Annotated in this window: 216 protein-coding genes, 3 tRNA genes, 2 pseudogenes and 1 riboswitch (2 of these 222 only partly in view); of the genes and pseudogenes, 148 read left to right on the forward strand and 73 right to left on the reverse strand. The window is 67.3% G+C overall.

From position 1 onward, the window contains the following. The 8 genes in view from ASC70_RS13975 to ASC70_RS14010 are tightly spaced (at most 18 nt apart) and all read left to right on the forward strand, a layout consistent with a single transcriptional unit that may run on beyond the window. On the forward strand, nt 1-757 hold the 3' portion of the coding sequence (locus ASC70_RS13975) for a hypothetical protein (protein ID WP_056051053.1). The gene continues 131 nt to the left of window position 1, outside the view; the window shows 757 of its 888 coding nt (coding positions 132-888); its start codon lies beyond the left edge, outside the window; its stop codon occupies nt 755-757. After that, nucleotides 758-1225: a hypothetical protein gene (locus ASC70_RS13980; RefSeq protein ID WP_056051055.1), complete on the forward strand. Its 468-nt coding sequence runs from the start codon at nt 758-760 to the stop codon at nt 1223-1225. It begins immediately after the preceding gene. Between the two features lie 4 nt (nt 1226-1229). Continuing rightward, nucleotides 1230-1649, forward strand: coding sequence for an NlpC/P60 family protein (locus tag ASC70_RS13985; RefSeq protein WP_056051056.1), 420 nt, complete (start codon nt 1230-1232; stop codon nt 1647-1649). Next, nucleotides 1636-5850: a hypothetical protein gene (locus ASC70_RS13990; RefSeq protein WP_056051058.1), complete on the forward strand. Its 4215-nt coding sequence runs from the start codon at nt 1636-1638 to the stop codon at nt 5848-5850. The genes ASC70_RS13985 and ASC70_RS13990 overlap by 14 nt, the downstream gene beginning before the upstream one ends. Beyond that, nucleotides 5850-6101 carry a hypothetical protein gene (locus ASC70_RS13995; RefSeq protein WP_056051060.1) on the forward strand — a complete coding sequence of 84 codons (252 nt, stop codon included), beginning with the start codon at nt 5850-5852 and terminating at the stop codon, nt 6099-6101. The genes ASC70_RS13990 and ASC70_RS13995 overlap by 1 nt, the downstream gene beginning before the upstream one ends. A gap of 18 nt (nt 6102-6119) precedes the next feature. Next, nucleotides 6120-6401 carry a hypothetical protein gene (locus tag ASC70_RS14000; RefSeq protein ID WP_056051061.1) on the forward strand — a complete coding sequence of 94 codons (282 nt, stop codon included), beginning with the start codon at nt 6120-6122 and terminating at the stop codon, nt 6399-6401. Nucleotides 6402-6404: 3 nt separating this feature from the next. After that, on the forward strand, nt 6405-9296 hold the full coding sequence (locus ASC70_RS14005; protein ID WP_056051062.1) for a hypothetical protein: 2892 nt from the start codon (nt 6405-6407) through the stop codon (nt 9294-9296). A gap of 11 nt (nt 9297-9307) precedes the next feature. Beyond that, entirely contained in the window at nt 9308-10081 is a 774-nt protein-coding gene (locus ASC70_RS14010; RefSeq protein ID WP_056051064.1) for a hypothetical protein, read from the forward strand. A 244-nt stretch (nt 10082-10325) separates the two neighbouring features. Here the strand turns inward: ASC70_RS14010 and ASC70_RS25010 are convergent, their stop codons facing one another. Continuing rightward, nucleotides 10326-10496 carry a hypothetical protein gene (locus ASC70_RS25010; RefSeq protein ID WP_156396216.1) on the reverse strand — a complete coding sequence of 57 codons (171 nt, stop codon included), beginning with the start codon at nt 10494-10496 and terminating at the stop codon, nt 10326-10328. Between the two features lie 112 nt (nt 10497-10608). Here ASC70_RS25010 and ASC70_RS14015 point away from each other — a divergent pair, with 112 nt between their 5' ends. The 8 genes from ASC70_RS14015 to ASC70_RS14045 all read left to right on the forward strand — a co-directional run bounded on the left by ASC70_RS14015 (nt 10609) and on the right by ASC70_RS14045 (nt 13646). Continuing rightward, nucleotides 10609-10986, forward strand: coding sequence for a hypothetical protein (locus ASC70_RS14015; protein ID WP_056051066.1), 378 nt, complete (start codon nt 10609-10611; stop codon nt 10984-10986). A 3-nt stretch (nt 10987-10989) separates the two neighbouring features. Further along, on the forward strand, nt 10990-11301 hold the full coding sequence (locus ASC70_RS14020; RefSeq protein ID WP_056051067.1) for a hypothetical protein: 312 nt from the start codon (nt 10990-10992) through the stop codon (nt 11299-11301). A gap of 37 nt (nt 11302-11338) precedes the next feature. After that, nucleotides 11339-11833 (forward strand): TIGR02594 family protein, encoded by a 495-nt coding sequence (locus ASC70_RS14025; protein WP_056051070.1) that lies wholly within the window; start codon nt 11339-11341, stop codon nt 11831-11833. 4 nt (nt 11834-11837) lie between these two features. Continuing rightward, entirely contained in the window at nt 11838-12479 is a 642-nt protein-coding gene (locus ASC70_RS14030; RefSeq protein WP_056051071.1) for a hypothetical protein, read from the forward strand. A gap of 38 nt (nt 12480-12517) precedes the next feature. Beyond that, entirely contained in the window at nt 12518-12685 is a 168-nt protein-coding gene (locus ASC70_RS25015; RefSeq protein ID WP_156396217.1) for a hypothetical protein, read from the forward strand. Further along, nucleotides 12682-13074 (forward strand): hypothetical protein, encoded by a 393-nt coding sequence (locus ASC70_RS14035; protein ID WP_056051073.1) that lies wholly within the window; start codon nt 12682-12684, stop codon nt 13072-13074. The genes ASC70_RS25015 and ASC70_RS14035 overlap by 4 nt, the downstream gene beginning before the upstream one ends. A 37-nt stretch (nt 13075-13111) precedes the next feature. After that, complete coding sequence (locus ASC70_RS14040; protein ID WP_056051077.1) at nt 13112-13315, forward strand: hypothetical protein; 204 nt, start codon at nt 13112-13114, stop codon at nt 13313-13315. 139 nt (nt 13316-13454) lie between these two features. Further along, nucleotides 13455-13646, forward strand: coding sequence for a hypothetical protein (locus ASC70_RS14045; RefSeq protein WP_056051080.1), 192 nt, complete (start codon nt 13455-13457; stop codon nt 13644-13646). A gap of 13 nt (nt 13647-13659) precedes the next feature. Here ASC70_RS14045 and ASC70_RS14050 read toward each other — a convergent pair whose 3' ends face one another. The 13 genes from ASC70_RS14050 to ASC70_RS14105 all read right to left on the reverse strand — a co-directional run bounded on the left by ASC70_RS14050 (nt 13660) and on the right by ASC70_RS14105 (nt 22808). Then, nucleotides 13660-14850: a DUF6161 domain-containing protein gene (locus tag ASC70_RS14050; RefSeq protein ID WP_056051081.1), complete on the reverse strand. Its 1191-nt coding sequence runs from the start codon at nt 14848-14850 to the stop codon at nt 13660-13662. A gap of 2 nt (nt 14851-14852) precedes the next feature. Beyond that, nucleotides 14853-15311 (reverse strand): hypothetical protein, encoded by a 459-nt coding sequence (locus ASC70_RS14055; protein WP_056051084.1) that lies wholly within the window; start codon nt 15309-15311, stop codon nt 14853-14855. Next, nucleotides 15311-15826, reverse strand: coding sequence for a hypothetical protein (locus ASC70_RS14060; protein WP_056051087.1), 516 nt, complete (start codon nt 15824-15826; stop codon nt 15311-15313). Before ASC70_RS14060 ends, ASC70_RS14055 begins: the two co-directional genes overlap by 1 nt. 46 nt (nt 15827-15872) lie before the next feature. After that, nucleotides 15873-16190: a hypothetical protein gene (locus tag ASC70_RS14065; RefSeq protein WP_056051090.1), complete on the reverse strand. Its 318-nt coding sequence runs from the start codon at nt 16188-16190 to the stop codon at nt 15873-15875. A 41-nt stretch (nt 16191-16231) separates the two neighbouring features. Next, the gene (locus ASC70_RS14070) at nt 16232-16624 is read right to left on the reverse strand and encodes a hypothetical protein (RefSeq protein ID WP_056051093.1); all 393 of its coding nucleotides are present in this window, start codon (nt 16622-16624) and stop codon (nt 16232-16234) included. A 799-nt stretch (nt 16625-17423) separates the two neighbouring features. After that, on the reverse strand, nt 17424-18695 hold the full coding sequence (locus tag ASC70_RS14075) for a phosphoadenosine phosphosulfate reductase family protein (RefSeq protein ID WP_082547421.1): 1272 nt from the start codon (nt 18693-18695) through the stop codon (nt 17424-17426). A 64-nt stretch (nt 18696-18759) separates the two neighbouring features. Then, nucleotides 18760-19296, reverse strand: a complete 537-nt coding sequence (locus ASC70_RS14080; RefSeq protein ID WP_056051095.1) for a hypothetical protein — start codon at nt 19294-19296, stop codon at nt 18760-18762. A 58-nt stretch (nt 19297-19354) separates the two neighbouring features. Then, nucleotides 19355-20164, reverse strand: a complete 810-nt coding sequence (locus ASC70_RS14085; protein ID WP_056051098.1) for a hypothetical protein — start codon at nt 20162-20164, stop codon at nt 19355-19357. A gap of 2 nt (nt 20165-20166) precedes the next feature. After that, nucleotides 20167-20427, reverse strand: coding sequence for a hypothetical protein (locus ASC70_RS14090; RefSeq protein WP_056051101.1), 261 nt, complete (start codon nt 20425-20427; stop codon nt 20167-20169). A gap of 64 nt (nt 20428-20491) precedes the next feature. Next, entirely contained in the window at nt 20492-20644 is a 153-nt protein-coding gene (locus tag ASC70_RS25020) for a hypothetical protein (RefSeq protein WP_156396218.1), read from the reverse strand. Continuing rightward, nucleotides 20637-21119 (reverse strand): hypothetical protein, encoded by a 483-nt coding sequence (locus ASC70_RS14095; RefSeq protein ID WP_056051103.1) that lies wholly within the window; start codon nt 21117-21119, stop codon nt 20637-20639. Before ASC70_RS14095 ends, ASC70_RS25020 begins: the two co-directional genes overlap by 8 nt. A gap of 80 nt (nt 21120-21199) precedes the next feature. After that, on the reverse strand, nt 21200-22354 hold the full coding sequence (locus ASC70_RS14100) for a hypothetical protein (protein ID WP_056051107.1): 1155 nt from the start codon (nt 22352-22354) through the stop codon (nt 21200-21202). A gap of 94 nt (nt 22355-22448) precedes the next feature. Then, nucleotides 22449-22808, reverse strand: a complete 360-nt coding sequence (locus ASC70_RS14105; protein ID WP_056051109.1) for a hypothetical protein — start codon at nt 22806-22808, stop codon at nt 22449-22451. A 440-nt stretch (nt 22809-23248) separates the two neighbouring features. Between ASC70_RS14105 and ASC70_RS14110 the strand changes: the two genes are divergently transcribed. Continuing rightward, the gene (locus ASC70_RS14110; RefSeq protein WP_156396219.1) at nt 23249-23530 is read left to right on the forward strand and encodes a hypothetical protein; all 282 of its coding nucleotides are present in this window, start codon (nt 23249-23251) and stop codon (nt 23528-23530) included. On the opposite strand, the gene ASC70_RS14115 is transcribed toward ASC70_RS14110, so the two are convergent. Further along, entirely contained in the window at nt 23527-24291 is a 765-nt protein-coding gene (locus tag ASC70_RS14115; RefSeq protein WP_056051115.1) for an SOS response-associated peptidase family protein, read from the reverse strand. The two genes, ASC70_RS14110 and ASC70_RS14115, sit on opposite strands and share 4 nt — an antisense overlap. A gap of 65 nt (nt 24292-24356) precedes the next feature. Continuing rightward, nucleotides 24357-24689: a hypothetical protein gene (locus tag ASC70_RS14120; protein WP_056051118.1), complete on the reverse strand. Its 333-nt coding sequence runs from the start codon at nt 24687-24689 to the stop codon at nt 24357-24359. 394 nt (nt 24690-25083) lie between these two features. On the opposite strand from ASC70_RS14120, the gene tig reads away from it, so the two are divergent. Next, nucleotides 25084-26442 carry a trigger factor gene (gene tig, locus ASC70_RS14125; RefSeq protein WP_304439105.1) on the forward strand — a complete coding sequence of 453 codons (1359 nt, stop codon included), beginning with the start codon at nt 25084-25086 and terminating at the stop codon, nt 26440-26442. Nucleotides 26443-26608: 166 nt separating this feature from the next. Beyond that, entirely contained in the window at nt 26609-27247 is a 639-nt protein-coding gene (locus ASC70_RS14130) for an ATP-dependent Clp protease proteolytic subunit (RefSeq protein ID WP_162247222.1), read from the forward strand. 82 nt (nt 27248-27329) lie between these two features. On the opposite strand, the gene ASC70_RS14135 is transcribed toward ASC70_RS14130, so the two are convergent. Next, complete coding sequence (locus tag ASC70_RS14135) at nt 27330-28004, reverse strand: HAD-IB family hydrolase (protein WP_056051123.1); 675 nt, start codon at nt 28002-28004, stop codon at nt 27330-27332. A gap of 337 nt (nt 28005-28341) precedes the next feature. On the opposite strand from ASC70_RS14135, the gene clpX reads away from it, so the two are divergent. The 7 genes from clpX (at nt 28342) to ASC70_RS14170 (ending at nt 35505) form a co-directional block, all read left to right on the forward strand. Next, the gene (gene clpX / locus ASC70_RS14140; protein WP_047405914.1) at nt 28342-29604 is read left to right on the forward strand and encodes an ATP-dependent protease ATP-binding subunit ClpX; all 1263 of its coding nucleotides are present in this window, start codon (nt 28342-28344) and stop codon (nt 29602-29604) included. Between the two features lie 395 nt (nt 29605-29999). Next, nucleotides 30000-32399: an endopeptidase La gene (gene lon, locus ASC70_RS14145; protein WP_056051126.1), complete on the forward strand. Its 2400-nt coding sequence runs from the start codon at nt 30000-30002 to the stop codon at nt 32397-32399. A 145-nt stretch (nt 32400-32544) separates the two neighbouring features. After that, the gene (locus ASC70_RS14150) at nt 32545-32823 is read left to right on the forward strand and encodes an HU family DNA-binding protein (RefSeq protein ID WP_013079364.1); all 279 of its coding nucleotides are present in this window, start codon (nt 32545-32547) and stop codon (nt 32821-32823) included. 109 nt (nt 32824-32932) lie between these two features. Next, a tRNA-Val gene (locus tag ASC70_RS14155) sits at nt 32933-33007 on the forward strand. Nucleotides 33008-33134: 127 nt separating this feature from the next. Continuing rightward, on the forward strand, nt 33135-34025 hold the full coding sequence (locus ASC70_RS14160) for an SPFH domain-containing protein (RefSeq protein ID WP_056051128.1): 891 nt from the start codon (nt 33135-33137) through the stop codon (nt 34023-34025). A gap of 1 nt (nt 34026) precedes the next feature. Continuing rightward, complete coding sequence (locus tag ASC70_RS14165) at nt 34027-34227, forward strand: hypothetical protein (protein WP_056051131.1); 201 nt, start codon at nt 34027-34029, stop codon at nt 34225-34227. A 66-nt stretch (nt 34228-34293) separates the two neighbouring features. Next, nucleotides 34294-35505, forward strand: a complete 1212-nt coding sequence (locus ASC70_RS14170) for a glycosyltransferase family 1 protein (RefSeq protein WP_056051134.1) — start codon at nt 34294-34296, stop codon at nt 35503-35505. Here the strand turns inward: ASC70_RS14170 and ASC70_RS14175 are convergent. The 3 genes from ASC70_RS14175 to ASC70_RS14185 form a co-directional block, all read right to left on the reverse strand. Then, complete coding sequence (locus ASC70_RS14175) at nt 35502-36497, reverse strand: LLM class flavin-dependent oxidoreductase (RefSeq protein ID WP_056051136.1); 996 nt, start codon at nt 36495-36497, stop codon at nt 35502-35504. The two genes, ASC70_RS14170 and ASC70_RS14175, sit on opposite strands and share 4 nt — an antisense overlap. Before the next feature lie 97 nt (nt 36498-36594). After that, nucleotides 36595-36671: transfer RNA gene (locus ASC70_RS14180), tRNA-Asp, on the reverse strand. A 66-nt stretch (nt 36672-36737) separates the two neighbouring features. Beyond that, nucleotides 36738-36814, reverse strand: a tRNA-Asp gene (locus ASC70_RS14185). A 313-nt stretch (nt 36815-37127) separates the two neighbouring features. Here ASC70_RS14185 and ASC70_RS14190 point away from each other — a divergent pair. The 27 genes from ASC70_RS14190 (at nt 37128) to ASC70_RS14320 (ending at nt 60627) form a co-directional block, all read left to right on the forward strand. After that, the gene (locus ASC70_RS14190) at nt 37128-37505 is read left to right on the forward strand and encodes an NADH-quinone oxidoreductase subunit A (RefSeq protein WP_047405904.1); all 378 of its coding nucleotides are present in this window, start codon (nt 37128-37130) and stop codon (nt 37503-37505) included. Continuing rightward, on the forward strand, nt 37475-38077 hold the full coding sequence (locus ASC70_RS14195; protein ID WP_082539718.1) for an NADH-quinone oxidoreductase subunit B family protein: 603 nt from the start codon (nt 37475-37477) through the stop codon (nt 38075-38077). The genes ASC70_RS14190 and ASC70_RS14195 overlap by 31 nt, the downstream gene beginning before the upstream one ends. Next, the gene (locus ASC70_RS14200; protein WP_056051142.1) at nt 38074-38688 is read left to right on the forward strand and encodes an NADH-quinone oxidoreductase subunit C; all 615 of its coding nucleotides are present in this window, start codon (nt 38074-38076) and stop codon (nt 38686-38688) included. Before ASC70_RS14195 ends, ASC70_RS14200 begins: the two co-directional genes overlap by 4 nt. A gap of 3 nt (nt 38689-38691) precedes the next feature. Continuing rightward, entirely contained in the window at nt 38692-39942 is a 1251-nt protein-coding gene (locus tag ASC70_RS14205; RefSeq protein WP_047405898.1) for an NADH-quinone oxidoreductase subunit D, read from the forward strand. Further along, nucleotides 39939-40271, forward strand: coding sequence for a nuclear transport factor 2 family protein (locus ASC70_RS14210; RefSeq protein WP_047405896.1), 333 nt, complete (start codon nt 39939-39941; stop codon nt 40269-40271). The genes ASC70_RS14205 and ASC70_RS14210 overlap by 4 nt, the downstream gene beginning before the upstream one ends. Then, nucleotides 40268-40957, forward strand: a complete 690-nt coding sequence (nuoE, locus tag ASC70_RS14215; RefSeq protein WP_047405894.1) for an NADH-quinone oxidoreductase subunit NuoE — start codon at nt 40268-40270, stop codon at nt 40955-40957. Before ASC70_RS14210 ends, nuoE begins: the two co-directional genes overlap by 4 nt. 1 nt (nt 40958) lies before the next feature. Next, nucleotides 40959-41183: a hypothetical protein gene (locus tag ASC70_RS14220; RefSeq protein ID WP_047405892.1), complete on the forward strand. Its 225-nt coding sequence runs from the start codon at nt 40959-40961 to the stop codon at nt 41181-41183. Beyond that, the gene (locus tag ASC70_RS14225) at nt 41180-41446 is read left to right on the forward strand and encodes a hypothetical protein (RefSeq protein WP_047405890.1); all 267 of its coding nucleotides are present in this window, start codon (nt 41180-41182) and stop codon (nt 41444-41446) included. The genes ASC70_RS14220 and ASC70_RS14225 overlap by 4 nt, the downstream gene beginning before the upstream one ends. Nucleotides 41447-41449: 3 nt before the next feature. Beyond that, nucleotides 41450-42769 carry an NADH-quinone oxidoreductase subunit NuoF gene (gene nuoF / locus ASC70_RS14230; RefSeq protein ID WP_056051145.1) on the forward strand — a complete coding sequence of 440 codons (1320 nt, stop codon included), beginning with the start codon at nt 41450-41452 and terminating at the stop codon, nt 42767-42769. Between the two features lie 5 nt (nt 42770-42774). Beyond that, nucleotides 42775-44835 carry an NADH-quinone oxidoreductase subunit NuoG gene (nuoG, locus tag ASC70_RS14235; RefSeq protein WP_047405886.1) on the forward strand — a complete coding sequence of 687 codons (2061 nt, stop codon included), beginning with the start codon at nt 42775-42777 and terminating at the stop codon, nt 44833-44835. Beyond that, nucleotides 44836-45900, forward strand: coding sequence for an NADH-quinone oxidoreductase subunit NuoH (nuoH, locus tag ASC70_RS14240; RefSeq protein WP_082009147.1), 1065 nt, complete (start codon nt 44836-44838; stop codon nt 45898-45900). After that, nucleotides 45900-46139 carry a hypothetical protein gene (locus ASC70_RS14245; protein WP_047405882.1) on the forward strand — a complete coding sequence of 80 codons (240 nt, stop codon included), beginning with the start codon at nt 45900-45902 and terminating at the stop codon, nt 46137-46139. Before nuoH ends, ASC70_RS14245 begins: the two co-directional genes overlap by 1 nt. Further along, entirely contained in the window at nt 46136-46360 is a 225-nt protein-coding gene (locus ASC70_RS14250; RefSeq protein WP_056051148.1) for a hypothetical protein, read from the forward strand. The genes ASC70_RS14245 and ASC70_RS14250 overlap by 4 nt, the downstream gene beginning before the upstream one ends. Before the next feature lie 10 nt (nt 46361-46370). Then, nucleotides 46371-46862 carry an NADH-quinone oxidoreductase subunit NuoI gene (gene nuoI / locus ASC70_RS14255; RefSeq protein WP_056051151.1) on the forward strand — a complete coding sequence of 164 codons (492 nt, stop codon included), beginning with the start codon at nt 46371-46373 and terminating at the stop codon, nt 46860-46862. Between the two features lie 84 nt (nt 46863-46946). Further along, nucleotides 46947-47564 (forward strand): NADH-quinone oxidoreductase subunit J, encoded by a 618-nt coding sequence (locus tag ASC70_RS14260; RefSeq protein ID WP_047405878.1) that lies wholly within the window; start codon nt 46947-46949, stop codon nt 47562-47564. Continuing rightward, a complete protein-coding gene (nuoK, locus tag ASC70_RS14265) occupies nt 47561-47866 on the forward strand; it encodes an NADH-quinone oxidoreductase subunit NuoK (protein WP_013079344.1) in 306 nt (101 codons plus the stop codon). Before ASC70_RS14260 ends, nuoK begins: the two co-directional genes overlap by 4 nt. 8 nt (nt 47867-47874) lie before the next feature. Continuing rightward, entirely contained in the window at nt 47875-49935 is a 2061-nt protein-coding gene (gene nuoL, locus ASC70_RS14270) for an NADH-quinone oxidoreductase subunit L (protein WP_056051153.1), read from the forward strand. After that, complete coding sequence (locus tag ASC70_RS14275; RefSeq protein ID WP_162247223.1) at nt 49932-51434, forward strand: NADH-quinone oxidoreductase subunit M; 1503 nt, start codon at nt 49932-49934, stop codon at nt 51432-51434. Before nuoL ends, ASC70_RS14275 begins: the two co-directional genes overlap by 4 nt. Nucleotides 51435-51441: 7 nt before the next feature. Continuing rightward, a complete protein-coding gene (gene nuoN / locus ASC70_RS14280) occupies nt 51442-52887 on the forward strand; it encodes an NADH-quinone oxidoreductase subunit NuoN (RefSeq protein WP_056051162.1) in 1446 nt (481 codons plus the stop codon). Then, nucleotides 52874-53629: a biotin--[acetyl-CoA-carboxylase] ligase gene (locus ASC70_RS14285; protein WP_052196688.1), complete on the forward strand. Its 756-nt coding sequence runs from the start codon at nt 52874-52876 to the stop codon at nt 53627-53629. Before nuoN ends, ASC70_RS14285 begins: the two co-directional genes overlap by 14 nt. Beyond that, a complete protein-coding gene (locus ASC70_RS14290; protein WP_047405872.1) occupies nt 53626-54411 on the forward strand; it encodes a type III pantothenate kinase in 786 nt (261 codons plus the stop codon). Before ASC70_RS14285 ends, ASC70_RS14290 begins: the two co-directional genes overlap by 4 nt. Next, entirely contained in the window at nt 54411-56090 is a 1680-nt protein-coding gene (locus ASC70_RS14295) for a ribonuclease J (protein WP_047405871.1), read from the forward strand. The genes ASC70_RS14290 and ASC70_RS14295 overlap by 1 nt, the downstream gene beginning before the upstream one ends. Before the next feature lie 110 nt (nt 56091-56200). Further along, nucleotides 56201-56620 carry a methylmalonyl-CoA epimerase gene (gene mce, locus ASC70_RS14300; RefSeq protein ID WP_047405870.1) on the forward strand — a complete coding sequence of 140 codons (420 nt, stop codon included), beginning with the start codon at nt 56201-56203 and terminating at the stop codon, nt 56618-56620. Beyond that, complete coding sequence (locus ASC70_RS14305; protein ID WP_047405869.1) at nt 56620-56880, forward strand: DUF1467 family protein; 261 nt, start codon at nt 56620-56622, stop codon at nt 56878-56880. Before mce ends, ASC70_RS14305 begins: the two co-directional genes overlap by 1 nt. 459 nt (nt 56881-57339) lie before the next feature. Beyond that, entirely contained in the window at nt 57340-58668 is a 1329-nt protein-coding gene (gene proS / locus ASC70_RS14310) for a proline--tRNA ligase (RefSeq protein WP_056051165.1), read from the forward strand. After that, nucleotides 58668-59948, forward strand: a complete 1281-nt coding sequence (locus tag ASC70_RS14315; protein ID WP_056051168.1) for a lipoprotein-releasing ABC transporter permease subunit — start codon at nt 58668-58670, stop codon at nt 59946-59948. The genes proS and ASC70_RS14315 overlap by 1 nt, the downstream gene beginning before the upstream one ends. Next, nucleotides 59941-60627 (forward strand): ABC transporter ATP-binding protein, encoded by a 687-nt coding sequence (locus ASC70_RS14320; RefSeq protein ID WP_056051170.1) that lies wholly within the window; start codon nt 59941-59943, stop codon nt 60625-60627. The genes ASC70_RS14315 and ASC70_RS14320 overlap by 8 nt, the downstream gene beginning before the upstream one ends. Here the strand turns inward: ASC70_RS14320 and ASC70_RS14325 are convergent. Together ASC70_RS14325 and ASC70_RS14330 are read right to left on the reverse strand one after the other, a co-directional pair. After that, on the reverse strand, nt 60624-61862 hold the full coding sequence (locus ASC70_RS14325) for a hypothetical protein (RefSeq protein ID WP_156396220.1): 1239 nt from the start codon (nt 61860-61862) through the stop codon (nt 60624-60626). The two genes, ASC70_RS14320 and ASC70_RS14325, sit on opposite strands and share 4 nt — an antisense overlap. A gap of 34 nt (nt 61863-61896) precedes the next feature. Continuing rightward, nucleotides 61897-62856, reverse strand: coding sequence for a nucleoside hydrolase (locus ASC70_RS14330; RefSeq protein WP_056051174.1), 960 nt, complete (start codon nt 62854-62856; stop codon nt 61897-61899). A 167-nt stretch (nt 62857-63023) separates the two neighbouring features. Here ASC70_RS14330 and sidA point away from each other — a divergent pair, with 167 nt between their 5' ends. The 3 genes from sidA to ASC70_RS14345 all read left to right on the forward strand — a co-directional run bounded on the left by sidA (nt 63024) and on the right by ASC70_RS14345 (nt 67039). Next, entirely contained in the window at nt 63024-63113 is a 90-nt protein-coding gene (gene sidA, locus ASC70_RS14335; protein WP_156136740.1) for a cell division inhibitor SidA, read from the forward strand. A gap of 36 nt (nt 63114-63149) precedes the next feature. After that, on the forward strand, nt 63150-66581 hold the full coding sequence (dnaE, locus tag ASC70_RS14340) for a DNA polymerase III subunit alpha (protein ID WP_047405861.1): 3432 nt from the start codon (nt 63150-63152) through the stop codon (nt 66579-66581). Nucleotides 66582-66688: 107 nt separating this feature from the next. Beyond that, nucleotides 66689-67039: a GFA family protein gene (locus ASC70_RS14345; RefSeq protein ID WP_056051176.1), complete on the forward strand. Its 351-nt coding sequence runs from the start codon at nt 66689-66691 to the stop codon at nt 67037-67039. 193 nt (nt 67040-67232) lie between these two features. Here ASC70_RS14345 and ASC70_RS14350 read toward each other — a convergent pair whose 3' ends face one another. Beyond that, the gene (locus ASC70_RS14350) at nt 67233-67883 is read right to left on the reverse strand and encodes a haloacid dehalogenase-like hydrolase (RefSeq protein WP_056051178.1); all 651 of its coding nucleotides are present in this window, start codon (nt 67881-67883) and stop codon (nt 67233-67235) included. 344 nt (nt 67884-68227) lie between these two features. On the opposite strand from ASC70_RS14350, the gene rpsB reads away from it, so the two are divergent. The 17 genes from rpsB (at nt 68228) to ASC70_RS14435 (ending at nt 85281) form a co-directional block, all read left to right on the forward strand. After that, nucleotides 68228-69121 (forward strand): 30S ribosomal protein S2, encoded by an 894-nt coding sequence (rpsB, locus tag ASC70_RS14355; protein ID WP_047405858.1) that lies wholly within the window; start codon nt 68228-68230, stop codon nt 69119-69121. Between the two features lie 148 nt (nt 69122-69269). Further along, entirely contained in the window at nt 69270-70208 is a 939-nt protein-coding gene (tsf, locus tag ASC70_RS14360; protein ID WP_056051181.1) for a translation elongation factor Ts, read from the forward strand. Nucleotides 70209-70396: 188 nt separating this feature from the next. After that, nucleotides 70397-71137: a UMP kinase gene (gene pyrH / locus ASC70_RS14365; RefSeq protein WP_056051184.1), complete on the forward strand. Its 741-nt coding sequence runs from the start codon at nt 70397-70399 to the stop codon at nt 71135-71137. 24 nt (nt 71138-71161) lie between these two features. After that, nucleotides 71162-71728: a ribosome recycling factor gene (gene frr / locus ASC70_RS14370; protein WP_056051186.1), complete on the forward strand. Its 567-nt coding sequence runs from the start codon at nt 71162-71164 to the stop codon at nt 71726-71728. Nucleotides 71729-71778: 50 nt separating this feature from the next. After that, nucleotides 71779-72558, forward strand: a complete 780-nt coding sequence (gene uppS / locus ASC70_RS14375) for a polyprenyl diphosphate synthase (RefSeq protein WP_056051189.1) — start codon at nt 71779-71781, stop codon at nt 72556-72558. Further along, entirely contained in the window at nt 72518-73363 is an 846-nt protein-coding gene (locus ASC70_RS14380) for a phosphatidate cytidylyltransferase (protein WP_082009146.1), read from the forward strand. Before uppS ends, ASC70_RS14380 begins: the two co-directional genes overlap by 41 nt. Further along, the gene (gene dxr, locus ASC70_RS14385; RefSeq protein ID WP_056051190.1) at nt 73351-74550 is read left to right on the forward strand and encodes a 1-deoxy-D-xylulose-5-phosphate reductoisomerase; all 1200 of its coding nucleotides are present in this window, start codon (nt 73351-73353) and stop codon (nt 74548-74550) included. Before ASC70_RS14380 ends, dxr begins: the two co-directional genes overlap by 13 nt. Nucleotides 74551-74572: 22 nt before the next feature. Beyond that, a complete protein-coding gene (locus tag ASC70_RS14390; RefSeq protein WP_056051192.1) occupies nt 74573-75769 on the forward strand; it encodes an RIP metalloprotease in 1197 nt (398 codons plus the stop codon). A 17-nt stretch (nt 75770-75786) separates the two neighbouring features. After that, entirely contained in the window at nt 75787-78150 is a 2364-nt protein-coding gene (bamA, locus tag ASC70_RS14395; protein ID WP_056051194.1) for an outer membrane protein assembly factor BamA, read from the forward strand. A gap of 2 nt (nt 78151-78152) precedes the next feature. Continuing rightward, nucleotides 78153-78791, forward strand: coding sequence for an OmpH family outer membrane protein (locus tag ASC70_RS14400; protein WP_056051198.1), 639 nt, complete (start codon nt 78153-78155; stop codon nt 78789-78791). A 53-nt stretch (nt 78792-78844) separates the two neighbouring features. Further along, nucleotides 78845-79864 (forward strand): UDP-3-O-(3-hydroxymyristoyl)glucosamine N-acyltransferase, encoded by a 1020-nt coding sequence (lpxD, locus tag ASC70_RS14405; protein ID WP_056051199.1) that lies wholly within the window; start codon nt 78845-78847, stop codon nt 79862-79864. A 2-nt stretch (nt 79865-79866) separates the two neighbouring features. Then, nucleotides 79867-80346, forward strand: a complete 480-nt coding sequence (gene fabZ / locus ASC70_RS14410; RefSeq protein WP_047405842.1) for a 3-hydroxyacyl-ACP dehydratase FabZ — start codon at nt 79867-79869, stop codon at nt 80344-80346. After that, nucleotides 80343-81134, forward strand: a complete 792-nt coding sequence (gene lpxA / locus ASC70_RS14415) for an acyl-ACP--UDP-N-acetylglucosamine O-acyltransferase (RefSeq protein WP_056051201.1) — start codon at nt 80343-80345, stop codon at nt 81132-81134. Before fabZ ends, lpxA begins: the two co-directional genes overlap by 4 nt. 10 nt (nt 81135-81144) lie before the next feature. Beyond that, entirely contained in the window at nt 81145-81987 is an 843-nt protein-coding gene (locus ASC70_RS14420) for an LpxI family protein (RefSeq protein ID WP_056051202.1), read from the forward strand. Then, the gene (gene lpxB, locus ASC70_RS14425) at nt 81984-83159 is read left to right on the forward strand and encodes a lipid-A-disaccharide synthase (protein WP_255355031.1); all 1176 of its coding nucleotides are present in this window, start codon (nt 81984-81986) and stop codon (nt 83157-83159) included. The genes ASC70_RS14420 and lpxB overlap by 4 nt, the downstream gene beginning before the upstream one ends. Nucleotides 83160-83251: 92 nt before the next feature. Then, a complete protein-coding gene (locus ASC70_RS14430; RefSeq protein ID WP_056051208.1) occupies nt 83252-85021 on the forward strand; it encodes a flagellar hook-length control protein FliK in 1770 nt (589 codons plus the stop codon). After that, nucleotides 85018-85281, forward strand: coding sequence for an EscU/YscU/HrcU family type III secretion system export apparatus switch protein (locus ASC70_RS14435; RefSeq protein WP_047405834.1), 264 nt, complete (start codon nt 85018-85020; stop codon nt 85279-85281). The genes ASC70_RS14430 and ASC70_RS14435 overlap by 4 nt, the downstream gene beginning before the upstream one ends. Before the next feature lie 55 nt (nt 85282-85336). Here the strand turns inward: ASC70_RS14435 and gltA are convergent, their stop codons facing one another. Continuing rightward, nucleotides 85337-86617, reverse strand: a complete 1281-nt coding sequence (gene gltA / locus ASC70_RS14440; RefSeq protein ID WP_047405830.1) for a citrate synthase — start codon at nt 86615-86617, stop codon at nt 85337-85339. Nucleotides 86618-86684: 67 nt separating this feature from the next. Continuing rightward, complete coding sequence (gene gltX, locus ASC70_RS14445; RefSeq protein ID WP_056051209.1) at nt 86685-88112, reverse strand: glutamate--tRNA ligase; 1428 nt, start codon at nt 88110-88112, stop codon at nt 86685-86687. A 195-nt stretch (nt 88113-88307) separates the two neighbouring features. Here gltX and ASC70_RS14450 point away from each other — a divergent pair, with 195 nt between their 5' ends. Next, on the forward strand, nt 88308-90446 hold the full coding sequence (locus tag ASC70_RS14450; protein WP_056052761.1) for a ComEC/Rec2 family competence protein: 2139 nt from the start codon (nt 88308-88310) through the stop codon (nt 90444-90446). Nucleotides 90447-90500: 54 nt separating this feature from the next. Beyond that, the gene (locus ASC70_RS14455) at nt 90501-91268 is read left to right on the forward strand and encodes an isocitrate lyase/phosphoenolpyruvate mutase family protein (protein WP_056051214.1); all 768 of its coding nucleotides are present in this window, start codon (nt 90501-90503) and stop codon (nt 91266-91268) included. Between the two features lie 127 nt (nt 91269-91395). On the opposite strand, the gene lexA is transcribed toward ASC70_RS14455, so the two are convergent. The 6 genes from lexA to ASC70_RS14485 form a co-directional block, all read right to left on the reverse strand. Continuing rightward, nucleotides 91396-92100 carry a transcriptional repressor LexA gene (gene lexA, locus ASC70_RS14460; protein WP_047407064.1) on the reverse strand — a complete coding sequence of 235 codons (705 nt, stop codon included), beginning with the start codon at nt 92098-92100 and terminating at the stop codon, nt 91396-91398. 171 nt (nt 92101-92271) lie between these two features. Then, a complete protein-coding gene (locus ASC70_RS14465) occupies nt 92272-93129 on the reverse strand; it encodes a class I SAM-dependent methyltransferase (RefSeq protein WP_056051218.1) in 858 nt (285 codons plus the stop codon). Nucleotides 93130-93180: 51 nt separating this feature from the next. After that, complete coding sequence (gene lepB, locus ASC70_RS14470) at nt 93181-93981, reverse strand: signal peptidase I (protein ID WP_056051220.1); 801 nt, start codon at nt 93979-93981, stop codon at nt 93181-93183. A 58-nt stretch (nt 93982-94039) separates the two neighbouring features. Continuing rightward, a complete protein-coding gene (gene trpC, locus ASC70_RS14475; RefSeq protein WP_056051222.1) occupies nt 94040-94828 on the reverse strand; it encodes an indole-3-glycerol phosphate synthase TrpC in 789 nt (262 codons plus the stop codon). Beyond that, complete coding sequence (trpD, locus tag ASC70_RS14480) at nt 94825-95865, reverse strand: anthranilate phosphoribosyltransferase (RefSeq protein WP_056051224.1); 1041 nt, start codon at nt 95863-95865, stop codon at nt 94825-94827. Before trpD ends, trpC begins: the two co-directional genes overlap by 4 nt. 8 nt (nt 95866-95873) lie before the next feature. Further along, entirely contained in the window at nt 95874-96470 is a 597-nt protein-coding gene (locus ASC70_RS14485) for an aminodeoxychorismate/anthranilate synthase component II (protein ID WP_056051227.1), read from the reverse strand. A gap of 115 nt (nt 96471-96585) precedes the next feature. Between ASC70_RS14485 and ASC70_RS25200 the strand changes: the two genes are divergently transcribed. Beyond that, nucleotides 96586-96795 (forward strand): hypothetical protein, encoded by a 210-nt coding sequence (locus ASC70_RS25200; RefSeq protein ID WP_047407061.1) that lies wholly within the window; start codon nt 96586-96588, stop codon nt 96793-96795. Nucleotides 96796-96819: 24 nt separating this feature from the next. On the opposite strand, the gene trpE is transcribed toward ASC70_RS25200, so the two are convergent. Together trpE and ASC70_RS14500 are read right to left on the reverse strand one after the other, a co-directional pair. Beyond that, nucleotides 96820-98355 (reverse strand): anthranilate synthase component I, encoded by a 1536-nt coding sequence (trpE, locus tag ASC70_RS14495; RefSeq protein WP_056051229.1) that lies wholly within the window; start codon nt 98353-98355, stop codon nt 96820-96822. After that, complete coding sequence (locus ASC70_RS14500; protein ID WP_056051231.1) at nt 98355-100316, reverse strand: peptidylprolyl isomerase; 1962 nt, start codon at nt 100314-100316, stop codon at nt 98355-98357. Before ASC70_RS14500 ends, trpE begins: the two co-directional genes overlap by 1 nt. A 139-nt stretch (nt 100317-100455) precedes the next feature. Here ASC70_RS14500 and tpiA point away from each other — a divergent pair, with 139 nt between their 5' ends. Both tpiA and aspS read left to right on the forward strand, forming a co-directional pair. Then, nucleotides 100456-101217, forward strand: a complete 762-nt coding sequence (gene tpiA / locus ASC70_RS14505; RefSeq protein ID WP_056051233.1) for a triose-phosphate isomerase — start codon at nt 100456-100458, stop codon at nt 101215-101217. A 132-nt stretch (nt 101218-101349) separates the two neighbouring features. Continuing rightward, nucleotides 101350-103188, forward strand: a complete 1839-nt coding sequence (gene aspS, locus ASC70_RS14510) for an aspartate--tRNA ligase (RefSeq protein ID WP_162247224.1) — start codon at nt 101350-101352, stop codon at nt 103186-103188. A gap of 106 nt (nt 103189-103294) precedes the next feature. On the opposite strand, the gene ASC70_RS14515 is transcribed toward aspS, so the two are convergent. The 3 genes from ASC70_RS14515 to ASC70_RS14525 all read right to left on the reverse strand — a co-directional run bounded on the left by ASC70_RS14515 (nt 103295) and on the right by ASC70_RS14525 (nt 107557). Then, a complete protein-coding gene (locus ASC70_RS14515; protein WP_056051235.1) occupies nt 103295-104176 on the reverse strand; it encodes a pentapeptide repeat-containing protein in 882 nt (293 codons plus the stop codon). Nucleotides 104177-104270: 94 nt separating this feature from the next. After that, the gene (locus tag ASC70_RS14520; protein WP_056051236.1) at nt 104271-104762 is read right to left on the reverse strand and encodes a pentapeptide repeat-containing protein; all 492 of its coding nucleotides are present in this window, start codon (nt 104760-104762) and stop codon (nt 104271-104273) included. A gap of 71 nt (nt 104763-104833) precedes the next feature. Further along, nucleotides 104834-107557 (reverse strand): ribonucleotide reductase, encoded by a 2724-nt coding sequence (locus ASC70_RS14525; protein WP_056051239.1) that lies wholly within the window; start codon nt 107555-107557, stop codon nt 104834-104836. 279 nt (nt 107558-107836) lie between these two features. Here ASC70_RS14525 and ASC70_RS14530 point away from each other — a divergent pair, with 279 nt between their 5' ends. Then, a complete protein-coding gene (locus tag ASC70_RS14530; RefSeq protein WP_056051242.1) occupies nt 107837-108232 on the forward strand; it encodes an NADH:ubiquinone oxidoreductase subunit NDUFA12 in 396 nt (131 codons plus the stop codon). A gap of 2 nt (nt 108233-108234) precedes the next feature. Then, nucleotides 108235-108870 carry a DUF2155 domain-containing protein gene (locus ASC70_RS14535; protein WP_056051245.1) on the forward strand — a complete coding sequence of 212 codons (636 nt, stop codon included), beginning with the start codon at nt 108235-108237 and terminating at the stop codon, nt 108868-108870. On the opposite strand, the gene aat is transcribed toward ASC70_RS14535, so the two are convergent. Genes aat through aroQ form a run of 4 tightly spaced genes read right to left on the reverse strand, consistent with a single transcriptional unit; the run spans nt 108807 to nt 111839 of the window. Further along, nucleotides 108807-109460 carry a leucyl/phenylalanyl-tRNA--protein transferase gene (aat, locus tag ASC70_RS14540; protein ID WP_047405800.1) on the reverse strand — a complete coding sequence of 218 codons (654 nt, stop codon included), beginning with the start codon at nt 109458-109460 and terminating at the stop codon, nt 108807-108809. The genes ASC70_RS14535 and aat overlap by 64 nt on opposite strands. 13 nt (nt 109461-109473) lie before the next feature. Next, nucleotides 109474-110820 (reverse strand): acetyl-CoA carboxylase biotin carboxylase subunit, encoded by a 1347-nt coding sequence (gene accC / locus ASC70_RS14545; protein WP_047405798.1) that lies wholly within the window; start codon nt 110818-110820, stop codon nt 109474-109476. Nucleotides 110821-110825: 5 nt separating this feature from the next. Then, nucleotides 110826-111338: an acetyl-CoA carboxylase biotin carboxyl carrier protein gene (gene accB, locus ASC70_RS14550; RefSeq protein WP_056051247.1), complete on the reverse strand. Its 513-nt coding sequence runs from the start codon at nt 111336-111338 to the stop codon at nt 110826-110828. A gap of 60 nt (nt 111339-111398) precedes the next feature. Next, nucleotides 111399-111839: a type II 3-dehydroquinate dehydratase gene (gene aroQ / locus ASC70_RS14555; protein ID WP_047405794.1), complete on the reverse strand. Its 441-nt coding sequence runs from the start codon at nt 111837-111839 to the stop codon at nt 111399-111401. Between the two features lie 78 nt (nt 111840-111917). On the opposite strand from aroQ, the gene thiS reads away from it, so the two are divergent. Both thiS and ASC70_RS14565 read left to right on the forward strand, forming a co-directional pair. Next, nucleotides 111918-112118 carry a sulfur carrier protein ThiS gene (thiS, locus tag ASC70_RS14560; RefSeq protein ID WP_047405792.1) on the forward strand — a complete coding sequence of 67 codons (201 nt, stop codon included), beginning with the start codon at nt 111918-111920 and terminating at the stop codon, nt 112116-112118. Nucleotides 112119-112163: 45 nt separating this feature from the next. Next, the gene (locus ASC70_RS14565) at nt 112164-112991 is read left to right on the forward strand and encodes a thiazole synthase (protein WP_056051250.1); all 828 of its coding nucleotides are present in this window, start codon (nt 112164-112166) and stop codon (nt 112989-112991) included. Here the strand turns inward: ASC70_RS14565 and ASC70_RS14570 are convergent. The 4 genes from ASC70_RS14570 to ASC70_RS24525 form a co-directional block, all read right to left on the reverse strand. Further along, nucleotides 112988-113728 (reverse strand): DsbA family protein, encoded by a 741-nt coding sequence (locus ASC70_RS14570; protein ID WP_056051252.1) that lies wholly within the window; start codon nt 113726-113728, stop codon nt 112988-112990. The two genes, ASC70_RS14565 and ASC70_RS14570, sit on opposite strands and share 4 nt — an antisense overlap. Before the next feature lie 27 nt (nt 113729-113755). After that, nucleotides 113756-115186: a M48 family metalloprotease gene (locus ASC70_RS14575; RefSeq protein ID WP_047405786.1), complete on the reverse strand. Its 1431-nt coding sequence runs from the start codon at nt 115184-115186 to the stop codon at nt 113756-113758. A gap of 159 nt (nt 115187-115345) precedes the next feature. Then, entirely contained in the window at nt 115346-118060 is a 2715-nt protein-coding gene (locus tag ASC70_RS14580; RefSeq protein ID WP_056051254.1) for a ribonuclease E/G, read from the reverse strand. After that, complete coding sequence (locus tag ASC70_RS24525; RefSeq protein ID WP_082009144.1) at nt 117984-118202, reverse strand: hypothetical protein; 219 nt, start codon at nt 118200-118202, stop codon at nt 117984-117986. Before ASC70_RS24525 ends, ASC70_RS14580 begins: the two co-directional genes overlap by 77 nt. 402 nt (nt 118203-118604) lie before the next feature. On the opposite strand from ASC70_RS24525, the gene ASC70_RS14585 reads away from it, so the two are divergent. From ASC70_RS14585 to prfB, 3 genes are all read left to right on the forward strand, one after another. Next, nucleotides 118605-119807 carry an N-acetylmuramoyl-L-alanine amidase gene (locus tag ASC70_RS14585; RefSeq protein ID WP_056051256.1) on the forward strand — a complete coding sequence of 401 codons (1203 nt, stop codon included), beginning with the start codon at nt 118605-118607 and terminating at the stop codon, nt 119805-119807. A gap of 170 nt (nt 119808-119977) precedes the next feature. Next, the gene (locus ASC70_RS14590; protein ID WP_056051259.1) at nt 119978-122344 is read left to right on the forward strand and encodes a penicillin-binding protein 1A; all 2367 of its coding nucleotides are present in this window, start codon (nt 119978-119980) and stop codon (nt 122342-122344) included. 67 nt (nt 122345-122411) lie between these two features. Then, nucleotides 122412-123525 (forward strand): peptide chain release factor 2 gene (gene prfB / locus ASC70_RS14595; RefSeq protein ID WP_156136739.1). Its coding sequence is split into 2 segments (ribosomal slippage): nt 122412-122480 and nt 122482-123525, totalling 1113 coding nucleotides; the frame shifts between segments, so codons are not numbered across the junction. A gap of 4 nt (nt 123526-123529) precedes the next feature. On the opposite strand, the gene ASC70_RS14600 is transcribed toward prfB, so the two are convergent. After that, on the reverse strand, nt 123530-123829 hold the full coding sequence (locus tag ASC70_RS14600) for a helix-turn-helix domain-containing protein (RefSeq protein WP_235519397.1): 300 nt from the start codon (nt 123827-123829) through the stop codon (nt 123530-123532). Nucleotides 123830-123919: 90 nt separating this feature from the next. Here ASC70_RS14600 and ASC70_RS14605 point away from each other — a divergent pair, with 90 nt between their 5' ends. Further along, on the forward strand, nt 123920-124288 hold the full coding sequence (locus ASC70_RS14605) for a VOC family protein (protein ID WP_082009142.1): 369 nt from the start codon (nt 123920-123922) through the stop codon (nt 124286-124288). Nucleotides 124289-124349: 61 nt separating this feature from the next. On the opposite strand, the gene ASC70_RS14610 is transcribed toward ASC70_RS14605, so the two are convergent. From ASC70_RS14610 to ASC70_RS25030, 5 genes are all read right to left on the reverse strand, one after another. Then, nucleotides 124350-124835 carry a polymer-forming cytoskeletal protein gene (locus ASC70_RS14610; RefSeq protein ID WP_056051264.1) on the reverse strand — a complete coding sequence of 162 codons (486 nt, stop codon included), beginning with the start codon at nt 124833-124835 and terminating at the stop codon, nt 124350-124352. Continuing rightward, on the reverse strand, nt 124816-125967 hold the full coding sequence (locus ASC70_RS14615) for a peptidoglycan DD-metalloendopeptidase family protein (protein ID WP_056051266.1): 1152 nt from the start codon (nt 125965-125967) through the stop codon (nt 124816-124818). Before ASC70_RS14615 ends, ASC70_RS14610 begins: the two co-directional genes overlap by 20 nt. A gap of 251 nt (nt 125968-126218) precedes the next feature. Beyond that, the gene (locus tag ASC70_RS14620) at nt 126219-126680 is read right to left on the reverse strand and encodes a peroxiredoxin (protein WP_056052765.1); all 462 of its coding nucleotides are present in this window, start codon (nt 126678-126680) and stop codon (nt 126219-126221) included. Between the two features lie 144 nt (nt 126681-126824). Then, complete coding sequence (gene tyrS, locus ASC70_RS14625; RefSeq protein ID WP_162247225.1) at nt 126825-128150, reverse strand: tyrosine--tRNA ligase; 1326 nt, start codon at nt 128148-128150, stop codon at nt 126825-126827. Between the two features lie 97 nt (nt 128151-128247). After that, nucleotides 128248-128298 carry a hypothetical protein gene (locus ASC70_RS25030; protein WP_156136759.1) on the reverse strand — a complete coding sequence of 17 codons (51 nt, stop codon included), beginning with the start codon at nt 128296-128298 and terminating at the stop codon, nt 128248-128250. Nucleotides 128299-128340: 42 nt separating this feature from the next. Here ASC70_RS25030 and ASC70_RS14630 point away from each other — a divergent pair, with 42 nt between their 5' ends. Next, nucleotides 128341-129444 carry an anhydro-N-acetylmuramic acid kinase gene (locus tag ASC70_RS14630; RefSeq protein ID WP_056051269.1) on the forward strand — a complete coding sequence of 368 codons (1104 nt, stop codon included), beginning with the start codon at nt 128341-128343 and terminating at the stop codon, nt 129442-129444. Between the two features lie 120 nt (nt 129445-129564). Here ASC70_RS14630 and ASC70_RS14635 read toward each other — a convergent pair whose 3' ends face one another. Together ASC70_RS14635 and ASC70_RS14640 are read right to left on the reverse strand one after the other, a co-directional pair. Then, entirely contained in the window at nt 129565-130845 is a 1281-nt protein-coding gene (locus ASC70_RS14635) for an NAD(P)/FAD-dependent oxidoreductase (protein ID WP_056052767.1), read from the reverse strand. Nucleotides 130846-130937: 92 nt separating this feature from the next. Continuing rightward, complete coding sequence (locus ASC70_RS14640) at nt 130938-131588, reverse strand: alpha/beta hydrolase (protein WP_047405765.1); 651 nt, start codon at nt 131586-131588, stop codon at nt 130938-130940. Between the two features lie 181 nt (nt 131589-131769). Here ASC70_RS14640 and ASC70_RS14645 point away from each other — a divergent pair, with 181 nt between their 5' ends. From ASC70_RS14645 to ASC70_RS14695, 11 genes are read left to right on the forward strand one after another with little or no spacing between them, the layout of a single operon-like run. After that, nucleotides 131770-132231 (forward strand): Rrf2 family transcriptional regulator, encoded by a 462-nt coding sequence (locus tag ASC70_RS14645; RefSeq protein WP_047405763.1) that lies wholly within the window; start codon nt 131770-131772, stop codon nt 132229-132231. Next, nucleotides 132228-133367 carry a cysteine desulfurase family protein gene (locus ASC70_RS14650; protein ID WP_056051271.1) on the forward strand — a complete coding sequence of 380 codons (1140 nt, stop codon included), beginning with the start codon at nt 132228-132230 and terminating at the stop codon, nt 133365-133367. The genes ASC70_RS14645 and ASC70_RS14650 overlap by 4 nt, the downstream gene beginning before the upstream one ends. After that, nucleotides 133367-134836 carry a Fe-S cluster assembly protein SufB gene (gene sufB, locus ASC70_RS14655; RefSeq protein ID WP_047405759.1) on the forward strand — a complete coding sequence of 490 codons (1470 nt, stop codon included), beginning with the start codon at nt 133367-133369 and terminating at the stop codon, nt 134834-134836. The genes ASC70_RS14650 and sufB overlap by 1 nt, the downstream gene beginning before the upstream one ends. Further along, nucleotides 134833-135222: a hypothetical protein gene (locus tag ASC70_RS14660; protein WP_056051273.1), complete on the forward strand. Its 390-nt coding sequence runs from the start codon at nt 134833-134835 to the stop codon at nt 135220-135222. The genes sufB and ASC70_RS14660 overlap by 4 nt, the downstream gene beginning before the upstream one ends. Then, entirely contained in the window at nt 135215-135961 is a 747-nt protein-coding gene (gene sufC / locus ASC70_RS14665) for a Fe-S cluster assembly ATPase SufC (protein WP_056051275.1), read from the forward strand. The genes ASC70_RS14660 and sufC overlap by 8 nt, the downstream gene beginning before the upstream one ends. Beyond that, nucleotides 135961-136989, forward strand: coding sequence for a Fe-S cluster assembly protein SufD (gene sufD / locus ASC70_RS14670; RefSeq protein WP_056051277.1), 1029 nt, complete (start codon nt 135961-135963; stop codon nt 136987-136989). Before sufC ends, sufD begins: the two co-directional genes overlap by 1 nt. Beyond that, entirely contained in the window at nt 136989-138215 is a 1227-nt protein-coding gene (locus ASC70_RS14675; RefSeq protein ID WP_056051280.1) for an aminotransferase class V-fold PLP-dependent enzyme, read from the forward strand. Before sufD ends, ASC70_RS14675 begins: the two co-directional genes overlap by 1 nt. Nucleotides 138216-138222: 7 nt before the next feature. After that, nucleotides 138223-138582, forward strand: a complete 360-nt coding sequence (locus ASC70_RS14680; RefSeq protein ID WP_047405751.1) for an SUF system Fe-S cluster assembly protein — start codon at nt 138223-138225, stop codon at nt 138580-138582. 14 nt (nt 138583-138596) lie between these two features. Further along, nucleotides 138597-139001: an iron-sulfur cluster assembly accessory protein gene (locus ASC70_RS14685; protein ID WP_056051282.1), complete on the forward strand. Its 405-nt coding sequence runs from the start codon at nt 138597-138599 to the stop codon at nt 138999-139001. Further along, nucleotides 139001-139270, forward strand: a complete 270-nt coding sequence (locus ASC70_RS14690; protein ID WP_056051284.1) for a hypothetical protein — start codon at nt 139001-139003, stop codon at nt 139268-139270. Before ASC70_RS14685 ends, ASC70_RS14690 begins: the two co-directional genes overlap by 1 nt. 5 nt (nt 139271-139275) lie before the next feature. Continuing rightward, nucleotides 139276-139476 (forward strand): hypothetical protein, encoded by a 201-nt coding sequence (locus ASC70_RS14695; RefSeq protein WP_056051286.1) that lies wholly within the window; start codon nt 139276-139278, stop codon nt 139474-139476. An 11-nt stretch (nt 139477-139487) separates the two neighbouring features. Here ASC70_RS14695 and ASC70_RS14700 read toward each other — a convergent pair whose 3' ends face one another. Both ASC70_RS14700 and ASC70_RS14705 read right to left on the reverse strand, forming a co-directional pair. After that, entirely contained in the window at nt 139488-140294 is an 807-nt protein-coding gene (locus ASC70_RS14700; protein WP_056051288.1) for a 1-acyl-sn-glycerol-3-phosphate acyltransferase, read from the reverse strand. 69 nt (nt 140295-140363) lie between these two features. Beyond that, nucleotides 140364-140924 carry a TetR/AcrR family transcriptional regulator gene (locus ASC70_RS14705; protein WP_056051290.1) on the reverse strand — a complete coding sequence of 187 codons (561 nt, stop codon included), beginning with the start codon at nt 140922-140924 and terminating at the stop codon, nt 140364-140366. A 109-nt stretch (nt 140925-141033) separates the two neighbouring features. Between ASC70_RS14705 and ASC70_RS14710 the strand changes: the two genes are divergently transcribed. Genes ASC70_RS14710 through ASC70_RS14720 form a run of 3 tightly spaced genes read left to right on the forward strand, consistent with a single transcriptional unit; the run spans nt 141034 to nt 142817 of the window. Continuing rightward, nucleotides 141034-142008 carry a glycosyltransferase family 9 protein gene (locus tag ASC70_RS14710; RefSeq protein WP_056051291.1) on the forward strand — a complete coding sequence of 325 codons (975 nt, stop codon included), beginning with the start codon at nt 141034-141036 and terminating at the stop codon, nt 142006-142008. Next, nucleotides 142009-142413, forward strand: coding sequence for a DUF6165 family protein (locus ASC70_RS14715; protein ID WP_056051292.1), 405 nt, complete (start codon nt 142009-142011; stop codon nt 142411-142413). Next, nucleotides 142410-142817: an ACT domain-containing protein gene (locus ASC70_RS14720; RefSeq protein ID WP_156396221.1), complete on the forward strand. Its 408-nt coding sequence runs from the start codon at nt 142410-142412 to the stop codon at nt 142815-142817. Before ASC70_RS14715 ends, ASC70_RS14720 begins: the two co-directional genes overlap by 4 nt. A gap of 1 nt (nt 142818) precedes the next feature. On the opposite strand, the gene ASC70_RS14725 is transcribed toward ASC70_RS14720, so the two are convergent. Both ASC70_RS14725 and ASC70_RS14730 read right to left on the reverse strand, forming a co-directional pair. Next, on the reverse strand, nt 142819-143622 hold the full coding sequence (locus ASC70_RS14725; RefSeq protein WP_056051295.1) for an enoyl-CoA hydratase/isomerase: 804 nt from the start codon (nt 143620-143622) through the stop codon (nt 142819-142821). 131 nt (nt 143623-143753) lie between these two features. Then, nucleotides 143754-144815 (reverse strand): GGDEF domain-containing protein, encoded by a 1062-nt coding sequence (locus ASC70_RS14730; protein WP_047405732.1) that lies wholly within the window; start codon nt 144813-144815, stop codon nt 143754-143756. A gap of 361 nt (nt 144816-145176) precedes the next feature. Here ASC70_RS14730 and ASC70_RS14735 point away from each other — a divergent pair, with 361 nt between their 5' ends. Then, nucleotides 145177-146328 (forward strand): DUF563 domain-containing protein, encoded by a 1152-nt coding sequence (locus ASC70_RS14735; protein ID WP_056051296.1) that lies wholly within the window; start codon nt 145177-145179, stop codon nt 146326-146328. Here the strand turns inward: ASC70_RS14735 and ASC70_RS14740 are convergent. Both ASC70_RS14740 and ASC70_RS14745 read right to left on the reverse strand, forming a co-directional pair. Then, nucleotides 146323-146595 (reverse strand): hypothetical protein, encoded by a 273-nt coding sequence (locus tag ASC70_RS14740; RefSeq protein ID WP_052196686.1) that lies wholly within the window; start codon nt 146593-146595, stop codon nt 146323-146325. The genes ASC70_RS14735 and ASC70_RS14740 overlap by 6 nt on opposite strands. A gap of 216 nt (nt 146596-146811) precedes the next feature. Then, the gene (locus ASC70_RS14745; protein ID WP_056051298.1) at nt 146812-148518 is read right to left on the reverse strand and encodes a DEAD/DEAH box helicase; all 1707 of its coding nucleotides are present in this window, start codon (nt 148516-148518) and stop codon (nt 146812-146814) included. A gap of 139 nt (nt 148519-148657) precedes the next feature. On the opposite strand from ASC70_RS14745, the gene ASC70_RS14750 reads away from it, so the two are divergent. Genes ASC70_RS14750 through mfd form a run of 3 tightly spaced genes read left to right on the forward strand, consistent with a single transcriptional unit; the run spans nt 148658 to nt 153207 of the window. Continuing rightward, a complete protein-coding gene (locus ASC70_RS14750) occupies nt 148658-149392 on the forward strand; it encodes a class I SAM-dependent methyltransferase (RefSeq protein WP_056051301.1) in 735 nt (244 codons plus the stop codon). A 35-nt stretch (nt 149393-149427) separates the two neighbouring features. After that, complete coding sequence (locus ASC70_RS14755; RefSeq protein WP_056051303.1) at nt 149428-149721, forward strand: succinate dehydrogenase assembly factor 2; 294 nt, start codon at nt 149428-149430, stop codon at nt 149719-149721. A gap of 21 nt (nt 149722-149742) precedes the next feature. Then, entirely contained in the window at nt 149743-153207 is a 3465-nt protein-coding gene (gene mfd / locus ASC70_RS14760; RefSeq protein ID WP_056051305.1) for a transcription-repair coupling factor, read from the forward strand. A 17-nt stretch (nt 153208-153224) separates the two neighbouring features. On the opposite strand, the gene ASC70_RS25035 is transcribed toward mfd, so the two are convergent. From ASC70_RS25035 to ASC70_RS14770, 3 genes are all read right to left on the reverse strand, one after another. Beyond that, nucleotides 153225-153380, reverse strand: a complete 156-nt coding sequence (locus ASC70_RS25035; protein WP_156396222.1) for a hypothetical protein — start codon at nt 153378-153380, stop codon at nt 153225-153227. A gap of 754 nt (nt 153381-154134) precedes the next feature. Continuing rightward, a complete protein-coding gene (locus ASC70_RS14765) occupies nt 154135-155925 on the reverse strand; it encodes a glycosyltransferase family A protein (protein WP_056051306.1) in 1791 nt (596 codons plus the stop codon). 117 nt (nt 155926-156042) lie between these two features. Continuing rightward, the gene (locus ASC70_RS14770; protein WP_056051310.1) at nt 156043-156558 is read right to left on the reverse strand and encodes a GNAT family N-acetyltransferase; all 516 of its coding nucleotides are present in this window, start codon (nt 156556-156558) and stop codon (nt 156043-156045) included. A 141-nt stretch (nt 156559-156699) separates the two neighbouring features. Between ASC70_RS14770 and secG the strand changes: the two genes are divergently transcribed. The 5 genes from secG to eno all read left to right on the forward strand — a co-directional run bounded on the left by secG (nt 156700) and on the right by eno (nt 161823). Then, complete coding sequence (gene secG / locus ASC70_RS14775) at nt 156700-157272, forward strand: preprotein translocase subunit SecG (RefSeq protein ID WP_056051311.1); 573 nt, start codon at nt 156700-156702, stop codon at nt 157270-157272. Between the two features lie 114 nt (nt 157273-157386). After that, nucleotides 157387-159039, forward strand: a complete 1653-nt coding sequence (locus ASC70_RS14780; protein ID WP_056051313.1) for a CTP synthase — start codon at nt 157387-157389, stop codon at nt 159037-159039. A 125-nt stretch (nt 159040-159164) separates the two neighbouring features. Further along, complete coding sequence (gene rpmF, locus ASC70_RS14785) at nt 159165-159347, forward strand: 50S ribosomal protein L32 (RefSeq protein ID WP_010919589.1); 183 nt, start codon at nt 159165-159167, stop codon at nt 159345-159347. Between the two features lie 121 nt (nt 159348-159468). After that, nucleotides 159469-160461: a retropepsin-like aspartic protease gene (locus ASC70_RS14790; RefSeq protein WP_056051314.1), complete on the forward strand. Its 993-nt coding sequence runs from the start codon at nt 159469-159471 to the stop codon at nt 160459-160461. 81 nt (nt 160462-160542) lie between these two features. Then, nucleotides 160543-161823 (forward strand): phosphopyruvate hydratase, encoded by a 1281-nt coding sequence (gene eno, locus ASC70_RS14795; RefSeq protein ID WP_056051315.1) that lies wholly within the window; start codon nt 160543-160545, stop codon nt 161821-161823. A gap of 21 nt (nt 161824-161844) precedes the next feature. Here eno and ASC70_RS14800 read toward each other — a convergent pair whose 3' ends face one another. Beyond that, nucleotides 161845-162438: a hypothetical protein gene (locus ASC70_RS14800; protein WP_156396223.1), complete on the reverse strand. Its 594-nt coding sequence runs from the start codon at nt 162436-162438 to the stop codon at nt 161845-161847. 338 nt (nt 162439-162776) lie between these two features. Here ASC70_RS14800 and ASC70_RS14805 point away from each other — a divergent pair, with 338 nt between their 5' ends. The 8 genes and pseudogenes from ASC70_RS14805 to ASC70_RS14840 all read left to right on the forward strand — a co-directional run bounded on the left by ASC70_RS14805 (nt 162777) and on the right by ASC70_RS14840 (nt 170912). Further along, nucleotides 162777-163079, forward strand: a complete 303-nt coding sequence (locus ASC70_RS14805) for a septum formation initiator family protein (protein WP_047405705.1) — start codon at nt 162777-162779, stop codon at nt 163077-163079. A gap of 164 nt (nt 163080-163243) precedes the next feature. Further along, nucleotides 163244-164275 carry a pyruvate dehydrogenase (acetyl-transferring) E1 component subunit alpha gene (gene pdhA / locus ASC70_RS14810; protein ID WP_047405704.1) on the forward strand — a complete coding sequence of 344 codons (1032 nt, stop codon included), beginning with the start codon at nt 163244-163246 and terminating at the stop codon, nt 164273-164275. Beyond that, complete coding sequence (locus ASC70_RS14815) at nt 164272-165636, forward strand: pyruvate dehydrogenase complex E1 component subunit beta (RefSeq protein WP_056051323.1); 1365 nt, start codon at nt 164272-164274, stop codon at nt 165634-165636. The genes pdhA and ASC70_RS14815 overlap by 4 nt, the downstream gene beginning before the upstream one ends. A 406-nt stretch (nt 165637-166042) precedes the next feature. Beyond that, nucleotides 166043-166126: pseudogene (locus tag ASC70_RS25205) on the forward strand (aldehyde-activating protein); the annotation flags it as partial. A gap of 12 nt (nt 166127-166138) precedes the next feature. Further along, on the forward strand, nt 166139-167446 hold the full coding sequence (locus ASC70_RS14825; protein ID WP_056051326.1) for a pyruvate dehydrogenase complex dihydrolipoamide acetyltransferase: 1308 nt from the start codon (nt 166139-166141) through the stop codon (nt 167444-167446). Nucleotides 167447-167468: 22 nt separating this feature from the next. After that, entirely contained in the window at nt 167469-167945 is a 477-nt protein-coding gene (locus ASC70_RS14830) for a glutathione peroxidase (protein ID WP_056051328.1), read from the forward strand. Nucleotides 167946-168028: 83 nt separating this feature from the next. Then, nucleotides 168029-169429 (forward strand): dihydrolipoyl dehydrogenase, encoded by a 1401-nt coding sequence (gene lpdA, locus ASC70_RS14835; RefSeq protein ID WP_056052770.1) that lies wholly within the window; start codon nt 168029-168031, stop codon nt 169427-169429. Nucleotides 169430-169448: 19 nt separating this feature from the next. Next, entirely contained in the window at nt 169449-170912 is a 1464-nt protein-coding gene (locus ASC70_RS14840) for a DUF6880 family protein (RefSeq protein ID WP_056051332.1), read from the forward strand. On the opposite strand, the gene ASC70_RS14845 is transcribed toward ASC70_RS14840, so the two are convergent. The 3 genes from ASC70_RS14845 to ASC70_RS14855 all read right to left on the reverse strand — a co-directional run bounded on the left by ASC70_RS14845 (nt 170909) and on the right by ASC70_RS14855 (nt 173989). Further along, nucleotides 170909-171304, reverse strand: coding sequence for a DoxX family protein (locus ASC70_RS14845; RefSeq protein WP_056051333.1), 396 nt, complete (start codon nt 171302-171304; stop codon nt 170909-170911). The two genes, ASC70_RS14840 and ASC70_RS14845, sit on opposite strands and share 4 nt — an antisense overlap. Nucleotides 171305-171383: 79 nt before the next feature. Continuing rightward, on the reverse strand, nt 171384-172937 hold the full coding sequence (locus ASC70_RS14850) for an AMP-binding protein (RefSeq protein ID WP_056051335.1): 1554 nt from the start codon (nt 172935-172937) through the stop codon (nt 171384-171386). Nucleotides 172938-173041: 104 nt separating this feature from the next. After that, complete coding sequence (locus tag ASC70_RS14855) at nt 173042-173989, reverse strand: alpha/beta fold hydrolase (protein ID WP_235519399.1); 948 nt, start codon at nt 173987-173989, stop codon at nt 173042-173044. Nucleotides 173990-174185: 196 nt separating this feature from the next. Here ASC70_RS14855 and lipA point away from each other — a divergent pair, with 196 nt between their 5' ends. Together lipA and ASC70_RS14865 are read left to right on the forward strand one after the other, a co-directional pair. Further along, nucleotides 174186-175163, forward strand: a complete 978-nt coding sequence (gene lipA, locus ASC70_RS14860; protein ID WP_047405686.1) for a lipoyl synthase — start codon at nt 174186-174188, stop codon at nt 175161-175163. A 4-nt stretch (nt 175164-175167) separates the two neighbouring features. Further along, a complete protein-coding gene (locus tag ASC70_RS14865; protein ID WP_056051338.1) occupies nt 175168-175620 on the forward strand; it encodes a type II toxin-antitoxin system RatA family toxin in 453 nt (150 codons plus the stop codon). On the opposite strand, the gene ASC70_RS14870 is transcribed toward ASC70_RS14865, so the two are convergent. From ASC70_RS14870 to ASC70_RS14880, 3 genes are read right to left on the reverse strand one after another with little or no spacing between them, the layout of a single operon-like run. After that, nucleotides 175617-176732 carry an FUSC family protein gene (locus ASC70_RS14870; protein WP_056051340.1) on the reverse strand — a complete coding sequence of 372 codons (1116 nt, stop codon included), beginning with the start codon at nt 176730-176732 and terminating at the stop codon, nt 175617-175619. The two genes, ASC70_RS14865 and ASC70_RS14870, sit on opposite strands and share 4 nt — an antisense overlap. Continuing rightward, complete coding sequence (locus ASC70_RS14875) at nt 176732-177223, reverse strand: CinA family protein (protein WP_056051341.1); 492 nt, start codon at nt 177221-177223, stop codon at nt 176732-176734. Before ASC70_RS14875 ends, ASC70_RS14870 begins: the two co-directional genes overlap by 1 nt. A 37-nt stretch (nt 177224-177260) precedes the next feature. Beyond that, nucleotides 177261-178409 (reverse strand): bifunctional 2-C-methyl-D-erythritol 4-phosphate cytidylyltransferase/2-C-methyl-D-erythritol 2,4-cyclodiphosphate synthase, encoded by a 1149-nt coding sequence (locus ASC70_RS14880; RefSeq protein ID WP_056051343.1) that lies wholly within the window; start codon nt 178407-178409, stop codon nt 177261-177263. A gap of 177 nt (nt 178410-178586) precedes the next feature. Between ASC70_RS14880 and dusB the strand changes: the two genes are divergently transcribed. From dusB to hflX, 8 genes are all read left to right on the forward strand, one after another. Then, nucleotides 178587-179594 (forward strand): tRNA dihydrouridine synthase DusB, encoded by a 1008-nt coding sequence (gene dusB / locus ASC70_RS14885; RefSeq protein WP_056051345.1) that lies wholly within the window; start codon nt 178587-178589, stop codon nt 179592-179594. Next, nucleotides 179591-180721, forward strand: a complete 1131-nt coding sequence (locus tag ASC70_RS14890) for a nitrogen regulation protein NR(II) (protein ID WP_056051348.1) — start codon at nt 179591-179593, stop codon at nt 180719-180721. Before dusB ends, ASC70_RS14890 begins: the two co-directional genes overlap by 4 nt. A gap of 2 nt (nt 180722-180723) precedes the next feature. Next, nucleotides 180724-182145 (forward strand): sigma-54-dependent Fis family transcriptional regulator, encoded by a 1422-nt coding sequence (locus ASC70_RS14895; protein ID WP_047405673.1) that lies wholly within the window; start codon nt 180724-180726, stop codon nt 182143-182145. A gap of 64 nt (nt 182146-182209) precedes the next feature. Beyond that, on the forward strand, nt 182210-184453 hold the full coding sequence (locus ASC70_RS14900) for a PAS domain-containing sensor histidine kinase (RefSeq protein WP_056051350.1): 2244 nt from the start codon (nt 182210-182212) through the stop codon (nt 184451-184453). Further along, entirely contained in the window at nt 184450-185838 is a 1389-nt protein-coding gene (gene ntrX, locus ASC70_RS14905; protein ID WP_047405670.1) for a nitrogen assimilation response regulator NtrX, read from the forward strand. Before ASC70_RS14900 ends, ntrX begins: the two co-directional genes overlap by 4 nt. Continuing rightward, entirely contained in the window at nt 185839-186702 is an 864-nt protein-coding gene (locus ASC70_RS14910; RefSeq protein WP_056051352.1) for a D-amino-acid transaminase, read from the forward strand. Between the two features lie 156 nt (nt 186703-186858). Beyond that, nucleotides 186859-187107, forward strand: coding sequence for an RNA chaperone Hfq (hfq, locus tag ASC70_RS14915; protein WP_013079113.1), 249 nt, complete (start codon nt 186859-186861; stop codon nt 187105-187107). 5 nt (nt 187108-187112) lie between these two features. Then, a complete protein-coding gene (hflX, locus tag ASC70_RS14920) occupies nt 187113-188450 on the forward strand; it encodes a GTPase HflX (RefSeq protein WP_047405664.1) in 1338 nt (445 codons plus the stop codon). A 6-nt stretch (nt 188451-188456) separates the two neighbouring features. Here the strand turns inward: hflX and mazG are convergent, their stop codons facing one another. Beyond that, entirely contained in the window at nt 188457-189272 is an 816-nt protein-coding gene (mazG, locus tag ASC70_RS14925; RefSeq protein ID WP_082539722.1) for a nucleoside triphosphate pyrophosphohydrolase, read from the reverse strand. Next, nucleotides 189244-190674, reverse strand: a complete 1431-nt coding sequence (locus tag ASC70_RS14930; RefSeq protein ID WP_056051354.1) for an MFS transporter — start codon at nt 190672-190674, stop codon at nt 189244-189246. Before ASC70_RS14930 ends, mazG begins: the two co-directional genes overlap by 29 nt. Before the next feature lie 196 nt (nt 190675-190870). Between ASC70_RS14930 and ASC70_RS26000 the strand changes: the two are divergent. Then, nucleotides 190871-191179 (forward strand): annotated as a pseudogene (locus ASC70_RS26000) (hypothetical protein); the annotation flags it as partial. A gap of 456 nt (nt 191180-191635) precedes the next feature. On the opposite strand, the gene cobU reads toward ASC70_RS26000, so the two are convergent. Next, complete coding sequence (gene cobU, locus ASC70_RS14935; protein WP_056051355.1) at nt 191636-192154, reverse strand: bifunctional adenosylcobinamide kinase/adenosylcobinamide-phosphate guanylyltransferase; 519 nt, start codon at nt 192152-192154, stop codon at nt 191636-191638. A gap of 36 nt (nt 192155-192190) precedes the next feature. Further along, nucleotides 192191-192380, forward strand: a riboswitch (cobalamin riboswitch). 151 nt (nt 192381-192531) lie between these two features. Between cobU and ASC70_RS14940 the strand changes: the two genes are divergently transcribed. Genes ASC70_RS14940 through ASC70_RS14985 form a run of 10 tightly spaced genes read left to right on the forward strand, consistent with a single transcriptional unit; the run spans nt 192532 to nt 202757 of the window. After that, nucleotides 192532-194478, forward strand: a complete 1947-nt coding sequence (locus ASC70_RS14940; protein ID WP_056051360.1) for a TonB-dependent siderophore receptor — start codon at nt 192532-192534, stop codon at nt 194476-194478. Between the two features lie 8 nt (nt 194479-194486). Further along, a complete protein-coding gene (locus ASC70_RS14945) occupies nt 194487-195500 on the forward strand; it encodes a threonine-phosphate decarboxylase (protein WP_235519401.1) in 1014 nt (337 codons plus the stop codon). Continuing rightward, a complete protein-coding gene (locus ASC70_RS14950) occupies nt 195497-196342 on the forward strand; it encodes an ABC transporter substrate-binding protein (protein ID WP_156396224.1) in 846 nt (281 codons plus the stop codon). The genes ASC70_RS14945 and ASC70_RS14950 overlap by 4 nt, the downstream gene beginning before the upstream one ends. After that, nucleotides 196339-197325 (forward strand): iron ABC transporter permease, encoded by a 987-nt coding sequence (locus ASC70_RS14955; protein WP_056051361.1) that lies wholly within the window; start codon nt 196339-196341, stop codon nt 197323-197325. The genes ASC70_RS14950 and ASC70_RS14955 overlap by 4 nt, the downstream gene beginning before the upstream one ends. Continuing rightward, nucleotides 197322-198107, forward strand: a complete 786-nt coding sequence (locus ASC70_RS14960; protein WP_056051363.1) for an ABC transporter ATP-binding protein — start codon at nt 197322-197324, stop codon at nt 198105-198107. The genes ASC70_RS14955 and ASC70_RS14960 overlap by 4 nt, the downstream gene beginning before the upstream one ends. After that, the gene (gene cbiB / locus ASC70_RS14965; RefSeq protein ID WP_056051365.1) at nt 198097-199023 is read left to right on the forward strand and encodes an adenosylcobinamide-phosphate synthase CbiB; all 927 of its coding nucleotides are present in this window, start codon (nt 198097-198099) and stop codon (nt 199021-199023) included. Before ASC70_RS14960 ends, cbiB begins: the two co-directional genes overlap by 11 nt. After that, nucleotides 199011-200471, forward strand: coding sequence for a cobyric acid synthase (locus ASC70_RS14970; protein WP_056051367.1), 1461 nt, complete (start codon nt 199011-199013; stop codon nt 200469-200471). The genes cbiB and ASC70_RS14970 overlap by 13 nt, the downstream gene beginning before the upstream one ends. Next, nucleotides 200468-201499, forward strand: coding sequence for a nicotinate-nucleotide--dimethylbenzimidazole phosphoribosyltransferase (gene cobT / locus ASC70_RS14975; RefSeq protein ID WP_056051369.1), 1032 nt, complete (start codon nt 200468-200470; stop codon nt 201497-201499). Before ASC70_RS14970 ends, cobT begins: the two co-directional genes overlap by 4 nt. Nucleotides 201500-201501: 2 nt before the next feature. Beyond that, nucleotides 201502-202263: an adenosylcobinamide-GDP ribazoletransferase gene (gene cobS / locus ASC70_RS14980; protein WP_056051371.1), complete on the forward strand. Its 762-nt coding sequence runs from the start codon at nt 201502-201504 to the stop codon at nt 202261-202263. Continuing rightward, nucleotides 202260-202757: a tyrosine phosphatase family protein gene (locus ASC70_RS14985; protein ID WP_056051373.1), complete on the forward strand. Its 498-nt coding sequence runs from the start codon at nt 202260-202262 to the stop codon at nt 202755-202757. Before cobS ends, ASC70_RS14985 begins: the two co-directional genes overlap by 4 nt. On the opposite strand, the gene ASC70_RS14990 is transcribed toward ASC70_RS14985, so the two are convergent. After that, nucleotides 202754-203338, reverse strand: a complete 585-nt coding sequence (locus ASC70_RS14990; protein WP_056051375.1) for a DUF2939 domain-containing protein — start codon at nt 203336-203338, stop codon at nt 202754-202756. The genes ASC70_RS14985 and ASC70_RS14990 overlap by 4 nt on opposite strands. Nucleotides 203339-203391: 53 nt before the next feature. Continuing rightward, nucleotides 203392-204459 (reverse strand): alginate lyase family protein, encoded by a 1068-nt coding sequence (locus ASC70_RS14995; protein ID WP_056051377.1) that lies wholly within the window; start codon nt 204457-204459, stop codon nt 203392-203394. Between the two features lie 233 nt (nt 204460-204692). Here ASC70_RS14995 and ASC70_RS15000 point away from each other — a divergent pair, with 233 nt between their 5' ends. From ASC70_RS15000 to ASC70_RS15040, 9 genes are all read left to right on the forward strand, one after another. Then, nucleotides 204693-205733, forward strand: a complete 1041-nt coding sequence (locus ASC70_RS15000) for a LacI family DNA-binding transcriptional regulator (protein ID WP_056051379.1) — start codon at nt 204693-204695, stop codon at nt 205731-205733. Nucleotides 205734-205882: 149 nt separating this feature from the next. Further along, the gene (locus ASC70_RS15005) at nt 205883-208738 is read left to right on the forward strand and encodes a TonB-dependent receptor (protein WP_056051381.1); all 2856 of its coding nucleotides are present in this window, start codon (nt 205883-205885) and stop codon (nt 208736-208738) included. Between the two features lie 104 nt (nt 208739-208842). Beyond that, nucleotides 208843-210384 (forward strand): tryptophan halogenase family protein, encoded by a 1542-nt coding sequence (locus tag ASC70_RS15010; protein WP_056051383.1) that lies wholly within the window; start codon nt 208843-208845, stop codon nt 210382-210384. Between the two features lie 23 nt (nt 210385-210407). Then, nucleotides 210408-212696, forward strand: a complete 2289-nt coding sequence (locus ASC70_RS15015) for a glycoside hydrolase family 3 C-terminal domain-containing protein (RefSeq protein ID WP_056051384.1) — start codon at nt 210408-210410, stop codon at nt 212694-212696. Next, nucleotides 212696-214108, forward strand: coding sequence for a glycoside hydrolase family 30 beta sandwich domain-containing protein (locus ASC70_RS15020; RefSeq protein WP_056051387.1), 1413 nt, complete (start codon nt 212696-212698; stop codon nt 214106-214108). Before ASC70_RS15015 ends, ASC70_RS15020 begins: the two co-directional genes overlap by 1 nt. 341 nt (nt 214109-214449) lie before the next feature. Then, nucleotides 214450-217239 carry a TonB-dependent receptor plug domain-containing protein gene (locus ASC70_RS15025; RefSeq protein ID WP_056051388.1) on the forward strand — a complete coding sequence of 930 codons (2790 nt, stop codon included), beginning with the start codon at nt 214450-214452 and terminating at the stop codon, nt 217237-217239. Nucleotides 217240-217327: 88 nt separating this feature from the next. Further along, nucleotides 217328-217987, forward strand: a complete 660-nt coding sequence (locus ASC70_RS15030; RefSeq protein ID WP_047405623.1) for a putative 2OG-Fe(II) oxygenase — start codon at nt 217328-217330, stop codon at nt 217985-217987. A gap of 36 nt (nt 217988-218023) precedes the next feature. Beyond that, on the forward strand, nt 218024-220333 hold the full coding sequence (locus tag ASC70_RS15035; protein WP_162247226.1) for a heparinase II/III family protein: 2310 nt from the start codon (nt 218024-218026) through the stop codon (nt 220331-220333). A gap of 230 nt (nt 220334-220563) precedes the next feature. Continuing rightward, nucleotides 220564-222178: the 5' portion of a TIM-barrel domain-containing protein gene (locus tag ASC70_RS15040; protein WP_235519403.1), read on the forward strand. 701 nt of this gene lie beyond the right edge of the window; the window shows 1615 of its 2316 coding nt (coding positions 1-1615); the start codon lies at nt 220564-220566; its stop codon lies off the right edge, out of view.

A 222178-nucleotide genomic window follows, 5' to 3' on the forward strand; every position in this document is an offset into this window, starting at 1 on the left:
CTCGCGCGTCGCCACGAGCGGCGGCCAGACGGCCGGCGCTCGTAGCACCGGAGTCGCCGTGACCGCCGGCCAAACGCTGGAAGTGGCGGGCCTCTACGGCTCGACCGGCGCCAGCGTCGAGCTGGCCCTGGCCATCTACTCCGGCGTGACCCTGATCTCGCGGACTGTCCTGCCCAAGATCCGCAGCGCCGCCGGCGTCTGCCGCCAGGGCGCGCCCGAGCTGCTGAACGCGGCCTATGCCCTGATGGCCGCCCCCCAGACCGGCCTGGCCAGCGTCGAGGTGGTGGCGACGTCGGGAGGCGCCGGCGCGTTCGAAGCTTGGCTGAGCAAGCCGTACCTGGACGCCGTCTGGGAAGACCGGAAGGCCTATGTCTGGGATCCGGGCCTGTTCGCCAATCCAGACCTGTCGGCCATGCGCCGCTGGCCCGCGCACTTCCCGCCGATCCTCCTGGAGGGTTACGGCAACCAGAAGACCAAGATCCGCGAGGCATTCAGCGGCGACAGCGACCGCGAGGGCACCCTGCGCAAGGCTGGCCTGCCGGCGATCAACGTCACGGGCCGCATGCACATGACGTTGGCCCAATACGCCGACCTCGAGGACTTCCACACGGCTTCGGACGACCCGTTCCTGTTCGTGCGTCCGGAGACCGCCCAGCTCTGCCGGGCAACGTGGCGCGCTGACGGCAACCCCGACGACGAGCCGACGGGCGTGGGCACGGTCTACGGCATGATCGGCCTGCAGCTGGTGGTGCTGTAGATGGCGCTGACCGGAGACATGATCCGGGACCTCTATGCCGAGCAGGCCAAGCCCGGCGCGGTCCTGGTGCGCATCGAAGCCGAGGGGCTGCCCGAGCCGTTCCTGGCCACCAACTGGCCTGACGGTCTGCAGGCGGGCGACGACTTCTACCCTTACGTGCCGTTCAAGATGGACTGGCCGGGGAGCGGAGAGGGCGAGCCCAGCCGCGAGGCGAAGCTGGAGATCCACGCCAGCGGCGAGGCCGTCGAGCAGATCCGCCTGGCGACGGGCGGCCAGCCGATGGCGCAGATCGCCCGCGTCCGGACGGCGGCGCCCGACCATATCGAACGCGCCCTGAAGAACGCGATCATCAAGAGCGCCGAGGTGTCGGGCGGGACGATCAAGATCCCGATCACCGGCCGGGACTACGAGACCGAGCCGGCCGTGGCCGCCCGCTACACCATCAGCCGCACGCCAGGACTGTTCTGATCTCATGACCGAGGAAGACCGCGCCCTGCTGGCCAAGGCCGCGGGATACCTGGTCGTGCCCTATCGGCTGCACGGGGCGGGCGTAGGGGGCTGGGACTGCCTCGGCATGGTGCGGACCCTACGCCACGAGCTTTTCGGCCTCTCCACGCCCTACGGCGTCGGCTTCTACAGCCGCCAGGACGCCGACGACTACGAGCGCCGCGGGGCGCTGTTCGACGACGGCGTGAAGGCCTGGGCCCGGTGCGAGCCCGTACCCGGCGCGGTGGCGCTGTTCAACATTCTGGGCCGACCGGCCCACGTGGGTCTGCTGCTGACGCGGCGGATCTTCATCCACGCCCGGGACGAGTCGACCGGGACGGTTATCGAAGACATGGCCGGGTCATGGGCCCGGCGGCTTGTGGGGTATTTCGATGCGGGTCGTTGAGCGGTGCGACACGGCGGTCGGGCTGTTCATCGCCCGAGATCCGTCCGCGCCAGACCTGCGCTCGGTCGAGATCAAAGCCGGCGCCGATATCGCCGAGCTGATCGCCCATGCGGTGAACATCGGCGCGCTCGAGGCCGACGACCTGCCGGATCTGCGCGTCTATGTCGACGGCGAGGCGATCTCGTTCTCGAACTACGAGGAGCGGGCGGAGTCGCTGGACCTGGTCCCGCCGGCCGGCTCGCTGGTCAACCTGCAGGTCGAGCCCACGGGCGGGTCCAACAGCAGCGCCCGCCTGGCGCTGACCATCGTCCTGAGCGCGGTGGCGATCGTCTCGGCCTTCACCGTCGGCGCGTTCACCGCGGCGCTGTGGCAGCTGGGCGCGGCGATCGTCCCGCAGCTGATCTTCCCGATCCAGACGCCGGACCGCCTGGCAGGGCCGAACGACCAGGGCGGGCTCAACAGCGCCAGCAACACGATCCGCCGGCGCGGGCAGATGCCACTGATGCTGGGCGAGGGCCGCGTGACGCTGGACGTCGCGGCCCAGGCCTACAGCGTCAACCTCAACGGCGAGACCTGGCTGCACGTGATCATGGCGGGCCACTACGGCGCCTGCGACATGGCCGACGTGAAGATCGGCGAAACGCTGCTCGCCGACTATCCGGCCTCGGACATCCAGGTCGAGTACAAGCTGACCCCGGGCCCGCGCGAGTTCTCCTTCTACAACCAGTCGGTCAACCAGGAGAACCTGCAGGACGAGCTGGACCTGGGCGGTCCGGCCGAGGTCCACACCACGGCCGAACAGTGTGAGCGGGTCGAGATCGACCTGACCTGGCCGCAAGGCCTGCAGTTTCGCAAGGCCAACGGGTCCATCGTCCAGCAAGAGACGCGGGTCCTCGTCGAGTGGGCCCCGGTAGGGTCGGAGAGCTACACGCCCGCTCCCCTCGAGGGCGGCCCTTACTATGCTCGCTTGGGCGGCGTCCTGCCGGCGGGCACGATCGACGTCATAGCGCGGACCCAGGACCCGGTCCGCCGGACCCTGGCCTGGAACAAGGCCAACGCCGACCAGATCAAGATCCGGATCAGCGCCTGGGACCCGGACGGTGACGACGCCACCATGGCGACCCAGGCCACCTATTGGACGGCGTTGCGGTCGATCGTGAAGAAACCGCCGATCGTCGACCAGAACCTGGCCTGCATCGCGCTGCGCATCAAATCCTCGGACGACCTGGGCGGCACCCTGCCGACCGTGACCGCCAAGATCACGCCGCACGCGCCGGTCTACGACGCTGACACCCAGACCTGGGACGACGCGGTGGAGAACTGGGCGCCGACCGGCAACCCGGTCGCCCATGTCCGCATGCTGCTGCTCGGGCCCGGCGCCGCTAAGGCGGCCGATCCGGACGAGTGGGGCCCCGACTTCGGCGAGATGTACGAGTTGGTCGAGGAGCGCGGCTGGAAGGGCGGCTACATCCTGGCCACCGAGGCCTCGCAGAAGGACGCGCTGAAGATCCTGGGCGCCATAGGCCGGTTCTCGGCCTACGACGCGGGCGAGGGCCTGGTGCTGGTCCCCGACTGGGAAAAGCCGGTCGCACGTCAGCTGTTTGTCGGCCGCAACGTCCAGGACTTCACCTATACGCGGGACTTCAAGCAGGCCTGCCATGCGGTGGTCGTCGAATTCCAGAACATCGACGAGGGCGGCAAGCAGGACGAGGTCACGGTCTACAACACCGGCTTCACCGCCGAGACGGCGACCCTGCTGGAGACGATCCGGTTCGACTGGCAGATGACCGGCGAACGCGCCATCAAGGAAGGCTTCGTCTTCCTGGCCAAGCGTAACGTGCAGGTCGAAGCGTTCGAGTGGACCGCCGGCCCCAGCGCCATCGCCTCGTCCTACGGCGCGCGTGTTCACGTCCGCCACTACACCAGCCTGTACGGCGCGGGCGAGGGCAGGGTGCTGTTCTGCCATCGCGCCGGCGGCCTGGTCACGGGCGTGCGCCTCGACGACGAAGTCGAGATGGAAGAGGGGCTGAACTACGCCCTCGACGTCCAGCGCTACGACAAGCTGCTGAGCGGGATCATTCTGATCACAGCCCCCGGCCGCACGCGCGACCTTATGTTCCCGTCGCCCTTGCCGGTCGAGGACGCGCCGATGGCCGGCGACCTCGTCGCTTTCGGCAAGGTCGACGTAGTCACCGAGGACGTCGAGATCATCGACTTCGCCCCGTCGGGCGACCAGGTGCGAATCTCCGCCCGCAAGTACATCGGCCCGCTGTTGGTGGCGGCCGAGACTGGCGAGATCCCGGAGTTCACGACCAAGCTGACGCCGTCGGTCAAGGCGCCGAAGCCTCGGCTGATCGCGATCAACCAGGCCAACCCGGACGGGGTGAAGATCGCCTTCGACGTCGACGAGGTGCGCGGCGGCCTGATCGAAAGCTTCCCGATCCGCTGGCGGCGGTCGTCGACCAGCTCGGACGAAAATCCGTGGCAGGTGACGACGCCGGCGGCCGCCAACGCCCGCTTGGCTGTCACGCCGCCGTTCCCGGAAGCGGTGTCGGCCGGCCAGGACCCTGAAGCGGCCTACAAGGTCGACGTCGAGATCCGCACCAAGCTGCGCAACGGTGACGTCTCAAAGCCGTTGATCGTAGCCAACATCCAGGTCTCGCGCCTGGTGAACGCGCCCGGGCACTTCACCGCCAACGGCGTCAAGCGCACCGGCGCGGACGGCACCTCCTATCCGGCCCTAGCCGTCGCGGCGGACGCCATCGCCTCGGGCCTCGAGCAGGATTTGGTCGTCGAAATTCGTCCAGCCGGAGGGACTGACGCCGACTGGAAGAGCGCCGGTCAACCGCTGGCCGCGACCAATCCGAAGGGCGACTACGCGGCCGTGACCGGCGGAGCGCACCTGGACGTGCGCGCCCAGTGGCGGACCTCGGACAACTGGACCTCCGAGTGGGTCGTCCGGACCAACGTCGAGATCCCTTCTGGCGCCCTGACCGCGACGAATACTCTGAACATCGGCGAGTTCACGGCCGCTCAGATCAAATTCTACACCGAGCTGACCAATCTGGCCGACGGCAACGCCCGTGACGCCCTGCTGCGCGTCGCCGCGGCGATGGCCTCGGCGGCGACGCTCTACAACAATCTGCTCGAGCAGATCATGCCCGCCAGCGGCCGCCCGATCGGCGCGACGCTGGACGACCAGGTGCGCATCGTCGAGGACAACACCCAGACGATCATCGAACACCACATCGAGATGGTCGCTGGCTTCGATGCGCAGACGGCCGCGCTGCAGATTGAAATGCTGGTTCGCGCGGCCGCGGATAGCGCGCTGTCGGTCTATCAGATCGACCTCGCGGCGATGGTGGCGGCCAACTACGCCACCCTCACCAGCCAGCTCTCGACCCTGACCACCAATCTCAGCTCCACGGCCTCGGCGCTGACGATCTTGACCACCAACTTCAACAACAACGTCACGACCGTCAGCGCCCAACTGACCGCGCTGTCGAACGCCGACTACACCATGGGGATCAGCATCTCGACGCTGACCTCGACGACCGGCAGCCTGACGTCGTCGGTGAGCATCATCAGCACCACCTTGTCCACGCTCGGCGGGCAAGTGGGCGCGGCCTTCGGCGTACGGCTGTCCGCCGGCAACAAGATCACGGGCTTCAGGGGGATCAACAACGGGATCGAAGGTGGTTTCATCTTCGATGTCGACTACTTCGGGATCGCGACCGGTCTGAGCACGACGTACCCGTTCTTCGTCTCGGGCTCGACCGTCTACATGACCAACGTGGTGATCAGCGGCTCGCTGCTGGTCCTGGGCTCGGTCGACTTCGCTCAGCTGGCGACGCGAGCCGCGACGCAGACGTCGCGCTCAGAGGCGTCCAGCACGCTAAATGGCACAGGCAGCCTCCAGACGGTCTTCTCGCACTACGTCCAGATGGACAAGCCCGGAACCGTCGCGGTCGCGGGCGCCATCTCGCAGCACTTTCCCAGCGGCAACCAGAACTGGGAATTCCAGCTCTACATCGACGGGGAGCTGAAATACCGAACGTACGGCGCTAACGGCCAGGACTCGATCCCCATCCTCGGGTCCAAGGAGTGCTCTGACGGCTACCGGTTGGTCGAGCTGCTTTGGAACGCGCACACCAGCGTCAACATCGACTACCGCAACATGACATCGACGGGGACGTGGTGATGAAGGAGCCGATCCCCGCGGTGATCTATGAAGCGCTTCCGAACGATCCGACCAGCGGCCGCATCCTGTGGGCCACCCAGGCCCCGCCGGGAGCGCTGATGCTGGAAACGCGGCCATGGATCGCGACCGACCTCTACGACGCGCAGGTCGACCAGACGCACAAGGTTGAGGCCGGCCGTCTCGTCCAGACCCACCAGTGGGTCTTGGATGAACAGGGGCGGCGCCTGCGCGTCGAACCTCTCGAACCCTAGTCTTCAAAGGACATCGCTATGACCAAGACCACGACGGCCGCTCCGGCCGGCGATCCCCTTGACGTGCTCGCCGCGGCCCGGAAGGCCATGGCCCAGGCCGCCTTTCCGACCCTGAAGGCGGTGCTCGAGAAGGCCGAGGACATCCCGGTCGGCAAACTCACCGACGTATTGGGCATGTTGCTCCCGGCCATGCCGGAGGGGCAGGTGAAGATGGCGCTCACCCTGATGTCGCATCAGATGCCGAGCCTGCCGCAACTGCTGAAGCAGGGCCTTGCCGAAGCTGAAAAGGCGGACGCTTAAGCCATGGCCCTGGGGATCGCGGACTTCACGGCGCAACTGGCCGCTCTCCAGGCCCAGTTCAAGGCCGGCACGATCGACGAAGACGGTCTGAGCGACGGCCTGCGCGATCTGTGGACGGCGTCGGAGAACATTCCGGCGCTGTTCGACCAGATGCAGCAGGTCATCGCGATCAGGGCGACGATCCTGACGTCGCTCCAAGCGGCTCTGAACTTGAAGGGTGAAGTCGCGAGCGTAAGCGCCCTGCCGGCGGTAGCGCCCGACGGCGACACGTATCAATTGGTGAACGCCGCTGATCCGCAGGACGGCTTTCTCTATCGACGGGTGGCCGGCGCATGGACAAACATTGGCCGTCTCCGTGGTGCGCGGGGAGCCAGCGCTTTCGACGTCGCGGTCGAGGTGGCTGAAGAGGCCGGGGAAGTGCCTCCAGCCGACGAAGAGGCCTGGATCGCATCACTGAAGCAGCCTGCGCTGGACGCCGCTGCGACAGCAGACGCAGCGGCGGAGAACGCCGACGCAAAGGCAGCCCTGGCCAATACGAAGGCTGGCCTCGCTAACGACGCGGCGACGACCGCCGACGAAGCGGCCGCCCTCGCCAACACTAAGGCCGGTTTGGCGAACGACAAAGCCGCCCTCGCGCAAGGGGTTGTCGATGCAGCGGCTACGCTCCTGGCAGCTAAGGACACTGCTGTGGTGGCCGCCGGCACCGCGACTGACAAGGCTGGCCAAGCCGCTGACGCTCGCGATGCAGCTCTCGCGGCGCAGAGCAACGGCACTGAAGCACTTGCCTCGCTGAACTTCCTCCTGCGGGGGATCGCTGGGCCCAACATCAGGATGGGCGACCCGGTCGGGAACTATATATTTGATCTGTCCCCGGACGGTCTCTTCGCGCGGCTGGTCGGCGGGTCTGTCACGGACGCGGCGTTCGACAGTGCGCTACTTGAAGACGTGCTGGCGCTGCGGACGCTCCGCCGCCTGATACGATACATTCCTGGGGCTGGCCTGGAGATCGGCGACCCGGTTGGGGCGTTCACCTTCCAGCTCGGTGCGGACGGCTCTCTGGTCCTGCCCGGCGCGTCGGTTGGCGCTGCAAATCTTCAGCTTGGGGCCGTGGGCGACGCCGCTCTGAACCCGGCACTGCTCGACGATATCCTGGCGATCCGCGCGCTGCGGACGTTGATCAAGGTGGTTCCTGGGGGGGGGCTCAAGATCGGCGATCCAGCCGGCGCCTTCACGTTCCAAATCGCCGCTGACGGAAGTCCGACCGCGTCGATCAGTGCGGGCGCTGTCGGCGATAGCGCGCTTTCGGCCGCGCTGTTTGAAGACATGTTGGCGCTGCGGGCGCTGCGCCAGATTGTGCGCTTCTCACCCTCGGATGGCCTGCAAATCGGGTCTCCCTCTGGTGACTTCACGATCAAGGCCGGGGCGGACGGGAAGCTCGTTTTCACGTTCGCGAACGGGACCGTTACGCGGTCGACCTTGGCGACGGATGTCGCGCCGTTCGTTCGCGAAAAGATCGCCAGTTCCGTGCCCGGCCTGGTCTACGCAAAGACCATCAGCACTAAGCGCCAGGTCGTCCGGGTGACCGGAGCTGGCGAGGCGACGATCTCCGACGGGACGGCGAACGACGACTATCCCCAAATGGTCGGCGAGGCCGTGCGTCTCACCTCCGACCGTGACGGCGGCACGGTTCGCGCAATGCGGATGAGCGTCGACGGCAAGAACCTGATCACTGAGCTTGGGTCGACCAAGGTCTACATCATCGTGGGTTATGGTCAGAGCCTGTCGATCGGCACGTCGAACTCCGCCCGTTTCGCGCTGACCACGGCCAACGCGGCATCGGGTGTGCTGATGTTCAACCGAGGTGTCCGGATCATTCCAGGCACGCCGGCCGTCACCGACGTCGTCAACGCGACAGACATCGACCACCTCGTGCCGCTGGCGGCGGGTCTGGACGGGTCCGCTTATGGGCAGACCCACGTCGAGAGCCTGGCCTACAAACTGTTCGCCGCCTCTAGCCTTCGGTGCATCGGCTTGGCGGCTGGCGTTGGCGGGCAGAGCTACACCTCCCTGAAGAAGGGAACGGTTCCGTACGCCAACATGATCGCCGCCGTTCAGCGCGCGCGAGACGTGTTGGCGGGCCTTGGCTACGACTGCGAAGTTGTCGTGACCTGGCAGCACGGGGAGGCGAATACCGGTACCTCGCGAGCCGTCTACAAGGGCTATCTCGCCGAGCTTTCGTCCGACTTGAACGCCGACATCAAGCCCATCACAGGTCAAGCCGCGGTTCACCTGTTCGGCGGCCAATCGCCTTCGCTCAGCCAATCCCAGGTCCCGTTGGCGCTGTGGGAGGCGGGGAAGGAAAATCCGCTCATCCATTGCGTCGGGCCGCTCTACCAATTTCCGCTATCCGACAGCCAGCACCCGACCTCGGTTGGCTACTATCACCTCGGTGAAGAGTACTGGAGGCCCTTCAAAGCCGTCGTCGTGGACGGCGGGACCTGGAAGCCGCTGCAACCGGTGTCGGCGACGCTCAGTGGATCTGACATCGACCTGCTGTTCGAGGGGCAAGTCGGCAACGTCGTGTTCGAGACGACTGACGTCGCGGCCATCACGAATTACGGCCTCGAATACTTCGACGCCTCGGGTTCGCCGCCGGCCATCTCTTCGGTCACCACGATCGCGGGCGGCGTGCGGGTCACGCTGTCCACCGCGCCCACGGGCTCGGGCAAGGTCTTGCGCGGGGCGTGGACAGCGCCAGGCGCGACCACGTCGCCTCAGAACTCCATCCCTGGGGCGAGAACGAACCTCGCTGACCAGGACACGCTCGTCTCTGGCTATACCGGTAGCAAGGCGCTGCCGAAGCGGTCGGTCATTTTTGAAATCCCCGTCACCTAGGAGCTGCTGACATGGGCCTTTATGTTGGAATTCCGGGCAGCGACTACGCTACCTCCCCGGCCAAGCAAGGTACGCAAACCTTTCCGAGCGACGATCCGCTGCCGTTCCTGGCGTTGCCGGGTCTGGTGAATTGGTGGCGTGGGGATGACGCGGTCCAGTTGTCTAGCGTCACCTCGGTCAAGGATAGGATCGCGGGCGTTTCCCTGGCCAGCATCAACTCGGCTCAGAGCCCGTCGCTGTCGACGGTGGGCGGGAAGCAAGGTCTGCTTTTCGCGGGCGCGCAGACGATGTCGGCCGCCGCTTCGGTCGTGAAGAACAGTGCCTATACCTGGGTGATCGTGCAGAAGGCGGCGGCGAGCCTCACCACGGGGGCCTATATCTTGACGGCCGGCACCGCTCCGACCGCCAATTGGTATCAGTGGGCCGACGGCCACACCTCGGCCCGAACCGCGTCGGGCACGCCCGGACAGCCCGCCAGCGACGCCGGCAAGGTCATTGCGAACGCGACCCAGATCATCGGCTTGAGTTTCGATTCCACGGGCGTGAAATACGGGTTCTCTTTCGATGGCGTGTTCAACAAGTCTGTCCCGATCACCTCGGGCCAGGCGGGGGCCGAGAGCGTAGCGACCTCGTTCAACTTCGGCGCCAGCAACCTGCTGGGCAATCCGTTCTCCGGGACAATCTTCGACATCTTCCAGTTCGATCGCGACTACCACGCCGCCGCGAGCGCGGCGTATTGGGCTTGGCTCGTGAGCAAGCTGAAGATCCGTTATGGGATCAGCTAGGGCGTCGCACGAGCCTGATGTTCACCCGCCCCTAAAGCGTCAACACTAGGAGCTAATACCGTGAAGACCGCCGACACTCCCGGACCTGCCGCGCAGCGTCATCCTGATGCCCATCGTGAGCGGGTTGACGTCATGGACTGCCTGCAAATCGGCGATGCAAAGGGCAATGTGACCATGCGCATCTGCGACTACCCGACCGCTAGCCTCCCGAGCAGCGCTCCCTTGGGCCGAATGTAACCTGACGCTAGGTCCAGGTTATCGTCGCGTCTTTTTCCTCATCCGTCAGCGGTGTGGAGACGGCGCGGAAGTACCAGCGAACGGCCTTGCCTATCGCGCCCAGAACCTTGCCGAGCGCGCCGGTGGCGCCCTGTTCGGGCGTCAAACCGCCGACGTCTTCGGTCGTAACTTCGCTCATAGCTCGCCCCCCGGGTTGCTAAGGCTCAGCTAACGCCTGGCGCGCAACTAAGGCAAGGCTTCATCTGAAGTACCATCCATCAAGTTTACATTCATTTGAGGAGGGGCGGCCGATGGCCGACAATACCGGGGACCCGCACCTGCTGGCGGTCCTGAGCAAGCTCGCGCCCATGACGCCGGGGGTCGCGGGCGCCGTCCTGTCCCTCGCGTTTGGCGAAAAGCTGACCGTCAGGGGCAAGACGATCAGCGTCGTCATAGGCCTGGCCAGCGCGCTGTGGATCGCGCCGGCCGTGATCGCCGTGCTCGCCGTACTGTGGCCGTGGGGCAAGTTTCCCGTCGAGCTGGGAAACGCGATCACGTTCCTGACCGGCCTGCTGGGCATGATCGCCCTGGCCGGTTTCGCCCAGGCCGTCGGCAAGTACGCCGGCGACCCCCTGAAGCTGATCAAGTTCGAGGTCGGCGGCCTGCGTATCGGCGGCGGGGAGGCGTGAGCCATGCTGGCCCAAATGATCTCCATACTGGCCGCGGCGATCCTGCTGCTGGCCATCGCCCTGCTGCTCCTCGGTTGGGGCGGTCTCCTGACCCTCTGCCAGCGGATCGGACTGGCCATGTTCGGCGCCGGCCTGGTCCTAGCGGCCATCCCGCGCTTCCAGGGCAGGCCGCCCGGCTGGGGTGATGTCCTCATGCTGAGCGGCCTGGTGCTCTACCTGGGCGCCACGTACGCCCCCAAGATCATCCAGCACGTCGACGGTCTCGACGGTAAGATCGACGGCCGGTTCGGCCGCCCGCGTCAGCCCCGCGCTTAGGGCCAACCCAACCCACATCGCTAGAAGGATCGAAGTCATGGCCGAAGCGCCTTGGCTCGCGGTCGCGCGCGCCCTGATCGGCACGCGCGAAACCCCCGGGCCCGCCAACAACCCGAAGATCATGGACTGGGCCAACAAGCTCGGCGGGAAGAAGCTGGGCGTCGCGTACGCCGGCGACGCCGTCCCGTGGTGCGGCCTGTTCGCGGCCCACTGCGTCAACGCGGTCGGTCTGGCCTTGCCGCCGATCGCCGTTCGGGCCTCGGCTTGGTCGAGCTGGGGCCTGCGCGTCACGCCCTGTGTCGGCGCGATCCTGGTCTTCACGCGCGAGGGCGGTGGTCACGTCGGCTTCTATGTCGGCGAGGACGAGACCCACTTCCTGGTCCTGGGCGGCAACCAGGGCGACCAGGTGTCGATCGTCAAGATCGCCAAGGATCGCCTGAGCGCCTGTCGCTGGCCCGGCGGCGTGCCGCTGACCGGCAAGCCCTTCCGGGTCACCGCCAGCGGCGCGGCTATCAGCGGGAACGAGGCCTGACGCCATGACCAAGGTCTTCTTCTGCGAGCCGACCGACCAGGTCTTCACCAAGCTGCGGGTCTACGAGAGCTGCGACGGCGACATGCCGCCGTGTCCTCTGTTCCCCGGACAATACAGTCGCCACGACGCCTCGAGCGATCGGGTGGCGGTGATCACCATCCCGGCCGAGGAGGTGATCCCGGCCAGTGGCTCCACAGGCGAGTATGCCGGCGACGAGCGCTGGCCGACCGCCTGCGGATGCGGCCACGTGTTCGGGTCCGGTGCGAACCGCAGCGTGCACCATCAGCGGCTGGTCCGACGCACCGACACGGGCGAGGCGTTCGAAGGCTATCAGGCCCTCCCGGTGGGAGCGGTCTGGAACGCCTTCTGGATGGTCGAGGGTCGCCGCGGCGACTGGGTCGGCCCCGACGGCAGGTCGCTGGTCTGCAGGCTGCCCGACGGCTCGGTGTGGATGATCGACAGCCGAGCGTCGAACTGCACCATGCCGGACGACGACGTGCACAAGTGCTGGGTGCGGCACGGTCGGCCGGAAGACGGCGACCTGCACGTCGACAAGGCGGGTCACACCTGCGCGGCAGGCGCCGGGTCGATCGCCACCCCCACCTGGCACGGCTTCCTGCACCACGGTCAGCTCACCGTCTGCTGACCCGCGTCCCTTCCACGACAACCTGAGAGGACAGTCACATGAAAAGTGGAGAGAAGTCGGCCGTCGGCGTGCTCGCCGGCCTGGCCTGCGTCGTCCTGGCCGTGCTCGGCCTGACCGTGCTCGGCCTGACCGGCGCGCTCTATGGCAAGCCGGGGCCGGCCTACGCCACGCCCATCGGCTACCAGGGCGAAGCGGGCCCGACATGAGCGGCCCGACCGGCGCCGCGCTGAAGATCTGCACCGCCTTGGCGGTGGTCGCTCTGGTGCTGATCGGCGCCGGCGCGGCCATCGACTGGGTCAAGCACCCTTTCGGCCTGGGCAGGAACGCCCTGCCGGCCGCCCGCGCCGAGGCGAAGGTCAATGGCCAGCAGGCCCAGATCAACGCCGACGGGGCAGCCATCAACGACTCGCGGGCAGGCAACATCGCCCGCATCCACCAAACCGCCCAGGAGGCCCGCCATGCGGTCCAGCAGACTGCTGACTACGACGTTCGGCTGCGTCGCTATCTCGATGGCCTTGACGGCGTGCGAAACGACGGCGCCGCCCCGATCGCCGCAGATCCTGCTGACGGCGGGGGACACGACCCGATCCGCTGACCCGGAGAAGCCCGCTTTCCCGCCGCTGGAGCCCGTGTTGGACGCCTCGGCGAAGGCGGAGCGCGACTATCTGTTCCGGGCCGTCATCGGGCCGCTCCTGGACTTCAGCCTGGCCCAGGAAGCGGTCAAGCAGGCCGAAGGACAGCGAGCCGACGGTGTCGTCGCGAAGGTGTTGGCGTTCAACGCGGTCGTGGAGCGGAAGAGACGCCGCTGGTGGCCCTTCGCCCGCGACAAGCCGTAGAGCGGCCTCCACGGCGATCTATTCTGCCCAGGCGGTGGTCTGGGATCACAACGCACAGCGCCCCCGGCTTCGGCCGGGGGCGCTTTTGTCGTTTGTGGGCTACGGCCCTATATCCAAGATGAAAGGGAGGCCGACCACCATGCGCGACAGTTGGAGCTACATCACCGAGGTGTCCGACAACTACATCCTCGACTGCTATCTGGCGATCCGGCGAGAGCTGGGCGTGGACCCCGCCAATGTTCGTGAACATCCGGACTTCAGGGAGTGGGCAAGCGCCCTCGAGGCGGAGATGGATAAGCGAGGCGTCGACTACGTCCGGGTCGTGTTCTAGCGGCCAAGCGGAGCTATCGCGTCGGCGTCGGCATGCCGATCTTGGAAAGGGCGACGATTGCGTTCAAGTCCGGCGGACCGTCGTCCTTCACTACGCCGTCGACAGAGGGCCGGAACAGCGCCTGCAGGATGATGGCCCGGTCGGTCGACTCCAGCGAGCCCTTCTGGATCAGCGCCAGGTAGGCGTTGGCCATGACGGCCCGTTCGTCGGCGTCCGTTCGCAGGTGGTGCTCGCTGAGATAGAGGCGCGTCAGGATGCGTGCGATCCACAGCAGCAGGGCGGCGAACAGCGTCAGCCCAGCACCCACCACGATCAGAACCGGCGTCGGCACGGTGATCAGCTCGTGGAGCTTGTCGGCCGCCTGGTAGAAGACGAACAGGATCGCGACGGCCGCGCCGGCGAAGTAGAACCGCAGCATGCGTAGGTGCTGAGCCTCTTTCGCCTTGTGGATGCGAGACTTGCGTTTCCAGTACGTCACCGGAGCCTCGAGCCCGAGCTTTTCGGCATAGGCTAGCTCGGTGGTGTCGATGCGCAGGATGGCCTCGTCGACCCTGACCTTCATCTCGGTCCAGGCATCTTCCTTCGAAGCGATCGCCGCCTTGGCCTGGGAGATCACTATGCGGATGGTTTCGTTGGCCAGCTTCTTCCTGGAATTCAGCACCTTGCCAAAATGCTCGACCAGGGCCTTCTCCGTGACCTCGAACCGGCGTGTCAGCTCGCCCATGGTTCGGCGCGACTGGGTTCTTTCGGCGGATAGATCCTTGATCAGCTGGTCGACGGGAACACGAGCAGGGTAGGCGAAGGCCATGATCCCCCGCAGCGCCGCCATGCCGCGTATCTCACCGAAGCTCACGAACTGACGGTAGTAGGCGTAGGCGGCGACGGCCGCCTCATCGCCTTCGCTACGGCGTATTTCCAGGATCCGGCGCCCTTCGTCGCTACCGGAATAGACGAGCGGCCCGCTATGAAAGCGCGACTCCACCTGCGGCGTAATCACATGGAGCGGTTGTCCGTTCTGGGCGTTGCGCAACACCTCGTTGTTCAGCTCGTGGAACATCTGCGAGGCGGCGTTCCACGCGCTTTGCGTCAGGCCGCGACCGTTCATCCAGTCCCATTGAGTCCGTTCCGCCTCGAGCCAGGCGCCCAGCTTCTGATGATCGTCGAACGGGATGCTGACGTCGCCGACAGTGAGTAGGGTGGACATGCTCAAGCGCCCAGTTTGGGTAGGTTCACCGAAGCCCACGCGCCGACAATCGCGTCAAGCACCTGCTCGGCGCTGACCTCGACCACGACGTCGCCAGGCCAGGCGTCGGTCTTGCCGATCCACTCGCCGTCATCGGTGCTGTCGGCCCGGATCGGGTTGTGCGGCGTCGACTCGAACTCGGCGGTCCCGAACCCTTCCGGCGCCAATGGCAGCAGGTGGCGCTTCACCAGTTCCTGCAGGGTGGCGGTGCCCAGAAAGCGCCCGTCGTAGACCGTAGAGTTGGGGCCTGGCTGCACCTCGGCGAACTTGTCGATGTTCCAGCGGTCGAAGTAGTCGTCCAGGATCTCGCCGTCAGCGAACCCCCAGTTGGCGAACAGGCAGCTCGCATAGAGCCGCACCGGGCCCGGACCGAGATCCTTGCTCGGATCGACGCTTCTCAGGTCTTGCGCGAAGGTGTTCATCAGACTGGCTCCTTGTCCATGACGACCGTGACCTCGTAGTCGTCGGCCGCCAGCCACTGCGCAGCCCGGCTGATGGCCGCGTCCACCATGGCGGTGAAGAAGTCGGCGCCCGAGGCGTCCAGGGCCTCCAGCTGCGCCTCGTCGAAGCGGAGATCGTGATCGGGCAGGCGCAGCAGGCGAAGCGCGTGGCGACCGCCCAGCGGCCGGCGCAAGAGGCCGCGCCCCGCATGCTCACCCCGTCCGCGCCGCGCATCCTCCTCGAGATCCTTAGCTAGGCCCTCCACAGCGCTCTCTACGCGCCATAGGGCGTCCCGCACCGGGTTCGGATAGCCCTCCCGGCTCGACCGCTCCCAGGAAACCACCTGGCTGTTGGTCACCTCGACGTCGCGGACGCGCAGGGCGTTGGCCAGGCCGACGATGTGGCGGCGCTCCATGCAGCAGGCGACGCGCAGGGCGCGGCTCTCGGGCCCGGTGAGCGGGCGGCCGCGCGAGCCGATCAGGGTGCGGAAGGTCATAGGCGGTGGTTCCTTGCTGAAGCCCCGCGCCTGCGGGGCAGATGGATCAACGGACGGTGGAAAGGGGCGGCGGCGTGGGCAGCGGGTCTTTGCCGTCAGCCGCGCGCCGGCGGTTAACGGCGACCACCAGCTGGCTGACGGCCTCATCGGCGATGGCGTAACCCTGGCTGGCGTCTCGGAAGTCGCTCAGCTTGAAAAAGTGCGCGACGCTGTAGTCGCCATCCACGGCGATCAGCACGAAGAGGCGACCGTCGAGGTGGCCGCTCCATGTGAGGCCCGGATGCTTGATCCCAGCCGCGGTGACAAGCGCATCGCCTTCCTTGGTGAGTTCCTGCAGCGCGCGCTGTTCGGGAAGTAGGTACACGGCCGCCTCCGAGGCAGACTGGGTGATAGGGTAGGGGCGGATTAGGCCGAAGGGTCCCGCGGACGCTTGCCGAGGCTGGCCAGCATCTGACGATCACGAGCGAGCCGCCAACCATAGAGGTAGAAGGCGCCGCCCAGGGCGCGAGCGTCAGGATCCTGGCTGAGGTAGCCGTCCAGTTGGGCCATGGACTGCTCGATGTCGCTCGTCTGAATCCAGACGCCCCAGAACACATTCCAGCCCTCGCGCAGGGCCAGCTCGGCCTCGTTGACGTTCCAGCTCACCCAGCCGTGGGAGGTCCGGCACCGGGTCGCGGCCACTACGGCCGAAACGACGTCGTCGTAGATGACCTGGGCGGCCGCCCGGCCGCCTTGCAGCGTCGCGCCCAGGGCCAGGGTGCGCTCGGTGGCCTCCGAATAGGTCTGCGGGATGTCCATGGTCTGCTCTCGACTTTCACGGGCAATAGGGGCGGATCAGGGCAGAGGGTCAAGGCTCCACCGTTCGGCAAAACGCGTCCACCGTTCGGCTTGGAACGGTCGCCCGAAACGGTCAGCTCTGGGCGGTGGTCGCAAAGCCTTGCGGGGCAAGGCCTAGGACCGTGCGAACGGTAGCCATTCCGGCGCCCGAATAGAGGGGTACGCCCGCCGCTTTCGCAGCGGCGCGGGCTTGGCGGATAACGGTCGACTTGGAAGGCATGGGCGTATGCTCCAGGTTGAGATGAGATAGCGCTCAGGCGAGCGGCGGATGAGACGGAAGAGGTAGACCCCGGCGGCAGGCTGTCGTGAACCTGAACCTCCCAGCCCACAGTACGTGCTCGGCGTCTCGACAGCTCCAGTCGCCTTCCAAATGCGGAAGGCAACGAGACCCGAAAGGCGGCTGTCTGAGGATAGGCGTCAGGGCTTCGATGGCCGTCCAGTAGCGCTGAACCGCGCGTTCCCGGAGCTGCTTGCCTTCCCTGCGCAGGCTCCAAGCGATGGAGGACCCGCCGCCGAGGCCCCGGGATGCCTCATAGGCGCTGCGCGAGTTTATCGAGTCTGACATGGCGATGGAGGCCAGCTGGGCGGCCTCGGGCGATCCATTTTGCGCGGCGAAGTCCATCAGCCGCTCACAAAGTTCGGTGATCGCGTCGGCAGCTTCTTTTCCGGGGGAGCGAACGTTACGCTTTCTCATGGCGGTAGTTCCTTGATCTCCCGCGCCGCATGCGCGGGGCCGATTGGGCTGTAGGGTTGGGGCGGATTAGGCCTTGGGGTACGTCAGAGCGCCGGCCGGGAAGGTCAGCTCGACCTCGACCCGCTCGGCGTCCTGGATGACGGTGTGGACCTTGAAGCCGGCGTGGACCTTGAAGCCGGCGGCGCGGGCCGCCTTGCGCTCGGCCTGGGCCTTCTCGCGCGCTTCCTTCGCCGCCTTCTGGGCCAGCAGATCCTCGAAACGGGCGATGATGTCGCCGGCCGTCGGATAGATGTTCTCCAGGCTGTGGTGACCAAGGATGATCGCCCGCACCTCGGCAATGCGCTCAGCCTCGGCCTGCGTCGGCGCCCGGATGGGCCAGCCCTTCTCGTAGCGCAGGCCCTTGATGTTGATCTCAGCTTCCAGGCGCCGTCGCTCCTCGGCCTTGTCCTTGGCCCAGGTGACGCGCTCGACCAGGTCGGCGCCCAGCAAGCGCGGCGTGACGTCCGCCAGCCAACGCGTGGGCTGGAAGCTGAAGGTGCTCGACGCCTCCATCTCCACCAGGTGGCGATAGGTCCAGTGGTTGGACTCGACACGGTTCGAGGCGCGCTGATCTTCCTGACGCTGGAGGACGCAGAACGAGCAGCCCAAGCGGGAAGAGCCGGCGTCATATGCCAGGTGAAGCGGCAGATCGTGGCGGTGGTGGTAGGCGAACACCTCCTCGGTCTTCACCTCGACCGCCGGGTGCCAGGTCATCAGCGTGGTGCCGTCGTCCTTGCACCAGCGAGGCTCGGGCTTGGAGATGGGCGTGTTGGCGCGGCTGGCGCTCTCCTCGCGCCGGATCCCGACCACGGAAATGATCGTCTGCCCGGGGAATTCCTTTTGGAGGGCGGGACTGATTACCTGCTGCTTCATCTCGGCGGTGCAGAACCGCAACGACGCGCTCGACCAGGGGCCGATCAGGTTGAAGACCTCCAGATTGGCGTAGCGGCGCTTGCCCTCGGCGAAACGCGCCTCCCAGCGCGAGATCATGTCGTGCTTGTTGTGCCGGACCACCATCAACGGGACGTCGAGCGTGCTCGCGATCGACTGGACCATGTCCAACGTCACGTCCCATTCGATCCGCCCCAGGTCAGCATGGATGGCCCGGCGCAGCGCCTTGGGGTGGCCGAGCATGTCGAGCAGTTGGTTGGCCTTGTGCGCGGCCACGGCCGAGTCCTTGCCGCCGCTCAGGCTGTAGACCACGACCGCGCCGGCGCAGATGGCGGCCAGGGTTTGATCGTCGATCGCGATGTCGAGGGTGGCGCAGGTCTCGACAGCCTGGGCGGTGGTCATACGCATCTGGCGTTCCTTGGTCTCCCGCGCCGCATGCGCAGGGCTGATTGTGCTGTAGGGTCAGGGCGGATTAGGCCGCCTGGTCCAAGTCGTAGGCGGGCAGCTCGTCGCGAGGATCGGCGTCGTTGTCGAACATCACGTAGTCGAAGCCCTGGGAGCGGGCCCAGGCCAGCGGGGCGTAGAGACCTTCGAAGGCGTCGATCTCGCGGTCGCTGTGCTCATGGGCGTAGATCACGGCGCCGCAGCCGGTCGGACCGCCCGAGACAGGCCAGTCCTTCAGCGGGAGAGCGAGCAGGGTTTCCCACGTCGCTTGCGGGATATGCGCCGTCGACAGGACGACGGTCCGCCTCGTCTCGAACTCCTGGGCGGTGGTCGTGACGGTGGTGCGCTCGAGCCCGGCCGCATCGAGGATCGCGTTCGCCACCTGAAGGGCCGCTTCGCGTGGAAGGTAGATCATGCAGCGGGTCAGCCACCCGGTCTTGTTGAGGGGCTGGAGGCGGATGTCATCGTCAGGCCCGAACGATTCGACGCTCAGGCCGCACGGGGTGCTGGAGCCGTTGCGGCCGAGGTTGAAATAGCCGGGGATGCGCGAGAACTTGATCAACATGGCGGTGGTTCCTTGGTCTGCCCGCGCCGCATGCGCGGGGCTGATTGAGCTGTAGGGTCTAGGCGGCCAGATCGCGGCGAACGCCGATGAACGCGGCGCAGCGCGGGGCGCCGTCGCGGGTCATGCCGGCGTAGCGTACCGTGCCCAGCTGGCCGGGCAGATTGGCCCGGAGGGTCAGGAGGCGCGTCGCCAGGGTGCGCGACATCGCGACAGGGGCGGAGAACACCCGGCCGCCCATCTTGAGCGTGACGGACCCCGCCGCATCCTGATCGTCCTCGCGGGCGCGGACCTCCAGGATCTCAGCCTCGGCCTCCTCGGTCGGCTTGACCTTCAGGGATTCGCCGCGCGTGGCTGAGGCCTTGCCTTCGCGATAGCCCCAGTCACCACAGTGAAGGACGATCCCCTCGCCGCCGGCCGCCACGACCTCGGCCAGGTGGTCGTCAACGCTGGCCAGGGAGCGGATGCGCCGGGGGCGGGAGATGCACACCACGTCTTGGGCGCCGAGGGCGTCAACCATGCGCGCGGCGGCGTTGAGGCGGTCGATAAACGGCATGCCAGACCCGGCCAGGTCGAAGACCATGAAGCGCCAGCCCGGAGGAAGCCCGCTGGAGGCCATGAACACCGCCTGGGCAGCCTCGAACCCGCCGGGGGCGATCAGCTCGCCGTGCAGGCCCTCCAGCGCCCGCTGGGACAGGAAATCGCGGGCTTCCTTGTTCGGGATGGGCCGGCTTTCCTTGGAGACCAGGCCGGCGACGGGATCCACCAGGCCGCCGACTCCATCGTGCTTCTCCTGAGACCAGGCGGGCAGGGGGAGGCGGGACAGGTCAGCCGTGACGGGCTGCATGGCTTTGAACAGGGCGGTGGTCATAGTCAGTCCTCCGCCTCGTCGCCTTCGCCGTCGTCCACTTCGATTTCGTGCTGGGACACCTCGGCGCCGTCGCCGAGCAGTTCCGACCGGTCCAGGAGCATCGCGCAGCAGGCGCCGACCTCCGGCGCGGCTTCCGACCCGAGGAGGGCTGATATCTCACCGTCCTCTGAGCCTACGGCCTTCATGTAGGCGTAGGCGGTCGCGAAGAGCGCTTGCGGGTCATTCACCTCGACCAGCAGCGTCAGGGTCACGAAAATGGCCATGGTGTCGTTCCTTGTTGGCCCACGCCGCATGCGGGGGCTGATTGAGCGGTAGGGGCAGGGCGGACTAGGCGTCCGGGTCGTCTCCGTGGTCCAGGACCCGCTGACGGGCTTCCTGGGCGGTGGTGGCGACCAGGACCGTGAGGCCGTTCTGGTCGCGGACGGTGCGCCCGTCGTCGCTGGGCAGCAAGCCGATATGCCAGGGGTCGCGATCAGTCATCGTCGCCGCCTTCCTCGTCGTCCTGGGCGGTGGTCACGCCGGCCTGTTCGTCCGAGATCCAGACCCAGGCCGCCACCCAGCAGCCGTCGCTACCCTCAGACACTTCCGGCACGTCGTCGATCTCAAGTTTGACGCTGGCCAGGCGCTCACGTGCGTAGGCAATGTAGGCGGCGTGGCTCTCTTGGTCTTGCTCGGCCATGATCGGACGGACGGTCGAGGGGAGCAGGCCTTGCGCCAGCAAGGTGCGGAACTGGTCTTCCGGGCTCGCCGGCTCAGCGGCGATCGGCGCGATATTTCCGACCAGGAACAGCGTAGCGAAGGCGTCGGCTTCCTCAGCCTGCTTCCGGAATCGCTCGGCGACGTCGACGCGCGCCAGCTCGTCGGCGAACTCGTTCCAGCGCCGGGCGGCGGCGCTGAGCGCGTTCGCGATCGTGTGGCGTTCGCTATCTGTGAAAGTACGCGGGGCGGCTGTCATGGTTTCGTTCCTTGCTGTCCCACGCCGCATGCGCGGGGCTGATTGGGCTCTAGGGGCGGCGGGCTGATTGGCTTGGATGGTCAGACGGCGAGGCGGAGCAGGCTGGCGCGCTGGCCATCGACGTTCACGCAACGGCCGTCAGTGGCGGTCAGGCGGAACTCACGGCCGCCGGGCAGGCGCTTGAAGGTCCACCGGATGAGTTTTCCAGCGGCGGCGCCGGCCCAGCAAGCGGCGAATCGTTTGTCGCCGTCGTTCGCGGCGGCCGCGCTGTCGATGACGACTGCGGCGCCGTCCAGTTCGAAGAACGAGGCCGGCGGGACATCGCCAAGGTCCGCCGTCTCCAGGACGGGCGGCGGCAAGCTGTCGCTGAACGCCTCGCGAGCGCCGGACCGCATGGAGGCCAAGGCCGCCGTGTCCATGTCGGCCAGGCGCAATTTCACGCTGCCAGCGCGCTCGTAGACGATCATCGCGCCTGGCGATCGGCCCCGGAAGATCCGGCCGCCTTGGGCCCTAACCTCGGCGCTGCGCCAGAACAGGCGCGGCGGGACAAGCCTGGCCTCCAGCGCCCGCGCCTCGGCGGCGTCGCCCGCGCCATAGTCGCCGCCGGCCGGAGGGGTGAACATCTCTTCGCTGGCCTCGTCGAAGATGGCGGCGAGCGCGGCCATGGGACGAATTGCGGTCAGGCGCTGCCAGTCGGGCGAGTCGACCATCACGCCGGCCGAGGTGTGGACGCGCAGGGCCGGAACCTCGTCGGCCGCCATCTCGGCGAGCTGCACCGCATAGGCATCGCGAGCCCGCGTCCGGCGCAGCTGGTCCGCCGCGCGCAGCGCCGCCGCCCACCGGGTTTGCGGCTTGGTCGCGTTGTAGACCACGCCACTGACCCGCGTGGCCGACCCATCGTTCCAGACGACCCAGAACGAGCCGGCGGCGGCCTTGCTGCGCGGCGCGGTGAAGATGGCGGTCAGGGCGTCGTCGGCGGCCTTGATGGCCCTGGCGGCCGCCTTGCGCACGGGCTTGGCCGGCGCGGGCTCGCAGGGGGCGCCGAGCGGCGCGACAGCGGCCGGGCGGCTCATGCTCGCCGAAAGGGCCTTCTGGCGCTGGAGGGCCTTCGCCAGGGCGTGGGCGGCGGCTTCATAGGCCGAGGCCGCGCCGCTGGTCGCGGCCAGGTCGTACAGGGCCAAGGCGGCCTCGGCGGTGATGACGGCGCCAGGACGGGCGATCGTGAGCGTTTGCATGGTCGTTCCTTTCCAGGCCCCGCCGCATGCGGGGCATTCGAGCTAACCACTCGGCGAGGCCGCCCCTGCAGGGAGGGGCGGCTAGGCGGAGGGGCTACGAGACGCGGCCAATAACCGATTTGGTATTCCAGCCGGTCACCGGGATCAGCTCCACGTCCTCGCCCAGCTTAAGCGCCAAGGCCTCCGCCAGCTCGTGCTGCTTGTTGATGCCAAAGCCCCGGATGGCGAAGTGAAAGGCGGGATACCTGTCCGGTCCGCTGGAGGGGCGCGGGCTGTACACCATGTACGGCCAGGCCTTGGCGGCCTTACGGGGGTTGTCGTTGACGCTCTTGCCCTCGCCCAGGTCACCCCAGAGCGGGTCCATCGTGCCATCCTCACGCAGCTGCATGACGGCGAAGCGATCGACCGAGCCCTTAGCGTGAGGGTTTAGGTCCAGGAGATACAGGCGCTTCATCTGGTCGTTCCTTGCTGGACCACGCCGCATGCGTGGCCTTGGTGTCTGCGCCGTCCTGGACGTGCTCGCCGCATGCGAGCCAGGCCAGGACCTCGAGCCGCGGCGGCCCTGCCAAATGCAGGACGCCAGAACGGCGCTGACAACCCGAAACATAGGCGTGGGTGAGTGCGCGTCAACAACAAAATGCAAGTGACGTGAAGTATTCGTGAGCTTCTGGCGCTGGTCGTCATCAGTCGGAAGGCTGGATAGCTCCAATATTCACGGGTCCTTCCTGGCAGTAATAGATATGCGGGGAAGTGACCCGCCGCTTCTATCTGAAAAAATACTGAAAACGATGCGGTACTGTACGGTCGGATACGTTGTGGCTGGGCCGGGACCGGTCCGCCAGCAGGCGAAGTTGTCGCGCTGCGCTGACCAGCCGACTCGGCTAGATGGCGACTATGACGCGTGATGAAATTGACCGGATGCTCGACCAGATGGCCGCGGAGTCCGCCGCCAAGAGCGATGTGGCTCTGCTGCCGGGGGTGATCAGCTTCAATTCGTCGACATGGGTGAAGATGTCACCGACGGACCTGCCGACCACGTGCGAGAGCGTGAAGGCCGGCGTCAGATACCGTGGCGTTCAGGTTCTTATCAGCAGCGCGTTCGACGACGGGGTGCTGAATCGTGCCGAAGACGGCGGCCGAGGGCAGCCGTACAGGGATCTCGAGCAGCGGAACTAGGCGGCCGCCCGCGCCGGCGGAGGGTCGATCAACTGGAGTTCATCGCTGGGGAGCGATCGCTGCAGGCCGCGCGCTTCCTCCCATGGAGCCCGCAGCCATGTGTCGATCTCTTCTGGCGTGCGCAAAAACACAGGCATCGCCTTCTTGTGATAGGGCCGAACGACGTCGTTGGCGTCGGTAGTCAAGAAGGCATAGACCTCCATCTCCTCCCAGCCGGCCTTCTTCGTCTTCACGCATGCGTGGGGTGTCCATATGCCCGCGAAGTAGGCCAAGCGGCGCTCACCGACCTCGGCGAACCAGATTGGCTTGCCGGTCCTTTCGAAATCCTGGTCGGGCTCGCAGAACGCGGTGATGGGCACAAGGCAGCGGTTCTCGACACCCTGCCAACGCCGCCAATGGGCGTTATCCAGGTCTCGGACGTTGGTGACGCCAGGATCCGGCTCTTCCCTCAACAGGGTCTTGAAGTCGTACGCGACGCCCTTCTCGTCCAGGCGCGCGGTCCGTTTCTTCACCAACTCCATCATGCGTTTGCCTGACGAGGGCATGCCCCATCGGGCGAAATGGATCTCATGGCCGCCGTCTTCGCTCAGGCGCACAGTCGGCTTCGAATAGTTGGGATAGGTGAACTGCTTGTAGGAGAGGTCGATGTTTGCCTCTTGGATCCGCGTGCCGCGGGGGAGGGTGAGGCTCTTCTTCAGCAAGTCCTCGTGGGCCTGCGCCCAGCCGAAAATGTCGTAGTACAGCTCTTCGATGTTGCACATGTCGGGGGCCTCGGACTATGCGGCTCGGACGCTAACTATAGGATCGGCGCTCGGCTAGCTGTATTCTACTGACGCAGCAGGTTCGCGCCGCGCCCGTTCCACCATCGGTCAGCCTCCGCCTGGCCGTACTTCTCGACCTCGCGGGCGTACTTCTGACGGTCGCACCAAGCGTAGTAGTCGTTGATATCTGGGTAGACAGAAATCTCGCGATCCCGGCCGCGGGCGTTGCACTCCGTGCAGCGCAGGATTCGCCGCAGGCGCACGAACGTCATGTCGGCGCCGAACGTCGCGATAGCCGCTTCGGGCGTCAACTCGAGCTTGTGCGGGCACCGGCAGCAGTCGATGTGAAGGCGCTGCTGATAAGTGAGAAGGCTGGAAAGGGTGGGCGGCGAGGACATGGCGTGTTCCGCATATGTTCTCATTCCGAAGAGCCGCCTGAGTCAACCTCGAACGCTGTCTGGGGACAATTCCGGGGACGATTGAGCGTATCGCAGCGTGTTCGAGCGTGGCTCCGCTCAAGCCGGCCGGCACTCTATATACGCTCCGACCCGCTCAGGTACGCTGGGTAGGGGGTTCGAGTCCTCTCATCCGCACCAGACAGCTCGTGATGGCTTCGCCCATGACCGTTGGGGGCCGTCACGAGTTTTACCTATCCCGCTCTTGGATGCTCGCGCACGTCGTGACATAAGGGCGCTCTTTCGCCGCCCCGGCCTCGCGGGCGGCGTCGATCTTTTGGACCCCAGGGCGGAGATCGGGCGCTTGGCGCTTCGACCCGAGAATTTAAGAATGTCGATGCAGATCGTTGAAAAGTCGGGCGAAGGCCTTAGCCGCGTTTTTGGCGTTACGGTGCCCGCGAGTGAACTGGCCACGCGCCTGGATGCGCGGATCGCCGAAGTCGCTCCGCAGATGAACGTGAAGGGCTTCCGCCCCGGCAAGGTGCCGACCGCTCACGTCCGTCGCATGTACGGCAAGGCCCTGATGGGCGAAGTCGTCGAGCAGGCGTTGAACGAGACCACCCAGAAGGTCCTCGAAGAGAACAAGCTGCGTCCGGCCGGTCAGCCCGAGCTGAACCCGTCGTCGGACATGGAAAAGGTCATCGCCGGCGGTGAAGACCTGGCGTTCGAGCTGGCCGTCGAGGTCATGCCCGATTTCGAACCGATCGACCCGGCCTCGATCGAGCTGACCAAGCCGGTCTACAAGGTCACCGACGCCGAGGTCGACGAGTCGCTGGACGAGCTGGCCAAGCAGGCTCGCACCTATGAGCCGCGCACCGGCAAGAGCCTGAAGGCTAAGGATGGCGACCAACTGCTGATCGACTTCGTCGGTACGGTCGACGGCGTCGAATTCGCCGGCGGCAAGGCCGAAGGCGCTGAACTAGTCCTGGGTTCGGGCCAGTTCATCCCGGGCTTCGAAGAGCAGCTGGTCGGCGCCAAGCCGGGCGACGAACTCGTCGTGAAGGTGAAGTTCCCGGAAGAATATCAGGCCAAGGATCTGGCCGGTAAGGACGCCGAGTTCGCCACCAAGGTGACCGAAGTCCGCGCCCCGGTCGACGGCAAGGCCGACGACGAACTGGCCAAGCGCCTGGGTCTGTCGGATCTGGCCGCCCTGAAGGACCTGCTGCGCTCGAACTTGGCCGGCCGCTACGACAACAGCTCGCGCTTCAAGCTGAAGCGCGCCCTGCTGGACGTGCTGGACACCAAGCACGACTTCCCGCTGCCGCCGCGCATGGTCGACGCCGAGTTCGCCGGCATCTGGCAACAGGTCGAGGCCGACAAGGCCCGTGGCGGCCTGCCGCCGGAAGACGCCGAGAAGTCGGAAGACCAGCTGAAGGACGAGTACCGCAAGATCGCTGAGCGCCGCGTGCGCCTGGGTCTGGTGCTGGCCGAAATTGGCCGCAAGAACGACGTGGTCGTCACCGACCAGGAGCTGACCGACGCCATCATGCGCGAAGCTCGCCAGTACGGCGCGCAAGCCCAGCAGGTGTTCGACATGTACCGCCAGCGCGCCGACCTGCAGGCCGCCCTGCGCGCCCCGATCTACGAAGACAAGGTCGTCGACCTGATCTTCGGCAAGGCCAAGGTCGAGGAAAAGGAAGTCTCCAAGGACGAGCTCCTGGAAGAAGACGACCTGCCGGAAGGCTACGGCGGCTAAGCTCGCCGAGCTGAAACGATCAAGGCGCGGCTCGCGAGGGCCGCGCCTTTTTCGTATCGGTTGGAACCGGCCGGCTCCTTGCAACCTGTTAAGCGCCACGCGATATGCGATAGCGACGGCGCGCCGGGGGCTGATTCGTTTTCGCGCGCCCAGACACACGAAAAGGGTGATCCCCATGATGTACGATCCGATGGCGACGGCGATGAACCTCGTTCCGATGGTGGTCGAGCAGACCAGCCGCGGCGAGCGCGCGTTCGACATCTTCTCTCGCCTGCTGAAGGAGCGGATCATCTTCCTGACCGGTCCCGTCGAGGACGGCATGGCCAGCCTGATCTGCGCCCAGCTGCTGTTCCTGGAGTCGGAGAACCCCAAGAAAGAGATCGCCATGTACATCAACTCGCCGGGCGGCGTGGTGACGGCTGGCCTCGCGATCTACGACACCATGCAATACATCAAGAGCCCGGTCTCGACGGTGTGCATGGGCATGGCCGCCTCGATGGGCAGTCTGCTGCTGTGCGCCGGCGCCGCCGGTCAGCGCATCAGCCTGCCCAACTCGCGCATCATGGTGCACCAGCCCTCGGGCGGCTTCCGCGGCCAGGCCTCGGACATCGAGCGCCACGCCGAAGACATCATCAAGACCAAGCGTCGCCTGAACGAGATCTACGTCAAGCATTGCGGCCGCACCTACGAAGAGGTCGAGCGCACTCTGGACCGCGACCACTTCATGAGCGCTGAAGAAGCCAAGGACTGGGGTCTGATCGACCACATCAACGAAAGCCGCGACGGCCCGGACATCGCTGAATAGACGAAGCTTCGCTGAAACGAGAAAGCCGCCGATCTCAGGATCGGCGGCTTTTTTCTTGTCCGCTCGCCTGCGGCAAATCGGCTCAGGTGTCCGGCTTGCCCCGGAAGATGCGGTAGCCCTTCTCGTCGGCGATCGCCAGCATCTCGGTGTCGCCGGAGGTGTCGCCATAGGCGGCCGTCAGGTGGACGTCGGGACCGAAGACCTCGCGCAGGCGCGCGACCTTTTCCTTGGCCCGGCAATTGTTCCCGTCGAGACCGCCGAGGATGCGGCCGTCCTCCGAGCACATCAGACGCGTGCCGATCAGAAGATCGGCGCCGAGACCGCGTGCGAACGGCGCGACGGTGATCTCGGGGGAGGCGGTGACTATGACCATCTTGGCTCCCTTGGCTCGCCAGCCGCGCCAGACAGCCAGGGCGTCGGGGCGCAGCAGGGACGGGGCGAAGGCTTCGGCGAAGGCGCGGGCGTCGGCCTCGATCTGACTGACGGTCGCGCCCTTCATGAACTCCCGCACCGCGGCGGCCTTGAGCTTGGTGCGGTTGCGATCGAACACGTAGGTGATCAGAGCCGGCGTCAGGCGGATGACGCCGCGCGTCCACTTGCGGGGCCCGGCGCGCCACTTGAGGAACGCGTTGAAGCTGTCCTTCACGGTCAGGGTGCCGTCGAAGTCGAAGGCCACCAGGGCGGGTTCATGGCCCATCTCGCCGGTCATTGGGCGCGACGCGCTCAAACCCTTGGCCATCAACGAACGCTTCGCCATCGATCTTCCATGCGAGCGTGCGCCGCACGCTCCGTTCCATACGATTCTAGCCTCGGTCATACGGTCTTCGAGCCGCCGCCGTAAGGGCTAAGACGTCCGACGCTTGCGCCGGAGCGCCAATCGCCCAATTTAGATGACGAGGTCATGACACGATCGTCGGGTTCGAGCGTTTGAGGCGGGAAAGGCGCCGCCAAGGCTTGTGAACCGAGCCCGGATCGGGGAATGTCAAGGATTAGACAACTCCCGGCGTATATCCTGTCTGCTTCGGTGGCGGTGTATGCGCTCGGAGGGGCGTCTCGGCGTTAAGCCGTAAGCCGCCATAGTGTGAGAAGCGATCATGACGAAAGCCGCGAGCGGCGACACGAAAAGCACTCTCTACTGTTCTTTCTGCGGAAAGAGCCAACATGAGGTGCGCAAGCTCATCGCGGGACCGACGGTGTTCATTTGTGATGAATGCGTCGAGCTCTGCATGGATATCATTCGCGAAGAGCACAAGATCGCTTTCGTGAAGTCCAAGGACGGCGTCCCGACGCCGCGCGAGATCTGCGAAGTCTTGGACGATTACGTGATCGGCCAAGGTCACGCCAAGAAGGTGCTCGCGGTTGCTGTTCACAACCACTACAAGCGCCTGAACCACGCCTCGAAGAACAACGACGTCGAGCTGGCCAAGTCGAACATCCTGCTGGTCGGTCCGACCGGTACGGGCAAGACGCTGCTGGCCCAGACCCTGGCTCGAATCATCGACGTGCCGTTCACGATGGCCGACGCCACGACGCTGACCGAAGCCGGTTATGTCGGCGAGGACGTCGAGAACATCGTGCTGAAGCTGCTGCAAGCCGCCGACTACAACGTCGAGCGGGCCCAGCGCGGCATCGTTTACATCGATGAAATCGACAAGATCAGCCGCAAGTCCGACAACCCGTCGATCACCCGTGACGTGTCGGGTGAAGGCGTGCAGCAAGCCCTGCTGAAGATCATGGAAGGCACTGTCGCCTCCGTGCCGCCGCAAGGCGGGCGCAAGCATCCGCAGCAGGAGTTCCTGCAGGTCGACACGACGAACATCCTGTTCATCTGCGGCGGCGCCTTCGCCGGGCTCGAGAAGATCATCTCGGCGCGCGGCGCGGCCAAGTCGATCGGCTTCGGCGCCAAGGTGGCCGATCCGGAAGACCGTCGTACGGGCGAGATCCTGCGGAACGTCGAACCGGACGACCTGCAGCGCTTCGGCCTGATCCCGGAATTCATCGGCCGTCTGCCGGTGGTCGCGACCCTGGAAGACCTCGACGAGGTCGCCCTGGTCAAGATCCTGACCGAGCCGAAGAACGCCTTCGTCAAGCAGTACCAGCGCCTGTTCGAGATGGAGAACATCGGCCTGACCTTCACGGAGGACGCCCTGCACGGCGTCGCCAAGAAGGCCATCCTTCGCAAGACCGGTGCGCGGGGCCTGCGCTCGATCATGGAAGGCATCCTGCTGGAGACCATGTTCGAGCTGCCCAACTACGAGGGCGTCGAGGAAGTGGTGGTCAATGCCGAGGTCGTCGAAGGCCGGGCTCAGCCGCTGCTGATCTACGCCGAGAAGAAGGGCGGGGCGGCTTCGGCCTAAACCGCGACTTCACCACGAAAACGGGGCGCGCCTTTTGAACGAAGGCGCGCCTTTTTCGTGGATAAGCCGGTTTCGTAAACCCGCGAGACGACTGGTGAGGCTTCGGCGCCACGCCAAGCGCGAGCGAGTGAAAGGCTTGGAATGCCAGTGTCTTGGATGATCTTGCCTCCCTTGGGCCGGGGAGGGGCATATCCACTTCAGCTTTGCCACACACGCGCGACCTGTCGCCGCTGTTGGGCGAGTACGCTTGAACCGTGTTGTAAAACGTCCACATAAATAACGACCATTCGCCCAGTCCCGGGCGGACGGGTCGTTCGACTCAGGCGCATCGTCTGATGTTACGGCGGCCCGCATGGCCGAGCGCCAGTGGCGCTCAGGCCGGGAGTATTGAGCACATGTCCGAACTACGTACGCTTCCTGTCTTGCCGCTGCGGGATATCGTTGTGTTCCCGCACATGGTGGTGCCGCTCTTCGTCGGGCGCGACAAGTCCGTGCGCGCCCTCGAAGAGGTCATGCGCGGCGACAAGCAGATCCTTCTGGTGACCCAGAAGAACTCGGCCGACGATGATCCGGCGCCGGGCGACATCTTCGACGTCGGCGTGTTGGCCACCGTCCTGCAGCTGTTGAAGCTGCCCGACGGCACCGTGAAGGTGCTGGTCGAGGGCAAGGGCCGCGCCGCGGTCGTGGCCTTCACCGACCAGGAATCCTACTACGAAGCCCAGATCGGCGAGGTCAGCGAGGACGAAGGCGTCGGCCCCGAGGCCGAAGCTCTGTCGCGCGCCGTCGTCGAGCAATTCGAAAACTACGTCAAACTGAACAAGAAGGTGCCGCCGGAGGCCCTGGCGTCGATCCCGCAGATCGCCGAGCCGGGCAAGCTGGCCGACAGCATCGCCGCCCACCTGTCGGTGAAAATCGGCGACAAGCAGCACCTGCTGGAAATCTTCGACGTCGTGAAGCGCCTGGAAAAGGTCTTCGCCCTGATGGAGGGCGAGATCTCGGTGCTGCAGGTCGAGAAGAAGATCCGCTCGCGCGTGAAGCGCCAGATGGAGAAGACCCAGCGCGAGTACTATCTGAACGAACAGATGAAGGCGATCCAGCGCGAGCTGGGCGACCCGGACGACTCGCGCGACGAGCTGATCGACCTCGAAAAGCGCATCAAGAAGACCAAGCTTTCCAAGGAAGCCCGCACCAAGGCCGAGAGCGAGCTGAAGAAGCTGCGCAACATGAGCCCGATGTCGGCCGAGAGCACCGTTGTCCGCAACTATCTGGACTGGCTGCTGTCGATCCCGTGGGGCAAGGCCAAGACCAAGAAGATCGACCTGCCGGAAGCCGAGGAGATCCTCGACGCCGACCACTACGGCCTCGACAAGGTCAAGGAACGGATCCTTGAGTACCTGGCCGTCCAGGCCCGGACCAACTCGCTGAAGGGCCCGATCCTGTGCCTCGTCGGCCCTCCCGGCGTCGGCAAGACGTCCCTGGGCAAGTCGCTGGCCAAGGCGACCGGTCGCGAGTTCGTGCGCATGAGCCTCGGCGGCGTGCGTGATGAGGCCGAGATCCGCGGTCACCGCCGCACCTACATCGGTTCGATGCCCGGCAAGGTCATCCAGTCGATGAAGAAGGCCAAGACGACCAACGCCTTCGTCCTGCTGGACGAGATCGACAAGATGGGCAGCGACTACCGCGGCGACCCCGCCTCGGCCCTGCTCGAAGTGCTCGATCCGTCCCAGAACTCGACCTTCGGCGACCACTATCTGGAGGTCGACTACGACCTGAGCCAGGTGATGTTCGTCACGACGGCCAACAGCCTCAACATGCCCCAGCCGCTGCTGGACCGCATGGAGATCATCCGCATCCCCGGCTACACCGAGGATGAGAAGCTGGAGATCGCCAAGCGGCACATCCTGCCGAAGCTGTCGAAGGACCATGGCCTGAAGCCGGCCGAGTTCGTCGTCCCGGACAAGGCGATCCGCGACCTGATCCGCTACTACACCCGGGAAGCCGGCGTGCGGTCGCTGGAGCGGGAACTGGGCGCCCTGGCGCGCAAGACGGTCCGGGACCTGGCCCGCGAGAAGCTGACCACGATCACGATCGACGACGAGCGCCTGGCCAAGTACGCGGGCGTCAAGAAGTACCGCTACGGCGAGACCGACGAGGTCGACCAGGTCGGCATCGTCACCGGTCTGGCGTGGACGGAGTTCGGCGGCGACATCCTGACCATCGAAGCCGTGAAGATGCCGGGCAAGGGTCGCATGTCGATCACCGGCAACCTCAAGGAGGTGATGAAGGAGTCGATCTCGGCGGCCAACAGCTACGTCCGCTCGCGGTCGGTGCAGTTCGGCATCAAGCCGCCGATCTTCGAAAAGACCGACGTGCACATCCACGTGCCGGACGGCGCTACGCCCAAGGACGGTCCGTCGGCCGGCGCGGCCATGGGTCTGGCCATCGTCTCGGTGCTGACGGGGATCCCGATCCGCAAGGATATCGCCATGACTGGCGAGATCACCCTGCGCGGCCGGGTCACCGCCATCGGCGGCCTGAAGGAAAAGCTGCTGGCGGCCCTGCGGTCGGGCGTCAAGACGGTTCTGATCCCGCAGGAAAACGAGAAGGATCTCGTGGACGTGCCTCAGAGCGTCAAGGTTGGACTGGAAATCATCCCGGTCTCGACCATGGACGAGGTGCTCAAGCACGCCCTCACGGGCCCTCTGACTCCGGTCGAGTGGAACGAAGCCGAGGAGCCGATTGCTGCGAGTGCGAAGAAAGACGAGGGCGATAGCGACGCCGTATTGACCCACTAGACGCAAGTTATCGTTGATAACTTATGCGGCGCGGGAGATTCCCGCGCCGCTCGCGTTTGACGAGGCATTTTCAACCGCCATAATCCCCGCCGAGCGTAGCGCCGTAAGCACAAGAACGCGTCGCCGCTCAGGCTGGGAGAAAAACATGACCACAAAAGCCGAACTCGTTACGGCGATCGCCGAAAAGGCGGGCATCAACAAGAACCAGGCCAAGGACGCTCTGGAAGCCTTTATCGACGCCGTCACCGACTCGTTGAAGTCGGGTCAGGACGTTCGCCTGGTCGGTTTCGGCACGTTCAAGGCCGTGACCCGCGCCGCCGGCACCGCCCGCAATCCGCGCACCGGCGAGACGGTGAACCGACCCGCGTCGAAGACCGCGCGCTTCCAGGTTGGCGAAGGCCTGAAGTCCTCGCTGAACGGCTAAACAGTTTTCCGCTTAACGGAGGCGGGGCGCCAGGGGGCTGGCGCTCCGCCTTTTCGTTTTCGCGCTATGCGCGGACGCGCCGGGCGGTTAGAAGCGCCGGCGATCGAGAGGGCAGTTAGCTCAGCGGTAGAGCGTCTCGTTTACACCGAGAGGGTCGGGGGTTCGATCCCCTCACTGCCCACCATCCTCCTCCAGATCTGTGACCCCAGCCTCCGCGGCCCACGCCGCGGGTCGATGGCTCATGCTCACGCTTCCCATTGCGGGCTGCTACCAAAGTGATATCATTTCGGTATCAACGCTGGAGGAGCGTCATGCCCGAGACTCGCACCATCAACCCGACGACGGAGCGGCCGCACGGCGGCATGGGCGGCGGCCTGCCGCTGCTCGCGCTTCCGGTCCTGCTGGCCGCCGGGATCTGGGCCTTCATCCAGGCTCGAGATGACGGCGCGGTCTATGCAGGTTTGGGCGCTCTGCTGGTCTTCCTGTTCGCCATGGTTTCGTGCGGCTTCTATTCGCTGCAACCAAACGAGGCCTATGTCATCACGCTGTTCGGGACCTATGTCGGCACCGATCGCCGTACGGGGCTGCGCTGGATCCTGCCCTGGTACGGTCGCAAGAAGATCAGCTTGCGGGTCCGCAACGTCACCAGTGAGATGCTGAAGGTGAACGACAAGCGCGGCAACCCGATCGAGATCGCCGCCAACATCGTCTGGCGGGTCCAGGATTCGGCCCAGGCCCTGTTCGACGTCGACGACTATATCGCCTTCGTGAACATCCAGATCGAGACCGGCCTGCGGGAAGTCGCCTCGCACTATGCCTATGACCACGCGGAGGAGGGCGAACCCACTCTGCGCGCCCACGCCGAAGAGGTCGGCGATCGCCTGCAGAAGGACCTGCAGCAGCGCATCGCGGTGGCTGGCGTCGCCATCGACGAGGCCCATCTGATGCACCTGGCCTATGCTCCCGAGATCGCCGGCTCGATGCTGAAGCGCCAGCAGGCCGAGGCGGTGCTGGCCGCGCGCCGCACGATCGTGGCCGGCGCCGTCGATATGGTCGAGAGCGCTCTCAGCCAGCTCAGCGAGCGAGGCGTTGTCACGCTCGATGACGACCGCCGGGCCTCGATGGTGTCCAATCTTCTGGTGGTGCTGTGCGCGGACCGCGAGGCCCAGCCCGTGGTCAACACCGGCACCCTGTACGGCTGACGTGGCGGGCGATCCGAGCGACGCCAAGGGCGGACGCCGTGCATTCCTGATGCGCGTTCGCCCGGAGGTGCTGGCCGCCGTCGAACGGCTGGCCGGCGCGGAGTTGCGTAGCGTGAATGCGCAAGTCGAGGTATTGCTACGCGAGGCCTTGGGCCGGCGCGGCGTGACGCTGAAATCGTCCGGAAACGGCGAGGAACCGTGAGCGTCGCAAAAGCTTTATCGTTCCGGGGCCGAATGGGGTGGCCTGGAGTATCGATGAGGAATCGGCGTGACGGACACGAGATCGGACCGGCCACTTGGCCTGCGTGGTTTTTCTCGCGAGATCGATCCGCCGACTGACGACACCGTACGCCTCGTCGACACGACCATGCTGTACGCTCCGCGCAGTGGTGGGGTGCGCCGCTATCTGTCTTCCAAACGCGCCTGGCTGTCGGCCAACCGCCCGGACGTCCGTCACACGCTGGTGGTGCCGGGCGCGCGCGATTCATACGACGGGCGAGGGCGGGTCTCGATCTATGCCGCGCCACTGCCGTTCGGGGCCGGCTATCGCTGGCCCGTGGTCAAGCAGGCGTGGATGGAACGGCTGATCCGCCAGCGGCCTGACGTCATCGAGGCTGGCGATCCCTACACGCCGGGTCTGGCCGCCCTCCGCGCCGGCGACGCCCTGGGCGTGCCGGTCGTCGGGTTCTGCCACACCGATCTCGGCGCCCTGGCGGCGCTACATATCGGCGAATGGGCCGAGAAGCCGGTCCAGAAGCGCTGGGCGGCGATCTATCGCCAGTTTGACCAGGCGGTGGCGCCCAGCCGTTTCATCGCCGGCCGCTTGATCGAGGCGGGTGTCCACAACGCCATCGGCCTGCCGCTGGGCGTCGACACCGAGCTGTTTCATCCCTCCCGCGCCGATCGGGACGCCCTGCGGCGACGGCTTGGCGTTTCACCGGGCGAGCGCCTGCTGGTCTTCGCCGGCCGGCCGGCGCGCGAGAAGCGGCTGGAGGTGCTGGTCGCGGCGGTCGAGCGGCTGGGCGCGCCGTACAAGCTGCTGTTTGTTGGGGCTGGTGGCGGAGCGCCGGTCAGCGACCGAGCGATCTGCCTGGACTATGTCCGCGATCCGGCCGAGCTGGCCGCAGTGCTGGCGAGCTGTGACGCCTTCGTCCACGCCAACGACAACGAGCCGTTCGGCCTGATCGTACTGGAAGCCATGGCCTGTGGCCTGCCCGTGGTCGGCGTCGCCGCCGGCGGCGTGGCCGAATCCGTCGACGAAGAGGTCGGACAGCTGGCCACGGAATCGGAACCGGCCGCCTTCGCCGAGGCGATCGAGGCCCTGTTCGCCCGCGACATCGCCGCGGTCGGCGCGGCGGCCCGGCGTCGCGCGGTCGAGCGGCACGGCTGGGACGCCGTCTTCGGCCAGCTTTGCGCGATCTACGGGGCCTTAAGCGGCCACCGGGCGTTCGGCGGCCAGCCGCAGCTTCGCGACCACTAGGCTCGCAGGCTGGCCAAGATCTCGTAGCTGCGCTTGCGCGCGCCGTGGTCGTAGATCTGGGACGCGGCCATCAGCTCGTCGGCCCTGGTCATCTCCAGCACCTGATCGATCTTGCGCCGAACCGTCTCGGGCGAACCGATGGCCGCGTATTGGAAGGTGTGGTCCAGGCCCGCCAGCTCGGCAGGGGAGGCGTGCTCGCGGATATCGTCGACCGGCGGCGGCAACAGGCCCGGACGGCCGCGCCGCAGCGCTAGGAACTGCTGCTGGGTCGAGGTCGAGAGGCGCGTCGCCTCAGCGTCGGTATCGGCAGCGCATACGCCGATGCAGACCATGGCGTAGGGCTTGTCCAGCGTCTCCGACGGCTTGAAGTGGCGGCGATAGAGGAGGAGGGCGTCCAGCAGCGAGTCGGGCGCGAAGTGGGCGGCGAAGGCGAAGGGCAGCCCCAACGCGGCGGCCAGCTGCGCGCTCCAGGTCGAGGAGCCGAGCAGCCAGATCGGCACGTCCTGGCCTTCGCCCGGCACGGCGCGGACGTTCTGGTCCGGCTCGGCCGGCTTGAACCAGTGCTGCAGCTCGACGACGTCCTGGGCGAACGAATCGACGGCGCCCGCGTAGCGGCGCAGCGCCCGCATGGTCGCCTGGTCCGTGCCCGGCGCGCGGCCCAGGCCCAGGTCGATGCGGCCGGGATATAGGGCGGCCAAGGTGCCGAACTGCTCGGCCACCATCAACGGCGCGTGGTTGGGCAGCATGACGCCGCCCGAACCGACCCGAATCGTCGAGGTGCCGCCGGCCACATGACCGATCACCACGGCCGTCGCGGCGCTGGCGATGCCCGGCATGTTGTGATGCTCGGCCAGCCAGTAGCGGTGGAAGCCGAGGGTTTCGGCGTGGCGCGCCAAGTCCAGGCTGTTGTGGAGAGCCTGGCCGACCGGCGTCCCTTGCGGAACAGGCGCGAGATCCAGAACGGAGAACGGGGGGTAAGCGGGACGGGTCATGTCCGCTACATGGCGTGCGCTATCGGCAACTCAAGTCTTCAGCAACATAGAGCGTTGCCGAAACCATTCTCGATATGAGGAAGAAACCACCGGACGGTGGCGCGAATGACGGGACTCGAACCCGCGACCTCCGGCGTGACAGGCCGGCGCTCTAACCAACTGAGCTACATCCGCGTCGTGCGCCTGGGCGCGACGGTCGTCCGTAGACCGAGAGGGGGAAGCTTACCACCTTTGAAGGGGTGGCGCGAATGACGGGACTCGAACCCGCGACCTCCGGCGTGACAGGCCGGCGCTCTAACCAACTGAGCTACATCCGCATATCCCTTCGCCGAAGCGAAAGTGCGACCCGCCGATCGGCGAGGGGCGTCTGATATGTCGGGTGAAGACTCGTGTCAACGGGCATCTCGAAGAAGCAGCGAATAGCCTGTTCCGCATGGGTGGTTTCGATCTCGCCGGACCAAATGCGAGCGGCGGGCTGGTCCCGCCGAGCCGAGGTTTCATCGTTCGCTCAAGATAGATCGACGTTCTCGGGAACAGGTCCAGTTGCGATCGTTTCTCAATGTGTTCCGGGGTGTTTGAAGCGGCTGCGACAGTGGGCTACAACCCGCTCGATTCAAGCCAAGGGCTGTCATGACCGCCTTCCTTCTCCAATACCTGCCGATCGTGATCTTCCTAGGGATCGCGGCGGCCATCGGCATCGTCTTCATCCTCGCTGCGGCCGTGTTCGCGCCGAAGGCGCCGGACCCTGAAAAGCTGTCCGCGTACGAATGCGGCTTCAACGCCTTCGACGACGCGCGCATGAAGTTCGACGTTCGGTTCTATCTGGTGTCGATCCTCTTCATCATCTTCGACCTGGAAGTGGCGTTCCTGTTCCCTTGGGCGGTCACGCTGATGAAGCTGCCGCACGACGTGGCCCAGTTCGCCTTCTGGTCGATGATGACCTTCCTCGGCGTCCTGACCGTCGGCTTTGTCTATGAATGGAAGAAGGGCGCCCTCGAATGGGAGTGATCGTTCCCGCCAACGCCTCGTCGACGCCGGCGCTTTCGGCCGGCCGTTCGACGGTGGAGGGCTATGACCCCAAGATGCACGACCCGTTCTTCGACGGCGTCTCGCAACAGCTGGCCGACAAAGGCTTCATCACCGCCGCCGCCGACGACCTGATCACCTGGGCCCGCACCGGCAGCTTGATGTGGATGACGTTCGGCCTGGCGTGCTGCGCCGTCGAGATGATGCACTCGGCCATGCCGCGCTATGACCTGGAGCGCTATGGCTTCGCGCCGCGGGCCAGCCCGCGCCAGTCGGACGTGATGATCGTCGCCGGCACCCTGACCAACAAGATGGCTCCGGCCCTGCGCAAGGTCTACGACCAGATGCCGGAGCCCCGCTACGTCATCTCGATGGGCAGCTGCGCCAACGGTGGCGGCTACTACTATTACAGCTATAGCGTCGTGCGCGGCTGCGACCGCGTCGTGCCGGTCGACATCTACGTGCCGGGCTGTCCGCCCACGGCCGAGGCGCTGGTCTACGGCGTGCTGCAGCTGCAGAAGAAGATCCGTCGCACGGGGACGATCGAGCGATGAGCCAAGACCTCGAAGCCCTGGGCCAGGCGATCGTCGCCAACTCGGCCGGCGCGATTTCGACCTATCACGTGGCGTTCGGCGAGCTGACCGTGCTGGGCTCGGCCCCGCGCGTCGTCCAAGCCCTGACCTATCTGCGCGATCATCCCGACTACCGTTTCCACCAGTTGGTGGACTTGACGGCGGTCGACTACCCCGAGCGCGCCGCGCGCTTCGACGTGGTCTACCACCTGCTGTCGATGGTGAAGAACGCGCGCGTCCGCCTGAAGGTGCAGACCGACGAGGATACGCCGGTGCCCAGCGCCACGGCGGTATTCCCGGTCGCCGACTGGTTCGAGCGCGAGGCGTTCGACATGTACGGCGTGTTCTTCGAGGGCCATCCGGACTTGCGCCGGATCCTGACCGACTACGGTTTCCACGGCCATCCGCTGCGGAAGGACTTCCCGATGACGGGTTACGTCGAGGTCCGCTACGACGACGAGCTCAAGCGCGTCGTCTACGAACCCGTGAAGATCACCGAGTTCCGCGCCTTCGACTTCATGTCTCCGTGGGAGGGCGCCAAGTACGCCCTGCCGGGTGACGAGAAGGCCGAGAAGCGGGCAGGGGACGCTTAAGTCATGACTGGCACCAATGCGCCCGCCGCGGCGACCGACTTCTTCCGCGACGCCCCGACGACTCCGGCCATCCCGGAGACGCCGGTCCGCAAGTTCAACATCAACTTCGGCCCGCAACATCCGGCCGCGCACGGCGTGCTGCGCCTGGTGCTGGAGCTGGACGGCGAAATCGTCGAACGCGTCGATCCGCACATCGGCCTGCTGCATCGCGGCACCGAGAAGCTGATGGAAGCGCGGACCTACCTGCAGAACATCCCGTACTTCGACCGCCTCGACTACGTGGCGCCGATGAATCAGGAGCATGCGTTCTGCCTGGCCATCGAAAAGCTGCTGGGCGTCGAAGTGCCCAAGCGCGGCCAGGTCGTGCGCGTGCTGTTCTGCGAGATCGGCCGCATTCTGAACCACCTGCTGAACGTGACGACCCAGGCCATGGACGTCGGCGCTCTGACGCCGCCGCTCTGGGGCTTCGAGGAGCGCGAGAAGCTGATGGTGTTCTACGAGCGCGCCTGCGGCGCTCGCCTGCACGCCAACTACTTTCGTCCGGGCGGCGTCCATCAGGACCTGACCCCGTCGCTGATCGACGACATCGAGAGCTGGGCGAAGGCTTTCCCCAAGATCTGCGACGACATCGAAGGCCTGATCACCGACAACCGCATCTTCAAGCAGCGCAACGTCGATATCGGCGTGGTCAGCAAGGAAGACGCCTGGGCCTGGGGTTTCTCGGGCGTCATGGTGCGCGGCTCGGGCATCGCCTGGGACCTGCGCCGCAACCAGCCTTACGAGAACTACAACGAGTTCGAGTTCGACATCCCGCTGGGCAAGAACGGCGACTGCTACGACCGCTATCTCTGCCGCATGCAGGAGATGCGTGAGTCGACGAAGATCATCCTGCAGGCCGTGCAGATGCTGCGCGGCACGCCGGGGCCGGTGCTGACCGAGGACAACAAGGTCAGCCCGCCGCGCCGCGCCGAGATGAAGCGCTCGATGGAAGCTCTGATCCACCACTTCAAGCTTTACACCGAGGGCTTCAAGACGCCGGAAGGCGAGGTCTACGCCGCCGTCGAGGCGCCCAAGGGCGAGTTCGGCGTCTACGTGGTCAGCAACGGCACCAACAAGCCGTACCGCTGCAAGATCAAGGCGCCGGGCTTCTCGCACCTGGCGGCGATGGACTGGATGAACCGCGGCCACCAGCTGGCCGACGTCTCGGCCATCCTGGGCTCGCTCGACATCGTGTTCGGCGAGGTCGACCGGTGAGCCTTGAAACGATCGCCCAGGCGCAACTCGACGCCTACAACGCCCAGGATCTGGACGCCCACTGCGCCCACTTCACCGACGACGTAGTGGTCGCGGGCCTGAACGGCGATGTCGCGCGCACGGGTATCGAGGCTTATCGCGCCTGGTACGAGGCCGCCTTCGCCCAGTTCCCGAAGAACAAGGCGCAGCTGCTGAACCGTATCGTGGTCGGCTCGAACGTGATCGATCATGAGCGCGTCGACCGCGGCAATGGCGACCCGGTGTTCGAGGTCGCCGCCATCTACACTTTCAAAGGCGACAAGATCGCCCGCGTGGATTTCGCCCGATGAGCGTTCGTCGTCTTGCCAAAGAGCAGCCCGCCAGCTTCGCCTTCTCGAAGGACAGCCAGGCCAAGGCCGACTGGTGGAAGGCCAAATATCCCGCCGTCCGCAAGCAGTCGGCGGTGATCCCGATGCTGTGGCTGGCCCAGAAGCAGGAAGGTTGGGTGTCCGAGCCCGCGATCCAGGAGATCGCCAAGCAGCTCGAGATGCCGGTCATCCGCGTCCTGGAGGTCGCCACCTTCTACGTGATGTTCCAGCTTCAGCCGGTCGGTAAGGTCGCCTTCGTCCAGCTGTGCGGCACCACGCCGTGCCAGCTGCGCGGCGCCCTGGACCTGAAGGCCGTGCTGAAGGCCAAGATCGGCGACGCCAACCACGTCTCGGCCGACGGCAAGTTCAGCTGGGAAGAGGTCGAGTGCCTGGGCGCGTGCTGCAACGCCCCGATGGCCGCGATCAACGACTACTATTACGAGGACCTGACGCCGGAGAGCCTGGCCAAGATCCTGGACGATTTCGCGGCCGGCAAGTCGCCCAAGCCGGGCAGTTATGACGGCCGTGTCGCCTCGGAGCCGAAGGGGGCCATCCACACCCTGACGGATCCGAAGCTGTACGACGGTTCGTACGCCAAGAAGATCAAGATCCCGAACCTGCCCGAGAAGCCGAAGACCTCGAAGGCCAAGCCGGAACCGACCGCCTGACATGACCGCCGACGCCGCCCTGCAGAAGAAGCGCCTGACCGCGATGCTCGCCATCGACGCGGTCTGCTTCGTGCTGGCCGGTGTGGCGATCTATGGCGCGGTGTCGCTGGGACTTGGTTGGGCCAAGCCTGTCTTCATCCTGGCCATCGCCGCGGGGGTGGTCGCGCAGATCTGGTTCATCCTGGGCTGGATGCGCGCGACCAAGGGGGAGGGGGCCTCGTCATGATCGACGACAGCGCCCTCAACACGCGTCGCGCCGCCTACGCGGACACGATCCGGAGCCTGCATCGCCGCGAACGCGGCGTCGGCTTCGTGGCCTGCCTGGCGGGCGCGATGCTGCTGATCTGGGGGCGCACCGTTCCGGGCGCGCCGTTCTGGGCGGTCATCGCCGGTCTTGTCACGATTGGCGCGGGCTGGCTGCTTTTCGCCTATGTCATCATTCGTCGGACGCGCTATGTGCGCGCCCATCCATTCGATCCGCAAAGCTGAGTCATGGTCGGTATCCTCGAAGACAAGGACCGCATCTTCGCCAACCTCTATGGCCTCCACGACTGGGGCCTCGAGGGCGCGAAGAAGCGCGGCTGCTGGAATGGCACCAAGGACATCCTGGACGCCGGGCGCGACTGGATCATCGACAACATGAAGAACTCCGGCCTGCGCGGCCGGGGCGGCGCGGGCTTCGGCACGGGCCTGAAATGGTCGTTCATGCCCAAGGAAGTGAAGGAAGGTCGTCCTCACTACCTGGTCGTCAACGCCGACGAATCCGAGCCGGGCACCTGCAAGGACCGGGAGATCATGCGGCATGACCCGCATCTCCTGATCGAAGGCTGCCTGATCGCCTCGCGCGCCATGTTGGCCAACGCCTGCTACATCTATATCCGCGGCGAGTACGTCTTCGAGCGCGAGCGCCTGGAAGCGGCGATCAAGCAGGCCTACGAGGCCAAGCTGATCGGCAAGAACAACGTCCACGGCTGGGACTTCGACCTCTACGTCCACCACGGCGCCGGCGCCTATATCTGCGGCGAAGAGACGGCCCTGCTGGAGAGCCTGGAAGGCAAGAAGGGCCAGCCCCGCCTGAAGCCGCCGTTCCCGGCCGGCGCGGGCCTCTACGGCATGCCCACGACCGTGAACAACGTCGAGAGCATCGCTGTCGCCGGTACGATCCTGCGCCGCGGCGCGGCCTGGTTCGCCGGCTTCGGCCGTCCGAACAACGCCGGCACCAAACTGTTCTGCGTTTCGGGCCACGTGAACCTGCCCTGCAACGTCGAAGAAGCCATGAGCATCCCCTTCCGGCAGCTGATGGAAGACCACTGCGGCGGCATCCGGGGCGGCTGGGGCAATCTGAAGGCCGTCATTCCGGGCGGCTCGTCCGTGCCGATGATCCCGGCCGAGCAGTGCGAAGACCTGCCGATGGATTTCGACGCCCTGCGCAACCTGCGCTCGGGCCTGGGCACCGCCGCCGTCATCGTCATGGACAAGTCCACCGACTTGGTCCGCGCCATCGCCCGCCTGTCGTACTTCTACAAGCACGAGAGCTGCGGCCAGTGCACGCCGTGCCGCGAAGGCACCGGCTGGATGTGGCGGGTCATGGAACGCATGGCCACCGGCGAGGCCGATCCGAAAGAGATCGACACCCTGTTGGACGTCACGACCCAGGTCGAGGGTCACACCATCTGCGCCCTGGGCGACGCGGCCGCCTGGCCGATCCAGGGCCTGTTCCGTCACTTCCGCCATGAGGTGGAGGAGCGGATCGCTTCCTATCGTAGCGGTCGCCTGCACGTGCAGGGCGCCAAGCTGATCGCGGCGGAGTAACAAGAATGGCTATCGCCAAGGTCAACGGCGTCGAAGTCGAGTTCGAGCCCGGCATGACGGTTCTGCAGGTCGCGGAGCTGGCCGGGGAAGAGATTCCGCGCTTCTGCTACCACGAGCGTCTGTCCATCGCCGGCAACTGCCGCATGTGCCTGGTCGAGGTGAAGCCCGGCCCGCCGAAGCCGCAAGCGTCTTGCGCCCTGCCGGCCGCCGAGGGCCAGGAGATCTTCACCAAGACTCCGATGGTCAAGAAGGCTCGTGAAGGGGTGATGGAGTTCCTGCTCATCAACCACCCGCTGGACTGCCCGATCTGCGACCAGGGCGGCGAGTGCGACTTGCAGGATCAGGCCGTTGGCTATGGCCGCGACGACAGTCGTTACGAAGAAAACAAGCGCGCGGTCGAAGAAAAGGCCATGGGCCCGCTGATCAAGACCGTGATGACGCGCTGCATCCAGTGCACGCGCTGCGTCCGCTTCATTACCGAAGTCGCGGGCTCGCCGGAGATCGGCCTGATCTCGCGTGGCGAAGACGTTGAAATCACGACCTATCTGGGCGCGGCGGTGACGTCGGAGCTCAGCGCCAACGTGATCGACCTCTGCCCTGTCGGCGCGCTGACCTCCAAGCCCTACGCCTTCGAAGCCCGCCCGTGGGAGCTGAAGAAGACCGAGAGCGTCGACGTCATGGACGCCCTGGGCTCGTCGATCCGTGTCGACGCCCGCGGCGCGGCCGTGCTGCGCGTCCTGCCGCGCAACAACGACGACATCAACGAAGAATGGATCTCGGACAAAACCCGGTACGCCGTCGACGGCCTGGGCCGTCAGCGTCTGGATCGTCCGTACGTCCGCGTGGCCGGCAAGCTGCAGCCGGCGACCTGGGCCCAGGCCTTCGCCGCCATCGCGTCCAAGATCAAGGCGACCGCGCCGGAGCGCGTCGGCGTCATCGCGGGCGATCTGCAGGACGCCGAGAGCCTGAAGGCGACCAAGGACCTCTTCACCGCCCTGGGCGTGAAGAACCTGGACAGCCGTCAGGACGGTACGGCCCTTGGCTATGGTCCGCGTGAAAGCTGGCTGTTCAATTCGACCTTGGCCGGCATCGAGAACGCCGACGTCGTGCTGTTCGTCGGCACGAACCCGCGCCTCGAGGCCCCGGTCCTCAACGCCCGCTTCCGCAAGCAGTGGATCGCCGGCAAGACCCGCTTCGGCGTCATCGGCGAGCAGGCCGACCTGACCTTCGGCTACGATTACCTCGGCGCTGGCGCCAAGACCCTGTCGGGCCTGGCCAAGAGCAAGGGCGACTTCGTCGCCGCCCTGAAGGCCGCCGAGCGGCCCGCGATCATCATCGGCCAGGGCGCTCTGGCCCGCGCCGATGGCGCGGCCGTCCTCAAGGCCGCCGCCGGCCTCGCCAAGACCATGAAGGTGGTTCGGGAAGGCTGGAACGGCTGGAACGTCCTGCATACCGCCGCCGCCCGCGTGGCCGGTCTCGACATGGGCTTCGTGCCGGCCGAGGGCGGTCTGTCGACGGCCGACATGCTGAAGCCGGGCGCCTTGGACGTCCTGTTCCTGCTGGGCGCCGACGAGTGCGAGCCCGCGGCCTCGGACGCGTTCAAGATCTATCTCGGCACCCACGGCGACGCCGGCGCGCACAAGGCCGACGTGATCCTGCCGGGCGCGGCCTATACCGAGAAGAACGGCCTCTATGTGAACACCGAAGGCCGTGTCCAACAGGGCAGGCGCGCCGTGTTCCCGAAAGGCGAGGCCAAGGAAGACTGGTCGATCCTGCGGGCGCTCTCGGAAGTGCTCGGTCACAAGCTGCCCTACGACAGCCTGGACCAGCTGCGCGCCAAGCTGTTCGCCGATCACCCGACCTTCGGCCAGATCGACTACGCGCCGGGCTCGGTCGCCACTCCGTTCGACGTCGGCGCCCTGGGCGGCGACGCCGAGCTCTCGGACGCGCCGTTCGAGAGCCCGATCAAGGCCTTCCACCTGACCAACCCCGTCGCGCGCGCCAGCGTGACCATGGCCGAATGCGCGGCCGTGGCCTCCGGCGCCGCCAAGATCGCCGCGGAGTAAATCGTGGACTCGAACTCTCCGCTTCTCTGGTTCGGCCTGACGACCGGCGGCATCCTGCTGGTCGTGATCTGGGTCCTGCTGAGCCTGGCCTTCCTGCTGTTGGCCGACCGCAAGATCTGGGCCGGCGTCCAGATGCGCAAAGGTCCCAACGTCGTTGGTCCCTTCGGTCTGCTGCAATCCTTCGCCGACTTCCTCAAGTTCGTGCTGAAGGAGATCGTGATCCCGGCCGGCGCCGACAAGGTCGTCTTCCTGCTGGCGCCGCTGCTGAGCCTGGTCCTGGCCTTCGTCGGCTGGGCCGCCGTGCCGTTCGCGCCGGGCTGGGTGGTCTCCAACATCAATGTCGGCATCCTCTACCTGCTGGCGATGAGTTCGCTGGGCGTCTACGGCATCATCATGGGCGGCTGGGCTTCGAACTCGAAGTACCCGTTCCTGGGCGCCCTGCGTTCGGCGGCGCAGATGGTGTCGTACGAAGTCTCGATCGGCCTGATCATCATCACGGTGATCCTGCTGGCCGGCTCGATGAACCTTTCGACTATCGTCGAGAAGCAGTCCGGCTGGATCTGGAACTGGAACGTCTTCGGCGGCGCGGGCCTCAAGAACGTCATCCTGCTGCCGGTCATGGTGGTGGCGATGGGCATGTTCTTCATCTCGGCCCTGGCCGAGACCAACCGCCCGCCGTTCGACTTGCCGGAAGCCGAATCCGAACTCGTGGCCGGCTATCAGGTCGAGTACAGCTCCACGCCGTACCTGCTGTTCATGGTGGCCGAGTATTCGAACATCGTCCTGATGTGCGCCATGATCAGCGTGCTGTTCTTCGGCGGCTGGAACCTGGGTCTGCCGATCGATCTGGTCGCGATGTGGGGCTGGTGGGGCAAGCTGGCCCTGGCGCTCGTCTTCTTCGCCAAGATCTGTTTCTGGTTCTTCATGATCGCCATGGCCAAGGCCATCGTGCCCCGTTACCGCTACGACCAGCTGATGCGCCTGGGTTGGAAGGTGTTCCTGCCGACCTCGCTGGTGCTGGTGGCCGCGGTCGCCGCGTGGCGCGTGTTCGGTCCGGCGGCCTGATGCGCCGGATCGCTCTCATCGCCCTGGGCCTGACCGGTCTGGCGCTGACGGCCTGCCAGGCCGTCTCGGCGCAGGAACGGTCTTATTCCCTGGGCGATGGGATCGTCAGCTATGACGACCTCCGGCGCGAGGGCGACAAGTGCAAGAGCTCGGGCGGAACGATCCGGGCCAAGCAGGACGGGGGAGACCCCGCTCAGCTGTCGAACTACACCTGCGTCATTCCCCCGAGCGGGAAATGAGGCGGGTCGTTCTCGGGATCGCGATGATCGGCCTGTTGGCCGGCTGCGCGCCCTGGGGGCGGAGTGTTCAGCAACCGCCGCAGCGGACGCTGGAGGACCAGGTCGAGGCGCGCCGCAAGGAAGACGCCGCGACCAAGAAATGCGTCCTCGAGCAGACCTTGCGGCGGCAGCAGAAAGAGCAGGGAAGGGACGTCCGTCCTCTCCCGAAGGAAAAGTGTTAGGAGAGCTCTGGTGTTCCAGCGCATCACGCAAGCGGTCAAGGGCGCGGCCCTTCTGGACTTCGCCGGCGCCTTTGGCCTGGCCATGAAGTACATGATCGCGCCGAAGAAGACGGTGATCTATCCGAACGAGCGTGGTCCGCAATCGCCGCGTTTCCGGGGCGAGCACGCGCTGCGCCGCTATCCGTCGGGCGAGGAACGCTGCATCGCCTGCAAGCTGTGCGAGGCGATCTGCCCGGCCCAGGCGATCACCATCGAGGCCGAACCGCGCGAGGACGGCAGCCGCCGCACGACCCGCTACGACATCGACATGGTCAAGTGCATCTACTGCGGCCTGTGCCAGGAAGCCTGCCCGGTGGACGCCATCGTGGAAGGCCCGAACATCGAGTTCGCGACCGAGACCCGCGAGGAACTCTACTACGACAAGGAACGGCTTCTCGATAACGGCGACCGCTGGGAGCGCCTGATCGCGAAGAATCTGGAGTTGGACGCGCCCTACCGTTAAAGACGGGCGCGAATCCGAGGTAGGCGGCGCGTCACCGGCGCACCGTCATTTGGACTTTTAGTTTTCAGGGGAGCACCTGGGCCAATGGCCTTGCAGGCGATCGCTTTCTATCTGCTGGCTTTCACGACCATCGCGGCGGGTCTTCTCGTCGTGTCGGCTCGGAATCCCGTGCACTCGGTGCTCTTCCTGATCACCGCCTTCTTCTCGGCCGCCGGCCTCTTCGTCCTGCTGGGCGCGGAGTTCTTGGCGATGCTGCTGATCGTCGTCTACGTGGGCGCGGTCGCGGTGCTGTTCCTGTTCGTCGTCATGATGCTGGACGTGGACTTCGCCGAGCTCCGCCAGGGCTTCGCCCAATACCTGCCGTTCGGCGGGGCGGTGGCGCTGTTCATCGCCGTCGAGATGGTGATGGTCGTGGCCGCGGTGGCGACGAACGGCGCGGCGGCCAAGAACGGCCTGCCGAACGCCTCCCCGGGCGGCGTGCCCAATACGGAGGCGATCGGCCGGGTGCTCTACACCGACTACGTCTTCTTCTTCCAACTGGCGGGCCTGGTGCTGCTGGTCGCCATGATCGGCGCCATCGTGCTCACCCTGCGCCACAAGCCGGGCGTCAAGCGCCAGGACATTGGCAAGCAGATCGCCCGCACGCCCAAGACCGGCATGGAGCTGGTCCAGATCAAACCGGGTGAGGGGATCTCCGAATGATCGGCCTGCCGCACTATCTCGTCGTCGCCGCGATCCTGTTCACGATCGGCGTCTTCGGCATCTTCGTGAACCGCAAGAACATCATCGTCATCCTGATGTCGATCGAGCTGATCCTGTTGGCGGTGAACATCAATCTGGTGGCGTTCTCGGCCTATCTGCACGATGTGGCGGGGCAGATCTTCGCCATGTTCGTGCTGACCGTCGCCGCCGCCGAGGCGGCCGTGGGCCTGGCCATTCTCGTCACCTTCTTCCGCAACCGCGGCGACATCGCGGTTGACGACGCCAGCATGATGAAGGGCTAAGCGACGTCATGCAGACGCTTGTCACCATTCTCGTTTTCGCGCCGATCATCGCCGCGGCCATCGCCGGCCTGTTCGGCCGCCGCATTGGCGACGTGGCCTCGCAGTCGGTCACCACCGGCGCGCTGCTCCTGGCTTGCGGCCTGTCTTGGTATACGTTCAGCCAGTGGACCTGGGGGCACATGGAGGCCTTCACCGTCCACCTGCTGCCGTTCATCCACATCGGCGACTTCCAGGCCAACTGGTCGATCCGCATCGACGCCCTGTCGGCGACCATGCTGATCGTGGTCACGACGGTCTCGGCCCTCGTGCACGTCTATTCCTGGGGCTACATGGCCGAGGACGACAGCAAGCCGCGCTTTTTCGCGTACCTGTCGCTGTTCACCTTCGCCATGCTGTCGCTGGTCACGGCCGCTGACTTCATGCAGCTGTTCTTCGGCTGGGAAGGCGTGGGCCTGGCCTCGTATCTGCTGATCGGCTTCTGGTTCAAGAAGCCCTCGGCCAGCGCCGCGGCGATCAAGGCCTTCGTGGTCAACCGGGTCGGCGACTTCGGGTTCGCCCTCGGCATCATGACCACCTTCTGGGCGTTCGGTTCGATCCAGTTCGCCGAAATCTTCCCGCAGATCGCCGCCAACGCGGGCCGCACCTGGGCGTTCGCCGGCCACACGTTCCCGCTGATGGACATCGCCTGTTTCCTGCTGTTCATCGGCGCGATGGGCAAGTCGGCCCAGTTCTTCCTGCACACCTGGCTGCCGGACGCCATGGAAGGCCCGACCCCGGTCTCGGCCCTGATCCACGCGGCCACCATGGTCACCGCCGGCGTCTACATGTTGTGCCTTCTGTCGCCGATGTTCGAATACGCCCCGGTGGCCAAGAACATCGTCACGGTGATCGGCGCGGTGACGGCCCTGTTCGCCGCCACGGTCGGCCTGACTCAGAACGACATCAAGCGGGTGATCGCCTATTCGACCTGTTCGCAGCTGGGCTACATGTTCTTCGCGGCCGGCGTCGGCGCCTATCAGGCGGCGATGTTCCACCTGTTCACCCACGCCTTCTTCAAGGCGCTGCTGTTCCTGGGAGCCGGTTCGGTGATCCACGGCATGCACCACGAGCAGGACATGCGCCGCTACGGCGCCCTGGCCAAGCTGCTGCCGGTGACCTTCATCGCCATGACCATCGGCACGATCGCCATCACGGGCCTCGGCTTCCCGCCGCTGCACCTGGGCTTCGCCGGCTTCTACTCGAAGGACACCATCATCGAAGCGGCCTTCGCGGCTGGTGGGCACAATTCGATCGCCATGTTCGCCTGGGTGATCGGCGTGCTGGTGGCCGGCCTGACCTCGTTCTACTCGTGGCGCCTGGCTTTCTTCACCTTCAACGGTCACGCGCGCTGGGGTCATGACGACCACCATGCGCACGATGCTCATGGCCACGACGCTCACGGCGCGGCGCATGAGACGCACGACGAGCCGCTACCCGACGACGATCACGGCCACGGCCACGACCACAAGCCGCACGAAAGCCCGTGGGTGATGCTGGTCCCGCTGATCGTGCTGTCGATCGGCGCGGTCGCCGCCGGCTTCGTGTTCGTCGACTACTTCGTCGGCCACCACCAGGAAGAGTTCTGGCGCGGCGCGATCTACAACGCCCCGACCAACCACGTGCTCCACCAGGCGCACGAGGTGGCCGAGTGGGTGAAGTGGAGCCCGCTGATCGCCTCGATCATCGGCCTGTTCGCCGCCTTCTACGTCTACATCCTGAAGGAAGGCTTGGGCGCCAAGCTCGCCGCCCGTCAGGGGCCGCTGTACGTCTTCTTCTACAACAAGTGGTTCTTCGACGAGCTGTACGACGCCACGTTCGTGCGTCTGGCCAAGTTCTTCGGCGACCTGTTCTGGAAGGGCGGCGACCAGAAGATCATCGACGGCCTGGGGCCGGATGGCGTCAGCGCGGTCTCGTATGAGGTCGGTAAGCGCACCGGCAAGCTTCAGACCGGTTATCTCTACCACTACGCGTTTGTCATGCTGCTCGGCGTCGCCGGCCTGCTGACCTTCGCCCTGTACGCATTCCGTTGAGGGGGACGGAGCTAATGAGCGGCCTTCTCAGCCTCACGACCTTCGCGCCCCTGGTGGGCGTCGCGGTGATCCTCGCCGCGCGCGCCCTGCACGGCGCGGGGGACAAGACCGACACCCTGGCCAAGTGGATCGCCCTGGCGACCACCCTGGTCACCTTCGGACTGTCGATCGTTCTCACCGTCCAGTTCGACCCGAAGAACCCCGGCTTCCAGTTCGTGGAAGACGTCGCCTGGTTCGCCGGCCTGCACTACCGCATGGGCATCGACGGCATCTCGGTGCTGTTCGTCCTGTTGACCGCGTTCCTGCTGCCGATCTGCATCGTGGCCAGCTGGAAGTCGGTCGAGAAGCGCGTCGTCGAATACCTGATCGCCTTCCTGATCCTGGAAACCCTGGTGATCGGCGTGTTCTGCGCGCTGGACCTGATCCTGTTCTACCTCTTCTTCGAGGGCGGCCTGGTTCCGATGTTCCTGATCATCGGCATCTGGGGCGGCAAGCGCCGGGTCTACGCGGCCTATAAGTTCTTCCTCTACACGCTGCTCGGCTCGGTGCTGATGCTGGCCGCCATCCTGGCCATGATCGGCATCGCCCACACCTCGTCGATCCCGGACCTGATGACCTTCAAGTTCGCGCCGTGGCTGCAGACCTGGCTGTGGCTGGCCTTCTTCGCCAGCTTCGCGGTGAAGATGCCGATGTGGCCGGTGCACACCTGGTTGCCCGACGCCCACGTCGAGGCGCCGACGGCCGGTTCGGTCATCCTGGCGGGCATCCTGCTGAAGATGGGCGGCTACGGCTTCATGCGCTTCAGCCTGCCGATGTTCCCGAACGCCTCGGAGCTGTTCCAGCCGCTGGTGTTCGCGATGTCGGCCATCGCCATCGTCTACACCTCGCTGGTCGCCTTCCGTCAGACCGACATCAAGAAGCTGATCGCCTATTCGTCGGTCGCCCACATGGGCTTCGTGACCATGGGGATCTTCTCGGGCAACGCGGCGGGCGAGCAGGGCGCTCTGTTCCAGATGCTGAGCCACGGGGTGATCTCCGGCGCGCTCTTCCTCTGCGTCGGCGTCGTCTACGACCGCATGCACACCCGCGAGATCGCCTTCTACGGCGGCCTGACGAACCGCATGCCGTGGTACGCCGCGACCTTCATGCTGTTCACCATGGGCAATGTCGGCCTGCCGGGCACCTCGGGCTTCGTCGGGGAAATCCTGACCATGACCGGCGCCTACAAGGCCTCGACCTGGACCGCGATCGTCGCCGCCTCGGGCGTGATCCTGTCGGCCATGTACGCCCTGACCCTGTACCGCCGCGTGATGTTCGGCGAGATCACCAACCCGCAACTGGCCACGATCACCGATCTGGACAAGCGCGAGATCCTGATCTTCGCCCCGCTGATCATCTCGACCCTGGTGCTCGGCATCTATCCGAATTTCGTGTTCAACCTGACCGCGACGTCCGTCGACGCGCTCGTCGGCGCCTGGCGCGCCGCCGTGGGCGGGTGAGGAGCCTATGACCTTTTCCGCCAACTTCTCGCTCGTCCTGCCTGAGATCGTCCTGGCGATCGCGGCGCTGGTTCTGCTGGTGGCCGGCGCCTTCCGGGGCAAGGTGGGGGCCATCTTCACCCTCGCCGCCGTCGCCTCTCTGGTCGCGGCCGCCGCCACGGCGGTGCTGGGTCCGCACGGCCACGCCTTCAACGGGGTCTACGCGGCCGACGCCGCGGCGACCTACGCCAAGGTGGCCATCTATCTGTCGAGCGCCATCGCCGTGGTGCTGGGCGACCGCTGGCTGGCCCAGCGCGGCGACCAGAAGTTCGAATATGCCGTCCTGGTGATCCTGGCCGCGCTCGGCATGGGCGTCACCGCCTCGGCCGGCGACCTGATCAGCCTCTATGTCGGCGTCGAGCTGCAGTCGCTGGCCCTGTACGTCCTGGCCGCCATGCGCCGCGACGACGCCAAGTCGTCGGAAGCGGGCCTGAAGTACTTCGTGCTGGGCGCGCTCTCGTCGGGCCTGCTGCTGTATGGCAGCTCGCTGATCTACGGCTTCACCGGCTCGACCCACTTCAGCCAGATCGCCCTGGCGGCCGCCCACGGCGGCTCGCATGGCGTGGGCCTGCTGTTCGGCCTGGTGTTCCTGATCTGCGGCCTGGCGTTCAAGGTCTCGGCCGCGCCGTTCCACATGTGGACGCCGGACGTGTATGAAGGCGCCCCGACCCCGGTCGTCGGCTTCTTCGCCGCCGCGCCGAAGCTGGCCGCCATGATGATGTTCGCCCGCGTGCTTGGCGACGCCTTCCCCGGCTCGGTCGACAAGTGGCGCCAGATCCTGGTGATCGCGGCCCTGCTGTCGGTCTTCGTCGGCGCGTTCGCCGGCCTGGCTCAGACCAATCTGAAGCGCCTGTGGGCCTATTCCTCGATCGCCAATGTCGGCTATGCCCTGCTGGGCGTCGCGGCGGGCGGCGAGGTCGGCCTGCAGTCGATGCTGGTCTTCATGACCCTCTACATGGTCGACGTCACCGGCTTCTTCGCCTGCCTGCAGGCGCTGAACCGCGACGGCAAGCCCATGGAGACCATCGAGGACATGGCCGGTCTGATCAAGGAACGGCCGGGTATCGCAGTGGCCATGACGGCGTTCTCGCTGTCGGCCCTGGGTCTGCCACCGTTCTCCGGCTTCTGGTCGAAGTTCTACGTCTTCAAGGCCGCCATCGGCACGGGCGACGTGATGATGCAGTGGGCCGCCGTGCTCGGCCTGGTCGGCAGCGTGGTCGCGGCCTTCTATTATCTGCGCCTGATCAAGGCCATCTGGTTCGACGCCTCGACCGGTTCGGTCGACGCCCCGTCGCCGTCGGCCCGCGCCGTCGGCTTCGCGGCCGCGATCTTCTCGTTCCCGATCGTACTGGTGGCCCTGATCTGGATCGATCCCGCCGCCAAGGCCGCCGCGGCGGCCTTTGGTCACGCGTGACGTGACGGGCTTGCCGCCCGTCGTCGTCCTCGACGAGATCGACTCCACCAATGCCGAGGCCCGACGCCGGGCCGAGGCGGGCGAGGGCGGGCCGCTATGGTTGCTCGGCCTTCGCCAGACCGCCGGACGCGGCCGCCGAGGTCGCGCCTGGGAGACCGGCGAGGGCAACCTCGCCGCTACCTTCCTCTTTCGCACCGACAAGCCGCCAGCCGAGGCCGCCCAGGTCTCGTTCGTCGCTGCCCTGGCGGTGGCCGACATGCTGGCCGGATACGTGCCTGCCTCCCTGGTCAGCCTGAAGTGGCCCAACGACCCGCTGCTGGGCGGGCTGAAGGTCAGCGGCATTCTGGTCGAGTCCGGCGCGTCGCCGCTGGGCGGCCTCTGGATCGCCGTCGGGATCGGCGTGAACCTGGCGCGCAAGCCGATCGACGCGGAACGCCCCGCCACCTCCATCGCCACCTATCGTGACAGCCCGCCGCCACACCCGACCGAGGCCATCGAAACCCTGGTCGGGGCGTTCGAGCGCTGGTCGCGGGTCTGGACGTCGCTGGGCTTTCCCGCCGTCGCCGACGCCTGGACCGCCCGCGCCCACGGCCTGGGCGAACCCTGCACCGCGCGTCTGGGAACCGAGACGCTCGAGGGCGTGGCCGAGGGCCTCGACGGCGACGGGGCGTTGCGGCTTCGCCTGGATGATGGTCGAGTCCGCCGGATTACCGCCGGCGACGTGTTTTTCGGAGGCGCGTGATGCTGCTCGCCATTGAACAGGGCAACACCAACACCATGTTCGCCATTCACGACGGTCAGTCGTGGGTGGCGCAGTGGCGTTCGGCCACCGAGAGCACCCGCACCGCCGACGAGTACGTGGTCTGGCTCTCGCAGCTCCTGTCGATGCAGGGCCTCGGTTTCCGGGCCATCGACGCGGTGATCATCTCCAGCGTCGTGCCGCAGTCGATCTTCAACCTGCGCAACCTGTCGCGCCGCTATTTCGGCGTCGAGCCGCTGGTGATCGGCGAGAATGCCAATCTCGGCATCGACGTGCGCATCGAAAAGCCGTCCGAAGCCGGCGCCGACCGCCTGGTCAACGCCATCGGGGCGGGGATGGTCTATAAGGGGCCGCTGATCGTCATCGACAGCGGCACGGCCACGACCTTCGACATCGTCGGGGACGACGGCGCCTTCGAGGGCGGCATCATCGCCCCCGGCATCAATCTTTCCATGCAGGCCCTGCACGAAGCGGCGGCCAAGCTGCCCCGGATCGCCATCCAGCGGCCCGCCGGTAACAGGATCGTGGGCACCGACACCGTGTCGGCCATGCAGTCTGGCGTGTTCTGGGGGTATATCTCTCTGATCGAAGGTCTCGTCACGCGCATCAAAGCCGAGCGCGGCGAGCCCATGACCGTCATCGCCACCGGCGGCGTCGCCTCGCTGTTCGAGGGCGCCACCGAAAGCATCGACCACTTCGACTCCGATCTGACGATCCGGGGTCTCCTCGAAATCTACCGACGAAACACCATTTCCGAGACCTGATGAAAAAATCCAAGAGCGACGAACTCGTCTTCCTGCCGTTAGGCGGGTCGAACGAGATCGGCATGAACTTCAACCTGTACGGCTTCGGCCCGGCTCACGATCGCAAGTGGATCGTGGTCGACCTCGGCGTGACCTTCGGCGATCAGACGACGCCGGGCGTCGAGATCATCCTGCCGGATCCCTCGTATATCGAGCCGTACGCCAAGGACATCATCGGCATCGTCCTGACCCACGCGCATGAAGACCACCTGGGCGCGGTGCATTGGCTGTGGCCGCGCCTGAAGGCGCCGGTCTACGCCACGCCGTTCACCGCCTTCCTGCTGCGCGAGAAGCTGCGCGACGCCGACCTGCTCGACGAGGTCCCGATCACCGAGGTGCCGCTGGGCGGCCGCTTCAAGCTCGGCCCGTTCGACCTGGAACTGATCACCCTGACGCACTCGATCCCGGAGCCGAACGGCCTGGCGATCAAGACGCCGCTGGGCACCATCCTGCACACCGGCGACTGGAAGATCGATCCCGAGCCCCAGCTGGGCGCCCCGACCGACGAGGCCGCCATCCGCCGCCTTGGCGACGAGGGCGTGCTGGCCATGGTCTGCGACAGCACCAACGTCTTCGTGGAAGGCTCCGCCGGGTCCGAAGCCGACGTACGCGAGGCGCTCGGGAATCTGATCAAAAGCCTGACCGGCAAGATCGCCGTGGCCTGCTTCGCCTCGAACGTGGCGCGCATGGACACCGTGATCCGCGCCGCCCAGGCCTGCGGCCGCAAGGTCTGCCTGGCCGGCCGCTCGATGCATCGCATGGCCGCCGCGGCGCGCTCGGTCGGACTGCTGACCGGCATCGAGCCGTTCATCAATGACGACCAGGCCAAGCACCTGCCCGAGAACGAGATCCTGTTCCTGTGTACGGGCAGCCAGGGCGAGGCCCGCGCGGCCCTGTCGCGGATCGCCGACGGCAGCCATCCGCACGTCAAGCTGGGGTCGGGCGACCACGTGGTCTTCAGCTCGCGAGTCATTCCGGGCAACGAGATCCCGATCCGCAACCTGCAGAACAAGCTGGCCGACCGCGGCGTGCGCCTGCACACCGAACGTGACACGCCCGGCATCCACGTCTCGGGCCACCCGTGCCGGGATGAGCTGCGCCAGATGTATTCGTGGGTGCGTCCGCAGATCGCCGTACCGACCCATGGCGAGCGCCGCCACCTGATCGAGCACGCGGCCTTCGCCAAGGACCTGCAGGTGCCGCACGCCGTCTCGCCGCGCAACGGCGACATGGTGCGCCTGGCGCCGGGCATGCCGGAGATCATCGACGAAGTGCCCGCCGGCCGTCTCTATGTCGACGGCGGCGTCGTCACGCCCGAGAACGGCGACGCCCTGCGCGAGCGCCGCCACGCGGCGTTCAACGGCATGCTGGCCGTGTCGATCGTCCTGGATGGCCGAAACAAGATCGTCTCGGGTCCGCAGGTGCGCGGCATCGGCCTGACCGGCGACGAGGAATACACCCTCGACGACGCCCTGGACGACCTCGCCGAAGAAGCCGAGACCGCCTACAAAAAGCTCCAGGGCGACGCCCGCGAGCTGGACGACGCAATCGAAAGCGCCATCTCGCGCGCGGTGAAGAAGGCCGCGTTCCGGATCTGGGAGCGCAAGCCGGTCGTCGAAACGACAGTCCTACGGCTCTGATCACCACGGGCGGCCACCGAAATACCGTGGTCGCCCGTATCTTTCCGCAATGCAGCACTGGTGCTAGGCCAATCGCCAACAACCAGAAAAGCAGCGGGAGTTCTTGAAGGATGATCGGCAAGCTCAACCACGTCGGGGTCGCCACGCCCTCGATCGACGACTCGGTGAAGATGTATCGCGACCTGCTGGGCGCCACCTCGGTGACCGAGAAGTGGGCGATGCCGGAGCAGGGGGTCTGGGTGTGCTTCGTCAACCTACCCAACAGCCAGATCGAACTGATCGAGCCCTATGGCGAGAACTCGCCGATCCACGGCTTCCTGGCCAAGAACCCCAAGGGCGGCCAGCACCACATCTGCTTCGAGGTCGAGAACATCTACGAGGCCCGCGATGACCTTGTCGCCAAGGGCGCGACGGTGCTGGGCGAGCCCCGTATCGGCGCCCACGGCACGCTGATCATCTTCGTTCACCCCAAGGATATGGGCGGCCTGCTGGTCGAGCTCATGGAAACGCCGAAGGACGCGCATCACTGATGAGCCCGGTCACCTGGTTCGCGATCTACCTGACCATCTGGTGGACGGTGCTGTTCGCCGTGTTGCCGCTGGGGTCGCGCAGCTTCCACGAGGCCGGGATCACGCCGCCGCCGGGCGCGGACCCCGGTGCGCCGGTCAATCCGAACCTGAAGCGCAAGTTCATCACCACGACCTGGGTCTCGGCCATCGTGTTCACGGTGTTCTTCGTGGTGTTCCACTTCCATCTGGTGAGGTTGCCCGACCTGCCCATGGGCGCCTGACGCCCGGATGCCCAAGCCTTGGGCGCGGGGCGAGCGATTTGCCCCCGATCGCCCAAGCCTTGGGCGAAGCGCCTCATTGTCAGCGCTTCCCCCGGATGGTCGTGCCCCAACACGTGTTCGGTCGGTAAGGTGACTTCAGGAGATCGGCCTGGCCGATCTCGCTCTGTGGCGTCTTCCCCGACGATGACTTGAAAGGCCGCGCGGCGATCCGCGCGGCCTCTCTTTTTTCCACAACGGAGCCTTACTTCTTTCCACAACGGAGCCTTACTTCCGCCCGAAGCGCGACAGCAAAGATGGTGGCCAGTTTCTGCGGTTGTCGCGCGTCGATTCCTTGGTGAGACGAGCCCGCTAGTCCAGTTCGGATCAAAGATCTGAACTGGGCGGGCTCTACCGCGTTGCCAAGCTGTCGGACGAGAGGCTATCTCAGGCCTCCTTGAATTCCCCGGAGTTTCCACGCGCATGCGCTTGTCGCGCTATTTCCTGCCGGTGCTGAAGGAAGCACCGTCCGACGCCCAGATCGTTTCGCACCAGCTGATGCTTCGCGCCGGCATGATCCGCCAGGAAGCGGCGGGCATCTATGCCTGGCTGCCGCTGGGCTTCCGCGTGCTGAAGAAGGTCGAGCAGATCGTCCGCGAGGAAATGGATCGCGCCGGCGCCATCGAGCTGCTGATGCCGACCCTGCAACTGGCCGACCTCTGGCGCGAGTCGGGCCGCTACGACGCCTACGGCCCGGAGATGCTGCGCATCACCGACCGTCACGAGCGCGAGCTGCTGTACGGGCCCACCAACGAGGAAATGATCACCGAGATCTTCCGGGCCTATGTGCGCAGCTACAAGGACGTTCCGAAGAATCTGTACCATGTGCAGTGGAAGTTCCGGGACGAGCGCCGTCCGCGCTTCGGCGTGATGCGCGGCCGCGAGTTCCTGATGAAGGACGCCTACAGCTTCGACCTCGACGCCGAGGGCGCGCGCAAAGCCTACAACCGCATGTTTGTGGCCTATCTGAACCTGTTCTCGCGGATGGGGCTGAAGGCCGTGCCGATGCGCGCCGACACCGGCCCGATCGGCGGCGATCTCAGCCACGAATTCATCGTTCTGGCCGATACCGGCGAAAGCGCCGTGTTCTGCCACAAGGACCTGGTCGAGATGCCGGCCCCCGGCCCGGACGTCGATTGGTTCGGCGACTTGCAGCCGCTGGTCAACCAGCGCACCGCGCTCTATGCGGCGACCGAGGAAATGCACGACGAGGCGGCGTTCAACGCACTGCCCGAGAGCGACCGCCTGTCGGCGCGCGGCATCGAGGTGGGCCACATCTTCTCGTTTGGTACGAAGTATTCCGAGCCGATGAAGGCCACCGTGACCGGCCCCGACGGCAAGGATACGCCGGTCCAGATGGGCAGCTACGGCGTCGGCGTCTCGCGCCTGCTGGGCGCGATCATCGAGGCCAGCCATGACGAGGCTGGGATCATCTGGCCGGAGAGCGTCGCGCCGTTCGACGTCGGCATCGTCAACATGCGCCAAGGCGACGCCGCCTGCGATGCGGCTTGCGAGACCGCCTACGCCGCGCTGAAGGCCGCCGGCAAGGACGTGCTCTACGACGACACCGACGCCCGCGGCGGCGCCAAGTTCGCCACCATGGACCTGATCGGCCTGCCCTGGCAGCTGATCGTCGGCCCCAAGGGCATCGCCGAGGGCGTGGTCGAACTCAAGAACCGCAAAACTGGCGAGCGCCACACCGCCTCGCTGGAATCGATCCTCGACGGCCTGACCAAGAGCAAGACCGCCTGATGCCAGACACCCGCGCCGCCGGTCCCTTCAGTCGCTGGGAGCGCTCCGTCGCTCGCCGGTACCTGTTCGCCAAGCGCAAGAACGGCGGCGTGGCGCTGATCTCGATCATCTCGTTCTCCGCGGTGATGCTGGCGGTCTTCGCCCTGATCACCGTGATGAGCGTGATGAATGGCTTCCGGGCCGAGCTGCTGGGCCGAATCCTCGGCTTCAACGGCCATCTCTACGCCCAGTCGCCGCTGATCAACGGTCCCGATCGCGACACCATCATCCGCCGGATCAAAGCCTCGCCGGGCGTAATCCAGGCCGCGCCGATGGTCGAGGCCCAGGCCATGGTCATCGGCCCGACCCAGGTGACGGGCGCTATCGTGCGCGGGGTGAACACCTCGGATCTGCGGCACATGTCGCTGATCACGGGCAACATCAAGAGCGGCGGGATCGACGGCTTCGGCCAGGGCGAGTATGGCGGCGATATCGTCCTGATCGGCGACCGCATGGCTCAGGCCCTGGGCGTTCGCCCTGGCGACGCCATCACCCTGATCTCGCCGACCGGACCGGCCACCGCGTTCGGGACCTCCACCCGCGAGAAGAACTATATCGTCGGGGGGATCTTCAGCGTCGGCATGAGCCAGTTCGACGAGGCGTTCGTCTACATGCCGCTGGAGCAGGCTCAGCTGTTCTTTGGCCGCGACACCTCGGTCGACTATGTCGAGATCAAGGTCGACGATCCTGACAAGGCCAAGGACTTGAAGCGCGCCGTCGAGGTGGCCAGCGGTCCGGGCGCCTTGGTCACCGACTGGCAGGACAAGAACCACAGCTACTTCACCGCCCTCCAGGTCGAGCGGAAGGTGATGCGGCTGATCCTGGGCTGCATCGTCGCCATCGCCACCCTGAACATCATCTCCAGCCTGGTCATGCTGGTAAAGAACAAGGGCAAGGACATCGCTATCCTGCGGACCATGGGGGCGGGGCAGGGGGCGATCCTTCGTATCTTTCTGATGGCCGGCGCCTCGATCGGCGTGGCCGGCACCCTGTGCGGCTTGGCTCTGGGCGTCGTGTTCTGCGCCTACATCACGCCCATTCAGAACTTCGTGGAGTGGGCGACGGGTACTGCCGTGTTCAGCGCCGACGTCTACATGCTTTCGCACATTCCGGCGAAGATCGACTGGACCGAGGTCGCCGGCATCGTGTCGCTGTCGGCCCTGTTCAGCGTGCTGGCGACCTTGCCGCCCGCCTGGCGCGCCTCGCGTCTCGATCCGGTGGAGGCGCTTCGCTATGAGTGAACCGATCCTGGCCCTGCGCGGGGTCGAGCGCGTCTACAAGACCGAGGCCGGCGACTTGCCGGTGCTGCGCGGCGTCGATATCGACGTCTATCCGGGCGAAGTTGTCGGCCTGATCGGTCCTTCGGGTTCGGGCAAATCCTCGCTGCTGCATTCGGCGGGGCTGCTGGAGCGTCCCGACGGTGGTCTGGTGGCGCTGGAGGGCCGCGACTGCTCCAAGCTGTCTGAGCGCGTGCGCACCCGCATCCGCCTGGGCACGGTCGGCTTCGTCTACCAGTTCCATCACCTGCTGCCCGAGTTCTCGGCGCTCGAGAACGTGGCCATGCCACTGACCATCGCCGGCAAGAGCCGTCGCGAGGCCGAGGCGCGGGCCAAGGAGCTGCTGGAAAGCCTGGGCCTGGGCCCGCGCATGAACCACCAGCCGGCCCAGATGTCTGGCGGCGAACAGCAACGCGTGGCCATCGCCCGGGCGCTCGCCAATCGTCCCAAGCTGCTGCTGGCCGACGAGCCGACCGGCAATCTCGATCCCGCCACCTCCGCGGCCGTGTTCCAGTCGCTGTACCAGGTCGCCCGCCAGCAAGGCGTCGCCGCCCTTATCGCCACCCACAACATGGAACTGGCCCGCTACATGGATCGCGTCATGGCCCTCAGGGACGGCCACCTGGAAGCCAAGCGCTTCTAGAACTGGCGACGGAAGGCGGTCTGCAGAACCGTCTGGCCTTGCCGTGGCGTCAGGCCCAGCCGTGCGCGGTCGCGGCGGAAGCTGTCGATATGTTGCGCCTCGAACACGATCTGGCTGTCGGGCCTGATGTCCCAACGATAGGCCGCCAGCCCAGACCAGCCATGCTCGGCATTGTTGTCGGTGGCCTTGTTGGTCCGGTCGGTCGTCGAGAAGTGGTCATAACGCAGCGTCGCCGAGCCGGGCCCGAGCGCCTTGTTCGCTGAGACATAAGCGGCCTCGAAGCCCATGTCGGCCCAGACGCCGTTGGCGTTCGAATAGCCCATCAGGGTCTCGCCGGTCATGACCTGGGCCTTCACGGCGACGGCGTCGAGGTCCAGCCGCATGCCGAGGTTCCAGAACCGCGTTTCCCACGACCATTCGCGGTTGGCGTCGACGCTGGTTCGGTCACCTTCGTTCTCATACCTGAACAGGTCGATGGCCAGGACGGAGGACGGCCGCCACTCCACACGGCCGTAGTAGCCGATCCGCCCATCGATCTCGGCCAGGGGCGTCGTCGACGGCGCCTGACGCTGGGCCATTCGCGCGCTGAGCGGCGGCAGCGGAAAGCGGCCGAACACCGGCGACTTGAGGTCGTGCAACGCCCAGCCGCGGAACGTCAGCTCGGTGCCGGCGGTGTCGCCGTGCTGGAAGCCGCCGGCGGTGAGGCTGAAGGTCTGGCCCGCCAGGGTGCGCCGGATCGTGGCTTCGACGCCGACGACCTTGGTCTCCTCGGCCACCCAGGTATTGATCGCCGATGGGGTGATGGTGTCGGCCACGGACCAATCCAGGCCATCGTGTTCCAGTGAAATCGGCGGGTAGAAAACCCCGGCGCGGGCCGACAAGCGCAGCGCCGAGCCCGGTTGGGAGCGGTAGGCCAGGTAGCCTTCGCCTAGATCGACCAGATGCCGTTGGCCGTCCTGGCTCTCGCCGACGATTACGGCCGATACGGTATCGGAAAAGCGAGGATTCCAGACCAGGGCGGCCTCGCCCAGGCGCACGCCTTGGCGGCCGTCGCCGAAGCGCGCCTTGCCGACGCGACCGTCGATCCAGGAGGCCTCGCCATCAGCGGCGGCGAGGCGCAGGTCGACAAGCCCAGAGAAAGTGTCGCGCGAGAACAGCTCCGCCCGCGCCTGCGCCGAACCGGCGCTCGCCAAGACCAGGGCCGTTCCCACGACGGTCGAAGTCAGTCTCCCCATGCGGCGAACCTGCGGGAAGACCGCTGCGATTAAGTTAAAGCAGAGCCTGCTTCATGGCGGCGTAGAAACCCGCGCGGTCGATCTTCTTGATCACCCGCGCATTGGGCGGCCGACGTTTCAGGGCAGGATCCGCCAACTCGATATCCGGCAGGATCGCGTGCGAGACGCTGAGATAGCCACGTGTCAACTCGCCCATCGTCTCGACGTCGACGACACAGTCCTCGGCCTCGAGGATCAGGGTCTCGTCCAAGGCGATCGCGCAGGTGAGGGCGTCGGGATGCAGGCTGCCATCCAAGCCCTCGGTCTCACGGGCGAAGGCGAGGGAGGCGCGGTTCACGTCCGTGAAGAAGCGGGCCTTGGGCGTGTCCAAGGCCTCCAACTCGGCTAGCCGCGCGGTGCTCCACAGGCCGTCTTGCAACGTCAGGGTCCAGGTGGCGATCGACAGGTTGAAGCCGGCGTTGACGACGATCTTGGCCGCTTCCGGATCGACATAGAAATTGTACTCGGCCGCCGGCGTGACGTTGCCGACCCCATTGTCCGTCCCGCCCATGATCCACAGGTGCTTCAAGGCCTGGGCGATGCGCGGCTCGCGCAGGTAGGCGAGGGCGATGTTGGTCAGGGGGGCTTGAGCGATCAGGGTGATCTCACCGGGCGCCGCCATGATCCGGGCCACGAGTTCGTCGACGGCATGACCTTCGGCGGGGCGCTGGGCGGTCTTGGCGAAGTCGCTGTCGCTCATACCGTCTTGACCGAAGACGTAGGCGGCGTCGAGCGGCGCGCGGGTAAAGGGCGCTTGGGCGCCCAGATAGACCGGGACCTGGCCGGCCTTGCCGCATCGATCCAGCGTCACCAGCGCGTTCTCGGCGTGCTGGGTGAAGCCGACATTGCCATGGGCGATGGTGATGGCCTCGACGCTGACGCCGGGGCGGGTGAGGGCCAGCATCAGCGAGAAGACGTCGTCGCCGGCGGTGTCGGTGTCGATGATCAGGCGCATGGCCTCGATCTGCCCCGATCCGAGCGACTTGACCAGAGCGGTTCAAGGGCGCGGGGCGGCCTATCGAGTGACTCGCTCAAAGAAAATGCGGTGGAACGTCGCGGAACATCTTGTGAACAGAACAAAACCAGAATATGGAACAAAACAAGAAATCTGTGGAGGTTCCGATGATCCGTATCGCTCGTGAGTCTTTGGCGCTTGTGTCGGTCGCCAGCTTCGTCTGGATGATGTGTACGGTCGCCCAACTGGTGGCTTGAGTCGTGCGAGCGGCTGTCTTGTAGCGGAGGTCGGTCATGGCGGACGGGGAAGGACAGGGTTTCGTCCACCTACGGGTCCGTTCGGCCTATTCGCTGCTCGAGGGGGCGATCAAGGCCGACCAGATCGGCAAGCTGGCCGCTGCCGCGGGCATGCCGGCGGCGGGCATCGCCGACCGCGCCAACCTGTTCGGAGCCCTGGAGTATTCGTCCTACGCCAAGGATGCGGGGGTCCAGCCGATCATCGGCTGCGCCATTCCGATCACCGGCATTGGTGGCGGCCCGACCGAGCGCTGGGCTCGGGCGCCGACGATCATGCTGCTGGCCCAGAACGAGCGCGGCTATCTCAACCTCTCTGAGCTCTCATCGATCGCCTATCTCGACAGCGCCGAGCTGCCCGAGCCGATCGTGCCTTGGGCCAAGGTCATCGAGTATAGCGAAGGCCTGATCTTGCTGTCAGGCGGGACCGATGGTCCCGTCGACGCCCTGTTCGCCGCCGGCAAGACCAGCGAGGCTTCGGCGGCCCTGGCCGAGATGCAGCGGGTCTTCGGCGACCGGTTCTATGTCGAGCTGCAACGTCACGGCATGCCCAAACAGGCGGCGGCCGAGCCGGGCCTGGTCAACTGGGCCTATGAGAACGACGTGCCGTTGGTCGCCACCAACGACGTCTATTTCGCCAAGGAAAGCTTCTACGACGCTCACGACGCGCTGCTCTGCATCGCCGACGGCTCGTTCGTGGGTCAGGACGAGCGCCGGCGTGTCACGCCCGAGCACTGGTTCAAGCCGCCGGCCGACATGCGCAAGCTGTTCTCGGACCTGCCGGAAGCCTGCGACAACACCCTCGACATCGCCCGCCGTTGCGCCTTCATGGTGCACAAGCGCGATCCCATCCTGCCCAGCTTCCCGACTGGCGACGGTCGTAACGAAGCCGAAGAGCTGACGCACCAGGCCAAGGAAGGCCTGAAGATGCGTCTCGAAGGCCTGACCCTGGCCGCGCCCGAGGAAGAGTACTGGAAGCGGCTCGATTTCGAGCTCGACATCATCAAGAAGATGGGCTTCCCCGGCTACTTCCTGATCGTGTCGGACTTCATCAAATGGGGGAAGTCACACGGCATCCCGGTCGGCCCGGGGCGGGGTTCGGGCGCGGGCTCGCTGGTCGCCTGGGTGCTGACCATCACCGACCTTGATCCGCTGCGCTTTGGCCTGCTGTTCGAGCGCTTCCTCAATCCCGAGCGGGTCTCGATGCCCGACTTCGACGTCGACTTCTGCCAGGAGCGACGCGAGGAGGTGATCTCCTACGTGCAGGAGAAGTACGGCCGCGATCGCGTGGCCCAGATCATCACCTTCGGCAGCTTGCAGGCCCGCGCCGTGCTGCGTGACGTCGGCCGGGTGATGCAGCTGCCGCTGGGCCTGGTCGACCGGCTCTGCAAGATGGTGCCCAACAACCCGGCCGCGCCGGTGACCTTGGCCCAGGCCATCGACCTGGAACCACGCCTGAAGCAGGCCAAGAAGGAAGACGCCAACGTCTCGGCCTGCCTGGACGTGGCCCTGCAGCTGGAAGGCCTGTTCCGCAACGCCTCGACCCACGCCGCCGGCGTGGTGATCGGCGACCGGCCGCTGACCCAGCTGACCCCGCTTTACAAGGATCCGCGCTCGGACCTGCCGGCCACCCAGTTCAACATGAAGTGGGTCGAGAGCGCCGGCCTGGTGAAGTTCGACTTCCTGGGCCTGAAGACCCTGACCGTGCTGGACCGGGCGGTGAAGCACCTGAAGAAACGCGGCATGGAGATCGACCTCGGCCGCCTGTCGTTCGACGACGCCAAGAGTTACGAGCTGCTCGCCTCGGGCCAGACGGTCGGGGTGTTCCAGCTCGAAAGCCAGGGCATGCGCGACACCCTGCGCAAGATGCGCTGCGGTTCGATCGAGGAGATCACCGCGCTGATCTCGCTGTATCGGCCGGGGCCGATGGACAACATCGACACCTTCGTCGACTGCAAGTTCGGCCGCAAACCCGTCGACACCCTGCATCCGTCGCTGGAGACGGTGCTGAAGGAGACCTACGGCGTCATCGTCTATCAGGAACAGGTGATGCAGATCGCCCAGATCCTGGCGGGCTACAGCCTGGGCGAAGCCGACCTTCTGCGTCGCGCCATGGGCAAGAAGAAGAAGGAGGAGATGGATCTCCAGAAGATCCGTTTCGTCTCCGGCGCCAGGGAGAAGGGTGTCCCCGAAGAACAGTCGGGCTCGATCTTCGAACTGGTGGCCAAGTTCGCCGGCTACGGGTTCAACAAGTCGCACGCCGCCGCCTACGCCTTCATCTCGTACCAAACCGCCTGGCTGAAGGCGAACACGCCGGTCGAGTTCTTCGCCGCGTCGATGAGCCTCGACCTGTCGAACACCGACAAGCTGGCCGTCTTCCATCAGGACGCCCGCCGGTTCGGCGTCACGGTGCGGGCCCCAGACGTCAATCGTTCAGGCGCCGATTTCGAGGTCGAGAACGGCGAGGTGCTCTATGCCCTCGGCGCCATCCGCAACGTCGGCCTCGAAGCCATGAAGCACCTGGTGGCGATCCGCGAGGAGGGCGGGCCGTTCCGCGACGTCTTCGACTTCGTCGAACGGATTGACCCCAAGCAGGTCAACAAGCGCGCGATCGAAAACCTGGCGCGGGCCGGGGCCTTCGACCAGATTCACAAGAACCGCGCCCAGATCGTGGCCTCGGCCGACGTGCTGATCGCCTATGCCCAAAGCTGTCACGCCGACCGTCAGGGCGGGCAGGGCGGCCTGTTCGGTTCGGATCCTGGCGCTGGCCGCCCTCGGATGGCCAAGACCGAGAACTGGAACCAGGTCGACCTGCTGGACGAGGAACTGTCGGCTGTCGGCTTCTATCTGACCGGCCACCCGCTGGAGGACATGGTCGGCATGCTGCGCCGTCGGCGTACGGTCATGCTGGCCGAGGCCATGGTCCAGGCGGAGGCCGGCATGGAGGCGTTCCGCATGTGCGGCGTCGTGCGGCGTCGGCAGGAGCGGGCTTCTCAGAGTGGCGAGAAGTTCGCCTTCGTCTCGTTGTCGGACCCGACTGGCGAATACGAGGTGCTGTTTCCGCCAGAGTCTTTGCGCAAGTGCCGCGACGTGCTGGAGCCCGGCAAGGCCGTGGCCATCAAGGTCCGCGCCAAGGCCCGTGACGGTGAGGTGCGCTTCTTCGGCGACGACGCCGAGCCGATCGAGAAAGCCATCGAAAATGTCGTGGCGGGGCTGCGCGTGCACCTGTCGCCTTCGGCCGCTGAGATCGATGCGCTCAAGCGCCGCCTGGAGCCGGCTCAGGCCCAGAAGGGCGGGGAGGTGACCTTCGTCGCCGCGATCGGCGGCGGACGCGAGATCGAGTTGCGGCTGCCGGGCCGCTATACTTTGGACGCCGCGCTGCGGGGGGCTTTGAAGACGGCGCCGGGCGTGGCGTTGTTGGAGGACGTTTAGGAATATATTCCTATTTATGTTTGAAGCCCACCCTGAGCTGACCTTGCTGGCCGGGGCCGTTTATGTCGAAGAGCCCTTCGCAGGGGCCGAAGCCTTGGAGAGAAACGATGGCGAGTCAAGAAGGCGGATGTCAGTGCGGACGAGTCCGCTATGCGGTTGATGTCGAGCTCGACAGTCTGATCACCTGCAACTGCTCGCGCTGCGGCAAGCTGGGTTCGATCCTGGCCTTCAGCGGGGCCGAGGCTTTCGACCTGAAGAGCGGCGAAGACGCTCTGACCGAGTACAAGTTCAACACCCACAATATCTCACACCTGTTCTGCGAGACCTGCGGCATCCAGTCGTTCGGGCGCGGCACGGCGCCGAATGGGCAGGCGATGGTGGCGATCAATGTCCGCTGCCTGGACGGCATCGACGTCTTCGCGTTGCAGCCGCAGCAGGTCGACGGCAAGGCATTCTGAGGCGCGTCCCGGCGCTTGGCGGCGCGGAGCTCGGTTCCACCGGCGCCGTTCAGATCGATAATCGGCGATCAACCAATGCGCGCTGCAGGGCACGGCTAGAGCGGATAGCGGGCTCCGCCTAAGCATTCGATGGAAAGTCGAATACTCAGGCGTTGTCGAAAGGCGGCCGGTCAGAAGGAGAGTGGGGTCCGTTTCACCACGCCGCCGCACGGCCATTGGCCAGGCCGGCCCGGAACAGCCGCTGCTCGGCCGCCTTGCCGCCCTTGACGATCACCGGCGTCTCCGCGCCGCGCAGCAGGGGCAGGTCGTCGAGGCTGTCGGTATAGGCGTAGGTCCAGCGCACGCCATGACCGGCGTCGGCCAGGGCCTGGCATTTTTGCTGGTTGCGGCAGTGGACGTCGGCGACCCAGCCGCCGCCGCGGCGCTTCAGCGACGTACCCAACACCTCGATCGGATGGCCGAGCGGACCGATCAGGGCCTGGGCCAGCAAAGCCGGGGCGGCCGTGACGACCACCACGCGATCGCCGCTGGCCAGATGCGCGTTCAAGACCGCCAGGCCGCCCGCCCGCCAGGCCAGGGCGCTCCGGCCGGCGCGGAAGGTCTCGCCGAACCGGGCGCAGGACTCGCGTAGACCCTGTTCGCCAAGGCCGACGGTCGCGATCCATAGCAGGATGGAAGCGCCGGCGCGGCGAGTGCGCGGCAGGGCGACCAAGGGAATCGCGACCGGGGCGATCGCCAGAACGGCCATAGCGCGGAATGGTGAGCGGCGGACCCGGCCCCAGAGCCACAGGGCCGTGGAGTCGCCGTCCAGTAGGGTTCCGTCCAAGTCGAACACGGCGAGCATGGTCAGGATTCTCCGCCCGCCCCGCGAGGAGGGGCTTAGGGCATTGAGGCACGCCTGTGTGTAGATCCGGCGAAGCCCATCTCAATCTTCCGTGGAGAGATGGCGGCATTTCGACGATGCGGAGGCCGGTTCGCGGTCTTTCGCGCCGAGCAGCCGGTTCGCGACGCCTACGCCCGGGGGGTTGCTTTTTGTCCGCTGAAAGCCTATTTGCCCCGCCATTCCACACGTGGACGTTCGGTTGCGACCGGGGAGACATCCCGGCGTCGCCGTTCCGGTCCCGCTCCAGAATGGTCTGGAACGGGGGTGTCCGCGGAGGTTCAACCGGAAAAAGGATTAAAGGCCCGATGGCTCTTCCCGAATTCTCCATGCGTCAGCTCCTGGAAGCCGGCGCCCACTTCGGTCACCAGACTCACCGCTGGAACCCGAAGATGGACCGCTACATCTTCGGTTCGCGCTCGAACATCCACATCATCGACCTGTCGCAGTCGATCCCGCTGCTGCACCAGGCCCTGGTGAAGGTCCGTGAAGTCGCCGCCGCCGGCGGCCGCGTGCTGTTCGTCGGCACCAAGCGCCAGGCCAGCGACCCGGTCGCCACCGCCGCCAAGCGCTGCGCCCAGTACTATGTGAACCACCGCTGGCTCGGCGGCACCCTGACCAACTGGCGCACCGTCTCGGGCTCGATCGCTCGTCTGCGCGAGCTGGAAGGCGTCCTGACCGGCGAAGGCCAAGGCCGCACCAAGAAGGAACTGCTGCAGCTGACTCGCGAACGCGACAAGCTGGAACTGTCGCTGGGCGGCATCAAGGACATGGGCGGCATCCCCGACATCATGTTCGTGATCGACACCAACAAGGAAGCGATCGCGATCCTGGAAGCCCGGAAGCTGAACATTCCGGTCGTCGCCATTCTCGACACCAACTGCGATCCGGACGGCATCACCTATCCGATCCCGGGTAACGACGACGCCGCCCGCGCGCTGCAGCTGTACTGCGACCTGATCGCGGACGCCGTCCTGGATGGTCTGGCCGCCGGTCAAGCCGGTTCGGGCGTCGACCTGGGCGCCGCCGTGAACCCGACCGAGCCGGCCCTGGCTCGCGCTCTGGCTCCGGAACCGACCCCGGAAGCCGCCGCTCCGGAAGCCGTCGTCGAGGCTGCTCCGGAAGCCGCTGCCCCGGAAGCGGCTGCTGAAGCTGCTCCGGAAGCCGCCGTCGAAGCGGCTCCGGAATCGGCCGAAGGCTGATTTCCCACGCGCCTCCGCCCGGCTCGGCCGGAACGCGGAGGCCGTCGCGACCCTGACATGCGACCGGGCTAGAAGCCCGGTCGCTACTCTTTGCGAATATGGCGGGCGACAAGCCCGGTCGCTAACTGTTTGAATATGGAGATATTCCATGGCTGAGATCACGGCTGCGCTGGTCAAGGAACTGCGCGAAAAGTCCGGCGTCGGCATGATGGACTGCAAGAAGGCGCTGTCGGAAAACAACGGCGACATCGAAGCATCCATCGACTGGCTGCGCGCCAAGGGCCTGTCCAAGGCCGCCAAGAAGGCCGATCGCGCCGCCGCCGAGGGCCTGGTGGCCATCGCCACGGCCGAGCAGGGCGCCGGTGAAACCGCCGCCGTCGTCGAGGTGAACGCCGAGACTGACTTCGTCGCCCGCAATGATCTGTTCCAGAACGCCGCTCGCCAGATCGCCCAGGTGGCGGTCGCCACCGACTGCTCGATCGACGCCGTCAACGGCGCCAAGCTGGCCGGCGGCGAAAGCGTGCAGGACCACCTGACCAACCTGATCGCCACGATCGGCGAGAACATGATGGTTCGCCGCGCCGCCCAATGGACGGTCGCGAACGGTGTCGTGGCTTCGTACATCCACAACGCCGTCGCCCCGGACCTCGGCCGCATCGGCGTGCTGGTCGCCCTCGAGTCGACTGGCGACAAGGCCGCCCTGCGCGAGCTGGGCCGCAAGATCGCCATGCACGTCGCCGCGACCGCCCCGCTGTCGCTGTCGCCGGAAGACCTGGACCCGGCCGCCATCGAGCGTGAAAAGGCCGTGTTCACCGAGCAGGCCCTGGAATCGGGCAAGCCCCCGGCGGTCATCGAGAAGATGATCGAAGGCCGTATCCGCAAGTTCCTGGAAGAAGTCGTGCTGCTGAAGCAGGCCTTCGTCATGAACCCGGACCAGACGGTCGAACAGCTGGTCGCCGAGACCGGCAAGACCCTGGGCGCGCCGATCACCGTGAAGGGCTTCACCCGTCTCGCCCTGGGCGAAGGCGTGGAAAAGAAGACCGACGACTTCGCCGCCGAAGTCGCTTCGATGACCGGCCAGGCCTAAGCCTGTCGTTGGGGGCTCTCGCGCCCTCGGCAAACAATCAGGGCGCGGCGCGTTTAGACGCGCGCCGCGCCCTTTTTGCGCCCGCCTCGCGGCGCCCGCTTCAAAGGGCGACCCCGGTTGGCAAAACACGTCCCACTTCTATAGAACGCACGTAATGTGCGTGCCGACGACTCAGGAATAGCGGTCCCATGTCCGATACCAGCGCGCCCCAGAAATACCGCCGCATCCTGCTGAAAGTGTCGGGCGAGGTCCTGATGGGCGACACGCCCTACGGCATCGACACGAACACCGTTCAATCCGTCGCCGACGACGTGGCCGAGATCGTCAAGTCCGGTGTGGAGCTGTGCCTGGTGATCGGCGGCGGCAACATCTTCCGCGGCATGGCCGGCGCGGCCAAGGGCATGGAGCGCTCCAGCGCCGACTACATGGGCATGCTGGCCACGGTGATGAACGCCTTGGCCATGCAGGACGCGCTGGAACGTATCGGCGTCCAGACCCGCGTGCAGTCGGCCATTCCGATGGCCACGGTCTGCGAGCCCTACATCCGCCGTCGCGCCCAGCGCCATCTCGAGAAGGGGCGGGTGGTGATCTTCGCCGCCGGGACCGGCAACCCGTTCTTCACCACCGACACCGCCGCGGCCCTGCGGGCGGCCGAGATGCAGTGCGACGCCCTGTTCAAGGGCACCAGCGTCGATGGCGTCTATACGGCCGACCCGAAGAAGGATCCGTCGGCCCAGCGTTACGATCGCCTGAGCTACATGGACGTCCTGGCCAAGGACCTGCGGGTCATGGACGCCTCGGCCGTCGCGCTGATGCGCGACAGCAATATTCCGATCATCGTCTTCTCGATCAAGGGGCGCGGCAATCTGCTGAACGTCCTGCGAGGCGAGGGGACCCACACCGTGGTCTCCGAAGACCGCACCGCCTGACCCTAACAGCGAGGAGAGCCCGTCATGGCCGCCGCCGAAAAACCCGTCCTCTCGCGTTACCGCGATCGCATGGACAAGGCCATCGTCGCCCTGAAGGAAGAATTCAGCAGCCTGCGCACCGGCCGCGCGTCGGCCAGTCTGCTGGATCAGATCATGGTCGAAGCCTACGGCTCGACCACGCCGCTGAATGCGGTGGCCTCGGTCAGCGTGCCCGAGCCGCGCCAGATCAATGTCAGCGTCTGGGATCGGGGCGTCGTCGTCGCGGTCGAGAAGGCCATTCGCGCTTCGAGCCTGGGCCTGAACCCGGTCGTCGAAGGCCAGAACCTGCGTATTCCGCTTCCGCCGCCGACCGAGGAGCGCCGCAAGGAGCTCTCCAAGCTGGCCGGCAAATACGCCGAGCAGCAGAAGATCGCGGTCCGCAACGTCCGTCGCGACGCCAATGACGACCTCAAGAAGGCCGAAAAGGACGGCGCGATCGCCGAGGACGAGCGCAAGAAGATGGAGACCGAGGTCCAGAAGATGACCGACGACGCCATCAAGCGGGTCGACGAGGCCTTGAAAATCAAAGAACAAGAGATCATGCAGGTTTGATCGCCTTCCTTGAGAGTTAGTGGGGAGGCGACGAGGGAAGGTTGAAGCGAATGCCGGCGACCACCGGTCTGCAGAACGTTTCGACGCGCGCCGGGGGCGATGCGTCCGATCAACGTCTGCACGTGGCCATTATCATGGATGGCAACGGCCGCTGGGCGAAGCAGCGGGGGATGCCGCGCGTCCTCGGCCATCGCGCCGGGGTCAACGCCCTGAAGCGCACCGTCGAGGGCGCCCAGAGCCAGAACGTCGGCGTGCTGACGGTCTTCGGCTTCTCGACCGAGAACTGGCGCCGTCCGGCGCACGAGGTCTCCGAGCTGATGAGCCTGCTGAAGGCCTACGTCGAATCGGACCTCGAGCGGCTGGCCAAGGCCGGGGTCCGGGTCCGGATCATCGGTCGCCGCACCGGCCTGTCGGCCGATATCGCCGAGGTGATCGAGCGGGCCGAGCGGCGCACCGAGGCCAATACCGAGTTCACTCTGCAAGTGGCTTTCAACTATGGCGGCCAGGCCGATATCGCCGACGCGGCGCGGGCCTTCGCCGAAAAGGTCGCGCGGGGCGAGGCCGAGCCCTCGGACCTGACCGAGGAGACGTTCGAACGCTTCCTGTCGACGGCCGCGGCCCCGCCGCCGGACCTGATCGTGCGCACCAGCGGCGAGCGCCGCATCTCGAACTTCCTGCTGTGGGACTGCGCCTACGCCGAACTGGTGTTCCAGGACGTGCTATGGCCCGACTACGGCCCCGAGGCGCTGGCCGCGGCCATCGCCGACTATCGCCGGCGGGATCGACGTTATGGAGGAATCGCGGCCGATGACGTCGCCGTCGCCGGCTAAGCGCTTCAATTGGGGCAATCTACGGATGCGTGTGGTTTCGGCCACCGTGCTCGTGCCCACGGTCGTGGCCGCCGTCTGGCTGGGCGGCTACTGGATCCTGGCCCTGGCCCTGGTCTGCGTGGCCCTGCTGGCCCGCGAGTGGGGCAAGATCAGCGCGCCCAAGGCCCCCAGGGCGGTCGGGGTCGTGGTCGGCCTGTTCTGCGCCGCCGCGGTCCTCGCCGGATTCCTGCATCACTTCTTCATCGCCTGGTCCGTCGTGCTGGTCGGGGCCTTCCTGGCGGGCCTGATCGCGCGCGGCGCGGTCGAGCGCCGAGCCGACGCGGCCTATGGCGTCGTCTATATCGCCCCGGCCGTGATCGCCCTGGTCTGGATCCGTTCGCTGTCGGACGGCCTATGGTGGACCCTGCTGCTATTCGTGGTCACCTGGTTCGCAGACATCTTCGCCTATGTGGCCGGCAGTATCTTCAAGGGGCCCAAGCTGTGGCCCCAGATCTCGCCCAACAAGACCTGGTCCGGCTTCGTCGGCGGTCTGGTGGCCGCGACGATCGGCGCAGTCATTGTCTCCGAGTTGGCCCATCTTCGCCTGGTCTGGCCGGCAGCGGCCCTGGTCGGTCTGATGGGCGGCTTGGCCACCATGGCCGGCGATCTGTGGGAGTCGATCCTCAAGCGCCGCTTCGGCGTCAAGGACAGCGGCGATATCATTCCCGGGCACGGCGGCCTGCTGGACCGCGTCGACGGCCTGATGTTCGCGGCGATCGTCGTCGCCGCCATCCGCCTGATCGACCACTGGGGATGGGCCCATTGACCTCCCCACGTAAGGTGGTGGTGCTGGGCTCGACCGGATCGATCGGCCTCTCGACCCTGAGCCTCTTCGAAGAGTCCGGCGCGCCGGTCGAGGTCCTGGCCCTGACGGCGGGGCGCAATGTCGAACGCCTGATCCAGCAGGCCCTGCGCTGGCGACCCCAACTGGCGGTCATCGAGGACGAGACCCAGTTTTCGGCGCTGAAGGACGGTCTGGCCGGAACCGGCGTGCGCGCCGCCGCCGGCGCCGCCGCGATCAGCGAAGCCGCCGCCATGGGCGCGGATTGGGTCATGTCGGCCATCGTCGGCGCGGCGGGCCTTGCTCCCACCCTGGCGGCCGCCCGCACCGGCGCGACCATCGCCTTGGCCAACAAGGAAAGCCTCGTCTGCGCCGGCCCGGCCCTGCTGGCCATCGCCAAGGCCGCTGGCGGCTCGGTGATCCCGGTCGATTCCGAGCACTCGGCGATCTTCCAGGTGCTGCAGCCGGCCTGCGCCCATCGCGTGGCGCGTCTGATCCTGACCGCTTCGGGCGGCCCGTTCCGCACCTGGGACAAGGCGGCGATGGCCGCCGCCACGCCCGAACAGGCCATCGCCCATCCCAACTGGTCGATGGGCGCCAAGATTTCGGTCGATTCCGCGACCATGATGAACAAGGGCCTCGAGATGATCGAGGCCTCGTACCTGTTCGGAACCCCGGAAGACCGCGTCGACGTCGTGATTCACCCCCAGTCCGTGATCCATAGCCTGGTGGAATACGCCGACGGCTCGACCCTGGCCCAGTTGGGGCCGCCGGACATGCGCGCGCCGATCGCCTGCGCTTTCGCCTGGCCCGACCGGTTGCCCTGGCCCGCGCCGCGCCTGGACCTGGCCGCTTACGGCCAGCTGACGTTCGAATCGCCCGACCTGGAGCGCTTCCCGTCGATCGACATCGCGCGCGAGGCGCTGCGCCTGGGCGGAGGCGCTCCGGCGGCCATGAATGCCGCCAATGAGGTGGCTGTCGCCGCTTTCCTTGACCGGCGGATTGGCTTTCTCGATATTGCCGCCTCGGTGGCGGGGACCTTAGAGCGTATGAATAGTCTTGGCGGCCTTTCCCGCACCGATAGTGACGCTGTCGACAACGCGATGATGATCGACGCCAGCGCTCGCCGCATTGCGGCCGAGGTTGTCGCGCAAAAGCATCGCCGGCTCTGATCCGGGGGACCGGCCAAACCTAATGACCGACGTACTGATCATCATCCTTTCCACGGTCTTCGTGCTGTCCGTCGTGGTCACCATCCACGAGCTGGGCCACTACTGGGCCGCCCGCGCATGCGGGGTGGCCATCGACTGCTTCTCGCTGGGCTTCGGCCCGCCGCTGGTGTCCTGGCGTGACAAGCATGGCGTCGAGTGGCGCATCGCCTCGATTCCGCTGGGCGGCTATGTCCGCTTCCTCGGCGACGAGAATGCGGCCAGCGTGCCCGACCAGGACAACCTGGAAGCCATGCGCGCCTCGATCGTGGCGCGGGAAGGCCAGGGGGCGGAGTCCCGCTACTTCCATTTCAAGCCGGTTTGGCAGCGGGCGATCATCGCCGTGGCCGGGCCGGTATCGAACTTCGTGCTGGCTATCCTGATCATGGCCGTCTTCCTGGTCATGATCGGTACGCCGCGTTCGACCCCGGTCGTCACCAGCGTCGAGCGGGGCAGCGCCGCCGAGGCCGCCGGTTTCCGACCCGGCGACACGATCCTGAAGGCCGACAGCCGCAAGATCGAGAGCTTCCAGACCCTGCAAAACTATATCGGCCTGCGCGCCAACCTGGCGGTCGACTTTACCGTCAAGCGTGACGGCCGCGAGGTCCACCTGCGGGCGACGCCGCGCCTGATCGAGACCACCGACCGCTTTTCGGGCCGCACCAAGGTCAGCCGCCTGGGCATCGGCAACGCCGGCATGACCCACCTGAAGCGCTCGACCGTGCTCGGCGCCGTTCCCGACGCCACCGTCGAGGTGTGGGGCATGATCAAGACGATCGGCTTCTATCTCGGGCGCCTCGTCACCGGCCAACTGCCCGCCGATCAGATCAGCGGCCTGATCGGCATCGGTCACACCGCCGGCGCGGTGACCAAGGCTAGCGCCGAGGGCGCGCCCAATGTCGCCACCATGGCGCTGCGGGTGTTCGTCTCGTCCATGCTTCTGATCGCCAGCCTGTCGGTCAGCATCGGCTTCATGAATCTGCTGCCGATCCCGGTTCTGGATGGCGGACATCTGCTGATGTACGCCTACGAAGCCGTGGCCAAGCGGCCCCTACGAGCGGATTTCCAGGCGGCCGGCTTCCGCGCGGGGCTTGCCTTGATCCTGGGTTTCATGCTGTTCGCGGCGTGGAACGACCTTAACCGCTACGACGTGTTCAAATTCATCGGCGGCCTGTTCACGTGAACGCCCGCCCTCCGCCCATGATTGGTCACATGAACAAACTTCGCGCCCACAGCGCCGCGTTCGCCACCGGTGTGGCGCTGCTCCTCGGCTCGACGGCCCTGACGGCTCCGCAGCAGGCCTTCGCCCAGGCCGCTCAGACGGTCCAGGTCCAGCGTATCCTGGTGCAGGGCAACGAGCGGATCGAGCAGGGCACGGTGCTGTCGTATCTGCCGATCCAGCCGGGCGACACGGTCGATTCCCAGCGCCTCGACTTGGCGCTGAAGACGCTGGCGCGCACCGATCTGTTCGCCGACGTGAAGATCGAGATGCAAGGCGGCGACCTGATCGTGAAGGTCGTCGAGAACCCGATCATCAACCAGGTGGTCTTCGAAGGGAATTCGTCCCTGAAGGAAGACAAGCTGAAGGACGAGGTCCAGATCCGCCCGCGCGGCATCTTCACCCGCGCCAAGGTCCAGGCCGACGTCCAGCGCATCATCGAACTCTACCGTCGTTCGGGCCGCATTTCGGCGACCGTGACGCCCAAGGTGGTCGAGCTGCCGCAAAAGCGCGTCGACCTGGTGTTCGAGATCAGCGAAGGCCCCAAGAGCGGCGTGCTGGGGATCAACTTCCTGGGCAACAGCGAGTACTCGGACAACGACCTGCGCGACGTGGTCGTGACCAAGGAAAGCCGCTGGTACAAGATCCTGACCAGCAACGACAACTACGACCCCGACCGGATCGAGTACGACCGCGAGCAGCTGCGCAAGTTCTACCGCAATCGCGGCTATTTCGACTTCCGCGTCGTTTCCTCGGTGGCCGAACTGGCCCCGGACAAGAACGGCTTCGCCGTCACCTACACGCTCGACGAGGGCCCGAAGTACAAGTTCGGAAAGGTCACCGTCGAGACCGAGCTGAAGAAGCTGGACGGCAATCTGCTGGCCCAGATCCTGCCGATCCGCTCCGGTCAACTCTACGAGGACGAGCGTATCGAACAGGCCACCGACGCCCTGACTTTCGCGGCGGGCGCGGCCGGCTTCGCCTTCGTGGACGTGGTGCCGCGCTACGTGCCCAACCGCGAGACCAAGACCGTCGACGTCGTCTTCAAGGTCCGCGAAGGGCCACGCGTCTATGTCGACCGCATCGACATCGTCGGCAACACCCGCACGCTGGACTACGTCCTGCGCCGCGAGCTGGAGGTCGCTGAAGGCGACGCCTACAACCGCGTGCTGGTCGACCGCTCGAAGAACAACATCCGCCGTCTGGGCTTCTTCAAGGAAGTCGAGATCGAGGACACCCCCGGCTCGGCGCCTGACCGCACCAGCCTGAAGGTCAAGGTCGAGGAGCAGCCGACGGGCGAACTGTCGTTCAGCGCCGGCTACAGCTCGGTCGACAAGCTGGTGCTGGACGTCGGCATCACCGAGCGGAACTTCCGCGGTCGCGGCCAGAACCTGCGCGCCCGCGCCTCGGTCGGTTCGCTGCGCCAGCAGATCGACTTCGGCTTCAGCGAGCCGCGCTTCCTGGGCCGCAACCTGGTGGCGGGCGTGAACCTGTACACCTTCCGCTACGACCTGTCGGACTACGCGGCCTACGACACCAAGTCGGTCGGCGGCGACGTCCGCTTCGGCTTCCCGCTGACCAACGACTCGTCGATGAGCCTGCGCTACACGATCCGCCAGGACGACGTCAGCGTCGCCGACAGCCTCTGCACCAGCGGTTCGGTGTCGCAGATCCTCTGCCTGCAGCGCGGCGCCTATATCACCTCGCTGATCGGCTACGGCCTGCGCATCGACAAGCGCAACGACCCGATCAACCCGACCCGCGGCTGGTTCGCCGACCTGAACCAGGATCTGGCGGGCGTGGGCGGCGACGTGAAGTACCTGAAGACCGAGGCCGACGCCGGCTGGTACTACGGCTTCACCAAGGACCTGGTGTTCAGCGCGACCGGCTCGTTCGGCTATATCGAGGGCTGGGGCGGCGACAACGTCCGCATCAACGATCGCTTCTACCGCGGCGGCACCTCGTTCCGCGGCTTCGAGATCGCCGGTATCGGTCCGCGCGACATCTCGAGCACGAACAACTCGATGGGCGCCAAGCTCTACGCCATCAGCACCTTCGAGCTGACCGTTCCGACCTTCCTGCCCGAGCAGTACGGCATCAAGGCCGCCCTGTTCAGCGACGTGGGTACGGCCGGTCTGCTGGATGATGTGGATCGTCAGAAGTCGCCTGGCGTCTTCGATCCGAACATCAAGGACAACCTCGGCCTGCGTGCGACGGCCGGTATCTCGATCGACTGGAAGTCCCCCATGGGTCCCATTCGATTCGATATCAGCCGCATTTTGGCCAAGGAAAGTTACGACCGAACCGAAACGTTCCGGTTCTCCACCTCCACAAGGTTCCAATAAACATGTCCAAGTTCCTGTCCGCGGCCGCGTCCAGCGTCGTCGCTCTCGCCATCGCGTCCAGCGCCTCGGCCCAGACCGCTGCTCCCGCGGCGCCGGCTGCTCCGGCCGTCACGCACGGCTCGGTTCTGCCGGGCGTCTGCATCTTCTCCTACCAGCGGGCCGTGGGCCAATCGCAAGTCGGCAAGGCCGTCAATGCGCGCCTGGGCACCATCGCCCAGCAAGTGAACGCCGAACTGTCCGGCGAGCGGACGGCTCTGGAAAATGAGTCCAAGGCCCTGGACGCCAAGAAGGCGACCACGGCGCAGGACGCCCTGGAGCAGCAAGCCGCCACTCTGCAGGCCAAGGCTAACGCCTGGCAACGCAAGGGCCAGCTGCGCCAGAAGGAAGTCGAAGTCACCGAGCAAAAGGCGCTTGCCCGCGTTTCCCAAGAGCTCGATACGCCGATCAAGCAGGTGTATCAGGCCCAGAAATGCAGCCTTCTGCTGGACCGCGAGTCCGTGATGCTGGCCAACCCGGCCATGGACATCACCGACGCCGTCGTCGCCGCTCTGGACGCTCGCATCAAGACCCTGACCTTCGACCGCGAACGTCTGGACCAACAGGTCCCGGGCGCCGCGGCTCTGCAACCGACCAACAAGTAAGCGAATCGTCTCCTTTAGGTTTACCTAAGGGAACGTTTTCGCCGTGAGGAACCATGCCGGACCCGCGTTTCTTTGACAGCCTGGGTCCGGCATCGCTTTCCGAGTTGGCCCGGGCCGGCGCCGCCGAACTGGCGGATGCGGCCTGGGGCGATCGCCTGATCGCCCGCGCCGCGCCGCTCGACGGGGCTGACGCCGAGGCGATCACCTTCTTTTCCGACGCCAAGCGCAAGGACTCCGCCGCGGCCACGCGGGCCGGAGCCTGTTTCGCGCGCCCCGAACATCGCGACTTTCTACCTTCGACCTGCGCCGTCCTGCTGACCAAGCATCCGCAGGCGGCCTGGGCGGCAGCGGTCGGACGGCTGCACGCGCCGCGCCGCCATGATCCGTCCGCGCCCGCCGTCCACCCGGAGGCGACGCTGGAAGACGGCGTCCTGCTGTCGCCGAACGTGGTGATTGGTCAGGGCGCGCGGATCGGACGAGGCACGCGGATCGGTCCTGGCGCCGTGATCGGCCCGGGCGTCTTGATCGGCCGGGACTGCGTGATCGGGCCCAACGCGGTGATCGGCTTTGCCCTGGTGGGCGACCGGGTGTCGGTCTCGGCGGGCGCGGTGTTGGGCGAGGCCGGTTTCGGCGCCGCCATCGGTCCGGGCGGCATGGTCGACTTGCCGCAGCTGGGTCGGGTGGTGATCCAGGACAATGTCACGATCGGCGCCAACAGCTGTGTCGACCGGGGCGCCTTCGGCGACACCACGGTCGGCGAGAACACCAAGATCGACAACCTCGTGCATGTCGCGCACAACGTCCGTGTGGGGCGCAATTGCGTGCTCGCGGCCTATACAGGGCTGTCGGGCAGCACGATCGTCGGCGACGGCGTCGCGTTTGGCGGCAAGGCCGGCGTCGCCGACCACTTGAACATCGGCTCGGGCGCGAGCATCGGGGCCGCCGCCTCGGTGTTCAAGGACGTGCCGGAAGGTGAAACTTGGACGGGCTTTCCGGCGCGGCCGCTCAAGCGGTGGCTCCGGGAGACCGCATGGCTGTCCCGCATGGCGGGCGGCCGAGGGACGAGGGGCTGAGTATGGGCCAGAACGCCGAACAAACGGTGCGGACCGACATCGACATCGCGGAGATCCTGGCGCGCATCCCGCACCGCTATCCGTTCCTGCTGGTCGATCGGGCCGAGGCCTACGAGCCGCATAAGTCGATCGTCGGCATCAAGTGCGTGACGATCAACGAGCCTTTCTTCCAAGGCCACTTCCCGGGCAATCCAGTCATGCCCGGCGTGCTGATCATCGAGGCCCTGGCCCAGACGGGCGCGGTGCTGATGAGCAAGTCGCTGGAAGTCGACACCGAGGGCAAGACCATCTTCTTCATGTCGGTCGACAACGCCCGCTTCCGCAATCCTGTGCGCCCCGGCGACGTGATCCGCATGGAGGTCGAGGTCGTCCGCGCCCGTTCGTCCATCTTCAAGTTCAAGGGCGTGGCCAAGGTCGGCGACAAGGTGGCCGCCGAGGCCGAGTTCGCGGCCATGGTGGTCGACACGGGACCCAAGGCATGACGATCCACCCCACGGCCATCGTGGCGCCCGAAGCCAAGGTGGCCTCGGACGTCGAGATCGGGCCCTACAGCATCGTTGGTCCGGACGTGACCCTGGAGGCGGGCGTCCGCCTGCTGTCGCATGTGGTGGTGGAAGGCGCGACGACGCTGGGCGAGGGTTGCGTCGTGCATCCGTTCGCCAATCTCGGCGGGCCGCCCCAGCACCTGGGCCACAAGGGTGAGCGCACCGAACTCCTGATCGGCCCGCGCAACATCATCCGCGAGCATGTGACCATGCACACGGGCACGGCCTCGGGGAAGGGTGTGACCACGATCGGCTCGGACGGTCTCTACATGGTCGGCTCGCACGTGGCTCACGACTGCTCGGTCGGCGATTTCGTGGTGCTGGCCAAGGGCGCGACCCTGGGCGGCCACGTGGCCATCGGCGACTACGTGTTCATGGGCGGTCTCGCCGCCGCGCACCAGTTCTCGCGCATCGGCCGCTACAGCTTCATCGGCGGCCTGGCCGCGGTGACCAAGGACGTCATTCCGTACGGTTCGGTCTGGGGCAACCACGCCCACCTCGAGGGGCTGAACCTGGTCGGGCTCAAGCGCCGGGGTTTCTCGCGCGAGACGATCAACGCCCTGCGCGCGGCCTACCGCCTGATGTTCGCCGACGAAGGCACCTTCCAGGAGCGCCTTGACGACGTCGTCGAGATCCACGCGGGCAATCCCGAGGTGATGGAGATCGTCGATTTCATCCGCGCCGACGCCAACCGGCCGCTTTGCCTGCCCGAGCGCGAGGTCTAGACTCTCCGTCATGCGCAAGCTTGGTCTGATCGCCGGCGGCGGAGCGCTTCCCGTCGAGCTGGCCGCCCATTGCGAGGCCGCCGGACGGGCCTTCTCGGTCATGCGCCTGCGCAGCTTCGCCGACCCCACCTTGAGCCGCTATCCCGGCCAGGAGGTCGGCCTCGGCGAGTTCGGCAAGGTGTTCAAGGCTCTGCAAGCCGAAGGCTGCGAGGTCGTCTGCTTCGCCGGCAATGTGAAGCGGCCTGACTTCGCCGCCCTGATGCCGGACGCCCGAGGTCTGAAGGTTCTCCCCGGCCTGATCGTCGCCGCGCGCAAGGGCGACGACGCCCTGCTGCGGCGGGTTCTGGACGAGTTCGAGAAGGAAGGCTTCGAGATCGAAGGCGCCCATGAGGTGATGGGCGAGATGACCCTGCCGCGCGGACGGCTGGGCAAGCTGACGCCCGCCGCCGAGCACATGGCTGACATCGACAAGGCGCTGGTGGTGGCGCGTGAGATCGGCCGGCTGGACGTGGGGCAGGGCGCCGTGGTCTGCGACGGCCTCGTCCTGGCCGTGGAGGCCCAGGAGGGCACCGACGCCATGCTCCGCCGCGTCGCCGAGCTTCCCCAGGCCATCCGGGGCTCGGCCGAGCGTCCTCGCGGCGTGCTGGCCAAGGCTCCAAAGCCGATCCAGGAGACCAGGGTCGACCTGCCGACGATCGGCGTCGCCACCATTCAGCGCGCCGCGCGTGCGGGCTTGGCCGGCGTGGTCGGCGAAACCGGTCGATTGCTGGTGGTCGACCGCGACGCGGTGATCGCCTGCGCCGACGACCTTGGCCTCTTCGTGCTGGGGGTCGATCCGCAGGGACGCCAGTGAAGACGCCCTTGAAAGTCATGCTGGTGGCCGCCGAGGCCTCGGGTGACGCGCTCGGCGCGGGCCTGGCCAAGGCGCTGCGCGCGCGCTTGGGCGACAAGGTCGTCTTCGTCGGCGTTGGCGGGGCCAAGATGGCCGAGCAGGGGGTCGAGAGCCCCTTCGACATCGCCCAGCTGTCGATCCTGGGCATATTGGAGAGCCTGAAAGCCTATCCGAGGGCGATGGCCCGCCTGAAGGACACCGTGGCCCTGGCGGCGCGGGAAAAGCCCGATGTGGCGGTGCTGATCGACAGCTGGGGCTTCAACATCCGCCTGGCTCACGCCTTGCGAAAGCTGGACCCGAAACTGCCCCTGGTGAAGTACGTGGCCCCCCAGGTCTGGGCCTATCGCCCGGGCCGGGCGCGGAGTCTGGCCAAGGCGGTCGATCTGCTGCTGTCGATCCAGCCGATGGACAGGCCCTATTTCGACGCCGCCGGCCTCGAGAGCGTCTTCGTCGGCAACTCCGCCCTGGCCAAGCGTTTCGACCACGCCGACGCGACACGCGCGCGCGCGGCGGTCGGAGCCTCGGCGACCGATCCGATCCTGCTGGTCCTGCCGGGCAGCCGGCCGTCCGAGATCGAGCGGGTCATGCCGGCTTTCGAGGACGCCGTGCGGCGGCTGAAGGCCGACCGGCCGGAACTCGTCGTGGTCGTCCCCGCCGCCTACACGGTCGCTGAAGCCGTGAAGGCCCGCGTCGCCGGCTGGCCGTTCCGGGCCCATGTGATCGAGGACGAGGGGCTGAAGGACGACGCCTTCGTGGCCGGCGACGTCGCCCTTGCCTGCAGCGGCACGGTCACCACGGAGCTGGCCCTGGCCGGCCGACCCATGGTGGTCGGCTACAAGACCAGCGCGGTCACCTACGCCATCGCGAAACGCCTGATGAAGCCGCGCTGGATCACCCTGTTCAACATCGCCGCCGACAAGACCATCGCGCCGGAGCTGATCCAGGACGCTTGCGAAGGCGAGGGCCTGGCGCGGGAGGTGGCGAAGCTGCTCGACGATCCGGCGCTTCGGGTCCGTCAAGTCGCCGAACAGGATGCGGCGCTGGACAGGATGGGACGCGGGATGCGCGACCCGTCGGAAGCCGCCGCCGAGGCCTTGCTGGGCTTCCTGCGGGCGCGAGGCGTCGTCGGCTAGGCGCTCTCTCCCAAGGTCAAGCTTTCGAGGTTAACGGGTGGTTTACGCTCGCCCTCTATCTTTGAGGGAACTTTCGCCGTGGAGCCGTCGTCGTGGCCATCGACCCGACCACGCCCGTGACCCCCATCCTTCCATCCCTTCCGGCTGGAACCGCGCCGGATTCGGTCGCGGCCCTGCAGGCCCTGGCGCGTCAGGCGCTGACCAACGCGACCGCCCAACTGGGCGAGATCGTCGGCCGTCCCGCCGCCCAGGCGCCCAAGACCGGCGCGCCGGTGGAGCAGGTCGGGCAGACCTCGACCCAGGACACCGGCCACGCGGTTGATACGCCCGGCGCCAAGGGCGTGCCCGTCGCGACGCAGGCCTTGCCGGTCAAGATCGCCTCCGAGACCCGGATGGCCCGCGCGGTGCGCACCGCGGCGGCCGAGGCCGTACCGCGCCAGACGGGGCTGGCGCCGCTGATGGCCAATGTCCGCGCCGTGGTCGATCGCCCCGACATGCCGATCACGGTGAGGGAGGCGGGCAGGGCGCTGCTAGCCAGGACGTCCTCGGCGGCCGACATCGCGACACCGCAAGGCCTGCGCCGCGCCGTCGAGCGGTCCGGCGTGTTCCTCGAAGCCAACATGGCTCGCGCCGCGGCTACGCCGCCATCGGAGACGTCTCCGGCGCCGGTCCAAGCCACCGACATGAAGGCGGCGCTGCTGGTGTTTCGGGGCGCTCTGTCGGCCTGGCTCGCCCGCACCGCGCCGTCGGTCGCGGACGAAAACGTCACGCCCGAGACCGTGCCCACCCCGGAGGCCGAAGTCGAAGCCGCGCCGCCCGAACCTCGTGGCGCGCCTGCGCCGAAGGTTGCGTCGCCGACCTCGGTCCAGACGACTGCTCCCGGCGCGACAGCAGCTTCGGTTGCGCCGGACACCGCCTTGGTCACCGATGACGCGCCCGTCGTCACGACGCCCGTTTCGCCTCCGGCCGAACCAGGGCCGGCGGACGAGCCGACGTCGGCCGCCAAGCCGCCCACCCCGAACCCAAGCCCCGCCGCGCGACCACCCGAGGACGATGGGATCGCGGCGCGGTTCGGGTCGTTCGTGGCCACGCCCAAGAGCTCGTCGCCGCCGGCCGCCACGATCGGCCGTGCGGCGGTGTCGGCGCTTGTCCAGCTGGGCTTGCTGGCCGAGGAGGCCGCTCACGAAGCGCTCGCGACCACGCCGCCCGCCGAAGCCAAACCGCTGGTCGCGCGAGGTTATGGTCCGGCGACCGCGGAAGGCGCGCGACCCAAGAATCCGCCGCCGCCCTATGCCGGTGGGCCGATGGCGGGCCAGAGGCCCACGCCGCCCGAGTCGGCGGGCCAGGTCTCGACCGCCGACCTGGTGCGCCGCCTGCTCAAGGGCGCGAGCGGCGCCCTTGCGCGGCAGGACCTGATGCAGATCGCCTCACTGCCCGAGGCGTCCCACCACCACGAGGCCGAGGCCGCCGGGACCCGCCCGCAAGCCGCGCACCTGAACCTCGACCTGCCGTTCATGACGCCGCAGGGCGTGGCGGTCGCCCAGTTCGAGATCGGCCATGACGGCGGCGGTTCGGGCGGCGGCGCGGTGGGGCCGGCCGAACGCACCTATCGCGCCCGGTTCTCGATCGACGTCGAGCCACTCGGGCCTGTCCACGCCCTGGTGACCCTGACCGGCGCCCGCGCCCGCGTGTCGTTGTGGGCCGAACGCGCGGAAACCATCGCCCGCTTCCGGGCCGGCGAGGAGAGCCTGGCCGCGGCCCTGCGCCAGGCCGAGCTGTCGCCCGAGGTCGCCATCCATTCCGGCGCGCCGCCGACGCCTGGCGTCAGCGCGCTCGGCCATTTCGTGGACCAAGCCTCATGAGCGGGATCACCGGCCCGACGGGGCGTCCGCGCATCGCCGTGGCCTTGCTTTACGAGGATCCCAACGCCCCCAAGGTCGTAGCCTCGGGCCAGGGCTGGGTCGGCGAGAAGATCATCGAGACGGCGCGTGAGCACGGCGTGCCGATCGAAGAAGACCCGGTGCTGGCCCAGGCTCTGTCGGCGATCGAGGTCGACGAGGAGATCCCCGAGGCTCTCTACCGCGCCGTGGCCGAGGTGCTCGGCTTTCTCTTGAAGCGCTGAAACGAAAAAGGCCCCGCCGAGGCGGGGCCTGATCCGTTGTTCCGAGAAAAAGCGCTTAGCGCTTGTCGACCGGAACGTAGTCGCGCTGCGTCGGGCCCGTATAGAGCTGACGCGGACGACCGATCTTGCGAGTGGGGTCCTCGAACATTTCCTTCCACTGGCTGATCCAGCCGACGGTGCGAGCCAGGGCGAATAGCACGGTGAACATGTTGGTCGGGAAGCCCATCGCCCGCAGGGTGATGCCCGAATAGAAGTCGATGTTCGGATAGAGCTTGCGGTCGATGAAGTACGGATCGCTCAGCGCGACCTTTTCCAGCTCCTGGGCGACTTGCAGCAGCGGATCGTTGTTGTGGCCCAGTTCCGCCAGTACTTCGTGCGCGGTCTTCTGCATGACCTTCGCGCGCGGGTCGAAGTTCTTGTACACGCGGTGGCCGAAGCCCATCAGCTTGTACTTGCGGTCCTTCACGCCCTGGACGTAGTCCGGGATGTTTTCGACCGAACCGATGGTCTCCAGCATCTCCAGGGCTTCCTGGTTGGCGCCGCCGTGCGACGGGCCCCACAGGCAGGCGATGCCGGCGGCGATGCAGGCGAACGGATGCGCGCCCGACGAACCGGCCAGACGGACCGTCGAGGTCGAGGCGTTCTGCTCGTGGTCGGCGTGCAGGATGAAGATCCGGTCCATGGCGCGGGTCAGCACCGGGTTCGGCTTCCAGTCCTCGGCCGGCACGGCGAAGCACATGCGCAGGAAGTTTTCCGAGTACGACAGGTCGTTGCGCGGTGACACGAACGGCTGGCCGATCGTGTACTTGTAGGCGCGGGCGGCGATCGTCGGCATCTTGGCGATCAGGCGATGAGCGCTGATCTCACGCTCGCGGGCGTCGTCGACATTGATGCTGTCGGCATAGAAGGCCGACAGGGCGCCAACCGCACCGGTCATCACCGCCATCGGGTGGGCGTCGCGGCGGAAGCCCTGGAAGAAGGCGTCGAACTGCGCGTGCAGCATCGTGTGATAGGTGATGTTCTTTTCGAACTTGGCGAACTCGTCCGCGCTGGGCAGTTCACCGTTCAGCAGCAGGTGGCAGACCTCGAGGAACGAGGACTTCTCGGCCAGCTGGTCGATCGGATAGCCGCGGTGCAGCAAGATGCCGGCGTCGCCGTCGATATAGGTGATCTTGCTCTCGCACGACGCGGTCGAGGTGAAGCCCGGATCGAAGGTGAAGTGGTCGCTTTCGGCATAGACCTTCCGGATGTCGAGGACGTCCGGACCCGTGCTGCCCTTGAGGATCGGCAGGTCGTAGCTCTTGTCGCCGATCGTCAGCGTGGCTTTATCGGTCATACTTAGACCCCTTCATAATTGGAACGAGCAGTCCAACTTTCGCTTTTCGCGGGTGCGTTATAGCGCCTCATGCGCGCGGCGCTAGGGCGTCGTCAAGACGGCCCAAACTCTCTTCGCGGGAGAGGGCGGCCATGGTCTTGTTCAGATCGGGCGCCTGGGCGCCGCCGGTCAGGATGCCGCGTAGGGCAGGACCGAACTTGCCGAAGCCGACGCCCTCGGATTCCGCGAAGGATTTCAACACGGTTTCCAGAGTGGCGGCGTCGAACGCCGGCGCGGCGGCCAACTGGTCGCGCAGGCGCTTGAGCCGCTCGACCGTTTCCTCGGTCAATTGCTTTTGAGTTTTCTCTTCCAGCGGGAACGGGCGGGTCTTCAGTGCGAACGCACAGTGATCGACCAGTTCCAGGATGGTCTTGGCGCCTTCCTTGACCTCGGGAACCGTCCGCGCGATGCGTTCGCGCGCATCGGCGGGCAGGGGCTCGCCACGCTTCTGGGCCGCGTCGAGGGCCAGGTCCGTCAGACGGTCGTCGTCGGCCTTGCGCAGGTGCTGGGCGTTGATGTGGTTCAGCTTGGCCCAGTCCAGACGCGCCGGCGCCTTGACCACGTCCTTGACGTCGAACCAGCTGATCGCCTGTTCGTCGTTGAACACCTCGTCGTCGCCATGGCCCCAGCCAAGGCGCGCCAGGTAGTTGCGCATGCCCTCGGGGATGTAGCCGAGGTCGGCGAACTCGCCAACGGCTTGCGCGCCGTGACGCTTGGACAGCTTGGCGCCGTCGGGGCCATGGATCAGCGGAATGTGGGCGAAGGCCGGCACGTCCCAATCCATCGCTTGATAGATCAAGCTCTGGCGGGCGGCGTTGTTCAGGTGGTCGTCGCCGCGGATCACGTGGGTGACGCCCATGTCGTGGTCGTCGACGACCACGGCGAGGTTATAGGTCGGCGCGCCGTCAGCGCGCAGCAGGACCAGGTCGTCCAGCTCGATGTTCTTGAAGGTCACCGGACCTTTCACCAGGTCGTCGACCACGGTCTCGCCGTCCAGCGGACCCTTGAAGCGGATCACGTGCGGGACCGAGAGGTCGCCCTCGGGCGCGTCGCGCCAGGGCGAGCGGATGGCGCGGCCTTCGGCGCGGGCCTTCTCGCGGGCGACTTCCAGCTCCTCGACGGTCATCCAGCAGCGATAGGCGCGGCCCTTGGCCAGCATCGCCTGCACGACCTCGGCATGGCGCGGGGCGCGGGTGTGCTGGAACACGACCTCGTCATCGGATTCCAGGCCCAGCCAGTTCAGGCCTTCGAAGATCGCGGCGACGGCCGCCTCGGTCGAACGCTCGCGATCGGTGTCTTCGACGCGAACAAGGAACTTCCCTCCCGTATGCCGCGCATATAACCAGTTGAACAGCGCCGTGCGGGCGCCGCCGATATGCAGGAAACCGGTGGGCGAGGGGGCGAAGCGCGTGACGACGCCCGTCGTGGAAGGGCCGGTAGAGGAGGGGTTCGACATGGGCTTCAAGGCTGCAGGAGGCGCCGGGGCGGCGTCGGAAAACGCGGGCCGCGAAGCCAGGGCTACGCGACTTGGGGCGGCGCGTCTTAGCACGCCGGTTCGCGCGGGGCCTAGCAGTTTTCCGCATCGCGGCGAACTTGGCTTGATCGTCAAAAACACAACGGTTTCCAAGTGTTAGGCGCGGAAGCGGTCGATATCGCGCCGGCGGGGCCTAGGGTGCGGTTCTCATGGCGCGGGCTGGCGTCGCTGGTGTTGGCCGAACTGCGAGTCAATCAGGCGCGCGCCTTCCTGTGGACGCCGGTGGCGTTCGGCCTGGGTGCGGCGGGCTATCTGGAGGCGCGGACCGAACCACCGGTGTGGGCGCTGGGCGGGCTGGCCTTGCTCATGGCCATGATCTGGTGGGCGGTTCGACACTGGAATGCGTCAGCGATCGTGCTGACCTTGGCCAGTCTGGCGGCGTTCGGCGCGTCCGGTGGTCTGGCCGCCAAGATTCGCAGCGACCGGGTGGCCGCGCCGATCATGGCCGGCGAGCGGGTCGTCCGTCGGGTGGACGGCTTCGTGGTCGATGTGGTCAGCCCCGGGGCGGGCGGTCCACGCCTGCTGATCGCGCCGGTCGCGGTGTCGGGCCTGTCGCCTGAGCGGACGCCGCGTCGGATCCGGGTGACGATCGGCGAGAACGAGACTCCGGCGCCGGGTGAAGCCGTGCGGTTGAAGGCCATGCTGGGCCCGCCGCCGCCGCCCGCCGCACCGGGATCCTATGATTTCGCTCGCGACGCCTGGTTCGACTCGATCGGCGGGGTCGGTTTCGTGATCGGCGAGGTCGACGTGGCCGTGCTCAATCCGCCGCCGTGGCGGCTGCGCCTGACCATGGCGGTCAATCGGTTTCGCTGGGGTCTGGCCCAGCGGATCCTGGCGCATATGGGCCCCGATAGCGGCGGCATCGGCGCGGCCATGGTGACCGGTCATGAGGCCTGGATCAGCCAAGCCCAGACCGACGCCATGCGCGCCTCGGGCTTGGCCCACATCCTGTCGATCTCAGGCCTGCACATGGCGATCGTCGGCGGCTTCGTGTTCGGCTTGGCGCGCCTGGTCGTCGCCGCTTGGCCGTGGCTGGCCTTGCGGGCGCCGGGCAAGAAGATCGCGGCCGTGGCGGGGCTGGTCGCCGTGCTCGGCTATCTCCTGATCTCTGGCGCGCCGCCGCCGGCCGAGCGGTCGGCGATCACGGCCAGCGTCGCCTTCCTGGCCATTCTGTTCGATCGTCGCTCCATCACCCTGCACGGCCTGGCGGTGGCGGCGCTGCTGATCCTGGCGTTGAAGCCGGAAACGGCGGGCGAGCCGGGCTTTCAGATGTCGTTCGCCGCCACCGCCGCCCTGGTCGCCTTGGCCGAGGCCTGGCCCCAGCCGCTGCGTGAGATCTCGACGCCTTGGTGGATCCGTTGGCCCCAGGCCGGAATCGCTTGGCTCGCCGCCAGCGTCGCGGCGAGCCTGGTGGCGGGACTGGCGACCGCGCCGTTCGCCATGCAGCACTTCAACCGCGTCGCCGTCTGGGGACTGCCAGCCAATCTGGCGGTCGCGCCGCTGTCCTCGTTCGTGATCATGCCATTCCTGGCGGTCGGGACCTTGCTGGAGCCGTTCGGCCTTGGCGGACCGTTCCTGGCCGTGGCCGGCTGGGGCATCGACGCCATGGTCGGGATCGCCAACGGCTTCGCGGCCGCTCACGGCGCTCAAAGGATCGTCGCCAGCGCGCCGCCCCAGGTGCTGGTGGTGGCGTTCCTGGGACTGATGATCCTGTGCCTGTGGCGGGGAAGGCTACGCTGGATCGGCGCGCCGCTCGCCCTGGCCGTCGCCCTGTGGCCTAGGCCCGCGCCGCCGGACGCCTGGATCGCCGCCGACGGCGCGACGGCGGCTGTCCGCTCGGGCGACGCGGCGGTCCTGCTGCGCACCGACGCCAAGCGCTTCGGGGCCGAACTGTGGGCCCGGCGGCGCGGCCTGACGCCAGCGACTTGGAGCCTCTACGCCTGTGACAAGCGAGCCTGCGCGCCGGCCCTTGGCGCGCCGGTGCGGTTGTCGATCGCCTGGAGCCGAAAGACCCCGGACGCCGAGACGCTGTCGGGCCTCTGCATGCGCAGCGAGGTGCTGGTGGTCCGGGCGGCGGCGCCGGAGCGGGTTCCGCCGCTATGCGCCGACACGGTGCTGCTGACAGCCGAGGATTTCGAACGCGGCGGCGCGGCGGAGCTCTATCGTCGGCCGGACGGCTGGCGGATTGTCTGGGCGCAGCCTTTGCGGGGCGACCGCCCTTGGAGCCGTCTGCTGACACCCCATGTCACGCGCTGACGCTAGAGATCGTCGGCAAACATGCGCGAACCAACGCGCCTGGAGGATTCAGTAATGTCGAACCCGTTCGCCGCCCGTCGCGCGGCTTTCCGCGCCCTGCACGCCGAAGGCTGCTTCGCCCTGCCCAACCCATGGGACGCCGGCAGCGCCAAGCGATTGGAGAAGCTGGGCTTCAAGGCGCTGGCCTCGACCAGCGCGGGCATGGCCTGGGCGATGGGCAAGGACGACGGCCAGGTCACTCGAGACGAGGTGATCGCGCATCTGCGCTATCTGTGCGCCGTCACCGACCTGCCGGTGAATGCCGACTTCGAGAACGGCTTCGCCGAAACGCCGGAAGGCATGGCCGAGAGCGTGACCCTGGCCATCGAGGCTGGTGTCGCGGGGCTTTCGATCGAAGACTGGTCGGGAACGGGCCTCTACGACCTGCCAGTCGCCGTGGAGCGTCTCAAGGCCGCCCGCGCGGCGATCGACGCCTCGGGCCAGGACGTGATGCTGGTGGGCCGCACCGAGGGCTATCTGCGCGGGACCCGCGATCTGGCCCCGACCTTGGAGCGTCTGAAGGCCTATGCCGCGGCGGGCGCGGACTGTCTCTATGCGCCGGCTGTCACTGATGTCGATGAGATCCGGGCGATCGTCGAAGCCGTCGCCCCCAAGCCGGTCAACGTGCTGTTCTGGGGAGCGCAGATGTCGGTCGAGAGCCTGGGCGCGCTGGGCGTGCGCCGGGTCAGCACGGGAGGCTCGCTGGCCGCCGCGGCCTGGGCCGGCTTCGACGCGGTCGCCAAGCGCCTGGCGGAGGAGGGGCGCCTGGCGCCGAAGCCCTAGCTCCAACTGTCATCCCGGACGGTCCGAAGGACCGATCCGGGACCGCCGGAAACGCCGAGGTCGGAAAGCCAAGCGCCCGTGGCGGTCCCGGCTTTCGCCGGGATGACAGCGGGATGAGCAAAAGACCTTAGTGATACCGGCGGATCAAACCCACCAGCTTGCCCTGAACCTCGACCTGGTCGGGGCCGAAGATGCGGGTCTCGTACTTGGGATTGGCCGCTTCCAGGGCGATCGAGCCGCCCTTCTTGCGCAGGCGCTTCAGGGTGGCTTCCTCGCCGACCAGGGCGACGACAATCTCGCCCGAGGTGGCGGTGTCGCCCTTCTTGATGATCACATAGTCGCCGTCGAGGATGCCGGCCTCGATCATCGAGTCCCCTTGCACCTCGAGGACATAGTGCTCGCCGCCGCCCAGCATCGACTCGGGCACCGGAAGGCGCTCGCGCTCGTGCTGAATGGCGTCGATCGGCGTGCCGGCGGCGATCTTGCCCAGGATCGGCAGCTCGCGCGTGTCATTGGCGGGAGCGGTCGCCGTCTGAGCCGGAGGCGGGGCGCCGCCGCCTTCGAACACCTGCGGCCGGAACGCGCCACGGCCCTTGGGCGGCGCGGCCGTCGTGGCCTGCTGTGGCAGCTTCACCACTTCCAAGGCGCGGGCCCGATGGGCGAGACGACGGATGAAGCCGCGCTCTTCCAGCGCCGTGATCAGCCGGTGGATGCCCGACTTCGAGGCCAGATCCAGGGCCTCCTTCATCTCGTCGAACGAGGGGGAGACGCCGGTCTCCTTGATCCGCTCGTGGATGAACATCAGCAGTTCGTGCTGCTTACGGGTGAGCATGGCGACCTCGGCTGGAGCGCGGAACAAACCGCAAACCTTGCGAATGTTCTCTAGGCGTTCCGCGTCAAAGTCAAGTCGAGGCCGTCGTGGGCTGGAAAGCCATGGAAAAACAAGGCTTAGGCCGCGCGACACAGCAAATACCGGCCAGAATCAAAAGCTTAACGAAAACTTTCAGGCGCGCTTGCGGGCCACGATGATGTCCTGGTCCTGCAGCGGCTGGCGACGCCACACGCCCAGCGCCTGATTCAACACCTCGAGGCCTAGTGCGTCGTACTGGACGAGGACCGGCTCGAGGTCGTAGCCGATCACCGACTCCGGCAGCTCCGGCGTCGCCGTCCAGCAGCCATCGAGAGCGTGGACGAAGTCGAACGCGATCTGGCCATTGCCGGTGTTGGCGCGGGCTTCCTCGTCGATCAGGTACCAGGAGACGATGCTGATCCCGCCGGGCTTCAGCACGCGGGCGATCTCGCGGGCGAACTGGGCCTGGTCGGGGGCCAGCAGGTGGGTGAACACCGACCCCAGCCAGACATAGTCGAAGCTGGCGTCCGGATAGGGGAAGACATAGACGCTGGCGGGCTGCGAGCCTTCCGGATTGTACCGGTCGCTGTGCATGTCGGCATGGACGAATTCGAAGCGCGGGTCGCCGACGGCGATATTGGCTTTGCACCAGTCGATGGCCTGGGCCATCACGTCGAAGCCGCTGTAGCGGCCGTCCTCGTCGAGATAGTCGACCAGCGGGGCAGCGGCGCGGCCGATGCCGCAGCCGACGTCGAGCAGGGCGTGATGCGGCTGCAGGCCGGCCTCGATGAACAGTTGCCTGAATTCCTGGCCCACGCGGACGAAATCGGCGTCGGCGGCGCCGACCAGGTGCCACAGTTCCTGCGGCGCGGCGACGGCGTTCGGATCGGCCGACGCCGGCGCGACCGGTGCGGGCGCTCCGCTCAAGGCGCGACGCAGACGGCCCAGGACCGGACGCAGCGGTGCGGGCGTGGCGTTACGCAGCGCCGTCAGGAAAGAGCCGTCCCGCATCCGATTCCCTTTCGATCCGCAGCGGGGCGGACCCTAGCGATCGATCAGGCGCTAGCCAACCTTCGGGGCGGGCAGCTTGCGGAAGGTGCGGTCCAGGCGCAGGCCGTGGCCGTTCCACGAGAACAGCACCCGCTCGGCGCGGCCGACCAGGTTCTCGGCCGGGACGAAGCCCATGCCCAGTTCCGGCGGCAGATCGGCGTCGCGCGCCACGTCCCAGGGGCATGAGGCGTAGCCCTTGGCCGTCGAGCCGGGGTTGAAGCGGCTGTCGGCCGAGTTGTCGCGATTGTCGCCCATCACGAAATAGCAGCCGGCCGGCACGGTATAGACGCCGGTATTGGCCGCCGCCGTATGAGGGCCGAAGCTGTTGGTGGCGTAGGTCCGGCCGTTCGGGAGGGTCTCGCGCAGATGGCGCACCGGGATCGGATAGGCGTTCGGCGCGCCGTCCGCGTCGATGCCAGTCAGGGTCTGGGTGGTGGCGGCGCCGTTGATATGCAGTACGCCATCGATCATCTGGACATGGTCGCCCGGCAGGCCGATCACCCGCTTGATCACGTCGGTGCGGCCGTCGGACGGCTTCTTGAAGACGACGATGTCGCCGCGCTCGGGCGCCTTTTCCATCAGGCGGCCATGACCGACGGGCGGGCTCAGCGTGATCGAGTGGCGGCTCCAGCCGTAGGGATATTTCGAGACCAGGATGTAGTCGCCGACCAGTAGGGTTGGCTGCATCGACTCCGACGGGATCGTGAACGGCTGGCAGAAGACCGTGCGCGGAACCAGGAACACCGCCAGCACGATGGCGACCGTTTTGGCGGTCTCGATCAGCCCTTCGGCTCGGCGCGGTTTCGTAGCCATGTATCCGCCTCTCGTTTCGCGCCAGGGTAGGCCGGCAAGCTTGACCAAATCGTGGCGTCTACCCGAGCAGGGCCTTTGTGGCGGCCGTGACGTCGGCGTGGCGCATCAGGCTTTCGCCGACCAGCATGGCCTTGGCGCCGGTCGCCTCCATCCGCACCACGTCGTCGTGGGTGAAGACGCCGCTCTCCGTGACCAGCAGGGCGTCCTTGGGCGCCAGGGCGGCCAGGCGTTCGGTCACCGCCAAGTCGACGACGAAGCTCTTGAGGTCGCGGTTGTTGATTCCGACGAGATCCGCGCCCAAGCCGCCGGCGCGGGCCATTTCGGCCTCGTCGTGGACTTCCACGAGGGCGTCCATGCCCAGGCGCTTGGCCTCGGACATCAGCTCGGCGGCCAAGCCGTCGTCGACCATGGCCAGGATCACCAGGATGGCGTCGGCGCCCAGGGCGCGGCTTTCGGCCACCTGCCAGGGATCGACCAGGAAGTCCTTGCGAATGCAGGGCAGGCTGACGGCCGCGCGAGCATCGATCAGATAGGCGTCGGCGCCCTGGAAGCTGGGGCCGTCGGTCAGCACGGACAGGCAGGCCGCGCCGCCGGCTTCGTAGTTCCGGGCGAGGGCCGGGGGATCGAAATCGGCCCGGATCAGGCCCTTGGACGGCGAAGCCTTCTTGATCTCGGCGATCAACGAGAGTTTGCCGGGCGCGTGCCCCTCGATCAGGGCTCGCTTGAAGCCGCGCGGCGACGAGGCGTTCCGGGCGGCGGATTCAAGGGCGGCCAGGGTGCGCCGACGCTTGCGGTCGACGACCTCTTCAAGCTTGTAGGCGGCGATCTTGGCGAGGATGTCGGTCACGCTGCACTTTCCGAATTCGTATTGGCCGAATTGGTGGCGGCCACGAGGCCGGCGAGGGCGGCCTTGGCGCGGCCTTCGTCGATGACGTCGGCGGCCAGTTCGATGCCCTCGACCAGGGTCTCGACCTTGTCGGCGACTAGGAAGGCGGCGGCGGCATTCAGCAGCACGATGTCGCGATAGGGTCCCGGCTCGCCGTCGAACAGGCGGGTCAAGGCCGCGGCGTTGAAGGCGGGGTCGCCGCCGGTGAGGTCGGCCAGCGAGGCGCGTGGCAAGCCCACCGCCTCGGGTGTGATCTTGAACAGCCGCACGACGCCGTCGCGCCATTCGGCCACCTCGGTCTCGCCCGTGGTGGTCAGCTCGTCCATGCCCGAGCCGTGCACCGACCAGGCGCGCTCGGCCCCCAGGGCGCCCAGCGCCTTTGCGATCGGCTCGACGAAGCGCGGCGCCGGGACCCCGACCACCTGCCGCCTGGCGCCGGCCGGATTGGTCAGTGGGCCCAGCAGGTTGAAGATCGTGCGGAAGCCCAACTGCTGGCGGATCGGCGAGACGTGCTTCATCGCGCCGTGATGGGCCTGGGCGAACAGGAAGCAGATGCCGGCGTCGTCGAGGGCTTGCCGCTGCTGCGCGCGCGTGGCGTCGATATTGACGCCCAAGGCCACGAGCACGTCCGCGGTGCCGGACTTGGAGGTGATGGCGCGGTTGCCGTGCTTGGCGACCTTCAGACCCCCGCCCGCGGCTACGAAACCGACGGCGGTGGAGATGTTCAGGGTGTGCAGACCATCACCGCCGGTGCCACAGACGTCGATGACGTCGTAGGGATGCTCCAGTTGCACGGCCGCGCGGCGCATGGCGCGGGCGCAGGCGGCGATCTCGCCGACCGTCTCGCCGCGCAGGCGCATGGCGGTGACCGCGGCGGCCACCTGGGCCGGCGTCGGCTCGCCCCGCAGGCAGGCGGCGAAGAACACTTCGGCGTCGTCGTCGCCCAGGGTCTGGCCGTCGGCCAGCTTGGCCAGCAACGGCTTGAAAGCGTCGGACATGGCGCGGCCTAGACCCAGACCGCCGCGTCGCGCTTGACGCCCGCCAGGTCGATGAAGTTGGCCAGCATCTGGTGGCCGCCTTCGGTGGCGATCGATTCCGGGTGGAACTGGACGCCGAAGACGGGGCGGGTCTTGTGCTGCACGCCCATGATCTCGCCGTCATCCGTCCAGGCGGTGACCTCCAGCTCGGCGGGCAGGTCTTCGCGACGGACGGCCAGGCTGTGATAGCGCGTGGCGGTGAACGGGTTGGGCAGGCCCTTGAAGATGCCCTTGTCGTCGTGGCGCACCTTGCTGACCTTGCCGTGCATGACCGACTTGGCGCGGATCACCTCGCCGCCATAGGCCTGGCCGATGGCCTGGTGGCCCAGGCAGACGCCCAGGATCGGCAGGTCGGCCGGCGCGCCGCGCAGCAGCGGCAGGCAGATGCCGGCCTGGTCCGGAGCCTTGGGGCCCGGCGACAACAGCACGGCGGCGGGCCGCAGGCCCAGGGCCTCCTGCACCGTCAGGGCGTCGTTGCGGTAGACGACCGTCTCGGCCCCCAGCTCGTTCAGATAGTGGACGAGGTTGTAGGTGAAGCTGTCGTAGTTATCGATGACGAGGATCATGACGCCGCCTTTCGAAGTGCGGTTCTAGCGCGGGTGAAGCCATTGTGTAGCGGCATTTTCACCTGCGGCTTTCAGTTACGGTTACAGCGGTCGCGGTCTCGAGCATCATATGGGCATGGACCCGAGTGATTCCGCCCTGGACCCTGTCGCCGTCGCCTATGTCCGCGCGCTGCTGCGGCCGAAGACGCGCATCCAGAAGATGGCGCCGGTGCTGGCCGCCGCGGCCTTCGCCGCGTTCTGCGCGCTGAGCTTCGCCACGGTGATGGTCCTGGCGCCGCCGGCGGTCACCCAGCACCTTCCGGACGACCGGTTGGGCGGTCCGTAGGGACAGAAGAAGCAGCCCTAAGGCTCAGCTGAATCGCCAGGCTTCCTCGGCCGCGCGCTTGAGGGCGCGGGACTTGTGCAGGGTCTCGTCGTACTCGGCGTCGGCGTCGCTGTCGGCGACGATGCCGCCGCCGGCCTGGACGTACATCATGCCGTCCTTGACCAGGGCCGTGCGCAGCACGATGCAGGTGTCGACCGAGCCGTCGGCTCCGAAATAACCCACGGCGCCGGCATAGCCGATGCCGCGCTTTTCGACTTCCAGCTCGTCGATGATCTCCATCGCCCGGACCTTGGGCGCGCCCGAGAGCGTGCCGGCGGGCAAGGCGGCCATCAGCACGTCGACCGGATCGACGCCGTCGGGCGCGTTGCCCTCGACGTTCGAGACGATGTGCATCACGTGGCTGTAGCGCTCGATCTTGAAGCTTTCGGTGACGCGAACCTGCGGCCCCTTCGGCATCTGGCTGGGCTGGTTGCGGCCGGGCTCGCGCAGCATGGCCACGCGGCCGACATCGTTGCGGCCCAGGTCCAGCAGCATCAGGTGCTCGGCCCGCTCCTTGGGATCGGCCAGCAGCTCGACCTCCAGAGCCGCGTCTTCCTCGGGCGTGGCGCCGCGCGGACGGGTGCCGGCGATCGGGCGGATGGTGATCTTGCCGTCGCGCAGGCGGACCAGGATCTCGGGGCTGGAGCCCACGAGATTGAAACCGTCCAGGTTCAGGAAAAACAGGAACGGCGACGGGTTGGTCCGGCGCAGCGAGCGGTACAGCGCGAACGGCGGCAGGTCGAACGGCGCGCGGAAGCGATGGCTGGCCACGACCTGGAAGATGTCGCCGGCGGCGATGTAATCCTTGGCCTTGGCCACGACGTCGGCGTAGTCGGCGCGGCTGACCGGGGTGGTGAAGGCCATCGGGTCGCGGGCGGCGCGCGGCGCATCGTGGGCCAGCGGGCGATGCAGGTCGGCCATCACCGTCTCGATGCGCGCCCGGGCGGCGGCGTGGGCGTCCTTGGCCGAAACGCCGGCTTGCGGGCGCACCGTCGTCGTCAGGATGATCTCCTGGGCGATGGCGTCGAAGATGGCCACGATCGACGGACGGGTCATGATCCCGTCGGGCAGGCCCAGGGTGTCCTCGTTGATGTCGGGCAGGCGCTCGACCAGGCGGACGAGGTCGTAGCCCAGGGCGCCGAACACGCCGGCGGCCATGGGCGGCAGGCCCTTGGGCAGTTCCATCCGCGCCCGGGCCACGAGATCGCGCAGGCTGTCCAGCGCACCGCCGGGCTGGGCGGTGAACCGGCCGGCGGCGATGTCGTCGCCCTCGGCGACCTCGGCCTGGTCGCCGCGGCAGCGCCAGACCAGGTCCGGATTCATGGTCACGATCGAATAGCGGCCGCGCCAGGCCCCGCCCTCGACGCTCTCGAACAGGAAGCTGTAGGGACGCGCCTGGGCGATCTTCAGATAGGCCGAGACCGGGGTCTCGAGATCGTCGATCAGGCGAGTCCAGACGACTTGCTGGCGCCCGGAATCATAGATTTCCGAGAAGGCGTCAAAGGCAGGTTCCAGACTCATTACGGGGCCTTTTTTCCAACCTTGGCGGCGTCGGCCTTGGCCAGAGCGTCGGTGTCGACGCCGATGGCCTGACGGGCCAGGGTCAGGTTGCTCTTGGTCTTCAGCTGGGTCTTGGCGGCGTTGCGCGAGGCTTCGCCGAGATCGCGCATCAGGCCGCTGGCCGTCTGCGTCTGGGCGTAGGCGGCGATCTGGGCGACGGCGGCCGGCGGCGCGGCGTGGACCGCTTCCAGCTTTGCGACCACGAAGGCCTCGCCCTGCTGGCCGGCGCGGGCGACGAAGGCCTCGCTGGGCTTGGCGTTGAAGGCCGCGCCCAGGAACTCGCGGCCCAGGCCCATGTGCTGCTGGGCGTTCTGGCGGGTCAGGCCGGGGACCTTCTGCACCTGCGACTGGGCCGAGGCGGCGACGGCTTCCAGCGACTCGCCCTTCTTGACGCGAGCGGCCAGAGCCTCGGCCTTGGCCTTGAGGCGCTTGCCCATCTCCTGGCCCAACCAGACAGCGGTCAGCTGCGGCTTGATCTCGGCCAGGGGCGGCATGGCGGCCGGAACGACCTTTTCGACCTTGACGGCGTAGTACTCGCCCTTGCCCAGTTCGACGAGTTCGCTCTCGCCGCCCTGCGAAAGGCCGAAGGCGGTCTTGACGATGTCGGGCGTCAGGCCGGCGACGGGCTGGCCCGTCTGGTCCGCGCCTTGGGCGGTGATCGGGGCGGTCGTGACGACCATGGCGCCGGCCTTGCTGGCGGCGGCCACCAGATCGGCGCCGCCGTCGTGAGCGTCCTGATAGGCCTGGGTCTGGTCGTAGGCCTTGGTTTGCGCGGCTTGGGCGCGAACCTCGGCCTCGACCTGCGGACGGACGCTCTCCAGGGTCGGAACGACGCCCGGCGTGACCTTGGTGACCTTGATCACCGAGACGCCCAGCTCGCCCGTGATCGGAGCACTGACCTGGCCGACGGCCAGGGTGAAGGCCGCGTCGGCGACCTTGCGGTCGGGCACGGCGCTCTTGGGCTTGTCGGTCAAGACGAGCGGCGTCTTGCCGAACGCCTTTGCGACGGCGGCCGGATCCTCGCCCTTGGCCAGGCGCTGCGAAATCGTGGCGGCGGCCTTGGCGTCCGGAGCGACGATCTGGATCATCGACCGCGTCTCGGGCTTGGCCAGGCTGTCCTTGCGGAAGTCGAAGGCCTTCTGCACGTCGGCCGGGTTGAGGGCGACGGTCGGCTCCAAGGCCTTGGCGCTGACGCGCATGATCGACAGCACGCGGGTCTCCGGACGCGTCAGGCGCTCGGCGTTTTCCTTCATGAAGGCGGTCAGCTGGGCGTCGGTCGGCGGTGCGGGTTTTTCGATCGAGGCGGGATTGATCGCGAAGGCGGCGACGTCGCGCGCTTCCATCAGATAGGCGCCTTGCAGGGCCGCGTAGATGCGCGGGGCCTTCATGCCGGCGCCGACGGCCGAGAAGAAGTGGGCCTGGGCGATCTCGTCGCGCAGCGAGGCCTCATAGGTCTGCGGCGTCAGATTGTTCTGGGCCAGCAGGGCGGCGTAGGCCTGCGGGTCGAACTTGCCGGTGATCGGGTTGAACGGGCGCTGGGTCGCCGGCAACTGGCTCATCTGCTCATGGACGATATTGCCGACCAGCTTGTCGGACGGGGCCACGCCCATGTCGTGGATCGCCGCGGCGATCGATTCTTGCAGGGTCAGTTCCTGGAGGATCTGGCGATCGACGCCGCGCTCGACCGCCTGGTCGGGCGTCAGCGCTTCGCCGTTACGTTGCTCGATTTCCTTGCGGTAGTTGTCGAACCGCAGCTTGAAGTCCTGAGCGGACAGGGTGCGCGAGCCAGCGCTAACCACGCCCGAGCCGCGCGGGCCTTTGAACACGTCGCTGATGCCGAAAATGGCGAAGCTGACGATCAGCAGGCCAAACAACAGCACCGCGAAGGGCGATTTGGCGAAGGTGCGGAAACCGGCGAGCATGCGTGCGTAAACCTTCCAGTCGGATCGCCGAACGATTGAGCGCGGCGGTCGAGAGCAGCGGGTATAGTAGAGCCGTGGGCGGGGGGGCAAGCGGCGTGGGCTTGACTTCCCAAGCGAGCGTGACCCCAAGAAGGCGGTCATGACCCTTTCGAGCACGACTCCCCGGCCGCTGATCGCCGGAAACTGGAAGATGAACGGTCTTTCGGCCGCTCTCGACGAGGCCCGCGCCGTCGCGGCGGGCTTGGACCGGCGGCCGGCCGCGGCGCGTGTCGCCATCTTCCCACCAGCCACCCTGCTGCACCGGCTCGCTGAGGCCGTCGAGGGCTCCTTCGTCCTGGTCGGCGCCCAGGACTGCCATCACAAGGCCAGCGGCGCGAACACGGGCGATGTCTCCGCCGAGATGGTCGCCGACGCCGGCGGGGCGCTGGTGATCTGCGGCCACTCCGAGCGTCGCACCGACCATGGCGAGACCTCGGCCCAAGTGGCCGCCAAGGCCGAGGCGGCGTTGGCCGCCGGCCTGGAGCCGATCATCTGTGTCGGCGAGACCCTGGATCTGCGTCAGTCGGGCCAGGCGGTCGCGTACGTCCTGAACCAGGTGCGCGAATCCCTGCCGGCCAGCTTGGCGGGCCAAGCCTTCAACGTCGCCTACGAGCCCCTGTGGGCGATCGGCACGGGCCACACCGCTTCCGTCGACAACATCGTCGAGATGCACGCGGCCATCCGCGCCGAGCTGGTCGTCCTGTTCGGCGAGCAGGGGCGGGGGGTCCCGATCCTGTACGGCGGCTCGGTCAAGCCCGAGAACGCCCGCGAGATCCTGGCCGCGCCGGACGTCGGCGGCGCCCTGGTCGGCGGCGCCTCGCTGAAGGCCAAGGATTTCCTGGCCATCGTCGAAGCGGCCTGACGCCAAAACCCTTCCGGAGACGGGCCGTGCGAGCGCGCGGGCCCATTCTCGCTCGAGGCCAGAATCCTTGACATCACGGCGCCCACGTGCGCCTTACCGCGCCTTGCAAATCACCGCGTATTCAAGACTTTCATGACCACCATGCACGCCTATCGCACCCACAACTGCGGCGCTCTTCGCGCTTCCGACACCGGTTCCTCGGTGCGCCTGTCGGGGTGGATCCACCGCAAGCGCGACCACGGCGGTCTGGTCTTCATCGACCTGCGCGACCACTACGGCCTGACCCAGCTGGTGCTGCACCCGGAGACCCCGGGCTTCAGCGTCGTCGAGCGTCTGCGCGCCGAAAGCGTGATCCGCGTCGACGGCGAAGTCGTCGCCCGCGACGCCAGCGTGGTGAACCCCAACCTGCCGACCGGCGAGATCGAGATCCGCGTCTCGGCCGTCGAGGTGCTGAGCGAGGCCGCCGAGCTGCCGCTGCCGGTCTTCGGCGAGCCGGACTATCCGGAAGAGATCCGCCTCAAGCACCGCTATCTCGACCTGCGCCGCGAGACCCTGCACAAGAATATCGTGCTGCGTTCGCGCGTGATCCAGTCGATCCGCAACCACATGTTCGCGCAGGGCTTCAACGAATTCCAGACGCCGATCCTGACGGCTAGCTCGCCGGAAGGCGCGCGCGACTTCCTGGTGCCCTCGCGCCTGCATCCCGAGAAGTTCTACGCGCTGCCGCAGGCGCCCCAGCAGTTCAAGCAACTGCTGATGGTCTCGGGCTTCGACCGTTATTTCCAGATCGCCCCGTGCTTCCGCGACGAAGACCTGCGCGCCGACCGCTCGCTGGAATTCTACCAGCTCGACGTCGAAATGAGCTTCGTGACGCAGGAAGACGTGTTCGCGGCCATCGAACCGGTCATGCACGGCGTGTTCGAGGAATTCAGCAACGGCAAGCCGGTCTCGCCGATCAGCGGAACCCACACCTTCACGAACGACTTTGGCCAGAGCTTCGAGCACCAGGGCTTCGAGCGCCTGACCTACGCCCAGTCGATGGCCTGGTACGGCAGCGACAAGCCGGACCTGCGCAACCCGATCAAGATGGCGAACGTCTCGGAGCACTTCCGTGACGGCGGCTTTGGCCTGTTCGCCAGGATCCTGGGCGCCGACGCCAAGAACCAGGTGTGGGCCATCCCCGCGCCGACCGGCGGCAGCCGCGCCTTCTGCGACCGCATGAACAGCTGGGCCCAGGGCGAAGGCCAGCCGGGCCTCGGCTACGTCTTCTGGTCGGAAGACCAGGGTGGTTGGGGTGGCCCGATCGCCAAGAACCTGGGCGAGCCGACGCAAGCCCTGATGGAGTCGCTGGGCCTCGGCTCGGGTGACGCCGCCTTCTTCGTGGCTGGCGACCCGGCCGTGTTCGCCAAGTTCGCGGGCCTGGCCCGCACCCGGGTCGGTACGGAGCTGAAGCTGGTCGACGAGAACCAGTTCAAGTTCTGCTGGATCGTCGACTTCCCGATGTTCGAGTGGAACGAGGACGAGAAGAAGGTCGACTTCTCGCACAACCCGTTCTCGATGCCGCAAGGCGGCCTGGAGGCCCTCGAGACCCAGGACCCGCTGACCATCCGCGCCTACCAGTACGACATCGTCTGCAACGGCTACGAGCTGTGCTCGGGCGCGATCCGGAACCACAAGCCCGAGATCATGCTCAAGGCCTTCGAGACCGCCGGCTACGGCCCCGAAGTGGTCGAAGAGCAGTTCGGCGGCATGTTGAACGCGTTCCGCTACGGCGCGCCGCCGCACGGCGGTTTGGCCCCCGGCATCGACCGCATCGTCATGCTGCTGGCCGACCAGGTGGCCATCCGCGAGGTCATCGCCTTCCCGCTGAACCAGCAGGGCCAGGATCTGTTGATGAACGCCCCGGCCAATGTCCTCGACAAGCAGCTCAAGGAGCTGCACATCCGCACCGCGCCGCCCATCAAGGTGTAAGGCGCGGCTGAGACGCCGATACGAAAAAGCCCTCCGGTCTAGCGATCGGAGGGCTTTTTCTTATCGGTGTTCTTCTTGTAAGCAGATCAGGCGGCGAGGGCGCCGGTTACCACTTCGGAGGCTTGGGCGGCTTCGGCGCGGCCGGAGGCGCAGGGGGAGCCGGCGGCGCCTTGGGCATTTCGCGCAGCAGCATGAAGTGCGCGCCCTTCAGGCCGTTGCAAGGCCGTACCGTAAGGCCCGAGGGCAGGCGCACGCCGCCGTCGCCGCAGGCCTCGTCCAACTGATCCTGATCCAGGCCCCGCGCGCCGCTGAAGTCCGCACCAGTCAGGACGGCCATGGTCAGGTCGGCGTTGCGGAAGTCCGCGCCGGTGAAGATCGCGCCGCGCAGGATTGAGCTCGTCAGGTCAGCGTTGCGGAAATTGGCGCCTTCGAACCGGCCGCCGGTCAGGTTGGCGTGGTTGATGTCCGAATTCGAGAAGTCCGCGTCACGGGCGTTGACGCCTTGCAGGCTCGAACCGGTCAGTTCGGCGTTGGACAGCCGGGCCTTGGTCAGATTGGCGCCGATCAATTGCGAGCCGTGCAGCTCGGACGACGACAGGTCGACGCGGACCAGGATAGCGGACTGCAGATTGGCGCCGCTGCTCTCGACGCCGGACATCCGCGCGTCGGTGAAGTTGGCGCCGATGAAGTTGGCTCCGCGCATCTCGGCGCCGCGCAGGTCGGCGCGGCTGAGATCGGCCGAGCCGAAATTGCTGCCGTAGAACATCGCGCCGCGCAGGTCGGCGCCGATCAGGATCGCCTTGACGAAGGTCGCGCCGGTGAACTTGGCATTCATCAGCTTGCGGCCGGCCAGGTCGCAGTTGGCGCACATCCCGCCGAAGGACGTCAGCTTGGCGACGTCCTTGTCTTCGATCGAAGCATGGGCCGGGCCGGTCAGGGCCGCGAGGCTCAGCGTCAAGGCGGCGATGGAAACGCCCAAGCGGGACATCGACTTCTCCGTGCAGTCCATACGCGACTGTGTGAGTTACGGTTTGGACCGTCGGAGGGGTAGAGACCACTTAAATCGCGGTAATGACGGGGATTTAACGGCAGCGTGGGATGGAGAGACCACGCGGAGTCAACGTGGAGTCATCGCCACACGCCTGGTTCAACTGACCCTGGGTCAGGCCAACGGCGCGGTTCATTTCGGCGCCTGAGAAATTCACGCCCGAAAGTCTTGCCCCGGAGAAGTTCGCGCCTTGCAGATAGGCGCCGACGAAGCTGGCGTTGGTCAGGTCGGCGCGCGCGAAGCTGGCGCCGGTCAGCACCGCGCCATAGGCGTTGAGGTCGCGCAAGTCGCCGCCGGCGAAGCTGGTGCGGTTCATCACCGCCGTCGAAAGGTCGGCTTGGCGCAGGCGCGCGCCCGACAGGTTCTTGTTCTTCAGCTCCAGGTTCGAGAGATCGGCCTGGAACAGGTTGCAGCGCGGACAGCTGGCGCCGTTGCGCACGGCCGAGATCTGGCCGGCGTTCTGGGCGCTGGCGCCGGTCGCCAGGGCGAGCGAGGCGAGGGCCGCGAGAAGGGCGATCGGTTTCATTCTGGCGCAATCCTACGCGAAAAGGGGCGTTCACAGCCTGACGTAGCAAGCTTAACGCCAGCCAAACACGCCTACGAAGAGGCCATCGGCCCGGGCCGGTCGGACTGCGCCCCGCAGGTGTCGCAGACGGTCAGCCCGCCACGTCGGGCCAGGGAGAGGTCGCCACAGGCCGGACACATCTCGCCGTCGGCGCCCGGACGCTCCGCGCCCTCGACACGGCGGCGGCCGAACGAGGCGAAGACCAGGTTGTCGGGCGTCACGCCGCGCGAGAAGCCCTTGGAGATGAACTTGCTGGCCAGGACAGGATCGGGGCCGACGTCGTCGATCTCGTCGTCCGACAGCGGCTTGCCCCAGCCCAGGCCGTCGGCGTTGAACTCGTCGGCGTCGCCATTGGCCAGGTCGTCGCGGCCAAGGTACGACACGCCCAGCTCGCGGAAGATGTAGTCCAGGATCGAGGTCGCCGACTTGATCGAGTCGTTGCCCGAGACCGGGCCCGCCGGCTCGAACTTGGTGTAGACGAAGGCGTCGACGAACTCTTCCAGCGGCACGCCGTGCTGCAGGCCCAGCGACACGGCGATGGCGAAGTTGTTCATCAGGCTGCGGAAGGCCGCGCCTTCCTTGTGCATGTCGATGAACAGCTCGCCCAGCTCGCCGTCCTCGTACTCTCCGGTGTGCAGATAGACCTTGTGGCCACCGACGGCCGCCTTCTGGATGTAGCCCTTGCGGCGGTCGGGCAGGCGGCGACGCGAGCGGTCGCGTTCGACGATCCTCTCGACCACGCGCTCGGTGACGACCGGCTCCCGGAGTGGCGCGGCGCGGGCGGGCTCGGCGGCGGGTTCCTCGGGCAGGTCGAGCTTGAAATCGGCGGGGGCGGCGGCGCGTTGCAGGCGCAGGGCGCGGACGCCCGAGCGGGCGGCGGCGGCCTGGGCCCGCACGGCGTCGGTCGGCCGGGCGTCGAAGGCTACCGGGATGGCGACCGGCATGGGCAGGCAGGCAAAGCTCTCGACGGCCGCCTGCATGGCCAGGCGATCGGCGAAGACCGGGGCCTCGACCGACCGGAAGGCCTCGCGCAGTTCCGGGTTCAGGGCTTCGCAGTCGCCCAGGGTTCCCGCGCCCAGCGCGTGGCGCTCGGCGGCCGCGATCTCGGCGGCCGAGAAGTCTGCGAAGGCCAGGGTGTCGAAGTCGCGGCGGGCGACGTCCTCGGCCGAGGCGCCCAGCACGTCGCGCAGGAAACCAGCGCCGATCACACCGGGGGCGAAGGCGGCGCGCAGGCCGTCGTTCTCGCGCAGGGCGTGCTCGGCCTTTTCGATCTCGTGGGCGGTGAAGCCGCGAGCCTGCAGCATCGCGTGGTCGATGGCCGGGCTCTCAGCCAGCGTGCCATGGCCCAGGGCGTGGCGGCGGGCGGCGTCCAGGTCGACGGCCTCGGTCGACAGGGCCTCGAAGGCGGCGGCGCTGAAGGCGGGCAGCAGGAAGCCGTCGGCGGTCTGGGTGACCGACACCGGCGACATGGCGCCCGCCACGCCGACTGGCGCGCCGCCCAGGCGCAGGGTCGCTTCGGCGTCCTCGAACGGGCCGACCAGGGCGGACGAGCGCAGGCCATGCTTGCGGGCCAGGGCGTGAGCGGTGGCCAGGGCGGCGGCCGCCTCGGTGGCCAGCTCCGACCGCAGGGCGGCGGCGCGCACGCGGCGCTCGGCCAGGGTCTTCAGCACGCCTTGGCGATCCTGGGCGTAGGCTTCGTCGGGGCCGAGAGCAGAGGCGGCCTCGGCGCTGGCCGACAGGGCCGCGCCGACGGCCAGGGCCCACAGCGCGGCGGCGGCGTCACGGCCTTCCAGGCTGGTTTGGGACAGACCCTGGCTGAGCAGGCAGTCGCCGACGCCGGCGAGCGACAGGCGCGCCGGGCGCTCGCCACGATCCAGCTCGAGCGCCGTGCCCCAAAGGTGGCAGACATAGGTGAAGCGCTCGACGTCGAAGGTTTCGCCGTCGAGGAAGGCGCTGGCGTCGATCGCCGCGCCGACGCCGACGCCGCGCGACACGAACTCGGCGTCGGTCGGAGACAGAGTCAGGGTGAGGGCGCTGGTCTCCCAGCCGACTTGGGCGGCGAGGGTGGCGGCTTCGTCGCCGGCGGCCACGCCCTGGCGCGACGCCGAGGCGACCATCGACAGCGCGCGCGCGGGCTCCAGCTCGGCCGGGGCCTGACGCGGGGCGTCAGCCATGGCGATCGCGTCGAGGATAGTGCGGTCGTCGGCGCCCAGCTCGCGGGCCCTGCGGGCGGCGCGGGCCAGGGCCGGGTTCTTGCGGACGTCGGCGCAGGCGCGCGGGTCGCCCTGGCAGCGGCGGACAGCGTCGGCGACATGGGTCAGGGCGGCGTCCAGGCGCGCCGCGGCCTGGGCGGCGAGAACGCGGCCCCGGCGCTGGGACAGGGTGGTCTTCACCGCGCTCTGAAACTCGAACTCGCCGATGTCGGGCAGCAGCTCCAGGCCGGCTTGACCGCCGGCCGGCGTGGCCAGACCCGAAAGCATGGTGGCCAGCAGGGAGTCGCGAAAGGCGCTCGCATCGGCCTTGTCGCCGAACAGGCCGCGCGAGAGGCCGGCCTGGGCCACGCGGTCAGCGTAGCGGGCGGGACCCCCGCCTAGCGGCGCCTTGGCCTCGATCTCGCCGGCCCAGTCCAGCCAGGCTTCGACGCGGGCGTCGCTCCAGGACGGCGGGGCCGAGACCACGACGACGCTGTCGGCGCGTTCGAGATCGCGCCATTCCATGGCGGGAACAACTCCGGCGGCTTTGGCGGGCGTGCGCATGGGCGAGTTCCGGGTCCGGTCGGTCAGTCGTGATATCTTACCAAATCCCTAACGGGTGATTCCGTGCCGTGGGACGCGCGTAAGGTCGCACCCCAAGCTAGAACCTCGCTCGTTCCGCCTCAATAGATGTTGCGGGTCGGGGTGCTCTAATCCACAAGATGTTGAAGTCGCGCCGGGCTGAGCGGTGCTGGACGCTGCGCGCGCGGAGCCCTATAGTCCGGCCGCTTCCGCCGCGCCCGTCGCGGCCCCTAAACCCTTGCAATTTCGGGTGCGAACGTAGTGCTGAAAGCGATCTTCACGTGGTGGAACGGCGCGACCCTGGGTCAGCGCTTCCACATCGGCCGCCGCGGCGTGTTTGTGGGCCAGGACGAGTACGGCAATCGCTATTTCGAAGCCCGCGACAACAGCGACAGCTATGACGATCGCAAGCGTCGCTGGGTGATCTACAACGGCTACGCCGAGGCCTCGAAAGTCCCGCCGGACTGGAGCGGCTGGCTGCACTACACCTTCGACGAACGGCCCAACCAGGTCCCGCTGAAGCGCCGCGAATGGGAAAAAGATCACCTTCCGAACCTGACCGGCACCGTCCACGCCTGGCGCCCGAAGGGCTCGCTGGCGCGTGGCGGCGAACGCCAGGCCGCCACCAGCGACTATCAGCCCTGGTCGCCGGAATAGGCATGACGGCCCGTCGGGCGCCCTTGATCGCCGCCGTCGCGGCCCTGTCCGGTCTTACCGCGACGGGCGCCGCGCTCGCGCGCCAGAACGCCCCGCAAGCCCAGACCCCGCCGTCGGCGCCGCAAGCGCCCGCGGCGCCGACGCCCGGAGAACTGCGGCCGGCACAGCCGACCCAGATTTCACCCGCGGTCGCCAATCCCAATCCGCCGGCCTCGCCGCCGGCCGCCGCGACGACGTCCAAGCCGGCCGGCACGGCGCCGGCCAAGCCGGTCGAGCCCACCAAGCGCCCGCGCTATTCGATCGCCATCCTGCAGGCGCTGGACAAGGTCACCACCGAGACCATGCGGTTCGAGGTCCCGGTTGGCCAGCCGGTCCGCTACAAGACCCTGATCTTCACCGTCCGCGCCTGCGAGACCGCCGCGTCGGACGAGATCGCGCCGGAGACGGCCGCCTATGTCGTCGTCGACACCCAGCCCAAGGCGCAGGGCGGCCGCGCCGCCCCGCCGGGACGTCAGGTCTATAAGGGCTGGATGTACGCCAGCTCGCCGGGTCTGAACCCGCTGCAGCATCCGGTCTATGACGCCTGGCTGATCGCTTGCAAGCAGTCGGTCCCGGTCGCCCCGCCCGCCAAGCCGTAAAAGTCGCCCTCGACCGCCAGGGCCTTGGTCAGTCGCCGGCGATAATCCGCGCGGCTGATCTCGGTCACCCCGAACTGGGCCAGGTGGTCGGTGAGGAATTGGGTGTCCAGCAGTTGATAGCCGCCGGCGAGCAGCCGCGCGACCAGATGCACCAGCGCCACCTTGCTGGCGTCGCGCGCGGTCGAGAACATGCTCTCGCCGAAGAATGCTCCGCCCAGCGAGACGCCATACAGTCCGCCGACCAGCTCGTCGCCAAGCCAGGTCTCAACGCTGTGAGCTAGACCGCGGGCGTAGAGCTGTCCGTATAGCCGCTGGATCGGGTGGTTGATCCAGGTCTCGGCCCGGCCGGGCCGAGGGGTCGCGCAGGCCTCGATCACGGCCTCGAAGGCGGTGTCGACACGGACTTCGTAAGGGCCGTTTCGCACCGTACGGGCCAGGCGCTTGGGGATATGGAGACCGCCGAGCGGCAGCACGCCGCGCCGCTCGGGGTCGATCAGAAACACGCTTTCGTCCTCGCGGGCGTCCGCCATGGGGAAGACGCCACGCGCGTAGCAGGCGATCAGATCGTCGACCGAAAAGGCCTCATCCATCGCCGACCTCGGATCAGCCTTCTTGCGCTTTGATCCAGCGTTCCAGCCAGTGGATGTCGTAGTCGCCGGCCAGGATGTCGGGCTGCACCAGCAAGTCCTGGAACAGCGGGATCGTGGTCTCGACGCCGCCGACGACCATCTCGCCCAGGCAGCGCTTCAGGCGAGCGACGCACTCGGCCCGGTCGCGGCCGTGCACGATCAGCTTGCCGATCAGGCTGTCGTAATAGGGCGGGATCGTATAGCCGGTGTAGATCGCCGAATCCAAGCGAACGCCCAGGCCGCCGGGGGCGTGGAAGTCCGTGATCGTGCCGGGCGAGGGCGTGAAGGTCCGCGCGTTCTCGGCGTTGATCCGGCACTCGATGGCGTGACCCTCGAAGACGACCTCCTCTTGGGTGAACGACAGCGGCAGGCCGGCGGCGATGCGGATCTGCTCGCGCACCAGGTCGATGCCGGTGATGGCTTCGGTGACCGGGTGCTCGACCTGCAGGCGGGTGTTCATCTCGATGAAGAAGAACTCGCCGTTCTCCCACAGGAACTCGATGGTGCCGACACCCAGATAGCCGATGGCCTTGACCGCATCGACGACGATCTTGCCGATCTTGGCGCGGTCGGCCGCGCCGAGGGCGGGCGAGGGGGCTTCTTCCAGAACCTTCTGGTGGCGGCGCTGCAGCGAACAGTCGCGCTCGCCCAGGTGCACCACGTTGCCGTGGCTGTCGGCGATGACCTGCAGCTCGATATGGCGCGGCTTCTGGAGGTAGCGCTCCATATAGACCGTGTCGTCGCCGAACGCGGCGCGGGCCTCCGACCGAGCGGTCGAGACCGCTTCGGCCAAGTCTTCCCGGGTCTGGGCGACCTTCATGCCGCGACCGCCACCGCCAGAGGCGGCCTTGATCAGCACGGGGAAGCCGATTTCCTCGGCGGCCGCGAAGGCCTCTTCCTCGGTGGCGACGCCGCCGTCCGAGCCGGGGACGACCGGGATGCCGGCGTCCTTCACGGCCTGCTTGGCGGTGATCTTGTCGCCCATCATCCGGATGTGTTCCGGTTTCGGGCCGATGAAGGTGAAGCCGTGCGCGCCGACGATCTCGGCGAAACGGGCGTTCTCCGACAGGAAGCCGTAGCCTGGGTGGATGCCCTGGGCGCCGGTGATCTCGGCCGCCGCGATGATCGACGGGATGTTCAGATAGCTCTTGGCGGCCGGCGCGGGGCCAATGCAGACGCTCTCGTCCGCCAGGCGCACCCACATCGAGTTGCGGTCGGCCTCGGAATGGACCGCCACGGTGGCGATGCCCATTTCCTTGCAGGCGCGGTGAACCCGGAGCGCGATCTCGCCCCGGTTCGCGATCAAAATCTTGTCGAACATGATCGTTACTCGATGACGACGAGCGGCTCGCCGAACTCGACGGGCTGCGCGTCCTCGACCAGGATCTCGACGACCTTGCCGGCCTTCGGGGCCGAGATCGGGTTCATGGTCTTCATGGCCTCGACGATCAGCAGGGTCTGGCCGGCCGAGACGGTGTCGCCGACCTTGATGAAGGCGTCAGCGCCCGGCTGAGGCGACATGTAGACGGTGCCGACCATCGGCGACTTCACGGCGTCGCCGCGGGCGGCGGCCGGGGCCGGAGCGGCCTCGGCGGCCGGTGCGGCGGCCGGCGCGGTCGCGGCGGCCGGAGCCGGGGCATAGGCCGGAGCGGCGGCCTGCTGCACATAGTTCACCGGAGCGGCGGTCAGCTCGCGCGCGACGCGGATCTTCAGGCCGCCGTGCTCGACCTCGATCTCCGTGAGGCCCGTGTCCTTCAGGATGTCCGCGATCTTGCGGACCAGACGAGCGTCGATGGCCGGAGCTTCGACCGGATCGGCGGGGGCCTTGGGGTTCGACATGGAAGCTTACCTTGTTCTTTTGAACGCCTCGGCGGCGGAAAACGCCGGGCGATGTCGTTGTTAAACGCGGATCAGGCCGAAAGCGGCCTCGATCGCCAGTTCGTAACTCGCCGCGCCGAACCCGGAGACAATTCCCGTGGCCGCCAGCGAAACATAGGTGTGGCGGCGGAATTCCTCCCTCGCCGCCGGGTTGGACAAGTGACACTCGATCACCGGGATGCTCAAGGTCTTGAGCGCATCCAGAAGCGCGATCGAGGTGTGGCCGTAGCCGGCCGGATTAATGATCAGCGCCGAGGCCGACTCACGCGCCTCGTGCACCCAATCGATCAGCACGCCCTCATGGTTGGACTGGCGGAAGACCACCGAAACGCCGCGCGAAGCCGCCCGCGCCTCACAGCGCGTACGGACATCATCAAGCGTGTCCTTGCCGTAAATCTCAGGCTCGCGGGTCCCCAACAGGTTGAGATTAGGCCCGCTCAGCACGTGGATCGGTTTTACCATGCGGCTCCGCCGTCGATTCCGAGGGTCTTGTATAGCCGGTTCCGTCGGGTCACAAGCACGGCTCGCTTCGGAGGTGAGATGAAGCTTTTGCTGAACGGGGAAGAGCGGGACGTGGCCGAGGTGGTCACGATCGCCGATCTGGTGGCCAAGCTGGGCCTGGACGCCCGCAAGGTGGCGGTCGAACGCAACCTCGAGATCGCGCCGCGCTCGACCTACGCCGACACCGCCCTGGCGGACGGCGACCGCATCGAGATCGTCACCTTTATCGGCGGCGGTTGATCCTGGGCATTTGAAACGGCGGCTGGCGGGGCGTAAACCAGCCGCATGAACGCGCACGTCTCCCCCGACTCCGTCTCGGCTCCCCAAGCTTCGAATGGCGACGCCGAAGAAACCTGGACCGTCGCCGGCCGCACCTTCCGCTCGCGCCTGATCGTCGGCACGGGCAAGTACAAGGACTACGCGACCAACGCCGCCGCCGCCCGCGCGGCCGGGGCCGAGATCGTCACCGTGGCCGTGCGCCGCGTGAACCTGACCGATCCCAGCCAGCCGCTGCTGGTCGACTACATCAAGCCGACCGAATTCACCTATCTCCCCAACACCGCGGGCTGCTTCACCGGCGAGGACGCCGTGCGCACCCTGCGCCTGGCCCGCGAGGCTGGCGGCTGGGACCTGGTGAAGCTGGAGGTCCTCAGTGACCCCAAGACCCTGTTCCCGGACATGGAAGAGACCCTGCGCTCGCTGAAGCTGCTGGTCGCCGAAGGCTTCCAGGTCATGGTCTATTGCTCGGACGACCCGGTCTACGCCCGCAAGCTGGAAGAGGCCGGCGCGGTGGCGATCATGCCGCTGGGCGCGCCGATCGGCTCGGGCCTGGGCATCCAGAACCGCGTCAACCTGCGGATCATCGTCGAGAACGCCAAGGTGCCGGTGCTGGTCGACGCCGGGGTCGGCACGGCCTCGGACGCGGCGATCGGCATGGAACTGGGCTGCGACGCCATCCTGATGAACACCGCCATCGCCGAGGCCAAGGATCCGATCCGCATGGCCAAGGCGATGAAGCACGCCGTCATCGCCGGCCGCGAGGCCTACTTGGCCGGCCGGATGCAGAAGCGGCTCTACGCGGATCCGAGTTCGCCGCTGGCGGGGCTGATCTAGCCCGCCTTCGCGGCGCTTGCCCGAGTCTGCTCGATCGCCAACCTCAGGGCGTTGATGTCGGCGCCGGGGACCAGGGTGTCGCCGACGATGAAGGCCGGGGTGCCGGACAAGGCCAGGGTCTTGGCCAGGGCGTCGGTGTCGGCCAGGTGCTGGGTCACGGCCTGACTCTCGCCAAGCGGCTTGGCCTTGTCGAGGTCGATGCCGACGTTCTTGGCGATGCGCAGGGCGCCGGCCGCGTCGAGCGCGTTCTCGGCCATCAGGGCCTTGTATAGCTCCAGGCTCTTGCCTTGGTCCTTGGCGCCGAGCGCGATGCGGGCGGCGGCTTCGCTGTCGCGGCCGAAGATCACGAAATCCTTCAGCACCAGGCGAATGTCCGGGTTCTTCTGGACCAGCTCGACGATCTCCGGCGCGGCGTGGCGGCAGTAGCCGCAGCGATAGTCGAAGAATTCGGTGACCGTGATCGAGCCAGCCGGATTGATGACGATGTCGCGCGGGTCGCGCTCGATGGCCTGCCGGTACTGGCCGATGGCCTTCTGCGACGAGGCGGCCTGCTGGGCGGCCTGCTTCTCCTGCAGCTTCTGGCTGGCTTCCATCAGCACCTCGGGGTGCTCCAGCAGATAGGCGCGGACCTTTTCACCGAACGCCTTGTCGGGCTTGGCCTGGTCGCAGCCGGCGAGGGTCAGGCTGGCGATAGCCAGCGGCAGGGCGAGGGTCGCGGCGCGACGAAGCAGGGTCATCGATATCTCGAAACAGGTGAGGGCGGCCTAGCGGCCGAGGTTGGATTGGACCGCGCCTTCCTTGGCCAGGGCCTTGAGGTCCTGGTTGGAGGGGCGGGAGGCCAGGACGATGTCGGTGGCGCGGCGCCAGTCCGGCGTGTTCTTGGTCAGCAGTTCGCGGGCCCGCATGGCGAAGACCCGGGCCTCCTGGACGGCGCCCAGCGAGAAATACTGTTCGGCCGTCGCCAGGCGCGCCTCGCCGTCCTTCTTCTGCTTGTCGTAGGCCTGGGCCAGCAGGCGCCAGGTGACGGAATTGTCGGGATCGTTCAGCAGGCTGCGCTTCAGCTCCTGGACGCCTTCCTCGACCTTCTTGGGGTCATCCAGGCTGATCAGGGTCTGGCCGAGATTGACGCGCAGCAGGGCGGCGTCGGGCTTCAGTTCCACGGACTTGCGCTGCGGTTCCTCGGCCAGGACGATGCGGTTGAACTCGAACAGGATCTGGCCCTTCAGCTCCCACAGATAGGGATTGTCGGGGTGCTCGGCGATCAACGGATCCAGCAGACCCAGGGCCCGGTCGGGCTCCTTCATCTGGTAATAGGCGATGGCGCGGGCGTAGCGGGCCGGAAAGCCGGTGTCGGTCTCCTTGTACTTCATCAAGGCGACTTGCGGGTTCAGGAAGCCTTCCAGCTTGGCCTTCATCACCTCGTGCTGGGCCAGGTCCTCGGGCGTGTCGACGGCGCTGTAGTGCGGTTGGCGCTCGACGCGGCTGCGCAGCACCTCGATCCGTTCGGACGATAGGGGGTGGCTGCGGAAATAGGCGAAGCGGCGAGCCTGGTCGAAGACTTCCTGGTAGCGGAAGTTGTCGAAGAACTCCACGAGACCGCGGCCCGACTGGCCGGTGGCTTCCAGGAAGCCGGCGCCGGCCTGGTCAGCGCGCGACTCCTGTTCGCGGCTATAGCCCAGGGCGCCCAGAGCCCCGGCATATTGGGCGTTGCCGAGAAGCATCGCGGCGCCGTCCGCGGAACCGGCCAGGGCGGCCAGGACGCCCAGGCCCATGGTCAGGATCATCGGCTTGAGGCCGGCCTTCATCATCTCGTCCGAACGGGTCGGGTGGCCGCCGGCCAGGTGCCCGGTTTCGTGGGCGATGACGCCGCGCAGCTGGTTGGGGTTCTCGGTCTGCAGAATCAGGCCGGTGTTGAGGCCCATCTGCAGGCCTTGTGTCGCGAAGGCGTTCAGCGATTTGTCGCCGACGATCAGGATTCGGACGGTCTTGGGATCCAGCCCCGCCGCCGCGTAGATCGGATCGGCGTCGTGGTGCAGGATCTCCTCGATCTCGGTGTCGCGGATCAGGGAAGGGCCGCCATCCTGGGCGAAGGCGACCTGGGGCGCTCCAGACGCGAGGATGGACAGGGCGGACAACGCCACACCCAGTCGTCTCCCGGTCTGGCGCCTCCCGGCGCGCCCGCTACGCGAGGTCATCGCATGATCTCCAGATCGCGCCCCCGCGAACCCTGACCAGTGTAACTTGGATAGCGCGGCCGAGGGAACAAGGCTTTCCGTTCCACCGTCCCACGATTTTCACGTATGACGAATTCGGCCCGCGCACCGATCAGGATGCGCGGGCCGTTTTTCGTCAGCCTAGCGGCGCCACCAGCCCTTGCGGGGCTTTTCGGGCGGGGTGGTGATTTCGTTCGGATCAGGCTCGGCCGGGGCGGCGGGAGCCGCTTCGGCGACGACGGGCTCCGGAGCTGGAACGGGCTCGGGCGCGGCCGCGACGACCGGGACTTCTTCCGGTTCCGGCGGAGCGACGGCGACCGTTTCTGTCACGACCTCGGCGACGGCTTCGGCCGTTTCGGCAGCGTCCGCCGCGGCGGCCTTCTTGCCCCGGGCGCGAGGGCGCTTGGCCTTCTTCGGCGCTTCCTCGGCTTCGGGCAGCTCGACCCAGACATCAGCCGGCGGACCGGAGATGATCGGCGGGGCCAGGATCGGAGCCTCGAACGGCTCGGCGGGGGCCTCGGGGCTCATCACCTCGACCGGCGCGGCTTCGACCGCGGCGACTTCGGCGCGATCGCCCCGACGACCGCGATCGCGGCCACGGCGGCCGCGTTCGCGGGCCGGGCGGTCCTCACGCTCGGGACGCTCGACGCGTTCCGGACGTTCGGCGGCCTCGGGCGCTTCGGCGCGGGCTTCCGGCGCCGGACGGCGCGGTTCGCTGTTGCCGCCGACTAGGGCGGCCGGGTCGTGCCAGGTGAAGACGTTCTCGCCGAACGGGACGCGCGGACGGATCCAGACGAAGGCGTCGGCCGGACGATCACCATCCTCGCGACCGCCACGACGGCCGCCACGACGGCCACGGCGACGACGGCGACGACGGGCGTCCTCGTCCTCGTCGCCGAACTCGGCGCGGTCCTCGGCGTCGCCTTCGACCTCGTCCTCGTCGGCTTCGACCTCTGCCCCGGCCTCGGCCTCGGGCTCCTCGCGACGGCCGCGGCTGCGGCCGCGATCACGGCGGCGGCGGCCCTTGCGGTCGCCGCGATCGTCTTCGCGGGCCTGCTTGCGGCTCGAGGCGTCGTCGTCGTCGGTGTCCTCGCGCTCGATGTCGTCCTCGTCCTCGAGGTCGATCTCTTCGTCGTCCTCTTCCTCGTCGACGAAGGCGGTCGGATCGAAGTCGTCCTCCTCGACATAGGGCGGCGGGGCGACGGCGATGCGCTCGCCCAGCTCCGTGCGCTCGATCTCCTGGTCGCCGGCGTGCAGGCTGTCATCAACCAGCACGGTGATGTGCAGGCCGTGGGTCTGCTGCAGGCGCTGCAGGTAGGCGCGCTTTTCGTTGAGGATGTAGAGGCCGACCGAGCGGGCGACCTTCAGGATCACCGCGCCGCTGCCCTTCAGGGCCTCGGCCTCGACGGCGCGCAGGGCGGCCAGGGCGCTGGACTCGACCGAGCGGACCCGGCCGGTGCCTTCGCAGTGTTCGCAGACGTGGGTCGTGCCTTCCAGGACGCCGGTGCGGCGACGCTGGCGGCTGATCTCCATCAGGCCGAAGCCCGAGATCTTGCCCATCTGGATGCGGGCGCGGTCGTCCTTGAGGGAGTCCTTGAGGACCTTCTCGACCGCGCGGTTGTTCTTGCCTTCATCCATGTCGATGAAGTCGATGACGATCAGGCCGGCCAGGTCGCGCAGGCGCAGCTGGCGGGCGGCCTCCTCGGCGGCTTCCATATTGGTCTTGAGAGCCGTGGCCTCGATGTTGCGCTCGCGCGTGGCCTTGCCCGAGTTGACGTCGATGGCGACCAGGGCCTCGGTCTGGTTGATCACCAGATAGCCGCCGGAGCGCAGCGGCACGACCGGCGAATAGATCTGGGCCAGATGGTCCTCGATCTTGTGCTTCACGAACAGCGGGGTCGGGTCGCGGTAGTTGAAGACCTTCTTGGCCTGGCTCGGCATCAGCATGCGCATGAAGTCGCGCGCTTCCTTGTAGCCGGCGTCGCCCTCGACCCAGATGCCGTCCAGGTCCTTGTCGTACATGTCGCGGATGGCGCGCTTGACGAGGTCTTCCTCCTCGTAGATCAGCGCCGGCGCGATCGAATGCAGCGTGTTCTCGCGGATGTTTTCCCACAAGCGCAGCAGGTACTCGTAGTCGCGCTTGATCTCGGCCTTGGTGCGCTTGGCGCCGGCCGTGCGGACGATCAGGCCCATGCCCTGCGGCACGTCCAGGCTTTGGACCACGCCCTTCAGGCGCTTGCGGTCGGTCACCGCCGTGATCTTGCGGCTGATGCCGCCGCCGCGGGCGGTGTTGGGCATCAGGACGCCGTAGCGGCCGGCCAGCGACAGGTAGGTGGTCAGCGCCGCGCCCTTGTTGCCGCGCTCTTCCTTGACGACCTGGACCAGCATGATCTGCCGGCGGCGGATCACTTCCTGGATCTTGTACTTGCGCATCAGCCGGCGCTTGCGCCGCGCCAGCTCTTCCTCGACGTCGTCATCGTCGTCGTCGACCGCGTGACCGCCGCCGTTGACGTCGTCCTCGTCGTCGCCGCCCGAGGCGCGACGCGAGACCGGGGTGTCGTCCTCGTCATCGCCCGAGTCATCGCGCATCAGCGCTTCACGGTCGGCGACCGGGATCTGGTAGTAGTCCGGGTGGATTTCGTTGAACGCCAGGAAGCCGTGACGATTGCCGCCGTACTCGATGAACGCAGCCTGGAGGCTGGGTTCGACGCGCGTCACCTTGGCGAGATAGATGTTCCCACGGAGCTGTTTGCGGGTCTGGCTTTCGAAATCGAATTCTTCAACCCGAGTTCCGTCCACGACGACCACACGCGTCTCTTCGGCGTGTGCTGCGTCGATCAGCATCTTCTTCGACATTAAGGAAGTCTCCACGGCGCGCGGCGGGCGCGAGGCCCGGGCGCCGATATGAATGAAGGGCGCGCGCGTCGCCGTCCGTCGCTCCGACTGTGCGGGTGCGAGAGGTCGGATGCCAATGGCGGACGGGTGCGGCGCAGCCCATTGAGGTTTCGTTTTTCCCTACCACGCTGGGCGCGGACTGGAGTTTCGCCTGTCGCGCCAGATGGCGCGGCTAGGATGGCGCGTCGTCGCCAGGAGGGCGTTTGAGCCCGACGCGAGCCCCGTGAAACGGCGTCTCGGTAGGCGTCTTGCCCGTTCCGTCGGCCGCGTCTCGAACACTATCTAGTCTGCCGTTCCCGCTTCGGAAGAGGTTCAGGACCACTTTCAAGGCGGAGGCGGCTCGCACGGAGTCGTGACGATCACGGACTTCGCACGCGGCGGGACTGTAGCCACATCGGCGCGCAAAAGAAAAGCTTTCGACGGATGATCTCGGCTTAACCCTTTCGCTACCGCGTCCGAGCGATATTGACGTTCGGTTCACCAGTTCCGGATACCGCGGGCGGGTATGCGTAAGCTTCTTATCAGTTTGGCCCGCATGGGCTGGGTCCGGGCGGCCCTGATCGTCGGCGGCTTGACCACGGCCGGCGTCGCCGTGGCCACCGCTCAAGGTCCGGCCGCGCCCGCCGGCGTGCAGAAGGTCCGCTTCGGCGGCGACCGCGTCGAAACCCGCGTGGTCATCGATCTGGATCGCGCCGCCGCGGGCAAGCTGATCGCCGACGGCATGGACGACCAGCGACTGGTCATGGCGCTTCCCAACGTCACCGTGTCCGGCGACCTGCAGGGCGCTGGCCAGGGTCTGGTCAAGCGTTGGCTGATCGACGAGGCCGCGGGCGGCGCCCGCCTGCGCCTGGATTTGATCGGCAAGGCCGAGGTTCGCCGCCGTTTTCTGCTGCCGCCGGGCGACGGCGCCACCGCCTATCGCTATGTCATCGACCTTCGCGCCGTGGACGGCGCTCCCCAAAATCGGATGGGCGCACCCGAAGCGCCGCGCCTGACCCTGGCGACCGCGCCAGTCAAGGCCGCGCCGTTGCGCCTGAAGAAGGTGATCGTCATCGACGCCGGCCACGGCGGCAAGGATCCTGGCTCGCTGGGCGCCAATGTCTACGAGAAGGACGTCACCCTGGCCGCCGCCAAGGCGCTGAAGGCGCGTCTGGAGCGCACCGGCCGCTTCCAGGTGGTGCTGACCCGCGAGACCGACACCTTCATCCCGCTGGAATCGCGCGTGCAGATCGCCCGCCGCGCCGACGCGGATCTCTTCATCTCGCTGCACGCCGACTCAGGGCCGGACACCGGCACCCGCGGCGCCTCGGTCTATACCCTGTCGGAAAAAGGCACTGAGCGCGTCGGCCGCGTCCTGGAGAAGGACGACTGGCTGATGAAGGCCAATCTGCCGGGCCGCGACCGCGCCGTCAGCCAGATCCTGCTGGACCTGTCGCAACGCGCCACCAAGAACCGTTCGGCCGCCTTCGCCCAGCTGCTGCTGGCCAATGTCGGCGAGGAAACCACGCTGCTGCGCCGCAGTCACCGCGACGCCGGCTTCATCGTGCTGCTGGCCCCCGACGTTCCGGCCGTGCTGCTGGAGATGGGGTTCATCACCAATCCGGACGACGAAGCGTTCCTGACCACCAAGGCCAGCCGCGCCCGCCTGGTCGACGCCGTCAGCGACTCGATCGAGGCCTATTTCTCGGCGGGCCTGCGTAAGTCCTGATCGGCGGGGTTTCCGGCGCCTTTCCCTTTTGTCCGCGGCGCTCTAATCACAAGGACGATCGTTCGCGCTTCGCCCATGGCGATGCGACCGCAAAACCGCTTACGGTTCGGCGACAAGCGATCTAGTGAAGGGTGTGCGGCAGGCGAGGGGGCCTGCCCGACGGAGGTCGCGTGGATCTGAAACCCACCGAACGATGGATGGCCATCGCGGGCGTGACGGTGCTTTCGGCCATCGCGGTCGCGGGCTTCGCGATCGCGATCTACGCCGCCTGGCTGTTCCACGACATGCCCGACGCCGGTGAGCTGCAGGACTATCGTCCGCCGACCGCCACGCGCGTCTACGCCTGGGACGGCACCCTGATCGGCGAGTATTCCAAAGAACGCCGGATCTTCATCCCCTACGACCAGATTCCGCCGCAGCTGGCCCAGGCCTTCCTGGCGGCCGAGGACCGCAACTTCTTCCAACATGGCGGCGTCGACGTCGGCGGTCTGTCGCGCGCCATGCTCAAGAACGTCGGCAACGCCATGCGCGGCCGGCGCCTGGAGGGCGGCTCGACCATCACTCAGCAGGTGGCCAAGAACGTCCTGCTGACCAGCGACGCCACGGTCGGCCGCAAGTTCAAGGAAGCGATCCTGGCGCACCGCCTGGAACAGTCGCTGACCAAGCAGCAGATCCTCGAGCTGTATCTGAACGAGATCTGGCTGGGCTATCGCTCGTTCGGGGTCGGCGCGGCCGCCTATAACTATTTCGGCAAGTCCTTGCCGGACCTGACCTTGGCCCAGTGCGCCTACCTGGCCTCGCTGCCCAAGGGGCCGGACAACTACCATCCGATCCGCAACAAGGCCAAGGCGATGGGCCGGCGCAACTGGGTGCTGGGCCAGATGGCCGAGCAGGGCTGGGTCTCCAAGGAAGACGCCAAAAAGGCGATGGCCGAGGACCTGGTGGTCCAGGCCGCGCCCAAGCGCGCCGCCTATCGCGACGCCGACTATTTCGTCGAGGAAGTCCGCCAGCGCGGCGTGGCGACCCTCGGGCCCCGCCTGAGCGAGGGCGGCTATTACATGCGCACGACCCTGGACCCGCGCCTGCAGACCGCCGCGCGCGCGGCCCTGATGGACGGGCTCGAGAAGTACGACCGCCGCCACGGCTGGCGCGGCGGCTGGGGTCACGTCGAATCGACCGACCTGGCGTGGGAGAAGACCGCCCTGGCCAAGCCCATCCCCGCGGAGCGCGGCGCCTGGCGTCCAGCCCTGGTCGTTTCCAACGACGGGCGGGTGCGCCTGGTGAAGAACGAGGGCGAGGGCCAGATCGTCGGCGAGGACGTGGCCTGGGCCAAGGCCGGCAAGGGCCTGAAGGCCGGCGATCTGGTGTTTGTCGAGAAGACGGACGCCGGCTTCCGCCTGCGCCAGGTGCCGATCGTCAACGGCGCCCTGGTGGCCATGGAGCCCTATACCGGACGCATCACGGCGCTGGTCGGCGGCTACAGCTACTCGCTGTCGAACTTCAACCGCGCCACCCAGGCGATGCGCCAGCCCGGCTCGTCGTTCAAGCCGTTCGTCTACGCCACGGCCCTGGAGAACGGCTACACCCCGGCCAGCGTGGTCGTCGACAGCGCCATCACCTTCAAGGGCGCGAACGGCGAGGACTGGAGCCCCGAGAATTACCACAAGGAATTCTACGGCGCTCAGCCGCTGCGCAAGGGCCTGGAGCAGTCGATCAACGCCATGACCGTGCGCCTGGCGCAGGGCGTCGGCATGAAGAAGATCGTCGATTTCGCCAAGCGCGCCGGCGTCGTTCGCGACATGGATCCGGTTCTGGCCATGGCCCTAGGCGCCGGCGAGACCACGCCATTCAAGCTGACGGCCGCCTACGCCGCCTTCGTCAACGGCGGCCGCCGGATCGAGCCGCACCTGATCGAGCTGGTCCAAGACCGCGAGGGCAAGGTCATCTTCCGGGCCGACAAGCGCGACTGCGTTCGCTGCGAGGCCGGCTTCAACGGCGACGAGAGCCCGCGCTTCGCCGCGCCGGGCGACCAGATCATGGACCCGGTCACCGCCTACCAGATCACGTCCATGCTGCAGGGCGTGGTCCAGCGCGGCACCGCCGCCGCCGTCAGCTCCCTGGGCCGCCCCCTGGCGGGCAAGACCGGCACGACCAACGAGTACCGCAGCGCCTGGTTCGTCGGCTATTCGCCGAACCTGGTCGTCGGGGTCTTCGTCGGCTTCGACGACAACCGCTCGCTTGGGGAAGGCGAAACCGGAGCCACCGATGCGGTGCCGGTGTTCATCGACTTCATGAAGGTGGCGCTGGAGGGTCAGCCGGTCGTCGACTTCAAGCCGCCGAAGACCGCCAAGTTCGCCATGGTGCGCGGCAACCGCGAGGCCTTCCGTCCGGGCACCGAGCCCCGGGTCGAGGTCGCCCCGACCGGGCCGATCCCGTACAACGCGCTGCCGCCGGGCCTGCCGCCGGTTCCCCAGCCGCAAGCCCAGCCGGGCAAGCCGCCGCCGCCAAAGGTGGATCCGCTCAGCGGGCTCTACTGACGTCATTGCGCTAGGGCGCAACGCACGCTATCTCCCGCGCCCTTCAACACTGTCACGGAGTTACGTGATGCGACCGGATGTCGAGGCCGCCGCGGCTGACATCGAGCAGTCCATTGGACTGCTCAGGAGGCGTCTTTGACTGGGATGTCGCCCTTAGAAAGCTCGATGAGCTGAACGCCCGGGTCGAGGACCCGACCCTGTGGGACCGCCCGACCGAGGCCCAGGCCGTCTCGCGCGAGCGCGCCGCCTTGGCCGCCAAGGTCGAGGCCGTGCAAGGCATCGAGCGCGACGTCAAGGATGCGCTGGAATACGCCGAGCTGGCCGATATGGAATCCGACGAGGATTCCCTCAACGACGCCCGCGCCCAGCTGAAGGCCATCAAGGAGCGCGCCGGCCGCGCCGAGCTCGAGGCCCTGCTGTCCGGCGAGGCTGATGGCAACGACGCCTATATCGAGATCAACTCCGGGGCCGGCGGCACCGAGTCGTGCGACTGGGCCGGCATCCTGCTGCGGATGTACACGCGCTGGGCCAACGCCCATGGCATGACGACCGAGCTGATCGAAGAGACCGACGGCGACCAGGCCGGCATCAAGTCCGCGACCCTGCTGGTCAAGGGCCAGAACGCCTATGGCTGGCTGAAGACCGAGGCCGGGGTGCACCGGCTGGTGCGCATCAGCCCCTATGACAGCAGCGCGCGCCGCCACACCTCGTTCGCCTCGGCCTGGGTCTATCCGGTGGTCGACGACACGATCGAGATCGACATCAATCCGGCCGACGTGCGGACCGACACCTACCGCGCCAGCGGCGCCGGCGGTCAGCACATCAACAAGACCGACTCGGCCGTGCGCCTGACGCACATCCCGACCGGCATCGCGGTGGCCTGCCAGGCCGGCCGCTCGCAGCACCAGAACCGCGAAGAGGCCTGGAAGATGCTGCGCGCGCGCCTCTACGAGGCCGAGCTGCAGAGGCGGGAAGCCGCCCAGCAGGCCCTCGAGGACCAGAAGACCGACATCGGCTGGGGTCACCAGATCCGCAGCTACGTCCTGCAGCCCTATCAGATGGTCAAGGACCTGCGGACCAACGTCGAGACCTCCGACACCCAAGGCGTGCTGGACGGCGACCTCGACGCCTTCATGGGCGCCTCGCTGGCCCAGCGCGTCGGCGCCACGCGCGACGCCTGACGTCCTAGTCCCGCTGGCGCTTCCACGGCGTCAGCGGGACATAGGTCGCCGCCTCGGTCGGGCCTTGGCGGCTGGCTTCGATCAGGCCTCTTCGTTTCAGGGTCTCGACGGCGTTCTGGACGGTGCGCCGCGACTGGCCCGTGCGTTCGGCCAGCTCGGCGTGGCTGAAGCTGGCGCGGCCGTTGGCGTGGGCCGCGGTGATCGCCAAGTAGACCAGGAACGACGATGGCTTGTGGTCATGGCCGACCAGGTCGGCCATCAGGGTGTCGAGGACGTAGCGGTCGATCGCATAGCTTTGCGTCATCATTGCTATAGCAATGCCTGCGCCTCTTTCCTGATGCAAGGCGGGCCGGCTACTCCGTCGATCGCGGACCGCGAAAGGGAAGGAACGGCCATGAGCGTGATCAAGCAACTGAAGTTTGTCGGCATTCCGGTCAGCGACCAGGATCGGGCCCTGGCCTTCTGGACCGAGAAGGTCGGACTGCGCGTGGCCACTGACCAGCCGATGGGCGCCCAGCGCTGGATCGAGCTGTCGATCCCCGGGGCCGAGACCGGTCTGGTCCTCTTTACCCCGGAAGGCCACGAGGACCGCATCGGCAGCTTCTTCAACGGCTCGCTGGCCTGCGACGACGTCGAGCACGCCTATCGCAAGCTGAGCGAGAAGGGCGTCGAGTTCGAGGGCCCGCCGCAGAAGCAGCCGTGGGGGACCTTCGCCAAGTTCAAGGATCCGGACGGCAATACGTTCGTGCTGTCGAGCCGGTAGGGGCTAACAAAAACGCCCCGGATCGCTCCGGGGCGTTCGTGTTTCCGGAAGGTCGAAACCCTCAGCCCGCGGCGGGCTTGGCCAGGGCCAAAGGCTCGGCCTGCGGCGCCGGTTGGGCGGCCGGGGCGGGGCGCTGGAACTTCAGGCTGCGGCCCTGGAAGAAGGCGCCGGTTTCCATCGCCAGCTGCTCGTGGGTGATGTCGCCGTCAATATACGAGGTGCCGTAGAGACGGACCTGCTTGGAGGTGATCGCCCCGACCACGCGGCCGCGCACCTCGACCGCCTCGGCATAGATCGAGCCCTCGATGTGGCCCGTCTCGCCGACGGTGAGCCGGCCGACGCGGACGTCGCCCTTGACCACGCCGTCGATCTGCAGCTCGCCTTCGCCGGTCAGGTTGCCCTCGATGGTCAGGTCCGCCGACAGCAGGCTGGCCACCTTCGGCGGGCTGCGCCGAGCGGCTTCGACCGGGGCGATCGCCATGGACGTGGGCAGCGGTTCGATGCGGCCCTGAGAATTGGACGCCGACTTAGCTTGCTTGCTGAACATACTCACCAGCCTTCAAGTAACGATTGGGATTCTGGGCCTTACCGTTGACCCAGACTTCATAATGCAGGTGCGGCCCGGTCGAGCGGCCGGTCGAGCCCATGGCGCCGATGCGCGCGCCCATGGTTACGCGTTGGCCGACGCGGGCGCCGATGGTGGCGAGGTGGGCATAGCGGGTCTTGAAGCCGCCGCCGTGGTCGATCTCGACGGTGTTGCCGTAGCCCGAGCGCACGCCCGTGAACGAGACGACGCCCGGCGCCGTGGCCATGATCGGGGTGTAGAAGGCGCCCGGGAAGTCCAGGCCCGAATGGAACGCCGGCCGATGCGTGAACGGGTCGAAGCGGACGCCGTAGCTGGACGACAGGGCCGGATTGGTGGTCGGGCGGTAGAAGGGCAACTGCTTGGCCGCCGCGCCCAGCGCGCGCATGTCCGACATGTCGTTGGCGGCGTGCTGGATGCGGCTGGCGAAATCCTCGTCGACGTCGAGGACGGCGGCGAGGGCGCGTGGATCCTTGGCCTCGATCAGCGGGCCGCCCAGCGACGCGCCGCGGCCGGTGAAGTTGCCGGCGTCCAGGCCGGCCATCCGCATGGCCAGGCGCAGACGCTCGGCGCGGCTCTTGGCGAAGCTCTCGGCGGCGTCGATCAGGCGCTCCTGATCCATCCGCGTGGCCTGGATGCGTTGGACCGGGCTAGCGGCCAGCAGGCGCGGCTTGGCGACGGTCAGGGCCTGGGCGGCGCCGGGCACGCCTTTGAAATCGGATACGAGCAGGGCGAGGGCGGCGTGGCGCTTCTCGACCGAGGCGGCCAGGTCTTCCAGCGAACCGTTGGTGGCCGACAGCTGGGCCACGGCGCTGTTCAGGCGGGCCTGGCGATCGGCGTTGAGACGCTCGTAATAGGCCTTCTGCTTGATCACTTGCTGGTCGGTCGAGCTGACCGCCAAGGCGTTGACCATCATCGAGGCGGTGCAGACGCCCATCCACAGCGCGGTGACGGCGACGGCGGTCGCGCCCAGCAGCTGCTTGTTGGTGGAGAAGACATAGCCCCGCATCTCGCCGCCGGAGCGGATATAGATGTGACGTTCGGGGAACAGGGCCTCGAGAGAATGCCGCAGCCGCTTGAAGCGCTTGATCGCCATCGTCCCAGGAAACCCCCCGTTTCAGGTCTGGGCGATATGCTACGAGAAAGCGGAAACGCGCAAGACTCTTCGCGCCCGAAGTGAGCGCGAGTCGCAAAATGTAACTTTGCGTCTCATTCCTTAGCGTTTCCTAACCCTCGCGACCAAGCGTTAAGGCAGTCGTCGGAGCGTAAAGGTCACAGGTAGAGGCGCGGATACAACACAACCGCGACCGAACCGTTCCCGTGAGAGACGAAAATACTTGCCGTGAACTACTTGATGGCCTTGGCGGCGTTCATGACGGCCTTGATGTGGCCGGGCACCTTGACCTTGCGCCAGATCTCGCGGACCACGCCTTCGCGGTCGATCAGGAAGGTCGAGCGATCGATGCCCATGTACTTGCGGCCGTACATGCTCTTCTCGACCCAGGCGCCATAGGCCTCGACCACGTCGCCCAGCGGGTCGGCGGCCAGCTCGATGGTCAGGTCGTGCTTCTTGCGGAACTTGGCGTGCGAGGCGGCGCTGTCCTTGGAGATTCCGACGATCACCGCGCCCAGCTTCTGGAACTCTTCGACTTCCGACGAGAACTGCAGGGCCTCGGAGGTGCAGCCGGCGGTGTCGTCCTTCGGATAGAAGTAGAGCACGACGTTCTTGCCCTTCAGGCCCGACAGGCTGACCCGGCCGGTGTCGGTCGGCAGGTCGAAATCGGGGGCCTTGTCGCCGGGTTGCAGCATCGAACGCTTCTCCACCTTGAAACCTGTCATCCCGGACGCGCGAAGCGCGATCCGGGACCGCCGAAAGCTCGGCGTTCGTGGCGGTCCCGGCTCTCCGCTACGCTGCGGCCGGGATGACAGTCAACCAACTAAACCGGAAGCCAGCTAAACCGGCTTCACCAACACGATCTTCTTCTTGCCCGCAGCCAACTTGACCACGCCCTCGACCAGATCCGCGGACGTGATCAGCCGGTTGGCGTCTGTCTCCGGCTGGTCGTTGACCCGGAGTCCGCCGCCTTGCGCCAGGCGGCGAGCCTCGCCGCGCGAGGCGGCCAGGCCGGCGTCGGTGAACAGGGCCGCCAGGACGATGCCAGCTTCCAGATCGGCCGCCGGCGCCTCGAAGGTCGGCAGGTCGGCCGAGAGCGCGCCCTGCTCGAACGCCTTCTCGGCGGCGTCGCGGGCCTTGCGGGCCTCGTCCTCGCCGTGGGCCATGCGGGTGGCCTCGTCCGCCAGCACCTTCTTGGCCTCGTTGATCTGGGCGCCTTCCAGGGCTTCCAGCTCGGCGATGCGCTCCAGCGGCAGGTCGGTGAACAGCTTCAGGAAGCGGCCGACGTCGGCGTCCTCGGTGTTGCGCCAGAACTGCCAGTAGTCGTACGGCGACAGCTGTTCGGCGTTCAGCCACACCGCGCCGGCCATGGTCTTGCCCATCTTGGCGCCCGAGGCCGTGGCCAGCAGCGGCGTCGTCAGGCCGAAGGCGGCCTTCTGGTCGACGCGGCGGGTCAGCTCGACGCCGTTCAGGATGTTGCCCCACTGATCCGAGCCGCCCATCTGCAGCACGCAGCCGTACTTGCGGTTCAGCTCCAGGAAGTCGGTGGCCTGCATCAGCATGTAGTTGAATTCGAGGAAGGTCATCGGCTGCTCGCGCTCGAGCCGCAGCTTGACCGAGTCGAAGGCCAGCATCCGGTTGACCGTGAAGTGCACGCCGTAGTCGCGCAGGAACTGCACGTAGCCGAACTTGCTGAGCCACTCGTCATTGTCGACCATGATCGCGTCGGTCGGGCCGTCGCCGAAGGTCAGGAACTTGGCGAAGACCTGCTTGATGCCGGCAATGTTGGCCGCGATGTCGGCGTCCGACAGCAGCTTGCGGCTCTCGTCCTTGCCGGTCGGGTCGCCGACCTTGGTCGTGCCGCCGCCCATCAGAACGATCGGCTTGTGGCCTGCCTGCTGCAGACGACGCAGCATCATGATCTGGATCAAGGACCCGACGTGCAGGGACGGCGCGGTGGCGTCGAAACCGATATAGGCGGTGACGATCCCGCCGGCGGCGGCCGCGTCCAGTTCCTCCGGATGGGTGATCTGGTGGATGTAGCCGCGCGCCTCCAGGGTTCGCAGGAACTCCGACTTGAAGGACGACGCGGCGGACATGGATCGACTCTCTGTTTGAAGCGAGGGGCCGTCTAGCACGGCGAGATCAGCTTGTGAGGGCTTCATTTCGTGACTCCGGGAGCGGGGCCGGAGTGCATGATCGACTTTGAAATGAGCGACCCCGGCGAGGCGGGGGCTAGCGACGTGTCTGGTCGGCCTCCCGCTATGGCAGCGGGCGGTAGTACGGGCGGGCCAGGATGCGCGTGTCGATCATGGGGCCTAGCTACCGTTTCGCCGTCATGGCAGTCAACGCTTCATGCGTATTCTGGGATTCATGACCGGCACCTCGCTCGACGCGGTCGACATGGCGGTGCTGGAAACGGACGGCGAAGAGATCCAGGCCTTTGGTCCCGCCGGCGAACGAAAACTCCGCGAGGAGACCCGCGACCTGCTGCTGGTCGCCACCGAGGTCGCCCGAGGCTGGCCGCGCGACAAGCCCGCGCCCGACATCTTCGCCGAGGCCGCCCAGGCCGTCGCCGACGAGCACCTGCACGCCGCCGAGAGTTTTCTGGCCGAGCACGGCTTGGCCTGGAGCGACTTCGACCTGTTGGGAGTCCACGGCCAGACGGTGCTGCACGAGCGGCCGACGCCGGGACGGATCGGCCGGACGGTGCAACTGCTGGACGCCGAACGCCTGGCCAAGGCCAGCGGACGACCGGTGGCCTTCGATTTCCGCACCGCCGACGTGGAAGCCGGCGGACAGGGCGCGCCGCTGGCCCCGATCTATCACGCCGCCCGTTCACGAGCCTCGGGCCTCTCCGCGCCGGTCGCGGCGTTGAACATCGGCGGCGTCGCCAACATCACCCTGATCGGGGACGACCACGACCTGCTGGCCTTCGACACAGGCCCGGGCAACGGCATGATCGACCTGATGCTGCAGGAGCGCGGCCTGGGCCGCTTCGACGAAAACGGCCGCCTGGCCGCCGCGGGCCACGTGGATCAGGCCATTCTCGAGCGGTTCCTCGACAGTTCCTACTTCTCCGGCCCCGCCCCCAAGTCGCTGGACCGCTACGACTTCCCGCTCGACCTGGTCGAGCCGCTGTCGGCCGAGGACGCCGCCGCCACCCTGGTGGCGTTCACGGCGGAAGCGGTGGTCAAGGCGTTCGAACTGGGCGCCCGGCCCAGCGCCCTGATCGTCTGCGGCGGCGGACGGCACAATCCGCAGATCATGCGGGCCCTGACCGAGCGCGCGCCGGTGCCGGTCAAGACCGCCGAGGACTACGGCTGGCGCGGCGACAGCATCGAGGCCGAAGCCTTCGCTTACCTGGCGGCGCGGACGGTGCGGGGACTGCCGATCAGCTTCCCGGGAACCACGGGGGTGAAGACGCCGATGACGGGCGGAAGGATCGTCGAGCCGTAGTGTATTTCTCCTCCCCCTCCGGGGGAGGTGGCCCAGAGGGCCGGAGGGGGCAAGCTCGGCCTACGCCGCATTGGCCCCCTCGGTCGCTCCGCGACAGCTCCCCCAACAGGGGAGCAGATTTCAGTGCAGCTTCAGCCGCCCCGACACCCGCTGCTGCAACAGCCGCGCTAGCGCCAAGGTCACCGTCCGGCCGACGCCCAGGATCGCCCGGTGGTGGTCCAGGTGCAGCGACATGTAGGCCCACTTGGCCAGCAGGCCTTCGATGAAGAAGTTCGGTCCGCCCAACCCGCCCATCAGCGCGCCGACGCCCTTGTTGTCGCCCAGCGACACCAGCGAACCGAAGTCGCGATAGACGAACGGGGCCTCGACCCGGCGCTGGGCCAAGCGGGCCAGCAGCGCCTTTTCCAGATAGCTGGCCTGCTGGTGGGCGGCCTGGGCGCGGGCGGGGATGGTCTTGCCGTCCTTCCAGGGCGCGGCGGCGCAGTCGCCCAGGGCCCAGACGTCGGAGGCGGAGGTCTCCAGGCGGTCATTGACCACGAACTGGTTGCCGCGATTGGTCTCGAGGCCATAGCCCGTGTTGCCGTCGGCCGCCTTGATACCCGCCGCCCAGACGATCAGGTCGGCGGGGATATCGCCTTGACTGGTCTCCAGCCGGTCGGCATGGACGGCCAGCACCTTGGCGCCGGTCTTCACCGCCACGCCCTTGCGTTCGAGCGCGAGCGTGGCTTTGTCGGCGATCTTCTGGGGCAGGCCGCCCAGGATGCGCGGCGCGGCCTCGACCACGGTGATGTCCAGGCGAAAGCGCTGCTCGTCGCCCAGGCTGCCCATTAGCTCGCGATGCGCCTCGATCAGCTCGGCCGACAGCTCGACGCCGGTCGCGCCGCCGCCGACGATAGCCACGCGCAGGATCCTGTCGTCCGAGAACGAGGCCTTGGTGAAGGCCGCCAGCAGTCGCGCGTGGAAGGCCTCGGCGTCCTCGGTGCGCTCCAGCAGGTGGGCCTGCTCCGCGCCCGGCGTGCCGAACAGGTTCGAACCGCTGCCGATCGCCAGCACGCCGTAGGTGAAGCTGATGGCGCGCTCGGGCGCGAGAACCTCGCCCTGCTCGCCGGTGATCGCCTTCAACGTGAGGCGTTTGGCGACGGGATCAAAGGTCTCGAGCTCGCCGAGCAGGAAGTTGAAGCCGTTCGAACGGCCCAGGATCGGATAGGAAATGCCTTCCTGGTGGACGTCCAGCGTGCCGGCCGCCACCTCGTGCAGGGTCGGTTTCCAGATGTGGAAGCTGGAGCGGTCAATCAGCAGCACGCGGCGCTTGCCACGGCGACCGCCAAGCTTGCGACCCAGTCGCGACGCCAGTTCCAGCCCGCCGGCGCCCCCGCCGACGATGACGATGTCGTAGTGCATCACCGTCTCCATCATTATTCATCAATCGATGAAAATATAGTGCGGAGAGGCCCAACGAAAAAGGCCTCCCGCGAGGGAGGCCTTTGAAACGTCTAGATCGGGTCGGCCGCCAGGCGCTTGTCGAGATATTCGCTGACGCTTTTCTCGACGCTGGGCAGGTGCTCGGCCCAGAAGTGGGTGGCCTTGTCGATGACTTCGTAGTCGATCGTGATGCCCTTCTGGGTGCGCAGCTTGGTGACTACGCGCTCCACCTCGACCGGCGGGGTGATGGTGTCGGCCGAACCGGTCAGGAACAGGCCCGAGGCCGGGCAGGGGGCCAGGAAGCTGAAGTCATACATGTTGGTCGGCGGCGACACCGAGATGAAGCCGTCCGTTTCCGGACGGCGCATCAAGAGCTGCATGCCGATATAGGCGCCGAAGTCGAAGCCGGCGACCCAGGTCTGGCTGGCGGCCGGGTTGGACGTCTGCAGCCAGTCCAGGGCGGTGGCCGCGTCGGCCAGCTCGCCGATGCCGGCGTCGAACTCGCCCTGGCTGCGGCCCACGCCGCGGAAGTTGAAGCGCAAGGTGGCGAAACCGCGCTTCATGAACAGGTGATACAGCTGCACCGCCACCGGGTGGTTCATGTGACCGCCGGCTTTCGGGTGGGGATGCAGGATCAGCGCGATCGGCGCCGTCTCGGTCTTGCCCGGAGAATAGCGACCTTCGATCCGCCCGGACGCGCCGGTCAAAATCACATCAGGCATGTCGTTCCCTTGAGCTCGCCAGCGGCCCGCCATCCGACGATTTGGGTCGCCGAATACTTGACTACTGCGCTTGGTCTTCCTAGATCGCAACCAGTTCGCGGGCTGGAGGGCCCGCGCGCGAAGTCGCGGCTTGTAGCACACGCAAAAGCCGATGCGCGCGGAATCTGCAAGGGGTAAGGCGATGCGCCTGAGCACCAAGGGACGATACGCGGTCATGGCGATGACCGACCTGGCCAAGCGCCAGGACGAAAGCGAGGGCCGCGCCGTGGCCCTGGCCGAGATCGCCGGCCGCCAACAGATTTCGCTGTCCTATCTGGAACAGCTGTTCGCGCGTCTGCGCCGCAAGGGCCTGGTGATCAGCGCCCGAGGACCCGGTGGCGGCTATCGCTTGGCCAAGGCATCGACCGAAACCTTCATCTCCGACATTGTGCTGGCGGTCGACGAGCCGCTGCGCGCCACGCGCTGCGGCTTCACCAAGGGCCAGCCCAGGGGCTGCATGGCCGGGGGCGAGCGCTGCATGACCCACGGCCTGTGGGAAGAGATGGGCCGCCAGATCCACGGCTACCTGGCCTCGGTCTCGGTCGCAGACGTGCTGAAGGGCGAGTTGCGTCCCGCCCGTCCGCTGGAGATCGCGGCCGAGTGAGCATCAATCGCACATCGGTCTATCTCGACTACAACGCCACGGCCCCGCTTCGGCCGGAGGCGAGGGAAGCACTGCTGCGCGCTCTGGAGAGCCCGGCCAATCCCTCGTCGGTCCACGCCGCCGGTCGCGCCGCGCGGGACGTCGTCGAGCGCGCCCGCGCCGAGGTCGGCGCCTTTGTCGGCGTGCCCGCTGGCTCAGTGACCCTTGTCAGCGGCGGCACCGAAGCCAACGCCCTGGCCATCGAGAGCGCCAAGGCCGCCGGCGCCCAGCGCATCATCGTCAGCGCTATCGAACATGACGCGGTGGTCGAGACCGCCAAGGCCTCCGGCTTGCCCGTCGAGATCCTGTCGGTCGACGGCGATGGCGTCGCGGACCTTGAGCGGCTGGCTCAAGTCCTTGAAACGCCCGGCAAGACCCTGGTCTGCCTGATGCTGGCCAACAACGAGACGGGCGTGATCCAGCCGGTGGCGGAAGCCTCGGGCCTGGTTCGCGCCGCCGGCGGCTGGCTGCACGTCGACGCGGTCCAGGGGGCCGGCAAGATCGCGGTCGATTTCTCGGCCCTCGGCGCCGACACCATGGCCTTGTCGGCTCACAAGCTGGGCGGGCCGCAGGGCGTCGGTGCTCTGGTCGCCGGAACCCGCGCCACCGTGGTTCGGCGCCAACACGGCGGCGGCCAGGAGCGCGGTCGCCGGGCCGGCACTGAAAACGTGGCGGGCATCGCCGGCTTCGGCGCGGCCGCCCGCGCGGCGCGAGAAAGCCTTGCCTCGATGGCCGAACAGTCCCATTGGCGCGACGCCCTGGCCGAACGGGTCAAGGCGCAAGGCGCGGTGGTGCTCGGGGAGGGCGCGGCGCGTTTACCCCAGACCCTATGCTTCGCGGGCGAGGGCTTCGGCTCCGAGGTCCAGGTCATGACCATGGACCTGGCCGGAGTCATGGTCAGCGCCGGCAGCGCCTGCTCGTCGGGCAAGGTCAAGGCCAGCCGCGTGGTGGAAGCCATGGGCCGGTCAGACCTCGCCCCGTTCGCGCTCCGTGTGAGTGGCGGCTGGGCGAGTTCGGAAGACGACTGGATCAAATGCGGCGACGCCTGGCTCGCCGCCTGGAAGCGTATCGGCGCTCGGCGCCGGGAGGTGGCGTAGTGGCCGCGGTCAAGGAAACTGTCGAAACCGTCGCCGCGCTCGAGAAATACGAGCACGGCTTCACGACCGAGATCGAGCAGGAGTTCGCGCCGAAAGGGCTGTCCGAGGACATCGTCCGCTTCATCTCGGCCAAGAAGGGCGAGCCGCAGTGGATGCTGGACTGGCGGCTGGACGCCTATCGCCGCTGGCTCGAGCTGGAAGAGCCGACCTGGGCGAAGGTGAACTTCCCCAAGATCGACTACCAGGACAGCTACTACTACGCCGCGCCTTCGACCAAGGAAGGCCCCAAGAGCCTGGACGAGGTCGATCCGGAGCTGCTGGCCGTCTACGCCAAGCTGGGCATTCCCCTGAAGGAACAGGAAGTCCTGGCCGGCGTCGAGGGGGCTCCGCGCTACGCCGTGGACGCGGTGTTCGACAGCGTTTCGGTCGTGACCACCTTTAAGAAGGAGCTGGCTGCCGTCGGCGTCATCTTCTGCTCGATGAGCGAGGCGGTCCGCGAGCATCCGGAGCTGGTGCGCCAGTATCTGGGCAGCGTCGTGCCGACCTCGGACAACTATTTCGCCTGTCTCAACAGCGCGGTCTTCTCGGACGGCTCGTTCGTCTACATCCCGCCGGGCGTGCGCTGCCCGATGGAGCTGTCGACCTATTTCCGGATCAACGCCAAGGATTCCGGCCAGTTCGAGCGCACTCTGATCATTGCCGACAAGGGCGCCTACTGCTCGTATCTGGAGGGCTGCACGGCCCCGATGCGCGACGAGAACCAGCTGCACGCGGCGGTGGTCGAGCTCGTCCTGCTGGACGACGCCGAGATCAAATATTCGACCGTCCAGAACTGGTACCCGGGCGATCCGGAGACCGGCAAGGGCGGCATCTACAACTTCGTGACCAAGCGCGCCGACTGCCGCGGCGACCGTTCCAAGGTGTCGTGGACCCAGGTCGAGACTGGCTCGGCCATCACCTGGAAATATCCGTCGTGCGTGCTGCGCGGCGAGGGCTCGTCAGGCGAGTTCTATTCGATCGCGGTGACCAACGGCCATCAGCAGGCCGACACCGGCACCAAGATGATCCATCTGGGCGCCAACACCCGCTCGCGGATCGTCGCCAAAGGCATCAGCGCCGGCAAGTCGACCAGCACCTATCGCGGCCTGGTCTCGGCGCACCCCAAGGCCAAGGGCGCGCGCAACTTCACCCAGTGCGACTCCTTGCTGATCGGCAAGACCTGCGCGGCCCATACCGTCCCGTACATCGAGGCCCGCAATGGCCACAGCGTGTTCGAGCATGAGGCCACCACCACGCGCTTGTCGGACGACCAGCTGTTCTATTGCCAGCAGCGCGGCCTGAGCCAGGAAGAGGCCGTGGCCCTGCTGGTCAATGGCTTCGTCAAGGACGTGCTGCAGCAGCTGCCGATGGAGTTCGCGGTCGAGGCCCAGAAGCTGGTGGCGATCAGTCTGGAAGGCTCGGTGGGATGACGAGCGTCGCCCTCTATCAGCCGGTCGGCATGGAGGAACTGCAGGCGATCAAGGCGTCGGGCTGGACCGAGCTGCCGCCGCACGATCCCGAGCAGCCGATCTTTCGTCCCGTCGTGGACGAGGCCTATGCGGCGCAGATGGCGCGCGACTGGAACTCGGTGCACAGCACCTACCGCCGCGGCTACATCGTGCGGTTCGAGGTCTCGGCGGACTTCCTGAACGCCTATCGCGACAAGGTGGCCGGCACGCCCGGCCACGAGGAATACTGGATCCCGCCTGAGGATCTTTCGCTGTTAAACGCCGCCATCCAAGGCCAGATCGCCGTCGCCGGAACCTTCGCGGGCCACGACGCGGAATACAGAAAACTCAACGAGACCCATGCTTAAGATCCAGAACCTTCATGCCCGCGTCGAGGACAAGCCGATCCTGAAGGGCGTCACGCTGGACGTGCCGGCCGGTGAGGTCCACGCGATCATGGGCCCGAACGGGGCCGGCAAGTCGACCCTGTCCTACGTGCTGAGCGGCCGTGGCGGCTATGAGGTCACCGAAGGCTCGGCCAGCCTGAACGGCGACGACCTGCTGGCGCTGGAGCCTAACGAGCGGGCGGCCAAGGGCCTGTTCCTGTCGTTCCAGTATCCGCTGGAGATCCCCGGCGTGCCCGCCCTGACCTTCATCCGCACCGCCCTCAACGCCCAGCGCCGCGCGCGCGGCGAGGACGAGGTCGCCGCCCCGGCCTTCCTGAAGCTGGCCAAGGAGAAGGCCGCCGCGCTGAAGATCGACTTCGAGATGCTCAAGCGCGGCCTGAACGTCGGCTTCTCGGGCGGCGAGAAGAAGCGGATGGAGATCTTCCAGATGTCCATGCTGTCGCCCAAGTTTCTGATCCTGGACGAGACGGACAGCGGCCTCGACATCGACGCCCTGAAGATCGTCTCGGAAGGCGTCAACGCCCTGCGCTCGCCTGAGCGCGGCATGCTGGTCATCACCCACTACCAGCGCCTGCTGGACTACATCAAACCCGACAAGGTCCACGTGCTGGCCGCCGGCCGCATCGTCGCTTCGGGCGGCCCGGAACTGGCCCTGCAGCTGGAAGCCGAGGGCTACGACAAATACGTGGCCGCCGCCTGATGAGCCTCGCCTCCGCCCTCAAGACCGGCGACCTGACCGCGCTGCCTTCGCGACGCGACGAGGACTGGCGCTGGACCGACCTGCGCGGCCTGCTGCGGATCTTGCCGCCGCCCGCGCCGGCGCATGACGGCGACATCCCCGCCGGCCCCTTCGTCGAACTGACCGACGCCGGGACGGTGTTCGTCAACGGTCGCCGCGTCGCCGGCGCCGATGTGTCCAAAGGCGTCGTCGCCCTGCGCTTCGTCGCCTTGGCGGACAAGACCTCGCAAGCCGCTAGCCATGCCCTGGTCGTCAAGCCGGGCGAGACCCTGGTCCTGCTGGAAAGCCACGAAGGCCGCGCTGGCGGTTACGTCTCGAACGTCACGCTGGATATCGCGGTGGGTGAGGGCGCTTCGCTGGAACGCATCATCCTGGTCGAGGACGACGCCGAGGCGATCAATGTCGTCACCGCCGAGATCGACCTGGCCCCCGGCGCGACCTACGCCCAGACTGTCTTGACCTCCGGCGCGCGTCGCCAGCGAATCGAGACCCGTGTCAATCATCCCGGCGCCCACGCGCAGGTGCGGCTCGACGGTGTTTATATCCTGGGTGGCCAGCGCCACGCCGACCAGACGACCGTGGTCACCCACGCGGGCGTCGATGGCGTCACCAGCCAACTGACCAAGGGCGTGGCTGCCGACCAGGCGCGCGGCGTCTTCCAGGGCCGCATCGTCGTGGCTCAAGGCGCCGACCAGACCGACGCGCGCATGGGCCACCACGCCCTGATCCTGTCGGACAAGGCCGAGGTCGACGCCAAGCCCGAGCTCTTGATCTTCGCCGACGACGTCTCCTGCGCCCACGGCAACACGATCGGCGCCCTGGACGACGAAGCGATCTTCTACGCCCGCCAGCGCGGCATCCCGGAAGCCGAGGCCAAGGCCATGCTGACCGTCGCCTTCGTCGGCGAGGTGGTCGAGCGCATCGAGCACGAGGGCGCCCGCGCCATCGCCGCCGCCTGGGTGGCCCGCAAGCTGGGGAGCCCTACCTGATGGCTTTTGACGCCCCCTTCGACGTCGCCGCGATCCGCGAGCAGTTCCCGATCCTGCAACGGACCGTGCACGGCAAGCCGCTCGTTTATCTGGACAGCGCCGCCAGCGCCCAGAAGCCGAACGTGGTGCTGGACGCCATGACCGACCTGGCCCGGACCTCGTACGCCAACGTCCATCGCGGCCTGCACACGCTCGCCAACGAAACGACGGAAGCCTATGAAAAGGCCCGTGAAAGCGTCGCGCGCTTCATCAACGCCGAGCCGACCGAGGTGGTCTGGACCAAGAGCGCCACCGAAGCGGTGAACCTGGTCGCGGCCTCGTTCGGCCTGTCGCTGAACGCCGGCGACGAGATCCTGCTCTCCGAGATGGAGCACCACGCCAACATCGTGCCGTGGCACTTCCTGCGCGAGCGCAAGGGCGTGGTCCTGAAGTTCATCCCGGTGCTGGACGACGGCCGCCTGGATATGGAGGCCTTCAAGGGCCTGCTGTCCGAGAAGACCAAGATGGTCGCCGTCACCCACATGTCGAACGTGCTGGGCACGGTCAACGATGTGGCCGAGATCGTTCGGCTGGCCCATGCCGCCGGCGCGCCGGTGCTGCTGGACGGCTGCCAAGGCGTGGTCCACACCCGGGTCGACGTGAAGGCGCTGGACGTCGATTTCTACGTCTTCTCCGGCCACAAGCTGTACGGCCCGACCGGAATCGGCGTGCTGTACGGCAAGGCCGAACGTCTGGCCGCGCTGCCGCCGTATCAGGGCGGCGGCGAGATGATCGGTTCGGTTTCCCTCGACAAGATCACCTATGCCGACCCACCGCACCGTTTCGAAGCCGGCACCCCCGCGATCCTGGAGGCCGTCGGCCTGGGCGCGGCGATCGAGTGGCTGAACGGCCTGGATCGCGACGCCATCTTCGCCCACGAGCACGCCCTCTACAGCCGCGTCGCCGAGCAGCTGCGCGGCGTCAACGGCGTGCGGATCCTGGGCGAGGCGCCCGGCAAGGGCGCGGTGCTGTCGTTCACGGTCGAAGGCGCTCACGCCCACGACATCGCCCAGGTGTTGGACCGCTACGGCGTCGCCGTCCGCGCCGGCACCCATTGCGCCGAGCCCTTGATGCGCCGTTTCGGCGTTACGTCGAGCGCGCGGGCTTCATTCGCCCTATATAATACCGAGGCCGAGGCCGACGCTTTCGTCGACGCGCTGGCCAAGGCCCGCAGTTTCTTCAGTTGAGCCGCCCATGACCGACGCCGCCGCCTCTCCCGAGCCTGTCACCGCCCTTTCGAAGGACGAGCTGAATCGGCTGACGGACCAGCTGATCGAGAAGCTGAAGACCGTCTACGACCCGGAAATCCCGGTCGACATCTACGAGCTGGGCCTGATCTACAAGGTCGACGTCAGCGACGACAAGGACGTGGCCATCGACATGACCCTGACCGCTCCCGGCTGCCCGGTGGCCGGGGAAATGCCGGGCTGGGTCCGCGACGCGGTCATGGAGATCCCGGAGCTGAAGTCCTGCACGGTCGACCTGGTGTTCGAGCCGCCGTGGGACGCCTCGCGCATGAGCGACGAGGCCAAGTTGCAACTGAACATGTTCTGATCGGTTCGAAAGCCATGGAAACCGCGATCACCGTCCGTCCCCGCCGTCCGCGTCCCAAAGTCGTCACCCTGACCGACGCCGCGGCCACGCGGGTGAAGGAGATCATGGACCGCGCCGACAAGCCCTATGCGGGCTTGCGCGTCGGCGTGAAGAACGGCGGCTGCGCGGGGTCGGAATATGTCTTCGAATATGCCGAGACCCAGGACCCGATCGACGAGGTGATCGAGGAAAAGGGCGTCCGGATTCTGATCGAACCCAAGGCCGTGCTGTTCCTGATCGGCGCCGAGATCGACTACGAGGTGACCAAGCTGTCCTCGAAGTTCGTGTTCCACAATCCCAACGAAACCGACGCCTGCGGCTGTGGCGAGAGCGTCACCATCCAGCCGGCGCCGGAGGCGCCAGAGACCGGCGACCACTAATGGACGCGGATCTCGACGATCTGTCGCGTGAAGCGCTGATCGATGAGGTTCGCAAGCTGCGCGCGGCGATCCGCGCGCACCGCGACAGCACGCTGCACGAGCTGTGCTGGCATCATCCCGACCTGTGGGCCCTGCTGCCCGAGAAGACCGATCCACAGCCCTCGGTGCCAGCGTGGCCGCAGTTCATGCGCGGCTGCGTCCGTTATCGCCAGTCGCTGGACGACCAACTGCCGGACGCGCCGCGCTCCGCCGCCGAATTCAAGGATTGACCTCCATGCTCGCCCGTACGCCTTCCTGCATCGAGTGCGGCCTCGCCTGGGGCGCGCCGGGCTTTCGTCATGAGGACGAGGCGCCGCTGTACTGGTCGGACACGGGCATCCTGTGCTCGGGCGGCTGCGCGCAGACCCACTTCGCCAAGCGCCGGGCTGAGGGCACCTTCGTGGCCGCGCCGGCGGAGTGTCCGGTCGAGGTTTAAAGTCCTTCTCCCTATGGGAGAAGGTTCACGGTGGCGGCCTTCGCCGAGGGTTCAGCCGCCACGTTCTTGCGGCCGTTCCACTCCACCAGAACCGAGGGTTTCACCGGCTCGCCGCGCGCATGGGCGATCAGTTCGTTGGTGCGGTTCTCGATCGTCGCTTCCAGCCTCTGCATGAACTCGGCCTTCTCCAGACCCAGCGGCAGGGGCGGCAGGAATTCGACGGTGGCGGTCCCGGGCGTCTTGGCCTTCTGGGTCTGCCGCCAGAAGCAGCCGAGGTTGGTGGCCACCGGCACGACCGGCAGGCCGAAGTCCTTGCTCATGTAGTAGACGCCGGTCCGGTAGCGAAACCGCTCGCCCGGCGCGGCCAGGTGGCCCTCGGGATAGATCAGGATCCGCCGGCCCTCGGCCGCGACCTGGGCGGCGCTTGCCGACAGGGCCTTGCGGGCCTCGGGGCCGCCGCAGCTGTCGACGACGATGGCCCCGAACTTCTTCAGGATCGCCCCGACCAGCGGGAACTTCTCGAGATGGTCGCCGGTCACGAAGCTGAGGTTCTCGACATTGGCGAACATCACGAAGCCGTCGCCCCAGCTGTGGTGCTTGGCGGCGATGATGAACGGGCCGGCGGGCAGGTTCTCCTGGCCTTTCAGCTCGACCTTCACGTCAGCGAAGAAGCCGAGCGCCCACAGCATCCGCTGGCTGTAGAGCCGCAGGGCGAAGGCCACCGGCTTGCGGCCCGGCAGCAGCGCCGATAGCGCCGCCGACAGGCCGTAGAAGATCGACAGGACCCAGTAGTAGGCGTTGAACAGCGCGCTGCGCATGGCTCTCTCCTTGTCGCGCGATGGGCGCCAAAACCGGCGGCCACTTTTGGCTGTCGCGCCTTGATCTCTCTATCGAGCGAAAAGCACGGCCTTAACGGCCGCGGTCATCAGGGAAGCGTGGACCGACAGGGCGTCGTCGCCCAGACGGCCATAGGCCTTGTTCTGGGCGGTCTGGGTGATCACCCCGATCGCCATGGCCGCCAGCACGCGCGGATCGCCGGGCGGCAGCTGCGTGACCAGCACGGCGCGCTTGATCAGGTCCTCGACCAGGGTGACGGGGTCGTGGCCGTCCTCCTGATAGTAGGGCAGGAAATGGTGCAGCTGCAGCAGGTGGAACGAGAACAGCAGCCAGTCCTCGTCGGCCACGGCGCAATAGGCGCGGACCAGCGCCTCGGCCTTGGCCTCGATGCCTTGGACCGCGCCGGCCTCGTCCTCGATCAGCTTGGAGAGCCGGCGGTGGCAGTCCATGAACAGGCCGACCGCCAGATCGTCCTTGCTCTTCCAGTGCCGGTAGATCGCACCTTCGGACACGCCGGCGCGGGCGGCGATGGTCTTGGTCGTGGTCGCGTCTACCCCGTCGACGACGAAGGCCTCGAGGGCGGCGCGTTCGATGCGGGGCTTGGCGCTCATGGGTGGAGCTTCGCATGGCGGCCGTGAAATGCAAGTGAGTGTTCACTTACATTTTTGTGATCGTTGATCTCGCGATTGACCCCGGCCGGCGGGGCGGCGACACACGGTCATGGTCCAGACGGTTCTGATCTATTCGATGGGCGAGGTGATCGGCGATGGCCTGATCAAGCTGCCCTTCATCGCTGGCCTGCGCGCCGCATTCCCCGACGCCCGCATCAGCTGGTGCGCGGCCAAGGGCGAGACGGTCTATGCCGGGCCGCTGAAGAGCGTGGTGGCTGGCTATGTCGACGAGGTGATCCTGGAGGGCGCGAACGGCGCGCGGCCGCTCGACAGCCTGCCGTGGTCGAAGCCGTTCGGCGGTCGCCGGTTCGATCTCGTGATCGACACCCAGGAGAACCTGCGCCGCAGCGGCGTCGCTCGCCGGGGCGCAACCGGCCGCTTCATCTCGGCCGCCCGCCACGCCCGCGACAAGGACTGGCCGATGGCCGTCACGGATCGTCTGGCGAGGCTGTTGTCGCTGGCGACGGACGGGCAGGGCGGCCCGCGTTCGCTGGTCCTGAACAATCCCGACGCCGTGAAGGCCGCCGAAGCCTTGCTGCCGACGGGGCCGACCTATGTGGGCCTGGCGCCCGGCGCCGGCGGCCAGGACAAGCGCTGGCCGTTGGAGAACTATCTGGAGCTGGCCCGCCGCGTCGTCGCCCGGGGCTGGACGCCGGTCTTCCTGTTCGGTCCGGACGAGGCCGAGGACGCCGCCGTCGCCGCGCGGGAGATCCCGCAAGCCCTGCAGCCCGAGCGCGGCCGGATCGACGGCTACGCCCATGTGAAGGGGCCGCTGCTGGTCATCGCTCTGGCCGGACGCATGGCGGCCGGTGTCGCCAACGACGCCGGCCCGGGCCACATGCTGGCTGCCGGCGGCGCGCCGCTGCTGTCGCTGCAGCAGGACCGCCGCAAGTCGGTGAAGTTCCGCCCCGCCGCCCAGCGGCTTGAGATGCTGGTCGCGGAGGACTACGGAAGCGGCATAGGCGCCCTGCCGGTCGACGCGGCCTGGGCCGCCCTGCAGACGCTGGTCACCGGAGCCGCCTGAATGTCCATCCTCGCGCCGATCTCGGCGGGCGAACTGGTCGACAAGATCACCATCCTGCGGGTCAAGGCTCAGCGCATCGGCGATCCGGCCAAGGAAGCCAATGTCCGCAAGGAGCTGGCCCTGCTGGAGGCCACGGCCCGGGAGCACTTGCCCGACAGCGCCGAGATCGTCCGCCTGACCGCCGAGCTGACCGAGGTCAACGCGGCCCTGTGGGACATCGAGGACGGCAAGCGCGACTGCGAGCGCCGCCAGGACTTCGGCGCCGACTTCGTCGCCTTGGCCCGGCGCGTTTACATCGACAACGACAAGCGCGCGGCGATCAAGCGCGCCATCAACGAAGCGGCGGGCTCGGAGATCATCGAGGAAAAGAGCTACAAGCCCTACCTCGCGGCATCAGAAGAGTGATGCAAGTCGTTAGCAACGCTCGGGAAATGATCGCCGGCATGACGCCGGATCTGAAGCTTGGCGAATACGTCTTCTGTGCGGCTGGCGACCGAGACTGGGCCGTGCTGAACCCGCTGGCCATGTTCCGCGAGGCCGAGGGTGTCAGCCTGATCCTGGAGCGTGGCGTGGCTGAAGCCGCCGGCTTTCCAGTCGTGGCGCCGATGGCCCTGATCACGCTCAACGTCTATTCGGCCCTGGACGGCGTCGGCCTGACCGCCGCCGTGGCGACTGCATTGGCGAACGGCGGGATCGCCTGCAACATGGTCGCGGCGCTGAACCATGATCATGTCTTCGTACCGGCGGATCGGGCGGACGAGGCCGTCGCGATCCTGCGAGCGCTCCAGGACGCCGCTAACGCCCCCTAAACTAGCGCCCCTTGAACGCCGCCGCGCGTTTCTGGAGGAAGGCGGTGACGCCCTCGATGAAGTCCTCGGTCTTGCCGGCGACCTTCTGGGCCTTGCGCTCGGCGTGCAACTGGCCGGTCCAGTCGCTGTCGAGGCTGTCCCAGACCAGCTTGCGGATCGTGCCCAGCGCCGCCGGTCCCTGGGCCAGCTGAACCGCCAGGGTGTGCGCGGTCGGGATCAGCTCGGCGTCCGGAACGCAGCGATTGACCAAGCCCCATTGCAGGGCGGTCGCGGCCGGGATCTTGTCGCCCAGCAGCATCATCTCCATGGCCCGCGCCTTGCCGATCAGGCGCGGCAGCAGGTAGGTGGAGCCACCGTCCGGAACCAGGCCGATGCGGCGGAAGGCCTGAAGGAAATAGGCGCTCTCGCCCGCCACGACGATGTCGCCCATCAGGGCGATCGAGCAGCCGATCCCCGCCGCCGGGCCGTTCACCGCCGTCACGATCGGCAGCGGGAAGTCGCGCAGCAGCGTCATCAGCGGATTGTAGGTGCTCTCCAGCGCCGAGCCAGCGTCGGGTTTTCCGTCGACGTCCAGCTCGCGCCCGGCCGCGCCGCCGCCCGATAGGTTGGCGCCCGAACAGAAGCCGCGGCCTTCGCCGGTCAGGATCACCGCGCGGGCCTCGACCTTGCCGGCGGCGATCGAAGCGAAGACGTGGATCAGCTCGCGGGCGATCTCCAGGCTGGCGGCGTTCAGCGTGGTCGGATCGGCGAGGGTGATGGTGGCGACGCCGTCCTGCGTGGCGAGTCGGATCTTCTGATAGTCCACGGCGACCTCCCTTGGTGTCGGGGAGAGTCTAGGCGCCTTTGCCCCTTGGGAAGGCTAGCGGAATCTTCAAAAGGAAAACGCCGCCGATCCTGCGACCGGCGGCGCCAAAGTGGGTAGTCCAGCTGAAGGGATCAGGCGGCGTTGGCCGCGCCCGGCATGGATTCCGCCGCGGTGACGCGATTGCGGCCGCTGCGCTTGGAGGCGTAGAGCGCCGCGTCGGCGCGTTCCATGACCGAGTGGCCGGTCTCGTTCGGGCGGCGTTCGGCGAAGCCCGACGAAATGGTGATGGCGCCCAGGTCCTCGTTGGTCGAGCGACGCTTGAGCATGCGCGAGGAGACCTCGACGCGGATTTCTTCCAGGGTGGTGGCGACGGCCGAGGCGGCTTCGCGCGGGAAGATCATCGCGAACTCCTCGCCGCCGTAGCGAGCGGCGAAGCGCGGCGGCGCGGCGACACGGCCGATCACCGAGGCGACGTAGCGGATGACCTGGTCGCCGGTCTGGTGACCCCAGGTGTCGTTGAAGCCCTTGAAATGATCGATATCGAGCACGGCCAGGCAGATGGTCGTGCCGCTGTCGTCGGCGTCGGAGCAGGCGCGGTCCAGCTCTTCGTCGAAGGCCTTGCGGTTGGCCAGGTTGGTCAGGCCGTCGGTGGTGGCGTCGCGGCGGACCTGTTCCAGGTGCTCGCGCAGGCGTTCGACCTCGGCGGTGGAGTCGGCCAGGCGCAGTTCCAGCGACTGGTTTTCCTTGTGCACGCGGCGGGTGGCTTCGGCCAGGTTGGTGACGACGGTCTTGATGGCGTCGACGTCGGTCGACTTGTCCAGGCTCTTGGTCGCGCCGGCCAGTTCCTTGCCGAAGGCGGCGTTCGACTTTTGGGCGTTCTGGATGGCCTTGGAGACGGCTTCTAGTTCCTTGGACAGGATGTCGCCGGCGTCGCGGATCTGTTCGTTGAGACGCGCCTTGGGCAGGTAGGTCGCGGCCAGTTCCTCGCTGACCAATTCGGTCATCGGTTCGCCGAGCGAGATCAGACGGGTCAGTTCGCGGGCCAGGGCGCCGTCGGGATCGGCCACATAGTGGGTCCACAGCTCGAAGTTCAGCGCGGTCGGCCACACCTGGTGGCGTTCCATCAGCTCCAGGGCGCGCGAGGCGATCTTGTAGGCCTCGGGTCCGCGCAGCGTGGTTTCGACGTCCGACATTTTTCTTCTTCCCCCATCGGCGTTTCCACTCGCGGAAACACCGATCGCCTGGAGCGGAACCTTAGACCCTAGAGTTCTTACGACCCGTTAAGAACGAACGGCGTTCGCTCAAGTGCGATCGCACGCTCGCCCATTATGGGCCCCGACGAGATGGGTTTGCGTTTTCGAACCTGCCGTAGGAAAGCGTGACAACGTCATGATTAGGGCGGAGAATTCGCCATCAGCGGGTCTTGAGGCTCCAAAGGACGAGGTCAGCAGCGCCAAAAAGCCGCGCCTGCCTTGGCGCCGCGCCGACGCTGAGCGCGCCGGCTCGGGCGCAACGCCGGATGACAAGGCGAGAAGGTCATGCTCCAAGCGGCGCATGACCGCGCCGCTTTCCCTGCGCCCCATCGTCGAAGCTCAGGACCTGCCGCCCATGATGGCGGCGGAACTGTGCGAGCGCTTCGCGCGCGGCGAGACTGGAGTCGCCTGGTCGCCTGAGCACGACGCCTCGGCCGCCGCGCCGCCGGGACGGCTGGGTGGTCCAGAGGCCGGCGCCTGGCCCCACGACATCGCCACGTCGCCGCCCGTCAATGTCCCGGCGCTGTGCGCGATCGGCGAGGCTTGGTGGTTCCCGCGCTTCGGCGGGCTGATCGGAACCGACGGCGCGCTCTACAACGCCACGATCGGCGAGGCGCGACATGGCTCGGGAGACCTGTCGGCGATCCCCGGTGTCCGCGACGGCGCGACACGGTTCACGCCGCCGGCCTCCGCGCCGGAGCTGGACAGCGGCGCGGTGTTTCTGCCCTGGGGGGCGACCTTCAACTACGGCCACTTCGTCATCGACGCCTTGCCGTCGCTGCTGGCGCTGGAGCAGGCCGGGCTGCTGGACGCGGCGCCAGCCCTGGCGCCGACGCTGACCGCCTGGCAACGCGACTTGATCGCCCTGGCTTTCCCCGGGCTTCGCCTACACGAGGTCGAGGCCCCCGTCGTCCGCCTCCGGCGCGCGACCTTCTCGACCAGCATGGACCATTTCCTGCACCACCCGAACGGCCTGTTGGCGGACGTGGCGGCGCGGGTCTTGGCGCGCGCGCCGGCCGGAAGCGGCGCGCGGCGGATCTATTTCTCGCGGCGCGGCCAGTCGATGCGGGTGATGGTGGACGAGGCGGCGTTCGAGCGCGCCCTGGCCGCGCGGGGCTTCACGATCGTGCGACCGGAAAAGCTCGGCGCGGCCGAGCAGGTCGCCTTGATGCGCGACGCCGAGGTCGTGGTCGGCGCCAGCGGCGCGGCCCTGGCCAATGCCGTCTTCCTGCCGCGCGGGGCCCGGGTCGTGGAGATCCAGCCGTTGAACTTCACCAGCCAATGGGTGCGCGCGGCCTCGCGCCAGGTCGGGGTCGACTGGCGCGGCTATGTCTGCGCCTCGCCCTGTCCGGCGCGGGAAGCGCCGCTGCTGGCCAGGTTCCGCCGAGGCTTCAAGTTCGCCTTCAGGCCGCCCCTGGACGACCTGTTGGCCTTCGTGGACGCGGCTCTATAGGACGCTCTTGCGGCCCGGCGCCCACGGATCCAGCGACTGCTGCTCCTCGCGACGGACCATGCCGTAGTAGCCGGCGACGAAGACCACGATGGCCGTGACCAGCCCGCCCCAGAAGCCGCCGGGGGTGGCGAACCACACGGTCAGGCCGCTGATCACGACGGCCAGATGCAGCATGGCCCAGCGCAACAGCACGGCGAAGGCGTGGTAGGTCTTTTCGTGCGCGACGAGAATGGCTTCCTTGTCGAGTTCGGGTTCGATGGCGGCCAAGTGGAGTCCTCCCATTCTTGTTGGGCGCGACCGGCCGGACTCCGGCGCGATCAAGCCGAAAACGTTCGGTAGGATAACAGTGTTCCGCAAGCGTGACCACGACGCCGCTTGGAGGCTCGCGCGAGGGCCCTGAAGTCGCGATCGGACGTCCAGACATGACGAAGGCGCTAAGCGTTTCCGCTCGGCGCCTCGCCGACATAGCGATGTTGCTTGTTCCTAGTCCTCGGCGGTCATCTTGCCGATGCCCGGGGTCGGACGAGCCAGAAACGCGGGGACGTCGTTGCCGAAGCCGACCACGCGGCGGTCGTCATCGTCGCGGTCACGGACCGGCTGGACGCCGCGCACCGGACGCTCGGGACGTTCGTTGCGTTCGGGACGCTCACCGCGCTCCGAACGTTCACCGCGCTCAGGGCGCTCACCACGCGCCGAACGCTCGGGGCGTTCCGAGCGCTCAGGACGTTCCGTCCGTTCGGCGCGGGCCGGACGCTCGGCGCGCTCGGCTTCGACCGCCGGGGCGGCTTCGGCGCGCGGCGCGCGGTCGCGCTCGCGGCGCGGCTTACGTTCGCGAGGCGGACGCGCTTCGGCGATAGCAGCTTCCGGCGCTTCGACGGCGACGGCTTCCACGACCTCCGCGGGCGCTTCGGCGGCGACGTCTTCCGAGCGGCCGCGGCTGCGCGGGGCGCGGGGCGGACGTTCGCCGCGTTCGGCGCCGCGTTCGCCACGGTCGCGATCACGGCCGCCGCGCTTGCGGTCGCGGTCGCCTTCGCGCTTGACGGTCACGGCGTTGGAGTAGTCCAGCTCGAGCTTCTCTTCGTCGGGCGTCGAGCCGATCAGCTTGACGACCTTGTCGAAGCCCTTGTCGTCGGCCGGGGTCACCAGCATGTAGGTGACGCCCGAGCGTCCGGCCCGGCCCGTGCGGCCGATGCGGTGGACATAGTCGTCGGCGTGGTGCGGAACGTCGTAGTTGAACACGTGGCTGACGGCCGGGATGTCCAGGCCGCGCGCGGCGACGTCCGAAGCCACCAGGATCTTCAGCGCGCCCGAGCGGAAGTCCGCCAGGGTCTTCATGCGCTGCGACTGGTCGAGGTCGCCATGGATGGCGGCGGCGTCGAAGCCGTGCGAGCGCAGCGACTTGGCGACGATGTCGACCTCGGTCTTGCGGTTGCAGAACACGATGCCGGTCTCGATCTGGGCCTTCTCGATCAGCGCCCGCAGCGCCAGGCGCTTGGCCTTGGGATCGGAGGAGGGCACCTTGACCAGCAGCTGGGTGATGTTCTCGTTGGTCGTCGCCGGACGCGCGGCCTCGATCCGGACCGGATCCTTGAGGAACTGCTTGGTCAGGCGGGTGATTTCCGGCGGCATGGTCGCCGAGAAGAACAGGGTCTGCTTCTTCGGCGGCGTCATCTTGAAGATGCGCTCGATGTCCGGGATGAAGCCCATGTCCAGCATGCGGTCGGCTTCGTCGACGACCAGGAACTGCACGCCGGTCATCAGCAGCTTGCCGCGTTCGAAGTGGTCGAGCAGGCGGCCGGGCGTGGCGATCAGCACGTCGACGCCGCGGTCCAGCTTCTTTTCCTGATCGCCGAACGAGACGCCGCCGATCAGCAGCGCCCACGAGAGCTTGGTGCCCTTGGCGTACTTCTCGAAGCTGGAGGCGACCTGGTCGGCCAGCTCGCGGGTCGGGGCGATGACCAGGGCGCGCGGCATGCGGGCCTTGGCGCGGCCCGACTGCAGCTTGTCGATCAGCGGAAGGGTGAAGGCGGCGGTTTTGCCGGTGCCCGTCTGGGCGATGCCAAGCACGTCCTGGCCCGCGAGGGCGACCGGAATGGCCTGGGCTTGAATGGGCGTAGCAGTGGTATAGCCGGTGTCGGCGACCGCCTGCAGGGTCGTGGGCGAGAGCCCGAGATCGGAGAATTCTGTCATTACACGCTGGTCTGATCGGAGCCGCCCGTGCTTGGGCGAGCGGGCGGCGCGGATTCGCCAGACCTGCTCCGAAGGTCGGGATAAATAGGCCGAAAGTCGGCAAAGTCAATCTCCACAAGGCGATAGGGGGCTCCGGAAGATGCGTGACGACGGCTGGGACAAGTCGGCCAAGGCCTGGATCGCCGACATGGGCGAGGCGGGCGACTACGGGCGTCAGTATGTGTTGGACGCGCCGATGACCGCGCGGCTGCGACTCCTGCCGCCGGGCTGGGTGCTGGACGTCGGCTGCGGGGAAGGGCGGTTCTGCCGGATCCTGCGCCGCGAGGGCTTCGATCCGGTCGGCCTGGACCCGACCGGGGCGTTGCTGGACGCGGCGCGGAGCCGCGATCCCGAGGGCGTCTATGTCGAGGGCCGGGCCGAGGCGTTGGACTTTCCCGACGCCAGCTTCGAGCTGGTGGTCAGCTGCCTGTCGCTGATCGACATCGAACCGGTCGAGGCGGCCATCGCCGAGATGGTTCGGGTGCTGAAGCCCGGCGGGACCCTGCTGGTCGCCAACCTGACCAGCTTCTCGACCGCCCGCGTCCACGACGGCTGGCAGCGCGGTTTGCTCGGCCAGAAGACCCATTTCGCCATCGACCGCTATCTGGAGCCGCGCGCCGAGCGGCAGAGCTGGCGCGGCATCGAGATCGTCAACTGGCACCGTCCGCTGAAGGACTACATGCAATGGTTCCTGGGCCAAGGCCTGGTCCTGACCCACTTCGACGAACCGGCGCCGACGGGCGGGCCGCCCGATCGAGGCGACAGTTACCGCCGCGCGCCCTGGTACGTGATCATGGAATGGCGCAAGCCGTCGTCTAGCGCCGGGGGAGTCTAGCATCAGGTCTGGGGCCGCTCTATATCGGGCCGCGTATGACCATCGACCACGACTCCCGCCTTCGGCGCCTTCGTTTCCGCGCCTGGCATCGCGGTTTCCGGGAAGCGGACCTGATTTTGGGTCCGTTCGCGGACATCCACGGCCCGAACCTCAGCCCAGAGCAGTTCGACACCCTGGAAATCCTGCTCGAACAGCCGGACCGCGAGATCTACGCCTGGATCGTTGGACAGGAGCCGACTCCTGACGCGTTCGAGACCGACGTCATGAGCATGATCCGCGCGTTCAGGTTCGAGGCCCACGCCTCGCGCCCCGTCGGCGACGGCGCCTAGAGACCCTAGCAAAGAGACTTCATGGCCTACGACGCCAAACAGATCGCCAAGGCCGCCGGCGGCTTGACCCTGGCCGGCGCGCCGGAAGGTTTCGACGCGCTGGTGATGGCCGACATCGCCCGCGCGCGCGGCGGCCTGACCGCCTTCGTGGCCCGCGACACCGCCCGGGCCGGCGCCTTCATCGACAGCCTGAAGTTCTTCGCGCCCGAGATCGAGGCAGTGCTGTTCCCCTCGTGGGACTGCCTGCCCTATGACCGCATCGGCCCGTCCTCGGGCGTCTCGGCCACGCGGATGTCGACCCTGGCGCGGCTGGCGCGCGGCCTGGGCGAGACCAAGCCCGCGCTGCTGGTCATCGCCGCGCCGGCCCTGCTGCAGCGCGTGCCGACCAAGGACGTGCTGCTGCGCGCCAGCTACAGCGCCAAGGTCGGCGCCGTGGTCGATATCAAGGACCTGGAGCGGTATTTCGCCGTCAACGGCTACACCCGCGCCTCCACCGTCTCCGAGCGCGGCGAGTTCGCGATCCGGGGCGGCGTCATCGACGTCTATCCGCCGGCCGCCGAGGAGCCGGTGCGCCTCGACCTGTTCGGCGACACCCTGGAGAGCATCCGCGCCTTCGACCCCGAGACCCAGCGCTCGACCCGGCAGTTGAAGGAGATCGACCTGCTGCCGGTCAGCGAGGCCCTGCTGGACGCCGAGGGGATCTCGCGCTTCCGCAAGGGCTATGTCGCCCAGTTCGGCGCGCCGGGTGACGATCCGCTGTACGCTACGGTCAGCGAGGGCGGCCGCCGAGCCGGGCTCGAGCACTGGCTGCCGTTGTTCTACGAGCGGATGGCGACCCTGTTCGACTACCTGCCGGCCGGCGCCCTGATCGGCGTCGACCACCAGGCCGCCGAGGCGCGCGACGAGCGCCTGGCCATGATCCTGGACGCCTATGAGGCCCGCTCGAACGCCGACCGCAAGTCGGCCTATCGGCCGCTGACGCCCGAGGCCCTCTACCTGACCGTCGCCGAGTGGGAGCGTGAGCTCTCCGATCGCACCCACCGCCTGTTCACGCCGTTCCAGCCCCAGGGGCTGGACGTCGTCGACATGGGCGCCAAGCTGGGTCGCGTCTTCGCCGCCGAACGGGCGCAGGACAGCGTCAACCTCTTCGAGGCCACCGCCGACCACGCCCGGAAACTGGCCGCCGACGGAAAGCGCGTGCTGTTTGCCTCGTGGTCCGACGGCTCGTCCGAGCGCCTGGGGACCATGCTGGCCGACCACGGCCTGAAGAAGATCCCGTTCGCCGCCTATTGGCAGGCGGCCAAGGCCAACGATCCGAAAGTTCCGCAGCGGGTCGTGCTGCCGCTGGATCACGGCTTCGAGACCGAAAGCCTGGCGGTCATCTCCGAGACCGATATCCTCGGCGACCGGCTGGCGCGGCCGCGCAAGAAGCGTCGCGCCGCCAACTTCCTGGCCGAGGCCAGCGCCCTGACGCCGGGTGACCTCGTCGTCCACATCGACCACGGCATCGGCCGCTACGAGGGCCTGAAGACCCTGGACGTCCAGGGCGCGCCGCACGACTGCCTGGACCTGCTCTACGGCGGCGAGGCCAAGCTCTACCTGCCCGTCGAGAACATCGACCTGCTGACCCGCTATGGGACCGACGCCGAGAACGTCCAGCTGGACAAGCTGGGCGGCGCGGCCTGGCAGGGGCGCAAGGCGAAAGCGAAAGAGCGTCTGCGGGTCATGGCCGAGGGCCTGATCCAGATCGCCGCCGCCCGCCAGCTCAAGCACGTCGAGGAAACCGACCCGCCGCACGGCGTGTTCGACGAGTTCTGCGCCCGCTTCCCCTACGAGGAGACGGACGACCAGCTCAGCGCCATCCACGACGTGCTGGAGGACCTGGCGTCCGGCAAGCCGATGGACCGCCTGATCTGCGGCGACGTCGGCTTCGGCAAGACCGAGGTCGCCCTGCGCGCGGCCTTCGTGGTGGCGATGAGCGGCAAGCAGGTGGCCATCGTCTGCCCGACCACCCTGCTGGCCCGTCAGCACTACAAGACCTTCAAGGACCGCTTCCAGGGCTGGCCGGTCAAGGTCACGCGCCTGTCGCGCCTCGTCACCGGCAGGGAGGCCGCCGAGACCCGCGAGGGCCTGGCCAACGGCCAGTTCGAGATCGTGGTCGGCACCCACGCCATCCTGTCCAAGCAGGTGTCGTTCAAGGACCTGGGCCTCGTGATCGTCGACGAGGAGCAGCACTTCGGGGTCAAGCACAAGGAGAAGCTGAAAGAGCTTCGCGCCGACGTGCACATGCTGACCCTGACCGCGACGCCGATCCCGCGCACCCTGCAGATGGCGCTCAGCGGCATCCGCGAGATGTCGATCATCGCCACCCCGCCGGTCGATCGTCTGGCGGTGCGGACCTATATCAGCCCGTTCGACCCGGTGACCCTGCGCGAGGCCCTGCTGCGCGAGAAGTATCGCGGTGGTCAGTCCTACTACGTGGTGCCGCGCATCAAGGACCTGGAGGACATCGAGAAGTTCCTCCGCACCCAGGTGCCCGAGGTGAAATACGTCGTCGGCCACGGCCAGATGGCGGCCACCCAGCTGGAAGACGTGATGACGGCCTTCTACGAGGGCCAGTACGACGTGCTTCTTGCGACCACGATCGTGGAAAGTGGGCTCGATATCCCGTCGGCCAACACCCTGATCGTCCACCGCGCCGACATGTTCGGCCTGGCCCAGCTCTATCAGATCCGCGGCCGTGTTGGCCGGTCGAAGGCCCGCGCCTACGCCTATCTGACCACGCCGGTCGAGAAGTCGCTGACCCTGTCAGCCGAAAAGCGCCTGCAGGTGCTGCAGTCGCTGGACAGCCTGGGGGCCGGCTTCCAGCTGGCCAGCCACGACCTGGACCAGCGCGGCGGCGGCAACCTGCTGGGCGACGAGCAGAGCGGCCACATCAAGGAGATCGGGGTCGAGCTGTACCAGCAGATGCTGGAGGACGCCGTCGCCGAGCTGCGCCAGCGGCAAGGGCAGGAGGCGTTGCTGGAGGACCGGGGCTGGTCGCCGCAGATCAACACCGGCGCGGCCGTGATGATCCCGGACGAATACGTGCCGGACCTGAACGTGCGCCTGTCGCTCTATCGCCGCCTGTCCGACGCCGAGAAGGCCGCCGACCGCGAGGCCCTGGCGGCCGAGATGATCGACCGCTTCGGCCCGCTGCCGCCCGAGACCGACTCGCTGCTCAAGGTCGTGGCCATCAAGGGCCTGTGCCGCGAGGCCAATGTGGCCAAGATCGACGTGGGGCCCAAGGGGGCCGTGGCTAGCTTCCGAGGCGACAGCTACGCCAACCCGATGGGCCTGATGCAGCACGTGGCCAAGAACAACCTGATCTGGAAGGTTCGCCCCGACCAGAAAGTGGTCGTGAAGGGCGAATGGGACACCCCGGCCCAGCGGCTGGATGCGGCGGAGAAGATCCTGACCGTGCTGGCCAAGCTGGCGAAAGGATAGGCGCGCCTTCGAGAAGACTAGTCGGCGCCGTTGCCAGGGTCGGTGGCGCTGGGATCGTGCGTCGCGTCGGTCTTCTTGGTCGGATCCAGTTCCGGCGGCGGCGGCGCCTCGAGACCGGCGGGATGGGTTTCGCGCTCGTTGTCGTTGGTGGGCTTGGTCTTTTTGTCGGGCATGGTGATCGCCTCCGCTATGTCAGGAGAACCCTTGGGCGAGGCCTTGGCTCCCCGGTTTTGGACGTTGCGTTTAGGGGATATTCCCGTCGGAGCGCGGGTATTGAATCCTTCTCCCCTTGCGGGAGAAGGTGGCCGCCGAAGGCGGTCGGATGAGGGGTCGTACAGGCCTAACCGCTTGCGCCACAACGCTAATCCGACAGGTCTATCGACCCCTCATCCGGCCCTGCGGGCCACCTTCTCCCGCAAGGGGAGAAGGGGTGAAGCACGAGCGTTCAACCCTTTCCTTCCTCCCTCCAAAAACCCGCCGTATGCTTCTTCTCACCTCGTCGCGAGGAAAGGGCGCATGGCCAGCGAACGATTGCGGCGGCGGGGGGCGATCGAGCGGGCGCGCTCGTCGGTGCGGGGGAAACTCCGCAACTATGTCCATCCCCGAGGTAGTCGACCCTGGAACACAGAAACGACGGTGGACGCAGGCTGACGAGAACGACAGGGGAGTCGAAAGGCTCCTGACCGGGACTGGATTTCGCGATCCGGCCCGCCCGTCGGAGGCTTCAAGGGCGGCCAGGCGTGAACAGCGTCGGGGCGTCACGCTTCCGGATAACGGTCGCGCGGAGCGTCTGGCTTCGTCGAAACGGTACTACTCAAACACACTCCGGGCGTTGCCCGGCGCTCCGCAGCCCTTTCCACCAACTCGCAGCTTCGGGCGCGAGGGCGATGAAACATGTCCATCGCCCGTCCCGTCAGGAGCGGAGGATCACTCCGCCCAGTACGCCACGTGGATGTGCATGTGACCGATGTCCTTGCCCAGGAAGATCAGATTGCCCTGGGGGCCGATCTGCACGTGGTTGGGGATGTCGTCGCGGGCGCAGGTGACGGTCTCACCGTAGCGGGTGTCGGTCAGACGCACGGTGTCGGGCACGCCCTCGGCCGGCATCAGGGGCGTGACGCCGTTGACGGTCAGGATGCCGAACTGGCGCCACTTGGCCGGCTTGACCTGCTTGCCGTTCCAGTTTTCGCCGAGGCGGGCGCTGGCGATGTGCTGCACCGGAATGTCGCTGATGCCGAACAGGTTGTCGCGCCGCCACTGCTGATAGAACCAGCTGTCGACGCTGCCGGCCGAGCAGAAGTTCTCGCTGACGATGTTGGGCCAGCTGTCGCGGATGGCGGTGGCGCGGGCGTTGAACAGCTGGAAATAGCCGTTCGGCTCGAAATTGGTCTTCTCGTTGTCCTTGCCCTCGACCTTCTGGCTGTCGATCCGGCCCGTGAAATACAGGCAGCCGGGGTTCCAGGAGTGGGACATGAAGAGCTCGTAGAAGCCCTCGTGCATGACGATGTCGGCGTCGGTGAAGACGATCCAGTCGGCGTCCTTGAGCGTCTTCAGGCCGTCATTGAGCATCTTGCCCTTGTTGAAGGCCTGGTCGTCGTCGAAGCAGCGGTCCGAGATCACCAGGGTCGCGCCGTTCTCCTTGACGACGTCCTGGGTGACGGTGTCGTCGCTGGAGGTGACGACGATGATCTCGTCGAACTCGCGCATGTTGCGGGGCAGGGTCTGGGCCAGGTCGTCGCCGTAGCCGACCGAGGTCAGGATGCAGACCAGCTTGCGCGGCTTGGTCGAGGTGTGGCCGATGCCGACGCGACGGCCCGAGCTGGCCTCGCCGACATAGTTGTCGCGCGTCTCGACCTGGCGCTTCTGCATGTGGATGGCGGGGTCGAACATCTCGTAGGCGCGCTTGCGGATCGCTGGGCTGCCCAGCTTCTTGAGGATCTGCTTGTGCTCGGCCGAGATGATGTCGCGGTCCAGAAGGTCCAGCTGCGACGGGCCCGGCTGGGCCAGGGCGCAATAGTTGCAGAGGTCGATCTGGTCCTTGAAGTCGTCGGGGGTGCGCTGCCACCAGCCGTGCTCGACCGGCCAGGCGTGGGCGCCGTTGAAATAGAGCCGGTCGATGGCGCCGGCCACTTCGCAGAAATAGGCGCCCTTGTCGTTGATCGTCGCCGACCACAGCTTCTGGACCCAACAGTTGTCGCGGTTGGTCTCCCACTCGTCGTCCGACATGCCGGTCGCGCCGGTATAGTCCTTGCGCGTGATCAGCAGGGCCTGGTGCTGGCCGGCGGTCTCGTGGGTGTTGGTGTTGAAGTGGCTGTAGACCTCCATGATGGTCTCATAGTTCTTGTAGAACCCGTTCCCGAGGCTGGTCCACAGGCCGCGGCCGTTCGAACGGTCGAACAGGCGCTCGGTGGCGAAGTCGTTGAAGTCCTTGATCGGCCCCTTGCCGTTCGAGGTGTTGTCGCCGCCCCACAGCTCGGCGAAGCGCCGCGAAATCTGCTCGAAATTGCTGTGCAGGGTGGGCTCGCCGGCGATGACGCCGATCAGCTTGTTGGGGGCGTTCCAGCCTTCCATGCTCTTCACGGAGCGTTCGAAGGTTTCGAGCGCCATGTCCGCCCGCTGCGTCTGATGGGGGATCAGCCGCGTGCAGTTGGAGCAGCTGAGGTGGCACTTGGTGCTGATGTCGATCTGGACGATGTCCATGTCGGCGGGCGAGCGCATCGAGTTCTCCGTTCCAGACGCGGCCGATTCGAGGCGCGATGGTTAACCGTGAACATGCCTGGGTTAACCAAGCGGGTCGATAACACTGATCGCCGCACCCAAATTGAGGCGTCTCGTCTAGAGCTTCAGCCCGTAAAGCCGCCGGTCGCGCCGCTCGCCGTCGCGGTGCACGGCGCCTTTCAGATAGCCCTCGGCCTTGAAACCCAGCTTCTGCAGCAGGTGCTCGGCCCGGTTGTCGCCGACGTGGGTGCTGGCCACCAGGCTCTTGAGGCCGGTGCTGGCGCCGTAGGCGAGGAGGGCGCTGACCGCCTCGGCGCCGAAGCCCTGGCCCCAGCCCTTGCGGTCGACCACGAAGCGGATCTCGGCCCGGTCGTGGCGCTTGTCGATGTCGATGAACTCGCAATAGCCCAGGAACGCACCGCTGGTCGTATGGCGGATCGTCCAGTAGGCGGCGTCGCCCGCTGTCATCTCGTCGACCTGGGCGACGACGCGCGTGGCGACCTCGTCGGGATCCTCGATCGGCTCCTGGTCAAGGTTCGACATCACCTCGGCGTCGCTGAGGAACGGGTAGATCAGGGGCGCGTCGTCGACCGTCAGGGGGGCGAGGGTCAGGCGTTCGGTCTCGAGGATCATGCGGTCCGGGGGTATGGCTTGGGGGCTTGCGCTGGGGAGAGCGCTCCCCAGCTATGGCGCGGAGCCGCCGCTAGTGGTAGAGGGGCCGCTTCGTTTTTCACGCGGCATTTCGCCCGCGCCCGGATCGAGAACACTTTCGTCATGCTTATCGGCGTCCTGCTAGCCATCAACATCGTCGTCTGCCTCGGTCTGATCGGGGTCGTCCTGCTGCAACGCTCCGAAGGCGGCGCGCTGGGCATGGGCGGTGGCAACAGCGGCTTCATGACCGCTCGCGGCGCCGGCGACCTGCTGACCCGCATCACCTGGATCCTGTTCTCGGTCTTCCTCCTGATCAGCTTGACGCTGACGATCCTGACCGGCCGCGCCAACACCGGCGGCTCGGTCGCCGACCGCCTGGACATCAAGGGTCTCGACTCCAAGACCCTGAACGCGGCGCCGGCGCCTCAGGCTCCCACGCCGGGCTCGCTGGACTCGCTGCCGTCCAACGCCCAGCCGGGCTCCATCCAGGCTCCGACCCCGCAGATCAACGCTCCGGCCCCGACGACCTCGCAGCCTTCGCTGCTGACCCCGGCGGCGCCGGCCAAGGCCACGCCGGCCCCGAAGCCGGCCGCCAAGGCTCCGGCCCAGGCCACCGCCAAGCCGGCTGAAACGGCTCCGGCGGCCGCCGCGACCCCGACCGTCGCGGCCCCGCCGGCCGAACAGCCCAAGCCTTAATCGTTCTCGAACGACCTTAAACCGACCCCCGAGGGCGACCTCGGGGGTTTAATCTTGTTGATGAACGCCGGTCTTTTCCCCGGCGTCCACGAATCACGGGTAATCTGATCGCCCATGACGCGGTACATTTTCATCACCGGCGGCGTGGTTTCCTCGCTTGGCAAGGGTTTGGCCTCGGCGGCGCTCGGCGCGCTGCTGCAAGCGCGCGGCTACAAGGTTCGCCTTCGTAAGCTCGACCCCTATCTCAACGTCGATCCGGGCACGATGAGCCCGTATCAGCACGGCGAGGTCTTCGTGACCGACGACGGGGCCGAGACCGACCTCGACCTTGGCCACTACGAGCGCTTCACCGGCGTGTCGGCGACCAAGGCCGACAACATCACCACCGGCCAGATCTACAAGACGATCATCGAGAAGGAACGCCGCGGCGACTATCTGGGCGCGACCGTCCAGGTGATCCCGCACGTCACCAACGAGATCAAGGACTTCGTCCTGTCGCCGGCCATGGACGAGAGCGGCGAGAAGGCCGTCGACTTCGTGCTGGTCGAGATCGGCGGCACGGTCGGCGACATCGAGGGCCTGCCGTTCTTCGAGGCCATTCGCCAGCTGCGCCAGGACCTGCCGCGCGGCCAGAGCTGCTATGTGCACCTGACCTTGCTGCCGTTCATCAAGACGGCCGGCGAGATGAAGACCAAGCCGACCCAGCACTCGGTCAAGGAGCTGCGCTCGATCGGCATCCAGCCGGACATCCTGCTGTGCCGGTGCGAGCAGGAGATCCCGCCCGAGGAAAAGCGCAAGATCGCCCAGTTCTGCAATGTGCGACCCAGCGCGGTCATCCAGGCGATGGACTCTTCGTCCATCTACGCCGTGCCGATCGACTATCACCAGCAGGGGCTCGACGCCGAGGTGCTGGACGTCTTCGGCATGAGCGACGCGCCGGCCCCGGACCTGACGCGCTGGCAGACGATCGATCAGACCGTCCAGCATCCCGACGGCGAGGTCACCATCGCCGTCGTCGGCAAGTACACGGTGCTCAAGGACGCCTACAAATCGCTGATCGAAGCCCTGCACCACGGCGGCCTGGCCAATAAGGTCAAGGTCAACCTGGACTGGGTCGAGAGCGAGACCTTCGAGGGCGACGAGGGCGCGGCCGCGGCCCGCCTGGAGAACGCCCACGCCATCATGGTGCCCGGCGGCTTCGGCGAGCGGGGCGCCGAGGGGAAGATTAGGGCGGCCCAGTTCGCCCGCGAACGCAAGGTGCCGTACTTCGGCATCTGCTTCGGGATGCAGATGGCCGTCATCGAGACCCTGCGGAACGTCGCCGGCATCAAGGACGCCAGCTCCAGCGAGTTCGGCCCGACCGAGCGTCCGGTGGTCGGCATCATGACCGAGTGGATCAAGGGCAACGAGACGGTCCAGCGCCGCTCCAGCGACGACCTGGGCGGCACCATGCGCCTGGGAGCCTATGAGGCGGTCCTGACGGCCGGCTCGAAGGTCGCCGAGATCTACGGCGCCACCGAGATCAGCGAACGCCACCGCCACCGCTACGAGGTCAATATCGGCTACGCCCACCTGATGGAGGACGCGGGGCTGAAACTGACCGGCCGCTCGCCCAACGGCGTGCTGCCGGAGATCGTCGAGCGGGACGACCATCCGTGGTTCATCGGGGTGCAATATCACCCCGAACTGAAGAGCCGTCCGTTCGCGCCGCACCCGCTTTTCGCCAGCTTCATCGCGGCGGCGAAGGAGCACGGAAGGCTGGTTTGAGACGTTTTTCCCGGGTCCTTGCATCCGGGAAGAGATTCGGGCATAAGCGCGCCCTCACGCGGCGGCCTGGGCATTGCCCGAGTCGCCGCTCTCGATTTTCACGCTCAGCGAGCAGAGTCACTTCGATGGCCGTTCCCAAAAGAAAAACTTCGCCTTCTCGCCGGAACATGCGCCGGTCGCACCACGCCCTGGGCGCCAACTCGTTCATCGAGGACAAGGACACCGGCGAGCTGCGCCGTCCGCACCATGTCGATCTGAAGACCGGCATGTACAACGGCAAGCAGATCCTGACGCCGAAGGAAGACTAAGGTCTCCTTTCGCCTCTGACGGCTTGAAGACGCCGCCCGGTTCGCCCGGGCGGCGTTTTTCGTCGTATTTTCGTCGTACGCGTCGAAATCGGTGCTAGCCTCCCGACAGGGAGGTACGCCCATGCTCACACGCCGCGACATAGCGGCGGGACTGGGAATTTCGCTCGCCGCGCCGCCGGCGCTGGCCGAAGCGATCACGCCGGTTTCGCTGTCGCAGACGCCGCCTCCCCAAGCTCAGGTTCCGCCCGCCGAGCAGCCGCTGCTGATCTTGGACGCTTCCTTGGACCAGGACGCCCGCCTGACCGTTCCGGTCTCGATCAACGGGCAGGGCGAGTATCAATTCGTCGTCGACACGGGCGCGGACCGTAGCGTCCTGACGCCGGGCTTGGCCGAGCGCCTGGCCTTGCCGCGCGGGCCGGATGTGCTCGTTCACGGCGTCTCGGGATCCGTCACCTGTCCGACAGCCCGCGTTGCTCACTTGCGCACCGGCGACGCCCGTCTGGCCGACGTCGTCCTGCCCATACTGCCCTATGACCGGGTCGGAGCCGACGGCCTGCTGGGCGTCGATATCCTGGAGGGCCGTAACGTCATCATGGACTTCCACAGAAAGCAGCTGGAAGTCCGTCGCAGCCAACCGATCTCGGGGTTGATCCGAGGACCGCGCGAGGTCCTGGTCCTGGCCGATGAGAAATACGGGCGGCTGACCCTGGCCGACTCGCGGATCGCCGGGGCTCGGTCGCTGGCCTTCATCGACTCCGGAGGCGGGGTCAGCATCGGCAACATGGCCCTGGCCCGCGCCATCGCCGCGCGCCGACGCCGCTCTTCCGATCTGGTCCAGCAGGCGCGCCTTCTGACCGCCGGCGGCGAGATGCAACTGGGCGAGTTCCGCATCGTGCCGTCCATCGTCATGGGCGACCTGCGGGTCACCAACATCCCCATGGCGTTCGCCGACCTGCACATCTTCGACGTCTGGGGTCTCAACGATCGGCCAGCGGCGTTGATCGGGGTCGACGTGTTGCGGTTGTTCGCCCGGGTCGAGCTGGACTTTGGCGCGGGGCGCGTGCTGTTCCGGTTGGGGCAGGGCGGCCTGGTCGCGCCGACGTTCAACGCCTGAGGCCTGCGGCGGCGGCAGGCGCATGGTTGCGGTTTCAGGGTTACGCCGGTAAGGGGAGGCGCCTTTTCCAAGGGAGCTCCCATGACCGAAATCGTCGATATCATCGCCCGCGAAATCCTCGATAGCCGCGGCAATCCGACGGTCGAGGTCGATGTCGTCCTCGATGACGGCGCCTTTGGTCGCGCCGCTGTGCCGTCGGGCGCCTCGACCGGCGCGCACGAAGCCAACGAAAAGCGCGATGGCGACAAGGCCCGCTATCTCGGCAAGGGCGTCCTGGAAGCCGTGAACGCGGTCAACGGCGAGATCTTCGACGCCCTGTCGGGCGTGGACGCCGAGGACCAGCGCCGGGTCGACAACCTGCTGATCGAGCTGGACGGCACGCCGAACAAGGCCCGCCTCGGCGCCAACGCGATCCTGGGCGTCTCGCTGGCCACCGCCAAGGCCGCCGCCGAGTCGGCCGGCCAGCCGCTCTACAAATACGTCGGCGGCGTGAACGCCCGCGTGCTGCCGACCCCGATGATGAACATCATCAACGGCGGCGCCCACGCCGACAATCCGATCGACATCCAGGAATTCATGATCCTGCCGACCGGCGCCAAGAGCTTCAGTGAAGCCCTGCGCATGGGCGCCGAGATCTTCCACGGCCTGAAGAAGGCCCTGAAGGACGCTGGCCACAACACCAATGTCGGCGACGAGGGCGGTTTCGCTCCGAACCTCGGCTCGGCCGAAGACGCCCTGGCCTTCATCGTCAAGGCCGGTGAAGCGGCCGGCTACAAGGCCGGCGACGACTTCGTCCTGGGCTTGGACGTTGCCGCCACCGAGTTCTTCAAGAACGGCAAGTACGAGCTGGAAGGCGAAGGCAAGAGCCTGGATCCGGCCGGCATGGTCGACTATCTGGCGGGCCTGGCCGCGAAGTTCCCGATCCTGTCGATCGAGGACGGCATGTCGGAAGACGACTTCGACGGCTGGAAGCTGCTGACCGAGACGCTGGGCAAGAAGGTCCAGCTGGTCGGCGACGACCTGTTCGTGACCAATCCCAAGCGCCTGCAACTGGGTCTGGACAAGGGCTTGGCCAACTCGATCCTGGTCAAGGTCAACCAGATCGGCACGCTGTCGGAAACCATCGACGCCGTCGATCTGGCCCACCGTCACGGCTACACCAGCGTCATGAGCCACCGCTCGGGCGAGACGGAAGACTCCACGATCGCCGACCTGGCGGTCGCCCTGAACTGCGGTCAGATCAAGACCGGTTCGCTGGCCCGCTCGGATCGGGTGGCCAAGTACAACCAGCTGCTGCGCATCGAGCAGATGCTGGACGATCAGGGCGTCTATCTCGGCCGCAAGGTGCTGAAGGGCCGCTGAGCCCTTCCAAATCGCTAGAGACTACGAAGGCGCGGCTTCCGAAAGGAGCTGCGCCTTCTTCTTTATGTACTCCAGGGGCGCGTCCTTCTTCATCACCATGTAGCCGGTGATGGCATGGAAGGCCGGGTCGCCGACCGAGCCGCCTTCCGGAACCTGGCCGATCTGGCCGCTGACCTCGTCAACCGTCGGCATGACGGGCCGGCCGGGCAGGGCGATGTCGCCCTTGACCAGGTCGATGGTGCTCTCGGATTTCAGCTTCCAGCCGCAGTTTTCGAACCGCTCCAGCCGGTCCGGGGCGAACACCAAGGTCAGCAGCATCAGCTTCATCTTGCCGACGGCGGCGTCCTCGGCCTGGCCCATGGCGCGCGTCTTCTGGACGGAAAGCGCGCGGCCGTAGGTGATCCAGCGATCCTCGCCCTCCCAGAGGGCCTTGAAGATCGAACTGTTCATCGGAATGACGAGGCCCCCGCCGAAGTCGAGCTTGGGCGGGGCGCCCTTGATCATATTGGGTCCGCCCTTGCGACCCTTGACGATCTCGGGTTCGCCGGCGCGGGCGAGAGCGGGGAGAAGCGCGCCTCCCGCGAGGCCAACAATCAGGTTTCGGCGCGACGTCATCGGTTTCATCCCCCTTGAAGCTCCACCTCAAGATGCGGGTAAACAAGGCGATTCTTCGACGGATATCGTCGGTCTCTGATCGGCCGGAATGGTTTCTCGATCGATTAACCCACAAATTTTCTAAAAGCGAAGCTTTGGTTTCAAACGAGACCATCTGCGCGATGTTCGCTGTCGCGAACTGACTTCGGCGGTGCAGTATCTAGATGCTGCTGAAACCATCTCACCTGAAAGCATCGTTCGTGCGACGGGCGAGTGAACGACCGGCGTTCGCAATGCCTGGATTTAGAAGGCGTTAAGCACGGTCGGCGATCCTGCGAATCCCTCTCCGGGAAGCTCAGATGTTCGCCCGACTGCAACCTTTCCTGCCGACCGCGGCGATCTTTTTCCTGATTTTCTACTTCGCCTTTCACGCTCTGACGGGTGATCGAGGCCTGCTGTCGATATCGCAGCGCAATGCGGACCTCGCAGCAAAAACAAAGGAACTCAGGAAGATACGCGCGGAGAGGATGGACCTGGAGGCCCGCGCTCGTCTATTACGCAGCGGCAGTCTGTCGGCTGATCTCTTGGAAGAGCGTGCGCGCTCTCTCCTAGGATACGCCGACCCGAGGGACTATGTGATCCGGGTCAAGCGTCCGAGCTGACCGATCCCGTAACCTCGGAATCGGCTGTCGGTCGGCCTGGAACCTTTGGCTCCAGGCTGGTCTTGACGAGACATGAGGGCGTTTCCTTCGCGGAACCGACGACTTTTCGGCGGGAAATGCTCTAGGGACGAAGGCCGCGATGAAGATTGGCCAGGGAGATTTGAATGGCGCGTGCGCGCAAGGCTGAGGCCTCCGAGGGCAAGACACCTGACACCGGTGTCAACACCTTCGTCGGCAAGGACGAACTCCTGAAATTCTATCAGGACATGCTGCTGATCCGCCGCTTCGAGGAGCGCGCCGGCCAGCTGTACGGCATGGGTCTGATCGGCGGTTTCTGCCACCTCTACATTGGTCAGGAAGCCATCGCGGTCGGCATGCAGTCGATCTCGCAGAAGGGCGACCAGATCATCACGGGCTACCGCGACCACGGCCACATGCTGGCCGCGGGCATGGATCCCCGTGAAGTGATGGCCGAACTGACCGGCCGCGCCGGCGGTTCGTCGCGCGGCAAGGGCGGCTCGATGCACATGTTCGACATCGAGACGGGCTTCTACGGCGGCCACGGTATCGTCGGCGCGCAGGTCGCGCTCGGCACGGGCCTGGCGCTGGCCAACCACTACAAGGGCAATGGCAACGTCTCGTACGCCTATATGGGCGACGGCGCGGCCAACCAGGGCCAGGTCTACGAGAGCTTCAACATGGCCCAGCTGTGGAAGCTGCCGGTCGTGTACGTGATCGAGAACAACCAGTACGCCATGGGCACCAGCGTCGAACGCGCGGCGTCCGAAACGGCTTTCCACAAGCGCGGCGTCTCGTTCCGGATCCCGGGCGAGGAAGTCGACGGCATGGACATCGTCGCCGTGCGTGAGGCCGGCGCCCGCGCCAGCGAGCACGCCCGCAGCGGCCAGGGCCCCTACATCCTCGAGATGAAGACCTACCGCTACCGCGGTCACTCGATGTCGGACCCGGCCAAGTACCGCACCAAGGAAGAGGTCGACGAGGTCAAGACGACCCGCGACCCGATCGACCACATCAAGGAACGCCTGGCCAAGGCCGGCGTGACGGAAGACGACCTGAAGAGCGTCGACGCGGACGTGAAGCGCATCGTCGCCGAGGCCGCCGAATTCGCCCGCACCAGCCCTGAACCGGATCCTTCCGAACTCTACACCGACGTATACCTGGAGGCCGCCGAGTGACGGACATCCTGATGCCCGCGCTTTCCCCCACGATGGAGGAAGGCACCCTGGCCAAGTGGCTCGTCAAGGAAGGCGACACCATCAAGGCCGGCGACGTGATCGCCGAGATCGAAACCGATAAGGCGACGATGGAAGTCGAAGCCGTCGATGAAGGCGTGATCGAAGCCATCCTGATTCCGGCCGGTAGCGAGAACGTCAAGGTCAACACCCTGATCGCGCGTCTGAAGGGCGAAGGCGAGGCGACCCCTGCCGCCGCGCCGGCGCCCGTGGCCAAGCCAGCCGCAGCCGAGCAGTTCTCGGGTGAGCCGGAAAAGGCTCCGCCGCAGGCCGCCACGCCGGTTGTCGAGCTGAAGGATCCTGAGATCCCGGCCGGCACGCCGATGAAGAAGATCACGGTCCGCGACGCCCTACGCGACGCGATGGCCGAGGAAATGCGCAAGGACGATCGCGTCTTCCTGATGGGCGAGGAAGTCGCCCAGTACCAGGGCGCCTACAAGGTCAGCCGCGAGCTGCTGCAGGAGTTTGGCGACAAGCGCGTCATCGACACCCCGATCACCGAGCACGGCTTCGCCGGCATGGGCGTCGGCGCGGCGATGGCCGGTCTGAAGCCGATCGTCGAGTTCATGACCTGGAACTTCGCCATGCAGGCGATCGACCACATCATCAACTCGGCCGCCAAGACGCTGTACATGTCGGGCGGTCAGATCAAGTCGTCGATCGTGTTCCGCGGCCCGAACGGCGCGGCCTCGCGGGTCGGCGCCCAGCACAGCCAGGACTACGCCGCCTGGTACGGCAACGTCCCGGGTCTGAAGGTCATCGCGCCTTACGACGCCGCCGACGCCAAGGGCCTGCTGAAGGCCGCGATCCGCGATCCCAACCCGGTCGTCTTCCTCGAACACGAGATGATGTACGGCCACGAGTTCGACATTCCGGATGTCGAGGACTGGGTCGTGCCGATCGGCAAGGCCAAGGTCCGCCGCGAAGGCTCGGACGTCACCCTGGTGGCCTACAGCCGCATGGTGGGCTTCGCCCTGAAGGCGGCCGAGGAGCTGGAGAAGGAAGGCATTTCGGCGGAGGTCGTCGACCTGCGCACGATCCGTCCGATGGACCACGCCACGGTCCTGGAAAGCGTCAAGAAGACCAACCGCCTGGTCACGGCCGAGGAAGGCTGGGGCCCGATGGGCGTCGGCGCCGAGATCGTCGCGCGGATCACGGAGTTCGGCTTCGACTACCTGGACGCCCCGCCGCTGCGGGTTCACCAGGAAGACGTGCCGTTGCCCTATGCAGCCAACCTGGAAGCCCTGTCGTTGCCTTCGGTCGAAAAGATCGTCAAGGCGGCCAAGGCGGTCTGCTACCGGTGATCCCAATGCCCGCTCACCTAGGCTTCGGCCCGTGTGAGCGGGCGAGGGCGCGCTGATGACGGTCCTGAACGGCTCCTGCCATTGCGGCGCGGTGCACGTGCAGCTCGAACCGGGCAAGCCCCTGGCCGAGCTGCCGCTTCGGGCCTGTCAGTGCGAGTTCTGTCGCCGCCAGGGTGGTCGGACGACCAGCCATCCGGACAGCCGGCTGCACATCACGGCCGCGCCGGGCGCGTTGCACCGCTACCGGTTCGGTCGCCGCGTCGTCGACTTCCTGATCTGTCGCGAGTGCGCCTGCTACGTCGCCGCGATGATCGAAGACGACGGCCAGGCCTACGCGACGCTCAACGTCGTCGGAACCGCTCTGCCGGGATTTGACGGTCGCGAGCCCGAACGGCTGGACTATCACGACGAAACGGACGAACAACGCCTTGCCCGTCGCAAGGCCAAATGGACGCCGACCACCTTGGTCGAAGCCGTCCCGAACGCTTGAGGAAGAAGCTCAATGTCGATCGACATCCTGATGCCCGCCCTGTCGCCCACCATGGAGGAGGGAACCCTCGCCAAGTGGCACGTCAAGGTCGGCGACACCGTCAAGGCCGGCGATGTGATCGCCGAGATCGAGACCGACAAGGCCACGATGGAAGTCGAAGCCGTCGATGAAGGCGTGATCGAAGCCATCCTGGTCGACGCCGGGACCGAGAACGTCAAGGTCAACGCCCTGATCGCCAAGCTGGCGGGCGAGGGCGACAGCCCCGCGCCGCCGTCGAAGGCTGAAGCGCCGAAAGCCGCCGAAGCGCCAAAGCCGGCCGCGCCGGCTCAAGGTGGCGGCGAGACCGCCGCGCCCGCCAAGCCCGCGCCCGTCGCTCCGGTCGCCGCCGACGGTTCGCGCGTCTTCGCCTCGCCGCTGGCTCGCCGTCTGGCCTCGGCAGCTGGTCTGGACTTGAAGAGCGTCAAGGGCAGCGGCCCGCACGGCCGCGTGGTCAAGTCGGACGTCGAAGCCGCCAAGTCGGGTGGCGCTCCGGCCGCCAAGGCCGCGCCGAGCGCCGCGCCCGCCGCCGCTGCTCCGGCCGCCGCCGCGCCGCGCCAGGTCCAATCGCTGGAGCAGATGGGCATCCCCGCCGGCTCGTACGACCTGATCCCGCTGGACGGCATGCGCAAGACGATCGCGCGTCGGATGACGGAAAGCTTCCGTGACGTGCCGCACTTCCCGCTGCAGATCGATCTCGAGATCGATGCCCTGCTGGCGGCGCGCGCCAAGATCAACAGCCTGCTGGAAAAGCAAGGCGTGAAGGTCTCGGTCAACGACATCGTCATCAAGGCCGCCGCCGTGGCCCTGAAGCAGGTGCCGGAAGCCAATGCCTCCTACACGCCGGAAGGCCTGGCCATGCACCACCACGCCGACATCGCCGTCGCCGTGGCGATCGAGGGCGGCCTGATCACTCCGATCATCCGCAAGGCCGAAACCAAGGGCCTGGCCCAGATTTCAGCCGAGATGAAGGACCTGGCCCAGCGCGCCAAGGACAAGAAGCTGAAGCCCGAGGAATTCCAGGGCGGCACCTTCTCGATCTCGAACCTGGGCATGTTCGGCATCAAGTCGTTCGCTTCGATCATCAACGAGCCGCAAGGCGCGATCATGAGCGTGGGCGCCGGCGAGCAACGTCCGGTGGTCAAGAACGGCGAGATCAAGATCGCTACCGTGATGACCGTGACCCTGACCTGCGATCACCGCGTGGTCGACGGTTCGGTCGGCGCCAAGTTCCTGGCGGCCTTCAAGCCGCTGATCGAAGAGCCGCTGACCCTGATCGTCTGATCTAGGCGCGGGGAGAGCGACGATGTCGGTCTACGACTATTCGGCCAAGACGCTGGACGGCCAGGACGTGAGCCTGGCCGACTATCGCGGCCAGGTGCTGCTGATCGTGAACACCGCCAGCAAGTGCGGGTTCACGCCTCAGTACGAAGGCCTGGAGGCGCTCTACAAGGACCATAAGGACCGTGGCTTCACGGTCCTGGCCTTCCCCTGCAACCAGTTCGGCGCTCAGGAGCCGGGTAACGCCGAGGAAATCGCCAGCTTCTGCTCGCTGACCTACGACGTGACCTTCCCGGTGATGAGCAAGATCGACGTCAACGGCGCCGACGCCCACCCGCTCTACCGCTTCCTCAAGAAGGAGCAGAAGGGCGTCTTGGGCACCGAGGCGATCAAGTGGAACTTCACCAAGTTCCTGATCGGCAAGGACGGCGAAGTCGTCGAGCGTTTCGCGCCGACCGTGAAGCCTGAAGACCTCAAGGTCTCGGTCGAGGCGCTGCTTTAGTTTCTCCCGGATCGGCTTGCGGGCCGATCGATCTAGGCCGTCCGGCTCCTCCCGGGCGACGTCCAAGCTAGGGTAAGATGAACATGTCCACGGAATTCGATGTCGTCGTCATCGGCGCCGGTCCTGGCGGCTATGTGGCCGCGATCCGCGCCAGCCAGCTGGGCCTGAAGACGGCCATCGTCGAGCGCGAGAACCTGGGCGGCATCTGCCTGAACTGGGGCTGCATCCCCACCAAGGCCCTGCTGAAGTCGGGCGAGATCTACGAACAGCTGTCGCATCTGGGCAGCTACGGCCTGTCGGTCGAGAAGCCTTCGTTCGACTTCACCAAGATCATCGACCGCTCGCGCGGCGTCGCCAAGCAGATGTCCAGCGGCATCGCCTTCCTGATGAAGAAGCACAAGATCGAGGTCATCGAGGGCGAGGCCAAGCTGGAGAAGGGCAATCCGTCTCCCAAGCTCGTCATCGCCCTGAAGGCCGGCGGCAGCCGTACGGTCCAGGCCAAGAACGTGATCCTGGCCAGCGGCGCCCGCGCTCGCGAGATCCCGGCCATTGGCGCGGTCTCGGACGGCGACAAGATCTGGACCTATCGCGACGCCCTGGCCCCCAAGACCATGCCCAAGTCATTGGTCGTGATCGGCTCGGGCGCCATCGGCATCGAGTTCGCCAGCTTCTACCGCGCCCTGGGCGCCGAGGTGACCGTCGTCGAGGCGATCGACCGCATCATGCCGGTCGAGGACGCCGAGGTCTCCAAGGCCGCTCAGAAGGCTTTCGAGAAGCGCGGCATCGCGTTCCGCATCGGGGCCAAGGTCAGCAAGGTCGAGAAGACCAAGACCGGCGTCTCCGTCACGGTCGATGTCGGCGGCAAGATCGAGCAATTGGCCGCCGACGTCTGCATCGTCGCCGTTGGCATCGCGCCGAACACCGAGGGGCTGGACGCCATCGGCCTGAACATGGATCGCGGCCACGTCGTCACCGGCAAGCACGGCGAGACCAATGTCGCGGGCCTCTACGCCATCGGCGACGCCGCCGGCCCGCCCTGGCTGGCTCACAAGGCCAGCCACGAGGGCATCCACGCGGCCGAGCACATCGCCGGCTACAAGACCCCGAACGTCAACTCGCCGATCCCGGGCTGCACCTATGCCAACCCGCAGGTCGCCTCGGTCGGCTACACCGAGGCCGGCGCCAAGGCGGCTGGCATCGAGGTCAAGGCGGGCCGCTTCCCGTTCCGCGTCAACGGCAAGGCCGTGGCGGCCGGTGAGATCGAGGGCTTCGTGAAGACCGTGTTCGACGCCAAGACCGGCGCGCTGATCGGCGCGCACATGATTGGCCACGAAGTGACCGAGATGATCCAGGGCTTCGTCACCGCGATCACCTTGGAAGCCACCGAGGAAGATCTGCACGGCATCGTCTACGCCCACCCGACCATGTCGGAGGCCATGCACGAAGCCGCGCTGGACGCCTACGGCCGCGTGCTGCACATCTAGGTCCGCCTGAGGAGACTGGATGGCGCGCAAAGCCGCCGCGACGACGGATGAGAAGCCGGCCAAGGCTAGGAAGGGGTCCAAGACGACCCTTTCCGAGGCCAATCTGGTCGACCTCGGTCCCGAACGCCTGGCCGCCATCCTTCTCGATCTCTCAAACGACAGCCACGTCAAGCGCGTGCTGCGGCTGGAGCTGTTCGCTGAATCGAGCGGCGAAGGCTTGGCGCTGGAGATATCCAAGCGTCTTGCGGCCATCGGCAAGTCGTCCTCGCGGATCCACTGGCGCAAGCGGGTCGCCTTCGCCCGTGATCTCGATCTGCACCGCCGGATGATCGAGCGGCTGGCGGAAGACGATCCGACCGCCGCCTTGGACCTGATGCTGGACCTTCTGGACCTGGCGACGCCGGTCCTGGATCGTCTGAGCCAGGCCGAGGGCCCGATCGGCGATGTCTTCCTGGCGGCGCGAGACGGGATCGGGGCGATCGCCGCCACCGCCATGCCGGATCCAATCGCGCTGGCCGACCGGATCGCCAAGCTGCTGCGCCGCGACGACTACGCCCAGTTCGGCCCTCTGATCGGCGCGCTGGGTCCGGCGCTGGGCCCCACGGGACAGGCTCATCTGCGCGAGACGCTGGAGAAGATGCTGGCCGCGCGCTCGACCCGCTCGACCCACCTGTTCGACGCTCAGGGCGCGATCTACAAGGACGCCCTGCGCCGCTTGGCCGACGCCAGCGGCGACGTCGACGCCTTCGAGGCCACCTTCGCCCCCGAACTGCGGCGTACGCCCTTGGTCTCCGCCGAGATCGCTCGTCGGCTGCTCGCGGCCGGGCGAGGGGAGGACGCCCTGGCGACCCTGCAGGCCGGCGCGCCCGGCGAACAACGCGGCCGCCACGCCACCAGCGTTGAGGAACGCATCGTCTGGGAAGAGGCGATGCTCGAGGCCCTGGAGGCGACGGGACACCATGACGAGGCCCAGAAGCGCCGATGGGCGGACTTCGAGGCCACGCTGTCGATCCCACGCCTGCGAGCCTATCTGAAAGGCTTGCCGGACTTCGACGACGTCGAGGCCGAGGATCAGGCCAAGCTCGTCGCAAAGCGGTTCCCGCGCTTCGACACAGCGCTGGCCTTCCTGGTTTCCTGGCCTGACCTGGCAGCCGCGTCGCGGCTGGTGCTGACCCGTTCGGGCGAGATCAACGGCGCGGACGAAATCCTCATGGCCGAGGCGGCGCGACGGTTGGAGGGGAGCTATCCCCTGGCGGCGACGCTGCTGCTGCGGGCCTCCATCCAGTACGTGCTGACCTATGGCGTCGCCACGCGCTACGCCGAGGCGGCGCGCCAACTGCTGGAGGCAGAATCGCTTTCAGCCATGATCGCCGAGTATGGCGAACATCCAGACCATCCGGCCTTCGTCGCCGACCTGCGCGCCATGCACGGCCGCAAACAGGGCTTCCGCGCGGAGCTGGGAGCCCTGGGCGGCGTCTTCTAGGGCCGCTTGCGCACCTGGGCGTCGAGGCTCCATTCGCCGGGGCCTTGGAAAACCAGATAAAAGAAGACGAAGCAGAACAGGATCGCCGCCTCGCCGCCGTTCAGCGCCGGCCAAAAGCCCTTGCTGCCATGGGCGAGGAAGTAGGCGACCGCCATTTGTCCCGAGAGAATGAAGGCTACCGGTCGCGTGAAGAGGCCCAGCACCAGCAGGCCGCCGCCGGCGATCTCCAACCAGGCCGCCGCCACCAGCATCGGCGGCAACGGATCGGGCGCGCCCGGCTGAGCCGCGGGGAAGTGGAAGACCTTCATCAGGCCGTGCTCCATGAAGAGCAGGGCGGCGATGATGCGGAGCAGGCTGAGCACGCGTGGCGCCCAGACGGTAAGACGTTCCATTCTGTTGTCCTTCCTTGATGCGAACGCTGGGAGCTCTGGCGGCTCGACGCTTACTGAAAGACTGGAAAGAGAATGGCGCCTAGGCGGCGCGTGTGTCTGTCTCGGCCATGCGCTGGATAGCGACATAGTCGGTTTTGCCGCTGCCCAGCACCGGCACTTGAGGCACCTTGAGGATCTTACGCGGCACGGCCAGCTCCGGCGCGCCGATCGTCTGGGCATGGGCGACCAGAGGGCCAACATCGGCGTCGTGGCGATCGGTGACCAGGACCAGCTTCTCGCCCTTCTTCTTGTCAGGCATCGAGATCACGGCATGGCGGCCGTCGGGCCAAACGGCCGAGGCTAGGTCTTCGGCGGCGGTCAGAGAGACCATCTCGCCGCCGATCTTGGCGAAGCGCTTCACGCGGCCCTTGATGGTGATCCACTGGTCGTCAGTCACGGTGACGACGTCACCGGTGTCGTGCCAGCCGTCCTCGGGCGCGTCGATGCCGCCGTCCTCGCGCAAGTAGCCCGCCATGATGTTGGGACCGCGCACGAAAAAGCGACCGCCTTCGGCGATGCCTTCGACCGGCTCGACGCGAATTTCCTGGCCGGGCAGCAGCCCGCCCACGGTGCCGGGGCGATTGTCGGTCGGCTTATTGACGGCGATGACCGGCGAAGCCTCGGTGGCGCCATAGCCTTCCAGGACCGGCACGCCGTTGAAGCGCTCGGCGATCAGGGCGTGGGTCTCGTCGCGAACCTTCTCGGCGCCGCAGACGATGAACTTCAGGGCGCCCAGCTCGTCGGTGTCCGAAGCGCGGGCGTACTGGTTCACGAAGGTGTCGGTGGCCAGCAGGATCGAGGCCTTGGCGTCCTTGATCAGCGGCGGGATCTGCTTGGTGTGCAGGGGCGAGGGGTACTGGAACGCCTTCATGCCGGTCAGGATCGGCAGGATGACGCCGCCGGTCAGGCCGAAACAGTGGAACACCGGCAGCGGATTGAACATCACCCAATCCGGATCGAGCTCGATGTGCGCCGCGATCTGCATGGCGTTCTGGACCAGATTCTCCTGGGTCAGCACCACGCCACGCGGCGCGCCGAAGCTGCCCGAGGTGAACAGCACTACCCCCTTGTCGGACGGCTTGGCGGGCGCGCGAAATTGGCGGGGAAAGAAACCCGCCGCCGCCGCGAACAGCTTGTCGGGTAGGCCGATCGTGGCGCGCACGTCTTCCAAATAGGTGATCTCGGCCTGCTCGCCGATGCAGTCGATGATGTCGTGCAGCTTGCCCAGTTCGATGAATTTGTGGGCGGTCAATACGCGCTTGATCTGGGCCAGCTTGCAGGCGGCCTTGATGTTCCGCAGACCCGCGGTGAAGTTCAGCATGGTCGGCACGCGGCCGAAGGCGTGCAGGGCGAAGAAGGTCACCACCGAGCCCGCGCCCGACGGCAGCAGCACCCCGACGTGCTCGCCAGGCTTGGTCATCGCGGCGATCTTGCGGCCCAGCGCGAAGCTGGCGCGGATCAGGTCCGTATAGCTGAGCGGATTGCGGTCCTGATCCTCCAGGATCGCTTTCTTGGCGCCATACTTGTCGCGAGCGTCGATCAGGGCGTCGAAGATGGCTTTGCGGCCAACTTGCGCATCGTAAGCTACCGGCATGCCGGCGAAACCTCCCCGAAGAGCAAAGGGCGCCCCCGTTCTTTAAACGCCGAGTCTGCCGGGGAAGGTCCGGCTTTGCAAGAAAGAGTCACGAACCGTGAGGATCAGCCCTTGCGGCGCAAGGCCTTGGCGTCGAGGCGAGCGCGGGTGAAATCGACGATCGCGGCCAGCCAAGGCTCTCGGACGGCGTCCGATTCCATGTGCAGGTCATGACCTGCGTCGCGGTAGCGGGTCTCCTGGCAGTCGGCCATCGCGGCGCAGAGACGGCCTTTTGGCGTGGCGGTGACCGCCTTGTCCTTGCCGGCGTCGAGCATTAGGGCCGGGACGTTGGCTCTACGGATATCGCGGGCGGCGGTTTCGGAGGCGTCGAAGAAGGCCGCGAACCAACCCAGGCTGCGCCCCCCCATCCGCAGATCGGGATTGGCCAGCATCCAGGCGGCCTGGACCTTGCCGCGTTGCGCGTCATGGGTTGCGCCGGACTGGACGCCGTCGGGGCCGTCGCGCCGCCAACCGGGCTGGTCCGGGGTGCGGATCCAACCTAGGCGCAAGGCTCGCATGGCCGGTGTGAAGCGCGCGAAATCCGAGCGTGGCCGAGGCAGATTGCTCAGGCCAAAGGCGGGCGAGGACAGGATAAGGCCGTCCATCGCAAGACCTTGTTCGGCCGCCAGCAACGCAACCAGGCCGCCTTCCGAATGACCGAGCACCACGAACGGAATGTCGATGCGCGGCCGGATCACCCCCTTGGTCAGGGCGCGAACGGCGGAGACGTCGGGATCGAAGCGGTCGGCATGGCCGAGGTCACGCCACGGCGTGGCGCGCTCGGACCCGCCCTGGCCCTGGCGCTCCAACACCCAGACGGTGAAACCCCGCGCGTTCAGTTCGGAAATCGTCTCGAACCACGCCTCGGCGCTTTCGCCGTAACCCGTCAGGATCAAGATCGTGGCGCGCGGCGTGACCGGGGGGGAGGCGACGCCGTAGCGCTGGATCAGGCCCTCGCCGCTGCGGACAAAACCCCAGGCCCAGCCTTGCGGCGCATAGAAGCGGGCGCTCAACGATGGGGGCGTTCGCGTCTCGGCGAACGGCGCACGCGAGGCTCCGTCGCCGCAGGCGGCGACGGTCAGAATTGGAACGATTGCCAGGGCAACAACGAGAAGGCGGCGACGCATATGGCCCAGTCATTTCGCGCGTCGCGACCTTAAGCAAGATCAAGCGCTTGATCCGGAGGGCAAGAAGACCGATTTAGGCGCCATGGCCACGGTGATCGACACCCTGAAGGCTCGCGGCTCGGAAGACCGGGCGGCGCGCCATCCCGAAAAGCAGAACCGCCCCGATACGCCGGTGCTTCGCAAACCCGACTGGCTGCGCGTGCGCGCGCCCGGTTCGGGCCAGTACAACGAGACCAAGGGCATCGTGCGCGAGCACAAGCTGACCACGGTCTGCGAGGAAGCGGCCTGCCCGAACATCGGCGAGTGCTGGAGCCAGAAGCACGCGACCATGATGATCATGGGCGAGATCTGCACTCGCGCCTGCGCCTTCTGCAACGTCACCACCGGTCTGCCGACTCAGCTGGACCCTGACGAGCCGCGCCGCGTGGCCGAGGCCGTCGCCAAGATGGGCCTCAAGCACGTGGTCATCACCTCGGTCGATCGCGACGACCTCCTCGACGGCGGCGCTCGCCACTTCGCCGAGGTGGTCACGGCCATCCGCGCGGCCGCGCCGGGCACGACCATCGAGATCCTGACGCCGGACTTCCTGCGCAAGGACCGCGCCGAGAACGTGGTGATCGACTCCAAGCCGGACGTCTTCAACCACAACCTCGAGACCGTGCCGCGGCTCTATCTGAAGATCCGCCCCGGCGCGCGTTACTACAACTCGTTGCGCCTGCTGGAGCGGGTGAAGGAGCGCGATCCTTCCCAGTTCACCAAGTCCGGCCTGATGGTCGGCCTGGGCGAGACCAAGGAAGAGGTCATGCAGGTGATGGACGACATGCGCTCGGCCGGCGTCGATTTCATCACCATCGGCCAGTATCTGCAGCCGACCCGCAAGCACGCGGCGATCGACCGGTTCGTGACCCCCGAGGAATTCAAGGCGTACGAGGCGATCGCCCGCGCCAAGGGTTTCCTGATGGTCTCGTCCAGTCCGCTGACCCGCTCGTCGCACCACGCGGGCGAGGACTTCGCCAAGCTGCAGGCCGCGCGCCGCGCGCTAGACGCTCGCTCAGCGTAAAGCCTTGCACCGCCACGTCGTCACGCGGGTGCTGCCGTACGCGCCCGAGCAATTGTTCGACCTCGTCGGAGACGTCGAGACCTATCCCAAGTTCGTGCCGTGGATCACCGGCATGCGCACCTGGAATGGCCGCGTGGACGGCCCGATCAGCACGGTCGACGCCGAAGCCCAGGTCGGCTTCTCGTTCCTGCGCGAGAAGTTCGCCACCCGCGTGCGCCGCGATCGCGAGGCGCTGAGTATCGACGTCAATCTGCTGTACGGCCCGTTCAAGCGGCTGGCCAATGGCTGGCGCTTCGTTCCGGAAGGCGACGTGACCCGTGTCGAGTTCGTGATCGACTTCGCCTTCAAGTCGGCGATGCTCGATGCTCTCCTGGCCGCCAATATCGACAAGGCCGCCAACAAGCTGATCGCCTGTTTCGAAGATCGCGCGCGGCAGGTCTACGGCGCGAAGGCCTAGTCCTTCTTCCGCACGACCTCTTCGATCCGCTCCTCGAAATCGCCGAGGTTGGCGAACAGGTTCTCGATCGCGAACACCAGGCCGAACACCCGCGCGGCGTCGTCAAACTCCAGGTCCCGGGTGACGCCCTTGGCGCGCAGGCCTTCGACGCAGACCTGGAACGCCTGATGGGCCTCAGCAAAGGCGATGCGATCGGGTCGCGGACCTTTGGTCAGAAGATCGGCCGTTCCTCGGAGGAAACGCGCGCTGGCCTCCAGCATGTCGGCCGCCGCCGGCGCCAGGTCGGCGGCGGGCAGGGGCTCGTGCAGCGTGCGTCCGACCATCACCGTGTCGTTGCGCAGCCGCCAGAGCGTCCGAGGCAGGGCCTCAGAGACAGAGCGGTCGCTGAGCTTGCTGGCGCTCTCGCGATCGGCCTCGGTCACCGCGGTTTGCAGCTTGGCCAGCGCGGCGCGCAGATCGTCCTGAGCCTTGAGGTAATCGGTCGGGCCGGGCGTTCCCCGCAGGGTCAGAACGTGACTGTCGAGAATATGGGCCTGCAGGCCGGCGATCTTCTGGACGCTCGAGACCACGGAAGTGTGAGCGCGGGCCGGGAAGATCAGCAGGGTGGCGGCGACCCCGACGAGGCTGCCGACCGTGATCTCCGCCACCCGCCAGGCAGCGGCAAGTAGCGGATCCATGTGCGTCGTCGTGCCTATCAGCATGATCACGGCGGTGACGGGGGCGACCTTCAGCGCCGGACGGACCGAGACCACGAACGCCAGCAGCGCGACGGTCACGCAGAGGATCAACCCTCCAAACTGCGGCCAGCGCGCGTGGAAATAGGCCGCCGCCGCGCCGGCCAGCGCGCCGACCACCGTACCCATGAACCGCTCGACCGAGGCCGTGATGGTCGCGCCCAGGCTGGACTGCACCACGATAACGGCGGTGAAGACGGCCCAATAGCCCTGTGGCAGGCGCAGCAAGGTCGCCAGGGCGAAGGCGGCGCCGACGGCGGCGGAGACACGGATCGCGTGGCGGATCTCGGTCTTGCGCGCGGCGGCGGCCTTCAGCGCCCTTTGCGAGAGATTGACGCCCGCGAAGCGTCTCCAGTCGCTGGGCGCGGTCTCGGGCACTAGGCCACTGCCTCGCGGAGCATTTCGAGAGCCGTTCGCACCGCCGCCAGCTGCACCGCTTCGCGAGTCTCACCCTCGAACCGTTCGTGCCGGTGCACGACCGAGCGATTGGCGCGGGCGACGGCGAAATGGACCGTGCCCACCGGTTTCATCGGCGTGCCGCCGCCAGGGCCGGCGATGCCCGTGATGGCGACCGCGACATGGCCGTTGCTTTCGCGCAGCGCGCCCTCGGCCATCATTCGCGCGACCGGCTCGGAGACCGCGCCATGGTCGGCGATCAGGTCTCCCGGCACGCCCAGCATCTCGGACTTGGCGCGGTTGGTGTACGTGACGAAGCCGCGCTCGAACACGTCGGAAGCGCCGGAGATCGAGCAGATCGCTCCGGCCACGAGCCCTCCGGTGCAGCTCTCGGCGGCCACGAGGCGCAGCGACTTGCCGCGCGCTTCGTCGATCAGCAGTCGGGCCAGGGTCTGGATGTCCAGCGGGAACATGCGGCTCTCCGGATTCGCGGGCCTCAGCTTAGCTCGTTCAGGCCGGGGTCTCGACCGCCACGACGGCCGAGGCGGCCAGGCCTTCGCCGCGGCCGGTGAAGCCCATCTTCTCGGTGGTCGTGGCCTTGACGCTGACCCGGTCGACGGGAAGTCCGAGGATCTCGGCCAGTCGCTCGCGCATGGCCTGGCGGTGCGGTTTGATCTTCGGGCGCTCGCAGATCAGGGTCACGTCGACATTGATGATCGCCCCGCCCTTGGCCGCCACCAGTTCGGCGGCGTGCTTGAGGAACTGGTCCGAAGCGGCGCCCTTCCACTTCGGATCGGTCGGCGGGAAGTGGTCGCCGATGTCGCCTTCGCCGATCGCGCCCAGGATAGCGTCGGTCAAGGCGTGCAGGCCGGCGTCTGCGTCGGAATGGCCGATCAAAGTCTCGTCGTGCTTGATCGCGACGCCGCACAGCCAGACTTCCTCGCCCGGACCCCAGCGGTGGGCGTCGAAGCCCTGGCCGACTCGAGTGATGCGCGCGGCGCCGGCGAGCCGTTCGGCCATGGCGAAGTCCTCGGGATAGGTGAGTTTCATCAATAGCGGATCGCCCGGCGCGATCGCCACGCGGCCGCCAGCGGCTTCGACGACCTGGACGTCGTCGGTTGGTTCGCCGCCAGACCAGCGGGCATGGGCGTCGATCAGGGTCTTACGTTGTGCGGCTTGCGGTGTCTGAGCGCGCCAAAGGTGCTCGCGGGACATCGTCAGCAGATCGGCGCCCGGCTTGGCGCGCTTGAGCGTATCGGCGACGGGGAGTGCGGGCAGGGCGGCGTCAGCCGACTCAAGCGCCCTCAAGACGCCCTGGATTGTCGCGCCGCTGAGAAAGGGGCGGGCGGCGTCATGGATCAGCACCGGCTCATTCTCAGGACGATGCGCCAGGGCCGCGAGGCCCGACTGGACAGACAATGCCCGCGTCGCGCCGCCGCGCGCCGCGCGCCAACCGGAAAGGCCCGCCAGCACCTCGGTCAGCGCCTTTTCCCCATCTTCGGTCGTTACGATGACGATGTCCGCCGCGTCGGCCGCCAGGAAAGCCTCGACGGACCAACGAAGAACCGCTTTACCCGCCACGGGCCGCCACTGCTTGGCCTGGCCGGGTCCGGCGCGGGTTCCCGAGCCGGCGGCGACGATCACGGCGGAAAAGGTCATGGCGGCTGTTTAGTCCGGTGGCCGCGCTTGTCCATAGCCCGTCCCGACCGGGACGGGCGGTCTCTTTGGTTCAGGGCCTTCTCATCCGATCGAGACGATCGGGAAGGCCTCTGGCGATCCGGGCTTTACTGCGCCGCACAATGTGCCTAAAAAGATGGCTACGGGGATGATCACAAAATGAGCAACAAGCTCGAAGTCGGCGGGGTCGAAATCCCCGGTCGGGTGTGGATCGCACCCATGACCGGGATCTCGGACCTGCCCTTCAGGGAAACGGCCACGGCGCTCGGCGCGCCTTATGTGGCGACGGAAATGGTAGCCAGCGCGGAGTTCGCGCGGGGGCGGCCCGACGTGGTGCGCCGCGCGGCGGTCGGCGAGGGCCTGCCCCTGACGGTCATCCAGCTGGTCGGTCGCGACATCGCGTTCATGGCCCAGGGCGCTCGCATGGCGCAGGACGCCGGGGCCGAGATCATCGATCTGAACTTCGGCTGTCCCGCCAAAGAGGTGGCCGCCGGCGCCGCCTGCGGCTCGGCGCTAATGCGCGAGCCGGATCTGGCGGAGGCCCTGGTCGCCGCCGCTGTCGAGGCCGTTGACGTGCCAGTGACCGTCAAAATGCGTCTGGGCTGGGACACGGACAGCCTCAACGCGCCCGAGATCGCCGCCCGCGCCGAGGCCGTCGGGGCCAAGGCGATCACGGTGCACGGCCGCACGCGCAACCAATTCTACAAGGGCGTCGCCGACTGGACCGCCGTCGCGGCGGTGAAGAGGGCGGTTTCGGTGCCGGTTCTCGTCAATGGCGACATCGTTGATGGGGACAGCGCTCGCAGGGCGCTGGAGCAGTCGGGCGCCGACGGCGTGATGATCGGCCGAGGCGTCTATGGTCGCCCCTGGATCGCCGGCGCGATCGAGGCCGCGCTCGACGGTCGTGGCTTCGTCGAGCCGGACGCCGAGGAGCGCCTGGCCATCGCGCTCACCCATTTCCGGCGCAGCCTTGATTTCTATGGCGAGCGCCTGGGCCTGAAGATGTTCCGCAAGCACCTGGCCTCGTACATCGAGGCCGCGCCCTGGCCGGATACCGCAGAAGAACGACGTGCAGCCCGCGCTGCCCTGTGCCGCCTTGAAGATCCCGCCGCCGTGGAGGCCGCCTTGCGCGACCTGTGGCTAGTGGGCGGGAGATTAGCCGCATGACCGACCGTGCCCGCGTCCTGGGCGGCGTCGCCCCCGAGGCCCTGAAAGCCGCCGCCTTCGATCTCAGCCCCGAGCCGGCCCTGGTGGTCGATCGCGACGGCGGGCTGGTCGCGGTCAACGAAGCCGCCGAGGCGCTGTTCGGCCACGGCCTCTCTCTATTGGCGCGCGGGCGGTTCCGGGCGGCCCTACCGCCGGGCTCGGTGCTCGTGGCGCTGCTGGATCGGGCGATCTTCGAAGGCGCTCTGGTCCGTGAGCATGGCGTCGAGGTCAATCTGTTCGGCCAGCCGCCGTTCGAAGCCGACGGCGCCGCCGCGCCGCTTGGCGACGGGTCGGTGCTGCTGACCCTGCATGTGAAGGGCGTCCTGGGCGTCGACAAGGCCGCGGACGCTGCGGGCCTGCGCTCGGTCGTGGGCCTTGGCAAGATGCTGGCCCACGAGATCAAGAACCCGTTGGCCGGCATCCGGGGCGCGGCCCAGCTGCTGAAGACCGGCGCCAGCGCCGTGGACCAGCCGCTGGCTCAGCTGATCGTCGACGAGACCGATCGCATCCGCCGCCTGGTCGATCGCATGGAGGCCTTCTCCGACGAGGTCCCGACCCCGCGCGAACCGGTCAACATCCACCAAGTGCTGGACCGCGTGCGGGCCCTGACCGCCAACGGCGTCGCCGACGGGTTGCAGATGAAGGAAAGTTACGACCCCTCGCTGCCGCAGGTCTGGGGCGACGAGGATCACCTGATCCAGATCTTCCTGAACCTGACCAAGAACGCCGCCGAGGCCGCCCATATGCGGGGCGACGATCGCGGCCAGATCGCGATCCATACCGCCTGGCGTCCCGGCGTGCGGGTGCGCGGCGCCGATGGCAAGACCGCCAGCGGTGCGCCGATCGAAGTCAAGGTGATCGACAACGGCCCCGGCGTACCGGCCAGCCTGCGCGACCACCTGTTCCAGCCGTTCGTCACCACCAAGGCCAACGGCACCGGCCTGGGCTTGGCCCTGGTCACCAAACTCGTCACCGCCCACGGCGGTCTGATCGACTTCGAATCCGAGCCGGGCCGCACCGTGTTCCGCGTGCTGTTGCCCGTCGCCCCCCAGAACGGGGCCCCCGAAACCGTTTCCGGAGACGCCTGAGCATGAACGCCGCGAGCAAGAAGATCCTGATCGCCGACGACGACAGCTCGGTGCGCCTGGTGCTGAGCCAGGCGTTCACGCGCCTGGGCTATCAGGTGCGCGCCACGGGTAACGCCACCACCTTGCTGAAATGGGTCACGGACGGCGAGGGCGACCTGGTCGTCACCGACGTTATGATGCCCGACGAGAACGTGTTCGACGTGCTGCCGCGCATCCGCAAGGAACGGCCCAAGCTGCCGATCATCGTGATGAGCGCGCAGAACACCCTGCTGACGGCGGTCAACGCCGCCGACGCGGGGGCATTCGAATATGTCTCCAAGCCGTTCGACCTCGACGATGTCACCGCGGCCGCCCGTCGAGCCTTGTCGCGTCCGGCGGACGCCGAGGCCTCCAAGGCCCAAGCCCGCGCCATGCGTGACGAGCGCTTGCCGTTGATCGGCCGCTCGGCGCCGATGCAAGAGGTCTATCGGACCATCGCCCGCTTGGTCGGAGCCGACCTGACGGTCCTGATCCTTGGCGAAAGCGGCACCGGCAAGGAGCTGGTCGCCCGCGCCCTGCACGAATTGGGACGTCGTCGCGACGGCAAGTTCGTGGTCCTGAACCTGGCCGCCGTCCCGCGCGAGCGGGTCGAGGTCGAACTGTTCGGGCGGGGAGACGGCGACAACGGCCGCCTGGTCGAGGCCGATGGCGGCACCCTGTTCCTGGACGAGATCGGCGACATGCCGCTGGACGCTCAGACCCGTCTCCTGCGCGTGATCGATGGCACCGAGCCAGTGATCAACCCCAAGACCGGTCGTCGGCCGAACGTCCGGATCATCGCCGCCACCAATCGCGACCTTCGGGGTCTGATCCAACAAGGCCTGTTCCGCGAGGACCTGTTCTTCCGCCTGAACGTCGCGCCCGTGCGCCTGCCGCCGCTGCGCGATCGGGTCGAGGACATTCCAGACCTGGCCCGCACCTTCCTGCTCCGCGCCGCGCGCGAGGGCCTGCCCGCCAAGACCATCGACCAGAGCGCGCTCGATCGCCTGAAGACCCATCCGTGGCCCGGCAATGTCCGCGAGCTCGAGAACCTGATGCGCCGGATGTGCGCCCTCTATGCCGAGGAACTGATCACCGCCCGCATCGTCGACCGCGAGCTGCAGGACCATACGCCGGCCGTGCGTTCGGAAGAGGGGCCGCTGACCCTCTCGACCCTGGTCGAGCGCCACCTGGCCTCGCACTTCGCCGACCAGCCCGACGGCGTACCGCCGCCCGGACTCTATGATCGCATCCTCGAGGAAGTGGAGCGGCCGCTGATCCAGTTGACCCTGTCGGCGACGCGCGGCAACCAGGTCCGGGCCGCCGAGATCCTCGGCCTCAACCGAAACACCTTGCGCAAGAAGATACAGGATCTGGGCGTGGAGATGACGCGGGGCCGTCGCTAGCTGCTGAAGCTTTCACGGCACATAACTGTTGAATTTAGGACACACGCTCCTAAACTCCGCGACGATGTCTTCAGTGGCTTACGCGACGGGATCGGAAGACCCGCCGACCCGGTTCAGCCGGGCCTGGTGGCGGGAGCTCCTGCGGTCGCGCTATCTGACCGGTGGCGGCTATGCCTTGGCGGTCGTCCTGACGGTCGCGGGCGTGGCGTTGGCGTCGTCGCCTCCGAGCACCGATTCCATCAGTACCGCCAGCACCGTGATTCTGGTGGTGCTGGGCTTCAACCTGGTGCTGATCCTGGGTGTGGCGACCGTGGTCGGCCTGCGGCTCTACGACCTGATCGACGCCCGGGCCAGCGACGCCGGCGCCCGCCTGCACCTGCGCTTCGTGAGCCTGTTCTCGGTGGCCGCCGTCGCCCCCGCGTTGATCGTGGCGCTCTTCTTCGGGGTGCTGGTCAATCGCGGCGTCGATGGCTGGTTCAGCCAGCGGGTCCAGACCGTGGTCGGCAACTCGGCCAAGGTCGCCAACTCGTACGTCGAGCAGCAGACCAAATATATCTCCGAACACATCGGACCGATGGCGGCGAACCTCAACGAAGCCGCGCCGGCGCTGGTCCATTCGCCGGTGGCGTTTGGCCATTTCCTGGGCGAGGAGACCAAGGCCAACGGCTTCGCCGCGGCTTACGTGCTGGATCGCGATGGCCGCATCCTGGCGCGCGCCGAGCTCAAGGACGCCCCGCCATTCCTGGCGCCGCCGCCGACCAGTTATGAGGCGACCGACAGCGGCGAGGTCACCGCCCAGCGCTTCGTCTCCGCCGATCTGTTCCGCGCGCTCTATAAGTTGAAGGCCTTTCCTGACGCCTATCTCTATGTCGTTCGTCCGATCGAAAAGGGCATCCTGACCCACTTGATCGAAACCCAGAACGCCCTGGTCTCCTATCGCGACGCCGAGCGGAGCCGCGACCGCATCCAGGCGATCTTCGGTCTCAGCTATCTGGAAACGGCCCTGCTGGTGCTGGTGGCCGCCATCTGGGTGGGCATCGCCGCGGCCAACTCGATCGCGGGCCCGGTCGCGGGTTTGGTCGAGGCGGCCGGCCGGGTGTCCGGCGGCGATCTCGACGCCCGGGTCGAGGCCGACACCGGCCCCGAGGAGATCCGCGCGCTCTCCAACGCCTTCAACATGATGACGAGCGAGCTGCAGTTGCAGCAAGCCGCGCTAAAGGCCGCCAGCCTCGACGCGGAGAGCCGACGTCAGTTCATCGAGACCGTGCTGTCGGGCGTCAGCGCCGGCGTGGTCAGCCTGGACGAGCGTGGCAAGGTCTCCGCCGTCAACAGGCGCGCGGTGACCCTGCTGGGCCTGCCCGACGACGCCCTGGGCGTCGACCTGATCCAGCTCGCGCCCGAGTTCGCGACCGTGATGGAGGCGCTGCAGGAAAGCCGCCCCGACACCGACGTCGAGGTCGACATCATGCGCGAAGGCGAGACCCGCCGCCTGCGGGTGCGCGCGGCCGGTCACGTGGCTCAGGGCCTCGTGTTGACCTTCGACGACATCACCCGACTGGTGGCCGCTCAGCGCAACGCCGCCTGGAAGGATGTCGCGCGCCGGATCGCGCATGAGATCAAGAACCCGCTCACGCCGATCCAGCTGTCGGCCGAACGCCTGCGCCGCAAATATCGCAAGGAGATCGCCAGCGATCTGGAGACCTTCGATCGCTGCACCGAGACGATCATCCGCCAAGTCGGCGACATCGGCCGGATGGTCGACGAGTTCTCGGCCTTCGCCCGCATGCCCGCACCGCGCTTCGAACCGGCCAACCTGACCGAAATGCTGCGCCAGGCGGTCTTCGCCCAGCGCTTCCAGGACGCCGAGATCGAGGTGAAGCTGGAAGAGCCAGGCGGTGAGGATGTCTGGGTGACCAGCGACGAACGGATGATCGGTCAAGTCCTGACCAATATCCTGAAGAATGCCGGCGAGGCCGTTGGCTCGCGACGCTTGGCCGAGCCTGGGCTGCGCGGCCGGGTTACCGCGACCTTGGTCTCGGACGCCGACGATCTGTGTGTAACGGTCGAGGACAATGGCGTGGGTCTGCCCGCCAAGGACCGCGACCGTCTGACCGAACCCTATGTGACCACCCGCGAGAAGGGGACAGGCCTAGGCCTGGCCATCGTCAAGCGGATCATGGAGGACCATGGCGGCAGCCTGGTTCTCACCGACGCGCGCGCGCTCCCCGGAGCCCGCGTGATCCTGAAGTTTCCGACGACAGCGCGCCTGGCCGTCGCGGCCCAGAGTGGCGTTGAGGAGATGATATGAGCGCCGACGTTCTTGTTGTGGATGACGAGGCCGACATCCGCGAGCTGGTGGCCGGAATCCTAGAAGATGAAGGCTACGCGGTCCGTACGGCCGCGGATTCCGATCAGGCCCTGGCCGCGATCCGCGCCCGCAAACCCGCCCTGCTGGTCCTGGACATCTGGATGCAGGGCGGCGGTATGGACGGCCTCGAACTGCTGGACATGGTCAAGGGTCTGGACGCCGATCTGCCGGTGATCATGATCTCCGGCCACGGCAACATCGAGACCGCCGTCAGCGCCATCAAACGCGGCGCTTACGAGTTCCTGGAAAAGCCGTTCAAGTCCGACCGGCTGCTGATGGTGGTCGAGCGCGCGCTGGAAGCCGCCGGCCTGCGTCGTGAGAACCGCCGTTTGCGCACCCAGACCCTGGCGCCTGACGGCCTGATCGGCAAGTCGGCCCCGGCCCAGGCGTTGCGTCAGCTGATCCTGAAGGTCGCGCCGGCCAATAGTCGCGTCCTGGTCTCCGGTCCGCCCGGCGCGGGCAAGGAGTTGGTGGCGCGCCTGATCCACGGCGCCAGCGCCCGCTCTCGTCAGGAGTTCGTGGCGGTGAGCGCCGCAGGCATGGCGCCCGAGCGGCTGGACGTGGAGCTGTTCGGCGAGGAAGGCGAGGGCGGCCGCCCGCGCAAGATCGGTGTGTTCGAACGCGCCCACGGCGGCACCCTCTATCTCGACGAAGTGGCCGACATGCCGCGCGAGACCCAGGGCCGGATCCTGCGGGTGCTGGTCGAGCAGCGCTTCCGCCGTGTCGGAGGCGACAACGACGTCCAGGTCGACGTCCGCGTGATCTCGTCCAGCGCCCGCGACTTGCGTGACGAGATCGCCGCCGGCCGCTTCCGCGAGGACCTGTTCCATCGCCTGAACGTGGTGCCCGTGCGCGTGCCCGGCCTGGCCGAGCGCCGGGAGGACATTCCGGAGCTGATCAACTTCTTCATCGACCGCATCAGCGAGGCGACGGGGCTCCAGCGTCGCAAGCTGGGCGAAGACGCCTTGGCCACGCTGCAGGTTCAGACCTGGCCGGGCAATGTTCGGCAGTTGCGCAATAACGTTGAGCGGATGCTGATCCTGGCCTCGGGCGAGCCGGGCGACGTGATCACGGCCGAGATGCTGGCGGGCGCCGATCAGCCCAGCGCGGGCAACGCCGGCGCGATCGGCGCCGAGCGGATCATTGCCCTGCCGCTGCGCGAGGCCCGCGAACTGTTCGAGCGCGAATACCTGAACGCCCAGATCCTGCGGTTCGGCGGCAACATCTCGCGGACCGCCAACTTCATCGGCATGGAGCGCTCGGCGCTGCACCGCAAGCTGAAGTCGCTGGGCGTCGCCGGAGCCCGGGCGGAAGAGGAAGAATAGATGTCGCGTTTCGCTTATGTGAACGGCCGCTTCGTGCGGCACGGCGAGGCTGTCGTCCATATCGAGGATCGCGGCTACCAGCTGGCCGACGGCGTCTATGAGGTCTGGGCCGTGTTCGACGGCAAGCTCGCCGACGCCGAGGGCCACTTCGCCCGCCTGTGGCGCAGCCTGGACGAGCTGCGTATCGCCCACCCGATGAGCGAAGCGTCGCTGACCCTGGTGCTGCGCGAGGCCGTGCGGCGCAACAAGGTGCGCGAGGGCCTCTGCTATCTGCAGGTGACCCGCGGCGTGGCCAAGCGCGACCATGCCTTCCCCAATCCCGCCGTCCTTCCTTCGACCGTGATCACCGCCAAGTCGGTCGATCGCGCCGCCGCCGACGCCAAGGCCGCTCAGGGGGCGTCGGTCATCTCCGTGCCGGAGAACCGCTGGGGCCGCTGCGACATCAAGTCGATCGGCCTGCTGCCGAACGCCTTGGCCAAACAGGCGGCGCGTGAGCGGGGCGCGATCGAGGCCTGGTTCGTCGACGACATGGGCTTGGTCACCGAAGGCGCGTCATCCAACGCCTGGATCATCGACGCCGAGGGCGCGCTGCGCACCCGCGACACCAACGCCAATATCCTGCGCGGCGTGACCCGCTCCACCTTGCTGGAGGTCATCCGGGAAATCGGCCTGCCGTTCAGCGAAAAGCCCTTCACGATCGCCGAGGCGCAAGGCGCCAAGGAGGCGTTCATCACGGGCGCGGGCTCGCTGCTTACGCCGATCGTCCAAGTCGATGGCGTGAAGCTGGGCGAAGGAAAGCCGGGCGAGGTGGCGACGCGGCTGCGGCGTCTCTATATTGAGCGCGCGCGTCAGAAAGCCGTCTGAGGTCGGAGCAATATTCGGCGCGGGCGGCCTTGCGTCGCGCGACCTTGCGGAAATTTTCACTGAGGGCTTGTCGCTTTCAACGAAAAATCATCTAGCATGGTCTTGTTTGTGTGGGGGGCGTGTGGCCCTCCGAGAACAATGAGAGGGGAACCCCCGATGTCCGCCGAAAAGAAGCAAAACCTTCAGGACACCTTCCTGAACAGCGTGCGTAAGTCGAAGACGCCGCTCACCATCTTCCTGGTCAACGGCGTCAAGCTGCAGGGCGTGGTCAGCTGGTTCGACAACTTCTGCGTCCTTCTGCGCCGCGACGGCCAGTCGCAACTGGTGTACAAGCACGCCATCTCCACCATCATGCCGGCGCAACCCGTTCAGCTCTATGAGCCCAGCGCCGACTCCGACGACTGAGACGATTGTCCAAATCCACATCCAGGTCGATTGACCACGCCGCGCCGATCCTGAAGGCGCTCGTCATCCATCCGGCGCGGCAATTGCGCGGCCAGGCGGCCCTCGAAGCCCGGGATCCCAATGCCCGGCTCGAGGAAGCCGTCGGCCTCGCGGTCGCGCTCGATCTCGAAGTCGTCGAGACCGTGATCGCGCCTCTGCGCGCGGTCACGCCGGCGACCTTGTTCGGCAAGGGCAAGATCGAGGAGTTCGCGGCGATCTGCGAGGTCGAGCACATTGACGTCGCGGTCTTCGACGACCAGCTCACCCCGATCCAACAGCGCAACCTCGAAAAGGCGCTGAAGGTGAAGGTGGTGGATCGCACGGGCCTGATCCTCGAGATCTTCGCCCGCCGAGCCCGCACGCGGGAAGGTCGCCTGCAGGTCGAACTGGCCAGGCTGGAATACGAACGGTCGCGCCTTGTCCGCACCTGGACCCACCTGGAACGCCAGCGGGGCGGCACCGGCAATACCGGCGGCCCCGGCGAAACCCAGATCGAGCTCGACCGCCGCCTGATCCGCGACAACATTCTCAAGCTCAAGAAAGAGCTCGAAGAAGTGCGTCGCACGCGGACCCTGCATCGCAGCGCCCGCAAGAAGGTCCCGTACCCGACCGTGGCGTTGGTCGGCTATACGAACGCCGGCAAGTCGACGCTGTTCAACCGCCTGACCGAGGCCGAGGTTCTGGCCAAGGACATGCTGTTCGCGACGCTGGACCCGACCTTGCGCACCGTGAAGCTGCCCGACGGCCGGCCCGCGATCCTGTCCGACACCGTGGGCTTCATCTCGGACCTGCCGCACGAGCTGGTCGAGGCCTTCCGCGCCACGCTGGAGGAAGTGCAGGAGGCGGACGTGGTCCTGCACGTCCGCGACGTCGCCAATCCCGACAGCGAGGCCCAGGCCCGCGACGTCAAGACCGTGCTCGCCGAGCTGGGCGTGACGTTCGACGAGGGCAAGACCGTCGTCGAGGTCTGGAACAAGGTCGATCTGTTGGGCGAGGAAGAGCGCGAGATCGTCGAGGGCCAGGCGCGTCGCTCCGAAGCCTCGGCGGTTTCGGCCGTCACCGGAGACGGTTGCGAGGCGTTGCTGCGCCGGATCAGCGGCCTGATCGACGACTCGCCGCCGGTCGAGGTCCAGCTCGGCGCCCATCACGGCCAGGCCCTGGCCTGGATCTACCGCAATGGTCGCGTGATGAGCCGCTACGATGGCCCCGCCGGCGAGGTCCGCCTGATCGCCCGCCTCGACGCCCAGGCCTTGGGTCGGTTCGAGCGCCAGTTTCCGGAAGCCGAAGTCCAGGCAGCCCAGTAGAGGGGCTTAGGCCTTCTCGGCCGCCTTGGCGTCGTTCCATAGCGCGTCCATCTCGGCCAGGTCCGATTGGTCCGGCGTCTTGCCGCGCTCGGCCAGCCCGGCCTCGACGAAGGCGAAGCGGCGGGTGAACTTGGCGTTGGTGGCGCGCAGCGCGTCTTCCGGATCGACGTCCAGCTTGCGGGCCAGGTTGGCGCAGACGAACAGGATGTCGCCCAGCTCCTGGCGGGCCTTGGCCATGTCGCCCGCCTCGATCTCGACCGCGATCTCCTCGGTCTCCTCGCGCAGCTTGGCTAACACCTCGGTGGCCGTCGGCCAGTCGAAGCCGACGCGGGCGGCGCGCTTGGTCAGCTTCACGGCGCGGGTCAGAGCGGGCAGGCCGGTCGGCACGTCGTCCAGCACGCCGATCTTGGCCTTGGCTTGCCGCTCCTGCGCCTTGAGCTGCTCCCAGCCGGCCACCTGGGCCGAGAGGTCTTCGTAGGCGTGGTCGCCGAACACGTGCGGATGGCGGCGGATCATCTTGTCGGAAATGGCCGCGGCGACGTCCTTGAGGTCGAACGCCCCTTGTTCTTCGGCCATGCGCGCGTGGAACACGACCTGCAGCAGCAGGTCGCCGAGCTCCTCCTTCAGCTCCGGCAGATCGTTGCGTTCGATGGCGTCGGCGACCTCGTAGGCCTCCTCGACCGTATAGGGCGCGATGGTCGCGAAGGTCTGCTCCAGGTCCCAGGGGCAGCCGCCGTCGGGATCGCGCAGCTTGGCCATGATCTCGACCAGGCGGAAGAGCGGGTGCTGATCGTCATTCTGCGGGGGCGGAGAAAGCGGCATTTGGACTCGGCTGGGCTGCGGGTTGCGCGGCGTCCGCCGCCGCGTCCCGCGCCGCGAGCTGGCGCTGGATCTCGGCGACACGGGTCGCATTCAGCGGATAGCGCAGCATGATCGCCGCGACCAGCAATCCCATCGCGGCGGGTACGACGGCGTAGAGGACGGTGAGGGCGGTCTCGCCGCTCGGCGTCGGCGCCTTGGGGTCGAAACCCAGCCAGGCCAACACCGGAAAGACGCCGATCGCCAGGGCGTAGCCCAGCTTCAGCGTGCCCGTGACGATGGCATAGAGCAGGCCCGTGCGATCGACGCCGCTGGCCAGCCGCTCCTCGTCACCGATGTCGGCCATCATCGAGCGCACCAGCATCGGCGCGGCTGTGTAAGGCAGGCCGGCCAGCACCAGAACGATCATGCCGACGGCCGTATTGCCGGGCGGAGTCAGCACCGCGGCGAACTGCACGATCGCGTAGAGCACCCCGCCGATCGCCATGGCCCCGTGCTTGCCGACTCGCTTGGCCAGAACCGGCCAGATCGGTGCGCCGGCCAGGGCGGCCAGGAAATAGACCAGCAGCAGGATCCCGGCCTGGGCCTTGTCGAAATGCTTGATGCGCTCGAAGAAGAACAGGAACAGCGCCCCGGCGATACCCGGCGCCACGCCCATCAGCAGGTCGGCGGCCAGCAGGCGGCGCACGGAAGGGCGGGTCAGCAGCGCCAGATATTGCTTGATGCCGGCGGCGTGCCGGGCGACCGGCGCGGCCGGCTCGCCGACCACCTTGACCGCCAGCAGCACGGTGATCGGCAGCAAGGCGACGATGAACCAGCCCATGGCGCGGATCCCGGCGGTGTGGTCGCCCTTGGTCAGCGCGACCATCAGCGGCGGCAGGCAAAGGACCAGGATCATGCCGACGACGTTGCCGCCCTGCCACCAGCCGTAGACGCGCGAACGCTGCTGGTAGTCGCTGGACAGCACGCCGCCCCAGGCCGTGTGCGACAGCACGCACATCGAATAGCCGGCATAGGTGACCAGCAACCAGGCCCAGAGATACAGCGGCGTCACGCCCGGCTTGCCCATGAACAGCGCGAAAGCGCCGACGCCCACCACTGGCATGCCGGCCAGCATCCAGGGCCTGAAGCGGCCCAGTCGGGTGCGCGTGCGGTCCATCATCCCGCCGACGAACGGGTCGAAGGCGATGTCGATCAGCCGCACCAGCAGGAAGGCCGCGCCCACCGCCGACAGCGAAAGTCCGACCGTGCTGACGTAGAACTCCGGCAGATAGACCACCAGGGGCAGGCCCAAGGCCGACAGGGGGATGCAAGGGCCGGCGAATATGGCCAGGGTTCCGGACGCCGGCCTCGGCAAAGAGGGTCTGGGCGACGCCGGTCTGGGCGGTGAAGGACGCTCGGACATTGTGTACTCCTCCCCGCGCTGTTGATCGCGCTTGGACTCCACGCCGCTGGGCGGCTGTTTCAAAGAGTGTGCGAGGATTGCTCGCCCAGCGCCAGCGTCTTCCGGCGCGCACGGCTCCGCCGCCTCACGCGGCTTGCCGCTGAAGGGATGGAAAGGGACGCGGAGCGCCGGGCGCCGTCCGGAGTGTGTTTAGTTTGATACCGTTTCGACGAAGCCAGACGCTCCGCGCGACCGTTATCCGCCAGCGTCCCGTCGGGTGGCCCTGTTCAGGCCTTACCGGGACCCGGGCTCCTCCGTTTCCGGAAGCGCCCAGAGGTCGAAGAGAGCGAGCCAATTCAGGCTAAGACACACCCTTTTACCTTCAACCACGCCGACGGCGGGCGGGCCTGGCAGCGAAACCAGGTCCCCGGACCGTCCGAGTATCCCCCTCGGACCTGCACCGCTCGATCGCCCCCCGCCGCCGCAATCGGTCGCTGGCCATGCGCCCTTTCCTCGCGACGAGGTGNCCGGACCGTCCGAGTATCCCCCTCGGACCTGCACCGCTCGATCGCCCCCCGCCGCCGCAATCGGTCGCTGGCCATGCGCCCTTTCCTCGCGACGAGGTGGGGAGAGCATAAGCGAGGTTTCGAGGGGGAGGATGAAAGAGGCTGAACGCTCGTGCCTTCCATCATCCCTCTCTCTGAGAGAGAGGGAGGGGCCCATGCGCAGCATGGAAGGGTGAGTGGTTACACCGCCCACCGATAAATCCTGAAAACTCAGCGAGATGCGCGAAATCCCCCACCGGCTTCGCCTAACCTCTCACCCTCCCACGCCTGCGGCGCGGGCCCCTCCCTCTCTCCTCAGCGAGATGCGCGAAATCCCCCACCGGCTTCGCCTAACCTCTCACCCTCCCACGCCTGCGGCGCGGGCCCCTCCCTCTCTCAAAGAGAGAGGGGTTCTATGCCCGCGCTCCGACGGGCGTTCACCCCTGCGGCTTCAACCTCAACGGCAGGCCCGCCGCCACGAAATAGACCTCGTCCGCCGTCGCGGCGAGCCGCTGGTGCAGGCGGCCAGCCTCGTCGCGGAAGCGGCGGCCCAGCGGCGTCTCGGGGACGATGCCCAGACCGACCTCGTTGCTGACCAGCCAGAGCCGGGCGGGGCAGGCGGCCGCCGCCTCGACCAATTCGGTCGCCGCCGTCTCGACATCCCGTTCGGCCATCAACAGGTTCGACAGCCACAAGGTCAGGCAGTCGACGACCGCTGCCGCGTCGGCCGGCAGGGCGGCGATGGCGGCCGGCAGCGCCAGCGGCGCCTCGACGGTAATCCATGATTCGCCGCGATCGGCCCGGTGCCGCGCGATCCGGTCCGCCATCTCGTCGTCGAACGCCTGGCCGGTGGCGATCAGGACCGGACGCCCAGCGCCGGCGGCGGTTTCCGTCGCTTTCTGGGCGAAGGCGCTCTTGCCGGAACGGGCTCCGCCCAGCACCAGGGTCGCGGTCATGGAAGCTCCACATTGACGGTGTGCGGCGCAGCATATAGGGCTGGCGTCGCGTCAGGCTCCTCGAAAGAGGATTAAAAGGGAACGAGGTTCAAGACCTCGGCTGCCCCCGCAACTGTAAGCGGCGAGCTCTCGCGTCTCATGCCACTGGGGTCAAAAACCCTGGGAAGGCGACGCCAAGAGCATTGACCCGTGAGCCAGGAGACCTGCCCGGCGCGGTCGTTCATCGCTTGGCCGGGGTGCGCCAAACGAACGGGGTCTCCCGAGAAACGACTGTCACAGGACCGCGCGTCGGTCCGAGGCGTACGCGTGGCTTTTTCGAGCTCACGGGTGGGTCGTGGGTCAGCGCGCGGATCGTTTCGAACGGGAAGTAGAAGACCATGATCCGAGCGTTTTTCAGCTCCACCGCCCTAGCCACGATCCTCATCTCAGGATCGGCGATGGCTGACGACCAGAAAGCCCCCGAGGCCGATGTCGCAGGCAAGGTCGGCGCCAATGGCGTCGCCGAGCTTGTCGTGACCGCCACCCGCACCGCCCAGCCGATCGAGAAGGTCGGCGCCTCGGTCACCGTCCTGACGCAAGGCGCCATCGAGGCCAGCCAGGCGATCTCGATCACCGATCTGCTGGCCCAGCAGCCCGGCGTCAGCTTCACCCGCAACGGCGGGCCGGGCACGAGCACCAGCCTCAACATCCGCGGCGCCGAGACCCAGCACACCGTGGTGCTGATCGACGGCGTCAAGCTCAACGACCCGTCCTCGACCCAGGGCGGCTTCAACAGCGGCAACCTGCTGGTCGGCGACATCTCGCGCATCGAGATCCTGCGCGGCGCCCAGTCGACCCTGTGGGGCAGTCAGGCCATCGGCGGCGTGGTCAACATCGTCACCGCCGATCCGACCGCGCCGTTCACCAGCTCGGCCGACGTCGAGGTCGGCGCACGCAAGACCGGCTATGTGCGCGGCGGGCTCGGCGGCGCCACCGACAAGGTCGTCTGGCGTCTCGCCGGCGGCTACTACACGACCGACGGCTTCTCGACCTACAAGACCGGGACCGAGAAGGACGGCTACCAGAACGCCGGCGCCTCGGGCCGGGTGCGCGTCCAGCTGACCGACAACGTCTCGGCCGAGGTCCGTTCGGTCTATTCGCGCGGCAAGAACGACTTCGACGGCTTCGCCGGCGATAGCGCCGAATTCGGCCGCACCAAGGAGCTGGTCGTCTATAGCGGCCTGAACTTCGCCCTGCTGGACGGCCGCTTCAACAACCGCGTCGGCTACGCCTACACCGACACCGATCGCGCCAACTACAACCCGGCGCGTTCCGTGCCGATGACCTTCGACTCGGCCGGCAAGAACAAGCGCTGGGAATATCAGGGCGTGTTCGCGGTCACCGACACCTGGACCGCGTCGTTCGGCGCCGAGAGCGAGCGCTCGCGCATGCGGACCCGTTCGCCGACTGTTTCTCAGCCGCTGATACCGTTCCGCACGGGCAAGGTCGGCGTCGACAGCGTCTATGGCCAGTTGCAGGCCGAGGTGGTTCCGGGCCTGACCCTGACCGCCGGCCTGCGCTACGAGGACCACGACACCTATGGCTCGCACACCCTGGGCCAGGCCTCGGCCGCCTGGGCGCTGAACGAGGGAAACACCGTGCTGCGCGCCAGCTTCGGCCAGGGCTTCCGCGCCCCGGGCCTCTACGAGCTCTACAGCGAATACGGCAATCTGGCCCTGTCGCCGGAAGATTTCGACAGCTGGGACGCCGGGGTCGAGCAGCGCTTCCTGGGCGGCAAGGCTCGCGCCTCGGCCACCTGGTTCCATCGCGAGGCCGACAACGAGATCCGGTTCTTCTCGTGCGTCTCGGCCGCCGATCCGCTGTGCGCCCCGGGCGGGTCGCCGCGCTTCGGCTATTACAACAACGTCCAGAAGACCAAGGCCCAGGGCCTCGAGCTGATCGGCGAGCTGAAGCCGGTCGACGGCCTGACCCTGACCGGCAACTACACCTACACCGACGCCGAATCCAATTCGGGCGCCAACAAGGGCAAGCAGCTGACTCGGCGGCCGAAAAACATGGCCAACCTGTCGGCGACCTATCGCTGGCCGGTGGGCCTGACCACCACGGTGGCGGTGCGTCATGTGGGCAAGACCTACAACAACGACGCCAACACCCAGGTGGTGGCCAGCTACACCACCGTCGACCTGCGGGCCGCCTATCCGCTGAAGGACGGGCTGGAAGTGTTCGGTCGCGTCGAGAACGCGTTCGACAAGGACTACCAGACCATCCTGAACTACGGGACGCCGGGACGCGGGGCCTTCGTGGGCCTGCGGGCGCGGTTCTAGGTTCCGCCGTGGCGTCGTCGATCCCCATCATCGGCGCCTTCCGGCACGGCGGCCGTCTCCGCGAGGCGATGGCCGCCTGGCCGGACGCGCCGCGTCCCTGGCTGGACCTCTCGACCGGGATCAATCCCGAGCCGTGGGCCGGCCAGCGGGCGCCGGCGGACGCCTTGCGGCGGCTGCCGGATCCCGCCGCCCTAGCCGAACTCGAGGCGGTGGCGGCGCGGGCTTTCGGTGTCGAGGACGCAGCGCGCGTGGTCGCCGTCCCCGGGGCGGAAGCGGCCTTGCGGCTGCTGCCAACGCTGCTCGGTGGTGAACGGGTGGCCTTGGCGACGCCGATTTATGGCGGCCATGCCGAGGCCTGGGCCGGGCGGGCGCCGACGACGATCTCGGCGCTGTCGGATCCCGCCGCGCGCGACCTCGACGTCCTCGTTCTGGTCAACCCCAACAATCCCGACGGTCGCCGGATCTCGCGCGCGGACTTGGCCGCCCTGGCCATCGAGCGCTCCGCCGCCGGCCGATGGACTGTCGTGGACGAGTCCTTCGTCGAGGTCGCGCCTGACCTCAGCGTCGCCGATCTGGAGATCGAGCGTCTGATCGTATTGCGGTCATTCGGCAAGTTCTATGGCCTGCCGGGAGCGCGGCTAGGATTTGTCATTGGCGACAACATCTTCGCACGACAACTTCGTGTCCTTCTCGGCGACTGGCCGCTCGGCGCCGACGCCCTGGCTCTGGGCCTCGGCGCCTATGCCGACGATATCTGGCGGGCGACGGCGCGGGCCTGGCTCGCGGTCCAAGCCGCTGAGATCGACGCCGTCTTGGCCGAGGCCAGGCTGAAGACCGTCGGCGGTTGCGATCTCTTCCGCTGGGTCGAGGTTCCCGACGCCCACGCGGTTTTCCAGCGCCTTTGCGAACATGGCGTGCTGACCCGTCCCTTCATCGATCGGAGCGATCGACTTCGGATCGGCCTGCCTTCTCGAAATGATTTCAATCGTTTCCGTCAGATATTTCAGGCGGTGATGTCGTGACCGCGAGCCGACGGGAGGTGGTGGGCGGCGCCCTGGCTCTGGTCGCGCATGGTCCGTCGCCGGCCATTCCGCGCCGGATCGTGTCGCTCAATAGCTGTCTCGACGCCATGCTGGTGCACCTGGCGGATCGAGGCCAGATCGCCGCGCTCAGCCACTATGCCCGCGAGCCGCACGGCTCCACCGTGGCCGCCCAGGCCAGGACCCTGCCGTTCACCTGGGAGAGCGCCGAGGAGGTCATCGGGCTGCGGCCTGACCTCGTCCTGGCCAGCCAGCACTCGGCCTTGGCCACCCGCAACGCGTTGAAGCGCCTGCATGTGCCCGTCCAGCGCTTCAAGGTCCCCAAGTCCGTGGACGAGAGTCTCGGGCAGGTGCGCAAGTTGGCCGGGCTGATCGGCCATGCCGAGCGCGGCGAAGCCCTGGTCGCTCGCATCGAGGCGGCCATCGCCTCGGCCACGCCGGCGCCGGGCGCGCGACGGCTCAGCGCCCTGATCTACCAGCCCAACGGCTTCGCGGCCGGCCCCGGCACCCTGGTCGACGAGGTGATGACCCGGGCCGGTTTCGACAATGTCGCCCGCCGCTATGGCCTCAAGACCTGGGGCAATGTCGGGCTGGAGAGGCTGCTGGCCGATCCGCCCCAGGTGCTGCTGGTCGGCGAGCCGGCCCCGGGCGCGCGCAGCTGGGCCGATCGCGTGATGACCCATCCGGCGCTGACATCGATCGCCGGCCGGATGCGGCAGGTGCGCTTGCCCGAAAAGCTTCTCTACTGCGGCGGGCCGGTGCTGATCGAGACCGCCGCGGCCATGGCCCGAGCGCGCGCCCAGGCGCTGAAGGAGGGAGCATGAGATCCCGATCCCCGTTGATGGTCTGCGGCGTCCTGGCTGCGTTGCTGGTCGTCCTGTTCGGCCTCGGCCTTTGCGCCGGCCGTGTCTGGACCCCGTGGAGCGCCTGGACCTCGCACGGCGCGGACCCGCGCTGGGCCATCGTCTTCGGCCTGCGCCTGCCGCGCACGATTCTGGCGATCTTGGTCGGCGGGGCCCTGGGCCTGAGCGGCGCGGCGCTGCAGGGCTACACCCGCAACCCGTTGGCCGACCCCGGGGCGCTGGGCGTCTCGACGGCGGCGGCGCTGGGCGCGGTGCTGACCCTCTATCTGGGCGCGGCGGGCGAGGCGACCTGGATCCTGCCTCTGGCGGCGATGGTCGGGGCGGGCTTCGGCGTCGCGGTCTTGCTGGGCCTGGCTGGCGTCACCTCAAGCATCGTCACCTTCCTTCTGGCCGGATTCATCATCCAGACGGTCTGCGGCGCGGCGATCTCCCTGGCGCTGAACCTCGCGCCCAATCCTTGGGCGGTGAACGAGATCGTCAACTGGACGCTAGGCTCGCTGGCCGACCGTAGCATCGACGAGGTGCGGATCGCCGCGCCGGGCGTCGTCGTCGGCAGCGTGCTGCTGCTGACCCTGGGCCGCTCACTGGACGCCCTGACCTTGGGCGAGCAGGGTGCGCGGTCGCTGGGCGTGGAGCTCTCCCGCACCCGTCTGCTGATGGCGATCGGTGTGGCGTTGGCGGTCGGCTCCAGTGTCGCGGTGACCGGGGTCATCAGCTTCGTCGGTCTGATCACCCCGCACCTGCTGCGGCCCGTGCTCGGATCGCGGCCTAGCGCGGTGCTCGTCCCGTCATTCCTGGGCGGCGCGGCCCTGACCTTGGCGGCCGACATCCTGGTGCGCATGACGCCGGCGGCCAGCGAGATCAAGCTCAGCGTCGCCATGGCGGCCCTGGGCGGGCCGTTCTTCCTGGCCATGCTGATCTCGATGCGACGGAGGCTGGCGTGAGTTCGGAACAGACCCTGCGCGCGGACGCCCTGACGATCCGGCTCGGCGGCCGTCCGGTCCTGAATGGGATCACCGCTAACTTCATCCGGGGCGAGCTGGTCGCGATCGTCGGTCCGAACGGCGCCGGCAAGTCGACGCTGCTGAGCTGTCTAGCCGGCCTGCTCAAGCCCGACGCCGGCGCGGCCCTGTTGGAGGGCGCGCCGATCGCGACGCTGCCGGGACGTCAACGCGCGCGGCGACTGGCCTTCCTGGCCCAGACGCCCGAGATCGCCTGGGACGTCGATGTCCGCGCCTTCGTCGGTCTGGGCCGGACGCCGCACCTGGGCGCCTTCGGGCCCAGCGCCGAGGACCAGGCGGCGATCGAAGCCGCCATCGCCTCGGCCGGCCTGGAGGCCTTCGCCGAGCGCCCGGTCACGCGCCTCTCCGGCGGCGAACGGGCCCGGGCCCTGATCGCCCGCGCCCTGGCCGGCGAAACCGACTGGCTGCTGGCCGATGAGCCGCTGACCGGCCTCGATCCCGGCCACGCGCTGGACGCTCTGGCCCTGTTCCGCCGCCTGGCCCACGACCTGAGCAAGGGGGTGATCATCACCCTGCACGACCTGAACCTGGCGGCGCGTTTCGCCGACCGGGTGCTGGTGCTGAGCGAGGGCGAGCTCGTTGTCGACGCGCCTCCCGAGGCCGCCCTGACGCCCGAGATCCTGTCGAAGGTCTATGGCGTCGCGGTGCGGCGCCACGCCGGCGAGGGCGGTCCGCTGATCGAAGTGCTCTGCCGTGTCGGCTAGCCCCTGGATCGTGCTCGGCGCCGCGCTGCTGGACGCCGCCGTCGGCTATCCGGACGCGCTGCACCGGCGCATCCCGCACCCGGTTGCGTGGCTCGGGGGACTGATTTCGGCGCTGGAGGCGGGGCTCAATCGCCCGACTTTGAGTGAGCTGGCGCGGCGCATGCTGGGCGTGGCCACGCTGCTGATCATCGTCGGTGTCAGCGGCGGGGCGGGCTGGTTGATCACGCGATACTGTGGGCCTTGGGTGGTCGCCATCGTCGGCGCCCTGGGCCTGGCGCAGCGGAGCTTGTTCGACCACGTTCGCGCGGTCGCCGAGCCCTTGAGCGGCGGCGGCCTCGATGGGGCAAGGACCGCCGTCGGCAGGATCATCGGCCGTGACGTCGAGCGGCTCGACGAGAGCGGCGTCGCCACGGCGGCGATCGAGAGCCTGGCCGAGAGCTTCAACGACGGGGTGGTCGCCCCGATGTTCTGGTTCGTGGTCGGCGGCTTGCCGGGCCTGTTCGTCTACAAGGCGGTCAACACCGCCGACAGCTTGATCGGCCATCGCGAGCCGCGCTGGCGGTCCTTCGGCTGGGCGTCGGCAAGGTTCGACGACCTGCTGAACCTGATCCCGGCGCGAATTGCCGGCGGCCTTGTCGCCCTGGCGGGAGGGAGCGGCTGGCGGATCATGTTCCGCGACGCTGGCAAGCACGCCTCGCCCAACGCCGGCTGGCCCGAAGCCGCCATGGCCGGCGCGCTGGGCGTCAGGCTGGGCGGTCCCGCCTGGTACGACGGCGCACTGTCCGAACACCCCGTCCTCGGCAAAGGCGGGGAAGCCGCTCCGGCCGATCTGGCGCGGGCGCTGCGCATCTATCTCCTTGCTTGCGCGGCGCTCTGGTCGATGTTGCTCGTGGGAGGACTCGCATGGCCGCGCTGATGATTCAGGGATGCGGGTCCGACGTCGGCAAGTCGGTGCTGGTGGCGGGGCTATGCCGGCTGTTCGCCAATCGCGGCCTGACGGTCCGCCCGTTCAAGCCGCAGAACATGTCCAACAACGCCGCGGTCACCGCCGATGGCGGCGAGATCGGCCGCGCCCAGGCGCTGCAGGCGATCGCCTGCCGCACACCGCCGACGGTCGACATGAACCCGGTGCTGCTGAAGCCGCAGAGCGACGTCGGCGCCCAGTTGATCGTGCGCGGCCAGATGGCCGGAACGTGGAAGGCGCGCGGCTATCAGGAGCGCAAGGCCTCCCTGCTGGACACGGTCGTCGAGAGCTTCCGCCGGCTGGAGGCCCAGAGCGACCTCGTCATCGTCGAGGGGGCCGGCAGTCCGGCCGAGATCAATCTGCGCGCCGGCGACATCGCCAATATGGGCTTCGCGCGGGCGGCCGACGTGCCGGTCGTGCTGGTCGGCGACATCGACCGGGGCCACGTGATCGCCGCCCTTGTCGGCGCCCATGTCGTCCTGGACGAGGACGACCGCGCCATGGTGCGCGGCTTCCTGATCAACAAGTTCCGGGGCGATCCCAGCCTCTTCCAGGACGGTCGAGATGAGATTGTTCGCCGCACGGGTTGGGCCGATCTTGGCATGGCCCCATGGTTGGCGGCGGCGCGGCGCTTGCCCGCCGAGGACGCCGTGGTGCTGGACCGCTTCGCAGGTCCCGGCGAGCGCAAGGTCCGTATCGTCGTGCCGATGCTGTCGCGGATCGCCAATTTCGACGAATTCGACGCCCTGCGCGCCGAGCCGGAGGTGGAGTTTGCTTTCGTACCGCCCGGAACGCCTTTGCCGGGGGACGCCGATCTGGTGATCCTGCCCGGGACCAAGGCGACCTTGGCGGACCTAGCGTTCCTGCGGGCCCAAGGCTGGGACATCGATCTGAAGGCTCACGTCCGGCGTGGGGGCCGCGTGCTGGGCGTCTGCGGCGGTTATCAGATGCTTGGCCGTCGCCTGTCGGACCCGGACGGGATCGAAGGCGCGCCGGAGACGGCCGAGGGGCTGGCCTTGCTGGACGTCGAGACCGTGATGACCGGCGACAAGACCCTGCGGCCGGTCGGCGGACGGCTGGCCAACGGCGCGCGGTTCGAGGGTTACGAGATGCACATCGGGCGCACGACGGGCGCGGCGTCGGCGATGCTGACCTTCGACGACGGCGTCGACGATGGCGCGGTGTCTCCTGACGGCTTGGTCCGAGGTTGCTACGTCCACGGCCTGTTCGATCGCGGCGAGGCGAGGGCGGCTCTGCTGGCCGAGCTGGGCGCCCGCTCCGAAGGCGTCGACCAGGCCGTCCGTGTCGACCACGCCCTGGATGAAATCGCCGACGCGTTGGAACGGGCCTTCGACATTCCCGCGCTGGCGGCCTTGGCCGGACTGGAGACCTTCCGATGACCCTTCCGATGGTAACGGCCGTGGACCTGGCGCGCGTCGCGACGCTGCGCGTCTTGATCGACGGCAAGGCCAAGCCGCCCGGCGCCCTGGGCCGGATCGAGGACCTCGCCGTGCAGGTCGGCCTGATCGCCGATGGTCCGCCGCTCGCGCTCGACAAGGCGCTGCTGCTGGTCTTCGCGGGCGATCACGGCCTGACGGTCGAGGGGGTGTCGTCGTATCCGTCCAGTGTCACCCAGGCCATGGTCGCCACGTTCCTGGCCGGCCGGGCCAGCGCCAACGCCCTGGCCAATGCCGTGGGCGCCGAGCTGCGCGTGGTGGACGCCGGGGTCGACGCCGATCTGCCACCGCATCCCAACTTGTTGGCCGAGAAGGTCCGGCGCGGCGCCCGCAACGCCGCCGTCGAGCCCGCCCTGACACCGGAAGAGGTCGCCGAGGCGCTGGAGCGCGGGGCGCGGATCGCCCAAGACGCGGCGCGCGAAGGCTTCGAGGTGTTGGCGCTCGGCGAAATGGGGATCGGCAACACCGCTTCAGCCGCCCTGATCATGCACCGCCTGGCGCCCGCGCCGCTGATCGAGTGCGTCGGGCGTGGCGCCGGCCACGACGACGAGGGTCTGGCCCGGAAACTGGCGGTGCTCGAGCGCGCGGCGTCACGTTCGGGAGCGCTCGAGCCGACGGCGGTGCTCGCCGAGTTTGGCGGGCTGGAGATCGCGATGATGGCCGGAGCGGTGATCGGCGCGGCGGCCGCGCGCCTTCCGGTGCTGGTCGACGGCTTCATCGTCTCGGCCGCGGCCTTGGCGGCGATCCGTCTCGTTCCCGCGACCAAGGCCTATTGCGTGTTCTGCCATCGCTCGGCCGAGCGCGGCCATCAGCGGATGCTGGAGTCGCTCGAGGTTGAACCCCTTCTGGACCTTGGCCTGCGGCTGGGCGAGGGGACCGGCGCCCTGTTGGCTTTGCCCATCGTCCGCGCGGCTTCGCGGTTGCTGAGCGATGTCGCCAGTCTGGACGACGTCCTGAATGGTCGGCTCTGAACATGGCTTGGGCGCGTCATCAGGTCCGGCTGCTGATCTGCGCGGTCCAGTTCCTGACCCGTGTGCCGACGCCTCGGCTCGCGACCTTCGAGCCCGACTGGATCACCCGTTCCGCGCGCTATTTTCCCTTGGTTGGACAGGGCGTCGGCGCGACCTGCGCCCTCGTCCTCGTGCTGGCCGAGCGCGCCTGGAGCGCTCCGGTGGCGGCGGTGCTGGCCATCGCGGTCGGGCTGCTGATCACCGGGGCCTTCCACGAGGACGGCCTGGCCGACACGGCCGACGGCCTGGGTGGCGGCCAGACCGCCGAGCGCCGCCTGGAGATCATGAAGGACAGCCGGATCGGGACCTATGGCGCCTGCGCCCTGGTTCTGGCCTTGGCGCTGAAGGCCGCCGTCCTAGCCTCGACGCCGGTCTGGACGGCGGCCGCGATGCTGCTGGCCGCGCACGGCCTCGGCCGCGCCGCCGCCGTGGTGGTGATGCGGGCGACGCCCTACGCGCCGAGCGGCGAGGCGGGGAAGTGGAAACCCGTCCCCGACGGCGTTCGAACATCCGAAGTCCTGGTCGCGCTGGTGATCGCGAGCTGGCCGCTGGCGCTGCTAGCGCTGGACGCCGCGCTCGCCGGTCTGGCCCTGGGTGGCGCGCTGACGGTTGCTCTGGCCTTGCTGGCCCGTCGCCTGATCGGCGGGCATACGGGCGATGTCCTGGGGGCGGTCGAGCAGGTGTTCGAGGTCGGGTTCCTGCTCGGCGCGGCGGCGCTGGCATGAGGCTGTTGGTCGGTCCGATCTCGGCCGTTCAGCGCCTGTTGAACGACCAGCGAGTCGACCACGTCCTGACCCTGGTCTCGCCAGACGCCGAAGCGCCAGAAGTCGCCGCGCCGCGCACGTTGCTGCGCTTCAACGACATCGTCGAGGCGAGGGCGGGTCTCGTCGCGCCATCGCCGGAGCAGATCGCGACGATCCTGGCGCTGCCCGAAGGTCTCGGCCGCGACGCCACCCTGCTGATCCACTGCCACGCCGGCGTCAGCCGCTCGACGGCCGCGGCCTACATGCTGGCCTGCGCGGCGCGGTCGCCGGGCGAGGAACAGGCGCTGGCGGCCCAACTGCGCGCCGTCTGTCCGGAGGCGACGCCCAACGCGTTGATGGTGGCGTTGGCCGACGAAAGGCTCGGGCGCGGCGGCGCCATGATCCACGCCATCGCCGCCATCGGCCGCGGCGCCGAGGCCTTCGAGGGAACGGTGATCGACTGGTGCCTGAACTAGCGCTTGAACGGGCTCATCGGCAGCTCGATCCGCACCAGCATCCACTTGAAGACCCCACGACGCTCGAGCACGAGGCCGAATTCGCCGTGATCGTCCGTCTTGTCGCGATAGGTCGCGCGGAAGTGGTTGAGGCCCTGATAGGCGTAGTGCGTCTCGGTGTCGGACTTGGCCTTCGGCTGGGGCTTGGGTTGCTCTACAGGCGGCGCGTCTCGGGACAGTTCGATCTTCGACGGCGCCCGGTTGGTGGCGACCATGTTGGCGATCGCGTCGGGGGTCGCATAGGCGTCGACGGCCTTGTCGACCACGCCGACCAGCAGCATCTGGCCGAAGGCGGCGAAGGGGTTGTCGCGCAGTTCCGGATCGTCGGCGAACGACTTGGTCATCGCGGCCTTCAGCTGGCTCTTGAGGCTCTCGCGCACGGCCGGGAAATCGACGCCTTGCTCCAGCTTGTCGCGATCGCCGGCCTTGGCCGCCGCGTTCAGGCTCTGCAAGGCGAAGATCGGCGAGGCGAAATAGCCGGCGACGATAAGCGCCAGGGCGAGGCCCAGGCCGATGGCCAGGATGCGGTTCGTACGAGTCATCAGGTTCTCCCGTCCCGATAGGGGCAGACGGGAGAACCAGGGTCAATCGGCCGTCAGCCGGCGGACGGCCGCGAGGCGCGCAGGATCTCGGTCCAGACCGGAGGCCGCTTGCCCGTGCGCTTCACCAGATCGTCGCGCAGCGCCAGGTAGCGGCCGTCCAGCAGACTGGCCAAGCTGTAGGTCCCAACGCCGTTGCCGACGTCCCACGGATGGGGCGCGTATTCCTTCTGGCCCGAGGCGGCGCGGTCGCGGTCGAACTGGATCTTGGAATTTGCGAACTCGATATGGGTTTTCTCGCCCGAGGCGAAGGCCGCCAGCCAGTCCAGCGACTTGGGCAGGCTGGCGCCGGCCGGACTCTTCCAGGTGAACCAGTCCTCGCCGTGGGCCTGGGCGGCGAGGGCGGCCATCATCAGCGGATCGAGGTTGTAGGTGACGTAGTGCAGGGCGTCGCGCTCGTGGAAGTCGAACATCGAGCCGTCGGCGTACAGGTTGGCCGTGATCTGCTTGCGGAAGGCCTGGCGGGCGCGGTCGATGATCTTGGCGTCGCCGGTCTGGAAGGCGGCGATGGTCGCCAGCTTCACGCGGTGGCTTTGCCAGTTGGTGTTGGCGTTCTTGGTCCCCGCGTCCATGGCGTCGAGATAGCCGATGGCCATCTTGCGCCAGAAGGCGTCGACCTTGGCGCGGATCGGGGCCGGCAGATCCTCCTCGGTCAGGTCGTAGGCCATGACCAGCGTGTCGAAGCCCGTCTCGTCGATCGGGTTGAACGAGATCTGGTAGATGTCGGCCCAGTTCTCGAGATAGCGGCCAGTCGCGTCCAGGAAGCGGCGATCGCCGGTCAGGCGCCAGGCGATGGCGAAGTTGAGCACGATCGGCTGGTCTTCGCGCGCCTTGAGGCTGATCTCGCGGATGCCCTTGCCAGGCAGGGTCCCTTCGGTGTGGGCATGGGGAATGGCGCCGGGCGGACGGTCCAGCGTCGCCGTGGCGCGGGAGACTGCCATCTCGGAAAGGGCGGGAGCGACGGGCCCCTTGCCGAAGGTCGGTCCCAGCAATCCGTAGTCGGCGGCGTGCGACGCGGTTGCGACGGCGGTCAGGGCGCAGGCGGCGAGCCAAGCGGTTTTCAAGAGAGGCCTCCCTAAGCTTTTCGCCGGCATTACGTCGCCGGGCGTTGATCGAAGATATCTGGCCAATAAGGCGGCGTGTCAATTATTGGTCATGCCAATACAAGAATATTGGTCCGACCGACCTTATCATCGTTCAGTTTCGGACAACGGCTAGCCGGTCGATGGCTTTGGCTGAATCGCTTGTGTTGCGGCGTTTTCCTGACCATCTTCCCGCCCTTCCGAGGGAGCCGCGCTTGACCACCAAGAGACCGACTATCGACGACGTCGCCCGGCTGTCGGGCGTGGCGCGCGTGACGGTGTCTCGGGTGCTGAACGGCGGCCCCAATGTGCGCGACGAGGTCCGGGCCCGCGTCATGCAGGCGGTCGAGGCGCTCGACTACAAGGTCAATCCGCAGGCTCGCAGCCTGGCGGGCGGCGCCAGCCGGCTGCTGGCCTTCGTGTTCGCCTCGGACCCCGAGAACGAGCCCAACTCGTACTACGAGTCCGCCCTGGAACTGGGCGCGCTGCGCGCCTGCCTGGCCCTGGGCTACCAGGTCCTGGTCCAGAACGTCCCGCAGCAGACTCCCGACCGCCAGAAGCGGGTGCTGGACCTGATCACCACCCAGCGCTGCGAGGGCCTGATCCTGTCTCCGCCCTACAGCGACGATGTCCCGCTGATCGAGGCGGCCCTGGCCCAGGGGTGCAAAGTCGTCACGGTCTCGCCGGGCGGCCCCGGTCGTGGCAAGGCGGACGGCGTGGGCGTCGACGACGAGGCCGGCGGCTACGACATGACCCGCGAACTGCTGCGCCTCGGCCACCGTCGCTTCGGCTTCATCGCCGGCCTGGAGGGCCACCTGTCGGCCGACCGTCGCCTGAAGGGCTTCCAACGCGCCCTGGCCGAGCAGGGACTGGGGGAGGGGGACTGCGTGGTGCTGCGTGGCGACTTCACGTTCCGCTCGGGCACACACCTGGCCCCGCGGCTGCTGGACCACCCGCTGGCGCCGACCGCCTTGGTCTGCGCCAATGACGACATGGCCGCGGGGGTGCTGTCGGCCGCCCACGCCCGAGGGCTCAGCATCCCCCAGGACCTGTCGATCACCGGTTTTGACGACGCCCCGGTCGCGGCCATCGTCTGGCCGCCGCTGACCACGGTGCATCAGCCCGTGAAGATCCTGGGTCAGCGCGCCGTCGAGATGCTGGTGGCTCGCCTCACCGGAGCGAATCTCGCGCCAGAACCGGTGTTTCTGGAGCTGGAGCACGCCGTGGTGTCGCGGCAGACGACGACGGCGATCTAGATCTATTCCCGACGATTTGGTTTCGTTCTTGACAACGTTGTCGCCTGTATCGCTTATTGGAAGCGCTTCCAATGTCGCTCAGGCGCGTTGATTCACGACAAGAACAAGAAATTCACCGCCGTGGGCGGGAGTTCAGAGGGGAGAGCTGCATGCGAAACCGCACGACGAGCGGACGTCCGTCCATCCGGAAATTCTACGCCACGGCTTCGGTCGCCGCGATCACCGTCGCCCTGGCCGGGCCAGGCGCGGCCTGGGCCCAGACCGCCGATCCGGCGCCGAAGACCGACGACACGGTCGAGGCGATCGTGGTGACCGGCATCCGCGCCGGCATCCAGAACTCGATCAACATCAAGAAGAACGAGACCTCGATCGTCGAGGCCGTCTCGGCCGAGGACATCGGCAAGCTGCCGGACGTGTCGATCGCCGAGTCGATCGCGCGTCTTCCCGGGTTGGCCGCACAGCGCGTCAACGGCCGCGCCCAGGTGATCTCGATCCGCGGCCTGGCGCCGGACTTCACCACCACCTTGCTGAACGGCCGCCAGCAGGCCAGCTCGGGCGACAACCGCGCCGTTGAGTTCGACCAGTATCCGTCGGAACTGCTGTCCAGCGTCGTGATCTACAAGACCCCGGACGCCCAGGTCTCGGGCATGGGCCTGTCGGGCACCGCCGACCTGCGCACCGTGCGCCCGCTGACCTACGGCAAACGCGCCCTGGCCGTGAACATTCGCGGCGAGAAGACGCAAGGCAAGTCGCTGAACGACGACGCCAGCAACTGGGGCGGTCGCTACAGCGCCAGCTACATCAACCAGTTCGCCGACGGCACGTTCGGCGTGGCGCTCGGCTACGCGCACCTGGATTCGCCGTCGCAGGTGAAGCACTACAAGGCCTATGGCTACGAGGCCTTTCCGGGCGACTCCACGACGCCGGACAGCGCCGACGGCGCGCTGATGCTGAACGGCCAAGAGGTCTTCGCCACCTCGCGCAACAACAAGCGCGACGCGGTCATCGGCATCTTCGAGTACCAGCCGAACGACAAGATCCACTCCACGCTGGACCTGTACTATTCGACCTTCAAGCAGAAGGAGACGACGCGCGGCGCCCAGTGGTTCTCCAACCCGTTCGCCGACAGCGCCACCTTCACCGGGGTCACCACCGAGGATCTGGGCGGCTCGAAGTTCGCCGCCGGCGGCACGCTGAACCACGGCGTCCCGCAGCTGCGCAACGACTACAACACCCGCATGGACCAGCTGTTCTCGGCCGGTCTGAACAACGAGTTCCAGCTTAGCGAGAAGACCCGCCTGGTCGCCGATCTGTCCTATTCGTCAAACAAGCGGAAGGAACAGATCATGGAGACGTACGCGGGCTACGGCCGCGGCGTCGGTGGCGTGACCGGCGCCACACCGGATGTGGGCCGGACCTACGACACGATCGGCTTCAAGGTCGCCGACGACGGCTTCTCGCAATATGACGAGGGGCTGAATTACGCCGACGCCAGCAAGGTCACCCTGGGCGACCGCGCCCCATGGGGCGGCTGGGGCCACGACGGCTCGATCCGCTTCCCGCACGTCAAGGAAGACGTCAAGGCGGTCGACATCCGCCTCGAGCACGAGATGGACGGCTTCGTCACCCAACTGTCGGCCGGCGTGAACTACACCAAGCGCGACAAGGGCAAGACGGTCTCGGACAACGACCTGTTCCTGAAGAACGGTCGCCAGCAGGTCTATGTCGACGCGGCCGATCTGGTCGACCCGACCAAGCTGGGTTTCGCGGGCTTCGGCGGCGTGCTCAGCGTCAAGATCGGCGACGTCTGGCGCAAGTACTACAACTGGGCCCCGATCCTCGACGCCAACTACTACGACAAGAACTGGGACATCACCGAGGAAGTCACGACCTTCTTCGGACGCGCCAACTTCCAGGCCGGCGACCTGCGCGGCAATCTGGGCGTCCAGGTCGTCAAGCAGTCGCAGGAATCGAGCGGCGTGGTGATCAACGGCCTAGCCTCGGGCCAGCCGATCGTGCCGACCAAGATCAACGCCAAGGACAGCTATACCGACGTCCTGCCCAGCCTGAACCTGATCTACGACCTGGGCGGCGGCCATCGCCTGCGTTTCGCCCTGTCCAAGACCATGGCCCGTCCGCGCATGGACGACATGCGCGCCAATGTGACCCCGGGCTTCAACTCGCTGGTCTGCTCCAGCCAGCCCTGCGGTCCCGGCACGACCGTGAACCCATGGTCGGCCTCGGGCGGCAACCCGCACCTGCGTCCGTGGGAGGCCAAGGCCGCCGACGTGGCCTATGAATGGTACGTCAGCCCCGCGACCTATCTGTCGGTGGCCGGCTTCTACAAGAAGCTCGACACCTACATCTATCAGCAGACCGGCCGGTTCGACTTCACCGGCATCCCGATCCCGGTCGGGGCCAGCATCCCGGCCGGCACCACGATCAATCCGATGGGTCAGATGACCCTGCCGGCCAACGGCAACGGCGGCACGGTCAAGGGCCTGGAATTCAGCGGCGCGGTCGAGTTCGGCCAGTTCGTCGACCTGCTGAAGGGCTTCGGCCTGCAAGGCAGCCTGTCGCTGACCAAGTCCAACCTGAACCCGACCACCAGCACCGACCCCAAGGCCAAGGTCCGCATCCCGGGCCTGTCGGGCACCGTCTACAACATCACCGGCTACTACGAGCGCGGCGGGTTCCAGGCGCGGATCAGCCAACGCTATCGCTCGGCCTTCAAGGGTGAGGTGGTGCAGCTCTACGCCACCCGCGGCTTCACCGAGATCCTCGCCGACAAGCAGGTCGACGCCCAGATCGGCTACACGTTCGAGGAAGGCCCGATGAAGAACCTGGGCGTCCTGCTGCAGGTCAACAACCTGACCAACTCGCCGTACCGCACTCGTTTGGGTCTCGACGCCGGCGGCACGCAGACCAGCAACGGCGCCACCCTGCCGGAAACCTACGAGAAGTACGGCCGGCAATTCCTGTTCGGCGTGAACTATCGGTTCTAATCAGAGGTCCGGGCCGGTCGCTCTCCAGGGCGACCGGCTCGTCCGACAGGAACCAAGGAGGCGAGGCCTAGGCCTCGACCTTCCGCTCAACGGGAGGCGGGTGGTTGCAACCGCTCAAGAAGATACTGATCGCCGGCGGCGGGTCGGCCGGATGGATGACGGCGGCGCTGTGCTCGCGTCTGTTTCAGGGCCTGTACGAGATCGTCCTCGTCGAGTCCGAGGAGATCGGCACGGTCGGGGTGGGCGAGGCGACCATCCCCGCCATCAAGAAATTCAACGAGTTGCTCGGTCTCGACGAGGACGACTTCCTGCGCAAGACGCAGGGGACGTTCAAGCTGGGCATCCAGTTCAGGAACTGGTGGCGCAAGGGCGAGAGCTATCTCCACGGCTTCGGCGTCATCGGCCAGGACCTGGGCTGGCTGCGCAGCCATCAGTACTGGCTGCGGATGCGCGAGCTGGGACGGGCCCCGGTCTTCGACAATCTCGCCATCAACAACGCCATGGCGCTGCAGGACAAGTTCATGCGGGCTCGCGCGGACATGACCGAGTCGCCGATCGGCCACATCGCCCACGCCTTCCATTTCGACGCCGGCCTCTACGCCAAACACCTGAGCACCTACGCCCAGGCGCGCGGCGTGACGCGGCGCGAGGGCAAGATCGTCGACGTCACCCTGAGGTCCGAGGACGGCTTCGTCCAGTCGGTGACCATGGACGACGGCGAGGTGATCGCCGCCGACTTCTTCGTCGACTGCTCGGGCTTCCGCGGCCTGATCATCGAGCAGGCGTTGAAGACCGGCTACGAGGACTGGACGCATTGGCTGCCCTGCGACCGGGCCATCGCCGTGCCCAGCGAGCGGTCGGAGCATTTCACGCCCTACACCCGCTCGACCGCGCACGACGCCGGCTGGCAGTGGCGGATACCGCTGCAGCACCGCACCGGCAACGGTCATGTCTATTCCAGCCAATATATCGACGACGATGAGGCCGAACGCGTCTTGTTGGCCAACCTGGACGGCGCCCAGCGGGCCAATCCACTGCGCCTGCGCTTCACGACAGGCAAGCGCAAGAAGATCTGGAACAAGAACTGCGTGGCCGTCGGCCTAGCCAGCGGCTTCATGGAGCCGCTGGAGTCGACCAGCCTGCACCTGATCCAGTCGGCCGTGATCCGCATGGTGCGTCTGCTGCCGGACGCCGGCTTCGACCAGGCCACGATCGACGAGTTCAACCGCCAGAGCGACTTCGAATACGAGCGCATCCGCGACTTCATCATCCTGCACTACAAGGCCACCGAGCGCGATGACACGCCGTTCTGGCGTTCCTGCCGCGACATGGAAATCCCCGCGACCCTGCGGCGGAAGATGGACCTGTTCGCCGCCAACGGCCGGGTGTTCCGCGAGGACGACGAGCTCTTCACCGAGGAGAGCTGGATCCAGGTGTTCCTGGGGCAGGGGATCATTCCGCGCGGCTACGACCCGCTGGTCCGCGTGCACTCGGACGAGGACATCGCCCGCTACTTGGCGAACATCGAAACGGTCATCAGCAAGTGCCTGAACGTGATGCCCAGCCATGCCGAATTCGTGGCGCGCGCGTGCCAGGCGCCGCCGCTCGCGGCGTCCTTGGCCGCGGCCCCAGTTCCAACCTCTTAAAGACGCCCACACGGAGTACCGCCATGACGACCGCCGCCCAGCCTTCATCCGCTCTGCGGATCCTGTGCCGGACCACAGCCGCCGTGGCGCTGCTCGCCCTGACTCCGATCTCGGGCGCGCTGGCCCAGGTCATGCCCACCCAGGACAGCGCTCCGCTGGCGGCCCGCGTCAACGACCCGGCCTGGGCGCGGGCCGACGCCCTGGTCAAGCAGATGACCCTCGACGAGAAGATTATCTATCTGCACGGCCTGTTTCCACCCAACACCAAGCCGGCGCCCGCCGACATGATCCCGTCGGCCGGCTACGTGCCGGGCGTGGCGCGGCTGAAGATCCCGACGCTGCGCCAGAGCGACGCCAGCCTGGGCGTCGCCAATCAGGTGGAACAGCGCAAGGGCGACGTCGCCACGGCCCTGCCGTCGGGCCTGGCCCTGGCCTCAACCTTCGAGCCGGACCTGGCCTATGCGGGCGGCGCGATGATCGGCGCCGAGGCCCGCGCCAAGACCTTCAATGTCCTGCTGGCCGGCGGCGTGAACCTGACCCGCGATCCGTGGGCCGGCCGCAACTTCGAATATCTCGGCGAGGATCCGCTGCTGGCCGGCGAGATGGCCAGCGAGTCGATCAGGGGCGTGCAGAGCAATCACATCGTCTCGACGATCAAGCACTTCGCGCTGAATGCCCAGGAGACCGGCCGTCACGTGATGGACGCCCAGATTGACGAGGCCGACCTGCGGGAGAGCGACCTGCTGGCCTTCCAGATCGCCATCGAGAAGAGCAAACCCGCCTCGGTCATGTGCGCCTACAACAAGATCAATGGCGACTGGGCCTGCCAGAACGATTTCCTGCTGAACAGGGTGCTGAAGCGCGACTGGAACTATCCGGGCTGGGTGATGTCCGACTGGGGCGCGGTGCACAGCACGGTCAAGGCCGCTCTGGCGGGCCTCGACCAGCAGTCGGGCCAGGAGTTGGACAGCCAGATCTTCTTCGGCGACGACCTGAAGGCCGCGCTGGCCAAGGGCGAGGTCAGCCAAGCCCGCCTTGACGACATGGTCCGCCGCATCCTGCATGGGGTGATCACCTCGGGCCTGATGGACGATCCGACGCCCGCGACCGCCCAGCCGATCGACTACGACGCCCACGCCAAGGTCGCCCAATCCGTGGCCGAGCGCGGCTCGGTGCTGCTGAAGAACGACCGGAACCTGCTGCCCTTGGCCAGGACGGCCAGGAAGATCGTGCTGATCGGCGCCCATGCCGACGTCGGCGTGATCTCGGGCGGCGGCTCGTCCCAGGTGCGGTCGGTCGGCGGCGCGCCGATCGAGATCCCCCTGAACGGCGGCGAGGCGGCCTCGTTCGTCCGCGTCACCTGGCATGCGTCCTCGCCGCTAGAGGCGATCAAGGCCGCGGCGCCGGGGGCGCAGGTGCTCTATGTCGACGGCAAGGATCCGGCCGCGGCGGCCGCGGTCGCCAAGGACGCGGATGTCGCCGTCGTCTTCGCCTGGCACTGGCAGACCGAGGCCCAGGACGCGCCGTCGATCGCTCTGCCCGAGAACCAGGACGCCCTGATCGAAGCCGTGTCGGCGGCCAACAAGAACGCGATCGTCGTACTGGAGACCGGTGGACCGGTGCTGATGCCCTGGCTCGACCGGGTCGGCGCGGTGTTGCAGGCTTGGTACCCCGGCCAGCGCGGCGGCCAGGCCATCGCCCGCCTGCTGTTCGGCGAGGTCAATCCGTCAGGCCGTCTGGCCATGACCTTCCCCAGGACCGCCGACCAGGCCCCCCGCGCCAGCGCGCCGGGCTTCGAGGAGCAGGCCGTGATCGACGACGCCCGCCGTGCTGGCAAGAAGGCCGGTCCGATCAAGGGCTTCCCGGTGAAGTATGTCGAAGGGGCCGCCGTCGGCTATCGCTGGTACGCTCAGGAGAAGCGCCAGCCGTTGTATCCGTTCGGCTACGGCCTCTCGTACACGACCTTCGGCTATACGAACCTCAAGGTCGAGGACGGGGAGGGGCTGAAGGTCAGCTTCGACGTCACCAACAGCGGCAAGGTCGCCGGCGCCGACACGCCGCAGCTCTACGTCACGGCAGGCCAGCGCAAATCGATGGTCCGGCTGGCGGGCTTCCAGAAGGTCGACCTGGCGCCCGGTGAGACCAGGCGGGTCACCCTGACCGTCGAGCCGCGCATCCTGGCCGACTACGACACCGCCAAGCCCGGCTGGACGATCGCGGCAGGCAGCTACTCGCTCTATGTTGGTCGTCACGCGGGCGACGCCGTGCTCAGCGGCAAGGCGCAGCTCAAGGCCTGGTCGAGGAAGCCGTGATGCGCGTTTTCCTGCACGCTGCCGTCGCGATCGCGGCGCTTGCTTCGACGGCGCCCGCCGTCGCCGCGCCCAAGCTGCGCGCCTGGGTGACCACGGGCGACAAGAGTCAGCTCCTGACCGCCCAGCCGCCATCCGGTGTCGCCGCCGCCAACGAAGTCGCCGGCCTGCCGACCATCGTCGTCGATCCCAAGGAGCGCCATCAGTCGATGGTCGGTTTCGGCGCGGCGATCACCGACTCCTCGGCCTGGCTGATCCAGAACAAACTCTCGGCCCAGCAGCGCGACGGACTGCTGCGCGAGCTCTACGGGCGCGGAGACGGCGGGCTCGGCTTCAGCTTCACCCGGATCACCATCGGCGCGTCGGACTTCTCGCTCGATCACTACAGCCTGGACGACGCGCCCGGCGGCGGCGCCGATCCGACGCTGGCGCATTTCTCGCTGGCGCGGCCGCAGCAGGACGTCTTCCCCACGGTCCGCGCGGCGCTGAAGATCAATTCCGACCTCAAGGTCATGGCCTCGCCCTGGAGCGCGCCGGCTTGGATGAAGACCACCGGATCCTTGGTGAAGGGTCAGCTGAAGCCCGAGGCCTATCCCGTCTACGCCCGCTTCTTCGCGCGCTACGTCAAGGAAGCCGCCAAGGTCGGCGTGCCGATCGACTATCTGAGCATCCAGAACGAGCCGGACTTCGAGCCGGAAAACTATCCCGGCATGCGCTGGCCGGCGCGCGACCGGGCGCGGTTCTTCGGCGAGAACCTCGCGCCGACCTTCAAGCGCGAGAAGATCCGTACGAAGGTCCTCGACTGGGATCACAACTGGGACCAGCCGCAACAGCCGCTGACCGTCCTGGCCGATCCTAAGGCCAAGGCCTTCCTCGCGGGTGTCGCCTGGCACTGCTACGCGGGCGAGGTCGCGGCCCAGGATGGGGTGAGGATAGTTCACCCGGACAAGGACGCGTTCCTCACCGAATGCTCGGGCGGCGAATGGGCGCCTAAGTTCGACGACAGCTTCTCGTGGATGGTCGAGAACCTGATCATCGGCTCGACGCGCGGCGGTTCGCGCGGTGTGCTGATGTGGAATCTGGCGCTGGACGAGACGTTCGGCCCGCACGCCGGCGGCTGCAAGGATTGCCGAGCCTTCGTGACCATCGACAGCCGGACGGGCGCGGTCACCCGGACGCAGGAATACTACGCGTTCGGCCACGCCAGCCGGTTCGTGAGGCCCGGCGCGGTGAGGATCGGATCGCCCGGCAAGCTCGGCGATCTGCGGACCGTGGCGTTCCAGAACCGCGACGGGACTCGGGTCCTGATCGTCCTGAACGTCGGCGCTCAACCGGGGATGTTCGCCATCACCGAAGGCGGGCGCGCGTTCAAGGCGTCGTTGCCGGCGCGTTCTGCGGGCACCTTCGTCTGGTAGCTCGTAGCGTACCGCGCCCGCTGACCATCCGCTGATCACAGGCGGAGGGGGATTGACATCCATCGTTGATCTGAGATTGATATCGATATCAATTGCAAATCAGTGGACGTCGAGCGCCTGGCCGATCGGCGAACCTCCAATTGATAACGATATCATCGCCCTCGCGGCGCTGAGCTCGCTTCGGCCATGGCTCGGGTGATCGCATCACCCCGGCCCACGAACTCGGACGAACGTCCGAAAGGGGAGGAAACATGAGTGATCACAACACTCGGCGTGGCTGCTGCCGCGCCTTGCAAGTTTCTCACAAGGCCTTGGCCTTGGCCATTGGCGCGAGCGCCTTGATGGCGTCGGTCGCATACGCTCAGGCGCCTGTGGTCCAGTCGCCGGCGAAGGCCGAGAGCACCGCCGTCGACGAGGTCATCGTCACCGGCGTCATGGCCGGCACCGCGGCCAAGAAGGCGAACGTCTCGTTCTCGGTGTTGTCCGAAGACGACATGTCCAAGTTCACGCCGATCAGCGCCGACGACATGCTGCGCGACATGCCCGGCGTGGTCGTGGAGTCCAACGACGGCGTGGCCCGAAACGAGGTCTTCACGCGCGGTATGACGATCGGCACGGGGGCCAACACCTCAGGCTATTTCTGGACCACCATCCTGGAAGACGGCTTGCCAGTCGTGCCGTTCAAGTTCAGCGGCTTTCAGGACGGCTACTTCTATCGGGCCGACATCTCGACCAGCCGGGTCGAGTCGGTGCGCGGCGGCTCGTCGGCGACGGGTGTGACGACGTCCGTCGGCTCCACCTTCAACTACATCACCGGCCGGGTGAAACCTGGCGCGATCATCCAGACCCGCATCGGCTTCGAGGGCGAAGACCTTCACCTGTCCTGGAAGCAGGTCGACGCCTCGTACGGCTGGATCAACAAGGAAGGCGACTTCGGCGTCGGCCTCAGCGGCTTCTACCGCCGGTCCAACGGCCAGGTGAACCCGGGCTGGGACCTGAACCACGGCGGCCAGTTCAAGCTGAACCTGTACAAAGACTATCAGACCTCGAACGGGTCGGGCTCGATCAACGTCGTCTACAAGCATCTCGACGACACCAACGCCGAGCTGACGACCTTCCAGCAGCCGACCTACGGCTACCAGAACGCGCAGGAAATCCCGGGCTTCGGCCGCGACGTGAACCTGTTCATGAACGGCGGCGAGCAGACCGTTCCCGGCGCGTACGAGGACAAGTCGCACACGCTCGACCCGTCGGCCGGCTATCGCTATCAGCAGGACGCCGTCTGGCTGCGCTGGAACCACGACACAAACGGGCCCTGGAGCTTCACGGGCGCGCTTCGCCTGCAGAAATCCCAATATCGGGGTCAGTCCTACAAGCCCCAGGGCCTGGCCTCGCTGGCCTCGGCGGCGGCGACGCGCGAGCGGTATGGGCTGAACGTCAACAATCTGGACCGCACGCCCGGCTACTACGAATACTACAACGCGGCCGGGGCCCTGGTCGCCAGGGTCGCCAACAACGTCAACGGCTCGCAGCTGGGCGTGAACTATCGCACGGGCGCGGCCTGTCCTCGGGTGACGGCGACCACCTGGCAGGCCAACAGCCTGTGCCTGGTCTCCAACGCCCTGCCGAACCGAGACATCGACATGCGCGGCGGTCTGGTCACCGCCACCATCCCCACCGCGGCCGGGGTCTACAACTCCGGCGTGGTGCCCGTCGCCAGCGCCTCGCAGGACCTGATCCTGCAGACGCGAGCCGAGGACAACGCCCGCCAGTCCACCGACTATATGGGCAACTTCACGGCCACCTATCGTGGCGACAACTACAGCCTGAACCTGGGCGTCTACGTGTCGCGCTCGGAACAGCAAAACGACAACTGGGCCAACGGCCTCGGCATCTCGGCCTGGGCCGACGGCCAGGTCCAGAACCTGAACGTCAAGTACGTCACCGATACGGGAACGACCTACCAGCTGACCGACGCCGGCGGCTGGGGCTCGTACGGCAGCGGCCTGTTCACCACGGTCTCGCAGCGCGCCAAGATTCGCGAGATTTCGCCCTATCTCGGGGCCGCCTGGTCGCCGGGCAAGTGGGACTTCAACGGCAGCGTCAAATACCAGCGCTTCGACGCCAAGACCTATTCGGAGACCTGGGACACGCGCAATTCCGGAGCGGCGTCGCTGACCAATGGCGGGCTCGATGGCAATCCGCTGACCGTCTACGACAACATCTACATGACCAAGACCGCGACCAAGGTCATCCAGGCGGACAAGCATGTCGGCACCTGGAACTACAGCGTCGCCCTGGGCTACAACTTCAACGACCACAACAAGGTCTATTACCGCTACACCGACGCCAAGCAGCCGGCCGCCGGCGTCATCAACCGGTACTCGACCGCCGCGACCCTGGTGCGTCCGCTGGGCCCCACGGCCTTCATCAAGGGCCACGAAGCCGCCTATACGTTCGGCGATCGCAAGTTCAACGGCCAGATCACCTACTTCTACCAGAACTTCGCGGTGAACGATTACCCGACGGCGGTCGACAAGGACAATGTCTCGACCTACCTGCTGCCGGAGAATTTCAACCGGTACTTCACGCGTGGCGTCGAGGCCTGGGCCAAGTGGCGGATCACGCGGGCTCTGGAATGGAACCCATCGGTCACCTTCCTGAACGGCAAGACCACCGAGGCCTATACCTGGCTCAACACCGGCGCCAACGGTCTGGGCGTGGACGACGACGTGCTTCGCGTCGACGCCGGCATCCTGGCCCGCTCGCCCAAGTGGACGGTCAGCAACACGGTTTCCTACAGCTTCAAGGACTTCCGCTTCAATCTCCGGCACCGCTGGATGGACGTGCGCAAGCTCAACAACAACTCGCTCGACCACCGGTACCTGCCCAAGCAGGACAATCTGGACGCCTCGGTCCAGTACACCGGCATGAGGAAGACGCTGATCACCTTGGACGTCCGCAACGTGCTGGATAAGCAGTACGTCTCGGCCTACGACCCGATGATCAGCAGCAATCTGCCCGCCAACGTCCAGATCTACGACGTCGTCCAGCAGTTGCCCGAGTCCGGCTTCCTGCTGAAGCGCAACGCGCCGCGATCGGTGTGGCTCACCGTCCGAAAAGAGTTCTGATCGATCGCCCCTCCAACTTGGCGACGAGGGATCGGAGAGCCGATCCCTCGCTTTCTTCGAGGTCACCGCGCATGGACGAGCTGCCAGCATGACCGACCACGATCTCAGACTGGTCGCGCCGTTCAGCCCGACGATCATCAAGGCCACGATGAGCGCGGCGATGGTCGATGCGCTCAATGCGCGGCTCGACTTCATCCTGGCTTCGGACGGGGAGGCGGCCGCGCGCGACTGGTCGGCGCATCTGGCCGGCGCGGTGAGCGCCGAGATCCGGATCACCGACATCCTCCTGGAGCTGCCGGCGCTGCGGGACTTTCTCTACGACGTCGCGCGGACCTATGCCTATCGGTGCGAGAACGCGTTGCTTCACTACGGCAACTACGACCGCACCGAAGAGCTCACGGACAAGCGGCTCGAGGTCCAGATCAAGGAAGCCTGGGTCAACGAGATGGTCGCGGGCGACTACAATCCCGCGCATTTCCACCAGGGATGCCTGTTCAGCAGCGTCGGCTTTCTGCGCGTGCCGCCCGGCTATGAGGCGGAGTTCCAGGCCGACAAGGCCCGTCAGAACACCGCCGGCTGCCTACAGTTCATCGACAGCCGCAGCGCCGTCGGTGTCCGCAACCTGTTCACGGTCAAGCCCGTGGTCGGTGAGTTCTACCTATGGCCGTCGTGGATGCTGCACTGCGTCTACCCGTTCAAGAGCCCGGGCGTGCGCCGGTCCATGGCCGTCAATCTGGCGCTGGTCTGAGGACGAGTGAAAAGAAGCGTATTCGGGGAGATGGACGTGAAGATCCGAGCCAAGACCGTCGCCTGCCTTGCCTTGGCCATCTCTCTTCTGGGAGGGACGGCCGAGTGCCAGACGCTGCGCGGCGGCCACCCTTACCTGACCTTCAGCGACAAGCACGTGAAACAGTTCAAGGCGCGGGTGGGCGAGGATGCTGACGCCAAGGCCGCCTGGAGCCGGGCGCGCGCCAAGGCCGACGAAGCCCTGACGCGAAAACCCGCCAACGATCGCGAGCTGAACGCGGCGTTGATGGACCTGTCCCTGGCCTATCGCATGACTGGCGAGCGCCGCTACGCCGACCGCGCCAAGGCCTTGCTCGACATCTACGCCGGCCGCGCCAACTGGGTGACGGACAAGCCGCTTCTGGCCCGGACACCGGTCTGGAACTCCGACCTCGGCATGGGGACCAGCGCCTATGTCTACGGTCTGACCTTCGACGCGATCTATGACGCCCTGACGCCAGGCGAGCGACGCCGTTTGGCCCAGGCCCTGGTCAAGGGCGCCATCAAGCCGACGCTCGCCGACTGGGTGGACGGCGCCGATCGGATCCACAGCCTCGACACCATGGGGCACAACTGGTTCAGCCACATCGTGTTCGGCGCGGGCGTGGCGGCCATCGCCGTCAAGACCGAGGAACCCCAGGCCGACGCCTGGATCCGGCGCATCGACGAGGCCGCCGAGGAATGGGCCAACTACGACGGCAGCGCCATCGAGACCAAGCCCCGGCATTTCGCGGCCAACGGCGCCTTCGTCGAGAGCATCAACTACGCCGACTTCGCCGCCGAAGGTTACCTGCGTTTCAAGCGCGCATGGCTGGACGCGTTCACCGAAAAGCCCGCCCCGACGCCGCGCCTGGCCGGGATCGCCGACTACTTCATCCAGAACGTCTACCCGACGGCCTCGGGCGCGCTGTCGAGCAACTTCGGCGACGGCAATCCGACCGCCAGCGGCGCCAATGCGATCATCAACCTCTGGGCCACCGGCGACCAGCAGCCGCGCTATCTCTGGTACCTCGACACGGTCGCGCCCAACCCCAACCAGAACGTCTTCGATGCGCCGGAGAACATGGTGCTGTGGCCAGCCGCCAAGGCCCGAGCCGGCGCCGCGCAGGGCCCGGGCCTGCCGACCAGCTGGATCGACAGCGACCTGGGTTCGGCGACGATGCGGTCGTCCTGGTCGCCGGACGCCACCTTCCTGGCGCTGCGTTCGGGCTTCACCTGGAACCACAACCACGCGGACGCCGGCAGCTACATCCTCTGGCACAGGGGCAAGCAGCTGCTGATCGACTCCGGCAACAGCAACTACGCCCGCCCCGAATATGACGGCTATTACCGCCAGAGCGTGGCCCACAACGTCGTCACTCTGGACGGCAAGGCCGAGCCGGCCAGCAACACCTATGACGGCTCGCATTTCGTGGGGCGGGTCGACCATCTGGTCGACGCCGGCGACCTCCGCTTCGTCTGGGCCGACGCGACAGGCCCCAACGCCAGGACCTTCGAGCGCAAGTACAGAAGCTTTCTCTGGCTTGGCGACACGATCCTGGTGATCGACGACGTGAAGGGCTGGGAGCCGGGCCGGTTCGAGTGGCTGCTGCACTACGAGGGCGAGGCAAAACGGCAAGGACAGGTGATCACCGTCAAGAACGGCGACGCCGAGGTCGCCGTGCGGCCGCTGTTTCCCGAGACCCTGCCCGACGCGGGCCTGCCTACCGATTATCCCGAACTGCTGGGCATGGCCGAGGGCAAGGGGCTGAAGGACCACGCGCCGGACGAACCCCAACCCTATCTGCGCCTGCAGGCGCCGGGCGTCACGGATCGCACCAAGTTCGTGGTCGCTCTGACGCCGAACGGCGCGGGGCCCGCGCCCCGGATCGAACGCTTCGAGACCAAGGACTATCTGCTGGTGAAGCTCCACCAGAAGGGCGAGGTCACCGAGGTCTATTTCAACTTGCTGGCCGACGGGCGCGTCCGGCACCGCAACGCCAACGCCAATCTCGGCGGCTGGGAGACCGACGCCTACATCCTGGCCCTGACCTATCCCGAGGGCGGCGGTCCCCAGAGTCCGAGACGCTGGTTCGTCGCCGATGGCAGCTATCTGCGCCGGGACGGCCGCGTGGAGCTGGACTCGCTGTCCAAGGCCTTCGTCGTCAAGGCGCGGACGGGGCAGGGCGTGACCGCCAGCATCGAGGGACAGCCGACCTATGCGATCCGCCTGGCCTGCGACGGCGCGCGATCGGTGAAGATCGATGGCGTCGCCAAGGCTTGTGACCGCGACGTAGCGCTCGTCCGTCGCTCCGTGGTGATGCGCTAGCTCGCCCATTGGTCGCGAAGCTTATTGATAGCGCTACCACTAATCTCTAGCCTCGCGGCTGAACAAGGCCGGCCGTGGGCGAAGATCCGCGTCGGCGAGGAAGCGCAAGAGGAACTCTAATGGACCGCGGAAAGTATCACGCCTGCACCTGGCCAGCGTTCGAAGGCCGGCGCGTCTCCCGTGGATCATCGCGAAGGTCTCGTTTAGCTCCCGTGCTCGCGGGCCTCGTCATGGCCTTTTGCGCCGCTGGCGACGCGGCGCTCGCTCAGGCTAGCGCCTCCGCGCCCGTCGTGCGCCAGGACGGGGACGGCCTTTCGGTTCGCACCGCCCAGGGCACGGTCAATGTTCAGATTTGGGGCGACAGTATCGTCCGCGTCCGACGCTATCGCGGAGCCGCGCCCGACCGCGCCAGCCTGGCCGTCGTCCTGCCTCGACCAGCACAGCGGTTCAGCGTCGCCACCACATCCGCCGGGGTCGAGATCATCACGCCCGCGCTCAAGGTGATGGTGGCGCGCGACGACGGCGCGGTGTCGTTCAGCGACGCGGCCGGAAACCTCTACACCCGCGAGGTCCTCAAGCCTGGAGACGACGGCCTGGCGCCGTCCGTGAACGCCGCGCCCGGCCTGTTCTCGGCCCGGCAGGCGTTCGAGATCTCCGGCTCGCAAGCCTTCCTGGGCCTGGGTCAACACGCCGACGGCGCCATCGACCGCCACGGGCGTCACGTGCTGCTGCAGCAGGTCAACACCGACGTCGCCGTGCCGATGCTGTGGTCGACCAAGGGCTATGGCGTCCTGTGGGACAACGCCTCGGTGACCACCGTAGATGTCGGGATCCCGCAGGCGTCGAGCCGCCTGGTGTTCCAGTCGGAGGCCGCGCGCGACATCGACTACTACTTCATCGCCGGCGCCGATCCCGACGCGGTGATCGCCGGCTATCGCCGCCTGACCGGCGCGGCGCCGATGATGGCCCGCTGGACCTGGGGCTTCTGGCAATCGCGCGAGCGCTACGCCTCGCAGGACGAGCTGGTCGGCATCGCCCGCCGCTATCGCGAGATGAACATCCCGATCGATGCGGTGATCCAGGACTGGCAATACTGGGCGCCAGGCCAGTGGGGCTCGCACCAGTTCGATCCCGCGCGCTATCCCGATCCGAAGAAGATGCTGGCCGACCTGCGCGCGATGGACGTGCACGCCATCGTCTCGATCTGGCCTCGGCTGGACACCGACCTGGCCAACACCAAGGCGCTCGACGCGGCCGGCGTGCTGTTCCCGCCGACCTATCGCAACGTCTATCCCGCCGGCTTCGGCCGCTGGTACGACCCGTACGGCAAGGCGGGCCGTGACCTCTACTGGTCCCAGGTCTCCAAAGGCATGACGCCGATCGGCTTCGACGGCTACTGGCTGGACGCCAGCGAGGCCGAGCTGGGCGGCGACTGGGGCGAGATGCGGACCCTGAAGACGGGCGCGGGGCCCGGCGCGGAGGTCTACAACGCCTACCCGCTGATGCACACGACCGGGGTCTATGACGGCCAGCTGAAGGACGCCCCCGGCAAGCGGCCGTTCATCCTGACGCGCTCGGCCTGGCTGGGCCAGCAGCGCAACGCGGCGGTGACCTGGTCGGGCGACATCCATGGCGACTGGGAGGTGTTCCGTAAGCAAATCCCGGCGGGCCTGAACTTCGTGGCCAGCGGCATTCCGTATTGGAACACCGACATCGGCGGCTTCTTCGGCGGCCAGCCCGGCGACGCCAACTATCGCGAGCTGTTCGTGCGCTGGTTCCAGTTCGGCGCCTTCACCCCGATGTTCCGCGTCCACGGCACCGGTCCGGCCAAGGAGATCTGGCGCT

This window comes from Caulobacter sp. Root343 (assembly GCF_001425745.1).
In the GTDB taxonomy this organism is placed as follows: domain Bacteria; phylum Pseudomonadota; class Alphaproteobacteria; order Caulobacterales; family Caulobacteraceae; genus Caulobacter.

What these genes read in the sequence shown, in the direction of transcription:
- ASC70_RS15015 (WP_056051384.1), top strand. Translation starts at nt 210,408, where the DNA reads ATGACGACCGCCGCCCAGCCTTCATCCGCTCTGCGGATCCTGTGCCGG.
- ASC70_RS14080 (WP_056051095.1), bottom strand. Translation starts at nt 19,296, where the DNA reads ATGTTGATCAAGTTCTCGCGCATCCCCGGCTATTTCAACCTCGGCCGC.
- ASC70_RS14020 (WP_056051067.1), top strand. Translation starts at nt 10,990, where the DNA reads ATGCTGGCCCAAATGATCTCCATACTGGCCGCGGCGATCCTGCTGCTG.
- ASC70_RS14700 (WP_056051288.1), bottom strand. Translation starts at nt 140,294, where the DNA reads ATGCGCAGCGCGCTGTTCAACGCCTACTACTGGGTCCTGTCGATCTTC.
- ASC70_RS15030 (WP_047405623.1), top strand. Translation starts at nt 217,328, where the DNA reads ATGACCGACCACGATCTCAGACTGGTCGCGCCGTTCAGCCCGACGATC.
- ASC70_RS14645 (WP_047405763.1), top strand. Translation starts at nt 131,770, where the DNA reads ATGCGCCTGAGCACCAAGGGACGATACGCGGTCATGGCGATGACCGAC.
- hfq (WP_013079113.1), top strand. Translation starts at nt 186,859, where the DNA reads ATGTCCGCCGAAAAGAAGCAAAACCTTCAGGACACCTTCCTGAACAGC.
- ASC70_RS14420 (WP_056051202.1), top strand. Translation starts at nt 81,145, where the DNA reads ATGCGCAAGCTTGGTCTGATCGCCGGCGGCGGAGCGCTTCCCGTCGAG.
- ASC70_RS15005 (WP_056051381.1), top strand. Translation starts at nt 205,883, where the DNA reads ATGCGAAACCGCACGACGAGCGGACGTCCGTCCATCCGGAAATTCTAC.
- ASC70_RS14010 (WP_056051064.1), top strand. Translation starts at nt 9,308, where the DNA reads ATGGGCCTTTATGTTGGAATTCCGGGCAGCGACTACGCTACCTCCCCG.
- ASC70_RS14225 (WP_047405890.1), top strand. Translation starts at nt 41,180, where the DNA reads ATGATCGACGACAGCGCCCTCAACACGCGTCGCGCCGCCTACGCGGAC.
- lpdA (WP_056052770.1), top strand. Translation starts at nt 168,029, where the DNA reads ATGTCCACGGAATTCGATGTCGTCGTCATCGGCGCCGGTCCTGGCGGC.
- ASC70_RS14750 (WP_056051301.1), top strand. Translation starts at nt 148,658, where the DNA reads ATGCGTGACGACGGCTGGGACAAGTCGGCCAAGGCCTGGATCGCCGAC.
- ASC70_RS14050 (WP_056051081.1), bottom strand. Translation starts at nt 14,850, where the DNA reads ATGTCCACCCTACTCACTGTCGGCGACGTCAGCATCCCGTTCGACGAT.
- pdhA (WP_047405704.1), top strand. Translation starts at nt 163,244, where the DNA reads ATGGCGCGTGCGCGCAAGGCTGAGGCCTCCGAGGGCAAGACACCTGAC.
- ASC70_RS14350 (WP_056051178.1), bottom strand. Translation starts at nt 67,883, where the DNA reads ATGCTCGCCGTGTTCGACTTGGACGGAACCCTACTGGACGGCGACTCC.
- mazG (WP_082539722.1), bottom strand. Translation starts at nt 189,272, where the DNA reads ATGCCGCTTTCTCCGCCCCCGCAGAATGACGATCAGCACCCGCTCTTC.
- cobS (WP_056051371.1), top strand. Translation starts at nt 201,502, where the DNA reads ATGGCTTGGGCGCGTCATCAGGTCCGGCTGCTGATCTGCGCGGTCCAG.
- gltA (WP_047405830.1), bottom strand. Translation starts at nt 86,617, where the DNA reads ATGACCGATAAAGCCACGCTGACGATCGGCGACAAGAGCTACGACCTG.
- ASC70_RS14175 (WP_056051136.1), bottom strand. Translation starts at nt 36,497, where the DNA reads ATGACCCGTCCCGCTTACCCCCCGTTCTCCGTTCTGGATCTCGCGCCT.
- nuoG (WP_047405886.1), top strand. Translation starts at nt 42,775, where the DNA reads ATGGCTATCGCCAAGGTCAACGGCGTCGAAGTCGAGTTCGAGCCCGGC.
- ASC70_RS14030 (WP_056051071.1), top strand. Translation starts at nt 11,838, where the DNA reads ATGACCAAGGTCTTCTTCTGCGAGCCGACCGACCAGGTCTTCACCAAG.
- ASC70_RS25035 (WP_156396222.1), bottom strand. Translation starts at nt 153,380, where the DNA reads ATGCCCGACAAAAAGACCAAGCCCACCAACGACAACGAGCGCGAAACC.
- tyrS (WP_162247225.1), bottom strand. Translation starts at nt 128,150, where the DNA reads ATGAAGCCCTCACAAGCTGATCTCGCCGTGCTAGACGGCCCCTCGCTT.
- ASC70_RS14110 (WP_156396219.1), top strand. Translation starts at nt 23,249, where the DNA reads ATGACGCGTGATGAAATTGACCGGATGCTCGACCAGATGGCCGCGGAG.
- accB (WP_056051247.1), bottom strand. Translation starts at nt 111,338, where the DNA reads ATGTCGAACCCCAAGGCCCCCGCCGATCCGGTCGAAGCTCCGGCCATC.
- ASC70_RS14930 (WP_056051354.1), bottom strand. Translation starts at nt 190,674, where the DNA reads ATGTCCGAGCGTCCTTCACCGCCCAGACCGGCGTCGCCCAGACCCTCT.
- ASC70_RS14045 (WP_056051080.1), top strand. Translation starts at nt 13,455, where the DNA reads ATGCGCGACAGTTGGAGCTACATCACCGAGGTGTCCGACAACTACATC.
- ASC70_RS14765 (WP_056051306.1), bottom strand. Translation starts at nt 155,925, where the DNA reads ATGCGCTCGCCCGCCGACATGGACATCGTCCAGATCGACATCAGCACC.
- ASC70_RS14120 (WP_056051118.1), bottom strand. Translation starts at nt 24,689, where the DNA reads ATGTCCTCGCCGCCCACCCTTTCCAGCCTTCTCACTTATCAGCAGCGC.
- dusB (WP_056051345.1), top strand. Translation starts at nt 178,587, where the DNA reads ATGAGCAACAAGCTCGAAGTCGGCGGGGTCGAAATCCCCGGTCGGGTG.
- ASC70_RS25015 (WP_156396217.1), top strand. Translation starts at nt 12,518, where the DNA reads ATGAAAAGTGGAGAGAAGTCGGCCGTCGGCGTGCTCGCCGGCCTGGCC.
- ASC70_RS13995 (WP_056051060.1), top strand. Translation starts at nt 5,850, where the DNA reads ATGAAGGAGCCGATCCCCGCGGTGATCTATGAAGCGCTTCCGAACGAT.
- ASC70_RS14880 (WP_056051343.1), bottom strand. Translation starts at nt 178,409, where the DNA reads ATGACCTTTTCCGCCGTGATCGTCGCCGCCGGCTCGGGAACCCGCGCC.
- ASC70_RS14520 (WP_056051236.1), bottom strand. Translation starts at nt 104,762, where the DNA reads ATGAAACCGATCGCCCTTCTCGCGGCCCTCGCCTCGCTCGCCCTGGCG.
- ASC70_RS14070 (WP_056051093.1), bottom strand. Translation starts at nt 16,624, where the DNA reads ATGGACATCCCGCAGACCTATTCGGAGGCCACCGAGCGCACCCTGGCC.
- cobT (WP_056051369.1), top strand. Translation starts at nt 200,468, where the DNA reads ATGACCCTTCCGATGGTAACGGCCGTGGACCTGGCGCGCGTCGCGACG.
- ASC70_RS14585 (WP_056051256.1), top strand. Translation starts at nt 118,605, where the DNA reads ATGCGTAAGCTTCTTATCAGTTTGGCCCGCATGGGCTGGGTCCGGGCG.
- ASC70_RS14565 (WP_056051250.1), top strand. Translation starts at nt 112,164, where the DNA reads ATGAACGCGCACGTCTCCCCCGACTCCGTCTCGGCTCCCCAAGCTTCG.
- ASC70_RS14605 (WP_082009142.1), top strand. Translation starts at nt 123,920, where the DNA reads ATGAGCGTGATCAAGCAACTGAAGTTTGTCGGCATTCCGGTCAGCGAC.
- ASC70_RS14675 (WP_056051280.1), top strand. Translation starts at nt 136,989, where the DNA reads ATGGCTTTTGACGCCCCCTTCGACGTCGCCGCGATCCGCGAGCAGTTC.
- ASC70_RS14955 (WP_056051361.1), top strand. Translation starts at nt 196,339, where the DNA reads ATGAGATCCCGATCCCCGTTGATGGTCTGCGGCGTCCTGGCTGCGTTG.
- ASC70_RS14035 (WP_056051073.1), top strand. Translation starts at nt 12,682, where the DNA reads ATGAGCGGCCCGACCGGCGCCGCGCTGAAGATCTGCACCGCCTTGGCG.
- ASC70_RS13990 (WP_056051058.1), top strand. Translation starts at nt 1,636, where the DNA reads ATGCGGGTCGTTGAGCGGTGCGACACGGCGGTCGGGCTGTTCATCGCC.
- trpE (WP_056051229.1), bottom strand. Translation starts at nt 98,355, where the DNA reads ATGAGTCTGGAACCTGCCTTTGACGCCTTCTCGGAAATCTATGATTCC.
- ASC70_RS14600 (WP_235519397.1), bottom strand. Translation starts at nt 123,829, where the DNA reads ATGACGCAAAGCTATGCGATCGACCGCTACGTCCTCGACACCCTGATG.
- nuoE (WP_047405894.1), top strand. Translation starts at nt 40,268, where the DNA reads ATGAGCGTTCGTCGTCTTGCCAAAGAGCAGCCCGCCAGCTTCGCCTTC.
- pyrH (WP_056051184.1), top strand. Translation starts at nt 70,397, where the DNA reads ATGTCCGATACCAGCGCGCCCCAGAAATACCGCCGCATCCTGCTGAAA.
- ASC70_RS14690 (WP_056051284.1), top strand. Translation starts at nt 139,001, where the DNA reads ATGGACGCGGATCTCGACGATCTGTCGCGTGAAGCGCTGATCGATGAG.
- ASC70_RS14390 (WP_056051192.1), top strand. Translation starts at nt 74,573, where the DNA reads ATGACCGACGTACTGATCATCATCCTTTCCACGGTCTTCGTGCTGTCC.
- ASC70_RS14850 (WP_056051335.1), bottom strand. Translation starts at nt 172,937, where the DNA reads ATGCCGGTAGCTTACGATGCGCAAGTTGGCCGCAAAGCCATCTTCGAC.
- ASC70_RS14115 (WP_056051115.1), bottom strand. Translation starts at nt 24,291, where the DNA reads ATGTGCAACATCGAAGAGCTGTACTACGACATTTTCGGCTGGGCGCAG.
- tpiA (WP_056051233.1), top strand. Translation starts at nt 100,456, where the DNA reads ATGACCCTTTCGAGCACGACTCCCCGGCCGCTGATCGCCGGAAACTGG.
- ASC70_RS24525 (WP_082009144.1), bottom strand. Translation starts at nt 118,202, where the DNA reads ATGGGCTGCGCCGCACCCGTCCGCCATTGGCATCCGACCTCTCGCACC.
- lpxA (WP_056051201.1), top strand. Translation starts at nt 80,343, where the DNA reads ATGACGATCCACCCCACGGCCATCGTGGCGCCCGAAGCCAAGGTGGCC.
- ASC70_RS14025 (WP_056051070.1), top strand. Translation starts at nt 11,339, where the DNA reads ATGGCCGAAGCGCCTTGGCTCGCGGTCGCGCGCGCCCTGATCGGCACG.
- cobU (WP_056051355.1), bottom strand. Translation starts at nt 192,154, where the DNA reads ATGACCGCGACCCTGGTGCTGGGCGGAGCCCGTTCCGGCAAGAGCGCC.
- fabZ (WP_047405842.1), top strand. Translation starts at nt 79,867, where the DNA reads ATGGGCCAGAACGCCGAACAAACGGTGCGGACCGACATCGACATCGCG.
- ASC70_RS14465 (WP_056051218.1), bottom strand. Translation starts at nt 93,129, where the DNA reads ATGCGGGACGGCTCTTTCCTGACGGCGCTGCGTAACGCCACGCCCGCA.
- ASC70_RS14135 (WP_056051123.1), bottom strand. Translation starts at nt 28,004, where the DNA reads ATGGCGAAGCGTTCGTTGATGGCCAAGGGTTTGAGCGCGTCGCGCCCA.
- ASC70_RS14580 (WP_056051254.1), bottom strand. Translation starts at nt 118,060, where the DNA reads ATGTCGAAGAAGATGCTGATCGACGCAGCACACGCCGAAGAGACGCGT.
- ASC70_RS14090 (WP_056051101.1), bottom strand. Translation starts at nt 20,427, where the DNA reads ATGGCCATTTTCGTGACCCTGACGCTGCTGGTCGAGGTGAATGACCCG.
- dnaE (WP_047405861.1), top strand. Translation starts at nt 63,150, where the DNA reads ATGGCGGACGGGGAAGGACAGGGTTTCGTCCACCTACGGGTCCGTTCG.
- ASC70_RS14910 (WP_056051352.1), top strand. Translation starts at nt 185,839, where the DNA reads ATGTCGCGTTTCGCTTATGTGAACGGCCGCTTCGTGCGGCACGGCGAG.
- ASC70_RS14900 (WP_056051350.1), top strand. Translation starts at nt 182,210, where the DNA reads ATGTCTTCAGTGGCTTACGCGACGGGATCGGAAGACCCGCCGACCCGG.
- eno (WP_056051315.1), top strand. Translation starts at nt 160,543, where the DNA reads ATGACCGAAATCGTCGATATCATCGCCCGCGAAATCCTCGATAGCCGC.
- ASC70_RS14615 (WP_056051266.1), bottom strand. Translation starts at nt 125,967, where the DNA reads ATGGCGATCAAGCGCTTCAAGCGGCTGCGGCATTCTCTCGAGGCCCTG.
- ASC70_RS14205 (WP_047405898.1), top strand. Translation starts at nt 38,692, where the DNA reads ATGACTGGCACCAATGCGCCCGCCGCGGCGACCGACTTCTTCCGCGAC.
- ASC70_RS14990 (WP_056051375.1), bottom strand. Translation starts at nt 203,338, where the DNA reads ATGACTCGTACGAACCGCATCCTGGCCATCGGCCTGGGCCTCGCCCTG.
- ASC70_RS14710 (WP_056051291.1), top strand. Translation starts at nt 141,034, where the DNA reads ATGGTCCAGACGGTTCTGATCTATTCGATGGGCGAGGTGATCGGCGAT.
- nuoN (WP_056051162.1), top strand. Translation starts at nt 51,442, where the DNA reads ATGACCTTTTCCGCCAACTTCTCGCTCGTCCTGCCTGAGATCGTCCTG.
- ASC70_RS14940 (WP_056051360.1), top strand. Translation starts at nt 192,532, where the DNA reads ATGATCCGAGCGTTTTTCAGCTCCACCGCCCTAGCCACGATCCTCATC.
- ASC70_RS14455 (WP_056051214.1), top strand. Translation starts at nt 90,501, where the DNA reads ATGTCGAACCCGTTCGCCGCCCGTCGCGCGGCTTTCCGCGCCCTGCAC.
- ASC70_RS14875 (WP_056051341.1), bottom strand. Translation starts at nt 177,223, where the DNA reads ATGTTCCCGCTGGACATCCAGACCCTGGCCCGACTGCTGATCGACGAA.
- ASC70_RS14515 (WP_056051235.1), bottom strand. Translation starts at nt 104,176, where the DNA reads ATGTCCCGCTTGGGCGTTTCCATCGCCGCCTTGACGCTGAGCCTCGCG.
- ASC70_RS14190 (WP_047405904.1), top strand. Translation starts at nt 37,128, where the DNA reads ATGACCGCCTTCCTTCTCCAATACCTGCCGATCGTGATCTTCCTAGGG.
- ASC70_RS14800 (WP_156396223.1), bottom strand. Translation starts at nt 162,438, where the DNA reads ATGACGTCGCGCCGAAACCTGATTGTTGGCCTCGCGGGAGGCGCGCTT.
- ASC70_RS14970 (WP_056051367.1), top strand. Translation starts at nt 199,011, where the DNA reads ATGGCCGCGCTGATGATTCAGGGATGCGGGTCCGACGTCGGCAAGTCG.
- ASC70_RS13985 (WP_056051056.1), top strand. Translation starts at nt 1,230, where the DNA reads ATGACCGAGGAAGACCGCGCCCTGCTGGCCAAGGCCGCGGGATACCTG.
- ASC70_RS14840 (WP_056051332.1), top strand. Translation starts at nt 169,449, where the DNA reads ATGGCGCGCAAAGCCGCCGCGACGACGGATGAGAAGCCGGCCAAGGCT.
- ASC70_RS14535 (WP_056051245.1), top strand. Translation starts at nt 108,235, where the DNA reads ATGACGGCCCGTCGGGCGCCCTTGATCGCCGCCGTCGCGGCCCTGTCC.
- ASC70_RS14685 (WP_056051282.1), top strand. Translation starts at nt 138,597, where the DNA reads ATGGAAACCGCGATCACCGTCCGTCCCCGCCGTCCGCGTCCCAAAGTC.
- lipA (WP_047405686.1), top strand. Translation starts at nt 174,186, where the DNA reads ATGGCCACGGTGATCGACACCCTGAAGGCTCGCGGCTCGGAAGACCGG.
- ASC70_RS14105 (WP_056051109.1), bottom strand. Translation starts at nt 22,808, where the DNA reads ATGAAGCGCCTGTATCTCCTGGACCTAAACCCTCACGCTAAGGGCTCG.
- ASC70_RS14805 (WP_047405705.1), top strand. Translation starts at nt 162,777, where the DNA reads ATGTTCGCCCGACTGCAACCTTTCCTGCCGACCGCGGCGATCTTTTTC.
- aspS (WP_162247224.1), top strand. Translation starts at nt 101,350, where the DNA reads ATGACCACCATGCACGCCTATCGCACCCACAACTGCGGCGCTCTTCGC.
- ASC70_RS14195 (WP_082539718.1), top strand. Translation starts at nt 37,475, where the DNA reads ATGGAAGAAGGGCGCCCTCGAATGGGAGTGATCGTTCCCGCCAACGCC.
- ASC70_RS14330 (WP_056051174.1), bottom strand. Translation starts at nt 62,856, where the DNA reads ATGCGCCTGATCATCGACACCGACACCGCCGGCGACGACGTCTTCTCG.
- rpsB (WP_047405858.1), top strand. Translation starts at nt 68,228, where the DNA reads ATGGCTCTTCCCGAATTCTCCATGCGTCAGCTCCTGGAAGCCGGCGCC.
- bamA (WP_056051194.1), top strand. Translation starts at nt 75,787, where the DNA reads ATGATTGGTCACATGAACAAACTTCGCGCCCACAGCGCCGCGTTCGCC.
- ASC70_RS14640 (WP_047405765.1), bottom strand. Translation starts at nt 131,588, where the DNA reads ATGCCTGATGTGATTTTGACCGGCGCGTCCGGGCGGATCGAAGGTCGC.
- ASC70_RS14730 (WP_047405732.1), bottom strand. Translation starts at nt 144,815, where the DNA reads ATGTCGGACGTCGAAACCACGCTGCGCGGACCCGAGGCCTACAAGATC.
- ASC70_RS14695 (WP_056051286.1), top strand. Translation starts at nt 139,276, where the DNA reads ATGCTCGCCCGTACGCCTTCCTGCATCGAGTGCGGCCTCGCCTGGGGC.
- ASC70_RS14620 (WP_056052765.1), bottom strand. Translation starts at nt 126,680, where the DNA reads ATGCTGCAACCCGGCGACAAGGCCCCCGATTTCGACCTGCCGACCGAC.
- ASC70_RS14755 (WP_056051303.1), top strand. Translation starts at nt 149,428, where the DNA reads ATGACCATCGACCACGACTCCCGCCTTCGGCGCCTTCGTTTCCGCGCC.
- ASC70_RS14060 (WP_056051087.1), bottom strand. Translation starts at nt 15,826, where the DNA reads ATGACCTTCCGCACCCTGATCGGCTCGCGCGGCCGCCCGCTCACCGGG.
- ASC70_RS15025 (WP_056051388.1), top strand. Translation starts at nt 214,450, where the DNA reads ATGGCGTCGGTCGCATACGCTCAGGCGCCTGTGGTCCAGTCGCCGGCG.
- ASC70_RS14000 (WP_056051061.1), top strand. Translation starts at nt 6,120, where the DNA reads ATGACCAAGACCACGACGGCCGCTCCGGCCGGCGATCCCCTTGACGTG.
- ASC70_RS14100 (WP_056051107.1), bottom strand. Translation starts at nt 22,354, where the DNA reads ATGCAAACGCTCACGATCGCCCGTCCTGGCGCCGTCATCACCGCCGAG.
- ASC70_RS14570 (WP_056051252.1), bottom strand. Translation starts at nt 113,728, where the DNA reads ATGACCCTGCTTCGTCGCGCCGCGACCCTCGCCCTGCCGCTGGCTATC.
- sidA (WP_156136740.1), top strand. Translation starts at nt 63,024, where the DNA reads ATGATCCGTATCGCTCGTGAGTCTTTGGCGCTTGTGTCGGTCGCCAGC.
- sufC (WP_056051275.1), top strand. Translation starts at nt 135,215, where the DNA reads ATGCTTAAGATCCAGAACCTTCATGCCCGCGTCGAGGACAAGCCGATC.
- lepB (WP_056051220.1), bottom strand. Translation starts at nt 93,981, where the DNA reads ATGGCTACGAAACCGCGCCGAGCCGAAGGGCTGATCGAGACCGCCAAA.
- ASC70_RS14295 (WP_047405871.1), top strand. Translation starts at nt 54,411, where the DNA reads ATGAAAAAATCCAAGAGCGACGAACTCGTCTTCCTGCCGTTAGGCGGG.
- ASC70_RS14660 (WP_056051273.1), top strand. Translation starts at nt 134,833, where the DNA reads ATGACGAGCGTCGCCCTCTATCAGCCGGTCGGCATGGAGGAACTGCAG.
- secG (WP_056051311.1), top strand. Translation starts at nt 156,700, where the DNA reads ATGCTTATCGGCGTCCTGCTAGCCATCAACATCGTCGTCTGCCTCGGT.
- ASC70_RS14745 (WP_056051298.1), bottom strand. Translation starts at nt 148,518, where the DNA reads ATGACAGAATTCTCCGATCTCGGGCTCTCGCCCACGACCCTGCAGGCG.
- ASC70_RS14220 (WP_047405892.1), top strand. Translation starts at nt 40,959, where the DNA reads ATGACCGCCGACGCCGCCCTGCAGAAGAAGCGCCTGACCGCGATGCTC.
- ASC70_RS14790 (WP_056051314.1), top strand. Translation starts at nt 159,469, where the DNA reads ATGCTCACACGCCGCGACATAGCGGCGGGACTGGGAATTTCGCTCGCC.
- ASC70_RS14525 (WP_056051239.1), bottom strand. Translation starts at nt 107,557, where the DNA reads ATGCGCACGCCCGCCAAAGCCGCCGGAGTTGTTCCCGCCATGGAATGG.
- mfd (WP_056051305.1), top strand. Translation starts at nt 149,743, where the DNA reads ATGGCCTACGACGCCAAACAGATCGCCAAGGCCGCCGGCGGCTTGACC.
- dxr (WP_056051190.1), top strand. Translation starts at nt 73,351, where the DNA reads ATGGGCCCATTGACCTCCCCACGTAAGGTGGTGGTGCTGGGCTCGACC.
- ASC70_RS14400 (WP_056051198.1), top strand. Translation starts at nt 78,153, where the DNA reads ATGTCCAAGTTCCTGTCCGCGGCCGCGTCCAGCGTCGTCGCTCTCGCC.
- sufD (WP_056051277.1), top strand. Translation starts at nt 135,961, where the DNA reads ATGAGCCTCGCCTCCGCCCTCAAGACCGGCGACCTGACCGCGCTGCCT.
- ASC70_RS14160 (WP_056051128.1), top strand. Translation starts at nt 33,135, where the DNA reads ATGCCCGAGACTCGCACCATCAACCCGACGACGGAGCGGCCGCACGGC.
- ASC70_RS14575 (WP_047405786.1), bottom strand. Translation starts at nt 115,186, where the DNA reads ATGACCTCGCGTAGCGGGCGCGCCGGGAGGCGCCAGACCGGGAGACGA.
- ASC70_RS14345 (WP_056051176.1), top strand. Translation starts at nt 66,689, where the DNA reads ATGGCGAGTCAAGAAGGCGGATGTCAGTGCGGACGAGTCCGCTATGCG.
- ASC70_RS14890 (WP_056051348.1), top strand. Translation starts at nt 179,591, where the DNA reads ATGACCGACCGTGCCCGCGTCCTGGGCGGCGTCGCCCCCGAGGCCCTG.
- ASC70_RS14250 (WP_056051148.1), top strand. Translation starts at nt 46,136, where the DNA reads ATGAGGCGGGTCGTTCTCGGGATCGCGATGATCGGCCTGTTGGCCGGC.
- ASC70_RS14845 (WP_056051333.1), bottom strand. Translation starts at nt 171,304, where the DNA reads ATGGAACGTCTTACCGTCTGGGCGCCACGCGTGCTCAGCCTGCTCCGC.
- ASC70_RS25010 (WP_156396216.1), bottom strand. Translation starts at nt 10,496, where the DNA reads ATGAGCGAAGTTACGACCGAAGACGTCGGCGGTTTGACGCCCGAACAG.
- lon (WP_056051126.1), top strand. Translation starts at nt 30,000, where the DNA reads ATGTCCGAACTACGTACGCTTCCTGTCTTGCCGCTGCGGGATATCGTT.
- ASC70_RS14500 (WP_056051231.1), bottom strand. Translation starts at nt 100,316, where the DNA reads ATGCTCGCCGGTTTCCGCACCTTCGCCAAATCGCCCTTCGCGGTGCTG.
- ASC70_RS14985 (WP_056051373.1), top strand. Translation starts at nt 202,260, where the DNA reads ATGAGGCTGTTGGTCGGTCCGATCTCGGCCGTTCAGCGCCTGTTGAAC.
- ASC70_RS14320 (WP_056051170.1), top strand. Translation starts at nt 59,941, where the DNA reads ATGAGTGAACCGATCCTGGCCCTGCGCGGGGTCGAGCGCGTCTACAAG.
- ASC70_RS14780 (WP_056051313.1), top strand. Translation starts at nt 157,387, where the DNA reads ATGACGCGGTACATTTTCATCACCGGCGGCGTGGTTTCCTCGCTTGGC.
- tsf (WP_056051181.1), top strand. Translation starts at nt 69,270, where the DNA reads ATGGCTGAGATCACGGCTGCGCTGGTCAAGGAACTGCGCGAAAAGTCC.
- ASC70_RS14005 (WP_056051062.1), top strand. Translation starts at nt 6,405, where the DNA reads ATGGCCCTGGGGATCGCGGACTTCACGGCGCAACTGGCCGCTCTCCAG.
- ASC70_RS14635 (WP_056052767.1), bottom strand. Translation starts at nt 130,845, where the DNA reads ATGCACTACGACATCGTCATCGTCGGCGGGGGCGCCGGCGGGCTGGAA.
- ASC70_RS14315 (WP_056051168.1), top strand. Translation starts at nt 58,668, where the DNA reads ATGCCAGACACCCGCGCCGCCGGTCCCTTCAGTCGCTGGGAGCGCTCC.
- ASC70_RS14825 (WP_056051326.1), top strand. Translation starts at nt 166,139, where the DNA reads ATGTCGATCGACATCCTGATGCCCGCCCTGTCGCCCACCATGGAGGAG.
- gltX (WP_056051209.1), bottom strand. Translation starts at nt 88,112, where the DNA reads ATGTCGAACCCCTCCTCTACCGGCCCTTCCACGACGGGCGTCGTCACG.
- ASC70_RS14770 (WP_056051310.1), bottom strand. Translation starts at nt 156,558, where the DNA reads ATGATCCTCGAGACCGAACGCCTGACCCTCGCCCCCCTGACGGTCGAC.
- ASC70_RS14200 (WP_056051142.1), top strand. Translation starts at nt 38,074, where the DNA reads ATGAGCCAAGACCTCGAAGCCCTGGGCCAGGCGATCGTCGCCAACTCG.
- ASC70_RS15020 (WP_056051387.1), top strand. Translation starts at nt 212,696, where the DNA reads ATGCGCGTTTTCCTGCACGCTGCCGTCGCGATCGCGGCGCTTGCTTCG.
- nuoK (WP_013079344.1), top strand. Translation starts at nt 47,561, where the DNA reads ATGATCGGCCTGCCGCACTATCTCGTCGTCGCCGCGATCCTGTTCACG.
- thiS (WP_047405792.1), top strand. Translation starts at nt 111,918, where the DNA reads ATGAAGCTTTTGCTGAACGGGGAAGAGCGGGACGTGGCCGAGGTGGTC.
- clpX (WP_047405914.1), top strand. Translation starts at nt 28,342, where the DNA reads ATGACGAAAGCCGCGAGCGGCGACACGAAAAGCACTCTCTACTGTTCT.
- lpxD (WP_056051199.1), top strand. Translation starts at nt 78,845, where the DNA reads ATGCCGGACCCGCGTTTCTTTGACAGCCTGGGTCCGGCATCGCTTTCC.
- ASC70_RS14630 (WP_056051269.1), top strand. Translation starts at nt 128,341, where the DNA reads ATGCGTATTCTGGGATTCATGACCGGCACCTCGCTCGACGCGGTCGAC.
- tig (WP_304439105.1), top strand. Translation starts at nt 25,084, where the DNA reads ATGCAGATCGTTGAAAAGTCGGGCGAAGGCCTTAGCCGCGTTTTTGGC.
- ASC70_RS14895 (WP_047405673.1), top strand. Translation starts at nt 180,724, where the DNA reads ATGAACGCCGCGAGCAAGAAGATCCTGATCGCCGACGACGACAGCTCG.
- ntrX (WP_047405670.1), top strand. Translation starts at nt 184,450, where the DNA reads ATGAGCGCCGACGTTCTTGTTGTGGATGACGAGGCCGACATCCGCGAG.
- proS (WP_056051165.1), top strand. Translation starts at nt 57,340, where the DNA reads ATGCGCTTGTCGCGCTATTTCCTGCCGGTGCTGAAGGAAGCACCGTCC.
- ASC70_RS14485 (WP_056051227.1), bottom strand. Translation starts at nt 96,470, where the DNA reads ATGATCCTCGTCATCGATAACTACGACAGCTTCACCTACAACCTCGTC.
- ASC70_RS14260 (WP_047405878.1), top strand. Translation starts at nt 46,947, where the DNA reads ATGGCCTTGCAGGCGATCGCTTTCTATCTGCTGGCTTTCACGACCATC.
- frr (WP_056051186.1), top strand. Translation starts at nt 71,162, where the DNA reads ATGGCCGCCGCCGAAAAACCCGTCCTCTCGCGTTACCGCGATCGCATG.
- ASC70_RS14245 (WP_047405882.1), top strand. Translation starts at nt 45,900, where the DNA reads ATGCGCCGGATCGCTCTCATCGCCCTGGGCCTGACCGGTCTGGCGCTG.
- mce (WP_047405870.1), top strand. Translation starts at nt 56,201, where the DNA reads ATGATCGGCAAGCTCAACCACGTCGGGGTCGCCACGCCCTCGATCGAC.
- aat (WP_047405800.1), bottom strand. Translation starts at nt 109,460, where the DNA reads ATGGATGAGGCCTTTTCGGTCGACGATCTGATCGCCTGCTACGCGCGT.
- ASC70_RS25020 (WP_156396218.1), bottom strand. Translation starts at nt 20,644, where the DNA reads ATGACTGATCGCGACCCCTGGCATATCGGCTTGCTGCCCAGCGACGAC.
- ASC70_RS25200 (WP_047407061.1), top strand. Translation starts at nt 96,586, where the DNA reads ATGGACCCGAGTGATTCCGCCCTGGACCCTGTCGCCGTCGCCTATGTC.
- ASC70_RS14075 (WP_082547421.1), bottom strand. Translation starts at nt 18,695, where the DNA reads ATGCGTATGACCACCGCCCAGGCTGTCGAGACCTGCGCCACCCTCGAC.
- uppS (WP_056051189.1), top strand. Translation starts at nt 71,779, where the DNA reads ATGCCGGCGACCACCGGTCTGCAGAACGTTTCGACGCGCGCCGGGGGC.
- ASC70_RS14680 (WP_047405751.1), top strand. Translation starts at nt 138,223, where the DNA reads ATGACCGACGCCGCCGCCTCTCCCGAGCCTGTCACCGCCCTTTCGAAG.
- aroQ (WP_047405794.1), bottom strand. Translation starts at nt 111,839, where the DNA reads ATGGTAAAACCGATCCACGTGCTGAGCGGGCCTAATCTCAACCTGTTG.
- ASC70_RS14610 (WP_056051264.1), bottom strand. Translation starts at nt 124,835, where the DNA reads ATGTTCAGCAAGCAAGCTAAGTCGGCGTCCAATTCTCAGGGCCGCATC.
- ASC70_RS14150 (WP_013079364.1), top strand. Translation starts at nt 32,545, where the DNA reads ATGACCACAAAAGCCGAACTCGTTACGGCGATCGCCGAAAAGGCGGGC.
- lexA (WP_047407064.1), bottom strand. Translation starts at nt 92,100, where the DNA reads ATGCTCACCCGTAAGCAGCACGAACTGCTGATGTTCATCCACGAGCGG.
- accC (WP_047405798.1), bottom strand. Translation starts at nt 110,820, where the DNA reads ATGTTCGACAAGATTTTGATCGCGAACCGGGGCGAGATCGCGCTCCGG.
- nuoF (WP_056051145.1), top strand. Translation starts at nt 41,450, where the DNA reads ATGGTCGGTATCCTCGAAGACAAGGACCGCATCTTCGCCAACCTCTAT.
- rpmF (WP_010919589.1), top strand. Translation starts at nt 159,165, where the DNA reads ATGGCCGTTCCCAAAAGAAAAACTTCGCCTTCTCGCCGGAACATGCGC.
- nuoL (WP_056051153.1), top strand. Translation starts at nt 47,875, where the DNA reads ATGCAGACGCTTGTCACCATTCTCGTTTTCGCGCCGATCATCGCCGCG.
- ASC70_RS14305 (WP_047405869.1), top strand. Translation starts at nt 56,620, where the DNA reads ATGAGCCCGGTCACCTGGTTCGCGATCTACCTGACCATCTGGTGGACG.
- ASC70_RS14095 (WP_056051103.1), bottom strand. Translation starts at nt 21,119, where the DNA reads ATGACAGCCGCCCCGCGTACTTTCACAGATAGCGAACGCCACACGATC.
- ASC70_RS14435 (WP_047405834.1), top strand. Translation starts at nt 85,018, where the DNA reads ATGAGCGGGATCACCGGCCCGACGGGGCGTCCGCGCATCGCCGTGGCC.
- ASC70_RS14735 (WP_056051296.1), top strand. Translation starts at nt 145,177, where the DNA reads ATGACCGCGCCGCTTTCCCTGCGCCCCATCGTCGAAGCTCAGGACCTG.
- ASC70_RS14015 (WP_056051066.1), top strand. Translation starts at nt 10,609, where the DNA reads ATGGCCGACAATACCGGGGACCCGCACCTGCTGGCGGTCCTGAGCAAG.
- ASC70_RS14715 (WP_056051292.1), top strand. Translation starts at nt 142,009, where the DNA reads ATGTCCATCCTCGCGCCGATCTCGGCGGGCGAACTGGTCGACAAGATC.
- ASC70_RS14380 (WP_082009146.1), top strand. Translation starts at nt 72,518, where the DNA reads ATGGAGGAATCGCGGCCGATGACGTCGCCGTCGCCGGCTAAGCGCTTC.
- ASC70_RS14325 (WP_156396220.1), bottom strand. Translation starts at nt 61,862, where the DNA reads ATGGGGAGACTGACTTCGACCGTCGTGGGAACGGCCCTGGTCTTGGCG.
- ASC70_RS14830 (WP_056051328.1), top strand. Translation starts at nt 167,469, where the DNA reads ATGTCGGTCTACGACTATTCGGCCAAGACGCTGGACGGCCAGGACGTG.
- ASC70_RS14085 (WP_056051098.1), bottom strand. Translation starts at nt 20,164, where the DNA reads ATGACCACCGCCCTGTTCAAAGCCATGCAGCCCGTCACGGCTGACCTG.
- ASC70_RS13980 (WP_056051055.1), top strand. Translation starts at nt 758, where the DNA reads ATGGCGCTGACCGGAGACATGATCCGGGACCTCTATGCCGAGCAGGCC.
- ASC70_RS14705 (WP_056051290.1), bottom strand. Translation starts at nt 140,924, where the DNA reads ATGAGCGCCAAGCCCCGCATCGAACGCGCCGCCCTCGAGGCCTTCGTC.
- ASC70_RS14055 (WP_056051084.1), bottom strand. Translation starts at nt 15,311, where the DNA reads ATGAACACCTTCGCGCAAGACCTGAGAAGCGTCGATCCGAGCAAGGAT.
- trpD (WP_056051224.1), bottom strand. Translation starts at nt 95,865, where the DNA reads ATGTCCGACGCTTTCAAGCCGTTGCTGGCCAAGCTGGCCGACGGCCAG.